The sequence below is a fragment of the Rubrilithobacter danxiaensis genome (assembly GCF_047272945.1).
GTDB classification, from domain to species: domain Bacteria; phylum Bacteroidota; class Bacteroidia; order Sphingobacteriales; family Sphingobacteriaceae; genus Rubrolithibacter; species Rubrolithibacter danxiaensis.
On sequence record NZ_JBKOPS010000001.1, the window covers coordinates 1 to 230,686 of the forward strand.

General features: G+C 38.8%; 189 protein-coding genes, 1 other RNA gene, 2 pseudogenes and 1 riboswitch (1 of these 193 cut by a window edge). Of the genes and pseudogenes, 97 read left to right on the forward strand and 95 right to left on the reverse strand.

The genetic code is table 11. The features are described from left to right. The coding region (locus ACLCDL_RS00005; protein WP_423145918.1) for a beta strand repeat-containing protein at nt 1-6,864 on the reverse strand (6,864 nt) is incomplete at its 3' end. Nucleotides 6,865-7,109: 245 nt separating this feature from the next. On the opposite strand from ACLCDL_RS00005, the gene ACLCDL_RS00010 reads away from it, so the two are divergent. The 8 genes from ACLCDL_RS00010 (at nt 7,110) to ACLCDL_RS00045 (ending at nt 16,076) form a co-directional block, all read left to right on the forward strand. After that, nucleotides 7,110-7,502 carry a response regulator gene (locus ACLCDL_RS00010; protein WP_423145919.1) on the forward strand — a complete coding sequence of 131 codons (393 nt, stop codon included), beginning with the start codon at nt 7,110-7,112 and terminating at the stop codon, nt 7,500-7,502. A 418-nt stretch (nt 7,503-7,920) separates the two neighbouring features. Then, the gene (locus tag ACLCDL_RS00015) at nt 7,921-8,574 is read left to right on the forward strand and encodes a sugar transferase (RefSeq protein ID WP_423146354.1); all 654 of its coding nucleotides are present in this window, start codon (nt 7,921-7,923) and stop codon (nt 8,572-8,574) included. Between the two features lie 19 nt (nt 8,575-8,593). Further along, entirely contained in the window at nt 8,594-9,268 is a 675-nt protein-coding gene (locus ACLCDL_RS00020) for a TolC family protein (RefSeq protein WP_423145920.1), read from the forward strand. 1 nt (nt 9,269) lies between these two features. Continuing rightward, nucleotides 9,270-11,444 (forward strand): exopolysaccharide transport family protein, encoded by a 2,175-nt coding sequence (locus ACLCDL_RS00025; RefSeq protein ID WP_423145921.1) that lies wholly within the window; start codon nt 9,270-9,272, stop codon nt 11,442-11,444. 2 nt (nt 11,445-11,446) lie between these two features. Next, nucleotides 11,447-12,625, forward strand: coding sequence for a glycosyltransferase (locus ACLCDL_RS00030; protein WP_423145922.1), 1,179 nt, complete (start codon nt 11,447-11,449; stop codon nt 12,623-12,625). A gap of 132 nt (nt 12,626-12,757) precedes the next feature. After that, nucleotides 12,758-14,272 (forward strand): O-antigen ligase family protein, encoded by a 1,515-nt coding sequence (locus ACLCDL_RS00035; RefSeq protein WP_423145923.1) that lies wholly within the window; start codon nt 12,758-12,760, stop codon nt 14,270-14,272. Then, nucleotides 14,256-15,455 carry a glycosyltransferase gene (locus ACLCDL_RS00040; protein WP_423145925.1) on the forward strand — a complete coding sequence of 400 codons (1,200 nt, stop codon included), beginning with the start codon at nt 14,256-14,258 and terminating at the stop codon, nt 15,453-15,455. Before ACLCDL_RS00035 ends, ACLCDL_RS00040 begins: the two co-directional genes overlap by 17 nt. Before the next feature lie 6 nt (nt 15,456-15,461). Further along, nucleotides 15,462-16,076, forward strand: a complete 615-nt coding sequence (locus ACLCDL_RS00045) for an acyltransferase (RefSeq protein ID WP_423145926.1) — start codon at nt 15,462-15,464, stop codon at nt 16,074-16,076. Nucleotides 16,077-16,084: 8 nt separating this feature from the next. On the opposite strand, the gene ACLCDL_RS00050 is transcribed toward ACLCDL_RS00045, so the two are convergent. The 3 genes from ACLCDL_RS00050 to ACLCDL_RS00060 all read right to left on the reverse strand — a co-directional run bounded on the left by ACLCDL_RS00050 (nt 16,085) and on the right by ACLCDL_RS00060 (nt 18,527). Next, nucleotides 16,085-16,825, reverse strand: a complete 741-nt coding sequence (locus ACLCDL_RS00050; RefSeq protein ID WP_423145927.1) for a class I SAM-dependent methyltransferase — start codon at nt 16,823-16,825, stop codon at nt 16,085-16,087. Nucleotides 16,826-16,938: 113 nt separating this feature from the next. Next, on the reverse strand, nt 16,939-17,715 hold the full coding sequence (locus ACLCDL_RS00055) for a glycosyltransferase family A protein (RefSeq protein WP_423145928.1): 777 nt from the start codon (nt 17,713-17,715) through the stop codon (nt 16,939-16,941). 20 nt (nt 17,716-17,735) lie between these two features. Then, the gene (locus ACLCDL_RS00060; protein WP_423145929.1) at nt 17,736-18,527 is read right to left on the reverse strand and encodes a glycosyltransferase; all 792 of its coding nucleotides are present in this window, start codon (nt 18,525-18,527) and stop codon (nt 17,736-17,738) included. A 160-nt stretch (nt 18,528-18,687) separates the two neighbouring features. Here ACLCDL_RS00060 and ACLCDL_RS00065 point away from each other — a divergent pair, with 160 nt between their 5' ends. The 9 genes from ACLCDL_RS00065 to ACLCDL_RS00105 all read left to right on the forward strand — a co-directional run bounded on the left by ACLCDL_RS00065 (nt 18,688) and on the right by ACLCDL_RS00105 (nt 32,043). After that, nucleotides 18,688-19,881 carry a glycosyltransferase gene (locus ACLCDL_RS00065; RefSeq protein ID WP_423145930.1) on the forward strand — a complete coding sequence of 398 codons (1,194 nt, stop codon included), beginning with the start codon at nt 18,688-18,690 and terminating at the stop codon, nt 19,879-19,881. Between the two features lie 39 nt (nt 19,882-19,920). Then, a complete protein-coding gene (locus tag ACLCDL_RS00070) occupies nt 19,921-21,273 on the forward strand; it encodes an oligosaccharide flippase family protein (RefSeq protein WP_423145931.1) in 1,353 nt (450 codons plus the stop codon). A 141-nt stretch (nt 21,274-21,414) separates the two neighbouring features. Then, nucleotides 21,415-23,025 (forward strand): CTP synthase, encoded by a 1,611-nt coding sequence (locus tag ACLCDL_RS00075; protein WP_423145932.1) that lies wholly within the window; start codon nt 21,415-21,417, stop codon nt 23,023-23,025. 19 nt (nt 23,026-23,044) lie between these two features. Beyond that, nucleotides 23,045-24,880 carry a membrane protein insertase YidC gene (gene yidC, locus ACLCDL_RS00080; RefSeq protein ID WP_423145933.1) on the forward strand — a complete coding sequence of 612 codons (1,836 nt, stop codon included), beginning with the start codon at nt 23,045-23,047 and terminating at the stop codon, nt 24,878-24,880. Nucleotides 24,881-24,988: 108 nt separating this feature from the next. Beyond that, nucleotides 24,989-26,227 (forward strand): nucleoside recognition domain-containing protein, encoded by a 1,239-nt coding sequence (locus ACLCDL_RS00085; RefSeq protein WP_423145934.1) that lies wholly within the window; start codon nt 24,989-24,991, stop codon nt 26,225-26,227. Nucleotides 26,228-26,254: 27 nt separating this feature from the next. Continuing rightward, on the forward strand, nt 26,255-26,647 hold the full coding sequence (locus tag ACLCDL_RS00090) for a methylglyoxal synthase (RefSeq protein WP_423145936.1): 393 nt from the start codon (nt 26,255-26,257) through the stop codon (nt 26,645-26,647). A gap of 54 nt (nt 26,648-26,701) precedes the next feature. Then, the gene (locus ACLCDL_RS00095) at nt 26,702-27,244 is read left to right on the forward strand and encodes a DinB family protein (RefSeq protein ID WP_423145937.1); all 543 of its coding nucleotides are present in this window, start codon (nt 26,702-26,704) and stop codon (nt 27,242-27,244) included. A 158-nt stretch (nt 27,245-27,402) separates the two neighbouring features. Next, on the forward strand, nt 27,403-31,026 hold the full coding sequence (locus ACLCDL_RS00100; protein WP_423145938.1) for a PKD domain-containing protein: 3,624 nt from the start codon (nt 27,403-27,405) through the stop codon (nt 31,024-31,026). Further along, a complete protein-coding gene (locus ACLCDL_RS00105; RefSeq protein WP_423145939.1) occupies nt 31,027-32,043 on the forward strand; it encodes a PorP/SprF family type IX secretion system membrane protein in 1,017 nt (338 codons plus the stop codon). 8 nt (nt 32,044-32,051) lie between these two features. Here ACLCDL_RS00105 and ACLCDL_RS00110 read toward each other — a convergent pair whose 3' ends face one another. From ACLCDL_RS00110 to ACLCDL_RS00135, 6 genes are all read right to left on the reverse strand, one after another. After that, nucleotides 32,052-32,303 (reverse strand): hypothetical protein, encoded by a 252-nt coding sequence (locus tag ACLCDL_RS00110; protein ID WP_423145940.1) that lies wholly within the window; start codon nt 32,301-32,303, stop codon nt 32,052-32,054. A gap of 269 nt (nt 32,304-32,572) precedes the next feature. Continuing rightward, nucleotides 32,573-32,917: a hypothetical protein gene (locus ACLCDL_RS00115; RefSeq protein ID WP_423145941.1), complete on the reverse strand. Its 345-nt coding sequence runs from the start codon at nt 32,915-32,917 to the stop codon at nt 32,573-32,575. Nucleotides 32,918-33,189: 272 nt separating this feature from the next. Then, nucleotides 33,190-34,506, reverse strand: a complete 1,317-nt coding sequence (locus ACLCDL_RS00120; protein ID WP_423145942.1) for a gluconate:H+ symporter — start codon at nt 34,504-34,506, stop codon at nt 33,190-33,192. 67 nt (nt 34,507-34,573) lie between these two features. Continuing rightward, nucleotides 34,574-35,644, reverse strand: coding sequence for a dipeptidase (locus ACLCDL_RS00125; protein ID WP_423145943.1), 1,071 nt, complete (start codon nt 35,642-35,644; stop codon nt 34,574-34,576). Between the two features lie 15 nt (nt 35,645-35,659). Then, nucleotides 35,660-36,772, reverse strand: coding sequence for a D-TA family PLP-dependent enzyme (locus ACLCDL_RS00130; protein WP_423145944.1), 1,113 nt, complete (start codon nt 36,770-36,772; stop codon nt 35,660-35,662). A 19-nt stretch (nt 36,773-36,791) separates the two neighbouring features. Continuing rightward, a complete protein-coding gene (locus ACLCDL_RS00135) occupies nt 36,792-37,262 on the reverse strand; it encodes a RidA family protein (RefSeq protein ID WP_423145945.1) in 471 nt (156 codons plus the stop codon). A 408-nt stretch (nt 37,263-37,670) separates the two neighbouring features. Between ACLCDL_RS00135 and ACLCDL_RS00140 the strand changes: the two are divergent. Further along, nucleotides 37,671-37,835 (forward strand): annotated as a pseudogene (locus ACLCDL_RS00140) (hypothetical protein); the annotation flags it as partial. Between the two features lie 63 nt (nt 37,836-37,898). Here ACLCDL_RS00140 and nagB read toward each other — a convergent pair. The 6 genes from nagB to ACLCDL_RS00170 all read right to left on the reverse strand — a co-directional run bounded on the left by nagB (nt 37,899) and on the right by ACLCDL_RS00170 (nt 45,350). Continuing rightward, nucleotides 37,899-39,818, reverse strand: a complete 1,920-nt coding sequence (nagB, locus tag ACLCDL_RS00145) for a glucosamine-6-phosphate deaminase (protein WP_423145946.1) — start codon at nt 39,816-39,818, stop codon at nt 37,899-37,901. A 147-nt stretch (nt 39,819-39,965) separates the two neighbouring features. Further along, nucleotides 39,966-40,715: an ABC transporter ATP-binding protein gene (locus tag ACLCDL_RS00150; protein WP_423145947.1), complete on the reverse strand. Its 750-nt coding sequence runs from the start codon at nt 40,713-40,715 to the stop codon at nt 39,966-39,968. Continuing rightward, nucleotides 40,715-41,581 (reverse strand): ABC transporter permease, encoded by an 867-nt coding sequence (locus ACLCDL_RS00155; protein ID WP_423145948.1) that lies wholly within the window; start codon nt 41,579-41,581, stop codon nt 40,715-40,717. The genes ACLCDL_RS00150 and ACLCDL_RS00155 overlap by 1 nt, the downstream gene beginning before the upstream one ends. Next, nucleotides 41,581-42,549, reverse strand: coding sequence for an ABC transporter substrate-binding protein (locus tag ACLCDL_RS00160; RefSeq protein ID WP_423145949.1), 969 nt, complete (start codon nt 42,547-42,549; stop codon nt 41,581-41,583). The genes ACLCDL_RS00155 and ACLCDL_RS00160 overlap by 1 nt, the downstream gene beginning before the upstream one ends. A 59-nt stretch (nt 42,550-42,608) precedes the next feature. Further along, complete coding sequence (locus tag ACLCDL_RS00165; RefSeq protein ID WP_423145950.1) at nt 42,609-43,334, reverse strand: head GIN domain-containing protein; 726 nt, start codon at nt 43,332-43,334, stop codon at nt 42,609-42,611. A 123-nt stretch (nt 43,335-43,457) separates the two neighbouring features. Then, nucleotides 43,458-45,350, reverse strand: a complete 1,893-nt coding sequence (locus tag ACLCDL_RS00170) for a RecQ family ATP-dependent DNA helicase (RefSeq protein WP_423145951.1) — start codon at nt 45,348-45,350, stop codon at nt 43,458-43,460. Nucleotides 45,351-45,439: 89 nt separating this feature from the next. On the opposite strand from ACLCDL_RS00170, the gene ACLCDL_RS00175 reads away from it, so the two are divergent. After that, on the forward strand, nt 45,440-48,676 hold the full coding sequence (locus ACLCDL_RS00175; RefSeq protein ID WP_423145952.1) for an amidohydrolase family protein: 3,237 nt from the start codon (nt 45,440-45,442) through the stop codon (nt 48,674-48,676). Nucleotides 48,677-48,691: 15 nt separating this feature from the next. On the opposite strand, the gene ACLCDL_RS00180 is transcribed toward ACLCDL_RS00175, so the two are convergent. Together ACLCDL_RS00180 and ACLCDL_RS00185 are read right to left on the reverse strand one after the other, a co-directional pair. After that, on the reverse strand, nt 48,692-49,096 hold the full coding sequence (locus tag ACLCDL_RS00180) for an META domain-containing protein (RefSeq protein ID WP_423145953.1): 405 nt from the start codon (nt 49,094-49,096) through the stop codon (nt 48,692-48,694). Between the two features lie 41 nt (nt 49,097-49,137). Continuing rightward, complete coding sequence (locus ACLCDL_RS00185) at nt 49,138-50,334, reverse strand: BaiN/RdsA family NAD(P)/FAD-dependent oxidoreductase (RefSeq protein WP_423145954.1); 1,197 nt, start codon at nt 50,332-50,334, stop codon at nt 49,138-49,140. Between the two features lie 86 nt (nt 50,335-50,420). Between ACLCDL_RS00185 and ACLCDL_RS00190 the strand changes: the two genes are divergently transcribed. The 4 genes from ACLCDL_RS00190 (at nt 50,421) to nfi (ending at nt 53,473) form a co-directional block, all read left to right on the forward strand. Continuing rightward, nucleotides 50,421-51,260 carry an MBL fold metallo-hydrolase gene (locus tag ACLCDL_RS00190; RefSeq protein ID WP_423145955.1) on the forward strand — a complete coding sequence of 280 codons (840 nt, stop codon included), beginning with the start codon at nt 50,421-50,423 and terminating at the stop codon, nt 51,258-51,260. A 40-nt stretch (nt 51,261-51,300) separates the two neighbouring features. Continuing rightward, complete coding sequence (locus ACLCDL_RS00195) at nt 51,301-51,675, forward strand: co-chaperone GroES (protein WP_423145957.1); 375 nt, start codon at nt 51,301-51,303, stop codon at nt 51,673-51,675. A 171-nt stretch (nt 51,676-51,846) separates the two neighbouring features. Next, the gene (locus ACLCDL_RS00200; RefSeq protein ID WP_423145958.1) at nt 51,847-52,707 is read left to right on the forward strand and encodes a sigma-70 family RNA polymerase sigma factor; all 861 of its coding nucleotides are present in this window, start codon (nt 51,847-51,849) and stop codon (nt 52,705-52,707) included. 76 nt (nt 52,708-52,783) lie between these two features. Beyond that, nucleotides 52,784-53,473 (forward strand): deoxyribonuclease V, encoded by a 690-nt coding sequence (nfi, locus tag ACLCDL_RS00205; protein WP_423145959.1) that lies wholly within the window; start codon nt 52,784-52,786, stop codon nt 53,471-53,473. Nucleotides 53,474-53,482: 9 nt separating this feature from the next. Here nfi and ACLCDL_RS00210 read toward each other — a convergent pair whose 3' ends face one another. The 3 genes from ACLCDL_RS00210 to gltB all read right to left on the reverse strand — a co-directional run bounded on the left by ACLCDL_RS00210 (nt 53,483) and on the right by gltB (nt 60,622). Further along, nucleotides 53,483-54,469, reverse strand: coding sequence for a potassium channel beta subunit family protein (locus ACLCDL_RS00210; protein ID WP_423145960.1), 987 nt, complete (start codon nt 54,467-54,469; stop codon nt 53,483-53,485). Nucleotides 54,470-54,612: 143 nt separating this feature from the next. Next, complete coding sequence (locus ACLCDL_RS00215) at nt 54,613-56,079, reverse strand: glutamate synthase subunit beta (RefSeq protein WP_423145961.1); 1,467 nt, start codon at nt 56,077-56,079, stop codon at nt 54,613-54,615. Between the two features lie 4 nt (nt 56,080-56,083). Next, a complete protein-coding gene (gene gltB, locus ACLCDL_RS00220; RefSeq protein ID WP_423145962.1) occupies nt 56,084-60,622 on the reverse strand; it encodes a glutamate synthase large subunit in 4,539 nt (1,512 codons plus the stop codon). Nucleotides 60,623-60,931: 309 nt separating this feature from the next. On the opposite strand from gltB, the gene ffs reads away from it, so the two are divergent. From ffs to ACLCDL_RS00255, 7 genes are all read left to right on the forward strand, one after another. Then, an RNA gene (ffs, locus tag ACLCDL_RS00225) (signal recognition particle sRNA small type) lies at nt 60,932-61,030 on the forward strand. Between the two features lie 111 nt (nt 61,031-61,141). Continuing rightward, on the forward strand, nt 61,142-61,801 hold the full coding sequence (gene fsa, locus ACLCDL_RS00230) for a fructose-6-phosphate aldolase (protein ID WP_423145963.1): 660 nt from the start codon (nt 61,142-61,144) through the stop codon (nt 61,799-61,801). 107 nt (nt 61,802-61,908) lie between these two features. Further along, the gene (locus tag ACLCDL_RS00235; RefSeq protein ID WP_423145964.1) at nt 61,909-62,892 is read left to right on the forward strand and encodes a YpdA family putative bacillithiol disulfide reductase; all 984 of its coding nucleotides are present in this window, start codon (nt 61,909-61,911) and stop codon (nt 62,890-62,892) included. A 67-nt stretch (nt 62,893-62,959) separates the two neighbouring features. After that, nucleotides 62,960-63,247 carry a hypothetical protein gene (locus tag ACLCDL_RS00240; protein WP_423145966.1) on the forward strand — a complete coding sequence of 96 codons (288 nt, stop codon included), beginning with the start codon at nt 62,960-62,962 and terminating at the stop codon, nt 63,245-63,247. Nucleotides 63,248-63,356: 109 nt separating this feature from the next. Further along, nucleotides 63,357-64,145 (forward strand): SDR family NAD(P)-dependent oxidoreductase, encoded by a 789-nt coding sequence (locus ACLCDL_RS00245; RefSeq protein ID WP_423145967.1) that lies wholly within the window; start codon nt 63,357-63,359, stop codon nt 64,143-64,145. Nucleotides 64,146-64,166: 21 nt separating this feature from the next. Then, nucleotides 64,167-64,409, forward strand: coding sequence for a hypothetical protein (locus tag ACLCDL_RS00250; RefSeq protein ID WP_423145968.1), 243 nt, complete (start codon nt 64,167-64,169; stop codon nt 64,407-64,409). A gap of 11 nt (nt 64,410-64,420) precedes the next feature. Further along, nucleotides 64,421-65,581 (forward strand): baeRF7 domain-containing protein, encoded by a 1,161-nt coding sequence (locus ACLCDL_RS00255; RefSeq protein WP_423145969.1) that lies wholly within the window; start codon nt 64,421-64,423, stop codon nt 65,579-65,581. 78 nt (nt 65,582-65,659) lie between these two features. On the opposite strand, the gene ACLCDL_RS00260 is transcribed toward ACLCDL_RS00255, so the two are convergent. Both ACLCDL_RS00260 and aroQ read right to left on the reverse strand, forming a co-directional pair. After that, nucleotides 65,660-66,034, reverse strand: coding sequence for a hypothetical protein (locus ACLCDL_RS00260; protein WP_423145970.1), 375 nt, complete (start codon nt 66,032-66,034; stop codon nt 65,660-65,662). 61 nt (nt 66,035-66,095) lie between these two features. After that, on the reverse strand, nt 66,096-66,509 hold the full coding sequence (gene aroQ / locus ACLCDL_RS00265; RefSeq protein WP_423145971.1) for a type II 3-dehydroquinate dehydratase: 414 nt from the start codon (nt 66,507-66,509) through the stop codon (nt 66,096-66,098). A 23-nt stretch (nt 66,510-66,532) separates the two neighbouring features. On the opposite strand from aroQ, the gene xerD reads away from it, so the two are divergent. After that, complete coding sequence (xerD, locus tag ACLCDL_RS00270) at nt 66,533-67,432, forward strand: site-specific tyrosine recombinase XerD (RefSeq protein ID WP_423145973.1); 900 nt, start codon at nt 66,533-66,535, stop codon at nt 67,430-67,432. On the opposite strand, the gene ACLCDL_RS00275 is transcribed toward xerD, so the two are convergent. Further along, a complete protein-coding gene (locus tag ACLCDL_RS00275) occupies nt 67,429-68,313 on the reverse strand; it encodes an EamA family transporter (protein WP_423145974.1) in 885 nt (294 codons plus the stop codon). The two genes, xerD and ACLCDL_RS00275, sit on opposite strands and share 4 nt — an antisense overlap. Before the next feature lie 54 nt (nt 68,314-68,367). After that, a complete protein-coding gene (gene prmC, locus ACLCDL_RS00280) occupies nt 68,368-69,222 on the reverse strand; it encodes a peptide chain release factor N(5)-glutamine methyltransferase (RefSeq protein ID WP_423145975.1) in 855 nt (284 codons plus the stop codon). Between the two features lie 34 nt (nt 69,223-69,256). Between prmC and ribD the strand changes: the two genes are divergently transcribed. The 3 genes from ribD (at nt 69,257) to ACLCDL_RS00295 (ending at nt 72,197) form a co-directional block, all read left to right on the forward strand. Further along, nucleotides 69,257-70,306: a bifunctional diaminohydroxyphosphoribosylaminopyrimidine deaminase/5-amino-6-(5-phosphoribosylamino)uracil reductase RibD gene (ribD, locus tag ACLCDL_RS00285; RefSeq protein WP_423145977.1), complete on the forward strand. Its 1,050-nt coding sequence runs from the start codon at nt 69,257-69,259 to the stop codon at nt 70,304-70,306. A 161-nt stretch (nt 70,307-70,467) separates the two neighbouring features. Further along, on the forward strand, nt 70,468-71,082 hold the full coding sequence (locus ACLCDL_RS00290; RefSeq protein ID WP_423145978.1) for an IMPACT family protein: 615 nt from the start codon (nt 70,468-70,470) through the stop codon (nt 71,080-71,082). A gap of 119 nt (nt 71,083-71,201) precedes the next feature. Further along, nucleotides 71,202-72,197, forward strand: coding sequence for a c-type cytochrome (locus ACLCDL_RS00295; RefSeq protein WP_423145979.1), 996 nt, complete (start codon nt 71,202-71,204; stop codon nt 72,195-72,197). Between the two features lie 46 nt (nt 72,198-72,243). Here the strand turns inward: ACLCDL_RS00295 and ACLCDL_RS00300 are convergent, their stop codons facing one another. From ACLCDL_RS00300 to mqnE, 3 genes are read right to left on the reverse strand one after another with little or no spacing between them, the layout of a single operon-like run. Further along, a complete protein-coding gene (locus ACLCDL_RS00300) occupies nt 72,244-72,960 on the reverse strand; it encodes a menaquinone biosynthetic enzyme MqnA/MqnD family protein (protein ID WP_423145980.1) in 717 nt (238 codons plus the stop codon). A 6-nt stretch (nt 72,961-72,966) separates the two neighbouring features. Then, entirely contained in the window at nt 72,967-73,623 is a 657-nt protein-coding gene (locus ACLCDL_RS00305) for a histidine phosphatase family protein (protein ID WP_423145981.1), read from the reverse strand. 27 nt (nt 73,624-73,650) lie between these two features. Further along, entirely contained in the window at nt 73,651-74,847 is a 1,197-nt protein-coding gene (gene mqnE / locus ACLCDL_RS00310; protein ID WP_423145982.1) for an aminofutalosine synthase MqnE, read from the reverse strand. 112 nt (nt 74,848-74,959) lie between these two features. On the opposite strand from mqnE, the gene ACLCDL_RS00315 reads away from it, so the two are divergent. Both ACLCDL_RS00315 and ACLCDL_RS00320 read left to right on the forward strand, forming a co-directional pair. Beyond that, nucleotides 74,960-76,081 carry a trans-sulfuration enzyme family protein gene (locus tag ACLCDL_RS00315; RefSeq protein ID WP_423145983.1) on the forward strand — a complete coding sequence of 374 codons (1,122 nt, stop codon included), beginning with the start codon at nt 74,960-74,962 and terminating at the stop codon, nt 76,079-76,081. Between the two features lie 87 nt (nt 76,082-76,168). Further along, nucleotides 76,169-76,271, forward strand: a riboswitch (SAM riboswitch). Between the two features lie 179 nt (nt 76,272-76,450). Further along, entirely contained in the window at nt 76,451-77,509 is a 1,059-nt protein-coding gene (locus ACLCDL_RS00320; RefSeq protein WP_423145984.1) for a homoserine O-acetyltransferase family protein, read from the forward strand. Between the two features lie 69 nt (nt 77,510-77,578). On the opposite strand, the gene ACLCDL_RS00325 is transcribed toward ACLCDL_RS00320, so the two are convergent. The 5 genes from ACLCDL_RS00325 to ACLCDL_RS00345 all read right to left on the reverse strand — a co-directional run bounded on the left by ACLCDL_RS00325 (nt 77,579) and on the right by ACLCDL_RS00345 (nt 79,632). Then, nucleotides 77,579-77,716: an OmpA family protein gene (locus ACLCDL_RS00325; RefSeq protein ID WP_423145985.1), complete on the reverse strand. Its 138-nt coding sequence runs from the start codon at nt 77,714-77,716 to the stop codon at nt 77,579-77,581. A gap of 11 nt (nt 77,717-77,727) precedes the next feature. Beyond that, on the reverse strand, nt 77,728-78,045 hold the full coding sequence (locus ACLCDL_RS00330) for an OmpA family protein (protein WP_423145986.1): 318 nt from the start codon (nt 78,043-78,045) through the stop codon (nt 77,728-77,730). Nucleotides 78,046-78,171: 126 nt separating this feature from the next. Continuing rightward, nucleotides 78,172-78,846 carry a sigma-70 family RNA polymerase sigma factor gene (locus ACLCDL_RS00335; protein ID WP_423145987.1) on the reverse strand — a complete coding sequence of 225 codons (675 nt, stop codon included), beginning with the start codon at nt 78,844-78,846 and terminating at the stop codon, nt 78,172-78,174. Between the two features lies 1 nt (nt 78,847). Further along, nucleotides 78,848-79,285 carry a DUF2231 domain-containing protein gene (locus ACLCDL_RS00340; RefSeq protein WP_423145988.1) on the reverse strand — a complete coding sequence of 146 codons (438 nt, stop codon included), beginning with the start codon at nt 79,283-79,285 and terminating at the stop codon, nt 78,848-78,850. 2 nt (nt 79,286-79,287) lie between these two features. Beyond that, complete coding sequence (locus ACLCDL_RS00345; protein ID WP_423145990.1) at nt 79,288-79,632, reverse strand: hypothetical protein; 345 nt, start codon at nt 79,630-79,632, stop codon at nt 79,288-79,290. A 227-nt stretch (nt 79,633-79,859) separates the two neighbouring features. On the opposite strand from ACLCDL_RS00345, the gene ACLCDL_RS00350 reads away from it, so the two are divergent. Next, nucleotides 79,860-80,462, forward strand: coding sequence for a hypothetical protein (locus tag ACLCDL_RS00350; RefSeq protein ID WP_423145991.1), 603 nt, complete (start codon nt 79,860-79,862; stop codon nt 80,460-80,462). A gap of 124 nt (nt 80,463-80,586) precedes the next feature. On the opposite strand, the gene ACLCDL_RS00355 is transcribed toward ACLCDL_RS00350, so the two are convergent. The 3 genes from ACLCDL_RS00355 to ACLCDL_RS00365 all read right to left on the reverse strand — a co-directional run bounded on the left by ACLCDL_RS00355 (nt 80,587) and on the right by ACLCDL_RS00365 (nt 84,026). Then, nucleotides 80,587-81,690, reverse strand: coding sequence for a glycoside hydrolase family 130 protein (locus ACLCDL_RS00355; protein WP_423145992.1), 1,104 nt, complete (start codon nt 81,688-81,690; stop codon nt 80,587-80,589). Nucleotides 81,691-81,865: 175 nt separating this feature from the next. Continuing rightward, complete coding sequence (locus tag ACLCDL_RS00360) at nt 81,866-83,641, reverse strand: M56 family metallopeptidase (RefSeq protein WP_423145993.1); 1,776 nt, start codon at nt 83,639-83,641, stop codon at nt 81,866-81,868. A 4-nt stretch (nt 83,642-83,645) separates the two neighbouring features. Next, nucleotides 83,646-84,026, reverse strand: coding sequence for a BlaI/MecI/CopY family transcriptional regulator (locus tag ACLCDL_RS00365; RefSeq protein WP_423145994.1), 381 nt, complete (start codon nt 84,024-84,026; stop codon nt 83,646-83,648). Nucleotides 84,027-84,256: 230 nt separating this feature from the next. Between ACLCDL_RS00365 and ACLCDL_RS00370 the strand changes: the two genes are divergently transcribed. Both ACLCDL_RS00370 and ligD read left to right on the forward strand, forming a co-directional pair. Continuing rightward, complete coding sequence (locus ACLCDL_RS00370; RefSeq protein WP_423145995.1) at nt 84,257-85,279, forward strand: hypothetical protein; 1,023 nt, start codon at nt 84,257-84,259, stop codon at nt 85,277-85,279. A 98-nt stretch (nt 85,280-85,377) separates the two neighbouring features. Beyond that, on the forward strand, nt 85,378-87,411 hold the full coding sequence (gene ligD, locus ACLCDL_RS00375) for a DNA ligase D (RefSeq protein ID WP_423145997.1): 2,034 nt from the start codon (nt 85,378-85,380) through the stop codon (nt 87,409-87,411). An 85-nt stretch (nt 87,412-87,496) separates the two neighbouring features. On the opposite strand, the gene ACLCDL_RS00380 is transcribed toward ligD, so the two are convergent. From ACLCDL_RS00380 to ACLCDL_RS00410, 7 genes are all read right to left on the reverse strand, one after another. Continuing rightward, nucleotides 87,497-88,120: a gluconate 2-dehydrogenase subunit 3 family protein gene (locus ACLCDL_RS00380; RefSeq protein WP_423145998.1), complete on the reverse strand. Its 624-nt coding sequence runs from the start codon at nt 88,118-88,120 to the stop codon at nt 87,497-87,499. 3 nt (nt 88,121-88,123) lie between these two features. Then, on the reverse strand, nt 88,124-89,866 hold the full coding sequence (locus ACLCDL_RS00385; RefSeq protein WP_423145999.1) for a GMC family oxidoreductase: 1,743 nt from the start codon (nt 89,864-89,866) through the stop codon (nt 88,124-88,126). An 87-nt stretch (nt 89,867-89,953) separates the two neighbouring features. Then, entirely contained in the window at nt 89,954-92,245 is a 2,292-nt protein-coding gene (locus tag ACLCDL_RS00390; protein ID WP_423146000.1) for a GH92 family glycosyl hydrolase, read from the reverse strand. 148 nt (nt 92,246-92,393) lie between these two features. Further along, complete coding sequence (locus ACLCDL_RS00395; protein ID WP_423146001.1) at nt 92,394-93,923, reverse strand: RagB/SusD family nutrient uptake outer membrane protein; 1,530 nt, start codon at nt 93,921-93,923, stop codon at nt 92,394-92,396. Nucleotides 93,924-93,954: 31 nt separating this feature from the next. Beyond that, nucleotides 93,955-97,404 carry a TonB-dependent receptor gene (locus tag ACLCDL_RS00400; RefSeq protein WP_423146002.1) on the reverse strand — a complete coding sequence of 1,150 codons (3,450 nt, stop codon included), beginning with the start codon at nt 97,402-97,404 and terminating at the stop codon, nt 93,955-93,957. Between the two features lie 208 nt (nt 97,405-97,612). Beyond that, a complete protein-coding gene (locus ACLCDL_RS00405) occupies nt 97,613-98,791 on the reverse strand; it encodes a FecR family protein (protein ID WP_423146003.1) in 1,179 nt (392 codons plus the stop codon). Between the two features lie 77 nt (nt 98,792-98,868). Continuing rightward, a complete protein-coding gene (locus ACLCDL_RS00410; RefSeq protein ID WP_423146004.1) occupies nt 98,869-99,453 on the reverse strand; it encodes an RNA polymerase sigma-70 factor in 585 nt (194 codons plus the stop codon). Between the two features lie 225 nt (nt 99,454-99,678). On the opposite strand from ACLCDL_RS00410, the gene ACLCDL_RS00415 reads away from it, so the two are divergent. The 3 genes from ACLCDL_RS00415 to ACLCDL_RS00425 are packed head-to-tail and all read left to right on the forward strand — an operon-like array spanning nt 99,679 to nt 103,552. Further along, nucleotides 99,679-101,283: a glycerol-3-phosphate dehydrogenase/oxidase gene (locus ACLCDL_RS00415; protein ID WP_423146005.1), complete on the forward strand. Its 1,605-nt coding sequence runs from the start codon at nt 99,679-99,681 to the stop codon at nt 101,281-101,283. A 30-nt stretch (nt 101,284-101,313) separates the two neighbouring features. After that, on the forward strand, nt 101,314-102,804 hold the full coding sequence (gene glpK, locus ACLCDL_RS00420; RefSeq protein ID WP_423146006.1) for a glycerol kinase GlpK: 1,491 nt from the start codon (nt 101,314-101,316) through the stop codon (nt 102,802-102,804). 19 nt (nt 102,805-102,823) lie between these two features. Further along, a complete protein-coding gene (locus ACLCDL_RS00425) occupies nt 102,824-103,552 on the forward strand; it encodes an MIP/aquaporin family protein (protein WP_423146007.1) in 729 nt (242 codons plus the stop codon). Nucleotides 103,553-103,575: 23 nt separating this feature from the next. On the opposite strand, the gene ACLCDL_RS00430 is transcribed toward ACLCDL_RS00425, so the two are convergent. Next, nucleotides 103,576-104,454: an ROK family protein gene (locus tag ACLCDL_RS00430; RefSeq protein WP_423146008.1), complete on the reverse strand. Its 879-nt coding sequence runs from the start codon at nt 104,452-104,454 to the stop codon at nt 103,576-103,578. 154 nt (nt 104,455-104,608) lie between these two features. Here ACLCDL_RS00430 and ACLCDL_RS00435 point away from each other — a divergent pair, with 154 nt between their 5' ends. Beyond that, a complete protein-coding gene (locus ACLCDL_RS00435; protein ID WP_423146009.1) occupies nt 104,609-105,484 on the forward strand; it encodes a M23 family metallopeptidase in 876 nt (291 codons plus the stop codon). A 48-nt stretch (nt 105,485-105,532) separates the two neighbouring features. Here the strand turns inward: ACLCDL_RS00435 and ACLCDL_RS00440 are convergent, their stop codons facing one another. Genes ACLCDL_RS00440 through ACLCDL_RS00460 form a run of 5 tightly spaced genes read right to left on the reverse strand, consistent with a single transcriptional unit; the run spans nt 105,533 to nt 109,588 of the window. Further along, on the reverse strand, nt 105,533-106,699 hold the full coding sequence (locus ACLCDL_RS00440) for a hypothetical protein (RefSeq protein ID WP_423146010.1): 1,167 nt from the start codon (nt 106,697-106,699) through the stop codon (nt 105,533-105,535). A gap of 5 nt (nt 106,700-106,704) precedes the next feature. Further along, nucleotides 106,705-107,037: a metal-sulfur cluster assembly factor gene (locus ACLCDL_RS00445; protein ID WP_423146011.1), complete on the reverse strand. Its 333-nt coding sequence runs from the start codon at nt 107,035-107,037 to the stop codon at nt 106,705-106,707. Nucleotide 107,038: 1 nt separating this feature from the next. Beyond that, nucleotides 107,039-108,319, reverse strand: a complete 1,281-nt coding sequence (locus ACLCDL_RS00450) for a hypothetical protein (RefSeq protein WP_423146012.1) — start codon at nt 108,317-108,319, stop codon at nt 107,039-107,041. Further along, complete coding sequence (locus tag ACLCDL_RS00455) at nt 108,316-109,140, reverse strand: DUF2249 domain-containing protein (RefSeq protein WP_423146013.1); 825 nt, start codon at nt 109,138-109,140, stop codon at nt 108,316-108,318. The genes ACLCDL_RS00450 and ACLCDL_RS00455 overlap by 4 nt, the downstream gene beginning before the upstream one ends. Beyond that, the gene (locus ACLCDL_RS00460) at nt 109,112-109,588 is read right to left on the reverse strand and encodes a hemerythrin domain-containing protein (protein ID WP_423146014.1); all 477 of its coding nucleotides are present in this window, start codon (nt 109,586-109,588) and stop codon (nt 109,112-109,114) included. The genes ACLCDL_RS00455 and ACLCDL_RS00460 overlap by 29 nt, the downstream gene beginning before the upstream one ends. Before the next feature lie 292 nt (nt 109,589-109,880). Between ACLCDL_RS00460 and ACLCDL_RS00465 the strand changes: the two genes are divergently transcribed. From ACLCDL_RS00465 to ACLCDL_RS00485, 5 genes are read left to right on the forward strand one after another with little or no spacing between them, the layout of a single operon-like run. Beyond that, the gene (locus tag ACLCDL_RS00465) at nt 109,881-110,186 is read left to right on the forward strand and encodes a phosphoribosylpyrophosphate synthetase (RefSeq protein ID WP_423146015.1); all 306 of its coding nucleotides are present in this window, start codon (nt 109,881-109,883) and stop codon (nt 110,184-110,186) included. A gap of 49 nt (nt 110,187-110,235) precedes the next feature. Continuing rightward, nucleotides 110,236-111,669: a copper-containing nitrite reductase gene (gene nirK / locus ACLCDL_RS00470; protein WP_423146016.1), complete on the forward strand. Its 1,434-nt coding sequence runs from the start codon at nt 110,236-110,238 to the stop codon at nt 111,667-111,669. Further along, on the forward strand, nt 111,659-112,465 hold the full coding sequence (locus ACLCDL_RS00475) for a formylglycine-generating enzyme family protein (RefSeq protein WP_423146017.1): 807 nt from the start codon (nt 111,659-111,661) through the stop codon (nt 112,463-112,465). Before nirK ends, ACLCDL_RS00475 begins: the two co-directional genes overlap by 11 nt. 9 nt (nt 112,466-112,474) lie before the next feature. Continuing rightward, entirely contained in the window at nt 112,475-113,080 is a 606-nt protein-coding gene (locus ACLCDL_RS00480) for an SCO family protein (RefSeq protein ID WP_423146018.1), read from the forward strand. Between the two features lie 44 nt (nt 113,081-113,124). Next, complete coding sequence (locus tag ACLCDL_RS00485; protein WP_423146019.1) at nt 113,125-113,421, forward strand: cupin domain-containing protein; 297 nt, start codon at nt 113,125-113,127, stop codon at nt 113,419-113,421. A 14-nt stretch (nt 113,422-113,435) separates the two neighbouring features. Here ACLCDL_RS00485 and ACLCDL_RS00490 read toward each other — a convergent pair whose 3' ends face one another. Then, complete coding sequence (locus ACLCDL_RS00490) at nt 113,436-114,080, reverse strand: polysaccharide deacetylase family protein (protein WP_423146020.1); 645 nt, start codon at nt 114,078-114,080, stop codon at nt 113,436-113,438. Between the two features lie 56 nt (nt 114,081-114,136). Continuing rightward, nucleotides 114,137-116,128 (reverse strand): glycoside hydrolase family 9 protein, encoded by a 1,992-nt coding sequence (locus ACLCDL_RS00495; RefSeq protein ID WP_423146021.1) that lies wholly within the window; start codon nt 116,126-116,128, stop codon nt 114,137-114,139. A 244-nt stretch (nt 116,129-116,372) separates the two neighbouring features. On the opposite strand from ACLCDL_RS00495, the pseudogene ACLCDL_RS00500 reads away from it, so the two are divergent. Further along, nucleotides 116,373-117,704 (forward strand): annotated as a pseudogene (locus ACLCDL_RS00500) (beta-L-arabinofuranosidase domain-containing protein); the annotation flags it as partial. 9 nt (nt 117,705-117,713) lie between these two features. Next, nucleotides 117,714-118,169 (forward strand): hypothetical protein, encoded by a 456-nt coding sequence (locus ACLCDL_RS00505; protein WP_423146357.1) that lies wholly within the window; start codon nt 117,714-117,716, stop codon nt 118,167-118,169. A 77-nt stretch (nt 118,170-118,246) separates the two neighbouring features. Here ACLCDL_RS00505 and ACLCDL_RS00510 read toward each other — a convergent pair whose 3' ends face one another. The 3 genes from ACLCDL_RS00510 to ACLCDL_RS00520 form a co-directional block, all read right to left on the reverse strand. Then, nucleotides 118,247-120,652 (reverse strand): alpha-L-rhamnosidase-related protein, encoded by a 2,406-nt coding sequence (locus tag ACLCDL_RS00510; protein ID WP_423146022.1) that lies wholly within the window; start codon nt 120,650-120,652, stop codon nt 118,247-118,249. 195 nt (nt 120,653-120,847) lie between these two features. Next, nucleotides 120,848-122,101 carry a cation:proton antiporter gene (locus tag ACLCDL_RS00515; RefSeq protein ID WP_423146023.1) on the reverse strand — a complete coding sequence of 418 codons (1,254 nt, stop codon included), beginning with the start codon at nt 122,099-122,101 and terminating at the stop codon, nt 120,848-120,850. Between the two features lie 30 nt (nt 122,102-122,131). Then, nucleotides 122,132-122,308: a hypothetical protein gene (locus tag ACLCDL_RS00520; RefSeq protein WP_423146024.1), complete on the reverse strand. Its 177-nt coding sequence runs from the start codon at nt 122,306-122,308 to the stop codon at nt 122,132-122,134. A 213-nt stretch (nt 122,309-122,521) separates the two neighbouring features. Here ACLCDL_RS00520 and ACLCDL_RS00525 point away from each other — a divergent pair, with 213 nt between their 5' ends. The 12 genes from ACLCDL_RS00525 (at nt 122,522) to ACLCDL_RS00580 (ending at nt 137,293) form a co-directional block, all read left to right on the forward strand. Continuing rightward, complete coding sequence (locus ACLCDL_RS00525; RefSeq protein WP_423146025.1) at nt 122,522-124,306, forward strand: thiamine pyrophosphate-requiring protein; 1,785 nt, start codon at nt 122,522-122,524, stop codon at nt 124,304-124,306. Further along, complete coding sequence (locus ACLCDL_RS00530; protein ID WP_423146026.1) at nt 124,303-125,421, forward strand: enolase C-terminal domain-like protein; 1,119 nt, start codon at nt 124,303-124,305, stop codon at nt 125,419-125,421. The genes ACLCDL_RS00525 and ACLCDL_RS00530 overlap by 4 nt, the downstream gene beginning before the upstream one ends. A 12-nt stretch (nt 125,422-125,433) precedes the next feature. Beyond that, nucleotides 125,434-128,610 carry an FAD-binding and (Fe-S)-binding domain-containing protein gene (locus tag ACLCDL_RS00535; protein ID WP_423146027.1) on the forward strand — a complete coding sequence of 1,059 codons (3,177 nt, stop codon included), beginning with the start codon at nt 125,434-125,436 and terminating at the stop codon, nt 128,608-128,610. 97 nt (nt 128,611-128,707) lie between these two features. Then, nucleotides 128,708-129,664 (forward strand): cytochrome c oxidase subunit II, encoded by a 957-nt coding sequence (gene coxB / locus ACLCDL_RS00540; protein ID WP_423146028.1) that lies wholly within the window; start codon nt 128,708-128,710, stop codon nt 129,662-129,664. Continuing rightward, complete coding sequence (gene ctaD / locus ACLCDL_RS00545) at nt 129,664-131,334, forward strand: cytochrome c oxidase subunit I (RefSeq protein WP_423146029.1); 1,671 nt, start codon at nt 129,664-129,666, stop codon at nt 131,332-131,334. The genes coxB and ctaD overlap by 1 nt, the downstream gene beginning before the upstream one ends. Next, on the forward strand, nt 131,324-131,887 hold the full coding sequence (locus ACLCDL_RS00550) for a cytochrome c oxidase subunit 3 (RefSeq protein WP_423146030.1): 564 nt from the start codon (nt 131,324-131,326) through the stop codon (nt 131,885-131,887). Before ctaD ends, ACLCDL_RS00550 begins: the two co-directional genes overlap by 11 nt. Further along, nucleotides 131,884-132,714, forward strand: a complete 831-nt coding sequence (locus ACLCDL_RS00555) for a cytochrome c oxidase assembly protein (RefSeq protein ID WP_423146031.1) — start codon at nt 131,884-131,886, stop codon at nt 132,712-132,714. Before ACLCDL_RS00550 ends, ACLCDL_RS00555 begins: the two co-directional genes overlap by 4 nt. Further along, nucleotides 132,711-132,941 (forward strand): hypothetical protein, encoded by a 231-nt coding sequence (locus ACLCDL_RS00560; protein WP_423146033.1) that lies wholly within the window; start codon nt 132,711-132,713, stop codon nt 132,939-132,941. Before ACLCDL_RS00555 ends, ACLCDL_RS00560 begins: the two co-directional genes overlap by 4 nt. Beyond that, on the forward strand, nt 132,913-133,425 hold the full coding sequence (locus ACLCDL_RS00565; RefSeq protein WP_423146034.1) for a QcrA and Rieske domain-containing protein: 513 nt from the start codon (nt 132,913-132,915) through the stop codon (nt 133,423-133,425). Before ACLCDL_RS00560 ends, ACLCDL_RS00565 begins: the two co-directional genes overlap by 29 nt. Nucleotides 133,426-133,505: 80 nt before the next feature. After that, a complete protein-coding gene (locus tag ACLCDL_RS00570) occupies nt 133,506-134,891 on the forward strand; it encodes a cytochrome b N-terminal domain-containing protein (protein WP_423146035.1) in 1,386 nt (461 codons plus the stop codon). A 79-nt stretch (nt 134,892-134,970) separates the two neighbouring features. Next, on the forward strand, nt 134,971-135,447 hold the full coding sequence (locus tag ACLCDL_RS00575) for a hypothetical protein (protein WP_423146036.1): 477 nt from the start codon (nt 134,971-134,973) through the stop codon (nt 135,445-135,447). Nucleotide 135,448: 1 nt separating this feature from the next. Next, the gene (locus tag ACLCDL_RS00580) at nt 135,449-137,293 is read left to right on the forward strand and encodes a glycoside hydrolase family 15 protein (protein WP_423146037.1); all 1,845 of its coding nucleotides are present in this window, start codon (nt 135,449-135,451) and stop codon (nt 137,291-137,293) included. Nucleotides 137,294-137,310: 17 nt separating this feature from the next. Here the strand turns inward: ACLCDL_RS00580 and ACLCDL_RS00585 are convergent, their stop codons facing one another. The 3 genes from ACLCDL_RS00585 to ACLCDL_RS00595 form a co-directional block, all read right to left on the reverse strand. After that, nucleotides 137,311-138,357 carry an SDR family oxidoreductase gene (locus ACLCDL_RS00585; protein ID WP_423146038.1) on the reverse strand — a complete coding sequence of 349 codons (1,047 nt, stop codon included), beginning with the start codon at nt 138,355-138,357 and terminating at the stop codon, nt 137,311-137,313. 98 nt (nt 138,358-138,455) lie between these two features. Continuing rightward, nucleotides 138,456-138,836, reverse strand: a complete 381-nt coding sequence (locus ACLCDL_RS00590) for an SPW repeat domain-containing protein (protein ID WP_423146039.1) — start codon at nt 138,834-138,836, stop codon at nt 138,456-138,458. 2 nt (nt 138,837-138,838) lie between these two features. Continuing rightward, nucleotides 138,839-139,399: a vitamin K epoxide reductase family protein gene (locus ACLCDL_RS00595; protein WP_423146040.1), complete on the reverse strand. Its 561-nt coding sequence runs from the start codon at nt 139,397-139,399 to the stop codon at nt 138,839-138,841. 216 nt (nt 139,400-139,615) lie between these two features. Between ACLCDL_RS00595 and ACLCDL_RS00600 the strand changes: the two genes are divergently transcribed. From ACLCDL_RS00600 to ACLCDL_RS00650, 11 genes are all read left to right on the forward strand, one after another. Next, on the forward strand, nt 139,616-140,287 hold the full coding sequence (locus tag ACLCDL_RS00600; protein WP_423146042.1) for an HAD family hydrolase: 672 nt from the start codon (nt 139,616-139,618) through the stop codon (nt 140,285-140,287). 212 nt (nt 140,288-140,499) lie between these two features. After that, a complete protein-coding gene (locus ACLCDL_RS00605) occupies nt 140,500-140,808 on the forward strand; it encodes a hypothetical protein (RefSeq protein WP_423146043.1) in 309 nt (102 codons plus the stop codon). Nucleotides 140,809-140,856: 48 nt separating this feature from the next. After that, on the forward strand, nt 140,857-143,028 hold the full coding sequence (locus ACLCDL_RS00610; RefSeq protein ID WP_423146044.1) for a TonB-dependent receptor: 2,172 nt from the start codon (nt 140,857-140,859) through the stop codon (nt 143,026-143,028). Nucleotides 143,029-143,290: 262 nt separating this feature from the next. Next, nucleotides 143,291-144,331 (forward strand): COX15/CtaA family protein, encoded by a 1,041-nt coding sequence (locus ACLCDL_RS00615; RefSeq protein ID WP_423146045.1) that lies wholly within the window; start codon nt 143,291-143,293, stop codon nt 144,329-144,331. A gap of 47 nt (nt 144,332-144,378) precedes the next feature. Further along, nucleotides 144,379-145,533: a beta-ketoacyl synthase N-terminal-like domain-containing protein gene (locus ACLCDL_RS00620; protein ID WP_423146046.1), complete on the forward strand. Its 1,155-nt coding sequence runs from the start codon at nt 144,379-144,381 to the stop codon at nt 145,531-145,533. A 4-nt stretch (nt 145,534-145,537) separates the two neighbouring features. Next, entirely contained in the window at nt 145,538-146,146 is a 609-nt protein-coding gene (locus tag ACLCDL_RS00625; protein WP_423146047.1) for a Crp/Fnr family transcriptional regulator, read from the forward strand. A gap of 58 nt (nt 146,147-146,204) precedes the next feature. Next, nucleotides 146,205-146,993, forward strand: a complete 789-nt coding sequence (locus ACLCDL_RS00630; protein WP_423146048.1) for a sulfite exporter TauE/SafE family protein — start codon at nt 146,205-146,207, stop codon at nt 146,991-146,993. A 10-nt stretch (nt 146,994-147,003) separates the two neighbouring features. Continuing rightward, entirely contained in the window at nt 147,004-147,567 is a 564-nt protein-coding gene (locus ACLCDL_RS00635) for a YeeE/YedE family protein (RefSeq protein ID WP_423146049.1), read from the forward strand. 3 nt (nt 147,568-147,570) lie between these two features. Continuing rightward, nucleotides 147,571-147,981, forward strand: a complete 411-nt coding sequence (locus tag ACLCDL_RS00640) for a DUF6691 family protein (RefSeq protein WP_423146050.1) — start codon at nt 147,571-147,573, stop codon at nt 147,979-147,981. A 72-nt stretch (nt 147,982-148,053) separates the two neighbouring features. After that, complete coding sequence (locus ACLCDL_RS00645; RefSeq protein WP_423146051.1) at nt 148,054-149,406, forward strand: MBL fold metallo-hydrolase; 1,353 nt, start codon at nt 148,054-148,056, stop codon at nt 149,404-149,406. Between the two features lie 17 nt (nt 149,407-149,423). Next, nucleotides 149,424-150,014: a TlpA family protein disulfide reductase gene (locus ACLCDL_RS00650; protein WP_423146052.1), complete on the forward strand. Its 591-nt coding sequence runs from the start codon at nt 149,424-149,426 to the stop codon at nt 150,012-150,014. Nucleotides 150,015-150,082: 68 nt separating this feature from the next. Here ACLCDL_RS00650 and ACLCDL_RS00655 read toward each other — a convergent pair whose 3' ends face one another. The 3 genes from ACLCDL_RS00655 to ACLCDL_RS00665 form a co-directional block, all read right to left on the reverse strand. Then, the gene (locus ACLCDL_RS00655) at nt 150,083-151,264 is read right to left on the reverse strand and encodes an aldose epimerase family protein (RefSeq protein WP_423146053.1); all 1,182 of its coding nucleotides are present in this window, start codon (nt 151,262-151,264) and stop codon (nt 150,083-150,085) included. Between the two features lie 65 nt (nt 151,265-151,329). Then, nucleotides 151,330-153,315, reverse strand: coding sequence for an alpha-L-arabinofuranosidase C-terminal domain-containing protein (locus ACLCDL_RS00660; RefSeq protein WP_423146054.1), 1,986 nt, complete (start codon nt 153,313-153,315; stop codon nt 151,330-151,332). 56 nt (nt 153,316-153,371) lie between these two features. Next, complete coding sequence (locus ACLCDL_RS00665) at nt 153,372-154,874, reverse strand: alpha-N-arabinofuranosidase (protein WP_423146055.1); 1,503 nt, start codon at nt 154,872-154,874, stop codon at nt 153,372-153,374. A gap of 336 nt (nt 154,875-155,210) precedes the next feature. Between ACLCDL_RS00665 and ACLCDL_RS00670 the strand changes: the two genes are divergently transcribed. From ACLCDL_RS00670 to ACLCDL_RS00715, 10 genes are all read left to right on the forward strand, one after another. Next, the gene (locus tag ACLCDL_RS00670; protein ID WP_423146056.1) at nt 155,211-156,920 is read left to right on the forward strand and encodes a ribulokinase; all 1,710 of its coding nucleotides are present in this window, start codon (nt 155,211-155,213) and stop codon (nt 156,918-156,920) included. Further along, nucleotides 156,913-157,614, forward strand: coding sequence for an L-ribulose-5-phosphate 4-epimerase (locus ACLCDL_RS00675; RefSeq protein ID WP_423146057.1), 702 nt, complete (start codon nt 156,913-156,915; stop codon nt 157,612-157,614). Before ACLCDL_RS00670 ends, ACLCDL_RS00675 begins: the two co-directional genes overlap by 8 nt. A 12-nt stretch (nt 157,615-157,626) precedes the next feature. Then, nucleotides 157,627-159,636, forward strand: a complete 2,010-nt coding sequence (locus ACLCDL_RS00680; RefSeq protein ID WP_423146058.1) for a glycoside hydrolase family 127 protein — start codon at nt 157,627-157,629, stop codon at nt 159,634-159,636. A 12-nt stretch (nt 159,637-159,648) separates the two neighbouring features. Continuing rightward, nucleotides 159,649-161,154: an L-arabinose isomerase gene (araA, locus tag ACLCDL_RS00685; protein ID WP_423146059.1), complete on the forward strand. Its 1,506-nt coding sequence runs from the start codon at nt 159,649-159,651 to the stop codon at nt 161,152-161,154. A gap of 127 nt (nt 161,155-161,281) precedes the next feature. Continuing rightward, the gene (locus tag ACLCDL_RS00690) at nt 161,282-161,536 is read left to right on the forward strand and encodes a DUF6364 family protein (protein WP_423146060.1); all 255 of its coding nucleotides are present in this window, start codon (nt 161,282-161,284) and stop codon (nt 161,534-161,536) included. Then, nucleotides 161,533-161,958, forward strand: coding sequence for a PIN domain-containing protein (locus tag ACLCDL_RS00695; protein ID WP_423146061.1), 426 nt, complete (start codon nt 161,533-161,535; stop codon nt 161,956-161,958). Before ACLCDL_RS00690 ends, ACLCDL_RS00695 begins: the two co-directional genes overlap by 4 nt. A 63-nt stretch (nt 161,959-162,021) precedes the next feature. Then, nucleotides 162,022-162,714: a 3'-5' exonuclease gene (locus ACLCDL_RS00700; RefSeq protein WP_423146062.1), complete on the forward strand. Its 693-nt coding sequence runs from the start codon at nt 162,022-162,024 to the stop codon at nt 162,712-162,714. Beyond that, the gene (locus ACLCDL_RS00705) at nt 162,711-164,621 is read left to right on the forward strand and encodes a DUF294 nucleotidyltransferase-like domain-containing protein (protein ID WP_423146063.1); all 1,911 of its coding nucleotides are present in this window, start codon (nt 162,711-162,713) and stop codon (nt 164,619-164,621) included. Before ACLCDL_RS00700 ends, ACLCDL_RS00705 begins: the two co-directional genes overlap by 4 nt. Nucleotides 164,622-164,810: 189 nt before the next feature. Beyond that, the gene (locus ACLCDL_RS00710; RefSeq protein WP_423146064.1) at nt 164,811-165,167 is read left to right on the forward strand and encodes a response regulator; all 357 of its coding nucleotides are present in this window, start codon (nt 164,811-164,813) and stop codon (nt 165,165-165,167) included. An 89-nt stretch (nt 165,168-165,256) separates the two neighbouring features. After that, complete coding sequence (locus tag ACLCDL_RS00715) at nt 165,257-165,676, forward strand: response regulator (RefSeq protein ID WP_423146065.1); 420 nt, start codon at nt 165,257-165,259, stop codon at nt 165,674-165,676. A 52-nt stretch (nt 165,677-165,728) separates the two neighbouring features. On the opposite strand, the gene ACLCDL_RS00720 is transcribed toward ACLCDL_RS00715, so the two are convergent. Next, nucleotides 165,729-166,295, reverse strand: a complete 567-nt coding sequence (locus tag ACLCDL_RS00720; protein WP_423146066.1) for a fasciclin domain-containing protein — start codon at nt 166,293-166,295, stop codon at nt 165,729-165,731. Between the two features lie 541 nt (nt 166,296-166,836). Between ACLCDL_RS00720 and ACLCDL_RS00725 the strand changes: the two genes are divergently transcribed. The 3 genes from ACLCDL_RS00725 (at nt 166,837) to ACLCDL_RS00735 (ending at nt 171,853) form a co-directional block, all read left to right on the forward strand. Continuing rightward, nucleotides 166,837-168,039: a right-handed parallel beta-helix repeat-containing protein gene (locus ACLCDL_RS00725; protein WP_423146068.1), complete on the forward strand. Its 1,203-nt coding sequence runs from the start codon at nt 166,837-166,839 to the stop codon at nt 168,037-168,039. A gap of 624 nt (nt 168,040-168,663) precedes the next feature. After that, on the forward strand, nt 168,664-169,863 hold the full coding sequence (locus ACLCDL_RS00730; protein WP_423146069.1) for a right-handed parallel beta-helix repeat-containing protein: 1,200 nt from the start codon (nt 168,664-168,666) through the stop codon (nt 169,861-169,863). Between the two features lie 484 nt (nt 169,864-170,347). After that, entirely contained in the window at nt 170,348-171,853 is a 1,506-nt protein-coding gene (locus ACLCDL_RS00735) for a CHASE3 domain-containing protein (protein WP_423146070.1), read from the forward strand. Here the strand turns inward: ACLCDL_RS00735 and ACLCDL_RS00740 are convergent. The 3 genes from ACLCDL_RS00740 to ACLCDL_RS00750 are packed head-to-tail and all read right to left on the reverse strand — an operon-like array spanning nt 171,837 to nt 175,138. Beyond that, nucleotides 171,837-172,934 carry a glycoside hydrolase family 43 protein gene (locus ACLCDL_RS00740; protein WP_423146072.1) on the reverse strand — a complete coding sequence of 366 codons (1,098 nt, stop codon included), beginning with the start codon at nt 172,932-172,934 and terminating at the stop codon, nt 171,837-171,839. The genes ACLCDL_RS00735 and ACLCDL_RS00740 overlap by 17 nt on opposite strands. A 36-nt stretch (nt 172,935-172,970) precedes the next feature. After that, nucleotides 172,971-174,017, reverse strand: coding sequence for a glycoside hydrolase family 43 protein (locus ACLCDL_RS00745; protein ID WP_423146073.1), 1,047 nt, complete (start codon nt 174,015-174,017; stop codon nt 172,971-172,973). Beyond that, on the reverse strand, nt 173,999-175,138 hold the full coding sequence (locus ACLCDL_RS00750; RefSeq protein WP_423146074.1) for a cellulase family glycosylhydrolase: 1,140 nt from the start codon (nt 175,136-175,138) through the stop codon (nt 173,999-174,001). Before ACLCDL_RS00750 ends, ACLCDL_RS00745 begins: the two co-directional genes overlap by 19 nt. Before the next feature lie 215 nt (nt 175,139-175,353). Between ACLCDL_RS00750 and ACLCDL_RS00755 the strand changes: the two genes are divergently transcribed. Then, on the forward strand, nt 175,354-178,524 hold the full coding sequence (locus ACLCDL_RS00755) for a ligand-binding sensor domain-containing protein (RefSeq protein ID WP_423146075.1): 3,171 nt from the start codon (nt 175,354-175,356) through the stop codon (nt 178,522-178,524). A 6-nt stretch (nt 178,525-178,530) separates the two neighbouring features. Continuing rightward, the gene (locus ACLCDL_RS00760; RefSeq protein WP_423146076.1) at nt 178,531-179,328 is read left to right on the forward strand and encodes a response regulator; all 798 of its coding nucleotides are present in this window, start codon (nt 178,531-178,533) and stop codon (nt 179,326-179,328) included. A gap of 102 nt (nt 179,329-179,430) precedes the next feature. On the opposite strand, the gene ACLCDL_RS00765 is transcribed toward ACLCDL_RS00760, so the two are convergent. The 7 genes from ACLCDL_RS00765 to ACLCDL_RS00795 all read right to left on the reverse strand — a co-directional run bounded on the left by ACLCDL_RS00765 (nt 179,431) and on the right by ACLCDL_RS00795 (nt 188,081). Continuing rightward, nucleotides 179,431-180,624: an aldose epimerase family protein gene (locus tag ACLCDL_RS00765; RefSeq protein WP_423146077.1), complete on the reverse strand. Its 1,194-nt coding sequence runs from the start codon at nt 180,622-180,624 to the stop codon at nt 179,431-179,433. Between the two features lie 222 nt (nt 180,625-180,846). Then, complete coding sequence (locus ACLCDL_RS00770) at nt 180,847-183,051, reverse strand: carbohydrate binding family 9 domain-containing protein (protein ID WP_423146078.1); 2,205 nt, start codon at nt 183,049-183,051, stop codon at nt 180,847-180,849. Nucleotides 183,052-183,213: 162 nt separating this feature from the next. Then, complete coding sequence (locus ACLCDL_RS00775) at nt 183,214-183,837, reverse strand: carbonic anhydrase family protein (protein WP_423146079.1); 624 nt, start codon at nt 183,835-183,837, stop codon at nt 183,214-183,216. Between the two features lie 84 nt (nt 183,838-183,921). After that, nucleotides 183,922-184,671 carry a hypothetical protein gene (locus ACLCDL_RS00780; protein WP_423146080.1) on the reverse strand — a complete coding sequence of 250 codons (750 nt, stop codon included), beginning with the start codon at nt 184,669-184,671 and terminating at the stop codon, nt 183,922-183,924. Between the two features lie 83 nt (nt 184,672-184,754). Next, on the reverse strand, nt 184,755-185,927 hold the full coding sequence (locus ACLCDL_RS00785) for a DUF5009 domain-containing protein (protein WP_423146081.1): 1,173 nt from the start codon (nt 185,925-185,927) through the stop codon (nt 184,755-184,757). A gap of 85 nt (nt 185,928-186,012) precedes the next feature. Continuing rightward, on the reverse strand, nt 186,013-186,657 hold the full coding sequence (locus ACLCDL_RS00790) for an HAD family hydrolase (protein ID WP_423146082.1): 645 nt from the start codon (nt 186,655-186,657) through the stop codon (nt 186,013-186,015). Nucleotides 186,658-186,773: 116 nt separating this feature from the next. After that, a complete protein-coding gene (locus ACLCDL_RS00795; protein WP_423146083.1) occupies nt 186,774-188,081 on the reverse strand; it encodes a S41 family peptidase in 1,308 nt (435 codons plus the stop codon). A 242-nt stretch (nt 188,082-188,323) separates the two neighbouring features. On the opposite strand from ACLCDL_RS00795, the gene ACLCDL_RS00800 reads away from it, so the two are divergent. After that, a complete protein-coding gene (locus ACLCDL_RS00800; protein ID WP_423146084.1) occupies nt 188,324-189,661 on the forward strand; it encodes a glycoside hydrolase 5 family protein in 1,338 nt (445 codons plus the stop codon). A gap of 144 nt (nt 189,662-189,805) precedes the next feature. Next, nucleotides 189,806-190,819 carry a hypothetical protein gene (locus ACLCDL_RS00805; RefSeq protein WP_423146085.1) on the forward strand — a complete coding sequence of 338 codons (1,014 nt, stop codon included), beginning with the start codon at nt 189,806-189,808 and terminating at the stop codon, nt 190,817-190,819. Nucleotides 190,820-191,089: 270 nt separating this feature from the next. Here ACLCDL_RS00805 and ACLCDL_RS00810 read toward each other — a convergent pair whose 3' ends face one another. The 6 genes from ACLCDL_RS00810 to ACLCDL_RS00835 form a co-directional block, all read right to left on the reverse strand. Then, nucleotides 191,090-195,205 carry a hybrid sensor histidine kinase/response regulator transcription factor gene (locus ACLCDL_RS00810; RefSeq protein WP_423146086.1) on the reverse strand — a complete coding sequence of 1,372 codons (4,116 nt, stop codon included), beginning with the start codon at nt 195,203-195,205 and terminating at the stop codon, nt 191,090-191,092. 138 nt (nt 195,206-195,343) lie between these two features. After that, nucleotides 195,344-197,023, reverse strand: a complete 1,680-nt coding sequence (locus ACLCDL_RS00815; RefSeq protein WP_423146087.1) for a DUF5060 domain-containing protein — start codon at nt 197,021-197,023, stop codon at nt 195,344-195,346. Nucleotides 197,024-197,055: 32 nt separating this feature from the next. Further along, complete coding sequence (locus ACLCDL_RS00820; protein ID WP_423146088.1) at nt 197,056-198,105, reverse strand: glycoside hydrolase family 26 protein; 1,050 nt, start codon at nt 198,103-198,105, stop codon at nt 197,056-197,058. 76 nt (nt 198,106-198,181) lie between these two features. Further along, entirely contained in the window at nt 198,182-199,063 is an 882-nt protein-coding gene (locus ACLCDL_RS00825; RefSeq protein WP_423146089.1) for a hypothetical protein, read from the reverse strand. Between the two features lie 10 nt (nt 199,064-199,073). Beyond that, complete coding sequence (locus tag ACLCDL_RS00830) at nt 199,074-200,576, reverse strand: RagB/SusD family nutrient uptake outer membrane protein (RefSeq protein WP_423146090.1); 1,503 nt, start codon at nt 200,574-200,576, stop codon at nt 199,074-199,076. 17 nt (nt 200,577-200,593) lie between these two features. Then, nucleotides 200,594-203,662 (reverse strand): SusC/RagA family TonB-linked outer membrane protein, encoded by a 3,069-nt coding sequence (locus tag ACLCDL_RS00835; RefSeq protein WP_423146091.1) that lies wholly within the window; start codon nt 203,660-203,662, stop codon nt 200,594-200,596. Between the two features lie 453 nt (nt 203,663-204,115). Here ACLCDL_RS00835 and ACLCDL_RS00840 point away from each other — a divergent pair, with 453 nt between their 5' ends. Beyond that, nucleotides 204,116-204,838, forward strand: coding sequence for a YoaK family protein (locus ACLCDL_RS00840; RefSeq protein ID WP_423146092.1), 723 nt, complete (start codon nt 204,116-204,118; stop codon nt 204,836-204,838). A gap of 15 nt (nt 204,839-204,853) precedes the next feature. Here the strand turns inward: ACLCDL_RS00840 and ACLCDL_RS00845 are convergent, their stop codons facing one another. After that, entirely contained in the window at nt 204,854-206,731 is a 1,878-nt protein-coding gene (locus ACLCDL_RS00845) for a chloride channel protein (protein WP_423146093.1), read from the reverse strand. 249 nt (nt 206,732-206,980) lie between these two features. Here ACLCDL_RS00845 and ACLCDL_RS00850 point away from each other — a divergent pair, with 249 nt between their 5' ends. Together ACLCDL_RS00850 and ACLCDL_RS00855 are read left to right on the forward strand one after the other, a co-directional pair. After that, entirely contained in the window at nt 206,981-207,676 is a 696-nt protein-coding gene (locus ACLCDL_RS00850) for a Crp/Fnr family transcriptional regulator (RefSeq protein WP_423146094.1), read from the forward strand. A 204-nt stretch (nt 207,677-207,880) separates the two neighbouring features. After that, on the forward strand, nt 207,881-209,305 hold the full coding sequence (locus ACLCDL_RS00855; protein WP_423146095.1) for an MATE family efflux transporter: 1,425 nt from the start codon (nt 207,881-207,883) through the stop codon (nt 209,303-209,305). A gap of 73 nt (nt 209,306-209,378) precedes the next feature. Here the strand turns inward: ACLCDL_RS00855 and ACLCDL_RS00860 are convergent, their stop codons facing one another. Together ACLCDL_RS00860 and ACLCDL_RS00865 are read right to left on the reverse strand one after the other, a co-directional pair. Continuing rightward, nucleotides 209,379-210,479, reverse strand: a complete 1,101-nt coding sequence (locus tag ACLCDL_RS00860) for a family 20 glycosylhydrolase (protein WP_423146096.1) — start codon at nt 210,477-210,479, stop codon at nt 209,379-209,381. Nucleotides 210,480-210,595: 116 nt separating this feature from the next. Next, nucleotides 210,596-211,552 (reverse strand): M28 family metallopeptidase, encoded by a 957-nt coding sequence (locus ACLCDL_RS00865; RefSeq protein ID WP_423146097.1) that lies wholly within the window; start codon nt 211,550-211,552, stop codon nt 210,596-210,598. A gap of 128 nt (nt 211,553-211,680) precedes the next feature. On the opposite strand from ACLCDL_RS00865, the gene ACLCDL_RS00870 reads away from it, so the two are divergent. Beyond that, nucleotides 211,681-212,583 carry a PIG-L deacetylase family protein gene (locus ACLCDL_RS00870; protein WP_423146098.1) on the forward strand — a complete coding sequence of 301 codons (903 nt, stop codon included), beginning with the start codon at nt 211,681-211,683 and terminating at the stop codon, nt 212,581-212,583. Nucleotides 212,584-213,205: 622 nt separating this feature from the next. Here the strand turns inward: ACLCDL_RS00870 and ACLCDL_RS00875 are convergent. From ACLCDL_RS00875 to ACLCDL_RS00925, 11 genes are all read right to left on the reverse strand, one after another. Beyond that, nucleotides 213,206-213,826 (reverse strand): FMN-binding negative transcriptional regulator, encoded by a 621-nt coding sequence (locus ACLCDL_RS00875; protein ID WP_423146099.1) that lies wholly within the window; start codon nt 213,824-213,826, stop codon nt 213,206-213,208. Nucleotides 213,827-213,866: 40 nt separating this feature from the next. After that, nucleotides 213,867-214,094 carry a hypothetical protein gene (locus ACLCDL_RS00880; RefSeq protein WP_423146100.1) on the reverse strand — a complete coding sequence of 76 codons (228 nt, stop codon included), beginning with the start codon at nt 214,092-214,094 and terminating at the stop codon, nt 213,867-213,869. A 21-nt stretch (nt 214,095-214,115) separates the two neighbouring features. Next, nucleotides 214,116-214,700 carry a pentapeptide repeat-containing protein gene (locus tag ACLCDL_RS00885; RefSeq protein ID WP_423146101.1) on the reverse strand — a complete coding sequence of 195 codons (585 nt, stop codon included), beginning with the start codon at nt 214,698-214,700 and terminating at the stop codon, nt 214,116-214,118. 59 nt (nt 214,701-214,759) lie between these two features. Beyond that, nucleotides 214,760-215,383: a GyrI-like domain-containing protein gene (locus ACLCDL_RS00890; protein WP_423146102.1), complete on the reverse strand. Its 624-nt coding sequence runs from the start codon at nt 215,381-215,383 to the stop codon at nt 214,760-214,762. 129 nt (nt 215,384-215,512) lie between these two features. After that, nucleotides 215,513-217,294: a PAS domain-containing sensor histidine kinase gene (locus ACLCDL_RS00895; RefSeq protein ID WP_423146104.1), complete on the reverse strand. Its 1,782-nt coding sequence runs from the start codon at nt 217,292-217,294 to the stop codon at nt 215,513-215,515. Nucleotides 217,295-217,355: 61 nt separating this feature from the next. Then, the gene (locus ACLCDL_RS00900) at nt 217,356-217,985 is read right to left on the reverse strand and encodes an HAD family hydrolase (protein ID WP_423146105.1); all 630 of its coding nucleotides are present in this window, start codon (nt 217,983-217,985) and stop codon (nt 217,356-217,358) included. A gap of 87 nt (nt 217,986-218,072) precedes the next feature. Further along, nucleotides 218,073-218,834, reverse strand: coding sequence for an SDR family NAD(P)-dependent oxidoreductase (locus ACLCDL_RS00905; protein WP_423146106.1), 762 nt, complete (start codon nt 218,832-218,834; stop codon nt 218,073-218,075). Between the two features lie 70 nt (nt 218,835-218,904). After that, nucleotides 218,905-219,315, reverse strand: a complete 411-nt coding sequence (locus ACLCDL_RS00910) for a helix-turn-helix domain-containing protein (protein WP_423146107.1) — start codon at nt 219,313-219,315, stop codon at nt 218,905-218,907. 32 nt (nt 219,316-219,347) lie between these two features. Next, entirely contained in the window at nt 219,348-220,676 is a 1,329-nt protein-coding gene (locus ACLCDL_RS00915) for a dihydrolipoamide acetyltransferase family protein (RefSeq protein WP_423146108.1), read from the reverse strand. Nucleotides 220,677-220,718: 42 nt separating this feature from the next. After that, nucleotides 220,719-221,969: a competence/damage-inducible protein A gene (locus ACLCDL_RS00920; RefSeq protein ID WP_423146109.1), complete on the reverse strand. Its 1,251-nt coding sequence runs from the start codon at nt 221,967-221,969 to the stop codon at nt 220,719-220,721. Between the two features lie 3 nt (nt 221,970-221,972). After that, complete coding sequence (locus tag ACLCDL_RS00925) at nt 221,973-224,573, reverse strand: putative LPS assembly protein LptD (RefSeq protein ID WP_423146110.1); 2,601 nt, start codon at nt 224,571-224,573, stop codon at nt 221,973-221,975. Nucleotides 224,574-224,698: 125 nt separating this feature from the next. On the opposite strand from ACLCDL_RS00925, the gene ACLCDL_RS00930 reads away from it, so the two are divergent. Both ACLCDL_RS00930 and ACLCDL_RS00935 read left to right on the forward strand, forming a co-directional pair. Then, complete coding sequence (locus ACLCDL_RS00930; protein ID WP_423146111.1) at nt 224,699-225,565, forward strand: N-acetylmuramoyl-L-alanine amidase family protein; 867 nt, start codon at nt 224,699-224,701, stop codon at nt 225,563-225,565. 28 nt (nt 225,566-225,593) lie between these two features. Beyond that, nucleotides 225,594-226,538 carry an MlaD family protein gene (locus tag ACLCDL_RS00935; RefSeq protein ID WP_423146112.1) on the forward strand — a complete coding sequence of 315 codons (945 nt, stop codon included), beginning with the start codon at nt 225,594-225,596 and terminating at the stop codon, nt 226,536-226,538. Between the two features lie 5 nt (nt 226,539-226,543). On the opposite strand, the gene ACLCDL_RS00940 is transcribed toward ACLCDL_RS00935, so the two are convergent. The 4 genes from ACLCDL_RS00940 to ACLCDL_RS00955 all read right to left on the reverse strand — a co-directional run bounded on the left by ACLCDL_RS00940 (nt 226,544) and on the right by ACLCDL_RS00955 (nt 229,970). Beyond that, nucleotides 226,544-227,455 carry a ribonuclease Z gene (locus ACLCDL_RS00940; RefSeq protein ID WP_423146113.1) on the reverse strand — a complete coding sequence of 304 codons (912 nt, stop codon included), beginning with the start codon at nt 227,453-227,455 and terminating at the stop codon, nt 226,544-226,546. Nucleotides 227,456-227,471: 16 nt separating this feature from the next. Continuing rightward, nucleotides 227,472-227,849, reverse strand: a complete 378-nt coding sequence (locus ACLCDL_RS00945; RefSeq protein WP_423146114.1) for an STAS domain-containing protein — start codon at nt 227,847-227,849, stop codon at nt 227,472-227,474. Nucleotides 227,850-227,897: 48 nt separating this feature from the next. Continuing rightward, nucleotides 227,898-228,845 (reverse strand): phosphoribosylaminoimidazolesuccinocarboxamide synthase, encoded by a 948-nt coding sequence (locus ACLCDL_RS00950; RefSeq protein ID WP_423146115.1) that lies wholly within the window; start codon nt 228,843-228,845, stop codon nt 227,898-227,900. 165 nt (nt 228,846-229,010) lie between these two features. After that, complete coding sequence (locus ACLCDL_RS00955) at nt 229,011-229,970, reverse strand: PhoH family protein (RefSeq protein ID WP_423146116.1); 960 nt, start codon at nt 229,968-229,970, stop codon at nt 229,011-229,013. A gap of 103 nt (nt 229,971-230,073) precedes the next feature. Here ACLCDL_RS00955 and ACLCDL_RS00960 point away from each other — a divergent pair, with 103 nt between their 5' ends. Next, nucleotides 230,074-230,686: the 5' portion of an SAM hydrolase/SAM-dependent halogenase family protein gene (locus ACLCDL_RS00960; RefSeq protein ID WP_423146117.1), read on the forward strand. It continues 167 nt past the right edge of the window; 613 of the gene's 780 nt are visible here — the first part of the coding sequence; the start codon lies at nt 230,074-230,076; the stop codon falls past the right edge of the window.

Consider the following 230,686-nt stretch of genomic DNA (forward strand, 5'->3'; position numbering starts at 1 on the left):
ATCCAGTGAATAGCTTAAACTGCCCGTACCTCCGCTGGCGGTGATCGTGATCTCTCCGTCGGTACTGGTATTGCAGCTGAGCTGGCTTCCGTTGTAGTTCGAGTTCACTGCCGCACTGGCCGTAATGGCTGAGGGAGCTGTCAGGGTGATACTTACATCCGTGCTGCAGCCGTTGGCGTCTTTAATGCTGATTGTATGAGTACCTGCTCCTACACCTGCAAAGATATTCGAGGACTGATAAGTGCCTCCATCCAATGAATAGCTTAAACTGCCGGTGCCTCCGCTGGCGGTGATCGTGATCTCTCCGTCTGCTGTATTGTTACAGCTTAACTGGCTGCCGTTGTAGTCGGAGCTCACTGCTGCGCTGGCCATAATAGCTAGTGGAGCAGTCAGGGTGATACTTACATCCGTGCTGCAGCCGTTAGCATCTTTAACGCTGATCGTATGAGAACCTGCTCCTACACCGGTAAACACATTCGAGGACTGATAAACTCCGTTATCCAGTGAATAGCTTAAACTGCCAGTGCCTCCGCTGGCGGTGACCGTGATCTCTCCGTCTGCTGTATTGTTACAGCTTAACTGGCTGCCGTTGTAGTTGGAGCTGATCGCCGCACTGGCCGTAATGACTGGCGGGGCAGTGATCGTAATACTAAGAGGGGTGCTGCAGCCGTTGGCATCTTTAACACTGATCGTATGAGAACCTGCTCCTACGTTGGTAAAGATGTTCGAGGACTGATAAGTGCCTCCATCCAATGAATAGCTTAAACTGCCGGTGCCTCCGCTGGCGGTGATTGTGATCTCTCCGTCTGCTGTATTGTTACAGCTTAACTGGCTGCCATTGTAGTTGGAGCTCACTGTTGCACTGGCAGTAATTGCTGGTGGAGCGGTCAGCGTAATACTTACATTCGTACTGCAGCCGTTAGCATCTTTAACGCTGATCGTATGAGAACCTGCTCCTACGTTGGTAAAGATGTTCGAGGACTGATAAGTGCCTCCATCCCGTGAATAGCTTAAACTGCCGGTGCCTCCGCTGGCAGTGATTGTGATCTCTCCGTCTGCTGTATTGTTACAGCTTAGCTGGCTGCCGTTGTAGTTCGAGCTCACTGCCGCACTGGCCGTAATGACTGGCGGGGCAGTGATCGTAATACTAAGAGGGGTGCTGCAGCCGTTGGCGTCTTTGATGCTGATCGTATGAGTACCTGCTCCTACGTTGGTAAACACATTCGAGGACTGATAAGTGCCTCCATCCAGTGAATAGCTTAAACTGCCCGTACCTCCGCTGGCGGTGATTGTGATCTCTCCGTCGGTACTGGTATTGCAGCTGAGCTGGCTGCCGTTGTAGTTGGAGCTCACTGTTGCACTGGCAGTAATTGCTGAGGGAGCTGTCAGGGTGATACTTACATCCGTGCTGCAGCCGTTAGCATCTTTAATGCTGATTGTATGAGAACCTGCTCCTACACCGGTAAAGATGTTCGAGGACTGATAAGTGCCTCCATCCAGTGAATAGCTTAAACTGCCGGTGCCTCCGCTGGCAGTGATCGTGATCTCTCCGTCTGCTGTATTGTTACAGCTTAACTGGCTGCCGTTGTAGTCGGAGCTCACTGCTGCGCTGGCCATAATAGCTGGAGGTGCAGTCAGGGTGATACTTACATCCGTGCTGCAGCCGTTAGCATCTTTAATGCTGATTGTATGAGAACCTGCTCCTACACCGGTAAAGATGTTCGAGGACTGATAAGTGCCTCCATCCAGTGAATAGCTTAAACTGCCCGTACCTCCGCTGGCGGTGACCGTGATCTCTCCGTCGGTACTGACACTGCAGCTGAGCTGACTGCCGTTGTAATTCGAGCTCACTGCTGCACTGCCCGTAATGGCTGAGGGAGCTGTCAGGGTAATACTTACGTCCGTGCTGCAGCCGTTGGCATCTTTGATGCTGATCGTATGAGAACCTGCTCCTACGTTGGTAAAGATGTTCGAGGACTGATAAGTGCCTCCATCCAGTGAATAGCTTAAACTACCGGTGCCTCCGCTGGCGGTGATCGTGATCTCTCCGTCGGTACTGGCACTGCAGCTGAGCTGACTGCCGTTGTAATTCGAGCTCACTGCGGCACTGGCCGTAATGGCTGGAGGTGCAGTGATCGTAATACTAAGAGGGGTGCTGCAGCCGTTGGCGTCTTTGATGCTGATCGTATGAGTACCTGCTCCTACGTTGGTAAAGATGTTCGAAGACTGATAAGTGCCTCCATCCAGTGAATAGCTTAAACTGCCGGTGCCTCCGCTGGCGGTGATCGTGATCTCTCCGTCGGTACTGGCACTGCAGCTGAGCTGACTGCCGTTGTAGTTCGAGCTCACTGCTACACCGGCCGTAATGGCTGGAGGTGCTGTCAGGGTAATACTTACATCCGTGCTGCAGCCGTTGGCATCTTTAATGCTGATTGTATGAGTACCTGCTCCTACACCGGTAAATACATTTGAGGACTGGTAAGTACCTCCATCCAGCGAATAACTTAAACTACCTGTACCTCCGCTGGCAGTGATCGTGATCTCTCCGTCTGCTGTATTGTTACAGCTTAACTGGCTGCCGTTGTAGTTCGAGCTTACTGCTGCACCGGCTGTAATAGCTGGTGGAGCAGTCAGGGTAATACTTACGTCCGTACTACAGCCGTTGGCATCTTTGATGCTGATTGTATGAGTACCTGCTCCTACACCGGTAAACACATTCGAGGACTGATAAACTCCGTTATCCAGTGAATAGCTTAAACTGCCGGTGCCTCCGCTGGCGGTAATCGTGATCTCTCCGTCTGATGTATTGTTACAGCTTAACTGGCTGCCGTTGTAGTTCGAGCTTACTGCTGCACCGGCTGTAATAGCTGGTGGAGCAGTCAGGGTGATAGTTACTGATTTTTCACAGCCATTTGCATCGGTAACGTAAAATGTATAATTGCCGGCCGTAACTGCAAATATGTTTTGAGTCTGAGAGGCTCCTGTTCCATTTCTAAATTTATAAGTTCCTGTTCCGCCGCTAGCTGCCAACACAACAGTGGAAGTACTTCCCTTACAGAGAATTGATGTATGACTTTCCGTTAAAGAAAGCTGATTGGGCTGGCTAATTATTATAGGGACATTTTTTGCACATCCTATTGCGTCTTTAATTGTAACTGTATAAGTACCAGCAGCTAAATCAGTGCGATTTTTAGTTGTTATGCCATCATTCCATGAATAAGTATAAGGGCCCGTTCCTCCTGATACTGTTAGTGTGATTTTTCCATTTGAAACTCCATAGCAGGAGGCATTTGTAATTACAGGGCTTACCGTTAGAGCAGCTGGTTGTGTTATTGTAAAACTTTTAACTATCTGGCAACCCTGAATATCCTGGATTGTAACTGTGTAAGTTCCGGCAATTAAATTTGTACGGCTTGCTGAAGTACTTCCATCATTCCATAGGTATGCATAGGTTGAAGTACCGCCTGTTACTGCAATATTGATCGCTCCGTCATTCCCTCCGTAACAAGTAACATTAGATGTAGTTCCGGAAACCGAAAGAGCTGTGGGCTGGGTGATAGATATAACCTTGTTTGCAACCACTCCGTTTTTATCGGTTACATAAACAGTATAAGATCCGGGACCTAATCCACTTATGTCTTCCGTGGCTGCCCCATTGCTCCAGGAATAAATATAAGGTGACGCCCCGCCTGTCACACTGATATCTATTGACCCGTCAGAAGCTCCATAACAGGTTACATTCTTTGTCTGATTGTTTATTATTACTAAAGGAGGAAAATCATTATCCACTATTGTTAAAGTATGAACATTAATATTTCCTATAGTTCCATTACTGGGATTTTTTAATGTAAATACGATCGTTTCATCCCCTTCAATAATAATATCATCAATTATATTAACAGTAATATAAGCTGTGCTTTGCCCGTCAGCAAAATGAATCCTCGTAGTTGTTGGGCTATACGTATAATCTTTACTGCTACCTGAAATTGCGGTGCCGGCAATATCAAAATCAACATCAAAAGTTCCGAAGTAATTTCTTAGTAAATTAACTTTTACTGTTACAGTTCCTTTATTCTCATTAAATGAAGACTTTTCCACATCAAATGTAACTTCGGGAAAACTCACAACAGGTGGTTGCTCATATATAGTTAAGGTATGTTTAGGGATATTACCCAAAGAAGCATTTACAGGAGTTCCTAAATCAAAGATTACATTTTCATCAGGTTCTGGGAAAAGAATATTAGTATCGCTAACGATATTTAAAGTGATGTATTTAACAGTTTCACCCGGAGCAAAAATAATGGGAGAGCTTCCGGATACCATAGAATAATCTGAAGGGCTTTTTGCTGTGCTGGCCGAATTTATAGTATATGGAACAGTTACAGGATACGGGCTGGCATTACTTAACGAAACAGCAATAGTGGTTTGACCTACAGTTTCCATTACACTCGAGCTGGCAATCTGAAAAGAAACTTTTGGACAAGTTCCTGCTACTACCTGAGGATTTAAAGTTACAGAACATCCGTTGGCATCTGTGATAAGTACAGGATAATATCCCGCTGCTACATTTGTAATCTGATTGGTAGTCCAGCTTGTATTCGTATTCCATCTAAATGTATAAGGAGCAGTACCACCTGTAACAGTAAGCATTACTGAACCATCTGAAGAATCAGAACATTTGGTATTTACTGTTACGGCATTAACAGAAAGTGCGGCAGGTTCAATTATATCAAAGGATTTAGTTTGAATACATCCATAAAGATCTTTGACTATAAGCTGATATGTTCCGGCTGTTAATGCAGAAATATTTTGACTTGTTGAGGAAAAACCGGCAGGCCCGGTCCATGAATAACTATAAGGTGCAGATCCGCCGGTTATGTTAACATCAAGCTTACCATCAGTTCCGCCAAAACAGCTCACTGAACCGGGAGTTCCTGACATAGCAAGCGGATCAAAAGAAACCGTAACTTTAAATGAATACTCACAGGCACTGTTTACTTTTTTATGTGCAACATATGTCCCGCCGGTAGAAACAGCAGTAATCGGATTTGCAAAAAAAACATCGTTCTCATCAAATAACGAATACCCTGCTGGCAGACCCAGGTTAGAAACAAAAGTTTCGCAGGCCAGTGTAATGGAAATATCTGTTGGAAGAGCAATACAATTGGCAGGAGTATTAACAGTAAGAACCATGGCCCCCGGACCCGAATCACATTCACCAGAAACAGGTGCTGGTCCTGACTGTTTACTTGCAGGAGTTGTATTATTTACATTTCCATAGTAATTAATTGTACCGAAATTACTTATAGAACCACCGGAACATCGTAATTCATCACAATCATCAGTAACCTTAACAAGAAACTTCACTTTAACTGAAGCGCCTGAAGCAATACTACCGCCTGTACTGCTTGTTGCTCCCGCCCCTACACGAAAAACAACCCTGTTTTCGTCGGTAAGAAATTCCGCTTCATCGTCATTGCTGTTATCAGTTTTTGATACTCCCTGTATTTCTAATGAATTAGGAACATAATGTAAAAACTGAGGCAGGTCATTAACAATGTTTGACTGGATACTTCCATCGTTTCCAATATTAGTTGCCTCATAAACTATTTCCAGCACATCACCCGGATCCACTCCTACTCTCAATGGATTGGTTTGATTGGTATAAGTATGAGTAAATTTAAAATATGGATTAAAAACATCAATAGAAGTGGTAAGTACTCCAACAATATACGTATCATCATAAGTAGTAAGGCTTAACCTCGCTGAAGTGGCACTGTTGCTTATATAATTGAAGCTGCTATTATCGGGCATAATGATACTGCCATCATAACCCAATGTATTATTGTAAGCAGGATTCCTGGAAGTAACAACAGATCCGTTATTGGTAATGGAACTATTAAAAATATTATTCGGTTGATGTAAAACGTCGCTGATCTGTTGTCCGTTAAACAGCATGTAATCACCGTTTCTGCCTCTGTCACCTTCGTAAGTAACATAACCTAATTCGAATTTTACCGGCCCGACGGGAGGAGTAAGAAAGCCAGAAATATCAATATTAAGCGGATTGACATCTCCATTCATAATCCCGGCCAATCCATCGAACACTGTTAAATTCCGGTACGGTTTTAAATCATTTTTATATACTATAACAATTGTCCAGCCAGCTTCTACGTCGGTGGTATTTTCATTAGCAACAACATTTGCCAGCGTGTAGGTTCCGTTTGCTACCGCATTTGCATTAACAAGGGAAGTTATGTCTTTATAATACTGGTAATGTTTATTATTGTAAACTCCTGAATATTGATCGGCAGTTAAATCAACATAGTTCGAAGTAAGTGGAAGTTTTAATTTTACTGTGTTCCGGTTTGTGTACCTTGAATTTCCGGAGGTCGCTGCTCCACCCCAGTATAAACCGGCAAAAGTAATCTCAGAACAAGAGGGTAAGTCCAAATCAGCAGAACTGGAACTAAATGTTGCAGCATCTGTATCGATATCGATATATTTACTATTATAGCTGTTGTTATTTCCCGAACTTCCCGGTGGCATTTGATTAACGGCAGTACAACCGTTACAGCTAAGAATATTATTGGATACATAAACAATCCCACCCCGCTGCTGCGCCTGGTAGCGCTGAGAAAATGGTGTAATAATTGCCTGGCTGTACAGGTTTAAACTGAAAAATAAGGAGATGAATAAAGTAAAGAAGAAAAAATAATATCTCGGAATTATTCCTTTTCTGATTGAAACTTCAGAATCAGCACGAACAACAGCGACATTTCTTAGGTGAAAAAAAGCTCTATGATTTCCAGCTATGCTTTCAGGCTTTTTTTCAAAAAAAATGGAAGAAACAGTGCTTTTCACCCGCCAGAAATTTTACTTATTATAAAACTTTTGATTTTATACGATAATCATGTTGTTAAGTTTCTTTATATTTACACAACTGAGAAAAGTGATGAGTTAATTTCTCAGATTCTAAAAGGCCTTTTTATTTTAACGCTTTCATTTATGGAATAAAATGGCAAGATTCGTGCGATACTAAAAAATGAAACTAAAAGGGTAATATTTACGTAAGGAGGGCTAAAAAATTAACATCTCAAAACTGAAGTATGAAAAAACAAATACTTATTGTAGATGATGAGGTAAGTATTCTAAAGCTTTTGAATTTTGTTCTTTCTAAAGACTACAACCTGGTTATTAAGAATAGCGGCGTTGAGGCTTTAGGCTGGCTTGAGGAAGGCAATGATCCGGCTCTGATTATTTCAGATCTGCATATGCCCTATTTTGATGGCAGTTCATTTATAAGAAACTTAAAGATAAGCGGGTTTTACAGAAATACTCCGGTAATATTACTGTCAGGAGAAGAAGACCTCGAATCGCGGGTAAGCCAGATGCCTTTTACCGTTGACGATGTAATTCAAAAGCCGTTCAATCCTACGCGGTTAAAATCTTCCATTAACAATCTTCTAAATAAATACCATGGCGTTATTGCAGGAAATTGATCTTTCAACCAATGAGGCGCTGCATGTAAAAGTTGCATACGCAGGTAGTAAAATGAGGGAAATTATTGAAGATGGCTTTTCTTCTTTTTTCTCTATACATAGCGAGAATTCTGCAGAATTATTAGAACAATATTTAAACGATCAGTCCTTATTGACGCTTCCTGACATCATTTTATTGGAAACGGACGAAAATGGAAAATGGATATCTTTTATAGAAAAGACAAGGAAAAATCCATTATTACAGGGCTTGATAATTGTAGCACTTTCTGACAAATCCAATGAAAAGTTAAGAGATAAGGCGCTTAGTTTAAAAATTCATGACCTGTACACTTTTCCTTTTCCTTTAGAAGATCTGGCCGAAAGGTTAAGTTTTCTTGTAAAATTTAAACTGATAAAACCTGAGCTTGCCGAGCTATCTATGAAAATAGATACACGATATAAAGTACCTTTTTATAAAAGAACTTTTGACATCCTCGCATCAAGCGCTGCTTTGCTCTTCCTCTCCCCTTTCTTTCTGATTGTGGCTGCATTAATAAGATTGGAATCTAAAGGGCCCGTAATATATAAAAGCAAACGGGTAGGAACAGGTTATAAAATTTTCAATTTTTATAAGTTCCGATCAATGAAAATCGGCGCCGACCAGGATTTAAGCCAATTATCGGCATTGAATCAATATGCAAATTCTCCTGACCATGAAGGAGGGAAAACAGCTTTTGTGAAAATTAAAAATGACCCCAGGATTACGAAGATCGGGCAGTTTATCCGTAATACCAGTATTGATGAATTACCTCAGTTATTTAATGTACTGAAAGGAGACATGTCATTAGTAGGAAATCGCCCCTTACCTCTATACGAAGCGGAGATGCTTACATCGAATGAATGGTCAATGCGCTTTTTAGGTCCAGCCGGGTTAACCGGACTGTGGCAGATAAGCAAACGCGGAAAAGAAGAAATGTCGGAAAGAGAGCGAAAAAAATTAGATAACTTTTACGCTACCAATTACTCTTTCTGGCTTGATATGAAAATAATTCTAGGAACTATCCCTGCTTTATTACAAAAAGAACGAGTGTGAACGATTTAAGAATAAACAGATGCCTATTAAGTACACATCCATTAGTTTTTTATTGCTATTAAGTAGCCTTTTTTGTTATGGGCAAACTACCATGATGGATGATATCTCTTATCCATTTTTACAAAAATTAATTACGATAGCCAAGGAGAATTATCCAAAGACAAGATATTATAGCGAACGAGCCAAAGCAGCAAAAGCTGCAGTTACTACCAGAAAATTATCGTGGCTAAATTTTATCAGTGCCTCTTATATTTATCAGCCTAACAGTACAATAGACATTGTTAATCCAAGCTTATTTAACGGGCTTCAAGCTGGTGTATTCATCAATTTTGGCCTTCTATTACAAACCCCAAGTGAGATAAAAAAAGCCAAGGCAGAATATCGTTCATTAGTGGGAGAGGAACAAGAATATTATATACTGCTGGAAACAGAAGTAAAGAAAAGATATTTCGATTATATCAGGCTTAAAAAAACTTTAGAATTGTATTCAAATATTGTGGACGATGTAGAAAGTATAGAAAAACACCAAAGAACACAGTATGAAAAAAGTGAAATTACATTTAAAGAATTTAATGAAGCCGTAGTAGTGGTAGCCACGCACTCTGAGGAAAAAATTGAAACTGAAGCATCAATGCTAACAGCTAAAGCAGCATTAGAAGAACTATTAGGAAGGAAACTGGAATCAATTCAATAAGATGGATTTTACTAAATTCTTTAAACTGCTTTTTCGCCATCGTTTTTCATTAATTATCATTCCAGCCATAACTGTTATTATATCTTATTTTCTGGTTCGAAATCTTCCTGATAATTATCAATCGCAGGCCCAGATAGCAACCGGAATTGTAGATGAAACTCAAAAAGTCTTAAATTCAGATGACAGAGCGGTTCAGGAGTCACAAATAAATCAGGAATTCAGCAATCTGATAGAAATGATGAAAATGAATAAAATGATTGATCAGGTTTCCTATCGATTAATTATTCATGATCTAACTTCTCCTCATCCATTTAAAGAATGGAGTAAGCTGATGAAAACTTTGAATGAAAGTGCTAAGCAAAATGCTATAAAGGTATTTAAAGAGAAGTATAAAAAAAAAGAAGGGTTAAGCCTCTGGAATAAAGAACAGAATGGAATGTATGCACTCCTCCGTTCTATGGGATATGATGAGGAATCACTAAAGCAAAAATTATTTATCTATCGGGCTAATAATAGTGATTTTATATATATTGAATATACATCTCAAAACCCGGAATTATCAGCATACGTAGTAAATACACTATGTGCTGAATTTATTACTTACTATACCTCCATAGTTAAAGAAAATCAACAAAAAGCAGTGAATTTCTTGGATGCATTGTTAAAGGAGAAGTATAGAGCAATGAATCAAAAAATTTCCCTATTGAGAGATTATAAGATAAAAAACCGGGTTTTAAACTTATATGAACAATCAAAACTGCTTTATGGAATGATACTAGAGTATGAAACTCGCAGACAGGAAGCTGAAAAAAATATCGTATCACATGAAGGAGCTATACAAGGCATTGATTCTAAATTTGACATTAAAGACAGGCGATATGTTGAATCTACTTTAACACGCGTAAATGAAGATATTTTATCTAAAAAACAAAAGCTACGGTTACTTCAGGAGAAGTATATACAGAATAATTTTGATCCTCGTTTTAAAAAATCTATTGATTCATTAAAAGAAACCCTCACTGCCGACATAAATAAATTAACAGATAAATATATTTATAGCCCATTATCTGCTAAGCAAGATCTGGTACAACAAAAACTATCATTACAAATACAACAGGATATTGCAAGGTATAGTGTAAAAACTATTGAGACTGAATTAAGAGAACTTAATGTAGCATTTGATAAACTGGTACCCCACGAGGCTGTAGTACAATCTTACGAAAGAGATATTGAAGTTGCCAGTAAAGAATATTTGGAGATATTGAACAAATATAACCAAACCCACATGGAATCGGGTTATTCAATCAAACTCCGGCAGATTCAAATAGCAATGCCGGGTTTAGCCCTGCCATCAAAAAAAATGCTACTTGTTATTCTAAGTGGGATTATCAGCTTTGTTTTCTGTGCTGTTGTGTTATTTATACTGTTCTTCCTTGATGATTCTATTACACAACCTAAGGAGTTAGCTCAAAAAACAGGATTAACAGTAATCGGGCAATTAAAAAAACTACAGGGTTCAAAACTTGATTTATCTAAAGTATGGAGAGGGAACTCTAATAATAAAGATATTGAAGAATTAAAGGATCAACTCCGTTCTATCCGGTTTGAAATTGACAGAGATCTTAGCAAATCACTAAAAACCGTTGGCATAACAAGTATAAGGGCAGGTGAAGGAAAAACTTTATTATCAATAAATTTAGCGTTTGCTTATTCTATGATGAATAAAAAGGTACTGTTAATTGATGGAAACTTTTGCAACCCCTCAATTAGTAAAACCGTTCAGCCCAGCATTTACATAGAAGATCTTTTTAAGGACTCTAGTAATCAATCTCAGTTTGACAGAGACAATTTAATACAAGTGTTAGGCAACCATGGTGGAGATGTTTCTTTATTGGAGATAAACAAAGAAGAAGAAATTAGAGAAGTATTTGAAAGTTTAAAAACATTATTTGACATAATTATAATTGAAACAGCACCTCTTGAGCAAATCAGCAAATCAAAAGAATGGTTTCTTTTTACAGACAAAGTTGTGTCTGTATTAGAAGCCAATCAAACTATTAGAGAATCAAAAAAACAGTATATAGAATATCTGAAATCTCTTGATAAGAAACTTATCGGCTGGATTTTAAATAAAGTTCAAAATGAGCTTAATAAATCAAAAAATGTAAAGAGTTAAACATGTGGAGTACTATTTTGGATATAACTTTTCTATTTATTCAAAGCATAATTGGCTTTAATTTAATTTTTCCATTCGTTGTTTATCTAATCTATACATTAAAGAATAAAAATGTAAAAGTTAGTAAAGCGGGTAATGAAAGTGACTACGCAATAATTGTAACAGCATATGAGCAAGTAGATGCCCTACCTGGAGTAATAAATTCAATTCGAAAAATAAATTATCATAATTATTTAGTTTATATTGTTGCTGATAAATGTAACATTGAAGATCTGAGTTTTGATGATCCCAATGTAATTCTGCTAAAACCTGAAGAAACCCTTGCCAGTAATACAAGATCTCATTTTTATGCTATAAAACATTTCAGAAGAAATCATGATCGTTTAACTATTATTGACAGTGATAATCTTTTACATCCGGAATACTTGAATGAGCTTAATTATTATTTCGATTTAGAATTTGAAGCAGTACAAGGTATACGGGAAGCTAAGAATTTAAATACTAAATATGCTTGTTTAGATGCAGCAAGAGATATTTATTACCATTTTTATGATGGTAAAATACTATTTACTTTAGGATCATCTGCAACATTAGCAGGATCGGGCATGGCATTTACCACAGGTTTATACAAAGAATGCCTGGAAAACTTAGATATAACAGGAGCTGGATTCGATAAAGTTTTACAATTTGAAATAGTAAAAAGAAATAAAAAAATTGCTTTTGCTTCTAACGCGATAGTATTTGATGAAAAAACTTCGCAAACAGCCCAATTAGTTAATCAAAGGTCCAGGTGGATAAATACTTGGTTTAAATATTCAAATTTTGGTTTTACCCTAATTTTTGAAAGTCTTAAAAATTTCAGTTGGAATCAATTTTTATTTGGATTAGTATTATTAAGGCCACCGTTATTTATATTTCTTATTCTTTCTGTCATTTTCATGCTAATTAATATTGTATTTAATATATATGCTTCTTTATTTTGGTTTATTGGAATACTCGTATTTGTCATGAGCTTTTTCATTCCGATACTAAACCAACGGACGGATAAGCGAATCTTGAATTCTTTAATCGGAATTCCAAAGTTTATGTTTTTTCAAGTTATTTCTTTAATAAATGCACGAAGTGCAAACGAACGTTCTGTAGCTACTCAACACTACCAGAACCAGGAAGATATAGAATAATTATCCGATGAGAATACATCCAAAAGAAAAAAGTAAAGGAGCTTTAGATAATACAATTTATATAAGGAAAGTAGCCATAATCGTGGCTTTTATAGGAGTGTATGTTTTTTTTATTAAACTTCTTTTTCTTTAATGGAGAATATTGAGTTACCTATAAATCAGCCTAAAAAAACATCTAAAAAGAAAAATCGACTTTTCGAGAAATTAAGAGAATTTATTTTCGATGAAAAGCTTTTAAATCCATTAGGTCTTTCTTTTTTGCTAATTATATCTATATTAATAGCTTTTGCTATTAAACAATCTGGTTTTGTTATTGGTGCTTTACTCCTTATTGCAATTGTAGGCATGCCAATTTTATATGCCATAATTGTATACCCTAAATTTGGCATTATTGTCCTTCTAATAGCCGCATATATTATAATGGGTATTATTAGAATAGGTATTAATTTCCCATTAGGCACTTTAATGGATGCTCTTCAAGCTCTTTTAATTTTAGGTTTTTTGGTTAATCAAAAATTTCATCCAAACTGGAAAATCTTTAAAGATCCTATCAGTTTTATCATTTTAATATGGATTGCATATAACCTATTTGAATTTTTCAATCCAATAGCAGAGTCACGATTAGCTTGGGTATACACCATAAGATCTGTAGCAGTAGTAATGCTTACATATTTTATATTTACCTATTATATTCGAACTGTTGAATTTATTAGGATTATTATAAAAGTGTGGCTTGCTTTATCTATTATAGCAGCTGCATGGGCATTTAAGCAAGAACATTTTGGTTTTTTTAATTATGAAGCACAATCATTAGACTCTGATCTTATACGTAATTTATTATTCATTGATGGTCATTGGCGAAAATTCTCAATATTTTCAGATCCTACTGCTTTTTCATATAATATGGTTATTAGTATTCTGCTCTGCTTAGCGTTAATGACACTCCCAATCTCGATTTGGAAAAAAATCATACTCGGAGGCATGATAGTTTTTTTTATTCAAACGATGCTTTATTCAGGAACAAGGGGGGCGTATGTACTTCTTCCCGTTGGAGTAGCAATGTTTGCAATATTAAATTATAGTAAGAAAATATTAGCATTGGCAATTGCAGGTGCTTTTTTTCTGATAATTCTGATTTTTATGCCAACTTCCAATCCAACATTACATAGATTTCAGTCAGCTTTTAAACCATCGAATGATGCATCATTCAATGTAAGAAAAATGAATCAAAAAAGAATTCAGCCTTATATACTTACTCATCCGATTGGAGGTGGGTTAGGGGCTACAGGTGTTTGGGGACAACGTTTTTCTCCTAATTCCTTTCTCGCAAATTTTCCGCCAGATAGTGGTTATTTACGTGTTGCTGTAGAACTGGGTTGGATAGGCCTGTTTATAATTTGCACTTTAATGTTTATTGTTTTAAAAACAGGAATAGAAAACTTTTTTAAAATAAAAAATCCAGAATTAAAAAGCTATTGCTTAGCAATGGTCTTAATAGTTTTTGCACTAAATATAGGAAACTACCCTCAAGAAGCCCTGGTGCAATTTCCTATTAATATATATTTCTACCTTGTAGTAGCATTAATAAATATTACTCTCCGACTAGATCAACAAGACAACCAAATTTTACATGAAAGAGATCATTGAAGGTAAAGATATAATTATTGTTGGACAGCAGGCATGGGATGATGATTTAGGTAGCAATTGTAGAAATATAGCATTAGAGTTTTCAAAAACTAACAGAGTATTATATGTAAATTATCCTCTTGATAGGATTACATTTTTAAGAAAAGCTAAAAACGCTAAAATTCGGAAAAGGATAAATATCATAAGAGGTAAAGAACCCTCCATAATTAAATTAAGTGAAAACCTGTGGAATTTATATCCTAAAACCATAATAGAATCAATTAATTGGATTAGAATACCTTGGGCATACGACATCCTTAATAAATTCAATAATAAAAAACTAGCAAAAAGAATTTTAGACGCTATTAATATTTTAGGATTCAAAAATATAATACTTTTTAATGATAATGATATTGCACGTTCCTTTTATCTAAAGGAGTTATTAAATGCTCAAACTTCCGTTTACTACTCCAGAGATTTTATGATTGGAGTTGAATACTGGAAAAGACATGGAACAAGACTCGAGCCAAAACTGATAGCAAAAAGCGATACATGCGTTGCTAATTCAGTTTATTTAGTTAATTACTGTAAACAATATAATTATAACTCCTATTATGTTGGGCAAGGATGTGAATTAGAAGCTTTCAAAGATGTTCCTGACGATTATTTACCAGCAGATATAAAAAATATCCCTTCGCCCAAAATAGGATATTTAGGATCTTTACAAAGTATACGTTTAGATATTGAAATTATTTCTCTTATTGCTTTATCGAAACCACAGTGGCAAATAGTTCTGGTTGGGCCTGAAGATGATGTTTTTAAAGGAAGTATTCTTCATTCAATCAGTAATATCCATTTTTTAGGCGCAAAACCGGTTGAAATGCTTCCTTCTTATATTCAGGCATTCGATGTTTGCATCAATCCTCAACTAAGTAATGAAATTACAATTGGCAACTATCCAAGAAAAATTGATGAGTATTTAGCTATGGGAAAACCTGTTGTAGCTACAGATACTGATGCTATGAGTATCTTTAAAGATTATTTATACTTAAGCAAAAAGAAAGAAGATTATATTCCATTAATTTATAAAGCGCTTGAGGAAGATACAGAAGAATTACAATCTTTGAGAAAACGTTTTGCGTCTGGCCACACCTGGGAAAATAGCGTAAAAGAAATTTATAAAGCAATGCTCAAGACCTTATAAATATATATGTCTATTAAAGCTATAATAAATAACAATACTTCCTTAAAAAGATTTGTTTTGTGGATGCTTCAGCCATCTGATGAACATCGTCCACGCTTATGGGTGAAATTATTTCTAAACCCATTCAAACATTCAAGAGGTAAAAATTCAATAATCCGTTATCGGACCAGGTTGGATGTATTTCCTTTTAATAACTTTCAATTAGGCCCTCAATCTGTAATCGAAGATTTTTCTACTATTAACAACGGTGTAGGAGACGTTATCATTGGGAAAAAATCAATTATCGGAATTGGAAATGTTATTATAGGTCCGGTAAGCATAGGTAATAATGTAATGTTAGCTCAAAATATAGTAATTTCAGGGCTAAATCATGGCTTTGAAGACATTTCAACTCCACCAAGTGCTCAAAAAGTAGTTACCAAAGATATAACAATATCAGATGATGTTTGGATTGGGGCAAACTGTGTAGTTACAGCCGGCGTAAAAATAGGAAAGCATTCTGTTATAGGAGCCGGAAGTATTGTAACAAAAGATATTCCGGATTATTGTGTTGCCGTAGGTAATCCCGCCAAAATAATAAAAACATACAATTTTGAATCCGAAAAATGGGAAAGAGTTTGAACTCTTAATTAAAGTTTTTGATACCTTAAAACTTTGCTTTTAAATGCTTTTTTGCAAACATCAATAAAGGCATTCATAGACCAAATAAACTCCTTGCTAAGATTTTTGTTTTTTAGCAAGTTATTACATACTTCATGGTCCCAAGGCTTTGTGAAGAAATCAGAATAATAAGAACTATCCGGGTTAACTAATATTTCTATATTGTCTTTCCATTCATAGTTGATACTGATAATGTTAAAATGGGTTCGCTGTAAAACTTTGTAACCTATTGAAACCTTAGGAAGATATTCCAGAAAGACATAACCAAAATCATTATTGGATTTAAAATCTATCTTTTCCTTTTCATACATTACTATTTTGTTATCAATTTCTAATATTACCCATCGATGAGATTCTTTTGGGATTAAATATTCCCCAATTAAAGATGGTGTTTCAATATACCCTCTTGGCGCTATCCTACTTTGCTCTTTTACAAACTTAATAGGATCGTCGACATGTTCTATTACCTGACAGCAAACAACATAATCAAAAGAATTATTATCAAAAGGCAGATTTTCTCCATCTGCACATAAAAATTCTTGATTTTTTAATACTTTAATATCTCCGCTTCTATGATAATTAGAATCTGTAAACTTGTCTACTACTACATTAGCTCTAGGATGAGGATTATGCCCTCCTCCTACTTCTAATACTCTGTAATTATTTTTAATTGATAAGTCTAATCGATCAATCGGATTTCTAAGCTTCATTTGAGAGATATTAATTATATTATAGTTATTTTAAATTATTCAAAAAAAAGAAATTTAAATAATATTAGTTTTTTCTTCTACGAATGATGTTTTTCTGTGTTACAAAATAAAGATTAAAACTTTCTTGAAAAGAAAAAATCATAATTAAACTTAATATGGCGATAAAAGTGTCGAATTCCGGTAATAAATACATTTTCACTTTCCCTCCAGAAATCACGTTTCATAGTACTCGGCTCTTCAGGCGTATTTTTTTGTTCAAAAAGTCCGCGGTTTTTTTCATAAAATAGTCCTTTCCCTCCTTTCTTTAAAAAGGAGAACATCATATTGTACTCTGTTTGATCTCCTTTACCCTCACTATATCTTCCAAACTTTTCCATAAAATTACTTCGTCTTAAATGAGGATGATCACTATAATAATAAAATTTACTATAGCCCCAGTACCAAGGTTTAAATAACATTTCTGCAAATCCATATTTATATGGCTTTAAATATGGATATTTATTATAAGCATGAAACCTAATAATATCGATCTCTTTCCGTTCTCTTAACATCTTAAGCGCCTGATCAAACCGAAATGAGAAATTTTGTAATGGCTCAAAATCTTCCTGTATATATAATGTGAAAGGAGTTACTACTGCATCCTGTCCTTTATTTATATTATTTCCAAGCCCCTTATTCGAGTCACTTAACAGTAAACGAAAACTGTATTTGCATTGCAGATCTTTTAATTTACTCAAATGATTTTCGTTGCTTGAATCGTCAGATACTATTATTTCGTGAAATTTACAACTTTGAGTAATAGTACTTAATAATCTTTCAAGCGAATTACTCCTATTATAATGTGTAATTAATAGAGTAACATCTTCAAATATATAATCTGCCTGAGTCATTAATTGGCACGTTACGCAATTTACTTTAAAAATCTCAGATCCCAAACGCCTTTCAAAAACTTAAACCGTAAATAAATAAATCGTAAAACTTGAATTATAGGATTAGTTGTTAATGTCCAGGTTCTCCTTTCCATAGTAGTTAATTCTCCTTCTACGTAAGAAGGTACAAAAAGAGAACTAAAATTATTGAAAAACATTCCTTTACCTTTATTTCGCAAAAAAGATATGGCCATTTTATATTCTGTAATATCTCCTTTCTCACCTTCAACATATCTTCCAAATTTTTTTGTAAAGTTACTTCTACGAAGGTGAGGATGATCACTATAATAATAGAATTTAATATGATTTAAACACCAATGGCTATACTTCATTATAGAAAATCCTTCTCTATAAGGTATAAGTGTAGGATAAATGAAATAAGCATATAATCTAACAATGTCAATGTTTCTCTCCTGATTCATTATCTTTAAGGCATTGCGGAAGTTCCCGGCAAACAGGGCTGTCACTTCGAAATCTTCCTGAACGTATAGTGTATAAGGAGTATCTATTGCGTCTTGCCCTTTATTTATATTATTTCCCAATCCTTTATTAACATTGCTTTTTATTAACTTAAAAGAATATTGTTTCTGTAGAGTTTGTAATTGATCTAAATGCAATTGACTGCTTCCATCATCTGAAACAATAATTTCTTTAAATCGACAATTTTGTTTTTCAAGGCTATGAAGTAATTTTTCTAAAGATTTGCTTCTATTGTAGTGGGTTATGAGCAATGAAACTTCTTCAAAATAATTTAATTCATCAGTAATTGACATTGTTTGTATCATAATTTTAAAATCTCCGTAAAAGCTGAGAAACAATCTTATGTTATCAAAAATAACTATTTAACAGAGACTGAAACTGAGAAAAGGGAGAAAAAAAATAAAAAAACCTTTAATATTGATATATCTTTAAACTTTAATATTTTTAATATAAATGAATTTTGTTTTTGTTGGTCTTCAAAGAATAAACACGAATCGAGAGTCAACGTCTACGGGATTGGCAAAAGCATTAGCACAGAACCATAACGTTCTATACGTTAACCCACCTATTGATCGTAAAACATATTTTTCTGAGAATAAGGATGAGTTTACATCGGCACATATTTTATCTATTAAACACAAAGAAGAGAAACTTACCAAGTTGGATAGTAATTTGTGGATGTTAAATCCTCATAAAATCATGGAGTCTATAAACTGGATTCCAAGTACAACAATTTTTTCAGTTTTCAATCGCTACAACAATACACTTTTTGCAAAAGAGATAAGGGAAGCACTCTCTGAGTTGGGGTTTGATAAATTCATTCTTATCAATGACAAAGATATATTTAGAAGTTTCTATTTAAAAGAATTTCTTAAACCAGAACTATATGTCTACTTAGACAGAGATTATACATTGGGAGTTGATTATTGGAGAAAGCATGGCTTAAACCATGAACCCAAATTAATGCAAAAAGCCGACACGGTTGTTTGTAACTCGTATGATTATACAAACAGAGCTAAAAACTTCAATAAGAATAGTTTTTATATTGGAAACGGTTTTGACGACGAACTATATAATGATGATATAGAATGGGCTCTCCCTGATGATTTAAAAAATATTTCAAAACCAATTATCGGATATGTAGGCGCCTTAACCTCTTTGCGATTAGATCTAGATTTAATGCTTAAGGTTGCAATAGCTAATCCGCAATGGAATATTGTACTAATCGGCCCTGAAGATGATAATTTTAAAAGCAGTAATCTTCATACCCTTTCAAATATTTATTATTTAGGTAAAAAAGACAAGAATATTGTACCATCATATATAAAACATTTCGATGTTTGTATAAACCCTCAGGCAATTAACGAAATAACAGTAGGTAATTTTCCATTAAAAATAAACGAATATCTGGCGCTGGGGAGGCCAATTGTAGCTACATCTACTAATCCAATGAAAGAAATTTTTGGCAACATTGTTTATTTAGCTACTAATGCTGAACAATATATCTCTCAAATCAAAAGAGCACTAACAGAAGATGACAAGGACCGACAACATCTAAGAAAAGAATTCGTAAAGAACTTCAGCTGGAAGAGAATAGCTCAAATTTTATTAGAGTGTTTAAAAAGTACAACTAAAACAACAACATAATATAGTACAAATTAAACTAAGAATCTTCGCTCTCAAATTATGTTCAACTTCCAAAAACTTCAAACTAAACTTCGAAATATTCATTTTCTTTCTTTAGCAGGAAATGGTATAATGTCTATTTTAGGAATGGTAACGTTAGCTATTTTATATCGTTATCTTCCTATTAATGAAATTGGTATTTATGTTTTTTTTCAGTCAATACTTATATTATTTGATTCTTTCCGATCTGGCTTTCTAACCACCGCTTTTATAAAGTTCTATTCTGGAACTTCTAAAGAAAGAGGTTCAGAAGTAGTTGGTTCCACATGGCAGTTGGGATTGGCAATTACATTTGGCTTCATTCTACTCAACATAATCGCCTTGCCAATTTTAAATTTCGTGCAAAATGCAGGGCTCGCTCTATTTATGAAATGGTTTGGTATAACATATTTATTTACGCTTCCAACTTTTATAGCAACCTGTGTTTTGCAAGCAGACGAACGCTTCGACAAATTATTATTAATACGATTTGTTAATCAAACGTTGTTTATTATAATGGTTATTGTTCTAATTATTAGTGGAAAAATTAACCTTAATTATGTAATTTATGCTAACTTATTAGCCTCATTAATAACAAGTCTTCTTGCTTTATTTACCGGATGGTCAAAGATTAAGTGCTTTTTAAACAGAACGAACGCTTGTTTTTTAGAATTATTTCACTTTGGTAAATATGTAGTAGGTACAGCATTCAGTGCTAATCTTTTCCGAAGCTCGGATACATTCATAATAAACTTTATGTTAGGCCCTTCTGCATTAGCCATTTATAATATTGGCTTAAGATTAATGGAAGTAGTTGAGATCCCATTGAGAAGTTTTGCAGCTACCGGAATGCCTGCTATTTCGAAAGCATTTAACACTGGAAATAAAAATGAGGTTATAGTAATTATGAGAAAATATATTGGGATGCTAACAGTTGCTCTTGTCCCGATGGTTTTAATAACAGTTGCTTTTGCAGATCTTGCTATTATCATTATAGGCGGACAAAAATATTATGGTACTGAAGCAGCAAATGTATTTAGATTGTTTATGACCTTTGCACTCTTATATCCAGCTGACAGGTTTATGGCTTTAACAATTGATGTAACTAACAGGCCTCGTATAAACTTTCTTAAAGTACTTGTAATGGTTGTTGTTAACGTTATAGCAGATTTTGCTGGAATATATATTTTTGGAAATGTTTATGGAATTGCAATTGCGAGTGTATTTCCTACCTTAATTGCAGTAATTGTGGGTTATTTGGCGCTTCAAAGTTATTCACCATTTAGTTTTCCAGCCATATACACTTCAGGTTATGCAGATCTTAGATTATTAATATCGGAAAGTTTGAAAAGGGAGAAAACTGCTGCAGCATAATTTTCCATATCCCTTTTCTTTATCATAACTTTAAGTGGGATCATTTTTTTTGTACCTTTGTATCCCGTACAAAAAGAATATTTTCTATATCAATTACAGCGATATTAAAAATTTCTAAAGCAAAAAATCCTTAAAAGAATCATGACCAAGTACATTTTTGTTACGGGCGGCGTAACCTCGTCGTTAGGAAAAGGTATTATTTCCGCATCTTTAGCTAAACTACTCCAGGCAAGGGGCTACAGAGTTACTATTCAAAAATTTGATCCCTATATTAACATTGATCCCGGAACATTAAACCCGTATGAACATGGCGAATGCTATGTAACTGAAGATGGCGCCGAAACCGATCTGGACCTTGGACATTACGAACGTTTTTTAAATGTTCCAACCTCTCAGGCAAATAATATTACAACCGGACGTATTTATCAGAATGTAATTAACAAAGAACGTGAGGGAGCATTTTTAGGTAAAACAGTTCAGGTTGTGCCGCACATCACAGATGAAATTAAACGGAATATCCGAATATTGGGAGAAAGCGGAGAATACGACATCGTTATAACAGAGCTTGGAGGAACTGTAGGAGATATTGAATCGTTACCTTATATTGAAGCAGTGCGCCAGTTTCGCTGGGAAATAGGCTATAATAACTCCTTGGTAATTCATCTTACTCTTGTTCCATTTCTTTCCGCTGCCGGCGAACTGAAAACAAAACCCACGCAACATTCGGTAAAAACGTTATTGGAATATGGCATTCAGCCCGATGTTTTGGTTTGCAGGACTGAACACCACCTGGGTCAGGATATCAGAAGGAAAATCGCCCTTTTCTGTAATGTTAATATCAATGCCGTAGTAGAATCTATCGATGCTTCAACCATTTACGATGTTCCGCTATTGATGTTAAAAGAGCAATTGGACAAAACTGTACTAACAAAGCTGAAACTTCCTCACAAAAACGAACCGGATCTGGAAAGCTGGAAGGATTTTTTGGGAAGACTAAAAAATCCAACTGCTGAAATAAATATTGGTTTAATTGGCAAGTACGTAGAATTGCCTGATGCTTACAAATCTATCACCGAATCCTTTATACATGCAGGTGCCAAAAACGAGTGTAAGGTTCGGGTAATAAGTATCCATTCGGAAGGATTAACAAAAGAAAATGCTGCCGAAAAGCTTGCCGGATTACATGGTGTTTTAGTTGCTCCCGGCTTTGGAATAAGAGGTATTGAAGGTAAAATAGAGGCTATCCGGTACGTTCGTGAAAATAATATTCCGTTTTTCGGCATCTGCCTTGGAATGCAATGTGCTGTAATCGAATTTGGCCGTAATGTTTTGGGATATGCTGATGCTCACAGTACCGAAATGAACGAAAATGCCGATCATGCTGTAATTTCAATGATGGAGGAACAAAAGAAGATTAAAAACAAGGGAGGCACTATGCGTTTAGGTTCCTACACCTGTGAAATAAAAAAGGGAACCAAAGCCGCGGCAATTTATGGAAAAAACAGGATAACAGAGCGCCACCGTCATCGTTATGAATTTAATAACGAGTACCTTGCCGAATATGAAAAAGCAGGAATGATTGCTTCGGGAATAAATCCTGATAACAACCTGGTTGAAATTGTAGAATTAAAAAATCATCCTTTTTTTGTTGGAGGGCAATTTCACCCGGAATTAAAATCTACAGTTGATAATCCGCACCCACTTTTTGTTAACTTTGTCGCCGCTTCCTTAGCATATTCAAGGAAGAAATAAATAGTACGAGTATATTATAATGGATAGAAACACTTTCACGGGCCTTTTTTTAATTCTCATCATCCTTGTAGGTTCCACTTATTTCATGAAACCTTCGGAAGAAGAAATAAAACGGGAAAAACAGGTTCAGGACTCTATAGCCCGTGCTAAATCGGGAAAACAAAAACCTTCAGAAAATTTTAACGCCTCAAAACCTGCGGCTCCCGCAGCTGTAGTAGATTCTGCTGCTCTAAAGGGTCCGTTCGGATCATCAGTAAACGGCACTAACGAAACCGTAACACTAGAAAATGAGCGTTTAAAAGTTAACATCAATACCAAAGGTGGACGCATTGAGTCGGTTCAGTTAAAGGAATTTAAAACTTACAAAAACCAGCCTGTAATTCTATTTTCCGGAAATGAAAATAAATTCGGGCTAACTTTCAGTACTGCAGGTAAAAACATCCATACCAATGATCTTTATTTCATCCCTTCTACTAAAAATGTAACTGTTGCCAAGGCCGATTCTTCTTCATTAACCCTTCGCCTTACTTATTCGGAAGGAAAATATATCGATTATGTTTATTCACTGAAGGGTGAGAGCTATCAGGTGGGATTTACTATTGTTACACAAGGCTTACAGGATGTAATAGGTAATAAAAATATAGTACTCGACTGGGAGGCGACTTTAAGGCAGAAAGAAAAGGACATGGCGAGCGAACGTCGTTACTCAACTGCTTATTTCAAACCTGTAAGCGGAGAAGTTGATCATTTGAGCGAATCAAAAGATGATAAAAAAAATATAGGCGAAGAAGGAAGAATTCAATGGATTTCTTTTAAACAGCACTTCTTCTCAAGCGTTTTGATAGCAAAAAAAGGGTTTGATAAAGGAAATTTAGCGGTTACCACAAGTGCAGATAACGATATTGTAAAATCTTTTTCTGCGCAGATGCAATTAGCTGCATCAAATTCAATAACCACTAGTTATCCAATGGAATTTTATTTCGGCCCTAATAAATTCGGAATTTTAAAAGACCAGGGATATGACTTGGAACGTCAGATAAATTTAGGCTGGGGGCCTTTAAAATGGATCAATCGCTTTGCAGTAATCCCTGTATTTAACTTTTTAGAAGGTCTTGGATGGAATTATGGATTAATAATAGTTGTATTAACGATCCTATTAAAAGTTGTATTGTCGCCACTGACTTATAAATCCTACCTTTCAATGGCTAAAATGAGAGTTTTAAAGCCTGAAATGGATGAAATTAAGGCTAAGGTTGGAGATGACAACCCAACTTTATTACAACAGGAATACCTCAAATTATATAAGAAAGCGGGAGTTAATCCTTTGGGAGGCTGTATTCCGATGGTACTTCAGATACCCATCGTGATGGCTTTCTTCTTTTTCTTCCCGAATTTATTTGAATTAAGACATGAAAGCTTCCTTTGGATGAAAGACCTTTCTACCTATGATTCATTCATTAATTTCGGATTTAATATTCCGTTTATGGGTAACCATTTAAGTTTGATGTGTTTATTGATGACCATATCAACGCTTATATATACCTATTTCAACAATCAGATATCAGGCGCAACCGGACAGATGAAATACATCGGATACATCTCTCCTATTGTTTTCCTTGGGGTTTTAAATAGTTACCCTGCAGGGTTAAATTACTATTACTTCTGTGCAAATATGCTTACCTTTTTGCAACAGTATTTAATCAGGCAATGGGTTAACGATGATAAAATTCATGCACAGATTCAGGAAAACAAGAAAAAACCTGAAGCTCAGAAAAAATCAAAATTCCAGCAACGCATGGAAGATTATATGAGGCAGCAGCAAAGTAAGCCCAAAGAGCAGCCTAAAAAGAAATAATAAAAGCCCGGTTATAGCCGGGTTTTTTGTTCTAAATACTTCAGCTTGTATTTATATTTTCTCATGTTGATATAACATCTTAAATTCACAACATCTCAAAAATGTAACATGACTTTAAATTATATCTGGATATCTTTTTTCGTTATTGCTTTTGTAATTGGCTTAATTAAACTGATAGTTTTTGGCGATACTGAAATATTCAGAGTAATGGTTGAAGGAATATTTGATTCATCCAAATCATCTGTAATGGATATTGCCCTTCCATTGGTTGGTACAATGGCCTTTTGGTTAGGAATAATGAACGTGGGTGAAAAAGCTGGCGCTATTAATTTTCTATCAAGAATCGTAGGCCCTTTCTTCAATCGGTTATTTCCAGAAGTCCCCAAAAACAACCCGGCAGTAGGCAACATGATGATGAATTTCTCAGCCAACCTGCTGGGATTAGACAATGCCGCTACCCCACTCGGACTTAAAGCCATGGATAGTTTACATGAGCTTAATCCGAATAAAGATACAGCATCCAATGCGGAAATCATGTTCCTGGTGCTTCACACCTCCGGTTTACAACTATTGCCTGTAACAATTATCGCTCAGCGTGCCATATTAGGTGCAAAAGATCCTACAGATGTTTTTATACCTATCATTATTGCCACTTACGTTGCTACTGTAACCGGTATGTTGCTGGTTGCCATTAAGCAGAAAATAAATTTATTTGACCGCGTTGTTATTACCTGGCTTGGAGGGTTAACTACTTTCATAGGCTTGCTGGTATGGTATTTTACCGCTTATTTAACAAAAGAGGAAATCAGCCAGGTATCAAAAGTGGCAAGCAACTTAATGCTGTTTGCTATACCGGTAATATTTATTTTAGGCGCACTTAAAAAAAAGGTCAACGTTTTTGAAGTATTTGTAAACGGGGCAAAAGCCGGCTTTGAAACATCTGTAAAAATAATTCCCTATTTGGTTGCCATGCTGGTTGCAATAAGCGTTTTTCGCACATCAGGCGCTTTAACTTATATTGTTGATGGATTTAAATGGGCCTTTAGTTACACCAACTTCGACATAAAATTTACAGATGCGCTACCTGTTGCCCTTATGAAGCCCTTAAGTGGTTCAGGTTCAAAAGCTATGATGATTGATACCATGCAAACATTTGGTACTGATTCTTTTGTTGGAAGGCTTGGATGTATTTTTAATGGATCTGCCGATACAACATTTTATATAGTTGCATTGTATTTTGGATCAGTAGGTATTAAAAAGACCCGCTATGCTATCCCTGCAGGATTAATTGCAGATTTTGCCGGGGTAATAGCAGCAATATTTGTAGGATATTTATTTTTTGGTTAAACAGTATAAATACATAGAATTAGCAGAATGTCGGTAAAATCAATTGCTTTGATAGCTCACGATGGCCGGAAGGCCGATATGGTCGCATTTGTAAAAGATCATTACGAAATATTAAAAGATATTAAATTGATAGCAACCGGAACAACAGGGACGTATATACAGCAAACCGGTTTATCAGTTACCCGCAAATTGAGTGGCCCTCAAGGCGGCGATGCGCAGATAGCCGCATTAGCTGCAGAGGGAAAGATCAGTGCAATAATTTTTTTCAGGGACCCGTTGGGAAAACACCCTCATGAGCCTGATGTACAAATGCTGCTCAGGATTTGTGATGTACACGATGTCCCGCTAGCTACCAATCCGGCTACCGCAAAATTTATGCTTTTAGGGATGATTGATGCCGCAAAGAATAAATCAATTTAAAAAACAAACATAGAAAATGATTGGTTCTGATAATAGGAACTAATCATCTTTCTTATGAAGCTGCCTGAATATAACTACGAAAGGTTTTGTAATCAACATAAAACCATTAAAACGTATATTGATGATCTTCCGCCGGAAGCGATATACAATCGTTTAAATACCGATAAATTTTCTATTCATGAAACCATAGCCTATCTCACCAGATACCACCATATCTTTCTTTCCCGGCTGCAAAGAATGCAAAATGAAATAAACCCTTTCTTTGAGGTTTACAAACCAGATGAGGATTTAGAATTTAGATTCACATGCGCCAAAACAACTGGTTCTTTACTGCATGAATTATACAGAATGCGAAGCGAATTACTTCAGCTATTGGAAGAACTGCCTGAAGGATATTCTTCACGTGTAGCTACCCACGCCGTTTTGGGCAGAATGACTTTAGGACAGTGGATAGAGTTCTTTCTACTGCATGAATCCAACCAACTTTTCAGGATTTTCAAATTAGCCGGAACTTTTTGGACCTTGGAGCTAAACAACCAAAAAAACATTATCTATCTTCCTCGACTCTCGAATTACATCGATGAACTGGCCGGGTAATAAAATCCTTTTTCAAAGTGCGATAAATGTGTGAAATTATTTTCTCAGTATAGCTTTTTTTCTATATTTACATGGGCAAGTAACCCTTAAGCAATAAGTGGCGTACAAAAGTTAACTTACTTAAGTTAGAAGAGATTGCTTAAGAAAAACAAAAGTTCATGTTAAAGAATTTAAGAAAGCTTCTTATCACTATATTATACATAGGGATCTTTTCTAAAGCTTTTGGGCAGGTGTCCTCTATTACCATTGGTAAAATTAATCCAGGAAATGGAAAGGCATATGGTATAGGTTCTACTATTGCCGTCCCAATAACAATCTCTGATCCAAATGGAGATATTCATGCAGAAAACAAACTTCAACTATGGCTTTCTGACGAAAATGGCAATTTCAACTCTTCCAAAGCTCAAAATATAGGTGAAATAACAGATTTGAAATTATTCTATACTACTTTTATAAATGGTATAATTCCCATAAAATTTGCAGGTACAGGCGATAGAGATTTAGTAGCAGGAGATAAATACCGCGTAATTGTAAAAGCAAATCTTTTTAGAAATAATGGGACGGAAGCTTACGAAAGTCCTCCATCGGAATACTTTACAATTTCAACAAATAAAGGTGTAATAGCAGATATTAATTCTGCCAACGAAATTAAATTTTCTAATATGCCAAAAGCTTTTGGAAAATGTACGGGAGAAAATTTCACTTATAAATTCACAAATAACTCAACCCCTGGAGCAAGTGTTAAAGCCTCAATTAAAAATGAAGCAAAGCCTGATACACAAATTCCAGATTGGACCTTTTCTTCCTCATACGAACAAATACAGGCAGAATTAGCTCATTACACTGTTTTGGTAACCGCTGAATTAAATGGAATAATTGGGACTAAAGGCTTTTTTCTATTAAATAATTCCATCACCATCCCTTTTAAGGCAGTATCCAATGCGGATGTTTGTATTCCGGTAACAAGAGAGTATACTATCAACTATAATGATCTTTCATCCAACTTTCCAGGAACTATTTATTATATAGATTGGAACGATGGACCTCCTCTCCAAATAACAGCTGCTCAATTAAAAAAAGAAAATGGGAAAATATGGCATGAATATAAAAAATCATCCTGTAATTTGGTGGGCATTTTAGGAACACCCAATGTTTACGGAATACGAATTTTAGCTATAAGTCCTTTTTGTGGAGAAGCAAATGAAAAAATTATTACATCTGCATTAGTTTTAAATTCTCCCAAAAATGAATTTTCCGGTCCAGATTTAGGTTGTGTCGGAACACCCATTTCATTTATAAATTTATCAGAAGCTCAATCTCCCCGAACCGATATACAAGGATGTAAAAACTTAGCAACTTACAGTTGGGAAATAAATGGAAGAATCTCACCAGAATTGAAAGATCTTCCTGCGAGTACTAACCCTAAAATTACCTTTGATTCACCCGGGATTTATAAAATACGATTATTGCTTACAAGTACTACCGCTTGTGACCCTCCTCCCCCATCTACCGGAACAATCACAATTGTTGAACCGCCTAAAGCTGATTTCAGCATTAGTATGAAAAACTGTGTTACCGATATTGTACCAACTGTAAACAAAGCTTTGAATACAGCAGACAATTACATCTATACTTGGTCTGTTAGTCCGGGCAATGGAGTTAGTTTTGAAAATAATACGAAACCTGATAGTAAAGAACCAATATTTAAATTCACAGAAGGTGGAATTTATGTAATTAGACAACAAATACAGGTTCCAGAAGGATGTTCATCAATAAAAGAAACAGAAATCATTGTAAATGAAAAACCGACAATAGTTGCAGAATGGACGAAAAAAGATTTCTGTGGCACCAATGTGACTTTAAATTTTAATTCAGAAAATGATAATCCCTTACAAACAATATATACAGGAACATACGATTCCTCAGGTAATTATAGTTGGGAAATTAGTGGTGGCTCTTTTGAGTTTGTAAACAATACAAATAGTCATTCAATGTATCCCACTATCATTTTCAAAGAAAATTCAATTTATACAGTAAAAATAAAATATAACAATAATTGTGGAGAAGCTGAATCAATAGAAAAACAAATAACATTTACTAAAGGAATAAATGTTAATGCAGGCCTCGATCAAACAGGATGTAAGGGCGCGCCTTTTCAATTGGAAGGCACTGTTGCTAATGGGCAATTTAAAAAAGCAGAATGGGCAGGAGGAAGTGGCAATCTAATAGTTGATACATCTAATCCATTAAAAGCAACTTATAAACCAAGTCCAGACGAAGTTGGTCCGGTAAGAATCAGGCTAACAGTGTTTACAAATGAAGAATTTCCGTGTGATCAAGTAACTGACGAACTAACTATAAACATTCAAGCACCTATAGCAAAATTTTCATGGCGAAAAGATTTTCAATGCAGGCAACTGATCATTCTTCCGGAAGATATAGTAGTAGAAACAGCTCCGGATAATGATACATATACCTGGACATTTACAAGTACCAATAAAGTAAGACAATCCAAAGGAATTAATTTTCCAAGAACTGTAGTTGATCCTAATGATTCTATGATTATTAAATTAGTGGTAACTAGCAAAACTCCTAATTGCCCTCCGTCTGAGTTCTCCCACACATTCAGAACAATTGTACCCGACGTTACGTTTAAAATAAAAGAAAAAGTTTGTACAGATGAAGGTGTGCAAATAACTTTTGAAAATACAACTCCTGGAAAATCAGAATTTAAATTTAATTGGGATTTTGGAAACGGATTAGAATCTACCTTATCTGATCCTCCACCTATAACCTTTCCTTCTCCAACAAATGGAGCTGATACAACTTATAATGTCAAATTGAGATTAACAACAGCTCCATGTGTTACCAATCCACCAACTCCTATTCCAGATCCGATTATACTTAATGTAAAAATTCCTGCTACTTATCCCAATTTAAAAATTATTGCTGATAATACCCAGGGATGTGGTTCACTAAGCGTCAATTTTAAGGCAGAGGCCGAAGGAGCATCTAATTTATTATGGGATTTTGGTGATGGAACAAGCTGCACTTGTAAGGTTCCTCCTCCACATATTTATAAAGTTAGCACTACTCCATATACAATTCGACTAACAGCTAATTATCCAAGCGGATGCTCAAAAACAGTAGAAATGAAGGACTATATACGAGTTGGTGAAGCACCAATAGTTAATTTTGAAATAGAGCCAGACTCTATTCTATATAGCCCCTCTAATGAATTTCATTTTAAAAACCTAAGCATAGGCGACCAAGCACATTTAAAATATATTTGGAATTTTGGAGATCACACCTCAGGGAGTACAGAAGAAAGCCCGTCACATATATATCAGGTGCCGGGTACTTATAAGGTCAGACTATCAGTTTCCTCAAGTACTGGTTGTTTTAAAGAAATAGAGAAAACACTAAAATTCATAGGTTCTATAGATACATTAAACACTACATCCCTATACGTACCTAATGCCTTTTTACCAAACAGTCCAGTTACAGATTTAAGAATCTTTAAAGCCAAAGGAGGAGGTATAGCTGAGTGGAGAATGCGGATTTTTAATAAATGGGGAGAAACTGTTTGGGAAACGACCGAACTTGATTCACAGGGATCACCTATACAAGGCTGGGACGGAACTATGAACGGAAAGCCCGTTCCGCAGGGAGTTTACTTTTGGGAGATAAAAGCAAAGATGAAGGATGGCAGTACCTGGCCCGGGATCTCGTACAAGAACTCTGCTCCAAAACATGTTGGAACGATAAATTTAATCAGATAGATGGGGAGGATTATCAGAGCTGTTTTTCTTTTTATAACTCTTTTGTATTCAATAGCCGGAAATGCACAGGACCATATTTACTCACAATTTTTCAACTCTCCTTTATACTTGAACCCCGCCCTTAACGGACAGTTCAAAGGAGATCTCAGATTTAATATTATCTATCGGAATCAGTGGGCTTCGGTTCCAGGCGTATTGAGGTATCTGTCAGCATCAATAGATTATCAGATTCCAAATAACGGCGGTGGGGCCGGACTCTTATTCAACAGATCAAATGAAGGGACTGCTTATCTTCAGAAAAATAATTTAGCTGCTATTTATTCATATACTGTTGGTGGCGGTGATTTTAATGCCTCACTGGGAATTCAGGGGGGATTTACTAATTCAAGAATAGATTTTAGTAAGTTGATTTTCTCAGACCAGATAGATCCAAGTACCGGCTATACTGAGGTGCCAAGTGAAGCAAGCCAGTTAAATAACAATGTATATTATTTTGATGCCGGAGCGGGAGTAAATTTTGTTATTAAAAACGCAATGATCGGAGCGTCAATGCTTCATTTAAATAAGCCAGATGAATCTTTTACGGGAAGCAATGTAAAAGTTCCCGTTCGGTCTATTGTACATGCAAGTTACAGGTTTTCATTAAACAAATATGAATCACATGAATACGATGGTACATTTCTTATTCCCTCGGTGGTTGTATATAATCAAGCTCAAATAAATTCTTACAGTGCAGGTATTCAATTCAAACACCAAATATTAAATGCAGGTTTATGGTATAGAAAAAACCGGACAACCGGTGATGCCTTTGTAGTTTCTCTTATTTTCGATATTTTCTCTCCCTCCCGATTTAACAAATTACGATTAGGCATTAGCCACGACGCCACTGTATCAAAAATAAACTACTCAAATACCGGTGGTACAACTGAACTAAGTATGGGATATGAAACAACTTTTCCCAATAGCGACTCTGATTACAATCCTTATTCCGGAAGAAAATGCTATGATTTCTATTAAATAGGAGTTTATTGAGGTGGCCGGTTTGGATATTCTCTTTCAAGCGTATCGCCAAGTTTTGAAATTTCCTCCTCACTTAATGACCAGTTATCCTGCGATTTAACCTTCCATCCCCCTTCCTCTTTTCTTTCAATTAAAAGAGGGTGAGGATCCATTAGATCCCTTTCCAATGAATACATTCTGTGATTCATGTCCATCGGCTCGGCATACAACTCAGTTTCCTCTCCGTTAATAGGATATTTAATAGTAAATCTTTTCATAGACTGGAACAGGTTTGATACCAGTACTAACAACGAAATTTAAAATTATGTTTGGGTAGGATATTAAACGTAAATAAAAACCCCTTGATACGTTTGAATCAAGAGGTTTGAAGATTAAAAAGCTGTTAATTAAACCAGCATCTAAAAGTAATAATTTTCTAACTAATATCATATCAAATAAAATTCTTTTCAGTAAAAAAATTGTTTCGATAAATGATAAACGGATAATACTTAATTAGAATTCAATATAACCTTGTATAGTATAATACTTACTCTACATTCTCATTTTTTGTGTCAACTTCCAACTGATTGACAAAAGAATCTAAAATCCCTGCATTTGTTTTCTGCATCTTCTTCTGAACCTGAAACTGCTGATCTTCAGGAGAAATCATTATAATCACCCCTCTGTTTGGACAAAATTGAAATAATGAAAAGAAGTTAAAATTAAGGATCTGGCTTAGCTTAGCCAGATACGAGATTGGCATCTCTTCCCACTTCTCTAAATAATATACTAATCCCAACTCTTCTAATCCAATTAATTCGGCTAATTCATAAAAAGCAATATTGTTATCAGACGCAAGAGTTTCAATTTTTTTCCTGAGGTTAAAGTTCATAATGACTTATGGTTAATATTGTTCGTTCTTGTTTAAGAAAAAAATCTTTAACAACATTTTATACTTTCCAATATTTATGCCATAAGCGCACTTAGTCCTATTCCCTTTTTAAACAAGTTAAAACCTGCTATAAATGCCTACACAGCTTGCTACGATCAGAAAATCCAATATTAAAAACAAAAACTCGTCATTTTCTTAAAAAGAAAAGTACAAGTTATTTCCCTTTTTGGGGAAAAATTCCCACACCATAAAATTACTTGTTCTGATTCTTCTTATTTTAACAAAAAATCGAAGATCAGAACACCTATTAACCCTACTACAGAAACAATTGACTCCATTATTGACCAAGACTTTATCGTATCTTTTATGCTGAGATTGAAGTACTCTTTAAATAGCCAAAAACCAGAATCATTCACATGAGAAAAGGCCAAACTGCCGGCACCTACTGCCAAAACCATCAAATTAGGATCAACGTGCGACTGGACTATTAATGGAGCTATTACTCCTGCCGTTGTTAAACCGGCAACTGTTGCAGATCCAATACACACCCTTACAATGGCAGCAATGGTCCACCCTAACACTAACGGATGAAGATCCAGATGCTGAAGCTTTTCACCTATCTGCGCACTCATTCCACTGTCTGTAAGTACTTGCTTAAAAGCTCCCGCTCCTGCAATGATCAAAAGAATCATTGCTACATCTTTTACTGCTTCCCCATAAACCACCATAATTTCAGTCATCTTTTTTCCCTGTTTCGTCCCCAAGGAAAAGGTGGCTAGCGCAAGTGCAAGGATCATTACAAAACTGGGATTACCAACGAAAGAAATCATGCCGGCAAGAGATGTGTCAGGCGATATAAAGAAGGCTGCAACCGTAGTTCCCATTAAAAGAATTACAGGAAAAAGTGCAGTTAAAAAGCTATTTGCAGTTCCAGGCAACCTATCTTCAGGTAAATTATCGGGCTGAAATATTTTCAATGGTTCGCAATTTATACCTTTAAGCGCTTTTGAAAACAAAGGGCCTGCTATTATAATGGCGGGTATTGCAATGGCCATTCCGTATAGCAAAGTAAGTCCCATGCTTGCATTAAACTGAACTACCAAAGCTACGGGCGAAGGATGAGGAGGAAGATAACCATGTGTTACAGACAAAGCCGCCAGCATGGGCAATCCTATATACACTGCTGGAAGCTTATATTTATATACTATTGAAAATATGAGCGGTACCATCAGCACAAATCCAATCCCGTAAAACAGGGGTAATCCAATGATAAAACCTGTTACCATCAATGCCCATTGAATATACTTCTCACCCACCGCATTTACCAGAACCATCGCAATTTTCTGGGCAGCGCCGCTGTTTGCTACCAGTTTACCCAGCATGGCACCCAAACAAATCACAATAACAAGCGAGCCAAGCGTATCGCCCATTCCCTTTTCAACGGAAGCAACAACCTGATTTAAAGGTATACCAAGGCACAAACCTGCAACAATGGAAACTATTAAAAAAGCAAGAAAAGGATTAATCTTTCCCCAGGTTGCTAAAAGTACCAGCAGAATGATACTCAATAAAATAATTATTAAACTCATATATCAGGATTTATAATAGTTGAAGAATAGTTGAAGGGAATTTTTAAGATTTACAGAAACAGTGCTGTTATTTCCATGCCTTTCTCAAAAATCTTAACCAGTTGTTATGCATTATATTGCTGATATCTTCCTGATTATATCCTCTGTTTGTTAATAAACCAGGGATTTTTTGAAGATCAGTGATAGTTTCTAAATCATAAGGGCATTGTTCTCTTCCAAATGCACCATCCAGGTCAGAACCTATCCCGACATGCAGGGTGTTACCGGCAAGCTGACAGATATGATCTAAATGATCTATTATCTTATCAAGGTTACAATTCATAGTTTTAGGATCAGACTCTCCCCGTACCCAATCAGGAACCATCATCCAGGCGTCCAAAGCACCACCAATTACAGCTCCCCTGCTTATTAATTCCCTGATTTGCTCATCGCTATACTGACGGTTATGATTTACAATAGCACGTACGTTATTATGGCTTGCCCAAACATTTCCATGAAAATTATCCATTGCTTCCCAAAAACTATCATCGCATAAATGTGTAGCATCCAATATTATATTAAGACGCTCCATCTCTTTGAGCAATTCCTTTCCTCTGGTTCCCATAAATCCTGTTGCGTCAGTTCCCTGTGCATATCGGCCCGGACCGTAGTGTGCTGGCCCAACTGCCCGCAACCCATAATTATAAGCTCTTTCTAAATGTTGCACGGTAATAAATGAATCTGCACCTTCGAGACTCAGAATGTATCCGACAGGTTTTTTTTCATTTGAGGTAGCATCACTCCACAAGTCGATATGCTTTTCTAAGCCCTCCAAATCGGCAATTTGCACCATTTCTCCCTCCTCTTCCATGGCTTTATACCAAGCCAGCTGGCCTTGCGTTTGTGCCCATGCCTGTTGTGGTGAATGCCAGCCTGGAAGCGGATTATTGGGTGCTACATATCGGGCGATCTGTGTTGCGACAACCAGCCCTATATTTCCTTTTCTCAATTCAGGTAATGAAACTGTAGCTTTTCCTCTATCAGGCTTATCCGATAACCCCTGCTCACGTAAATTTATTTCGGCTACGGGTTTGCGCAGATCCCTGTTCCATTCCAGGGCATTCATACTAAGGTCAAGATGTGCGTCTATTATGAACATTATTGGTTAGTTAAATTAAATAGTTACAGCCCGGTCTCTCGCAATCACCTTCCATTCTGTTATTATCTCATGATTTTCAACAATATAGGCCTTTTCGTATAATGCAACAGTTGGGCAAATATGGTAAGGCAAAGCGTATAAAACATCTCCCACCTGAAAATTATGCTCTCCCTGACTTTCAAGAACTAAATGTTCTTCGCTCTGGCCTACTACAGTCAGATCAGCGGCGTTTAGAAAAAATACACGTTCTTTTAAATTTCTTTCGGCAGCAATTGACTTATGGCCAAGATCCAGACATATTTTATTTGACCCTGGGAGTGATATCACTCTTGTAATAATCAAAGCTGCAGGAAGAAAGGCCTGCTCCTGAAACGCATCCTGATATCCTTTGTCCCAATAAATAAAGGTACCAGGGCTGCATTCTACCTGATCACGTTTAGCATGTACAGGAAAAGTAGGAGTCCCTCCAGCAATAATAACAGGTTTTGGCAAACCTTCTTTTACAATGCAATCTCTTACTTTTTGTACTAATTCAAAGCTCTTGTTACTCTGTTCTTCCCTGGTTTTTAATGATGGATCATGAATATTCCCATCGTAAACATGAAGTCCTTCAGGCTTAATTCCAGCCTCTAAAGCTGCAAACTTAAATACCCTGACAGCTTCTTCTCCCGGTTCTATGCCGGTTCTGTCCATTCCGGCATTTATATCTATGTATACAGAAATTTCGAGCTTAGCAGCTAAAGCAGAGGCTGAAATTTGCGAAGCTGAAATTTGATTATCAACCAGACATGAAAACTTAGTGTTAGGATAATGCTTTATTAAAGAAATAAAACGGGTCAATTTAGGACCAACAGGCTGATATGCCAATAATACATCCTTTGCTCCTGCCAGTGCCAGCATCTCTGCTTCGGCAATGGTTGCGCATTTGAATTTTCCTATACCTGCTTCAATTAACAATTCAGCAACTTCTTTAGATTTATGTGTTTTTACGTGGGGGCGCAATCGGGAAACATCATCAATCATAGTTATAAGCAACCGGATATTTTCCTTTACACGATCTTTAAAAACTACAAGAGCAGGCGAATCAAAGTCAGCAATATTCTTAATTTCAAACCAGGAGTTATTCATAAGTATCAGAGCAAGTTGATCAATAGAGTTCGAATAAAGCTTCTATTTCTACCGGTATATTATCCGGCAGCGAACCGAAACCCACTGCACTTCTAACTCCTACTCCATTTTCTTCTCCCCAAACTGCCGCAAAAAGTTCACTGCAGCCGTTAATCACATAAGGATGTTTTTCAAATTCGGGCGTGCAATTAACCATTCCTAAAACTTTAATCACACGCTTTACTTTATTTAAGCTACCCAGATTGCTTTTAATAGTAGATAAAATAGTTAGCCCTACCTGTCTGGCAGCAAGTTTACCTTCTTCCATATCTAACTCTTTTCCAACACGGCCGATTATTAATGATTTATCCTCTCTTACCGGACCATGTCCGGATACATACAGATATTTCCCGTCAACAAGATAAGGTTTGTAAACTCCCAGCGGAGTAGGTGCAGGTGGAAGTGTAAGTCCGGTTTTTGAAAAGGATTGGTCAGCTGATTGATTTTCCATTTTATTTTAAAGCAATTTTATTTGCCCAAAATACAGAAAAGCTGATAGTATTAAAACCTTTTCCGGTTTAAATTAGTAGGTAAGTGTTTGCTTTAAAAAATGTACAATTAAGGATAAAGCCACAATAATGAGCAGTTGAGCTATCCTCCAAAGTAAATTTTCTGATATAGTAACAGATTTAGTTGTTCTTCGGTATTTCATGGCAGAAACATTAGTGAAATAACAACAAAGGAAATGAGAAATTGTGTGCATTTTTTTTTCTTATAAGGAAAAAAGAGCAAACAATTCAATTCTCAGAAATTAAAATGTAAAGCGCAAAGCAAAATTTAAGAGTTACTAATCTATAGTATAAGGAAAAGCAATAAAACATATGAATAACCAAATAAAACAGAAGGATTTTCTGAATCAAGTATTGTTGACCTGTCTCATAACATTAATATTTTTCTTGAAGAAAAAAGCACTTCGATTGAGGTTATAGATATTAAATACAATACCATTGTGCTAAATAATAAAGACAGAAGGCATTATGCACTCATTATCTTCAGAAACATGGTGAATGCTGGAGGTAAATAAAACATCAGCCTGCAGAAGACATCTGCAGACTGATATAAAACGAGGTGAAATGTATTTAATTATTTAGAATCGCCACCTTACGAAAGCTTCCATAGCTTCGTATTCTGCCAGACCTAATTTATCGTAGGCTTTTGCTGTTTCACGTGTACGTTCTTCTGCCCTAACCCAGAATTCTCTGGCATCATCGCCGGGAAAAACCGGACGATCTTTCTGAGACTGGTGTTTAAATATGGCAAAGCGTTTTCTTTCAACTTCTTGCGGAGAAAGGGGTACAGCCATTTCAATTTCATGGATTTCAAACTCATGCCATGCTCCACGATACAGCCATAACCAGCAATCTTTTACCCATTCTTCGGTTTTCTTTAAACGCAGCAAGGCATTAAGAATAATATCAAAACATACTTTATGCGTACCATGCGGATCAGCAAAATCGCCGGCAGCAAATACCTGGTGCGGTTTTACCTGATTTAAAAGTTCCATTGTTTGCACAATATCGTCCTCAAACGAAACTTTTTTACGTGTTTTTAAACGGTCGTAAAAAGGAAGGTCCTGAAAATGAATATGATCATCATCCAAACCAGCAAAACGGGCTCCGGCAATCGCTTCCCCTTTTCTTACTAATCCCTTTACTGTTTGAATTTCTTTTGTGTCTGCCTGATTAGGCCGTTTTCCTTCGAGGAAAGCACGCATATTTTCGTACAAAGATTCCATTTTACTGGTATCCTGATTTTGTGATTTGCTGAAGTCTATTGCAAATTCTACAAAGCGAAGTGCATCATCATCCCAAACGGCGGTATTTCCGGAAGTTTGATAAGCCACATGGACATCATGTCCGTGATCTGCCAGGCGAATAAAGGTCCCACCCATCGAGATTACATCATCATCGGGGTGCGGAGAAAAAACAATAGATCTTTTCTTGGTTGGGAGAGCCCTCTCCGGCCTTTGAGTATCGTCTGCATTGGGTTTACCGCCCGGCCAGCCGGTAATAGTATGCTGAACTTTATTAAAGATATGGATATTGATATTATAAACAGGCCCTTTCTCTGTGGCAAGCTGCGCCATACCGTGGTTATTATAATCTTCCTCGGTAAGTTTCAATATAGGTTTGTTTAATGTTTTTGCAAGCCATATCACAGCCTTTTTAATCATCGGCTCATCCCAGATACAATCTTTTACTAACCACGGCGTGTCAAAGCGGGTTAAATCAGAAGCTGCATCCTGATCAAGTATAAATTCAACTTTATCACACAGTTGCAAAAATGTAGCCGGAACATCGGATGATATCTCGCCTTCTATCGCTTTTTTAACAATAGGAGCCTTCTTTTTATTCCAAGCCATTAAAATGATTTCACGGGCTTTAAAAATGGTTCCAATACCCATTGTTATAGCCTTTGTAGGCACGTTAGCCTTACCTCCGAAATCTCTTGAAGCATCGCGACGGGTTAAATCATCCAGTGTTACCAGGCGTGTACCTGAATTTGGCGCAGAACCCGGCTCATTAAACCCAATGTGCCCTGTTCTACCAATTCCAAGTATCTGAAGATCCAGGCCGCCAAAAGAACTGATCTTACGTTCGTACTCCAGGCAATAAGAAGCGATCTCTTCCTGCCGCAAAGTTCCATCGGGAATGTGAACATTTTTCATATCAATATCGATATGGTCGAACAAGTTTTCTTTCATGAAGGTCACATAGCTTTGTTCAGCTGTTGGCTTCATCGGATAATACTCATCCAGATTAAATGTGACAACATTTTTAAAGCTTAATCCTTCTTCCTGGTGCAAACGAACTAATTCTTTGTAAACTCCGATGGGAGTTACTCCTGTTGCAAGCCCCAATACTGCTTTTTCACCTTTTTCCTGCTTTTTTAAGATGAGGTTAGCAATTCGCTGTGCAACTTCTTTGGATGCAGTCTGCTGATCGGGATAAACAATTACCGGAAGCTTTTCGAATCTGGTTTCTTCTAAGAGGTTTAATCGGGCCATTGATTACTAGTGTTTTGTTGTTAGTTAGTTAGTTAGTTAATATTTAAGAGCTTTTAAGGCGGAGCAGCAAAAGTAAAGATATTCTTAAAAAAAATTGAATAAAAAGAATAGTAATAAACTTTTAACTAACGATAACAAAAAACAAAATCAGGAAAACCAGTTAAAAATATCTGTTTGAAGAATGCTCTTTTTTTGTTCGGCCTTCAAATCTTGCACTATCTCCCCTTCAGCCATCTGTAAAAGGCGGTTTCCGTAAGTAAATGCCTCTTTCATATTATGAGTTATTAAAATAGCAGTAAGTTTATATTCTTTGATCAGCCTGTTTGCTGTTTCCATTACTGTAGCTGCAGAACGCGGATCAAGTGCCGCTGTCGGTTCATCAAGCAGCAGAATCTGGCCGGCATCCATCACACTCATCAGTAATGTAAGTGCCTGCCGCTGGCCTCCGGACAAGCTTCCCATGGGCTGATATATCTTATTTTCAAGATTCATATTTAAAGAAGCTATCTTATCCTGAACTTCTTTTTTAAAACTTTCAGACGTACCTATGCGCAATTTCTTTGATACAGTGCGCAAAGCTGCAAGCCGGAAATTGTCAAGAATACTGAGATCGGGTGCTGTTCCGCTTAATGGATTCTGAAATACCCGCGAAATCCATTTGCTTCTTTCATAGTCTGCTCTTTTAGTTACATTGGTATTGCTGATAAAAATATCTCCGGAAGTTGGAGAAATGCTTCCTGCAATACTGTTGAGCAAAGTAGATTTTCCTGAACCATTCGATCCGACTATAACAGCAAACTCTTCAGCGTCAATTTGGAGGTTGATATTTTTTAATGCAACAACCTGGTTGGCTTTGCCTTTATTGTAAACTTTACTAAGATTTGAAATAGAAATCATCAGGATCGTTTAAAGGAGAGACGGGGTAAACTTACAATAAGTAATACAAAAACTGATATTACCAGTTTCAGCAAGGTGGCATCAACTCCTAAACTAAGTGTTAATGCAAGCACCAACTGAAAAAATACGGCACCCAGTAGTACAAAACCAAGATGAACAAGAACCCGCGTACTGTTAAGCCAGTTTATAAATGTTTCGGCAATTATAACTGAACCTAAACCTACAATTACAATTCCTATGCCCATATTAATATCTGCAAATCCCTGCAGTTGCGTTATCAGAAATCCGCTCACCGCGGTCAATCCATTTGCTATTGCAAGTCCGGTAATCTTCATCCGGTCTGTATTAACGCCCAAAGCCCGAATCATTGTTTCGCTGTTACCTGTTGCCCGCATGGCGAGGCCAAAATCAGTTCTGAGTATAAAGGCAATGAGAATAAGCAGGATTGCTACAAATAGCAACAGAATTATCAGTGTATTACTATTTATATCGACGAATAAAATGAGAGTGTTGAAAAGCTGATCGTATTCCAGGAGGGGAATATTTGAACGCCCCATGATAGTAAGGTTAACAGAATAAAGGGCCGTCATGACCAATATGCCGGCAAGTAAAGCATTTATGCGAAGTTTGGTATGAATTATTCCGGTAATAGCTCCTGCAAGCCCACCGGCAATTGCCGACGCAGGAAGAATTAAACCTACCGGTACATGCTTTTGAAGCAAAAGAGCGGTAACAGCACCACCCAGTGTATAACTTCCGTCTGTTGTTATATCGGGAATATTAAATATCTTCATGGAGATATAAATTCCCATAGCAATGGATGAAAAGCAAAGGCCCTGTAAAAGTGCTGTTAAAAAAAAATCCATTAGTGTACCGCTGTAAAATTAGCAGGAACCTGAATGTGATATTTTTTTGCTGCTTCAGGATTATAAACCCGCTTACGAATTTTAACCATTTCCCAATTTAAATCTTTAACGTTCTTTGTTTTCAGGTATTTTGCTGCTTGCACACCCGCCTGATGTCCCCATTGATAAATATCTGCGCCAAAAGCAGCCACTGCGCCCCGCTTAACCAAACCCGCCTCGCTGGTAAAGATGGGAATATTGTTTTCATTGCAGTTTTTTAAAATGGTTTCGAATGATGCAAATACGGTATTATCCGGATTGGCAAAAAAAGCGTCAATATTTTTATTCAACAGTGTACGGGTAACAAGTTGTGCATCTGCAGAAGTATTTAAGGGCAATGCTTCTACTGTCACGTCCAGTTTTTCAGCCAGTGCTTTAATGCGGGCCATTGCATCTGCAGATTGCGGTTCGGATTGATTATAAATCATACCGATAACTAATTTACTACCTTTAGGTTTAAGAAGTTTGGGAATCAAAGTAAAGGAGGTATCAATGTATTCCAACTCTTCCGATACACCATATAAATTTTGTGGAGCTTTACCTGCTGAATTTAATATATTCATTCTCTCAGGAGTTGGTGAAACCATCATGAAAATAGGAATATCTTTCGTTTTCTGTACAGCGGTAATGGTTGACAGGGTAGTACTTGTTGCAAGCAGATCAACCTTTTCAGATATAAAATAATTGACTATCTGAGTTAATGTCGGTATATCTCCCTGCGCATTCCTGTATTCAAAATTAAGGGTATTTTTCTCCTCGCTAAATCCGCTTTCTTTTAAGGCGTCAGTAAATCCTACCCGGGCCTGTGCTATGGTTGCATCTTCAAAAGCATCCACAAAACCAACTGTGGGAATGTTTTCCTTCTTTTCTTTACAGGAATAAAATAGCCCTGTTATCAGGGCTATCAGCAGCGCTTTTTTAAAGTCCATAGCGCTAAATTATTAAATAAATAATAGAATGCGTTCTGCCTATACGCTTCAGTAAGAATTTATTGCACTTTTTTGATTGAAGAAGAACCAGACTGACTGTTGTTAACTGTTTTAGGATTTCCACGATATTCAATTTCACTGGCGCCACTTGTCTCCACATCTAACTGGTTCAGTACATTAATACGGCACCTGCTTGATCCCGAAGTTTGAATCTTATAATTTCCAACAACAAAATCGAAAGCATCCACTTCTCCGGATCCGCTTAACGATACTTCGTGGCTTCTTGCCTGCCCCTTAAGATGTATTTCTGCCGAACCACTGGCATCTGTTTTAAAATTTGCTGCATTGATGTTCAAATTTACTTTGCTCGCTCCGCTTAATCCAAGATGAAAATCCTGAACATTTAACGTGTCTTCATTTATCAGTTCCACGCTTCCCGAAGCTTCCACACCCGTAAAGTTTTTAGCAGTTGCATATACTGTAATGGAACCGCTGTTACAAAAATTGCCATCCATATCAATAGAAAGCCTATCTCCGCTTACTGTAGTCCTGATATGTTCCTGGATATTATCATCGGCAACAATTTTTAGTTGTTGAGAGGAATCCTGCTTAAGAATCAGTTTAACAGATCCGCCTGTTTCTATAGAAGTAAAGGGTTCAACGGTGCGGTTTTGGCTAACCTGATGCCCTGAGCCATTTATACAGCCCATACGATGACAAGCTGCAGTACTAAAAAGGATTGAAGGAATTGTGATAAAGGCTAAAAGTTTTGTGGTTGTTTTCATCGTGATATTAATTTTTCCTGATTACAAGGTAGGTTTGATAAGTTTTTTTTATCTGAATATATCAGTATGACTGCCTTTTTGATTTCAAGGTTACACTCTTCCTGAAATATTTTATAACATAAGTTACAAATAATAATGAATTCCGTCTGTCTTAATTTTTCCGGCATCCAGTAAGTTTCGTATCACTTCAATCCGTTCCTTTTTATTTCCTGAAACTAACCGCTCAACAAGATCGTCTAAACCAAGCTTTTCCTTTGCAAGTGCTTCAGCTATTTCAACCGTTATATGTTCAATGATGTACTTTTGCTTCTCTTTTCTTTTTTCATTGATGCAGACATCACACACACCGCATTTACCACTTTGAACCTCATCAAAATAAGAAAGCAATTGAATACTTCTGCATTGCTCCTTTTCTGCATAAGTAATTACCGCTTCTATCTGCCGCTGAAGGATTTTTTTCCGTTCACGAATGTAACCGGCATCAATATATAAGTACTGCTTACTTAAACGAGGCTTTATAAACTGCAGCTGAGGCTGGTCGGTTTGTTCCAGGTAACTTATCAACTGCTTGGCTTCCAGCTTCTTTATAGTTTCAACAACCTGTTGCTTTGTAAGGCCTGTCCGTTTAGCAACATCCGATTCTCTTATCATCACATACTGCTCGTAAATACCTCCGTAAGAACGAAGCAAGGTTTTAATAAAGGAATCATACTCTGCATTCTCTATCTGAAAGCGATACAGATCTTCCGGAGATGCCGTAATACGGATACGGGAAGGAAGATATACACTTTCTGTAAGCGTGATGTACTCGTCCCGCTCCAGAAACTTTAAGGCACTGATTGTTTTAATGGCATCCAGCTTAAAGCGTGAACAAAAATCAGCGATATCAAATTCAAACGTCAAACCTTCTCCCGCTTCATAAGCCAGCTGAAAATAGTTGCCCAGATTATGATATATTAACTGGATTTCTTCAACAGACGGAAAGCTGCGTTCCAGTTTTTGCTCCAGCTGAATCTTATCCGCATTATTATACAACAAAACAGCAAAAGCCTTTTTCTCATCACGGCCTGCCCTTCCGGCCTCCTGGTAATAGGCTTCAAGACTTTCAGGAATATCCAGATGAACTACAAACCGAACATCTGGTTTATCAATACCCATTCCGAAAGCATTGGTAGCAACGATAATCCTTATCTTGTTCTTTTTCCAGTTATCCTGTTTTTCGCTTCGAAGATTCCCCTCCAGTCCGGCATGGTAAAAGTCACTGCTGATTCCATTTTGATTCAGCAACCTGGCTACTTCCTGCGTTTCTCGCCGGTTTCGCACGTACACAATTCCACTACCTCCAACTTTTCTTGCAACCGCCAGAAGTTTTTTAAATTTATTCTCTTCTTTAGCTACCACATAGCTTAAGTTCTTTCTTTCAAAACTTTTCCGGTAAACATTCTCTTGCTTAAAGGCGAGTTTCTCCTGAATATCTTTTACCACTCTTCCGGTGGCTGTTGCTGTTAAGGCTAAAACCGGAACGTTTGGATGCAATTCTCTCAGGTCGGCGAGATGTAAATACGGCGGACGAAAATCGTACCCCCATTGTGAAATACAATGAGCCTCATCTATCGCAATTAAATTTACATTCATGTATTTAATACGCTCACGCACTAAATCTGACAATAATCTTTCGGGCGAAAGATAGAGGAACTTTACAGGCCCGTATATACAGTTATCCAGCAAAATATCTATTTCCCGCTTTCCCATACCCGAAAAAATGGCCACTGCTTTAATATCTTTATTCTGCAGATTTTCTACCTGATCTTTCATTAAAGCAATCAGTGGAGAGACCACAATGCATATTCCAGGCTTTGCAAGTGCAGGAACCTGAAAGCACACTGATTTCCCTCCTCCCGTGGGCAGTAAAGCCAGCGTATCGTTTCCGGATAAAACTGAATTAATAATATCTTCCTGTAGCGGACGAAAGTTTGCATGGTTCCAATACTGATTCAGGATCTGGAGGATAGTCATATTTTGGTTACCAAAGCTATAAACATTTATTAAAACCTTTTAGGCTGATATATTTGTAGCTTCCAAATTTTCAGACTGTTTTATAGCTTATGAAATATACTTTTCTTGCTTCTTTTTTAATTTGTTTTCAAACTGTTTTTAGTCAAACCCAGCAAAAATGGGATATTGAAAAAGCTTTCGGCCCCGCAAAAACCATTTCTTTTACAACCGATGAAGGCACCTGGATGAATGTTGACGTAAGCCCGGACGGCAGTGAAATTGTTTTTGATTTACTGGGTGATATTTATAAAATGTCTGTCTCAGGAGGTAAAGCCGTATTACTTTCGGGAGGACCGGCTTTCGATGTGCAGCCCCGATTTAGCCCTGACGGGAAATACATATCTTTTACCAGCGATAAAAGCGGCGGCGATAATATCTGGATAATGAACGCCGACGGAAACGGAAAAAGAGCCGTTACAAAAGAAACTTTCCGGCTGCTAAACAATGCGGTTTGGACTCCTGACAATCAATATTTAATAGCACGCAAGCATTTTACCGGAACTCGCTCTCTTGGCGCCGGCGAACTGTGGATGTATCACACAGGGGGCGGGGAAGGTGTGCAGTTAACCAAAAGAAAGAATGATCAGCAGGATCTGGGCGAACCGAACGTTTCTCCTGACGGAAGATTTGTTTATTACAGTGAGGACGTAAGCCCCGGGCCGTTTTTTCAATACAATAAAGACCCTAACGGAGAGATTTACGACATAAAAAGTCTTGACCGTGAAACAGGGAAAATACAGGTTGTTGCCGGTGGGCAGGGAGGAGCATTCAGGCCTCAGATTTCTCCGGATGGAAAAACGCTGGCTTTTGTAAAAAGAGTGCGTTTGAAATCCGTGTTATATTTGCAGGATCTGGAAACCGGTGAAGAATGGCCAGTGTACGATGACCTCTCTCACGACCAGCAGGAAACCTGGGCCATCTTTGGCGTTTATCCTAACTTTAACTGGACTCCAGACAGCAGAAGTATAATTTTTTATGCAAAAGGAAAAATAAGAAGGTACGACCTGAATAGCCAGTCAGCATCCATTATACCGTTTGAACTTACCTCACAGCATGTTATAAATGAAGCGCTGCATTTTGAACAAAAAGTTTTCCAGGATGAATTTGATGTAAAGATGCTGCGCCAGTTAACCACTTCTCCAGATGGAAAAACCGTTGCATTTAATGCAGCGGGTTATATTTATTTAAAAGAGCTCCCGGATGGAAAACCGGTACGGGCATCAAAAGGAGTAGATTTTGAATACGAGCCTGAATTCAGCCCCGACGGAAAATCTTTACTTTTTGTAAGCTGGAACGACGAAGAGAAAGCGGCAATTAACCGGTTAGATATCAGAAACGGACGTATTACACGACTAACAACCGAACGCGGCTTTTACTATTCGCCAAAATTTTCAGGTAAGGGAGATAAGATTGTTTACAGAAAAGGAGTTGGGAATAATATCCGGGGATATGCTTACGGAAAACGCCCCGGAATATACATCATGAATGCCAATGGTTCTAATCCTGTTAAACTTTCTGATCATGGTGTTCACCCTCAGTTCAATGCTGACGACAGCCGTATATTCTTTGAAGAAAATATAAACGGCAAGAAAACTTTCAGTAGTATGAATTTGAATGGCGGAAACATCCGAAAACATTATACATCTGCACACGCAACCCAATTTGCACCAAGCCCTGATGGGAAATGGATGGCATTTACTGAATTTTTTAATGTCTATGTAACTCCTTTAACAAATACCGGAGATGCACTGGAATTATCAGCAGGCAATAAAACATTGCCATTAAAAAGAATAACGCGGGATGCCGGAAGTTATTTACACTGGAGCAAGGACAGTAAACGGCTTTTCTGGACTTTGGGCTCCCGGTATTATTCAAAAGAAATTAAGGATACTTTCCCTTTTGCTGAACAGGTTGCTTCAGATATTAAAATTCCTGATACTACAGGCATTGAAATCGGATTAAAGCTCGAATCTGATATACCTTCGGGGAAAATAGCATTTACCGGAGCCCGGATAATAACCATGAAAGGCAACGAGGTAATTGAAAAGGGAACGCTGCTTATCGACCGGAACAGGATTGCAGCTGTTGGAACCGCAGAAGCAGTTCAGATTCCTTCGGATGCTAAAATTATTTCCGTTGAGGGAAAAACCATTATGCCTGGTATAGTAGATGTCCATGCTCACCTTCCAACCAGTCCTGATGGCATTACAGGAAAGCAAAACTGGCCTTATTACGCCAACCTTTCTTATGGGGTAACAACCTCTCACGACCCTTCATCCAATTCTGAAATGGTGTTCAGCGAAAGTGCCATGATACGGGCAGGACGAATAGTTGGCCCGAGATTATATTCAACCGGAACTGTTTTATATGGCGCCGACACTGATTTTAAAGCAGATATTAACTCACTGGATGATGCAAGATCGCAACTGCGCAGGCTAAATGCTTTAGGTGCTTTTTCGGTAAAATCGTATAACCAGCCAAGGCGTGAGCAACGGCAGGAGATTATTAAAGCAGCCCGTGAACTGAAAATGGAAGTTGTACCTGAAGGAGGTTCAACTTTCTTTACCAATATGAGTATGATCCTCGATGGGCATACCGGGATTGAACATAACATTCCGGTTGTACCTGTTTATAAAGATGTAAAGTCGTTATGGAATCAAAGTAAAACTGCCTATACTCCTACCCTTATTGTAAGTTACGGAACTCAGTTCGGAGAGAATTTCTGGTACGACCGGACTAATGTATGGGAAAACGAAAAGTTATTAAACTTTACTCCCAGAAGTATTGTTGACGAGCGTTCAAGACGGAGAACGACTTCTGAGTTTGCCGATTACGGTCATATTGAAGTATCCAGAGCTGTAAAACAAATTGCAGACGGAGGAACAAAAGTAAATTTAGGATCACATGGCCAATTACAGGGCTTAGGAGCCCATTGGGAATTGTGGATGCTGGCACAGGGAGGTATGAGCCCCATGCAGGCAATAAGATGTGCTACTATTAACGGAGCCGAATACTTAGGAATGTCGAGGGAAATAGGCTCACTTGAAACCGGAAAACTCGCAGACCTTATGGTATTGGATGATAACCCGCTGGAAGATATCCGCAACTCTGAAAAGATCAAATACGTAATGCTGAATGGCCGCCTGTATGATGCTGATTCCATGAACGAAATCGGTAATCCCGATAATCAGCGAACAAACTTCTGGTGGCAAAACAGTAAATCAGCTAGTTTAGCACCGGTAAGTAATGCCGAAACTTATTTATTTACAACACCCGAATGTGATTGAAAATAAAAAGAATACTTACCTCTTTAACGTTAACAAAAGTTCAGATCCGTTAAAGAGGTACAGCATTCCTGTTTTTACCTTATAGTTTTTAACCTGTTGCAAGTTCATTACTATCTGATTTTCCTCATCCATTAGCCCTTCGCAATACATTTTGGTAGAAACAATATCACTAAACCTGATTTGATTATTAGCGCCTTTTTCATAACTTCCGCTAAAGGAGTTACAAGCCGCTTTTCCGCCGATTTTACCTTTTTCATCCAGTTTAAAGAAAGCCTTCTTATCCAGATCGACCGGTTTCTGAGCAATGGCAATTATTGTCCATTCCTTTCCTGTTAAGTCCTGATCCTCTTCGTTTACACTAAGAATCCGACAGGAAGCAAGCATAAGAAGAGCAGGAATGAGAAAAATAAAAAACTTCATAATGGTAAAATATTCAACAGTTAAACTGGCAGGAATGTTTATCAGAGGTTTTGTGCTATTACAAATCCACTTGCCCAAGCCCATTGAAAGTTATATCCGCCAAGCCAGCCGGTAACATCTATAGCTTCACCACCGAAGTATAATCCCGGTACTTTTTTCGATTCGAGCGTTTTTGAAGATAGCTCATCCGTTGCTACACCACCCCTCATTACCTCTGCCTTATCATATCCTTTGTCTCCTGCAGGCTTAACTTTAAAATGGTGAATAAGTTGTTCGATATTTTCCAAATCTGTTTTACTTAAAGAAGCCAGGTTTTTATCAACGGGCAAGTATTTGCCAAGTGCGTCAACAAACTTTTTAGAATAGAAACTATTCAGGAAAGCGCTCAAAAACTTTTTTCCGTTCCTGCTTCTTTCTTCAGTTAGTAAGGATAGAACAGATTGGCTTGGGAGTAAATCAATATAAATCGTTTCGCCGGGTTTCCAGTAAGAAGATAGTTGCAGAATTGCAGGCCCGCTTAAACCCCAATGTGTAAAAAGGATATTTTCTTCAAAAGATATCTTTTCATTCGAAACTCTGCTAAAAACAGTATTCCCCGAAAGCTGCGCATACCATTCGGCATCTTTACCTGTAATTGTTAAAGGCACAAGAGCAGGGGCGGTTTCTGTAACCCGCATTCCAAATCGCCGGGCGAGTTTTAAAGCAAAATCTGTAGCACCTAGTTTCTGCACAGGTAATCCCCCCGAAGCTACAACTACCTTTGAAGCAACAATTGATTTTGTTTGAGAATACTGCTCGTATGTTATTAAAAATCCTCCATCCCCTTTTCTTTCTATAAATTTTACTTCAGCATTTAAAAAAATTTCCTGCCCGAAATCTTCGCATGCACCTGTAAAAACTCTTACAATATCGCGGGCTTTGTTGGTAGCAGGAAAAAGCTGGCCCAATGTTTTCTCCTGCCCGTAAATTCCATAGCTCTCAAAAAAACTGATGGTATCTTCTACTGTCCATTGAGAAAAAGCTGACTTACAGAAATGCTCGTTTTCAGATAGAAAATTTGCAGGTGAAGAATAAAGATTGGTATAATTACATCTTCCGCCGCCCGAAATTAAAATTTTCGCTCCCGGCTTATCGTTCTTTTCAAGCACAATTACCTTCTTTCCTGAAAAGCCTGCCTGAACGGCACACATTAGTCCGCAGGCTCCTGCTCCTATTATTACGGCATCAACTTCATTCATTAATCAAATATTGTGTGAAAGTGAGTGCTGCAAATTTCAAAAAATAAGTAAAAACAAATGCTTTATCTTTATTTTATTATTCTGTTATGAAACTTCACGTTATAGATACCGGTTTTTTCAAATTAGATGGCGGAGCGATGTTTGGTGTTGTTCCTAAAAGCATCTGGAATAAAACCAATCCGGCTGATGAGAAAAATTTGTGCACCTGGGCAATGCGCTGCTTGCTGATTGAAGACGGCAACCGTTTAATCCTCGTTGATACCGGTATTGGCAATAAACAAGATGACAAGTTTCTGGGCCATTACTATTTGCATGGTGATGCTACCCTGGATAAATCATTGAAAAAGCTAGGATTTAACAAAGATGATATAACCGATGTATTTTTAACACACTTGCATTTTGACCATTGCGGAGGAGCCATAGTAAGAAATAATGAGAAACTGATTCCCGCTTTTAAAAATGCCACTTACTGGAGTAATGAGAAGCACTGGGAATGGGCTGTGAATCCGAATGCAAGAGAAAAAGCTTCTTTTCTGAAAGAGAATATTTTACCTATACAGGAAAGCGGCCAGTTAAAGTTTATAGAAGAAAAAGAAGGTATTCTTTTTTCTGACAATGTAAATATTCAGTTTGCTTACGGACATACTGACGCCATGATGCTCCCTCAAATCAGGTATAAAGATAAAACTATTGTCTATATGGCAGATTTGCTGCCATCTGTAGGCCACTTGCCGCTGCCGTATGTAATGGCTTATGATATGTTCCCGCTGCAAACATTGCAAGAAAAAAAATCTTTTTTGGATGAGGCTGAAAAAAGCAATTTTATTTTATTTCTCGAACACGATCCTGTAAACCAATGCTGTACTCTAACGCAAACGGAGAAAGGTATTCGGGCCGCCGCTGTTTTTAATTTAGACGAAATTTAACTTGTTTTATAAATTTGCAAGAAACTCATAATACTTTAAAATGCAGATAACGGCCGATAATAAATTAAAAAAATTAATCGTTGTAGGAGATCGAGTTCTGATTAAACCACGGAAAGCTGAAGAAAAAACTTCTTCGGGACTTTATTTACCTCCCGGTGTTGAAGAAAAAGAGAAAGTATGGCATGGATATGTTATAAAAGTTGGCCCAGGTTATCCTATTCCATTACCTGCCGATGAAGATGATGTGTGGAAAGGACGGGAAGAAAAGGTAAAATACATTCCACTACAGGCACACGAGGGAGATCTGGCAATTTTCTTTCAAAACGCAGCTACCGAAATTTCATACCAGGATGAAAAATACTTCATTGTACCGCAACATGCCATCTTAATGCTTGAAAGAGAAGAAGAACTATAATAACAGTGTAAAAACTTGCAGGAAAAGAGTAAAAAAGGCCACGTGGAATAATTTTTGAGCAAAATCTAATAAAAAATTATTATACATAAAACATCTATATTCAGAACTTTTTTATGTATTTATCGTTAAAAGTTTAACTTTGCACACTTTTAGAAGGGGTATCCAACATAAATGAGACAACTCAAAATAACCCAATCCATTACCAACCGTGAGTCCCAGTCATTAGACAAGTACCTGCACGAAATTGGTAAGGTTGATTTAATTACAGCTGAAGAAGAAGTAATTTTAGCACAAAAAATCAGAGAAGGCGATCAGGCCGCTCTTGAACGTTTAACAAAAACAAATTTACGTTTCGTAGTTTCTGTAGCAAAACAATATCAAAACCAGGGCTTAACGCTTGGAGATTTGATTAATGAAGGTAATTTAGGCTTGATTAAAGCTGCAAAACGCTTTGATGAAACAAAGGGTTTCAAATTCATTTCCTACGCAGTATGGTGGATTCGTCAATCCATTCTACAGGCTATTGCAGAACAATCACGTATTGTACGCTTGCCGTTAAACCAGGTAGGATCGTTAAGTAAGATAAGTAAAGCATTCTCTAAGCTTGAGCAGGAATATGAGCGTGAGCCATCTCCTGAAGAATTGGCAGATATTTTAGAAACAACTGTTGATAAGATATCTGACACCCTAAGTAATTCAGGACGTCACGTATCAATGGACGCACCCTTTGTTCAGGGAGAAGAAAATACACTTCTTGATGTACTTGAAAATGATGATCCTAATACAGACAGTAATTTGATCAACGAATCGCTTTCTGAAGAGATAAAGCGTTCTTTACAAACACTTACTGAACGGGAACGGGAAATTATCGTATTATTTTTCGGATTAAGCACCAATCATCCGCTTTCATTGGAGGAAATTGGGGAAAAATTCAATTTAACACGCGAGCGTGTTCGTCAGATTAAAGATAAAGCGCTTCAACGGCTGCGTCATACATCCAGAAGTAAGATCTTAAAATCTTATTTAGGATAAGTAGAAATTAACTTAATAATAAAAGAGATTGAATGAAAGTTCAATCTCTTTTTATTTTAAAGGAATCTATCATCCTATGAGAAACATAAATTATACAGATCTAAGTCCCGCCGAAGCTATAGCGCAACAAGTTGAACTTCAAAGTAAAATTCAGATTATTCCCATCAATAAGAATATAACAAGTATTGCAAGCTGTGATATTTCTTTTAATAGGTTTTCTGATGTTGTGTACGCCGGCATTATTATTTTAAGCTATCCAAGCCTGAAAGAAATTGGACGCATTACTGTTAAAAGCAAAGCTGAATTTCCTTATATACCCGGTTTATTAGCATTCAGAGAGATTCCCGCTCTTATTGAAGCGTGGCATAAATTAAATATAAAACCAGATATTCTAATTTGCGACGGCCAGGGAATAGCACACCCCAGAAGATTAGGTATTGCAACTCATTTTGGCCTGATTGCAGATATTCCAACTATCGGCTGTGCTAAAAGCCTCCTCACAGGTAAATATACAGAACCCGAAAACAGTACATTTTCATACAGCTTTTTGTACGATAAAAAAGAGGTCATAGGAGTTGCATTAAGAACAAAAAAGAATTGTAAGCCCGTTTATATTTCTCCCGGTAACGGTATAAATCTCGAACAAAGTATCGAAATTATAAAAAATTGTACAGGCAAATACCGCATTCCCGAACCAACACGCTTGGCTCATTTACTTGTTAACCAGGCCCGAATTGAAGACAAAGGGGACCTTACCCTGTTTTAAAGATTGTTTTTAAGCTTGAATGTAATGTGGTTTATTCCCCAATATTCCCTCTATCAAGCTAATTACTTCATCATTTAATAAAGGTACAACTTCCATTGCGGTCAGGTTTTCTTTTAACTGTTCGTTTTTTGATGCTCCAAGTATAACGGTACTAACGTTCGGATTTTTAAGGCACCAGGCTAATGAAAGTTTAGGCATACTTACATCCAGTTGTTTTGCTATATCTGCCAGTTGCTTTACCTTGTTGAGATTTGTTTCTGTAAAAACTTTCTCTTTCAGCCAACCAAGGGATTTAATAGCAGTAAAACGAGTATCCTGCGGATCGGCATCATTGTATTTACCTGAAAGTAATCCCGACGCCAGTGGAGACCAAATCGTGGTACCCAAACCGTGGTCACGAAATAGAAGCGAATATTCCAGCTCCAGTTTTTGCCTTTCAAACATATTATACTGCGGTTGCTCCATCGTTGGGCCAATTAAATGGTTTTCCTTCGCCACCCTAATAGCATCCATAATTTCCTGTGCAGACCATTCTGAAGTTCCCCAATACAATATTTTTCCTTGCTGCAGTAATGTATTCATTGCCCAAACCGTTTCCTCAATTGGAGTTTCCCTATCGGGCCGATGGCAGAAATACAAATCAAGGTAATCCAGCTGGAATCGCTTTAAAGCAGCGTTACATGCTTCTATCACATGCTTCCGGGAAAGACCTGTCCGGTTTGGGCCTTTATGTTCTGCTCCAAAAAACACTTTGCTGGAGACAAGGTACGAATCCCGGTCCCAATTTTTAGTCTTCAGTATTTTCCCCATCACGAGTTCAGATTTACCGCCTGCATAGCCCTCGGCATTATCAAAAAAGTTTACGCCGTTATCGTAAGCGATACTCATTAATTCGCTGGCTGTATCGTCAGAAATCTGATTCCCAAAAGTCAACCAGCTTCCAAGAGAAAGTGCACTAACCTGCAATCCGGATTTTCCCAATCTTCTGTATTCCATATAAATAACAAAAATTATAAAAGCTGTTTTGTTTGCATCAAAGCAAGTATCCAAATTAAACTTGCTCTTTAACAAATCTTTTAAAACTAAAAATCCCGCCACCGAATAAATTCAGGGCAGGATTAGAGGCAATTTTACTTTTATTAAGCAAACATACTTTCTGCATCTTTACTTGCCAGGGATGTTTTACCTGTAAGGAAAATATCTACTTTTCTTGCTGCTTCCCTTCCTTCAGAAATAGCCCAGACTACTAAAGATTGTCCACGGCGCATATCACCGGCAGCAAATACGTTTTGAACATTGGTTTGATAATTACCTTCAGCTGCTTTTATATTCCCTCTTTCGTCAAGCTCTGCACCTATTTGTTTAGCAATTTCATGTTCGGGATGAACAAATCCCATTGCTAACAAAGCAAGTTCACATGGAAGTTCTCTTTCTGAGCCGGCAACCTCTGCGAATTTTATCGGCCTGCCAAATATATCTTTTTCCCAGCTTACATCCACAACTATAAGTCCTTTCAGGTTGCCATTATCATCTCCTACAAAACGTTTGGTACTTATACCCCAGAAGCGCTCACAACCTTCCTCGTGTGAACTAGTTGTTTTAAGAACCATCGGATAAGTTGGCCACGGCATACTTTCGGTACGGTTTACAGGTGGTTGAGGCATCAGCTCAAACTGAAGAACAGACTTTGCTCCGTGACGATTTGATGTTCCAACACAATCTGAACCGGTATCGCCACCTCCAATTACCACTACGTTTTTGTCGGTAGCCATAATTGATTCCTGTGAAAACTCGGTATTACTTACCCGTTTATTTTGCTGTTTAAGAAATTCCATTGCAAAATAAACGCCTTTTAATTCCCTTCCTTCAATAGGAAGGTTACGAGGAACTGTTGATCCTCCGGCTAAAACAACTGCATCGAAAGTTCTGCTCAGTTCATCAGCTGTAATGTCCTTTCCTATTTCTGTATTACAGATAAACTTGACGCCCTCCTGTTCAAGAATTTCAACACGACGGTCAATTACCCATTTCTCTAATTTAAAATCAGGAATACCATATCGTAGTAAGCCTCCGGGACGATCATCACGTTCAAACACAGTAACAGAATGGCCGGCTTTATTTAATTGTGCGGCGGCAGCCAAGCCTGCAGGGCCTGACCCAACTACCGCTACTGTTTTACCAGAACGAAGGATTGGAGCATGAGGCTTAACCAGCCCTTTAGAATAAGCAATTTCAATGATGTGCTTTTCAATTTCCTCAATTGTTACAGGAGGTTTATTTATTCCTAACACACAGGCTGATTCGCATGGTGCCGGACAAATCCTTCCGGTAAATTCAGGAAAATTATTTGTAGAGGAAAGAATAGCATAAGCTTCTTCCCAGTTTTGTTTATAAACGGCATCATTAAATTCAGGAATAACATTTCCAAGCGGGCATCCTGAATGGCAAAACGGAATACCGCAATTCATACACCGGGCAGCTTGTTGATTCAGCTTTTCTTCCGGAAACATTCCTACAAATTCATTATAGTTCTGTATCCTTATTTCCGGAGATTCTTTTGCAGGAAGTTCTCTTCCGTATTCTTTAAAACCTGTCACTTTTCCCATATTCTCAATTTACTGATTGATATTGTGCATGATGTAAAACTTTCTTGTATTCTTTAGGGAAGACTTTAACAAATTTCCCTGCTTCGTCTGCCCAGTTACCTGTTAAGTACTGAGCTACTTTACTTTGGGTAAGTTGTGTGTGCTTACGTAAAAGTGTTAAGATATGCTCTTCGTCTTCTGTTGTAAGCGGATCCAAGTCAACCATCTCTTTATTGCAGTTTTCTTTGAAAGTACCGTCAACATCATAAACCCAGGCAATACCGCCGCTCATTCCTGCCGCAAAATTTTTACCTGTTTTACCTAAAATAAGAGCACGGCCACCGGTCATGTATTCGCATCCATGATCACCAACACCTTCTACTACGGCCGTAGCACCCGAATTACGAACTGCAAAACGCTCACCTGCCTGTCCTCTTACAAAAAGTTCTCCTGATGTAGCACCATACATAGCCACGTTTCCGATAATTATATTATCTTCAGGAACAAGCGGACTTTCTGCAGCAGGATAAATCGCCAACTGCGCTCCTGATAATCCTTTACCCACATAATCGTTTGCTTCACCTTCCAACTCAAAGGAAATACCTTTAGCACAAAACGCTCCAAAACTTTGCCCCGCAGAACCCTTAAACTTAAAGTTGATGGTATTATCGGGTAAACCTGCTGATTGATAGCGTTTCGATATTTCATTGGAAAGCAATGTTCCTAAGGTACGATCAGTATTTTTAACTGAAAACGTTCCGAATACAGGAGTTTTACTTTCCAGCGCAGGTTGTGCATGTTCAACAAGTTTCCAGTCGAGGATGGTATCTAAACCATGATCCTGCTTTTCGCTGTTGTATAAGGTTGATCCGTTATTGGTAACCGGGTATAGGATACCTGAAAGATCAACTTTTTTAGCTTTCCAGTGGTCAATTCCTTCTTTTACTTTTAAAAATTGGGCACGTCCTACCATTTCATTGATAGTACGGAAACCAAGATCAGCCATTATTTCTCTTAACTCTTCTGCAAGAAAATGGAAAAGATTAACAATGTGCTCAGGTTTTCCGCTAAACAATTTACGTAATTCAGGATCCTGAGTAGCAACACCTACAGGACATGTATTCAGATGGCATTTACGCATCATGATACAACCGCCTGCAACAAGGGCTGCAGTAGCTACGCCCCATTCTTCAGCTCCCAGTAAGGTAGCAATCGCTATATCCCGGCCGGTTTTTAACTGGCCATCTGCTTGTAATACAACCCTGCTTCTCAGCTTGTTGCGAACAAGTGTCTGATGGGATTCTGCAAGTCCAAGCTCCCATGGTAAGCCGGCATGTTTTATAGAACTTATTGGAGAAGCTCCCGTTCCGCCATCATACCCTGCAATTAAAATAACATCGGCATGCGCTTTGGCCACACCGGCAGAAATTGTTCCAACTCCTGCTTTTGATACCAGTTTCACGTTGATGCGGGCGTCCCTGTTAGCATTCTTTAAGTCGAATATTAACTGAGCCAGATCTTCTATCGAATAAATGTCGTGGTGCGGAGGAGGCGAAATCAAACCTACACCCGGAGTTGAGTGACGAACCTTTGCAATCCATGAATCAACTTTATCTCCCGGCAACTGGCCACCTTCTCCAGGTTTCGCTCCCTGAGCCATCTTTATCTGAAGCTCGTCTGCATTAGTTAAGTAATAAGAAGTTACCCCAAAACGTCCGGAAGCAACCTGTTTAATAGCCGAACGCATGGAATCGCCGTTGGGAAGCCTCTCGTAACGAATTTCATCTTCACCACCTTCACCGGTATTACTTTTGGCACCAATGCGGTTCATCGCGATAGCTAGTGTACTGTGAGCTTCGTGCGAAATAGAGCCAAAAGACATAGCGCCGGTAGCAAAACGCTTCATTATATTTTCAGCCGGCTCTACCTCATCAAGCGAAATTGGTTCACGATGATGGGCAAAATCCAACAAGCCACGTAATGTAAACTTTTTATCATCCTGATTATTAATCAGCTTTGCATAATTTTTATAAACAGAATAATCGTTGGTACGTGTAGCATGCTGAAGCAAATGAACGGTTTGGGGATTAAACAAATGCGCCTCTCCTCTTCGTTTCCATTGATAAATTCCACCTTCTGGTAGCAATTCTACTTCTGCTTTTGAATCGCCAAAACCATTGTAGTGTTTGAAAAGGGTTTCTCTTGCGATTTCATCCAAGCCCAGGCCTCCGATACGTGAAACTGCACCCGAAAAATATTTATCTACTACTTCCGAATTAATTCCTAAAATCTCAAATATCTGCGAACCGTGATAGGACTGCAATGTTGAAATTCCCATTTTAGAGAAAATCTTAAGCAAACCGTCATTTACCGCCTTCACATAATTTTTAGACAAATATTTATATTCAAGAGAAGTTTCTAATTTACCCTCCTCTTTCATTGTCTGAATAGTTGCCAGCGCCAGATACGGATTGATTGCAGTTGCCCCAAAGGCAAGTAAACAGGCAAAGTGATGTACTTCCCACGCATCTCCCGCTTCTACTACAATTCCTACAGCACCCCGGTATCCTTTTCTAACCAGGTGATGATGTACTGCAGAAACAGCTAAAAGTGAAGGAATTGCAGCATGTTCTGAATCTATTGCACGATCTGATAAAATCAACACTTCAAATCCGTCGTTAACAGCATCCTCGGCATAACGGCAAAGTCTGTCGAGTCCATTTTTTAAGGATCCGGCCTGACCATCAGCTTTAAAATATGTTTGAAGCGTTTTGGCATGGAACATCCCTGTATCAATACTGCGCAGCTTTTCTAACTCAATATTGGTAAGAATAGGCTGATCCAGTGCAACACAATGTGCATGCATTTTGTCTTCATCCAGAACATTACCATTGCTTCCTATAAAAGTTGCAAGGCTCATTACCAGACGCTCACGGATGGGGTCGATAGGCGGATTGGTAACCTGTGCAAAATATTGTTTAAAATAACTGGATAAATGCTGAGGGCGATCTGACAGGACTGCCAGAGGCACATCTGTACCCATTGATCCTATCGGTTCCTTTCCATCAAGCGCCATTGATTTAATAATCACATCCACATCTTCGCGGCTGTAACCAAAAACCTGCTGATACCGGAAAACTGAATCTGCAGAAAGATTAGTAAAGGCAAGCCGTGGTTCAGGAAGTTCATTCATCCTGATCTTATAGTTTTCCAGCCACTGGCCGTATGGCGATTGTGAAGCAACTTTTGTCTTTATCTCTTCGTCGGTAATTATTTTTCCTTCTTCAATATCAACAAGGAACATTTTACCCGGTTGTAACCTTCCCTTTTTAATAATCTTATCTTCAGGAATTGGCAAGGCGCCAGCTTCGGAAGCAACAATCACCCGGTCGTCGCTTGTAACAGCATATCTTAAAGGACGTAAGCCGTTCCGATCTAATATCGCACCGATTATTTTTCCGTCTGTAAAGTTTAACGCTGCCGGTCCGTCCCAAGGTTCCATCATGGTAGCATGAAACTCATAAAATGCTTTCTTTAACGGATCCATCTGCTCGTTACCATCCCAGGCTTCCGGAACAAGCATCATCATAACATGAGGCAATGAACGTCCGGAGTGCATCAGCACTTCAACCACGTTATCAAGACATGCAGAATCTGATTGATTGTTATCGATAACCGGCAAAATTATCTCCATTTCCTCTTTTGAGAAATAAGGAGATGCGTACGAACGTAAACCGGAGTAAAACCAGTTGAGATTTCCTGTTAATGTATTAATCTCTCCGTTATGCGCTATCACCCGAAACGGCTGAGCCAGTTTCCATGAAGGGAATGTATTGGTAGAGAAACGTGAATGTACCATTCCAAAAGCAGAGGTAACACGTTCGTCTGAAAGATCGGTGTAATAATTTCGTACCTGATAAGTAGTAAGCTGACCTTTATAAACAATTACTTTGCAGGAAAAAGAAGCAATATAAAATAAATCAGTGGCATCAGATGCCATTTCATTGATATTTTTTGTAATTAAGCGCCTTAAGACGAATAATTTACGCTCAAAATCCTCTTCGCTTGCTATATGTAAGGGCCTGTTAACAAAAACCTGTTCAACGTGAGGCTCCATTGACAGAGCGGTTTCACCTATTCCAACAGGCCTTACCGGAACCTTTCTGAATCCCATGATTTCTAAGCCCAACTTCTCGGCAGCTGCTGTAATTGCCGAACGGCAAGCTTCCCGTGCTCCGATTTCTTTAGGAAAGAAAACCATACCAACACCATAATGGCCAGGCTCTGTAAGGCGAATATTTAAAGAAATACATTCCTCCATGAAAAACTCATGCGGAATCTGCATTAATATGCCGGCCCCGTCGCCACTTTCAGGATCGCAACCACAGGCGCCTCTGTGTTCCATATTTTCCAGCGTCATCAACGCATCAGTAATAATCTGATGAGATTTATGCCCGTATATATTTGTAATGAACCCTACACCGCAGGAATCATGTTCAAATTCGGGACGATACAACCCTTGCTGGTCACAATCAGTTTGCTTCACGTTATCAGTTTGCTTCATCGAATGATATTATGTAATTAATATAAAGTAGCCAACCACGAAAATACGAATTTCATGCAAGAGTTTAAATAAATCTAATAATTTTTAAATTTTCTTCAATAGAAGATAAACAAGAAGAGCAAAAATTAAACTTTTTACAAAAAAGTGCGACAGTTATTGAAAATATTAAAATATCATCTTTCTCAATAAAGCGTCCTTAATATTTCTCTTTAGAAAAGAATATATCCACTAAGAGGCCTGAGAAAGTGATAAATTTTAAAAAGGATTTTTTGAATGACATTAATTCAGAAAAATTTCTATTTTTGCGGCGGGTTAGTCTTCTACGACCAGCTCCTCTTGAACTCCCCCAGGGTGGGAACGCAGCAAGGGTAGAGGGTTGTAGCGGTGCGATAGAAGGTGCTAGCCCATTTTTTTCTTTTCTATATCCTATACCGGATTTTATTTTTCAAATCACTCGACTATCTGTAATAATAGCTAATTTTGAACTTTTAACATTAAAATCAATACTCATAATACTCAATGAAATTTTTTATCGATACGGCTAACCTGTCACAAATTAAGGAAGCACATGATCTCGGCGTTCTGGATGGAGTAACTACCAACCCAAGTTTAATGGCCAAAGAAGGAATTACAGGATATGATAATGTAATTAATCATTATAAATCAATTTGTGAAATAACAGACGGCGATGTAAGTGCCGAAGTTATTGCTACAGAATACAATGAAATCATCCGCGAAGGCGAAGAACTGGCAAAGCTTCATGAAAAGATCGTGGTAAAAGTGCCTATGATAAAAGACGGAGTAAAAGCAATCAAGTATTTTTCTTCAAAAGGTATTCGTACTAATTGCACGCTTGTATTTTCTGCCGGACAGGCCTTACTTGCCGCAAAGGCCGGAGCTACCTACGTTTCTCCTTTCATTGGCCGTTTGGATGATATTTCAACAGACGGACTGACATTAATAGAAGATATCCGGTTAATATTTGACAACTACGGATACACTACTCAGATTCTGGCAGCATCCGTTCGTCATCCTATGCACATTATTGACTGCGCAAAAATCGGTGCTGATGTAATTACCGCTCCGCTGTCTGCAATTACTGCTTTATTAAAGCATCCGCTTACAGACAACGGCCTTGCCCAGTTTTTAGCTGATCATGCTAAAGCAGCAGGTAAATAAGTTTTTCAATAAAATTGAAAGAAAGCTATCCCGAAAGATAGCTTTCTTTGTTTTGGGAAATATTCAAAGAAAAAGAACAAATAACCTTTAGAAAAGTCTATTCTGAAATGGATTCAAAAATATTCGACCTGATAATTATTGGTGGCGGACCAATTGGCCTTGCCTGCGGAATTGAAGCGCAAAAAGCGGGACTCTCCTATCTCATACTTGAAAAAGGCTGCCTGGTTAATTCTTTATATAATTATCCTTTAAACATGACCTTTTTCTCCACATCAGAAAAGCTGGAAATTGGAAACGTTCCTTTTGTTTCAAACAATCCCAAACCGGTACGTTCTGAAGCACTTGAATATTACCGCCGGGTAGCTTTTACCTATAATTTGAACCTTCAGCTATTTGAAGAAGTTAAAAACGTACTAAAACAGGATGCGGTTTTCCAGATTAAAACTTCTAAGAGTGTTTATCATTCTAAAAATATAATTATCGCCACCGGCTTTTATGATATTGCGAATAAAATGAACGTACCCGGAGAAGACCTGCCTAAAGTGAAACATTATTATAAAGACCCTCATTTTTATTCATATCAGAATGTGATTGTTGTAGGCGCAAATAACTCTGCCGTTGACGCCGCCTTGGAGACTTACCGAAAGGGAGCAAAAGTCAGCATGGTGATCCGCGAAAGCGAAATAGGTGAACGAGTAAAATACTGGGTTCGTCCGGATATTGTTAACAGGATAAAAGAAGGCAGCATTAAAGGATATTTCAATTCCCGGATAGTTGAAATACGTGAGACGGAAGTTGATATTGAAACGCCTGAAGGATTACTAACTCTTCCGAACGATTATGTGTTGGCTATGACCGGATATAAGCCCAACTTTGATTTCTTAGCAAACGCCGGGATTAATCTTTCATTAGATGAAAAGCTGCATCCGGAATACAATGAAGAAACTATGGAAACCAATCAGCAGGGAATATATCTGGCAGGGGTAGTTTGCGGAGGAATGGATACCCATGTTTGGTTTATTGAAAACTCTCGGGTACATGCAAATAAAATAATAAGCCATATTTTATCGCGAATGCCGGTTGCATTTTAAAACATCCTTTCATTCAAAATAAAACTTTATTAACGGTTTTCTTGTCTTAAATCAAAACAGGTTTATTATGAGATCCTTTAAAACAAACTTTCCAATAGATGGAGTTCCTACTTTTGTAACGGTTATTCAGATGGAAGACGGAAGTTTTTCTGTTGAACTGGAAAGTACCGGAATGGACGAAGACAAAGATCCGAAAAAAGAAACTGTTGCAGCTATGCGTACCCCAGACCTCCTGGTTCAGCATACCAAAAACGGAACCTGGATAATTCTAGATCAGGGAACATTCGACCTGAATAATGAAGATTTGCAGGCTTTGGGAAGAGCTATAGAAAACAACTCACCAAACCTGATTTAGGCTTCTTTTTCGTGGGCACATTAATCTGTTTTTTACAAAACCCTTTGCAATATGTGTAGTTAGTATTAGAGGAGATGTCTATAAAAACTCTAACAAAAAACTACTATCTATGGAAACAAAAGGTCAGACAGCCCTCATTACAGGCGCTACCAGCGGGATAGGATATGAATTAACAAAGCTTTTCGCCCAGGATAAATTCAACCTGATATTGGTTGCAAGAAATGAACAGCGCTTAAATGAAATTGCCGCAGAATTAAAAAGCACATACCAGATAAATGTAACCGTTATTCCGAAGGACCTGGCAAATGATTCGGGCGCATTGGAAGTTTATGAAGAAACAAAACGGCAGGGCCTTACAGTTAATATTTTAGTTAATGATGCAGGTGTAGGTGAACGTGGAAAATTCACCGAAACGGACTTTCAGAAAGAACTGGAAATCATTCATCTCAACATCATTTCGTTAACTCATCTTACCAAACTCTTTCTCAAAGAAATGGTTAGCCGCAATGAAGGAAGGATTTTACAACTGGCTTCTGTTGCATCGTATCAGCCTACTCCCCTTTTAGCTGTTTATGCAGCTACCAAAGCATACGTACTCTCTTTAACCGATGCATTAATTCATGAGCTGAAAGATACCGGTGTTACCATGACAGCCTTAATTCCGGCCCCTACCGATACCGATTTCTTCAATAAGGCTCATGCAGAAAATACGGTTGCCGCACATAAAGCAGACGACCCGGCAATGGTTGCAAAAGAAGGTTATGAAGCCCTGCTCAAAGGAGAACATCATGCAACCGCAAGCGCTTCCGTGCTGGCTCAGGTTGCAATGAGTACCACACTGCCAAACGAAGCCGTATCTGCTATGGCTGAAAAGTACATGAAAGAAGATAAAAAATAAGTTTAATTTAATTAGTTTACTATGGCCAAAAATAAAAATGGAACTTTTGTTCCACCGAAAGGAAGACCATCTGGTTCAGCTAAAGACACAGCTGGTTTACGCAATGCTTTTGCTGTAAATGATTTAAAAACTGACGAGGAACTTTCTGAAAAATATACCGACGGACCAGATGAACCTTCAGCTAACGTGCCTTTAAGACATAAAAACAGAAATGTAAATAAAGGTGAAGAAAATAACGACGTTGAGAGCAACAGACAACTTTAGCTACGTGATTTATGGATATATTATCAAAAGAAGAATTTATTGGTCTGGCAAATTATCAGGGGAAAAATTGCATCTCGATTTTCATCCCTACACACAGTTCGGGCAATGAAGTGAACGAACGCTATGATGTAATTGTATTTAAAAACAATTTGCAGGCAGTTAAAGCCGACCTAACTGCGAAAGAAGTGGATTCGCGAGAGATTGATGCGATGCTTAAACCAGGTTTTGAATTGCTTAAAGACGATGAATTCTGGAATAATCAGCTGGAAGGGCTGGCAGCATTTTTTTCGGAAGGCTTTTTCAATATCATCAAAATTCCATTTAAAGTAAAAGAAGAGCGTATTTTAAACAGCCGGTTTTATTTGAGTCCGCTGTTACCTTTGATATCTAAACGTCATCGGTTTTATTTACTCGTATTAAGTAAGAACGATGCAAAGTTGTACGAAGGTGACCAGTTTGAAATGAAAAAGCTGGAAGTTGAAGGATTGCCGGACGGAATGAATGATGTTATTGCTTTTGAACAGAAAGATAAACGACAACTTTTCAGAAAAGGAGGAACTGCACCGGGTGCTGACGCCAGTTACCACGGGCACGGAACAGGTTTAGCAGAAGAAAATGAATACATCCTTCAATATTTTAAAGAAGTTGACCAAACACTCTGGACAGAAGTCCTTCACAACGAACATGTCCCGCTTTTGTTAGCTGCGGTTGAATACGAAATAGGATTTTATAAGCAGATTTCAAATTACAAGCATATTGCCGATGTGAACCTTACCGGTAATTTTGAACACGAGGACAGAAACACCCTGTACGCGAAAGCAAAAGAAAAAATTACCCCTTATTTTAAAGAATACACCAATGCTGCATTAAAGAATTTCTACGACAATTCAGTTACAGGATTGAGTTCATCCATTCCTTCTGAAGTAATTCCTGCTGCCTATTACGCCCAGATATCTGACCTGTTCGTTCAAAAGGATCAGCATGTATGGGGTTCTTTTAACGAAGCAGATAATGTGCTGGTAATACACCAGGAAAAACGACCCGGAGATGAATGCCTGATAAATAATGCCATCATAAAAACGCTGGTAAATGGCGGAGAAGTTCATGTACTTGAAAAAGAAAAAATGCCAACGGATAGCCCGATAGCTGCATTTTTGCGCTTTTCTCTGTAATAGTATCAGGAGGTTGTTTAAAACTATCGTTCTTTTAATATTGAACAGTTTTTAAACAACCTCTTCCTTTTTTTAATATTAAGGAGTAACGGTAAATTTAATCCTGGTAAATGAAATATCTGAAGGTGTAGATGCTCCGCCTGAACCTCTCATGCTTTTTATCTCTACTTCATCTGCACCAACGAAATCTATAGAAGGAATATAAACGTAATATATAGCGTTTGAATTAACATCTCTGCTTAGTTCACTTTTTGAGGCATGCAAAGGGGGATTACTTACAATTGCTCCGTCTTCATAACCAAAAAAACTTAATTCCACCCGGTATTCCTGATTGGCCTTAATAGCAACGGATTTAACAGTAATGACTTTATCCGTTTTCTTGCCTGCATCATCTTTTTTGCAAGAGTGGATAAGGACACTCAACGGCAATAACAGCATGAATAATAATTTCATAAATAATTAGTTTTCATACTATTACGAGCATTATAAAAAAACGAAAAACTCGTATTAAACTTTATAAAAAACTTTCAACTGCCAGGCGGTAGCTTTCCAAACCGAATCCGGTAATTATTCCTTTACAGTTTTTAGCCATCATGGAATGATGCCTGTATTCTTCCCTGGCATAAACATTGGAGATATGCACTTCTACCACCGGGGTTTTTATTGCTGCAATGGCGTCGCTTACTGCAATAGAGGTATGCGTATAAGCTCCTGCATTCAAAACTATTCCGTCATAGGTAAACCCGATTTCATGCAATTTATTAATAATTTCCCCTTCAACATTACTTTGAAAATAATCCAGTTGAATAGCCGGATAGCTACCTTTCAGTTTTTCTAAATAACTTTCAAAACCGGCGTCTCCGTAAATAGATTTTTCACGAATACCGAGAAGGTTTAAATTAGGTCCGTTTATTAATTGTATTTTCATCCTTTCAAACTTAAAAGTAAAAATTGGATTGGCAAACAGCACTTAAAGGATTCAAATCCTATTTACAGGTAGAATGCGCTCTCTCTGCAAATACAATTGAAGCTTATCTGAGAGATGCAGGAAGGCTTTTTGAATTTGCGGAAACGTTGCCCGATCAGCCTTCTGCCGGAAAAATAACGACCGAAGATTTAAAAGCCTTCTTGAAATGGATCAATGAACTTGGAATGCTTCCCCCCACACAAGCCCGGGTATTATCAGGTTTAAAAGCCTTTTTCAAATACCTACTGCTTGAAAAATGTATCAACTATGATCCTGCCGAATTACTTGAAAGCCCTCGTTTAAGCAGAAAACTTCCCGATACGTTAAGCATTTATGAAATTAATTCGCTTATTGATGCTATAGATCTTTCTAAAGCCGAAGGCATGCGTAATAAAGCGATGTTAGAGGTTCTGTATAGCTGCGGCTTACGTGTTTCAGAGCTTATAGGATTAAAGATTTCTAACCTTTACCTGGATATTGAATTTATCAAAATACTTGGAAAGGGAAATAAAGAGCGACTGGTTCCCATTGGTTCTGCTGCTGTAAAATATCTGCAGATCTATCTGGAGGAAATACGTGTTCATATAAAGATTAAGCCGGGCAAAGAAGATTTTGTCTTTTTAAATAAAAGAGGCTCTCCTCTATCAAGAGTAATGGTTTTTCTTATAATCAAAGATCTTTCAGATAGAACCGGATTGAAGAAAACAATCAGTCCGCACACATTTCGCCATTCATTTGCCACACATCTTATTGAAGGAGGAGCAGACTTAAGAGCCGTACAGGAAATGCTTGGACACGAAAGCATTACTACTACAGAAATTTATACCCATTTAGACAGGGATTATTTAAAAGACACCATTATTCAATATCATCCCAGAAGCTAACCCCAAAGAATTATTACAACGGAGCCTAACAGCATAAAAAAAGATCCGATGAGTTTTTTACGGATTTCTTTCTCCTGAAATATTTTATGGCCCAATAGTACGCTTGCAATTGCCGATAGCTGAAACAGTGATAATGCATAGCCTACATCTATGTATTGATAAATATAATTGGTTCCAAACTGAATGGCCGCAATAAATAAAGCGACGTACAGGTATCTGGTAATATCTCTTCTTCCTATATAAGAGGTACCTGTTTTTTTAACTTTTGACAGGTTTAATAAAAGAAGAACCAGACAAAAGAACGTGCCGGAGCAGGATAGAATAACAAAGGCAATTGTAAAGGATGAATACTCTATAATCTTTTTAATAAAAACTGCTTCTATGGCGGCTAAAACCATTCCCCAGATGCGAAACTGAATTTCTTTCCGGAAGAAAATAGCAGTAGAAAATTTTTCGCCTTTGGTATCCAATACATAGTAACTGCCGTAAATTATCATCGCTATACCCATCACGCCATACATATTGGGTATTTCATGCAGAATAATGATCCCGAAAATTATTCCAATAATGGACTTATATGCGTTTAACGGGCCAATTACAGATAAGTCTCCGCTCTCTAAAGCCGAAATATAAAACCAGTCGCCCAAAGCACCTAAAAGTCCAACTAAACCTGCATATACCCAGAACTCTGCCGGAAAGACATGCCAGTCAACTTCAAAAATGAAAACAATAGAAATTACACTTAATATCAGGTAAGTAATAAAATTAAGCAACAGAGGTGGATGCCTGTTCAAAATAAGCTGCTTTTGAAAAACGTTAACTAAGGGGTTAAGAAATATTCTTAATAAAACAGCAAAAACAACGATAACGAGCGGTGACAATTCTTATTCAGTATACCGGATAAACTTAATAAAACATTTCCACTTGTCATTAAATTAAAGAGAGGCTTTAATCATTCTGTCTTTTCCTGTCATGTCCTGCCTTAATTCTACATTTTTAAAACCTTTTTCCTGAAGCAATAAAACCGTTTCTTTTCCAAATTTTTCGTTAATCTCAAAGAAAAGCAGGCCTTTTTCAGCAAGATTCTCTTTTGCAAAATTTGCAATACAGCGGTAAAATAATAAAGGATCCTCTCCTTCTACAAATAATGCGGATTGCGGTTCATAATCAATCACATTTTTATGCATATCTTTCTTTTCCTGGGTTGTAATGTAAGGAGGATTACTTACTATTACGTCTAAAACCAAGGCCTTAAGATCAGGATTTGAAAGAATATCAGCATGAATGAATTTAACCTCCGTTTGGTTCATTACGGCATTTTGTATTGCCATTTCCAATGCAGCCGAAGATATATCAAGACCGTACACTGTAGCTTCAGGTAAGTTTTTTTTCAATGCAACAGGAATACAACCGCTTCCCGTTCCTATATCAAGTAAGCTGCCCGTTTGTATATTTTGATCTTTTACTTCCGTTAACACCCAATCCACTAATTCCTCCGTTTCCGGACGTGGAATCAACACCGAAGGATCAACTTTGAACCTGAGTCCGTAAAAATAAGTTTCACCGATGCAGTACTGTACGGGTTTACCTGTTTCCAGTTCGTCAAGAATCATTCCGATCGATGTTTCTTCCATTGGAGTAAGATTTTTATTCTTTGCAAGAAGAAGCTGTTTTTTTGATACACGACAAATATGTTCCAACGAATAATAAGCTATATTACGGGCTTCGTCTTCGCCATACAGCGATAGTAAACGCTGATTAAAAATCTTTTCTGCTTCAGCAATGGTCATAATAAACAAAGAAAGTAAAAAAGTACTTTTGTGAATGCAGGCACACGAAAAATATATGCAGCGGTGCATTGACCTTGCACTTTTAGCAAAGGGAAATGTGAGCCCCAACCCAATGGTTGGAGCTGTGGTTGTGCATAACGGAGAAATAATCGGCGAAGGCTATCATCAACGTTTTGGCGACGCCCATGCAGAAGTAAATGCAATAAATAAGGTGTTAGCACATTACGCAAATGCTGCAGAGTTATTAAAACAATCCACACTGTATGTTAGTCTGGAGCCCTGTGCACATTTCGGTAAAACACCTCCTTGTTCTGAACTGATCATCCGACATGAAATTCCGAGAGTTGTAATAGGTTGTGCAGACCCTTTTCCGGAAGTTGATGGAAAAGGAATTGGAAAGTTAAGGGACAAAGGAATTGATGTTACCGTGGGAGTTTTAAAAAATGACTGTGAGAATCTGAACAAACGATTCTTTACACATGTGAAAAAACAACGTCCATACCTCATTTTAAAATGGGCACAGACGGCAGATGGTTTTTTCGCACCAGAAAACGGTTTAAAAAAATGGATCAGTTCACCCCTTTCAAAAAAGCTGGTGCACCAATGGAGAAGTGAGGAAGATGCAGTTTTAGTTGGCAAAAATACCGCTTTAATAGATAACCCGCAGCTAAACGTCCGTGAAATTGCAGGGAGAAACCCTCTTAGAATTGTAATTGATCGAAACCTCGAATTGCCTTTTCATCTCCATTTATTTGATCAGTCGCAGGAAACTATTGTGTTTAATTCTGTAAAAACAACTATTGAAGATAAAATAAAATACCTCGAAATTGAAGACTTTGACAATTACCTACCCCAATTAATATCTTATCAGCTATTTCTGATGGACATTCAGTCTGTTATTATTGAAGGCGGAAAAAAAACACTGGATCTGTTCTTAAAGGCAGGGTTATGGGATGAAGCCCGTGTTTTTATCAGCAAGGACCGGTGGAGCTCAGGTATACATGCCCCTCTGATGTCAAATAAAGCTACTGAAATTATGGAAGCTGGTTCTGATTCGCTGAGTATTTTTTTAAATAAAAACTAAAAAAAACGGAACCTTCTGATCCTGCTTCCGTAGAAAAATGCTCCAAGAGAAAATTTCTAGAAAATATTACATAGATTAATTAAGTTTCCAAACAAAAATTCGAAAGCCTTCCTGAACCGGGAAGGCTTTTTTAATTTGCAGCAAAATTTAAGAACCTCCGGATGTTGTTTCAGGATACTTTTAAAACACTATTAAAACCCGCTGAAGGAACCTTTAGGGATAAAGGCAGCAAGTTTATAGCTTATGCAATACCGATAAAAGCGGAAAATGAAGTTAAAGGTATCATTACTGATTTAAAAGCCGAGCATCCAAAAGCACGCCATCATTGCTGGGCGATGAGGTTGACACAAGACCGTACAGTATTTAAATTAAACGACGACGATGAACCTTCCGGTTCCGCGGGCCGCCCCATCCTGAACACATTGCTTTCTTTTGATGTAACTAACATACTGGTTGTTGTGGTGCGCTATTTTGGCGGCACTCTTCTTGGAATTCCGGGACTGATAAATGCTTATAAAACGGCAACCACCGAAGCTCTTAAAACAGCGGAAATAATTGAAAAAACGCTGCAGGATTACTATCTCTTACATTTTGATTATTTAAACATGAATGAAGTAATGAGGATAGTAAAAGAAAACCGCCTTGAGATAATCCAGCAGGATTTTGGTAATTCCTGCACTATGCAGATTGCTATAAATAAAATACAGGTGAATAATGTAATTGAAAAACTGGAAAAGGTTGATTCAATAAAAATTAAATACATAGAAAGTAAATAATTTTTCTCTTCTCGCTGTTACATCTTCCTTTTTATTCACGTATAGCCTTAAAAAACAACGGAAAATCTATTGGTTTTTTAAATAATTATAATAAATTTAATCTGTAATTAATCTCAGTTATGAAAAAGGCGGGAAAAATCCTTGTATTTATCTTTATTTCCATATTTATTATCGTGGGAGCGCTTGTAAGCTATGTAAAGTTTGCTCTTCCGAATGTTGGCAAAGCTCCTGATTTGAAAGTTGAACTCACTCCTGCTCGAATTGAGCGGGGAAAATATCTTGCCAACCATGTAACCGTGTGTATAGATTGCCATTCAAAAAGAGACTGGACAAAACTTGGAGGGCCCTTGGATCCTCAAACAACAGGTTCGGGCGGCGAAAAATTTGATAGTAATGTAGGTTTCCCCGGAGAAGTTTATTCTGCCAATATCACACCCTTCAACTTAAAAAACTGGACGGACGGAGAAATTTTCAGGGCAATAACAACAGGTGTAAAAAAAGACGGCTCGGCTATATTTCCAATAATGCCCTATAACTCGTACAGGCAAATGGATAAAGAAGACATTTACTCGATTATCGCCTATATCCGAACCTTGCCTGAACGAAAAAGCACCTTTCCGGAACGTAAACTTGATTTCCCGTTGAACTTTATTGTAAATACTATACCCACAAAAGCAGATTTAAAACCAATTCCAAACGAAAAGGACCAGTTGGCTTACGGAGCTTATATTTTAAATGCTGCTGCCTGCAAAGAATGCCATACTAAAGCAGAAAATGGTAACCCGGTAGAAGGGATGGAACTTGCGGGAGGAAGAGACTTCCAGCTTCCCAGCGGAACGGTATTTTCTGCAAACCTCACTCCCGATCCAGAAACCGGCATTGGAAAATGGACCCGTGAACAGTTTGTTGCAAAATTTCAAATGTTTGCTGATAGTTCTTATCGCCCGGCAAATGTAGGAGCTCACGATTTTCAAACCATTATGCCCTGGGGCATGTACGGAGGTATGAAAAAAAGCGATCTGGAAGCTATTTATGCTTACCTGAAAACGGTTAAACCTGTAAAAAACGAGGTTACCAGGTTTGTAACCAGCAAAGAACTTGCCGCTGTTAAATAAAAAAAACTCGTACTGCAGACAGGATTTGGAACCCTGGCTGCGGTACCTATAAATCTTCTACGAGGTAAAGATATTTCTGCAAAGCTTCTTTTTTCCTGCTATCAAGATTATAACTTATCTTGTTTAATAAATAATCTTCAAAATCAAAGTCAGCACGCGGGGAAATTTCAGCTATTACCTCTTTTCTGTGATCAAGGCCAAATTTCAGAGCCGCATTAAATTCTGAGATAAATTCTTCAGAAACAGGTTTATTAGAAGCCCAAACTGCAAAAACAAAAGGCAAACCGGTAAATTTTTGCCATTCTTCAGCAAGATCATAAACAAAAGGGAATTTATCTTTTTTTCCGAATGTGCGGTCGCCTATTTCTACAAATGCATCAGCTTCCCCTTCAACAATCTGGGGGGCAGTGTGCCAGTAGTTTTTAAGAAGAACTTTTGCAAGGTTGTTTGAGGTTCTGGACTGGCGATCCAACTGCAGCGTTTCTATTTCAGTAACCGGAAGCTTGCTAAATATAAAAACAGAATTTACAGCACCCACAGCGCCAATACAATAATCAGAAATAATATAATGATTTGGGATATGGAGTAGAGCTGCCACTGGAACTATTCCTATATCAACTTTATCTTCAATTAATTTTTGAGCGCATTCGGCAGGAATATCAAAATTCAGATCAATTTTTTCAGCAATACCAGAATGCTGTAATCCATAAACAAAAGGTTTTGTATTGGTATATGAGATTGCGGAAACGCGATATTTATTCACAGGGAATCAGTTACAGTAGACAAAATGATCGGTATTGTTGAAATCAACTATGGTGAACCTCGTACCATCGTATTGAACTTTATACAGCGTAGTATTTGTATGAGGAAATTTTTCCATCTCGTATAATGGACAGTCGGTTAGTAAACATAAAAAGAGGCGCATCGCCCGTCCATGCATACAAATCAGGATGTTTTCATCTTCATTTTCTTCAATGAGCTTCTCCAGAACCTCCAGCTGGCGCTCCTTTACCTCGAGCGGACTTTCGCCATTTTCAAACTTAAGATGCAATTCTCCTGCACTCCAGTTTTGCATCATGTTATCATAGGCACTCTTTACATCTTCGGTACTCTCCTGCCCTTCAAAAACGCCCCACGCCATTTCATCCAGTCCTGAATATTGGGTCCAGGATATTCCTGCGTCTATAAAATGTTTAACTGTTTGATGGGTGCGTTTTAATGTAGAAGTATATATCTTATCAAAAGGAATATGTCTGTAGGCTTTATAAAAAGCTTCGGCTTGCTTTCTTCCTGTTTCATTTAAATCAGAATCAACTCCTCTTCCCTGAACGACTCCTCTTTTATTCAAATCCGTTTCTCCGTGGCGGATAATGTATAAGGTTTTAAATTTTCGCTCCCCTGACGGGGCAGTATCATCAATTTCCATTTACGTATTTAATCTGTATTAAAATCATCAGGAATTTAACACAGGCAGTTTATAAAACGATTTTTTCTCTTCTTCCGAAAATTGATACTCTGAATAATCTGTCATTACATTATACAAAGTATCTCTTTCAACAGGCTGTCGCCCAACCTGCTTTATTAAATCAACTAATTCTTTGGTACTCATTGCCGGATGCTGTTCTTCAGCACCTGCCATGGAGTAAATTTTGGTGGTATCGTCTAAAGTACCATCTATATCATCTACTCCAAAATTCAACGACAGTTGGGCTGTATTGCGGCTAATCATTGCCCAATATGCTTTTATATGATCGAAATTATCAAGATAGATGCGGGAAATAGCATAATTACGAAGATCTTCAATAACAGAAACTTCCTGTATATGCGACATCTGATTATCCCTGTTCCTGAATTTCAGGGGAATAAAAGTCTGAAAGCCACCGGTTTTATCCTGAAGTTGACGTAACCGTTCCATGTGATCAACACGATGCCAGAATTCTTCTATATGGCCGTATAGCATGGTAGCGTTTGACCTCATGCCTAATTTGTGCCATTCTTCATGAATTTGCAGCCATTGTTCGGCATTACATTTGTCAGCAGCAATTTGTTCCCGTATTTCAGGATGAAAAATTTCAGCTCCTCCACCGGGAATTGACTGTAGGCCGGCTTCTTTCATCAGTTTCATCCCGGTAGCATAATCAATTTTAGCTTTTTTGAAAATGTAATGGTATTCTACCGGTGTAAGCGCTTTTACATGCAGTTCCGGACGATGCTCGTGTATTTTCCTGAACAGCTCGGAATAAAATTTCAAATCATACTGCGGCAGCACTCCTCCTACTATATGCACTTCAGTAACAGGCTGATCATCATACTTTTTCACGACATCAAGCATTTCCTGCATCGTGTACTCCCAGCCCTCAGCCCGCTGCTTTATCAGCCTTGAATATGAACAGAATTTGCAATCATATACACACAGATTGGTCGGTTCAATATGAAAATTCCGGTTAAAATAAGTCCTGTTACCATGACGCTTCTCCCGTATATAATTTGCGAGCGTACCAACAAAAGCAAGTTCAGCTTTTTCGTAAAGTAAAACACCTTCATCAAAAGTTAAACGTTCGTTGCTTTTTACTTTTTCAACTATAGATTTGAGGGAAGGATCGATAGTCGGATTATTCAGAAGTATTTCAAGATTGTGTTCTGCACCCATTCCTTAAACTTTGCACAAAAATAGGATAAAGCTATTAATTGTTCTATCATATTGATGCAAGTTTGAACAGGTAATTTTATAATTGCTAAATTTACAGCCCAGCACTTCATTTATGAAAATTGAAACTATCGCTATCCATGCCGGAAATCATATATCAGAAGATTCCAAAGCAGTTATACAACCCATCACTTTATCCACCACATTTGAACGGGGCGCAGACGGAGGATACCCGGGAGGCTACATGTACACACGGGCTAACAATCCCAACCGATCTTCGCTCGAAAATGTTGTAGCACAACTTGAAGGGGGCGCAGATGCATGTGCTTTTTCTTCAGGAAATGCTGCCGGCGCTGCCGTTTTCCAGGCATTAGAACCTGGAAGCCACGTTATTGCAGCAGACGATATGTATCACGGGCTGAGAAATCTTATTAACACCGCTTACAAAGGAGTTTTAGAAGTGGATTACGCTGATCTTTCAGATATTGAATTGCTAAAATCTCTTATTAAGGATAACACACGCCTTATCTGGATTGAAACCCCTTCCAATCCTTTATTAAAAATAACAGACATTGAGGCCATATGCTCGCGGGTAAAGACAAAAGGAATCAAGGTATGCTGCGACAATACTTTTGCCACTCCTGTTTTTCAACGCCCGCTCGAGCTCGGTGCAGATATTGTAATGCATTCTACAACCAAGTATTTCGGGGGACATAGTGATGTTTTAGGCGGAGCTTTAATAACAAAAGAAAAAGATACGATGTGGGATAAGATCAGAAGTTTGCAGGAACTTTCCGGTGCTGTGCCTTCTCCTTTTGATTGTTATTTAACCGTTCGGGGAATAAAAACATTACCATACCGAATGAAGGGACATGCCTTTAATGCTCAAAAAGCCGTTGAATTTTTGCAGAAACATCCTTTAGTTGAAGAAATATTTTATCCCGGACTGGAAACTCATAAAAATCATTTGGTTGCAGCAAAACAGATGATCGGTTTTGGCGGGATGTTTTCATTTCTGGTGAAAGGTGGTGCAGAAAAAGCAAGAAAAGTAGTTAACTCTACGCAATTATTTACCCAAGCAACCAGCCTGGGAGGTGTTGAAAGCCTGATTGAACATCGTGCTTCTATAGAAGGGCCAAACACGAAAACACCATTAAATTTGCTACGCGTATCAATCGGTTTAGAAAATATTGAAGATTTACTACAGGATTTATCGCAGGCGCTGGAAGCTGAATAAAAATTCTTTTATAAAAGTTAAAAATCTGTTAGCTTTGAAGCGTTGATAGCAATATCAATATTCATCAATATTCCAATTCAGGATTTTGATTTATAAAGAAGTGGCGAGAGAACGGGCTCGTAGACCCACTGGCAACCCTGACGAAACAGAAGGTGCCAATTCCTGTCCGCAGTTGCGGAGTATATAAATTATTAAAACATGAAACAGACAAAGACCCTTCCTCCGTCCGGCAAATTTTCGGACCCGAACCAGCCTCTTTATTTGACATCTCCGCTTTCTTTGTGGTACATGTGTCGGATTTAACATTTTTGGCAATCCTGCCATTTTGCAATCCTAATTAAAATTTTTGTTTATCTGACATCGTACAAAATGAGTTTTGAAGTATATAAATATAAGAAGCAATTCAAGCTGGAAAACGGCAAAAAAATCAAGAACCTGGAAATTGCTTATCATACCTATGGTAAACTTAATTCAAAAAAAGACAATGTAATCTGGGTTTGCCATGCGCTAACCGCAAATTCAGATGTGTTTGACTGGTGGAAAGGTTTATTCGGAGAAAATGGTTTCTTCAATCCGGAAGATCATTTTATTGTTTGTGCCAATGTTTTAGGCTCTGCCTATGGAACCACAAATCCACTAAGTCTCAATCCGTCTACAGGACAACCATATTATCTTTCATTTCCGGCTTATACCGTTCGTGATATTGTCAATGCACAAATCCTGCTGGCAAATCATTTACAAATTGAAAATATCGAACTGCTTATTGGTGGGTCCTTAGGAGGACAACAAGCTGTAGAATGGGCTATAATTGAGCCGGAAAGAATAAAAAAACTGGTTTTGATTGCCACCAATGCTTTTCATTCAGCCTGGGGAATTGCATTTAATGAAAGTCAGCGCCTTGCAATAAGCACTGATCGTACCTTTTATGCGCAAACAAAAGATGGCGGAAAAAAAGGATTGAAAGCCGCACGGAGCATTGCACTCCTTTCATATCGTAGTTATGAAACGTATGAAATAACGCAACAGGAAATATCTGCTGATAAAACCGATGATTTCAGGGCTTCGTCTTATCAGAATTACCAGGGAGAAAAGTTGGTTAACCGCTTTAATGCGTACAGCTACTGGTATTTAAGCAAAGCTATGGACAGCCATAATGTAGGAAGGCAACGGGGATCGGCAAAACAAGCCTTAGAAAAAATTACCGCAAAAACGCTGGTAACAGCTATTTCTTCCGACATTTTATTTCCACCGGAAGAACAAAAATTTCTGGCAAAAAACATCCGTAATTCCCGCTATATTGAAATTAATTCTCTTTATGGCCATGATGGTTTTTTGATTGAAACCGAACTTCTTACCAAAGAAATAGCAAATTTCCTTAATTCTTCTGCATCAGAGGAATCAATGGTAGTTCTTCATAAGATTGCGTGAAAACGATTGTCATTATAAGAAGCGTAGCCTTATTAATTATTCGACTACGCTTTTTCAACAATCTACCCGTTAGTATTTTCTTTCAACAATCTTAAACTCAACTCTTCTGTTCTTTTGGCGACCTGCAGCCGTTTTATTGCTTGCTATGGGAATGGTGCTTCCAAACTCTGTAGCAACTATTCTTTCTTCGTCAATTCCAAGGCTCACTAAAAAGCTTTTTACTTCGTCTGCCCTTCTTTTAGAAAGTTCCAGTTATAAACATACTCACCGATAGCATCTGCGTGTCCCCGTAGTGCCAAAACCTTGTCATTCGTTTTCATTAAGGCGGCAAGCTTAATAAGTTGTGGGCGGTTGTTTTTCCTGATAAGGGATTGATCAAAATCAAATTCAAGATTTTCAGTTACTTCTGCAACTGAAACATTTGAACCAGGTGCTGAGCTATTTGATTTGTTGGGATAATACGCAAATGCAAAAATAGCAGATAAAAACAGTGCGGATAAAACCGGCAGGGCCAATTTCAGAACTTTTGTTTTCATAGTAGTTGTATTAGATACAATTACCTACGAAACAAGATCACAGCCGGATTTCAACAAAGCGATTTTTTATAAAATATGAAAGATGTTAAAATATTATTAGGGTAAATAATGTTTATCAGAATACCACTAAAAATCCGCTTCTTTCTGACTTTTTATCTCCGACATCACTCTCTCCACTATTCTGTCACAATAAATAAGGTTAAATTCAAAAATATCTTCAGGAGAATACATCTTTTCTATTTCAAAGCGCAGCATCTTTTTCGCCCGGGTCAATCTTACTTTAACATTGCTTTCTGTAATGTCAAGTGCATCGGCCGTTTCTAAAACACTTAATCCGTTTAATTCACGCAGGGTAAAAACCATCCTGTAATCGGCAGGAATTTGTTGCAAAGCATTTTCCATTACGCGGCCTAATTCCCTGTTAATAACTGCCCTTTCGCTATTTTCCTGTTTTTGAAACATTGGATTGTCGTTTTCTGAAAACTCATTATCAATAAGTACCTGCTTTGAAAAGCTGAACTTCTGTCTTTTCTGATAGCAATTATTGAGCATAATTCTGGTGAGCCATGTTTTAAAGGCTGAACGGTTCTCAAACTTTGAAAGGTTAAAAAATGCGCTTACATACGTATCCTGTATTAAATCTTCTGTATCCTGATGGTTATACCCATATGCCCTGCCAATTTTATAAAGGGATGAATTGTATCTCCTTATTAAAATTTCGTATGCGGGGATTTCTCCTTCCTTTATCAGCGATACGATTTCAAAATCGGTATATTGTTTAACCTGACTTAGTATTTCCATTTTAATCTTTTTCTAGTCCGATTCTGTCTTTTAAAATTAAATTTCCCCCTATATAATTCCCTGCAATCATGAAAGTTACCAAAAATCCTTTAATTATTATTTCCGGTACTGTATCTGAAACAAGTGCCGGATAATTTTTAATAGAAATGAATGCAAGAACACTATATCCCATAACTACCAGCGTGTTGATACTACCATGAATCAGCACTTTTTTTACAACCGCAGACTTCTGTTCACTGACGTGGATCAGATCGGCTGCACCTGTAATTATTGCAAAGAAACCTGCTAAAACTCCGCCTGCCATTGCACAAAAAGAAGCGTTTGTAAACAAATCACTGCCCAGATAAAAGGCAAGCAGGGAGCATACAAAGTCCATGGGAAAAAGTGCCGAAGGGAAGTGGATAAGCATGATGTGTAAGGGATGTCCGAAAATTTTCATAATCAGGCGAAAGCAAATAGAAGTAATGCTACAAATCCGACAATTGCCAGCAAAGCATGAACAAACGCTACTGATAAGGGACTGGCTTTTTTCTGCAAGTCGCGGATAAACATATAAAAGCCACCCAAAGCGGCGATGACAAACAGAATAATACTAACCTTAGGAAAGTCATCCGGATGCTGAGCCGCATATACAATTAGTAACACAAGTGCTACAGCTGCTACCAGTCCATGCGAATAAATAACTCCTTTAGATGCCTCTTTTTTTGTAAGCCACTTAACTAAAATACTTAATCCGAGCACTGCAGAAACTGCGAATAATACAATAGAAAAATTTATCATGTCCATTTATGTTATTTAAAGAATTAGAGAGGGTGAGAATAAAAAGGGTTACAATTCTGAGCAACTAGAATTTAAAATATACTGACAGTGCCAATATATTTTCTATATTTATATAAGCTATCTAAAAAAACTTCTACCACCTGTAACAATTTCTTTATGGGTTCTAAAACTTCTGCTACCGAATCAGACAGTGTTCTGATAGAACGTGAAAGGCAAAAACCAAACGCCAGTTAATGCTCTATCTTTTGATGGGAATAATTTCATGCATGGGCCTTATACTCGTATTCAGAGGAACGGATGGCACCCGCAAGGTAGATATTGATATCACTAAAGGAAAATTTGCTTTCAGTGTAGACAAACCGATTGTAGAACAGGTAAATCAATCTACTGTAAGCACTACTGTACGGGGAGAAAAAGTAGATTTTACGACCGGTGTAATCGAACCTAAGGTAATTGACCAGATACAAAAGGAAAATATTACTATTAGCCCCGAAAGCTTTACCGGAAAAAATTTAATAAATAAGGAAGCTGGCTTTGTATTAACTGTAGAGCATCCCGAGCGTTACCGGCTTTCTTATAGTGCAGAAGGACTCACAAATTCATACATTCCTATAAATACCATTACCAGCAGTTATGGAAACGTTAATGTAAACCGCTCAGAATCAACTCCCGGTTATGATTTTCCTACCCAGGTTGAAGCAGGACTGCAATTAATTCTGAATGCCGGATATATAAACAGCCTGCCTGAAATTCATTATGATCAATCAAAAACTACTGCCTTTTTAACTTACAACAACCAGCAACCGGCGGTATCAGCTATCAGAAAGTCACACTGAAAAATGGGCTTGTATACATTGCTTCGGCAAATTACAATGCTGTTCTTACTCCCGAGCAGGAAAAAAACGACCTTATTAACATGGTAGCTTCTTTAACAGTTATCCGAGATTAAAATCGTAACTTTTATTTTTTACTTTCAGCTACCGCGACTTTCGAATCGGCGGTACCATAATATAAAAGCCACCTGTTTTTAAAATAAACAAGCCCTTCTATAAACACAGTACCTGCCGTGTATTGGCCTGTTATCTCGTACTGCTTTTCCGGTTTTATAAAATAAACGTCTGACCTGTCGAGCAGTTTAGCAGGATCTTTAGGGTCAAGTAAAGCCTGTCCGGCAGAATAAGTATTAACAGGAAGATCGGGATCGCCATCATTTTCTGCATTTTTGCCGTTATACAAAAAAACAATTCCTTTATCAGTTACAACTGCAGGAGGGCCGGGCTCAACCAATCCGCTGTCAAATTTCCCCTTCCGCATGGTAAAAACCTTCAATAACTCGCCATTCTGATCCAGCACGGGAGTCCAGTTTACCAGATCTGTAGATGTGGCAAGATTTATTGTTGCCTCATTCCAGTACATCCAGTATTTTCCATTTATTTTTTTAGCAAGGAACTTTCCTCCTTTCAGTTCGCATATAACAGATGCTGATTTTGACCATATTTCTTTAAACTTTCCACCATATGCTTTCTCAAAAGCTGAACCATGTTTTGTCCAGTGTATCAGGTCTTTAGAAGTTGCTACTCCTATCCTTGCAAGTTTTCTATCCCACATGGTATAAGTCATTACAAAAGTTCCATCGGCAGACTGTACTACCCTCGGATCTTCACAACCTCCATCCCATTCGTACTTTTTAGAAATGTCATTAGCGGGATATACCACAGGGTGAGGATAACGTTTAAAATTCTTTCCATCCTCACTAACAGCAAGGCCTATCCTGGATGTATGGCCTCCTATCCCCGTACCGGTAGAATCTTCTGCACGATACAGAAGATATACTTTATTGTCTTTAACAACTGCTGCGGGATTAAAAACATGCATTGCCTCCCACGCTACGTTGGTATTACGCATAGGATCTCGAAAAACAGTATTTTGTGCAGGCCGAAGAATCGGATTTACTTCATCAATTTTATAAAAAGGCCCTAACATCCAATCTTTCAACTGACTTTCCTGGCCTTTAGAAGACAATGCAGCCAACAGTGCAGAACAAAACAAGAAAACTTTTTTCATATGGTAAGTCTTAGCATTCTCTAATTTATGATTTTTTTGTTTAGGTGTTTCAGTAAGAAATGTGGATTTTTTATCCTTCTGCTTTCCTTTTTCTTTATTAAAGAGAGAAGTCATAACTGCATAAAAAAAACCGCCACCTAAACAGATGACGGTTATTATCTTTTAAGATCAGCTACTATTTCTGTTCGGCCGACTCCGTCTTTTCGCTTTCCATCTTTTTCATTAATTCTTCCTGTTTCTCTCCCAAAGTCTCCATTTTCTTTTCAAAATCTGAATTTTTCCATTTCTCTGCCAGTTCCTGGCTTTTCTTATCCAGTTCGGTTTGCTTTTTCTGCCATTCGCTGTCAAACTTTTTCTGAAATTCTTCAGCTTTTTTCTGAAATTCCAATTGTTTTTTCTGCCATTCAGGATTATTAAATTTCTTCTGAAACTCTTCAGCTTTTAAACTAAACTCTTTCTGATGTTTCTTCCATTCATCGGTGTTTAAAGCTTTCTTGCTCCACTCCTGTGCTTTTTGCTGAAACTCCGCCTGCATTTTCTTCCATTCGGGATTGTCATAAAACTTACGCATTTCTTCTGCATTCTTTTGTATCTCAGACTGGAGCTGTTTCCACTCCTGACTATCAAAATGCTTTTTCATTGCCACAGCATTTTTTTGTATTTCCTGCTGCTGTTTTTTCCATTCATCACTTGCAAAAAACTTCTTTTGTTCTTCTGCAACTTTTTTCATGGCTTCGGCATTTTTCTGAATTTCTTTCTGCAGATCTTTCCATTCTTTACTGTTGTAAAAAGCATTGGAAGTATCTTGAACAACAATCCTGTTATCCTTATCTGTCTCTATAGTTTTACTGTCTTTTTTGACAACCTTATGAGTAGTATCAGTTCTGTTTACCTGTATTGCCTTTACCGTATTTTCAATTGTTTTAACAGTATCTTGTTGAGGAAAAGCTAAAGTTTTCTTCTCTTTTAGTGTAGGAATAGCCCATGCAAGAGATATTCCAACGCTAACAATTGCAGCAAGTGCAATAAAGCCATGTGTGGGAGACGTTTTTAATTTATTCATAATAGTTAATCGTTTAATTCGGGTTAATAGCGGGTATTTATCTGCTCCTTTTGCAGCCATTGCAAATACATTATCGTTGCGGTTTTCTTCAAGAATCAACAGTGCTTTTGCATAGCTAACTGCGTCCTCTGTATTTATAAGTACACTTTCATCGCAGCAGTATTCTCTTTGCCTTTCAATTTCTTTTGAGATAAGCCAGACACAAGGATTGAAAAACAAGGCCGTTTCCATGAGCCGCTGAAAGATGTTAAACAGGTAATCGTTCCGTTTTATATGCGCCAGCTCGTGGAGCAGAATAGCTTCAACCTGCCCGACACTTAACCTGTTCAACATAGCAACGGGAACAATAATTGCGGGTTTTAAAAAGCCAACGGTAAAGGGGACTGCAATATTCCTGGAAACATAGAGGGTTATTTCTTTAAAAACTTTCGCTTTTTCTCTGAGCCGTTTAACCCTTTTAAGCCAGTCTTCATCTTCAAACAGAATTTCATTCCTTTTAATTTGAAGAATATCAAGCCAACCAGAAGTAAAACGGCTTATTTGAAAGGCCATACCAACAAAATACAGTACGGCAATTAATCTGGCATTTTGTTGCTGCCACAGGAGCAGATTCTCCAGCAGGCTTTTACTGTTTGAAGAAACGGAATAACTTATATTCACGCTATTAGAGATAATATCTGTTTTACTATAATATAAGGAAGCGAGTGATAGAACAAAAAGCCCGAAACTAAGCGTTAGCGAAGAATATAAAATCCAATACTTTGTGTTGGCAGATAAAGATGATATTACCTTAAACAGGAATTTAATAAATCCTAAGATCACCAGTGTCTGCATACAAGACAGAAATATGGTTTCGCTTAACGCTGAAATAAAAGCGGATGTATTCATGATGCTATTTATTTTGATCCAATTCGTCGAGGTATTTTCTGATCATTTCTATTTCCTCTTTCGAAGACTTCTGGTTATTCAGTGCCTGCATAACCAATTGGGCTGAAGAACCGTTAAAAACAGAATCGATCATTTTATTCAGCATATTTCGCTGTGCATCTTTCCTGCTGATAAGCGGCTTAAAAATGTGAGTACGTGTACTGCTGTCACGTTCCAGCATTCCTTTGTCATACATTATTTGCATCAATTTCAAAGTCGTGGTGTATCCCACTTCTTTTCCTTTTGACCTGGATAAGCTTTCATTCACTTCCCGTACGGTTGCAGAACCAAGCTGCCACAGCACCTGTAATATTTCCAGTTCGCTTTCTGTTGGTTTAATATTCATATACGAATGTTTTCGTAAACAATTATACGAAAGATTTCGTAACAACAAAAAATATTTAACATTTTTTTTAAGGCAAGAAATTAACCTCTTTCTAACCCTCTAATTTTAATTAAGTAATTAGTTATAAAAATCCTCAATTTTATTCTAAAATCTTTAAAAGAAATTCCTTCTCACATTTGTTCTCAAAAGTAAAAAAGGCAATTACAGAGAATTTCTATCGTTATTAAGAAGTGAGTTTAAGAATAAGATTGGTATTTGTTATTTTATTTTTTTGTTGGGGAGCATACGCTCAGCAAAAGGAAAAAAGCTTGTCCATAAGCTGTTACGTAAATCCTGAATTATATCTTAAAGCCGGAATAATCGCTTATGTAAGCGATAAAGCTGCACATACCTATTGCAAAGGAAGCTATGTAACCTTATACAATGGGAGCAGCAATTCCGTATTTTACAGATTCAGTAAGTCCGGTAACTGGAGAGAAGTGCAATCGAAACAACGTGTTATAATTCCTGCCCGTTCTACACATTCTGCCAAAACACAACTCTCGGTAGTTTCTCTGAGCATTAGGTACACAGAAGAAATCAGCGGCGATGTTGGGAGCAAAATCAGTTCTATTGCAAAGATGAATGCACAATCGGATAAGGCCAAAGCAAAGGGGCCGGCCGGAGTTATTGCATTTCCCGGTGAAAACAATACGCCAGGCGCCTCAAAAGGTACTACGTCAAAAACTATTCCTGCGCCTATAGCAAAAAGCAAATCAAAAGCTGCAGTAATTCAGCACAAACCACTCCAAAAAAGGCCGGAAAAACCAGCAGCAAAAAAAGAAGAATTTATAGAAGAAGAAGTAGAACCAACTTCACCCCGTTGTTTTCTTGCTGCAGACACAGCCTATTTCACTTTCTATTACATTAAGTTAAGAGATACCGTTTTATACTCAGATCCCTTCCCTGTTGAACGGTATGACAATCAAGAATCAGGTAAAAAATTGCTTTCAGAAGCATGGGGCTGCTTAAGTACTAAACTAATTGAACGCTTTGGCGAAGACACATACAACAATTGGCTTAATGACGTTGATCATGACCTGATGATTGGCTTAAACCATCTGCGCAACCCGCAATTTTCCTCGTCGGCGATTTTCCTGGATTATCCCTATACACATTCCTTTAGCGAAGCTAAAGCGGAGATGAGAAACTGGATGGAATTCGACAAAAAGAAAAGTCCGGGGATACAATTTGTAAAAATTGCTTTTCCTTAAGCTGCTCTCATCTTTGTCTTAACTGCTATTCAAACCAAAACGAAATTGTATTGGTTCTAATTTAGCTTCTGTATCTTTTTCAGGAGCCTAAGCAATTTATGAGAACTACAAAAAAATCAAATACAGCTCCTGCGGCAACCTTGGTAAATGAAACTGGAGTTATGCCTCAGGATTTAAAACCGATGCTTGCCACCCTGGTTGATAAAGCTTTTGATGAAGAAGGATGGATATATGAAATAAAATGGGACGGTTACCGGGCTATGGCCTATATAAAAAATGGAACTGTTGAATTAAAATCGAGAAATAATAACTCGTTCAACGAAAAGTTCTACCCAATAAGGCAACAGTTGGAACAATGGAATACAGAGGCAGTTGTTGATGGTGAAATTACCGTACTAAACGAAAAAGGAATTGCTGACTTCTCTGCATTGCAAACCTGGAGAAGCGAAGCAGACGGAGAGTTATTTTTTTATCTTTTTGATATAATATGGTATAAAGGCCGGAATTTAATGGAGCGACCTTTAAAAGAAAGGCGTGAATTATTGGAAAGTATCATCCCTGACGAAGGAAATATTAAACTGAGTAAATCTTTTGATGCCAAAGGAACTGATTTCTTCAAGGTAGCTGAGAAAATGGGATTGGAAGGAATCATTGCAAAAAAAATTGATAGTTTTTATTTTCCCGATACTAGATCAAAAGAATGGTTAAAAATCAAAACTGAAAAACACCAGGAATTGATAATTGGCGGTTATACCAAAAATGAAAATACCTCCCGACAGTTTAGTGCTTTGCTTTTAGGAATTTTTGAAAACAATGAATTTAAACATGTATGCCCGGTAGGAACAGGTTTCTCTGACAAATTGCAGACAGAAATACTTGAAAAACTAAAGCCCTTAATTATTCCTGAATGTCCTTTTAATCGCGTGCCGGAATATAACAAACCTTCCAGGTTTCGGCCAAACCCTCCTAAAGCAACGGTAACATGGGTTAAACCCGAAGTTGTTGTAGAAATAAGTTACCGAGAACTTACGAAAGACGGTGCGGTTCGGCATCCTTCATTTAAAGGTTTACGTGAAGACAAAAATGCGAAGGAAGTAGTCCGTGAGAAACCTGCCGACACAAATGAAGTTATAGACGAAGCTGAAGCGCTGCATCAGAAAAAGGTAATCAGCAGACCTGGAAAAAAGATAAGAAAATCGCTTTTAAACCCTGGGGATGAAACACAAGTGCGTGAGGTAAACGGCCACGAACTGAAGTTTACAAATTTGAGTAAGATATTCTGGCCGGATGAAAAAATAAGCAAGCGGGATATGCTAAATTATTATTACCAGGTGGCCCCATATATGCTGCCTTATTTAGTGGAAAGGCCGCAAACCCTGAACCGCTTTCCGAATGGAATTTATAAAAACAGCTTTTACCAGAAAGATGTTACCGGTAAAGTCCCTTCCTGGATAGAGACTTTCAGGTATTACAGCGAAGCCGACCAGCGATATAAAAATTTCATGGTCTGCACAAATGAAGCAAGCCTCCTGTACATTGCATCATTAGGCTGCATTGAGATCAATCCCTGGAGCAGCCGCTGTGAATCTCCGGACAATCCCGATTGGTGTATTATTGATCTCGATCCTGATAAAAATCCGTTTGAACAAGTTATTGAAACTGCCCAAATTACTAAACGGATTTTAGATGAGTCTAAGATTACATCCTATTGTAAAACATCCGGTTCTACAGGCTTGCATATTTATATACCCTTAGCAGCAAAATACACGTACGAGCAGTCAAAAGAATTTGGTCGGTTAGTTGCCAAAATCGTCCATTCACAATTGCCGGATTATACCAGTATTGAACGTTTAACTGAAAAAAGAAAGGGGAAGCTGTATATAGATTTTTTGCAAAACCGCCCTCAGGCAACCGTTGCAGCACCGTATTCTTTACGGCCCAAACCCGGCGCAACAGTTTCTATGCCATTACATTGGGACGAAGTGAAGATCGGGTTGCAAATGAAAGACTTTACTATTTTTAATGCGATGAGCCGGATAAAAGAGCAGGGAGATATTTTTAAGCCTGTACTTGGAAAAGGAATTAATATGGAACAGGCAATAAAAAAACTCGAGGGATTATTACAGCAATAAAAAAGCCTGTCGAAGAATCTGTAATGGATATAGAACAAAATTCTTCAACAGGCTCAGGAAATTTAAATATAAAGGAAAGACTTTACTATCCTTCTTTAAATCCGTATTTCGCTAAAACATCGGCAGGTACTCCCTCCCATTTGCCGGGTGAATTTCCTTTGTAGCCGATATCGTTTATACCCATTTTAGTGGTATAAAATCCCGAAGCGGTTAAATTGCGCATCCTATTGAAAAAAGCAACGCCCTGCTGCATTTCAGGTTTTGCTTTCATCGGATAAGCAATGTCATCCACTATTTCAATCTGCTGATCGGCTGTGCTGTCTTTAAAAGTCTTACCGAAACGATTAAGCGCCTGCAGATCCAGCCATCTTAACCCGCCCCGCATCGGAACCTGATGGTCAGGTATATCCTTTACAATAAATTCTATAAACTCCGGAACCTTCGCATCAGACGCACTTCCTGATACTTCATCTTTTGGAATAATAATATCAGCAAGTACAGTAATGGTTGCCATCTCGTGCTCTGTAAAAAAGGTTTCCTCCCGTAATTTTTTAAGGCGTTCTATCTCAAAGTCTTCACGTCCCGTTGTATCTGAAGTATCATTACCGGCTACAGCAGCAGTTTTGTTATCAGTTTTACACGCCTCCAGCAGTACTCCTGTACTCAGCGTTGTTAAGCCTATAAATTTTAACGATTCTCTTCTGTTCATGACCTAAACATTTTGTTTCTTACGTTGATTGATAATATACTCGGAGGTACGCATGGATAATGCGAGAATAGTCCATGTAGGATTTTTATCTCCCTGCTGCACAAACGGGGCTCCGTCAACTACGAACAGATTTTCGCAATCGTGCGCCTGGCACCATTTATTTAAGGCTGAAGTGCCGGGATCGTTACCCATCCGCACCGTACCTACTTCGTGAATAATCTCGCCGGGTTTTAAAAGTCCGTAATTTGTTTCAGGCCCCTGTACCTGCGAGGTAATAACAGCACCCATTCCATGCATTATTTCTTTAAAAGTTTCCTGCATGTGTTTTGCCTGTTTTATTTCGGCATCACTCCATTTATAATGGAAGCGCAATACAGGGATACCGTATTTATCTACCACGTTCGGATCGATTTCACAATAGTTTGATTCTCTTGCAATTGCCATTCCACGACCGGCCATACCAACCTGTGTGCCATAAAAACGGCGGTAATCATCCTTCAGCGCTTTACCATAACCACCTGCATCTTTCGTTTTTCCATTACGATCAGGAACCATTCCGTTAATAAACGGAACACCTCCACCAAATCCATAAGAAGGCATTCCCATTCCTCCCCAGTATTCGATGTGGTACCCTCTCGGGAAATCGAGCCTCTTATTATCCAGCCACCAGGGAGAGTAAATGTGCACACTTCCTACCCCATCTTCATTATACCGTTTCCGATCCATCAGTTGCGGTAAAAAGCCGGACATACCTGCGCCGGTAGAGTCGTGTAAATATTTTCCTACAATACCACTGCTGTTTGCCAGTCCGTTTGGATGATTGTTTGACTTAGAATTAAGCAGGATACGGGCAGATTCGGCAGCACTTGCAGCAAGGATAACAATTCCACCGTTTACCTGGTATTCCTGCATATCCTTTTTGTTTACATAAGATACTCCTACAGCCTTTCCATCTTTTCCGGTAATTACTTCACGCACCATTGCGTTTGATATTACTTCGAGATTACCTGTCTTTAAAGCGGGAATTACCAGCGCAGAAGATGAAGAGAAATCAGCATAGATCTTACAGCTGCGGTTACATTGCCCGCAGAAAAAGCAGGCATGCCGATCGTTGTTTCCGGGCAGGGCTTCGGTAAGTACAGATCCTCTTCCCGGAATAACTTTTACTCCGGCCTTCTTTGCACCTTCTTTAATAAAAAGTTCATTTAAACGGGGTTTTGGCGGTGGAAGAAAGATTCCATCCGGCTCGCTTTCTATTCCTTCGACAGTACCGTACACACCAATTAAACGGTCTACCTTATCGTAATAAGGTTTTACATCTTCGTAGCTGATCGGCCAGTCATCGGTAGCTCCGTCATAACTTTTCCCTTTAAAATCTGTAGGGCCCATCCTTAAAGAAATTCTTCCCCAGTGGTTAGTCCTTCCGCCCAGCATTCGCGACCTGAACCATTCAAATTCTGTCTTGTCTTTTCGTGTATAAGGTTCTCCGTCTATTTCCCAGCCTCCGAAAGCTGCGTCAAAATCACCAAAAGGCCTTACGGTTGAAGCTCCCCTTCTTGGAGATTCCCACGACCATTTTAGCTGTAAAGAATCCTTAGCAGGATCAAAAAAAGGACCGGCTTCCAGCATCAATACTTTAACACCCGCCTTGGCAAGTGTATATCCTGCCATTCCTCCGCCTGCACCTGAGCCCACGATGATCACATCGTACTTTTTAGGGGATTTTTTTATTTGAAAATCACTCATATTGGGTTAATAATAGGTCTGTTATCACTGATTAAATTTAAAGGAATTTTTTCCAGTTCAATAATGATAACAAATTGTTATACATCGTTATTTTTTAATATTACTGTTAGAGAATGAATAAGGGAAACTTTCTGGTTTTATGCCACGTTGTTTATTTGGATTTGATGACATCCTGAAATCAATAGTTGCCCCTTTCATTAAGGATGAATGGCTCAGCCAGTTTTTTGTATAGTCTGCTCCGTTCAGCTTCATATCCTGAATATACCTGTTCTCCTCACTATTATCTGTAGAATTGATTATGATCTGTTTTCCGTTTTCCAATTTAATAGTAACCTTTTTAAATAAAGGGGCTCCAATTACATACTGATCGGTAGCCGGCGTAACCGGATAAAATCCCATAGAAGAAAAAACATACCAGGCAGAAGTTTGACCGTTATCTTCATCTCCGCAATATCCATCAGGCGTTGCTTTATACAAACGGTTCAAAACCTCCCGAACCCAGTATTGCGCTTTCCATGGTTCTCCTGCATAATTATATAAATAGATCATGTGCTGGATAGGCTGATTTCCATGCGCATACTGTCCCATGTTTGCAATTTGCATTTCACGAATTTCATGAATAACTGAATTATAATAACTCTCATCGAATATGGGAGGAAGGGCAAATACCGAATCTAGTTTATTTACAAATTGTTCACGTCCACCCATTAAATTAATTAGTCCCTGCACGTCATGAAAAACCGACCACGTATAATGCCAGCTATTTCCTTCGGTAAAGGCATCGCCCCATTTAAACGGATTAAAAGGCGACATGAATTTTCCGTCTTTATTTTTACCACGCATCAGGCCTGTACTTTTATCAAACAGGTTGCGGTAGTTCTGGCTGCGGCGTGCATATAAATCCAGTTCTTTCTTCGGTTTGTTTAATGCCTTTCCTAACTGGTAAATAGCAAAATCATCGTATGCATATTCAAGCGTTCTTGCTGCATTTTCATTGATTTTTACGTCGTAAGGTACATATCCTAAGGAATTATAATATTGTACTCCCCTTCTTCCTACCGCATCTATAGGGCCTTCGTTATTAGCACCATGCTTAAGCGCCTCGTACAGTTTTTCAATATCGTATCCACGCATTCCCTTTATGTAGGCATCAGCTACAACAGAGGCCGAATTATTGCCGATCATGACATTTGAATACCCGGGGCTGGACCATTCCGGCAGCCATCCTCCTTCTTTATAATCGTTAATAAGTCCTTCCTGCATTTCTTTGTTAATGGAAGGATAAACAAGATTTAAGAAAGGATATAAGGCACGGAATGTATCCCAAAAACCGGTGCCTGCAAACATATAACCCGGTAAAACTTTACCATTATACGGGCTCCAGTGAACAATCTGGTTGTTTTTATCAAGTTCATAAAGTTTATTGGGAAAAAACAGCGTCCGGTAAAGGCATGAATAAAAAGTCCGTAACTGATCGATACTTCCTCCTTCTGCCTTAACACGGCTTAAGCGCTCAGACCAGATTTCTTTTGCCTTACTTTTTGTTTGCTCAAAGCTGTCGTTTGCCAGCTCCCGTTCAAGGTTTAGAAGGGCCTGATCATGACTTATAAAAGAAGAAGCTACTTTTAAATTAACCTGTTCTCCTTTTTTGGTTTTAAATCCGATAACCGCCCCGGTATGATTTGATTCAAGCTCTTGTTTTCCAGGATAAAATTTCGCACCATCCCAAGCTCCGTTAATTGTAAAATCTTTATCAAACTGTACCACGAAGTAGTTCTTAAAATTTTTCAAGTCGCCACTTGCGTATTTTGTGCTGTACCCGATGACCATTCTTTTTTCAGGGATGATCTTTACGTACGACCCTTTATCAAAAGCATCTATAATTACATACGCACTGTCTGTTTTAGGATAAGTCAGCCGGAATTGAGCAGCACGTTCTGTTGGCGTAATTTCTGCCGTCACATCGTGATCGGCCAGGTAAACGCTGTAATAATAAGGCTTAGCTATTTCGGCTTTGTGTGAAAACCAGCTTGCCCTTTCATCCTGATTTATTTTCAGCTTTCCTGTTACCGGCATTATCGCAAACTGCCCGTAATCGTTCATCCACGGAGACGGCTGGTGCGTTTGCTTAAACCCCCTGATCTTATCTGCATTGTACGTATAAGCCCAACCATCACCCATTTTACCCGTTTGGGGTGTCCAGAAATTCATGCCCCACGGCACAGCTATCGCAGGATAGGTATTTCCGTTAGAAAGAGAAGGTTTTGAATCGGAACCCATTAAAGGATTAACAAGTTCCACAGGTTCAAAAGACTGTAAATTCTGTCCAAATACATTTACACTAAAAAATAAAAGCAGGAAAGCAAAAATTCTATTCATCGAACAATAAGGTATACAAGAAAATAATAACGGTTTATTATATAAAGAACGACCAAATTAAGGGTATTTTCTATAATTAAAGATTTGTAACGTATATTTTAGAAATAAGGCTCCCCATAATTGAGGGAAGCCTTATTAGGAAACCTGTTCAATATCCAGGATTTTGCGGAGTAAGATTTGGATTGTTCTTCATCTCGTTGGTTGGCAGCGGAAACAATAAATGCTTTTCCGCTAGTACCGGACCATAACTGAATGCATGACCAACAAAATCATCAAAATTATTAGTTGACTCGTTGTAAACTTTTCTCAAACGGATCATATCAAACCAGGTTAAATTATTGTAGCAGAGCTCATGCCAGCGTTCGCGCCATACTGCTTCACGAAAAGCCGTCTGGCTTAAACCTGACAATGCAGGTAAAGAAGCCCGGGCTCTAATATCATTTAACGCTTTATATGCAATATTATTAGGTGCTCCATCAGCTTCATTTTGTGCTTCAGCATACATTAAAAGTAAGTCCGAATAAAGAAGGTTAGGAATATTTAAATCACTGCGGGCACTACCAGGAGAACCTAATGTTCCGTGAGCAGGGATATCAAATAATTTATAGATATAAGGTTTATTCAGATCTTTTAAGGGTCCGCTTCCACCATCATAATATTTGGTATAGAAGAATTGCTGCTCCTGCACCCGTTTATCTCCTGCTTCAAAGGAATTGTAAAACGACACCGTTGGTACAGTGCTTCCCACTTCTGTACTGAAAGCTGATACATCTTTAAAATTAGGCAATAAAACCGACTGTAAGCCATTATTATCGGCTACAGAAGCTAAATATTGGATTTCAAAGATATGCTCACCTTTATTCTCTTGGGCCAAACTATGAAGATCACTGTAAGACGGAAAAAGAAAATAAGCGCCGCTACTGATTACTTCATTCGCTTTATCGGCAGCAAGCTTATAATATTGCTGGCCAAGATTTAAAGGATTGCCGGCCATAGTAAGATACACTTTTGCAAGTAACGTCTTTACAGCCCCTAACGAAGCTCTTCCTGAGTTATCAGCCATTGGCAAACCTGAAGCTTCTGCTGCAGTAAGATCTGCTACAATCTGGCTGTACACCTCTTCTGTTTTTGCACGGGAGGGTTTCAATTCCGGAGAAGTGGCATTAACAGGGGCTGTGAGTAAAGGAACATCACCCCATAATCTTACTAAATAAAAATAAGACCATGCCCGCAAAAATTGTGCTTCGCCCAGTATTTTTTTCTTTTCCGCTTCATCCATGGGGTTAATACCGGGAACTTTTTCCAGAACCAGATTGGTTTGTGCTATCACGCTGTAAAGGCCATTCCACCAGTTGTTAAGATGAACGTTATCTCCGTTATACACCAACGACTGGAGATTATTTAAATCTGTATTCTGGCCTGTTTCTGTACTGGCCGTACCGGTTACCATCTCTAACATGGAGTAATTCTGGGAAAAAATACCGGCCCCGCCACCAATAAAGCGGGTTTGAGCATACGCGGCGGCAATAGCTGCTGTAGCATGTTCCGGTAAAGTATAATAACTTTCGGGACCGAGATTAGAGGGGTCCTGTTCTTCTAAAAATGAAGAGCAGGATGTAGCTGACAGTGCTACTGTCAAAATTAATCCGGCAATAATATGTTGATATCGTGATTTCATAATTCAAATATTGTTATGTTAATAACCAGTATTAAAGACCCACGTTCAGCCCTAACAAATACGTAGTGGGTTTAGGATAGTCGAAAAAGGTTTGCCCCTGAGCAAATGAATTAGAATAAGTTGTTACTTCCGGATCATTTCCACTGAATTTGGTATTGAGGAAGAAATTCTGAACCGAACCATAAACACGTAAGCGGCTTACCCGTAATTTCTTGGCTATTGCTGAAGAGAAATTATAGCCCAGTAACAGGTTTTTACCACGAAGAAAAGATCCGTCTTCTACCCAGTGGCTATCCACATTAGTAACATAACCAGCACGTGTATCGCGTATAGCAGCAATCGGGGTATTTTGATTGTCGGGAGTCCAGGCATTTAAAACCGATGCGAAGCTATTAGCAATCCCTACACGATCCTCGCCCGAGTGGTGCGTTTGATTGAGCACATCGTTACCATAAGAGTATTGAAGCTCTAAGGTAAGATCGAAATTTTTGTAGGTGAAATTATTGAAAAAAGAACCATAAGCGTCTGGATTATTATTGCCGATTATTACCCGGTCTGCATCGTTAATAGCATAATCACCGTTTACATCCAGGTATTTAATATCCCCTGGCAAAATTGGCTTTCCACCGCGATAACTTGCGAACTTTGCTGCTTCAGCCGCTTCATCAGTTCCCCAGGTTCCCATGCGTACCAGGCCGTAAAATGACCCTACCGGTTTTCCAACCTGTATAATCCCTGTATTACTTAAAAAGTTAGGGTTTCCGTCAAAAATAGGAGCAGGAGTTGCTAATGACAGTACCTTGTTTCTGTTCATTGAAATATTGAAGGTGCTCTTCCAGGTAAAATTTTCGCTGTTTACATTGACCGTATTAATAGCTAATTCAATTCCTTTATTTTCAAGACTTCCAATATTTTGCTTAATGGTACTATATCCGCTTGAACGAGGCAAAGGAACATCCAGCAGCATATCCGTTGTTTTACGGTAATAAACATCCGCCTCTAGCGAAATTCTGTCTCTAAACAACCCGAGTTCTAAACCGGCATCGTATTGGGTGGTCTTCTCCCATTTCAGGTCAGGATTTGCAAGCCTCGAAGTTCCTACGCCGGTTACCTTTGCATCATTAAAAATTGCTGAATAGCCGGATCCGAGTAATGCCAGGGCAGAATAAGGATCGATTTCAGAGTTACCCGTTACACCCATACTGGTGCGTAATTTAAGATTAGAAATTGTTTCATTATCCTTTAAAAAATCTTCATCGGATACTCTCCAAGCCAGTGCCGCTGAAGGAAAAAAGGCATACTTATGATTTTCACCAAACTTCGAAGAGCCGTCTATCCGGCCGGTTAAAGTAAGGAGGTATTTATTTTGAAGGGAATAATTGATCCGGCCGAAATAAGAATTAAAGGCAAAACGTGAACGATAAGAACTCGACGGATTCTGAACACTACCGGCACCTAAGTTATTATTTCCGAAATAGTCAGTAGAAAAATTCTGCGCATCAGCATCAAATCCAAAAATATTGGTTTCTTGCCAGGATATACCCAATAAACCGGTAAAAGAATGAATATCATTAATCTTTTTATTATAAGTCAAGTAGTTCTCCAAAGACCAATAAGACTCCCTGTTGCTGTTTAGATGTGCCCGGCCTTTTTGGTCTAAAGAAATACTGTGCAGGCTTCTTCCGTTGTATTCATTCCGTCCTCTGCTCACAATGTTCGCACCTAACACCGTACGCATTTCTAAACCCTTTGCGAACTGGATATTAGAATATACATTTCCTAAGGTAGTTTGGGTATTAAGAATATATTTTCTGTCGGTTAATATATGTACGGGATTTGAACCGCCTTCAGCACCTGGATACAGGTAATTATCGCCCCATGAACCGTCTGCAAATTTTACCGGCATAAAAGGGAATGCTTCCGTAATCATTCTTACAGAATTTAATCCGCCTGTTCCTATATCTACCAGGTTCTCTTCCTGATTATTATAGCTGATGTCTCCTCCTACTTTAATCCAGTTTTTCACCTGACTGTCAAAGGTAAACCGACCAGAATACCGTGTTAAGTAAGAGTTCTTAAGCAATCCATTATCATCCCGGTAACCTACAAAAATACCGTAGGTGCTTTTTTCATCACCATTGGTAAAACTTATCTGATGATTTTGCGAAAGTTTTTGCTGAGTCGATTCTTCAAGCCAATCTGTATTATAGAGAGGATTACCGTTACTATCAAAAAGCTTAGGTAAACTTTTTCTTTTTTCCCTGGGATCTATCAAGGATGCGTAGTTACCTGCAGCCCAGCCTTCCGGATCGTAAACCTTAATATTATCATAAGCCAGATTTTCTACCTGCAGATACTCGTTTGCGTCCAGCATTTCAACACGATGAGGACCGATAGTAGGTGTACTGAACTGAACATCGTAATTAATTCTGCCACCCACCCCGGGAGTACCTCTTTTTGTTGTAATGAGTACAACTCCATTTGCACCTCTTGCACCATAAATGGCCGTTGCAGAAGCATCTTTTAAAACCTCTACCGATTCAATATCACTTGGATTGATATAATCGATAGCGTTTGAGTTTTGAGTTTGCGACCCTACAGGAAGCATTACGCCATCTACAACATACAGTGGGTTATTGGAGCTTTTAATGGAACTAAAACCGCGAATACGGATATTTGTCTGACCACCCGGCCTTCCGGAATTGGTATTAACCTGTACTCCGGCCATCCTTCCTGCCAGCTGTTCGTTTAGTGAGCTTGCCGGCCGTTCCTGCAACTGGCTTGATTTAACTGAGCTTACAGCACCTGTTAAGTCGGATTTTAGCTGGGTACCATAACCAATTACAACGACTTCATTCAGTGCCTGCGAATTTTCCAGCAAACGTACATCAATTTGAGTGCGGTTATTAATTGCTACTTCCTGCGTAGTGAAACCAATGAAACTAAACACAAGGGTACCGTTTCCATTACTGGCTGTTATTGAATAGTTACCGTTTACATCAGTTACCGTTCCTACATTGGTCCCTTTTATTTTAACACTTACTCCAGGCAGCGGCTGGCCCTTATTATCAGTAACTGTGCCTTGTATCGTTTGTAATGACAGGGCCTTTGTTCCGTGCACTTCATCCTTTTTTCGCAAAACAATCGTTTGCTGGAAGATCTTGTAAGTAAGAGGCTGATCTTTAAGACACTGGTTCAGGGCTTCCTCTACCAAAACGTTTGCAACGTTAATATTAATCTTTCCGGCGCTGGCAATATCTTTCTTTTCATATAAAAAGTGATAACCTGTTTGCTCTTCAATCAAGCGTAAGATTTTTTCAACAGAAGTGTTCTTTTGCTGAAGAGAAACGATCTGGCTATAACTTTTAGCACTTACGTTTGTAAGGGCCGCAAATATTAGAATGGCAGTAAGCTTCATAGCCAATAGAATTTTGAACAAGGGAGGCCATGAGGTGGGCCTCGATTCAGAATTAAAATTCATAGTTTTGTAATGTTTGGGTGAACAATAGTTTTCAATTTTCCAGATTGGACTCACAGTACCCAGATTTACCGGGAAAGTGCCGCAAACACTTCCCGGTTTTTCTGTCTCTATGCATCAATAGTACAGGTGTGCCTCCTGTATCAGGTAATGGTTGCTGTTTTTTTCATAGTAGTTTTTAGTTTAGTCAGTAGTTATGTTTATTATGTGATTAGTTCATAATGACGATATTTCTGCCCTCAATTCTCGAATTTACGCCCGTGTACTTCAACATATTCAATATTTCTGAAGCGTTTACATTGCGGGAAATGCGGCCTGTAAAACGTTTTTCAGGTATACCTCCACGATAGCTGATATCCACATCGTACCATCTGGAAAGCTGTCGCATAATCTCAGCTATATCGGCATCGTTAAACTGAAACAAACCATTTTTCCAGGCTATTTCGTCATAGATATCTATATTATCCGTTATTTTTACTTCTCCCTTTGAATTTAACAACGCCTGTTCGCCGGGCTTCAAAATGCCTGAAAAAGCTGCATTACTTAGCTGTACCGCTCCTTCCAGCAGAGTTGTTTTCATAACACTTTCATCCTCATAACTTTTTACATTAAAGTGTGTACCCAAAACCCGTACCTCTGCACTGGAAGACTGAACTATAAATGGCATTGCGGGATTTTTTGCAACTTCAAAGTAAGCTTCTCCCTGGAGTTCCACCTGCCTGGAACTACCTTTGAATATACCGGGAAAACGCAGTGAGGTTGCAGCATTCAGCCATACCTTACTTCCATCAGGAAGTACTACCTGGTACTGGCCGCCCCGTGGTGTTACTATTGTATTTAAACCTGCGAATTTATTTGCAAATGCTGTTTTTGCCACCTTGAAGATGAGTTGTCCATCCCTGGTTTTATTTATCTGAACATTTCCCTGATTTGCTATTACTCCATTCTTCTGACTGTCGAGCACAATTGTTTTACCATCTGCTGTCATCAAAATAGCTTTATTACCACCGGGAAGAACGTCCTCTGCAAATGGTTTTTCAGTAATTTTTTGTTTCTCTTTTTTTTCTGTATTAACAAAGAAATACAACCCGATACTTAAAAAAATCAGCACGGCGGCAGCTGCTGCGAGCTTGTACCATAATAACAGACTTACAAACGAGGACCTGTTCCCTGTTTTCAGGATATTATGAAGAATTTTTTTACTTGTATTGCTACTGAATACCCGATCGTCAGCATCCATATTCTCCCATTCAGATTTTAACAATACAGTCAACTCCTCATCTGATAATCCTCTCAATAATTGAAACAACTCCTCTTTCTCCTGAGGTGTAGCAGTTTTATTAGAATAATTAGTAAAAAGATATGCAATCCTGCTTTGTGGATTTTTCATGGATCAGGTTTAATAAATTGGTCAGGAAGAACCTCTTTAACCTAAGACAGAAAGCAGGCGAAAAAGGGGGTATTGTTTTAAGAAAATAATAAAAAAATTAACAGCAGGGCGGTCTTCTTCAGGTTCGACTGCACATACTCGATGATAGAATGAGTAGCTATCTTGAGGTAGCTTTTTACAGTTTCTTTCGAAAGTTGAAGCCGGGAAGCAATTTCAGCGTACTTAAGCCGTTCGTGCCTGCTTAATAGATAAACCGTTTTTTGTTGAGGTGGCAAACGATCAATCGCTTCTTCCAGCAAATAAAGACTAGTGCTTAACTCTTCAGAAAAAACTTCATTTTCATTGTTATTTTCTTCCCATTCCTTTTGAAGCATTCGTTCGCGAACTATCTTTTTCAGGCAATTCAACGTATGATTTTTTGAAACAGTAAAAAGGAATGCTTTGAAATTTTCAACTCCTGTTAGTGTTTCCCGATTAAGCCAAAGCTTCAGAAACACATCCTGAACTAATTCTTCAGCCATTTCCATAGAATCGGTAAGGCGAAAGATATAAGCACCCAACCGCTGATGATAACAATTAAAAAGTTCTTCAAATCCCTGTTCACTTCCTGCCGCAACTCTTTTTAACAGTTCTTTCTCACTATAAAGAGCCAAGTCAGACATAAGTTGATAATTGGTTCAGAAATATAAATAAAAATAATTCAGGGTTTTTATTTATAACAAAAATTAACCAAGCGTTTAATTAACAAGAATAATAGGGTAAAATATGTTTCACAGAAGTTAAAATAAAACCGTTTTCACTTGCAGACTGCCATTCAAACCTTATTCAGCTTTTAATTAACTTTAATTTCTTTTATCTTCCCTTATGCAACTTACAATTTGAAATGTATGCAGAATTATCTCAACAGGGACCGGTTTCTTGAAAGGCTTGAGCAAACGTGCCATTGGGATATTATTATCATCGGTGGAGGCGCAACCGGTCTGGGCACAGCGTTAGATGCTGCCGAAAGAGGATTTTCGGCACTGTTGCTGGAACAGGCTGATTTTGCCAAAGGCACTTCCTCACGCAGTACAAAATTAGTACATGGTGGAGTTCGATATCTCGCCCAAGGAAATATCTCCCTGGTGTACGAAGCCCTTCATGAACGTGGCCTGCTATTTAAAAATGCTCCCCATTTAGTTAAAAAGCAAGCTTTTATTATTCCCTGCTATAGCTGGTTTTCCAGATTAAAATACCTGGCAGGACTTAAAATCTACGACTGGCTGGCGGGAAAATCCAGTTTTGGAAAATCTAAATTTATTTCCAGAGATGATTTGCTTAAAACCACTCCCGAAATTAAATCGTCAGGCTTAAAAGGAGGAGTAGAATATTGGGATGGGCAGTTTGATGATGCCCGTTTAGCCATTGCTATCGCACAAACGGCGGCAGAAAAAGGAGCAACACTCATCAATTACATGAAAGTAACCGGCTTAAGTAAAGCAAGCAACGGCAAAACTAACGGCGTGCGGGTTTTAGACCTGGAGACTGAACGCGAATACGAAGTAAAATCGAAAGTGGTAATCAATGCGACAGGCGTATTTGTTGACGATATTCTGCAATTAGACACTCCAGAACAAAGGCCTTTGGTAAAGCCCAGCCAGGGAATCCATCTTGTACTTAACAAATCGTTCCTTTTTGGTAAAAAAGCGATCATGATTCCAAAAACGGCCGATGGAAGAGTCCTTTTTGCAGTTCCATGGCATAATTTTGTGCTGCTTGGCACAACTGATACTCCTGTTGAATCTCATAGTTTAGACCCTGCTCCCACAGAAAAGGAGATCAACTTTATTTTAGAAACCGCAGGACACTATTTGAGTCCTGCTCCTGCCAAAAAAGATGTATTATCGGTTTTTGCAGGTTTACGTCCATTAGCAGCGCCCCAAAAAGACGCAGGCAATACCAAAGAGATTTCAAGAAGCCATAAGCTGGTGGTTTCCAGATCCGGGTTGATTACCATTACAGGTGGAAAATGGACCACCTACCGAAAAATGGCAGAAGATACAGTCAATAAGGCAATTGAAACTGCAAATTTAAAATATGCTCCCTGTAATACCCGATATTTGAAATTACATGGCTTCAGTACATCTGTACAGGGAGATTCTCACCTGAACATTTACGGCACATATAAAGACCATATAAAAACTTTACTAACGGAGAATCCTGAACTAAACCTAAGGATTCATGAAAAAATGCCTTTTTTACAAGCAGAAGTAATATGGGCTGTTCGCCATGAAATGGCACGCACTGTAGAGGATGTTTTAGCCCGCCGGCTAAGGGTTTTATTTTTAGATGCAAAATCTGCAATAGAAATGGCACCTGCGGTTGCTTCATTAATTGCAAAAGAATTAAATTACCAAAAAGCGTGGGAAGAGGATCAAATTCAAAAATTTGTCAAGTTAGCAAAGCAGTATAGCATAAATACTTTTATTCCTGAATCAGATAAAGTATTTTAGAGAACCAATTAACCTGAAACCGACAATCTGATGGAAAAATATATTCTGTCTTTTGACCAGGGTACTACCAGTTCCCGGGCAATTGTTTTTAATAACAAAGGCGAAATTATATCAATCGCACAACGGGAATTTACACAGATATATCCAAAACCGGGTTGGGTAGAACACGATGCCCGCGAAATATGGTCCACACAGGTAGCGGTAGCAACTGAAGCTATTTTAAAAGCCAACTTAAAGCCTGAAAGCTGTGCGGCCATTGGAATAACCAATCAGAGAGAAACAACGGTGGTGTGGGATCGCGAAACAGGAGAACCGGTTTTCAACGCCATTGTTTGGCAGGACCGGAGAACAGCCGCCGATTGTGACAATTTAAAAGAAAGAGGGCTTGATAAACTAATTCAGGAAAAAACAGGGTTAGTAGTGGATGCTTATTTTTCCGCCACCAAAATACAATGGATACTGGAAAATGTACCCGGAGCAAAAGAAAAGGCAATAGCCGGAAAACTCGCATTCGGCACCATTGATTCATGGCTGATATGGAATCTTACCGGAGGGAAAACACATATCACTGATGTTACCAATGCTTCCAGAACTTTACTCTTCAATATACATTCACTCAGCTGGGATAAGGACTTACTGGATATTTTTGACATTCCTGCAAGCATGCTTCCGGAAGTAAAATCGAGCAGTGAGATATATGGAGAAACTGCAGGCAACCTGTTTGCTGTAAAAATTCCGATCGCGGGAATTGCCGGAGACCAGCAGGCCGCTCTTTTCGGACAGATGTGTACCGAAACGGGCATGGTAAAAAACACTTACGGAACGGGGTGTTTCATGCTGATGAATATCGGATCCAAACCTATTTTATCTAAAAACAACCTGGTAACTACCGTTGCATGGAAAATTGGCGATGAAGTAGCATATGCTTTAGAAGGTAGCATTTTCATTGCCGGCGCAGTTGTTCAATGGTTAAGGGATGAACTGAATATCATATCTAAATCAGGCGAAGTTGAAAAACTTGCAGAAAGAGTACAATCGAGCGAAGGTGTTTACCTTGTTCCGGCATTTGCCGGCTTAGGGGCTCCCCACTGGAACCAGTATGCCCGCGGTACTATTTTCGGTATAACACGAGGGACGAACAAAGCTCATATTGCAAGGGCTGCACTGGAATGCATTGCTTATCAAACTCTCGATGTACTCAGAGCAATGGAAGCAGATGCAGGTATTTCATTTAAAGAATTAAGGGTTGACGGCGGTGCTACAGCAAATTCGCTGCTTATGCAGTTTCAGGCGGACGTATTAAAAACGCGGGTTGTACGGCCACAAGCAACAGAAGTAACCGCCATCGGAGCAGCATACCTGGCCGGGCTGGCCACCGGTTTCTGGAACAGTATTGAAGAGATCAGGGAGCAATGGAAAATTAACAAGTATTTTGAACCTGATAGCACTTTACATATTGATGAAATGATAAAGGGCTGGACTAAAGCAGTTAAAGCTGTAAAAGCCTGGACAGAATTATAATCAAACCATATCAAATATTATGTCAGAATTTAACGCAGAACTTATCGGCACCATGTTCTTAATTCTCCTCGGCAACGGGGTGGTGGCTAACGTAGTTCTTAAAGACACCAAAGGGAATAACAGCGGCTGGATTGTTATTACTACCGGCTGGGCTTTAAGCGTTTTTACTGGGGTAGTAATTGCGGGACCGTATAGCGGAGCGCATTTAAACCCGGCAGTTACTATCGGACTGGCGATAGCAGGAAAATTCAGCTGGGGGAGAGTGCCGGTGTTTGTTCTGGCCCAGCTCATTGGGTCTATGCTTGGAGCCTTTTTAGTCTGGCTTATGTACAAAGATCATTTTCGGATTACTAAAGACCCGGATCTGAAATCTGCAGCATTTTGTACCTCTCCTGCCATTAGAAATACGGTTTCAAATCTTGTTAGCGAAGTTATAGGCACTTTCGTATTGATATTTGTCCTTTTTTATTTTACTAATCCCGAAATGGGGAAAGATAAAACACCGATAGGTTTGGGATCGTTAGGTGCATTGCCTGTAGCATTCCTCGTCTGGGTTATCGGTCTGTCGTTAGGCGGCACTACAGGTTATGCTATAAATCCTGTCAGAGATCTGGGGCCACGAATAATGCATGCCGTTTTACCTATACCCCAAAAGGGAAATTGTAATTGGGGATATTCATGGATACCTGTAGCAGGACCGATTATAGGTGCCTCCATAGCAGCGTTCCTTTACCTTGTATTAAATTAGTTTTTACAGGTTAACCCGTCTGCTTATTCAGGAATAATGGCATTATGCCAATAGCTGGCTGCCCCAAGTATGGCCGCTTCTTCTTTAAGTTTCGACAATTCAACAGGTATAGCATGGAAATTCTCTTTCAGTATTTTCTCAACCTCGGGAAGAAAGCTTTCGTGTGCGTTGGAAATATTTCCACCAAGAACGATCACTTCTGGCTTTGCCATCTCAATAAAACTGATCAGAAACTGGGCAAGATTGCAGGAAAACTCGTGAAAAATATCTTTGAGAAAAGAATAAGAGCCATATAGCTTTATTAATTCCTTTACATCCCCTATTTTCTGTCCGGTTAATTCATGAAACCGTTTGAGGAACCAGCGGGTAGAAATGTAATCCTCAGCAATACTGTCTTTAAAAGGCATACACCATAAGTTACCGTCGGTTGTTATACCGTCAATAAACTTGGATGTACCGAGGCCTGTACCTAAAGTTACTCCTATCGCCTGGTTATATCCTCTTGCCGCACCGCAAAATGCTTCTCCCTGCAAAAAACAGGCAGCGTCATTTACCAATATAATATTATCAGGACTTATAGATAACCTTTCGGCCATTAACCTCTTCACATTCAAGCCATACAACGACTCGTATTTATGATTATCCTTGATATAAGAAATTCCGTTTTCGTAATCAAAAGGGCCGGGCATACCGATAGCAACCTTTCTGTCGGTTATTTCCTGGGGGAAGCTAAGTTCAATTACAGAGCACCAGTCATTAATAATCTCGTCAACACTTCCAGCCGGATCAATGCTTGATCTGCAATAACTGTCAGTCAGCACATTCCTGCTTTCCAAATCAACCAATGCTGCAGTGATGTGCGAGCCACCAATATCAACTCCCGATACTATTGAAGAATTCATTAGAACTAATTGCTATTAAATTAAAGCGCAAAAATGCCAATTTCTTTTTAAAATACACTATAAACGATGATTTTCTAAAAACACTTTTCCAAAAAAGGCGGAACATGCATGGCGGATTGCACGTAGAACACAGTGAAATTTCCGGAGGCCAGGGATGAGAGAACATTTTTCCGCAATTAAACTTTATCATTCAATTTACAATAAGCACATACTCTTTCTGTTCTTATTTACTATCTTCTTTTCCGTAAGAAGCTATCCCCAAAACTATAAAATAACCGAACGAACACGGTTTTACACCGAAGAATTGCCCGGAGATTCGGTAGTTTTAAAAGTATCTAATGAATTTGTGATACCTCTTACACTCAACATTTCATTTACACTGCTGAATTTAGAATCGACAACCCCGCTCCCGCTTACTACAGTTATCCCAGGAAAGGCATTGGGGAAAGTTGTTGCAGCTTTTAAGCGTACAGATAGAAATACAGCTTACAAATGCAGTTATAACTGGAGAATCGTGTACGGTGATTTTTCTCAGACACCTGATCTGAATTTCGCATACAAATATCCGTTCGTAAAAGGTGTAAACTATAAAATCTCCCAAGGACCTAACGGAAACTACAGTCACAAAAACATTATTGCCTATGACTTTGCTATGCCAGAACGAACTCCTGTTTGTGCTGCCAGGGATGGAATTGTAGCACTTGTAAGAACAGATTCTGACAAAGGCGGACCAGACCCCAAATATATTGACGATGCCAACTTTATCACTGTTTATCATACCGATGGCACCTTAGCCAATTATTATCATTTGAGTAAAAACGGTGCAGCTGTAAAAGAAGGTCAATGGATCAAACAAGGGCAGATCATAGGCTATTCAGGAAATACCGGATTTTCAAACGGCCCGCATCTTCATTTTGAAATCACCCGGCCTGATATCAGTTCAGATACCAAACAATGGATAAGCTTTAACTGGGATTCAGGCATTAGCAATACCCTTTCAATGAACGACACAGAAAGTTCAACAAAATAGGTTGCCGGAAATTTTAAAGTTCTAAAATGAGCTGATAGCATGACGCTGTCAGAACCTTCTTCTTGTTTTAAGCAAAAACATACCTCCAATAAACATCAGCAAAACTGAAACACACAAAAGAAAATGGGGATATTGTGGTATTCCTATGGAGAATAAAGCCAGCAATGGCTGAAGAAATAATAACATCAGGTATACTAAAACCATGGCTATATATGCAAATTTCAGCCTGATTCCCGGGATGTAATTTTTAACAAGCTGTTGGATAAGGACAGGGCTTATGCAACCTAAAGTAAGCAGATGGATATAACCAATGATCAGATTACGATTTGAGAAAGTCCATTCGCCTATTGCAGGAAAACAGATAAGTAACTGAAAAAATCCTTTAACCGTAATGGCAAGCACTGCTGCATTAATTAAAAGTGATTTTTTTCTGAAAGAATCTTTAAAATAAAAACAAAGTTTCAGCCAGCTAAGCAGATTTAATATCGCTGTGATAAAAGCCATGACAAAAACCCACACAGAAGGGCCAGACCATAAGGTAAAAAGAACATAAAGCGGAACCGGTGAATAAATAAAAATAGCAAGCCAGGTATTAAACGTATTCTTCTTCTTAAAATCGAAATCTACGTGATGTTGAGCTACTATTCCAAGTACCGCAAGCAGCATCCAGCCATTCATCTGAAAATGCAGATAAAAATAAATAGCATTCTGGTAAACGGGTGTGTCCCTAAAGCCGTTTGCCATAAGAGGTCCCAAAGCAAAAGGGCCTATGGATGAGAGACACAAATACCCGATTGCAGCACGAATAAGTTTTACCGAAAGTGGATTTAGTTTCTCTTTGTAGCTGCTTTTACGTAAAAACCACCAGCTAAACCAGTACGTAACGGCAATAAACAGGGTTGAAAATAAAATGGAAACCAGTTTATATCCCTGTACAGAAAAACTTACAAGCATTCCGAATGAGCAAATAAGCGTAAGTGCTACCATTGGTTTTACCGAAGCACTTAACTTTTCATTTGTAACTGCTTTCGATAAAAGAATAAGCAGGGACAAAAACACCCAGCCCGAAAAAGCAAAGTGGGAATGTGCATGTAAAAGGTTTTGATAGTTAAAGCCCGACAAACCGTATAACTGCATCCAACGGAGTAAAACTCCGGCAAGAGCTAAGAAAATATAATTAATAAAGGGCCAGTAACGATACTTTCCTTCGTCCATTTTATTTAATTGCCAAGCAGCCTCCTGCCCTCTTCAGAGATATTATCGTACGACCATTCGGGCTCCCATACTAAATTCACTTCCGATTCAAATGCGGGAAAATTAAGCTCAAGGCTATTTTTTACAGATTGAAGAATCGCTTCGCCCATGGGGCAATATCGGGAAGACAGGGTCATTGCTATGGTGATGCGATGCGTATTTTCATCTGCCTCAACCTGATAAACCAAACCCAGGTCAACAATATTCACATGCAATTCAGGATCAATAACACTTCTTAAAACTTCCCAGATTTGCACTTCGAGGAAAGAGGATTGTTTTGTAATATCAAACGTTTCCATATTAAACTGTTTTCGCTTTATGCGTAATCACCTTCCAAACATTTATCAGGTAACAAAGCGCCGACAATAACAAGGCCAGAAGCCCGAAATACAGCAGCAAAGATACCTGAGCCATTAGCCCTGCATAAAAAATAATACAAAAAGTAAGGAACAACCAGGTTTGAACTTTCAACAGGGAGTTTTGGAACAGATCGGCAGGTAAAGGCGTTTTAAATTTCCCTGCCAGCTGCTCGTAATGCCTGGCCCAAACAATGAAAGGTATTGTTTTAAAAGTTTGTCCCATTATTATTGAACTGATCCATCCGAGAAAAAGCAAGGTTCCGTAAACGGTACTAAACCTGATGGCTAAGGGATTACCCTTTTGGCTTAAATAAACAATAAAAGGAAGAATAAGGATAGCCAGGCCCAGCAAAACCAGCGACAGAATAGTATTTGTTATAGGCAGATCGATACGTTTACGAATACGGGAACGAAAACATTCTCTTACATATATCAGGTAAAAAACAATTCCTGCAATACCTGCAAGAGCAATGAAATACGTTTTAAAATTCAGTCCGTTGATGTAGGTATCAACAAAAAACAATAAGAGTGCACTATTTATAAAGTAATAACTATAGGTCAATAACTTTGTGCTCTGTTGTTTTGAAACAAGGAACATAGGGATCAGCTTAGAACTTACGCCAATTATCAGCAATAAAAACCAACCCCCAATACCTAAATGCGCATGTAATCTTAAAAAATGGAGATGATCTTTCGGTAAAAATGCAAAACGGAAATTAAATACCAGCAAAGTCCCCAAAATGGCAGTTGATAAAAGCCACAAGGATGATGTAATGATAAAATCCTGCGAGACGGAGTCTTTATTTTTATTCTTCTTAGCCGTAAGAAAAGCATTTATAACAAAAGCTGTAATTGCAGTCAATAAAAACAAACTTCCTGCCTGCATACAAATTCCGGGTTCGAAATTCCAGAAGGAACAAACCAGCAAGATCACTCCCGGCACAAAAAGAATAAAGCTGAACCAGCCTGATTTATAGCTGAAAAGTTCGGTTTCAAGTATTACCGGTAACAACTGGTAGCAGGAACCGAAAATAATCATCGTACCCCAGCCTAAAGCGGCCATATGGGTTATTGCAAGTAAACGCGGATTGAAATAATGTTCATTAAGTGCCGGAACCGAGAAAAGCAGCAGAATGCACAGTGATACAAAAAAAACCGCTGAAAACAGGTAGTGACATATAACCAGCCAGTATCCGGATGTTTTTTGTGCAACTGAACTCATATTTTATAGATAAGCAAATTAACTTCACCTTCCGGGGTATTTTGATATACGCAATCAAACCCGCGTGCGTCAAGCTCCGGAAAGAGAAAAACAGGTTTTTTCTTATGTCTCACAAACAACGCCTCATCTTCCGGAAGATGTTCAAGCTTTTCGAGGATAACAACCATGGGCTGCGGCATGTTTAATTCACGAACGTCAGCATGTTGAATTTTACCTGCAAACTTGCTCAGTTTTTCTTCAAATGCAGGATCCTGGTGTGTTTCAGCTACATTATCCGCTAAAGCGCCATGCACCTGAAATCCTTTTGTAAAATAGCTTATAAAAACATGCGGTTCTGGTTGTTCTGAAAAGTAAGAAAACCCTTTTTTTCCAAGCAGGTTTATCAGCGGCACAGGCTCAAAAGAATTTATCAGTTTCAGGCATTCGCCTGCTTTAAAGTCCTTTACCGTTGCAAGGATCAATTTAAGCGGATCCTGATTCTGGCTTAAAACCGGCCTTACATCCAGTTCGGTTATTTTATCGGCTTTATTTATCAAAAGCTCATCTTCTTTTACTTCTCCCTGTACTGAAAAATCATTCTGCACCTGGAAACCCAGTTTTTTCATGCTATCCAGAAAATCCTCTACCTTACATTTTGCAATTCCGCATGCTTCGGCAATGGTTACCCTCCTTGCCAACAGGGCACGCAAAACGGGATTTTTAAGCTTCCCGAAATTACGGTTAAGCTTTACCAGCGCCTGTATTACTTCATCCTGTTTTACATCAAGCAAAGCTTTTACCTTGGTATTGGCATTAATGAGCATGCTCCCTCCAGAATTCATTTGAAAAATTATCAGTAAAAGGTTGATGATTGTCGTCCAGGTTTTTTCCTATTTCTTCCAGTTGTTCGTCACTCAGCAGATTTTCGATATAAGGAAAAAGCTCCCGCTCCTCAAACCGGATGTGAGCATCCAGCATATCGGCAACTTTTATAAGCACGGCAGCGCTTTTATCTTTTGACTTTAATAAGGCATGAATAGCATTTTCAATCTGCGTGTGTTCATTTATTGTGCGAAGCCTGAAAGCATCGTCTGCCTGAAGATAAATCAGAATAGTTTGTTCTTCCTCTTGAAAATGCGGGAAAAGAGCTTCCCTCGAAAAATAATCAACATATTCCGCTACCGTTTCCGGCAGCGTAAGGTATTTAAGGCCCTGCCTTATTTTCCAGCCTAATAACAAGCCATGATGGTGATCTCTTGACAGATGCAGAAGGTTTACATTCCTTTTCATGATTTCAATATGTTTAAACAAAGGTGAAAAAGGTGCAAACACTCTCACATGACCCTGGTCATATTTTTGTGTGATTCAAAGGCAAAAAGCAGTTCCCTTTTCGTATAAGTAGCCTTTCGGATCTATCAACTTGCCAGTTGTTAATTCTTTTTACAAGAACAATACATCAGCACTTTCAGTTATTAACATAAGAACCAACAGCAACTTTACTGCTATAAAACATTAAAACACATGACCTCTATCATGTTTTTGAAATAATATGACCTCTAATTTTGTATTATAAAAGCAGCGTATGAATACAATGACCACCGTTTCAGAAATTACAAATAAGTTAAAGCAGGATGGTTATACCGTAGATTTCAACCTGAAGGAAAACTGCCTGGAATGTCATGGCAATTATCTTCAAATCTTTCCCGGAGAGTTTATTGTAGACAAAATTTACCGGTTTGAAGGACCTTCAGATCCGGGAGACGAAGCAATTGTTTATGCAATATCATCAAACCAGCACCATATAAAAGGAACTTTAGTTAATGGGTATGGAATATACAGTGATGAAATAGCCGATGAAATGATCAAAGCACTGGAAGAAAAGAAATGACCTCAAGTATCTTTTTAAAATCTGATTACCAAACCAAAAATCACTCTATATGCCAATTAACTTAATTAAAAGCACATTATTGCTATTACTTAGTGCTTCTATCGTAAGCAGCTGTAAACAACGGACTAAGCCGGCAGATGATAATTCTGTTGCAGGTGTTTATACTGCCGAACTGACCGATGCCCCAAACGTTCCGCCTTCACCGGGCTATAAATATCCCGAAAAAGTGGTGGTAAAATTAGAAGTACTTGAAAAAGTTATGCGGCTTGCTGACGGAGTAGAGTATAACTTCTGGACTTTTGGAGGAAAAGTTCCGGGCAAATTTATCAGGATACGAGAAGGAGACGAAGTAGAATTTTACCTGAGCAATCACCCCAATAACAAATTACCACATAATATAGATTTACATGCTGTAACCGGTCCCGGTGGAGGTGCCGAAGCTTCGATGACTGCTCCCGGCCATACTACTCAATTCTCTTTCAAGGCAATCAACCCCGGATTATACGTTTACCACTGCGCTACTGCACCCGTAGGGATGCACATTGGAAACGGGATGTACGGTTTAATCCTGGTAGAGCCTAAAGAAGGACTGCCTCCTGTGGACAAGGAATTTTATATTATGCAGGGCGAGTTTTACACAAAAGAACGCTTTGGAAGGCCTGGTTTAACTTCTTTTGATATGGAAAAAGCACTGGATGAAAAACCGGAATACGTTGTTTTTAATGGTTCTGTTGGTGCAAACATGGGCGATAATGCCATGCAGGTAAAGCAAGGCGAAACCGTAAGATTGTATGTTGGTAACGGTGGCCCAAATTTAGTTTCATCTTTTCACGTAATTGGCGAAATTTTCAACAAAGTACATATAGAAGGCGGTTCGCAGATAAATGAGAATGTAGCAACAACGCTGGTTCCGGCAGGAGGAACTGCCATTGTAGAATTCAAATGTGAAGTACCAGGTTCTCTTACTGTGGTAGATCATTCGGTTTTCAGGGCATTTAATAAAGGGGCTCTCGCCCAGATTAAAGTAACAGGCAAAGGAGATAAAGAAATCTTTACAGGAAAACAAAAAGATCTCGTTTATCAGCCTGAAGGATCAGCAATACAATCTATTACACCAAAACGAAAAGAAGCTCCTATTCCTGAAAGAACGTATGCTGACAGGATGGAAAAAGGCAAGATTTTATATGAAAGCAACTGCGCTGCCTGTCACCAGAAGAATGGCGAAGGTGTATCGAACGCCTTCCCTCCGCTTGCTAATTCTGATTATTTAATGGCACGAAATGATAAAGGTATTGGAATTCCGTTACACGGACTAAGCGGAGTAATAAAAGTAAACGGAAAAGAATACAATGGCGTAATGCCTCAAATGCAGCTGACAGATGATGAAATAGCAAGCGTTTTGACTTATGTACGTAACAGTTGGGGCAACAAAGGCGGGTTAGTGAAGGCAGAGGAAGTGAGTAAAGTAAGAAATGGAAAGTAAGAAAAGATCTTTTGGGTTGTTTTTATTACTTTCTGTAATAGCTATAAGCTCTTTATCAGGCTTTACGGGGGGTAAAAAAACGGCTGCTACTCCTGCGGGAATGGTAAAAATTCCGGCAGGGGTCTACACTCCCTTTTTCCAGAATAAAAGCGACAAACCGGTTTCTGTGGAATCTTTTTACCTGGACTCGAGAGCGGTTACGAATGCAGAATTCCTGGAGTTTGTAAAAGCAAATCCGAAATGGGCGAAATCCAACATTTCTCCGTTGTTTGCAGACAAAGGCTATCTGAAACACTGGGAAGGAGATTTTAATATCGGCAAGCAATACAACCAGATAAAAAACAGCCCTGTAACCAATGTTTCATGGTTTGCTGCTAATGCTTACTGTAAATGGAAAGGTAAAAGACTACCCACACTCGAAGAATGGGAATATGCAGGCAGTGCGAGAATAACAAACGATAATCGCCCGATAAAAGAGATCATTTTGGCCTGGTACAGCAAGCCTACTCCAAGCGTTTTACCTCCGGTTGGCTCTGCTTTTAAAAACAGGTTCAATTTATACGACATGCATGGACTGGTTTGGGAATGGGTATCCGATTTTAACAGCATCGTGATGGAAGGCGATTCAAGGAGTAACAGTGCTATAAACAGGGAGCTTTTTTGTGCATCCGGCTCTTTCGGGGCTGCCGATAAAGAAAACTATGCAGCTTTTATGCGTTTCGCGTTTCGAGGAAGCCTAAAGGCAAAATATACGGTCAACAACCTGGGGTTCAGATGCGCCAAAGACATTAAGTAAACTGAATTTATGCTAAAAAAGAACAATTATCTAAAGGTTTCTCTCATTTTGATAGTCCTGTCGTTTGTTTCTTTATCGTCCTGCACCAACAGCAAAAATCAGGCTGTTGTTAAAGAAAAAAAACAAACAACTTCCACCGAATCTGTTTATCAACTCCCAGGCACATGGCAAAACCAGGAAGGTGATTCTATTCAGCTAGCTGCGCTCCGCGGCAAACTGCCTGTTGTATCCATGATATTTACCCATTGCGGGTACGCATGCCCACGTATTGTTGCCGACATTAAAAACATTGAAAAACAGGTTCCCGCCGATAAGAAAGATAAAGTCGTTTTTGTTCTGGTGTCATTTGATACTGAGCGGGACCAGCCTGCACGCCTGAAAGAATTTGCAAAAGATATGCAGCTGGACAATAATTGGATTCTGTTGCATGGGGATGATGAAGAGGTACGTGAATTATCTATGCTGCTGGATGTGAAATATAAAAAACTACCTGACGGTGCTTTCGCTCATTCAAACATCATCACTTTGCTTGACGAAAACGGAACAATTATAGCACGTGTGGAAGGCCTGGGTACAGAGTCTGAAGAAATCGTATCAAAAATAAAAGCGCTTTAAAACAGATTGCAGCTGATAAATAAGAATGAAACATTGAAATTACCATGAACATTATTGACAACATAAAATTTCAGGAAGATAAACCGGCCGTGCTGCAAATTAAAAATTCCGACAAGCAACAAATCATTGCGATAGGATTGAAAAAGAATCAGGTTTTAAAAAAACACGTGAGTGCTACACCGGCGCTGATTGTGGTTTTGAAGGGTAAAATTTTGTTTGAAATGGAAGGAAATGCAACCGAACTTACAGAAATGGAAACCTTTGATATTCCGCCTACAGTACCACACGAAGTAAGCGGAATAGAAGAAAGCGTATTTTTATTGGTAAAAGATAAACCCTGAAAGACCCTATCACATCAGTTTAACAAGGCATCAATTCTTTTAAAAATATACCCCTTGCTTTTCAAAGTCGCCAAGAGCTCATCCAATTTGTTATAAAATTTGTCGGTACGGCGGGGGTCTGTACCTAGATGAAGTAACAGGATAAAGCCATTCAATCCATTTGGGTCTTTTGCTTCATAATTCAACACAGACTGTAATATTTCCAGTGAACTTAAATACTTGTCTCCCATTTCAGGATAGGCATAATCAGCATTTGAACGGGTACCTGGAGTAAAATTAACTAAGGTCATTCCCTCCTCCTTTGCCCAGTTAACGATTGATGAATTATACCATTCATAAGCCGGAAGGAAGAACCTGGTTTCGCTTTTGCTGATACCGAATTTCTTCATTTCCCTGTAATTTGCCCGCAAATCCTGCTTAAATTGTTTCTCGGAAACAAGCAGACTATCCCTTTTAACCCAATCGGCATACAATAAATGTTTGTCTGAATGTGCTCCCAGGTAATTCCCATCCGTCCGCAGTTCTTTTATTACCCTACTAAATGTTTTATTCCGGTAGAAATTCCCTGTAAGGAAAAACGAAGCCTGAATATTATTTTTCTTCAGCGTTTGTTGTATCACTTCTGCCCCATCACCAAATTCATCCCCCGTAAATACCAAAGCTATTTCCTTGCTGGTTGTATCTCCGCGAATAATAGCACCCTGAGCATCCTTAACTACTTTTTTAATTGCCCTACCTCTGGAGAGTCGCTATCTTGTGCTGCCAATAAATACACCAGTGAAGCCGTGCCATCCATTGTTGGCTCGTTGGTACTGAAATCACCAAAGTCATCGTGATAAACCGCCAGGTCTGACTGAAAATCTGCATATTCATCCGGGTCATGCAATACAATTCCAATCAGATTTTTATAAATATTTCCGTAAACCGGGCCGTCAACGAGGCCTCCGTCAAGCGAGTACCCATTAAGATGTGTGAGAGACGAATGAGGGTCAGCGGGAGTATCGGCATTAGCAGGGAGTCCGTATACCATTCCTGTCCCCCAGGGATTACAGCCAAATAACCAGTCAACACAGGCTTGCTCAAGCTGTATATACGTATCATCGCCGCTTAATTTTCTATACAAATAACATTGAATAGCAAAGGATGTTGTTAAGTTATTAGAACACCATATGAAAGGTACTCCGCGGTAAAAGGCATTATCCTTGGATTTTTTCCATACGCGTTCAATCCCTTCTCTATAAAAGCTGATGAGTTTCGACTTTGTTGCTAAACCGCTCTTTTGGGCGAGCTCATAATGCCCAAAGTTATGAAAAGGATACCACTGGTAGTGTTTAGCAGTGTCGGCGCCCATCCACGGTGTTACCTTTTCATCCTCACTGTATTTTTCAGATTGTTCAAAATAAACTTTTTCTCCCGTAAGCTGATAGAGGGCGGCCGCTCCAAGTTCCATATCATCGGTCCAGTTATCCTCTTCGTAAAAATAAGGAGCTTTGTTAGGCGCTGTTTGTGCTACTCCTGGTTTAGAAAGGCCAAGTTTATATGCAGAAAGGGCTTTTTTTTTAAAATTTTCTGCCTGCGATCTGTCTTTTGATTCATATATCTGAGCGGCAAGGGCAAAAGCACCGGCAAATTTTCCTGCGGTAGATGCAGCTCCCGTTGCCCGGTTTTTATACTTACCCAATCCCTGCGGTTCGCCGGTAATGTAATAAACAGGTCTTCCGTTTCCTTTTCCATAACCATAATCTACCGAGTCTTCTGTTGGTAGCCGAAAACCTGCATGGTCACGGTCATCCGCTAACTGGTTAAACATCCAATCTTCTTTCGGGTGCATTTTCAAAAGCCAGTCCAAACCCCATTTTGCTTCATCCAGCACATCAGCTGTTCCATTGGGGCCTTCCAGTCCGTTGGATAAATATTTGTCAGTAAAACTACCAGGAAAATCGCGATAAGCAGCCAGTAAATGATACGTAGCATTAGCCGAAGTTGTACTATACTGAAGGTAATCTGTAGCATCGTGCCAGCCACCGGAAACATTCAGATGCGTATTCTCCGGAACCGGCCCGTAAATAATATAACCATCTTTTGTATGGCAGGAATCTTTTAAGAAGGGGTTAAAACCGCTTCGCTGCTGACGCATGTAACGCAAGGTAAAATCAGGGGAACCTTTGTAAATATCCTGGGAAATTTCAAACTCCGGCGATTTGATTCCCTCTGCCTGTAAATAAAAACGGCCGTTTTTTTTAAAACCACTAAAATCTAACCGGTAGGTACTGTTAAAAGGGCCGTACTGTCCGTAATCTTTTCCTGCCCTCTTTTTAAAAACAACTTTAAGAGATCTGGCGTCAATCAACTCAAAGTCCTTCAGTCGTTTTTTCCGTTCTTTCGATCCGAAAACTGCAACTTTTACGCCATCTGTTTTATAACCTAACTGGTTTATACGTATCCAGTTCTGACTGTTATCCTGCGATTTCAATGCAGAAGGCAATAAAACGATACAAGTAATAAGAAGAAATTGGTTGCGAAAACGTTTAAAAGTTATCATTGAACATTGGTTAGTAAGCGACGCCGGACAAGCGTCTCTGACTACAAATATATAAATAGAAAGCAGATCGTGAAAGGCGTTTGCAGCTGCTAAAACAGCTCCGAAAACAGGAATATCAGGATAAAAATATAAATTTGCAAGCAAGCATCGCCAAAATAAACCCATGAAGATTTTAAATTATTTCTCTATTCTCCTGTTATCTTTTTGTACACTAACTTCTATCTCACAAATAAAAACTTCAAAGGAAGCTGCTTTTACTCCTTACACGATGAGCAAGGCACCTTTGCGCCAAAACCCATACATAGAGTTGCCTTTAGGTGCGATAAAACCAAAAGGATGGCTGAGAGAAATGCTGATCCGGCAAAAAAACGGAGCTACCGGAAACCTGGATAAACTTTATCCTTTAGTAATGAACGAGCGAAACGGCTGGCTGGGCGGCGACGGTGACCAATGGGAACGGGGACCTTACTGGATTGACGGCCTGCTGCCGCTGGCATATATTTTAGATGACAAAGAGCTGATAGCAAAAACAAAACCATGGGTAGAATGGGCTATAAAAAGTCAGCAGCCTGACGGATATTTCGGCCCTTCTAAAGATTACAGCTACGAACGTGGACTGCAAAGAGACAACAGCCGCGACTGGTGGCCGAAAATGGTAATGCTTAAAATCCTCAAACAATATTATTCGGCTACCGGAGATAAACGTGTAATTAATTTAATGACTAATTACTTTAAGTATCAGCTGAAAGAACTTCCTAAAAATCCGTTGGATCATTGGACTTTCTGGGCTCGTTACCGGGGCGGAGATAATTTAATGATAGTTTACTGGCTTTATAATATTACAGGTGATAAATTTTTACTTGAACTTGGCGACCTGCTTCATAAACAGACCTTCGATTTTACCGGTGCTTTTTTAAACACCGGCATGCTTGCCAAAGAGGGCAGCATTCATTGTGTAAATCTTGCCCAGGGAATAAAAGAACCGTTGATTTATTACCAGCATCACCCTGACCAAAAATATCTGGACGCTACAGAGAAAGGCTTTGAAGACATCCGCAAATATAATGGAATGGCACATGGATTATACGGAGGAGATGAAGCTCTGCATGGCAATAATCCTACACAAGGCTCAGAATTATGCTCGGCCGTTGAAATGATGTTCAGTCTTGAAAAAATGCTGGAGATTACCGGCAACGCAAGCTATGGTGACCGTTTAGAGAAGATCGCTTTCAATGCGCTGCCCGCCCAAATTACTGATGATTTTATGGCACGGCAGTATTTCCAGCAGGCAAATCAGGTTATGATATCGCGGCATATACGCAACTTTGACGTGAACCATGGAGGTACCGACGTGTGTTACGGCCTTCTTTCCGGATACCCCTGCTGTACATCAAACATGCACCAGGGCTGGCCTAAATTTACCCAAAACTTATGGTATGCTACACCAGATAAAGGCCTTGCAGCGTTGATCTATTCACCCAGCGAAGTAACAGCGTATGTGGCAAACGGCACAGAAGTGTCTTTTAAAGAAGAAACCAATTATCCTTTTGAAGAAACAATAAAATTCACCTTCAGCACAAATAAAAAAAACCAACCTGTATCCTTCCCCTTTCATCTCCGTGTTCCGGGATAGTGTAAAAAAGGATCAATAAAAATTAATGGCAAAACACTGCAGGAAGCAAAAGGCAACGAGATTATTAAAATCAACAGGGAATGGAAATCAGGTGATGTAGTTGAACTGGAATTGCCGATGCATATTTTTAAGAATACATGGTATGAAAATTCGGTATCAATTGAAAGAGGACCAATAACTTATGCTCTGAAAATAGGAGAAGAAATTAAAAAGGTTAAAAATGACAAAGATCCTGTTGAATACGGAGATTCTTACTATGAGGTACATCCTACTACTCCATGGAATTACGGCTTAGTTGAAGTACGTGATGATAAATTAGATGAAAACTATAAAATTGAGAAAAAGAAAGCTGTCTCTGACTTTCCCTGGAATATTGGAAACGCTCCCGTACTGATTAAAACAAAGGCAAAGCAAATCCCTTCGTGGCAAATTTATAATGAAATGGCCGGACCAATTCCATACAGTGTTACCTATGGTATTGAAACAGCAAAAGACGAAGAAGAAATTATTTTAGTACCTTATGGATGTACCAACCTCAGAATTTCTCAGTTTCCGGTTGTTGGCGCAAGATAAATATATAAAATACCTGTTACTTCTTTTCTTTAGGGTGTAAGCACAGATAGGCTACGTTCTTTGATCAAAAGCTTGCCTTATAAAGTTAGCGTATTCTTTTCGCCTGCTTTCAGCTCGTAACGCTTGCCTTTCCACAGCAAATAACCGGGTGTTTTTGCCGGCAATTCTATTACTGCTTCCACCTTTCCTTTTTTAACATGATATTGAGCACTTATTTTTCCATCTGGATGTGGAATTTCGCCGGAAACATCTTTCAATTTACCAAGGTGTGGCTCTATCTTCACTATAGAAAAGCCCGGTGCATCGCTGTCGATACCTAAAACAGTTCTGAAAAACTCGATATTTGGATGCGCTCCCCAGGCATGGCAATCTGATCGGGTTCTGTTGATATCGGAAATCTCAGCCCAGGTAGTCATTCCCTGTTTCAGATTTGCTTTCCAGATAGCTAACCAGTTCAAATATTTATTACCCAAGCCGGCTTTTACCAGGGCCTGATTTACATAATATTGAAAATAAATAGTGGCAGATGTCAATGACTTGTCTTTCAGTATCTTTTCAGCCAGTTCTGCGGCTTCAGTTCCGTTAATTGTTCCTGTTAAAATAGCGAGAGAATTTGCATGCTGTGAGAACAGATCCTTCTCAGACCTGTCTGCAATTAATTTCTTGTTTTCGTCCCAGTATTTTGAACGGATAGTCTTCTTGAGTTTTTCTGCTCCAGCAGTGTACTTCTTTGCATATTCCTCCATTCCCAACTTACTTTCAAGCTCGGCGGCAGTTTGATACGCCAGTAAAAGCTGTAAGTCAAGAACAGCAGAATTTCCGTCCTTCCCCAAGGGAGGAACGCCATCGTGCCAGCCTCCGGTAGTTGCCCAATCCGTAAAATTCCAGTAAGGTGTTTTTTTCAAAGAACCGTCTTCCTGCTGGTACCTGCTGAAAAAAGTCAACACCTGCCGTGCTCCCGGAAGTTTATTTTTCACAAATTCAATATCCGGCCTATATTTCCAGTAATCATGCAGCATTCCTATCCACCATAAAGAAAAAGGAGGAATTTCCTGGGCATTTGCGGTAGGATAACGACTCAATGTGATCCCTTCTGCCATTCTTGAATTATCAATCAAAGTAATGGCGTTTCGCATCAGACGGTCATCACCGCTGTTAAATAAGGAAACCAAGGCCTGGATGCGGGTATCACCCACGTATTGCAACTGCTCATAGTATGGGCAATCCATATACGTTTCAGCAGCACAAAGCCGTGCAGTGCGCCATCCGGTTTTTAAAATATCTGTAAGAACGGACTCATCTGAATTAAATTTCGCGGTATACTCAAACGGATAACCTGTAAAAGTTCCATACAAATCGTCTATTACCAGCGGCTCATCTTTTGTTTCAACTTTCAGTTGCAGGTACCTGAACGTACGCCAGGTTAAAGAAGTAAATTCCTGATTCTCTGCGCCATTTGAAATAACACTATCTTCTCTTCCTACAAATCGCTTTCCGCCTACCTCGTTACGGTTCCCTTTTTGGTTTTGCGATTTCCATGTAGACTCCTCTCCTTCATCTATATACAAGGCTTCTGCATAGGATAAGGAAATTCGGGCATCTTTTCCTTTACTGAAAAGAATAGTCGGATACGCATTTGTTAAATAAGACTGATCGAGGAGAATAGTGACGCTGGAATTTGCAGGAATTGTGAAACGTTCCTTTTTTGCAGGGAAACCCGCCGGGAGCTTAACTCCTTCGGTCTTTCTTACGCTGCTTAGTCGTTGCTCAGTAAGTTCCATTTGTGGTATAGGACGCGGCACGAGCATCCAGCCCAAGGTATATTGAAATACTCCCTTTGGCAAACCATTAAACAACTGCTGCGCATTTGTCCAGGTATCATCGTTAAAGTTTTCAGTTTTCCAATTGATGGATGATTGCCTGAAATCAACTTTCTCTGAAGGGCCTGCCGCATAATACGCATTTACCAGGTTTACAGGTAACGGAGAATAACCTTGATCCCGAATTCCTTTCCAGCTTTTATTGGTATTCACTATTTCTTCTGCAGGAGAATTGCCCTGCAAAATAAAAGCAGTACGATATGATATTTGCGCTTCTGTTTTTTCCTCTCCCTCATTCCACACCACTGCTGCTATTAAATTTGAACCTGCTTTCAGGTATGGAGCTATATCAACCGTTTCAAAATTCCAGTGAAAAACGTCTCCCCTCGCCGGACCTAAAGAAGCCAGCTTTCCGTTAACAAACAATTTGTAACGGTTATCGGCAGAAACATGAACAATAAAATCGGTTGGTTTTTGTGCAAGCTGAAAAGTCTTTCTGAAATGATAAACCCCGTAATCATGCGCTGGTTCATTAGGGACAGCAATCCAGAAAGCCTTCCAAGTTTTCTGCAGAATGTCCGGATTTATATTTTGAGCAAGTGTCAAAACAGCGTTTGCCGATAAAAAGAATACTGACAGGAAAAAGATTTGCAGAATTTTCATAATCTGATTTTACTATAAATACTATGAATTTCAGCTTCATTTATACCATACTAAATGATCCGAAAACAATAGCACGGGTTTACATTCGTGCAGTTATAGCACTGTAACCGCATTAAATTACCGGTTTAATTCGGTTAACTCAAATTTCATTTAAAACTTCCTGCTGACAGTAATGAAATAGAACGTTCCAAAAAACTATGCTTTCTGTTTTTTCCCTTTCATCAACTGCCGTGCAAACTTGCCTACAGTAAGCCCCTGAACCAGGATAGAAAAAACCACGGTGGTATAGGTTATTAAAACAAATTCTTCATGATGCATGTCTCTCGGTAATGATAAGGCAAGTGCTACAGAAACACCTCCCCGCAAGCCTCCCCAGGTAAGTATTGCCAGGGTCTTATGGTCAACATCGACAAATGCCTTTAAAAGAAATGCAGGCAGAGAAACTGCGATATACCTGGCAAGCAGAACTAAAACAATACAAACAGTACTTATTAACAATAAAATTCCATAGCTTTTTATCAGGAGCATCTCAAGCCCGATCAGCAGAAATAAAATGGAGTTCAGAATTTCATCAATAAGTTCCCAGAATTTACCAAGGTAATCTTTTGTAACGTCAGACATTGCAATCTCTTTGCCCTTATTGCCGGTTATTATCCCGGCAATAACCACTGCCAGCGGCCCCGAAACATGTAAAGCCCGGGCCATACTGTAACCTGCCATTACAATTGCCAGTGTAATAAAAACTTCTACCTTATAATCATTGATCGTTTTTATTGCCCATAAACCCAGGTATCCCAAAAGAAAACCAAAAAGTATTCCCCCTCCTGCTTCTCTTAAAAATAACCAGCCCACATCGCCTGCAGAAAGTTCCTCTATTCCATTTTGTGCAATCTCTGCTATCCCTATAAAAAGAACCACAGCGATACCGTCGTTAAACAATGATTCACCTGCAATTTTCAATTCAAGAGATTTGGGTATCCTGGCTTCTTTTAATATTCCCAATACGGCAATGGGATCGGTAGGAGAAATTAATGCCCCAAAAAGCAGGCAGTAAATAAAAGGTATTTGAAAATTAAACAGTTGAAAAAGCAGCCAGGTAAAAAATCCAATAATAGCGGTAGAAATTATAATTCCCAGCGAAGAAAGAGTAATAACTGCTATTCTTACTTTTTTTAGCTCGCTGAAATTTATCCGGATGGCACCGGCAAAAAGTAAAAAACTAAGCAGAATATCCAGCATTACTTTTTGAAAGTTGATTGCCGAAACATTCTTTATGATATTAAAATAAAGCCTGGGATATACGTTTCCGCTTAAAACAATCAGAACAGAAAAAATTAAAGTAACAGCCATAATGCCTATGGTAGGCGGCCATTTAATAAATCGTGTGTTTATATAGGCAAAAAGGGCAGAAAGAAAGATAATAAATGAGATAAGTTCATATGCATCCATAAAAATTAAACCGGTTAAGCCTTATTTTTTCTACCCTTCAAGGTTGTAGAACCATACTTCTGCCCTGGCTATGCTTTCCGGCACAGCCTGCTCCGGGTTCCACCCCTCCTCATCTACCAGGAAGTTGGAAATCTCAATGGCTTTTTCGAGGACAGCTGGATTTAGAGAGTCCATTTCTGTAGGAAAGTTTTCAGAAGTATAGATCATTTTATTTAAATACAGAAGTCTAACAAGCAGAAAACAAGAAAAGTTCGTACAGAATTTTTTACAAACAGGTAAATTGAATTTTTAGAAACAATACGTTATAGCCTCTGTTCCAAAAACAGAGATAAGTTACTCAGTTTCTCCAATCTACGCTTCAATACCTGTAAGGCTTCGCTGATGTAGTTTATCTTTTTCTTTCTGTAAAAAACAAATACTATGAGTAAACAAGTTAGCGATTTCGTTATCGACCGAATGAGTGAATGGGGCATTTCACGGATTTTTGGTTACCCCGGTGATGGTATAAACGGACTAATGGGAGCATTAAACCGGGCGGATGGAAAGATTGATTTCATCCAGGTACGCCACGAAGAAATGGCCGCTTTTATGGCCTGCGCCCATGCAAAATTTACCGGAGAAGTTGGCGTTTGCATGGCTACTTCGGGGCCCGGTGCCATCCACCTCCTGAACGGACTCTATGATGCGAAGATGGACCACCAACCGGTAGTTGCCATTGTAGGACAACAAGCACGGGCTGCTTTGGGTGGTAGCTACCAGCAGGAAGTAGATCTGATCAGCCTTTTTAAAGATGTTGCCGGCGAATATGTTCACATGGCTACCGATGCCTCACAGGTAAGACATCTGATTGACAGGGCTTTCCGCATTGCTCAATCAGAACGTGTTGTTACCTGCATTATTCTGCCGAATGACCTTCAGGAAATTGATTACGAGGAACCGGCCCGCCAGCACGGCACCATTCATTCTAGCGTAGGCTACAGTCGGCCCGTGGTAGTTCCTAACACCGCAGACCTGCAACGGGCTGCAGATATTTTAAACAACGGGAAAAAAGTTGCCATGTTAGTAGGTGCTGGTGCTTTCAATGCGGCAGAAGAAGTAATGGAAATTGCCGAACTGCTGGGTGCGGGAGTGGCAAAAGCGCTGCTTGGGAAAGCGGTATTACCCGATGATCTGCCTTATGTTACAGGCTCAATCGGTTTACTGGGAACCAAACCAAGCTGGGACCTGATGACTGAATGTGATACGCTTTTTATGATAGGCTCCAGTTTTCCTTATTCTGAATTCCTTCCTAAAGAAGGGCAGGCAAAAGGAATCCAGATAGATATTGACGGAAAAATGCTGGGCATCCGTTATCCGATGGACGTACACCTGCAGGGTGACAGCAAAGAAACGCTGAAAGCTTTAATACCCCTGTTAAAGCGAAAAGAAGACAGAAGCTGGAGGCAGGAAATAGAGAAAGGCATTGAAGAATGGTGGAAGGTAGTAGAAGCAAGAGCAATGAATTCCGCCACACCCATCAATCCGGAATATGTTTTTTGGGAATTGTCAAAACGCCTGCCTGATAATTGCATCCTTTCTGCCGATTCGGGTTCAACTGCAGCCTGGTTTGCACGCGATTTAAAAATCCGTAAGGGGATGATGGCCTCGTTATCCGGAAACCTTGCCACCATGTGCCCGGGTATGCCTTATACCATCGCTGCTAAATTTGCATATCCTGACAGGGTGCCTATTGGCTTAATTGGTGATGGCGCCATGCAAATGCTGGGTATTAACGGTTTAATTACCGTTGCCAAGTACTGGAAACGGTGGAGTAATCCACAGTTTATAATCCTGGTTTTGAATAATGGCGACCTGAATATGGTTACCTGGGAGCAAAGAGCGATGGTTGGCGATCCGCGATTTGATGCGTCTCAGGATGTTCCTGATTTTCCGTATGCCGAATATGCCCGTATGCTGGGGCTCGAAGGTATTAAAGTTGATAATCCTGAAAATGTTGCATCCGCATTGGATCAGGCAATGGCAGCAAGAAGGCCGGTAGTTATTGAAGCATGCACAGATCCGGCAGTTCCGATGCTTCCGCCACACATCAGCTTTAAACAGTCAGTAAACTTTATGTCCTCGCTTGTAAAAGGAGACAGCGATGCCTGGGATATGGTTAAACAAACGTATAAAGAAGTGGTAGACGGATATTTCCCTGGAAAATGATTCCTGATAGTGGCTCAGCGGTTTTAGAAACAGTAAAGATCCAAAAGCTCCGCACTTCTGCCTACACTGTTCCTACCGATGCACCGGAATCTGATGGTACACTCGAATGGAACAGTACAACCCTGGTACTGGTAGAAGTTGAAGCTGGAAATAATACAGGCATCGGATATACCTACGGCGATGCTTCCATTGCATCCTTTATCCAAAAAAATTTAGTTTCGATAGTGCAGGAAGCAAATGCAATGGATATTCCTGCAATTTACCGGTACATGCTTGCCTCAATCCGGAATGAAGGCAATTGCGGTATGGCTTATATGGCTGTTTCGGCTGTTGACAATGCTTTATGGGATTTAAAAGGCAAGCTGCTGAATCTCTCTCTTGCAGCACTTGTAGGAACTGTGCGGGAGGAAGTACCTGTTTACGGCAGTGGGGGTTTCACCTCCTATTCAGATAAAAAGCTCTGCGAACAACTTGGCGGATGGGCTGACCAGGGATTTACAAAGGTAAAAATGAAAATCGGCCGGGATCCGGGGGCGGATATCAACCGGGTAAAAATTGCAAGGCAAAGCATCGGCGATAAAACGGATCTGATGATCGATGCAAATGGAGCTTACGATGCCAAAACTGCTATAAGAACCTCAGAAATAGTTGCAGAATATGGTGTCAGCTGGTTCGAAGAGCCTGTGTCATCCGATAACCTTTCCGGACTAAAATTTATACGTGATCATGTTCCTTCGTCAATAAACATTGCAGCCGGTGAGTATGGCTACAGTCTGCCTTATTTCACAGCAATGCTCAGTCATCAGGCAGTAGATATCCTTCAGGCAGATGCGACCCGTTGCGGGGGCATAACCGGTTTTCTTAAAGCAGGTTACCTCTGCGAAGCACATTCTCTGCCTTTCTCGTTTCATTGTGCCCCTGCACTTCATCTGCATGCCGCAGCGGCCTTAAACTCTTTTTATGTAGGAGAATACTTTCACGATCATGTACGAATAGAAAACATGTTTTTTGATGGAGTAATACAGCCGGTAGCCGGAAAATTAAAACCCGATCGGAGCCGGCCGGGATTAGGACTTGAATTTAAATATCCGGATGCTGCTAAATATAAACTTTAAATTTTTCATGCCATGATAACTGATACAACAGAAGAACGTGCTGTCTCACCGGAGGAGCCCGAAAAACTTAAAAGTAACCGACAAATAAAACCTACGGTATATGACACTCGCTTTCAAACAAAATATGCTTCAAATGTTGATGTACACGCTCTTGAAAAAGACCTGCAAAAAAACATTGCAGGCGAAGTGCGTTTTGATGATGGCAGCCGCGGACTTTATTCTACTGATGCTTCCAATTACCGCCAGATTCCCATTGGTGTTGTTCTACCTAAAACAGAAGAAGATATACTGAAGACGCTGCAGCTTTGCCGCAAATACGGAGCTCCTGTCCTTTCCCGCGGAGGCGGAACCAGCCTTGCCGGACAGTGCTGCAACGTGGCGGTAGTTATGGATATGTCCAAATACTACAATTGTGTTTTACATATTGATAAAGATAAAAAGTTTGTCAGCGTACAGCCGGGCATTGTATTGGACACCATGCGGAATGCAACTGAAAATCAGGCAGGTTTGACTTTTGGCCCCGACCCGGCTACTCATGACCATTGCACTCTGGGTGGCATGCTGGGCAATAATTCCTGCGGAGTACATTCTGTAATGGCTTCTTTCGAGGGTAATGGCGCACGAACTTCAGATAATACAGAATTTTTAACCATTGTTACATATGATGGTATAAAGATGAAAGTAGGTCCTACTTCCGACCAGGAGTATGAAAAAATCATCCGTGAAGGTGGCAGGAAAGCAGAAATCTATCAAAAATTAAAAACTTTCCGTGATAAATACGCAGACCTGATCAGGCAAAAATTTCCAAATATTCCGCGAAGGGTATCCGGATATAATTTACCAGAGCTTCTGCCCGAAAATGGATTCAATATTGCAAGAGCATTGGTGGGATCCGAAAGCACACTGGTAACCATCACCGAAGCAACACTTAAATTGCTTACCAGCCCGAAGGCAAGAACATTACTGGTGCTGGGCTACCCCGGCTTACCAGAAAGTGGCTACGCCGTACCTCAGATTCTGACTCATAAACCCATCGGACTGGAGGGTATGGATCATTTACTGTTAGAATTTATGCGGAGAAAAGGCTTAAACCTGAAAGATATTCCGCTATTGCCTGAAGGAAAAGCCTGGCTGCTGGTAGAATTTGGCGGGGATTCAAAAGAAGATGCGGATAATAAAGCGAAGGCATTGATAGAGGATTTGAAGAAACAGGGCAATGCTCCCAACATGAGCCTTTTTGATGATCCGGAACAGGAACACAAACTATGGGAAATACGTGAATCAGGCCTGGGCGCAACTGCGTGGGTTCCCGGTGAACCAAACGGTGGGCCCGGTTGGGAAGACTCTGCCGTTGACCCGAATAAAGTAGGCGATTACCTGAAAGATCTGCGGGCTTTATTTACTAAATACGATTATCACCCTTCACTTTATGGCCACTTTGGACAGGGTTGTGTGCATTGCCGAGTAGGATTTGATTTTTTAACAGAGGATGGAATTGAAAAATATCGTCAATTTACTATTGAAGCATCACATCTGGTGGTAAAATACGGCGGCTCTATTTCCGGCGAACATGGCGATGGGCAGGCCCGCGGTGATCTTTTAGAGATAATGTATGGGAAAGAACTGGTGCAGGCATTCAGGGAGTTTAAAGAAATATGGGATCCTGAATGGAAAATGAATCCAGGCAAAATAGTAGATACTTTTGGACAGGTCAATAACCTTCGTTTAGGAACATCTTATGATCCCACAAATCCTAAAACCCATTTTCAGTTTCCGGATGACGGTTACAGCTGGGAGCGGATTACGCTAAAATGTGTAGGCGTAGGTGAATGCCGCCGGCACGAAGGGGGAACCATGTGCCCGAGCTATATGGTTACACGTGAAGAAAAACACAGCACCAGGGGTCGTTCCAGAATGTTATACGAGATGTTGCAGGGGCAGGTAGTTAAAGGAAAATGGAAAGACGAACATGTTAAAGATTCACTTGATTTATGCCTGGCCTGCAAAGGCTGTAAAGGCGATTGTCCCGTAAACGTGGACATGGCAACTTATAAGTCTGAATTTCTATCGCATTATTATGAAGGAAGATTAAGGCCACGTACTGCTTACGTTTTCGGATGGATCTATTGGTGGTCGCGGGCGGCGGCCCTCTTGCCCGGTATCGCAAACTTCTTATTGCATGCGCCGCTTATAAAAAACATCACAAAGGCAATTGCCGGAATTGCACCTCAACGTAGCATGCCAAAATTTGCTCCCCGAACGTTCAGAAGTTGGTTTAAAAACAGGGTGAAACAAAAAGATACAGGAAAACCTGAAGTAATTTTATGGGCCGACACCTTCAATAATTTCTTCCTTCCGGAAACACTGGTTGCCGGAGTGGAAGTTTTGGAAGCTGCCGGTTTTAAAGTAATAACACCCAAACAATCCCTATGTTGTGGAAGACCCCTATACGATTTTGGCATGCTGGATACTGCAAAACGACTACTAATTGAAATTATTGACGTATTAAACGATGAAATAAAAAGAGGTACCCCGATAGTTGGTTTAGAGCCAAGTTGTGTGGCTGTTTTCAGAGATGAGCTGCACAACTTGTTTCCACATGATGAAGATGCCACACGATTATCCAAACAAGTATTTACACTGGCAGAATTTTTAGAAAAAAAGGCTCCTGATTTTAAGATTCCACTTTTAAAAGGGAAAGCAATTGTACACGGACACTGCCATCATAAATCAATTATGAAGATGGATTGTGAAAAAGCGCTGCTGCAAAAAACAGGTCTGGATTACCAGCTATTGGACTCGGGCTGCTGCGGGATGGCAGGATACTTTGGCTATGAAAAAGGTGATCATTACGATGTATCCATCAAAGCAGGCGAACGGGTTTTGCTGCCTGCTGTAAGAAATACCGAAACCGAAACCCTCATAATTACCGATGGTTTCAGTTGCCGTGAGCAAATTGAGCAGGAAACAGGACGCAAAGGCCTGCATCTGGCGCAGGTTCTGCATATGGCATTGAAAAACAAGAACAATGTATTTCAAAAGATCTATCCTGAAAACAACTATATAGAGAGCATGAAACTAAAGGGATCAAAAACAAAACAGGCAATAACTGCTGTTCTTTTAGGATCGGTTACGGCGATTACAGCCATCGCCGTTGTAAATTATTTAAAAAGGAATAAAAGGATATGAATACAAAGCCAAATTAGTCATTGAAAGCACACTAAAATAAAATCCTTAAAATGCTTCCTGCATTTATCCTTTTAATAACAGAAATGAAGATCATCCTATGTTTTTAAGCCCTTATATTAAATTCTTATGCCTTTCTGTTTTCGATCCTCACACGGAGGAGGCATGGAGGCTTTACGGGCTTAACAGTTACTTTATTATAGCTTCTTCTTTTATTCTGATCGTTGTAATAGCCCTGCTCATCTATACTTCCATAAAATTTCGTGCAAAACCTGGAGATATCGAACCAAAACAAATTGGCGGAAATAAAATTGTGGAAGCGTTCATGATCGGAATCCCCTTCCTGATGGTTGCGTTCTTTTTTTATCTCACAGTAGACATAATGCACGATATTCAGCCAGCTGTAAAAAAAGGCAATCCATTGGTTGTTATTACCGGACATCAATGGTGGTGGCAGGTATCTTACCCGGGAAGTCCTGTTGTTACAGCCAATGAAATTCATTTGCCTGCCGGCAAGAAGATTCTGCTTCAATTAGAAGCAAACGACGTGATACACAGCTGGTGGGTGCCTGCTTTCGGACCTAAAATGGATATGCTGCCAGGTGCCACAAACTACTTATGGGTTACTATTAAAAACCCGGGAATTTACGAGGGCGTTTGCAGCGAGTTTTGTGGTAAACAGCATGCCTGGATGCGCATCCGCATTATTGCTCACAAACCCGATGATTACGAGCAGTGGCTAAAGCAAAAATCGGAGAAAGCAATGATACCGGCAGAGCAGGGAGCGATAAAGGGAGCCGCGATTTTCAATAAAGAGAGTTGTTCTGGGTGTCACAGTATTCGGGGTACAGTAGCGGCTGGGAAAACCGGTCCGGATTTAACTCATATTGCCAGCAGAAATACCTTGCTTGCAGGAGCAATTCAAAACAACCGAGAAAGTTTACGCCGTTTCCTCAGCAATCCGCAAAAAGTTAAGCCAGGTGCACACATGCCCCGGTTTATTTATAAAAAAGACACAATAAACGCATTGGTTGAATATTTATCTGCTTTAAAATAATGGAAAACGTGCATGTTCCTGAACCGGAGTCCCGCCTGCCTGATATCAGCATTAGCACAAGCCAGGGTTTGCTGCAATGGATATCATCCGTTGACCATAAGCAGATCGGGATCATGTACCTTCTGCTTTCAATGCTCTTTCTGCTGCTTGGCGGGATAGCGGCCCTTTTACTACGAATTCAACTGGCAGTTCCTGAAAATACCTTTCTAAGTCCTGAAATGTATAACCAGTTATTCACCATGCACGGTACCACCATGATCTTTCTGGTGCTGGCACCTGCAATTTTAGGATTTTCAGTTTACATAACACCACTCATGATCGGTGCAAATGAGGTATCCTTTCCCCGAATGAATGCTTTCGGTTTGTGGATCACCTTTTTTGGCGGACTGCTGCTCTACTTCAGTTTCCTTGCAGGGGGCGCACCGGATGCCGGCTGGTTTAATTATGCCCCGCTCAACCAGCGGCAATACTCTCAGGGATCGGGTATTGATTATTATTGCATTGGTTTGTTATTAGTTGGAGCCGGCACGGTAAGTACTGCCATTAATCTCGCTGTTACCATCATTTATTTAAGAGCCGAAGGGATGAGTTTAAAAAAGCTTCCGGTATTTGTATGGATGGTTCTGATCAACTCCTTCCTGATTTTGGCAGCTTTTCCATCGCTTAACGCAGCTCTTTCCATGCTTTTACTCGACCGGCAGTTAGACGCCCATTTCTTCAATGTTGGCGAAGACGGCTCTCCGATAGTCTGGCAGCACCTTTTCTGGAACTTCGGCCACCCCGAAGTTTATATTCTTATCCTCCCTTCCTTTGGTATCTTATCCGAAGTATTCCAGGTCTACTCACGAAAACCAATATTTGGCTATGCGTTTGTTGTAGGTTCGGGTATTGCTATCGGCCTGCTTTCTTTTGGTGTCTGGGTTCATCACATGTTCAGTGTCGGGCTGGGCAATAAAGTTTATAGTTTTTTTGCTGCCAGTAGTATGCTTATCGGTGTTCCTACGGGTGTAAAAATATTTAACTGGCTTGAAACGATGTGGGGCGGTTCGCTTCGCTTTACAACATCTATGCTGTTTGCGATGGCTTTCCTGGTTGAATTTACCATCGGAGGATTAAGCGGGATCGCTTTTGCCGTTGTACCTATAGACTGGCAACTTACAGACAGCTATTATGTGGTGGCACACCTTCATTATGTTTTTGTAGGAGGAAGCCTGTTCGGATTGCTGGCAGGCCTTTTCTACTGGTTTCCGAAAATGAGCGGAAAAATGATCAGCGAGAGACTGGGACGCTGGTTCTTCTGGCTGTTCGTTACAGGCTTCAACCTTACCTTCTTTGTTCATCATATTTTAGGCGTTCAGGGTATGCCCCGGCGGGTGTATACTTATCCTGATCTGGAAGGTTATAAAACAATGAACCTGATCTCTACCGCCGGAGCATTTATTATGGGCTTCTCTATCCTGTTCCTCATCTATATACTTCACAAAAGCATTAAAACAGGAAATAACGCTCCATCAGATCCCTGGGATGCCTATACGCTTGAATGGCTGACCAGTTCACCTCCCCAACTGAAAAATTTTAATAATATTCCGCCCATTACCGATGTAAGGCCCTTAAGGGATTTAAAACTGTCCTCTCATTTTAAAAATCAAACAGGTGCTTATGGAAAATAAATTAATGATGAAACTGGTAATTGCAACAGAAGCAATCTTCTTTCTGTCGCTGATGATTACGTTTGTCTACTTCGCCATACGGCCGGGTTTTAAGCAACATTCCCTTGATCTGTTGGATATTAAAACTACAGGTATTTTCTCCCTGATGCTTTTTTCAAGCAGCTTTACTTTCTGGAGGGCAGAAGTAAATTTTAACAGGGGACAAACAGCACGATTAAAAACATGGCTCGGCGTAACCATTTTTCTGGGTATTATTTTTCTCTTCGGACAAATTAAAGAGTACCTGCGACTGCTGCATGAGGATTTTACCATTAGTAAAGACATTTTTGGAACCAGCTTTTTTACACTTACAGCATTCCATGGATTGCATGTATTTATCGGGTTAATCATTCTTTCAGTTGTACTGTTACTTGCCATTGTAGGAGATTTTGATAAGCCTGGTTCATCTGTTATTAAAAGCACAGGTATGTACTGGCATTTCGTTGACCTTGTCTGGTTACTGGTTTTCTCGCTGGTATATATTCTGCCGCTCATGCTAAATAAAACGTTATGACATCAATTCTCGGCTACTGGAACGTTGAATCAGGAATTATTATAATAGTTGGACTGTTCCTGTTGCTTTATTTTAAGCTGTCGGACCTACGGGTAAAAAAGGAAGCTATTTTTTACTTTTCAGGACTTTTGATCATGCTGCTTGCAGAATCATCGCCGCTTCATTTTATCGGAATGCATTACCTGTTCAGTGCGCACATGATCATTCACGTTATCCTTCTTCTTATTTGCGGTCCGCTCCTGGTTTTAGGAATTCCGAAAAAAAAAGAAGGCTCAAGATCTTTTCTATATAAAACTTCCCTGTTCTTCAACTACTTTCCATGGATGGGATGGCTGGCAGGTATAGCCATGATGTGGTTTTGGCATATTCCCGCAGTTTTTGACGCCGCATTTCCAGAAATGCACAGTTCATTTAACCTGATATCGTTCCTGCAAACGGCAAGCTTACTGCTTTCAGGTATTTTTTTCAGCTGGCCTGTTATAGGCCCTGTAAAACACCTGCGGATTAATCCGCTTGTTGGTGTACTTTATTTATTTACTGCATGCATTGGCTGTTCCATTTTAGGCTTGCTTTTAACATTTGCGCCAGCCGGCATTTATACACATTATTACCTGCCGGATCTGTATGGCTTTTCAAAACTGATAATCGATAACTGGGGAATAAGCAGAGCAGATGATCAGCAGATAGCAGGCTTGATTATGTGGGTTCCCTGTTGCTTTATTTATCTGAGCGGCTCTATGCTCTTACTTTACCGATGGCTAAACGAAAAAGAAGAATACCAAAGCTGGCAAGAGAATAAATTAAGATTAGAAAGAGATAACTTATGAGTGAATTCAACAAGCAGGAAAAGTCCCATTGGACTAAGGCAAAACCCGAGAAGATTCCCTCTCCTACCTACTGGCCTTTTTTTCTGGCTATGGGCTTTGCATTTTTACTTTGGGGTATTGTTGCCGGATGGATGATTTCTGTAGCCGGCTTACTTATTCTGATTATTTCTTTAACAGGATGGATAACTATTTTAAGAGATGAAAACAACGGGAACAGAACAAAATAATGGTCGTCGGAATTTTTTAATGAAACTTAGCCTGGCTTTTAGCGCAATTGCAGCTACAGCAGCAGGGATTCCTGTTCTGGGAGCCCTGTTTGAACCGCTGCTTGAAAAAGATAAGCAATCGTGGCGTAACATAGGACAGCTGAAAGATTTTTCAGTTGGTAATACACGACTTGTAAAATTTGCTAACGCGGATGTAAAACCATGGGCCGGTGTAACTGCAAAAACAGCCGCATGGGTACGAAGAGAAGGTGAAGAAAACCTGCTTGCATTTGCTGCAAATTGCACACATTTAGGCTGCCCTGTCCGTTGGGAGGAAGATGCAGAACTATTTATGTGCCCGTGTCATGGAGGCGTCTACTACAAAGACGGCACAGTAGCAGCAGGCCCTCCGCCTAAAAGTTTAACCCGCTATCAGGTAAGGATAAAAAACGGTATTGTTCAAATTAAAACAGCGCCTGTACCTATTACAGAAATTACTGCTTGAAAGTTGAAGGTTAAGGTTATAAGTTGAAGGTTGTAAGTTGTAAGTTGGAGGTTAAAGCTGAGATTCAGCAAAAGCTACTCATGAAAAAATTAAAGAAAATAGGACGCTGGATTGATGACAGGAGCGGAATTTCTGAAACGCTGATTCCGTTGCTAAAACACCCTGTTCCGCCGGGAAGCAAATGGGCTTATGTGTTTGGCAGTGCAACTTTATTTTGTTTCCTGCTCCAGGTTGTTACCGGAATTGGCTTATCCCTTTTATATCAGCCTTCTTCCGAAAACGCATATCAATCCCTGCAGTTCATAACCCATCAGGCTCCATTAGGCAGGATTTTACGGGGCATTCACTTTTTTGGTGCTTCAGGTATGATCATCCTGGTTGGAATACACATGATACGGGTTTACATTATGGCCTCTTATAAGTACCCAAGGGAAATGAGTTGGATAAGCGGTGTATTTCTCCTCTTTTTTACCATTGGCATGGGATTTACCGGTCAGCTTTTACGATGGGATTCGAATGGCGTTTGGTCATCCATAGTTGCAGCCCAGCAACTGGGTAGGATTCCCTTAATCGGAAGATACCTTGCCCATATTTTATTGGGCGGAGAAACACTGGGCGGACAAACATTAAGCCGATTTTTTTCCTATCATGTATTTATAATCCCGGCGTTAATATTTCTTTTTACAGGATTTCACCTGTACCTGGTATTCAGAAACGGGATATCGGAACCTCCAAAAGCCGGCCGCCCCGTTGACCCTGCAACTTACCGTAAATGGTATAAGGAACTACTGCAAAAAGAAGGAAAGCCTTTTTGGCCGTACGCTGCATGGAGGGATGTCTTATTCGGATCATTAGTAATTTTAAGCATAATCGGCCTTGCTATTATTTTCGGTGCTCCCGAACTAACAGAAGCTCCTGACCCATCTATTGTATATGCCAGCCCCTCACCCGACTGGTATATGCTTTCCATTTTCGCTTTGTTTGCATTAATGCCTCCGCAAATAGAATCGTATGTGATTTTTATAGGTCCGGTTTTTAGCATTCTTGCTCTTTTATCTCTGCCCTTTGTTTCCAATAAAGGTGAAAGAAGTCCTATCAGGAGGCCCTGGGCTATATTCGGGGTAGTGTGTGTGATGGTATTTCTTTTAAGCCTGTTAGAAGTTGGAATCAAAGCTCCATGGTCGCCCGATTTTAACACAAAGCCCTTAACTGTATCTGCGCAGGCATCTGCCCCGGTCAAAAAAGGAATGGCCTTATTTTATAAAAAAGGATGTCAGTATTGCCATAAAATAAATGGTGAAGGTGGCAGCACCGGGCCTGATCTTAGTATAATTGGCCGCACATGGAATCGGCAACAGTTACAGATACAGATTGTAAACGGTAGCGATAACATGCCGGCTTATGGTGGAATGCTGAATAAAAATGAACTTTCAGCACTCGTTCAATTTTTACAATCGCGAAAATAACAGGCGAAGTTTTCTATCCTAACAGATATGAATAAACTTTCCCGGAAGCAGGTGGTTTATCATAAAGAAAAACCCATCTATGAAAGCAACACCAATAGTATCGTCCGGCTTAACAGGAACTTCAGCAATGACCTTATTCAGCTACATAGTATCAGAAAACAAGGAAAAAAATTTTAAAGAACCGGAAGTTCTGGCCCAATTGCTGCAAAATATGCTTCCTCAAATAAAAAAAGAGCCTACTCAGGTGGCAGGGTGGAGTATGCATTACAGCATGGGGATGATCTTTGCACTGATATACGAGTATTTGTGGCAGGAACGAAAAGTAAAACCTACCATCAAGAATGGCCTCATCTTAGGCGGCTTGAGTGGATTAGCCGGAATAATGGTATGGAAACTTGTTTTTAAAATTCATCCCAACCCACCAAAATTGCATTTTAACCGGTATTATGGGCATTTGTTTCTCGCTCATTTAGTTTTTGGAACTTTTGCAGCAATTGGTCACAATTTAGTTCAAAATAAGGGATTATCGCATTATCCGGGTAAATCAATAAATTAAAATGGCTGATTCCTCTGCTAAAAAATCCGGCTATCAGCCCATAGAAAATTATGGGATAATCGGCGACCTGAACACAGTAGCTTTAGTAGGACTGAATGGTTCGATAGATTTCATGTGCTTCCCCGATTTTGATTCACCCTCTGTTTTTGCAGCCTTGCTGGATAAAAATAAAGGCGGTTATTTCCAGATTCATCCCGTAAAGGATGAAGTAAAATATAAACAGCTCTATCTGCCCGATACCAACATACTTTTAACCCGTTTTTTAACAGGCAAGGGAGTTGGAGAACTTACCGATTTTATGCCTGTACAGGAATTGTATGAAGGAAAGGAACTGGTTAGAAGGGTAACAACCCTGCAGGGAGAATTACGTTACAAAATGGAATGTGCACCCCGCTTCAATTACGCCCGATCTGAACATACTGTTAAGCAGGTAAGTGAGTACGAAGTCACGTTTCTGGGAGATGATGACATTACCCTGCACTTAAAGAGCAATATTCCCCTAAGCATTAATAAAAAGGATTGTTCGGCAGAGTTTACGCTAAAAACAGGTGAAAAAGCGGACTTTATGCTGGTTTGGGTTGAGGCAAAAATGCCCCAACACGAGGATATGGAACAGTTTATTTCAACGAGTTTGTATGATAATATCAATTACTGGAAGAATTGGATTGACCAGACCACTTACAACGGACGCTGGGGAGATATTGTGAGACGCTCTGCACTTGTTTTAAAACTTATGACCTCGTATAAATACGGTTCGATGGTAGCTGCACCGACTTTTGGCTTACCGGAAGACCCTGGAGGAGAAAGGAACTGGGATTACCGCTATACCTGGATACGGGATACATCCTTTGCCGTATATGCGCTTATCCGTTTAGGCTATACAAAAGAAGCAGGAAAATTTATCAGCTGGGTTGAAAATAAATGTATGGACATTGGCAAAAAAGATAACCTGCAGCTAATGTACACTCTTGAAGGGGGACGCGGATTAAAAGAAATTGAACTTGCTCACTTAGAAGGATATAAACATTCGAAACCGGTGCGTATTGGCAACGGCGCTTACCAGCAGCTTCAGTTGGATATTTACGGCGAGCTAATGGATGCTGTATTTCTATATGACAAGTACGCAGAACCTATTTCTTACGAGCTTTGGAAAGATCTCTCTAAACAAATAGACTTTGTGTGCTCCAAATGGACACGTGAAGATGAAGGAATATGGGAAGTTCGGGGAGGCAAAAAGCCCTTTCTTTATTCCCGTTTAATGTGCTGGGTAGCACTGGACAGGGCAATCAAAATCGGACAAAGCCATTCTTACCCCCAACCGGAAAGCTGGCAAAAAGAGCGGGATAAGATCTTCATTTCTATCCATGAGGAATTCTGGAATGACGAGCTAAAATCCTTTGTTCAGTATAAAGGAGCGGGTACGGTAGATGCAGCCACACTGCTGATGCCCATCGTTTCATTTATCAGTCCCAAAGACCCCAAATGGCTATCTACTTTACAATGCATTGAAAATAGGCTCGTTTCTGATGCTTTGGTTTACCGTTACCGCAACGACCAGAATTTGGATGGTTTAAAAGGAGGTGAAGGAACATTCTCAATGTGTACATTCTGGTACGTAGAATGCCTTTCACGTTCAGGACAATTAGATAAGGCACGATTATTTTTTGAAAAAATGCTGGCTTATGCCAATCACCTCGGACTGTATTCAGAACAATTAGACATAAATGGGGAGCATCTTGGTAATTTCCCGCAGGCATTTACACATTTGGGCCTGATTAGCGCAGCCCTTAATTTGAATGACCAGTTGAATGATGAACGAAATAAACGCAACGAAACAAAGGTTTGACCAGATTGCAGAACAGTCTACTTTTTCATTAAAAAAGCACCGAACACTCCTACCGCTAAAGCAACAATACCGGCCAAAACTCCCCTGTTTTCTGTTGCCCATAATTGCGGACTAAAACTATGAGATAAGCTTTTAAAAGGGCCATGAGCACCATGATCGCCGGGTATTGGCTCCCATAGATTATCTTTCCGGTGGGGGTCTTCCGGCTCATCGGTCATTTGGCCATCAAAACCCGTTCTTGCTAATTGCCAGTCGGCAAAACCCGGAACAATTTTATTTCCAACAATGGCTTCAACTGTTGGTATCCCAACATAAATTTCCCTTCTGTCATGTTCAGTAGCAAAAACTACAGCCCTGGCAGCTACTTCCGGCTGGTAAATCATACCCATGGGGCGAGGCTTTCGTGGAAGTTTGCTTCTTACAAATCCAAACTGAGTAGTGTTCATAGCAGGCAATTGCACCATGCAGGTACGAATATTGGTTTTATCATGAATCAATTCTGTACGAAAAGAATCGTAAAATCCCTGGATAGCATGTTTGGACGCACAATAAGCAGATTGAAGCGGAATTCCGCGATATGCCAGTGCAGAGCCGACAAAAATAATGCAGCCCTTATTTCTTGGTTTCATTCTTTTGTAAGCGCTCAAACAGCCGTAAACCTGTCCGAGATAAGTTACCTCGGTTACCCTTTTGTATTCGTCCGGCTCCATATCAATAATTGGTGAGAAAACGCTGTTCATTGCGTTATTTACCCAGACATCTATAGGCCCTAATTTCTCTTCTATTTCCGCTGCTGCCCGTTCAACGGCATCCGCATCGGCAACATCCAGCGGTAATACAAGTGCCCTCCCTCCGTATGATTCCACTTCTCTTTTTGCACCTTCTAACCCATCCACTCCACGTGCTATTAAAGCCACATCATCTCCTCTTTTAGCAAATTCACGAACTATCGCACGGCCTAACCCGGCCGACGCACCTGTTACCACAACTACTTTTTTTGAATCCATAAAATTTATTAATTGAATATTTATAGCAGGTTCCTTCGACTCTGCTCGTAATGACATCGGCTTTGCTTAACTGTAATATGCCTGATTAGTAGATAAACCCGAAAGACCTTATAAATTTAACTTATCAGGAAATCAATTGTTTAAACTAATTCAGATTACTTCCTGTGTAATTCGGCTTCCTGCTGATGAAGGGGATTCTTTTCAAACAACGATTGCCAGCCACCGCCAAATCTGTTCTTCACCTTACCTTTTATTAAGGAAAACAGGATGAGCAGAATACCTGCAAGGCTATTATTCCAGCTTACTAAGGAAGAATCTACCCGCAAGATCCACGGACTTATAAGCAAACATACTCCAGATAAAATATTTATTAATCTTATATCCCTTACCGCTTCACTCATAGCTATAACAGCAACGGCAAAAACCACCGGACCAATTATATGTAAGCAATCGGCAGCGACTTTATCCGTTTTCAATACGGATGGAGCCATACAAATCCATAATCCTATCAGCATATTAATAACACGAGGCCACATAGCTATATTACTTTTGATACAATTTCTTTATTTCCCCAAAACGCTTTCCAAACAGAAAAACCGTTAATTTTCACCCTTTGTAGGTACTGCAGACTTGCTAGTATCTCATCCATAGCGGGGCCAATCATTATGATAGAAAGTGCTGCCGATACAAGGCATAAGGTGCACCATGATCCTAAAAACACAGGCTGGGCAATTACCAGAAGAATGCTTACTATTCCAAGAGGCCCCACAGCAAAACCAAACAATAATACAATCCAGGGCATTGTCTTCCAGCGACCAGTTTTACCGATAAGGCCGCTTACAGCATCCAGCACATATCCGAATGCCCCTAACAAAGCGTCAGGAACAGGTAACAATTCAGAAATCGGAGAAGTTAAAACTTTTTCAGTACCCTTGCCAAAGAAAGGATCCCAAACGGTAGAAATAAAATTCAGCTGGTACGAAGCAAGATAAAAAGCCACAAAAAAACCAGCAAGGGCAACCAGCACCAAAGGCAGACGCTGGTTCCACGATGATGGATTATAATTCCATCCGGGAGGAATTTGGTGTGATAACTCCAATGTGCTTTTATAATGTCTTATTAATCATATTTATAATAACTATAAAAACAGATTTGTTTCATGCATATAAAAAGGTATAGTAAAAACAGACCGCAGTATTTTCTACCTGAATACTGCATGTAACAAGATTTAGAATCGTATCACCGTATTGCTAACGCTATATGTATATTTGTTAAATCCAGCTATCTATAAAAGTCAGGGCATATCCTTTTTATAATGATTAAAAATATTTTTTTCGATTTTGACGGAGTTCTGTGTGAATCTGTAGCGGTAAAAACAGAAATATTCAGAAAACTTTACGAGCCCTTTGGGAAAGAAATTGCCGATAAGGTGGTTGCACATCACCTGGCTCATACCGGAGTTTCAAGATTTGAAAAGATCCCCTATTATCACAAAACTTTTTTAAATATTGAACTTTCCAGCCAGGAAGTAAATGAATGGGCAGGACAATATTCCAAACTTGCTGTTGAAGCAGTGCTGAATGCTGAAGAAGTAGCAGGGGCAAAAAACTTTTTAGAGCAGCATTACCAGTTGTATAAATTGTGGATCATCAGCGCCACCCCTACCGGTGAAATACGGCAAATTGTGAAACAAAAAGAGTGGGAAAAGTACTTTGTTAATGTTTACGGTGCACCGGAAAAGAAAGGGTACTGGACTGAAAAGATTATTTCAGAATACACTTTAAAAAGAGAAGAAACAGTTTTTGTCGGTGATGCACTTGCGGATCAAAAAGCTGCGACTGATTCGGGAGTAATTTTTATTCTTAGACGAACCAAACAAAATGCCAGTTTATTTGGTGATTATCAGGGCTTTGAAATAAAAGACCTGAACGAATTAGATACGGTTATTCAGATAATCAACAAAAACTCACATCATTCAGCGCATTGATTTTATTAAAACTATTAAAAAGAGTGCGTGTTACTACTGAGACAGTCCTTAAAACTTTTATAGTAATTAAATAAGATTTATGTTTATACCGATCATAATAGGCGTTGTTTTCTTACTCGCAATAGGAATTATCTACTATATAAGGAAGAACCGTAACAAGGTTTAGTTATTCTTTATTCTGCCTTTCTATAAATTTCGTTTAAATTTGACGCATGAAAATCTTTACCATTTTCATGGCCTTACTGATTCTGGCAATGGGAGTAAACCTCTGCCGGGATAAAGATTTTTGTGACGGTAAAGAAACAACAACACTATCGAAAACAGGTAAAGAAGAACCGGCAAAAAGTGGGTCTTGCAGCCCTTTTTGTCATTGTACACGCTGTTCTTTTTCCATCCTTCTTCCAAAAAGTCTTACAGGAACACGAACTCAGTTCCTGACGCTGAGAACAATTTTTATTTCATCTGAATCAATCGCAGCAGGAATTAATTCTGCTATCTGGCAACCGCCTAAATTCGCCTGACAATTTCACAATAGTTTATTTCCTGATTTACGAAACTAAAATTTTAAGATGAAAACATTTCTTATGCTGTTTTCCGCATGTGTATTGGGTTTTTCGGCCCTTGCCCAAAACAGCTCTACCATACAAATAAAAGATGCTAAAAGCAACGAACCTTTATCGGGCGCTACCCTTACTTTTTTAACTATTGATAAAGCAAGCTCAACAAATGCAAATGGTGAGGCAAGTTTTATTAATATCGCAAAAGGCGAATATCCTTTAGAAATACGCTTTATAGGCTATCATACTAAACGTGATACCGTTTCATTCCCTATTGATACTACAAAAATCATTTTACTTGATGCCGCAGAAGAGGAAGAACTGGAGGAAGTAATAGTTTCTTCTACCAGAAGCAGTCGTACCATTGCCAATATCCCAACCAGAATAGAACTTATTGCCGGCGAAGAGCTAGATGAAAAAGGCAATATGAAACCGGGAGATATCCGTATGCTGTTAAATGAAAGTACGGGAATTCAAACACAGCAAACTTCTGCTACCAGTGCAAATGCTTCTATCCGCATCCAGGGATTGGACGGGCGCTATACACAAATATTAAAAGACGGCTTCCCTTTGTATTCCGGAGCTGCAAGTGGACTAGGACTATTACAAACTCCTCCTCTTGACTTAAAACAAGTAGAAGTAATTAAAGGCTCGGCTTCTACCCTTTATGGAGGCGGCGCAATTGCAGGTTTGGTAAACCTGATCAGAAAAACTCCGGGTGAAGAACGTGAAATTAATTTCCATCTAAACGGCACATCTGCAGGAGGTTTAGACCTGAACGGCTTTTATAGTCAGCGTTTTCGTAAAGTTGGAATTACCCTGTTCGCTTCCCGCAACAGCAACGCAGCATATGCCCCTGGTAATCTTGATCTGACTGCCATCCCAAAGGTTGAACGCTATACGTTTAACCCTAAACTCTTCTTTTATCTCAGCGATAAAACCGAGTTAAACATTGGAATAAACAGCGCTTTTGAAAATCGGATTGGTGGCGACCTGCATTATATCGACGGAGAAGGAGATGATATTCATCGTTATTTTGAACAAAATAAAACGAACCGTTTATCTACTCAATTTTCGCTCGAACATAAGATCAATGCAAACAGCCGGATTAATCTGAAGAACAGCTTAAGCTATTTTAACAGAGCAATTACTATTCCCGATTACCTGTTTGAAGGGCTTCAGTTTGGAAGTTTCAGTGAAGCCAGTTATTCGTATAATTCTGCTAAAACCGAATGGGTAACTGGCATAAATTTATGGACTGATCATTTTAAGGAAAATCAGTTAACCTCTGTTCCTTTACGGGATTATAAGCAAACTACGCTCGGAGCCTTTGTTCAAAACAATATCCGGGCAAGTAAGTGGATGGAACTGGAAGCCGGACTACGGGGAGATTATGCACTGGATTACGGATTTGTTTTTCTCCCTCGACTTTCAGCCTTGTTTAAGATCAGCAATAAGCTGAGTTCTCGACTTGGAAGCGGGTTTGGATATAAAGAACCAACCATTTTTACCGAAGAAAGCGAGCGCATTCAGTATCAAAAAGTATTGCCTGTTTCTCCCGAAAAGAATAAACTTGAAAAAAGCTATGGCATCAACTGGGATATTAATTACCGCACACCCTTATTTAAAGATCAGGTTTCTTTTAGTATCAATCATTTATTCTTTTACACCTACCTCGCCAATCCCTTAATGCTCGTGCCAATTGCTAATGATCAATATAGTTTTGAAAACCTCCCCGGCCATTTAGACACCCGAGGTATGGAAACCAATCTAAAACTGGGCTATCAGGATTTTAAATTATTTGTTGGATATAGTCTTACAGATACTAAGATTCACACCAATGGAACACTAATTCAAAATCCCTTAACTTCTAAACATCGGTTAAACAATGTTTTAATGTACGAAGCAGACGGCAAATGGAAACTCGGGGCCGAAGCATACTACTACAGCAAGCAAAGATTAACGGATGGCCTCTCTGGTAAACCATACTGGATCTTTGGATTTATGGCAGAGAAATTATGGAAGAACTTTTCTGTATATATTAACTTTGAAAATTTTACGGATACTCGGCAGACGAGATTTGACAGCATTTATTCCGGTAGCATTACAAACCCTGTTTTCAGGGATATTTATGCCCCTCTTGATGGTTTTGTAACGAACGGCGGAATAAAGTTAAGGTTGTAATAATAAGGGTATCCAAAAGTGTCTGTTTCTAAGCAAGAAGGATTGTAACAGCTGAAGAAATGTATTTTAATAACAATCAATACTTGTTGCACTCCTTTGCGATGATACTTTTGGATACTTCTTTTTATCACTTGTAACACATACAATTTTTGCAACTAATACCATTTTGTGACCCAGGTCATTTTAAATCTTACAAAAGAAAAGTAAACTTGCCAGCCTTATACTTGAGAATATCCTCTCACAAACTGGAAGCATTTTCTAAATGAACTCAACAACAAACACACGCCCGGTTGCTGCCTGGTTATACCTGGGTGTTTTCATGATCCTTGTACAGGTTTTATTGGGAGGCATCACCCGTTTAACTGGCTCCGGATTATCCATCACAGAATGGAAACCCCTTCTTGGCGCTATCCCTCCTGTTTCTGAACAAGACTGGAATCTAGCGTTTAAAAAATATCAGCAGATAGCCCAGTTCAAATACATTAATAATCATTTTACCCTTTCTGATTTTAAATACATTTATTTCTGGGAGTGGCTGCACCGCAATTGGGCACGTTTAATGGGAATTGTCTTTATCATTCCATTTATCTACTTCATATTGAAGAAAAAAATAGACCGCCGCCTGATTGCTTCATTTATTCTGCTGTTTATTCTGGCCGCATTACAGGGCCTTATCGGTTGGATTATGGTTCAAAGTGGCCTTAATTCTGAAAATACTTCTGTAAGCCATCTGCGCCTGGCTATCCATTTTATTGCAGCGCTTATACTGTTATGCTATGTTTTGTGGCTGGCATTCAGGTTTAGTATTTCTGATGAAGGGACAAGTTATTCACCTTTTCTCAGACGATTAAACCTTGTTTTACTTGTACTGCTAACTATCCAGCTAACGTATGGAGCTTTTATGGCAGGTTCGCATGCTGCACTTGCCGCTCGCACCTGGCCTGATATTAACGGCACCTGGTGGCCCGCCGGAATGTTCAAACAAAACGGTTTCTTAACCGATATAGCGCATAATCTTTATACCATACAATTTATTCATCGCAACCTGGCTTACCTTATTACCATTTTAATTCTTGTATGGTACTTAAGGGCCGCACATTTGCCCGCTGACAACAAATTGAAAAAAGTTCGTTTCTACCCTCTTGTACTGGTTTTACTCCAGGTAGCACTCGGGGTTTTTACCTTATTAAACAGTGAATTTCGCGTTCCGCTAGCTTACGGTGCTGCGCATCAGCTAACGGGTATCCTTTTATTGATGTCGCTGTTATTCACTCTGTTTTTAAACAGGAAAAAAGCTTCTTAAGCTATTATTCGTAGTTTTGCCTCCCCTGGGATATACAAATGACAAACATGAAGATTGCAATTACCGGTTACGGGAGTATTTCACCTCTAGGCGCTGATGAAGATGTTATTTGGGAAAATTATCTTAATCAACGGCATTGCTTTATAAAAACACCCTTCGGTAACGGGAAAGAATGGACCGCTCCACTTTTAGGCGAAGCCTGCCCGGAAATAAAATCTTTAAGTAATGAAAATTCTAAATACAAATCGCTGGATCCAAGTGTATGGTACGCGATGGCGGCATCGAGAAAAGCAGTTAAACTGGCTGGCTGGAGAACTGATGAAGATTTCGGCATTAACATCGGCTCCTCACGCGGAGCTACAATAAGTTTTGAAAAATATTATTCCCAATTTATTGAAAACGACCGTTCATTCGTTGACCCGCTTGCTTCACCTACCACTACTTTAGGCAACATTGCCAGCTGGGTAGCCGCCGACTTAGGTGCAAAGGGTCCGGCAATATCACATTCCATTACCTGTTCTACTGCGCTGCATGCAGTAGTGAATGCGGCAGTATGGTTAAAATCGGGCTTTTGTACCCGTTTTTTAGCAGGTGGCAGTGAAAGTGCTTTAACTCCCTTTACCATAGCTCAGATGAAAGCTTTAAAGATTTATTCCCAGCTGGAGGAAAGCTATCCCTGCCGCTCAATGGAAATGAATAAAAAGCAGAATACCATGATTCTGGGAGAAGGCGCTGCAAGTTTTTGCCTGGAAGCTGACTCCGACTCTGCATTTGCCTATATAACGGGAATTGGTTACGGAACGGAAGTTATCAAGCACGGGGTTTCCATAACCGATGATGCTTTCTGTTTACAGCAATCCATGAAAATGGCCCTTAAGGCTCATGATCCCCAAAGTGTGGATGCAATTGTGATGCACTCTCCCGGAACAATTAAAGGAGACAGCTCAGAAAGAAATGCCATAGAGGCAGTTTTCGGCTCTTACCTGCCGCTGTTAACATCTAATAAATGGAAAATCGGACATACTTTTGGTGCTTCAGGAGCATTAAGCATGGAAATGGCTTTGCTTATGATGAAAAACAACACATTCATACAAGCTCCTTACTTAGCTCCTCAAAACAGTAACAGGACTTTAAAGAAAGTTCTCATTAATGCGGTAGGTTTCGGTGGCAATGCGGTTAGTATTTTAATGGAAACAGATTAACGGAATGAAATTATTTAATCCCTTATTAGAGCAGGAGGTTCGGGCAAACGGCATTCAAAAAAGTCTGGCTGCAGAAACTGTTTTACTGCAGGAAAACAGTTATATACGCTCTATTCCTATTGTCTTATCGGGCAGCATCCGTGTAATGCGAAAGGATGAAGAAGGAAAGGAAATGTTGCTTTACTATATTAAGCCCGGCGAAAGTTGCATCATGTCTTTTTTGGCGGGAATTCATGACGATACCAGCAAAGTGCGTGCAATTGTGGAAGAAGCAGCAGAAGTGCTTTTCGTTCCTGTAACTAAAGCCAGCGAGTGGATTAAAAAGTATCCTGAATGGACCGACTTTATTTTCAAATTATACCATCAGCGGTTTGAAGAGCTGTTAACTGTTATCAATGCGGTAGCTTTTCAGAAATTAGACGACCGGATTGTGGAGCTGCTGCGAAAAAAATCCGATATATATCAATCAAAAGAGATTTCAACCACTCATCAGCAATTGGCAGAAGAATTAGGAACTACACGTGAAGTAGTATCGCGTTTACTTAAACAAATGGAGAAGCAAGGGATGATAGAGCTGCTCAGAAATAAGATAATCCTTTTATCTGCTTTGTAACCAAGATCACTAAAACGCACAATTGAAACCTTTAGCTTTGTGCAACTTTTAGTTATTGATGGAGTTTATTGGTTATTTTGCCTCGGTATTTGTAGGCTTTTCATTGGGTTTAGTTGGTGCCGGTGGTTCCATTCTTACTGTTCCAATCCTGGTGTACTTTTTTGCTGTTGAGCCCACATTAGCAACAACTTATTCATTATTTATTGTAGGAATAACAAGCCTTATAGGATGGTATAGTCATTTTACACAAAAAAATATACAACTAAATATTGCCTTTTTCTTTGGCCTCCCATCATTAATAACAGTTTTTCTGATGAGAAGATATGTGATGCAACACATTCCTCATTACTTGTTTACTATTAACGGTTTTACAGTTACTAAATCCATCCTTCTTATGGTGGTATTTTCGATAACCATGATTGTAGCAGCTGTCTCTATGATTAATCCACAAAGCAGGCAGAATACACTTGAAAATAAGGGTTATACTTATCAGACATTAATTATACAAGGTGCACTTACCGGCATAATTACCGGGTTTGTGGGTGTCGGAGGCGGTTTTTTAATTATCCCCAGCCTGATATTTTTCGGGGGCATTTCTATGAAACAGGCTGTCGGAACTTCGTTGCTGATTATGTCTGTAAGCTCTTTGTTTGGTGTTATAGGAGATTTGATGGATAACGTAACAATTAACTATCAGTTCCTGGCTGTATTTGCTGCTTTTGCATCTATTGGAATTATTACAGGAAGTAAATTCTCAAGAAAAATTAATGAAGAGCAATTAAAGCCGGCTTTTGGATGGTTTGTATTAGTAATAGGAGTAATAATCCTTATAAAAGAATTTATATAATTTAGAGAACATGTTTGAACAATTAAAACAGCCCTGGCCCTGGTATATTGCGGGCCCGCTTATAGGACTTATAATTCCTGCCTTATTGATTTCGGGCAATAAAGCATTTGGTATTTCTTCTTCTCTGAAGCATATCTGTGCCGCGTGCGTGCCGGCCAACATCAACTTTTTTAAATATGACTGGAAAAAAGAAAGCTGGAATCTATTTTTCATAAGCGGCATACTAATTGGTGCCTGGATAGCCACTTATTTTTTATCATTCCCAGATCCTGTAGCTATCAGCACACAAACAAAAGAAATGCTGCACCAGCAAGGAGTAAAAGATTTTAGCGGATTAATGCCAGCTGATATTTTTAGTCTCAAACAACTCTTTACCTTAAAAAGCCTTGTGTTTTTTATTCTGGGAGGATTTATGGTAGGCTTTGGCACCCGTTATGCCGATGGCTGTACGTCGGGCCATTCTATTATGGGAATAGCAAATTTACAGTGGCCTTCGCTGGTAGCAACCTGCTGCTTCATGCTTGGCGGTATTTTAATGTCGTGGTTTATCTTACCTTATTTACTTCAGCTTTAATTAATGAAAAATTTTAAATACCTTTTTTTTGGAATAATTTTCGGGATAATCCTGGTAAAATCGGAGGTGATATCCTGGTTCAGGATACAGGAAATGTTTCATTTTCAGGCTTTCCACATGTTTGGAATAATTGGCAGTGCAATTTTTACGGGAATGATCTCCATCCTGCTTATCAAACGATTCAAGATTAAAACCATCAACGGTGAAACAATTCAAATCCAGAATAAAAAATTTACCTGGGGAAATGTATATGGCGGACTTATTTTTGGTTTAGGATGGGCTATAACGGGAGCTTGTCCAGGCCCTTTATTTGCCCAGATAGGCAGCGGTTTCCTTGTTGTCGCTATAACACTGTTTAGCGCCATTGCCGGGACCTGGGTTTACGGATTAATACGTGAAAAATTACCTCATTAAATTTTTCATGTAACTTATATCACTAAAAAAGATAAATAGAGCCCTCATCTTTGTAGCTGCAAAAACTAAATTATGATTATTCAACAATTTGAAGATAAAAACCTTGCGCATTTTTCTTATGCTGTAGTAAGTGAATGTGAGGCTAAAATAGTACTCATCGATCCGGCCAGAGACATCAAACCTTATTTAGACTTTGCAGCAACGCATAATGCAACAATAATTGCTGTAATCGAAACACATCCGCACGCCGATTTTATCAGTGGCCATTTTGAAATTCAAAAGAAAACAGGAGCAACCCTTTACTGTTCAAAACTGCTTGCAGCTGATTATCCGCATCAAACCTTCGATGAAGGAAATGTTTTAGAATTCGGAAAGATAAAACTGAAAGCATTAAACACTCCAGGCCATTCGCCGGATAGCATCAGTATTGTACTGGAGCATAACGGAAAGGATAAAGCAGTTTTCACCGGCGATACGCTCTTTATAGGTGATTGCGGAAGGCCGGACTTAAGGGAAACTGCCGGAAATATGACAGCAGAAAGAAAGGAACTTGCACGGCAGATGTATTATTCATTAAGACAAAAATTAGCTACTCTGTCAGATGATGTACTGGTTTATCCGGCACACGGAGCAGGAACACTTTGCGGCAAAGCCTTGCTTAAGGCTAATCAAAGCACCATAGGTGCAGAAAAAAGCAGTAATTGGTCTTTACAGGAAATGGATGAAAATCAATTTGTTGAAGCGCTTATCTCTGATCAGCCTTTTGTTCCGAAATACTTTCCTTTTGACGTGGAATTAAACAAAAAAGGAGCAGAAAATATAGAAGAAGCACTTTCAAAGATCAGCATTGGATATCCGATAAAAACAAAAGCCGAAGCGGAAAGAATACAAAAGAATGTTTTAATTGTTGACAGCCGACCATCAGACAAGTATCAGGCATCTCACCTACCAAACTCCATCAATATAATGGCTAATGGAAAGTTTGAAACCTGGTTGGGAAGCATTGTAAATCCGGGCGAAAAGTTCTACCTGGCAGCAGAGGATGAAGAAACAGTAGCCGGTTTATTAAAACGAATCGCTAAAATCGGGTACGAAGATGCTGTTGAAGAAGCCTTTGTTTTAGATTATGGCGAATTGAATTTCCCTCAGATTGATTTACAGGAATTAAAAAAAGATCCTTCAGCCTATACTATAATTGATATCCGAAACAGAGCTGAAGCAAATGGAAAATCTATTTTCCCTCATTCTGTTAATATTCCCCTACCAGAATTACGCGAAAGAATACAGGAAGTTCCAAAGAACAAACCGGTGCTTGTACATTGTGCCGGAGGTACGCGAAGTGCTGCAGGAAGCTCCCTGTTAGCTTCTGCACTTCCGGAAATGCAGGTAGTGGATTTAGGAAAAGCCGTAAAAGATTTCCAATAACTTATTAACAAATTAAAATGAATTTATTGAAATCAAATCTGGGATTTATAATTAGCCTGGTTCTTATTGCGGTTGTTGCATTTAATCCTGAGGTTAAAGCAGTTGTATTGCAGGGATTGATCAGAACAGGTTTATTTCAGCCGAGTGTTCAACCGCTAAAATCAGGATCCTCAGCGTCTGAGAAAAACACTTATTCTGTTCCTTCTATATATTTTAAAGGAACGGATGGAAAAACTATTGACCTTGCAGCACTGAAAGGGAAAGTAGTTTTTTTAAACTTTTGGGCTAAATGGTGCCCTCCCTGCAGGGCAGAAATGCCGGCAATAAATTCTTTATACAACAAATTTAAAAATAATAGCCGCGTAGTTTTTATACTGGTTGATGCCGATGGTAATCTTGAAAAATCAGGGGCATTTATGAAAAAGAAAAATTATAGTTTACCGGTTTATATTTCAGCGAGTAATGTCCCCGAACAATTATTCAGCGGCAGCTTACCTACTACCCACATTTTGAACAAAAAAGCAGAATTGGTTTTTAGTCACGAAGGTATGGCCGATTATGATTCACCGGAAATGGTAAAATTTATTGAGGGTTTGCTGAAGCAATAATGTACTAGTATTAATATAGCAGCAGTATTTTCAGTACTGCTGCTATATATGCTGCCGGATCTGTTAAATTATCTGGAAGAAAACTTATAAACCGTACTTGTTTGATAAGTCTCTCCAGGTTTTAACTCAGTAGAAGGAAATTGAGGCTTGTTTGGTGAATCCGGAAAATGCTGTGTTTCTAAACAAAGTCCTGAACGGTACGGATACGCCTTTCCTGACTTTCCATCGTTGGTTTTACCATCCAGAAAATTGCCGCTGTAAAATTGTATTCCCGGTTCAGTTGTTAAAACTTCCATTATAATTCCGGTTGACGGCCCCATAACTTTTGCTGCGGTATGAATTGTTTTACTGCTGTTGTTAAGAACAAAGTTATGGTCGTAACCCTTTCCATTTTTCAACTGTTCATCTTCGGCATTAATGCGGGCGCCAATTGCAGTAGCTTTTGTAAAATCAAAAGGTGTTCCGGTAACCGTTTTAAGCTCTCCGGTTGGAATTAACGTTTTATCAACCGGGGTAAACCTGTTGGCGTCTATCATCAACTCATGCCCGGTAATTGTGCCGCTTCCTGCACCATTCAAATTAAAATAAGCGTGGTTGGTAAGGTTTACCACAGTAGGTTTATCTGTGGTTGCGGTGTAGTCAATCTTTAAACCGTTATCGTCTGTTAAAGAATAAATAACCTTCACATTCAGATTTCCCGGAAAACCTTCTTCCTCGTCTTTCGATAAATAAGTTAATTCCAGTGTCTTATCATCCAGTTGTTTCGCATCCCACACTTTAGCATTAAAGCCACTTATGCCGCCATGTAAAGTATTCGGACCATCATTGGCCGGTAGTTTATAAAGTTTCCCGTTTAAGGTAAACTGTGCGTTTCCTATCCGGTTACCGTACCTTCCAATTAGTGCCCCAAAATACGGTTCGTGTTCTTTTCTGTAGCCATCCAGTTTCTGGTAACCAAGAACCACATCGGTAATTTTCCCATTTTTATCGGGTACCATCAACTGCACAATTCGGCCCCCGTAATTGGTAATTACAGCTTGCAGATTTTTATTTTTAAGAGTAAACAGGCTTACTTTTTTACCTGAAATCTCCGTATTAAAAGTGCTGGTATCAACTTCTGCTAAAGTGTCTGCTGTAGAAGAAGCATCTGTTTTTACTGAATCGGCTGAAGATGTTTTAGTACCGGAATTATTACAGGCTGTTGCTGCCAAAAACACGGCACAGGAAAGCGCAAGAAAAACTCTTTTCATATTATCAGATTTTTAATTGGTAAGATTATTTTAAAGAACAACAAGTATAGAAATTGTTCTGTTCATTACAGCATTTTAAACCTGATAATATTAAATGAGTAAGGTTGGAGGGATAAATTTAACTCTTTCCCAGTCACTTTTATCTGCCTTTCTTTCGGGCTGACCGCAGTTGGGTTTGCTATTGAATTTACCGCATCCAGGTCATCACCTCTTAATTCTGTTAAGATCGCCCGCGATTGAAGTTTCTTTACTCCTTCTATTTCAATTACAGGGTTTTCAGGCTTTCCGGATGCATTTACAATTTTAACAATCAGTTCATGAGTGCTTGTATCAATACAGGAAGACGCATAAAAACCATCCTGCCCTGTTAAGGCCTGGTTGTTCCACAAAACAGGAACTACATGTGTACCTTTATTTGTAGAGTAAAGTTTTTGTACATAATAATTTGGAGTTCCGTACGATTCCAGGTTATTTACCCAGATCAGATCCGGAGTCCATTGCCAGCCATCAACATGAGCAAATAAAGGAGCGTACGAAGCCATGGTAACAACCTCGGCATTCCGCTCCAGCCCGGTCATAAAAGCTGCCTCAGCCAGGGCACATTTCCAGTTGTTCTTATTTTCAGGACTGGCTATTGCAACGCTCTGAGCAGCATATTCACCGGCAAAAACTTTCGAGCCGTTTCTGTCATACTTATCATATCGATTCGCGTTGGCAAAAAACCACTTTGGCGCCCGATAATAATGTTCGTCAATGATATCGGCGTTCATTTTCCGCAATTCACCATTTAAATAATCAAATCGTTCTCCATCAGGATCTGTACCGGAACTGTTAACTATTTTTATCTGAGGATATTTAGCTTTAATCGCTTTTGTAAATTCCTTCAGCCTTTCTACATACTGCTCGCCCCAGTTCTCATTTCCCACTCCCATCATTTTTAAATTAAAAGATTTTGGGTGTCCCAGTTCTGCACGAATTTTTCCCCATTTGGTTGTTATATCTCCATTGGCAAACTCAATCAGGTCTAAAGCATCCTGAATGTAAGGGTCGAGCTGGTCCACGGGAACAACTTCCGCAGTATTAAACTGACAGGCCATACCACAATTTAAAATAGGCAAAGGAGATGCGCCAATATCTTCGCAAAGCTGAAAATATTCCAGAAATCCTAAACCAAAGGATTGATAGTAATCAGGAGTTAAACGGTGTTTGAACTCCAGATTCCATCTGTTAATTATTAAATCGCGGTCTTCAACATTTCCAATAGTCTTCTTCCATTGAAACCGTTCATCCAGGTTTCGACCTTCTACAATACAGCCTCCAGGAAAGCGTAAAAAACCTGGTTTCATATCAGCCAACAGCTGAACCATGTCTGCACGTAAGCCTCCGGGCCGGCTTTTCCAGGTATCCTCAGGAAAAAGAGAAATCATATCCAGGTCAACTGATCCTTTTCCCTTTATCCATACAATCAGCCTTGCCTTTAAATCTGTTTCTGAAGCTTTAAAACTTACCGGGTATTTTTTCCAGCTACTTCCCTGCGGATGAACCTCTGCTGCTCCTATTTTTTCTCCTTTTTCTGATATCAATTCTATAACCAGTGATAGGTTACTGGCTTCATTTTGCCTGGCCGTTACACTAAAATTATATTGATTATCCTTTTTGATTCCTATGCCGCGAAAGCCTTCATTTCGGAGCCCATAACCATTTTCAGAGCCGGAAGTGACACGAATGTACCTTCTGTTTGCCGCATCAACTGCCTCCCGGTTTAAAACCAGGATACTTCCTTTTACATCGGGAGCATTTTTAATTTCTTTCCATCCCATTAATGGAGTATCGAATTCAAAAGAACGGTTTTTTACCAATTCTGCATACAAACCTCCATCGGCTCCCATATTGATATCTTCAAAAAATATTCCCCACATGGTAGGCTGAACCGGGGCGATTATTTCATTTGCCTTTACTGTAAATACTTTTTGAGATTGAGCAATGCAATTATTATATCCGGTAATTAAAAACAGGATGGCTAAACATATCGCCCGGACTTTTTTTTTCATTATTCCTTTAATTTAGATAGTGTTGATACTGAATAAAACGGAATCTGCACTTCTCCTTATTTTAATTCTAACACTACCACGGAAAACGGAGGTAACTTAACCTGCAGCTTTCCGTTTTTCAGCTTTGCATCTTTAAAATCACCTGGTTTAATTTTTTCCGGATTTTCAAATGAATTATAGTTCTGCAATTTATCAGATGTTAAGATTCTGCCGTTTACCGTATTTAATTTAGCCCCTTCAAGATTAACGGAAATATCCTGTGATTTTTTAGCATCAATATTTACTAAAGAAATATGTGTTAAACCTTTCTGATCACGTGAGGCTGATACAGATACTGCCGGAAGTTTTTCATTACCATACTGGTATTCGTTACTTTTTACCTCAACCGGTATAAGTGTACCGTCCTGATGAACGTTATACATTTCCATAACGTGATAAGTAGGAGTTAATATTAACTTCTCGTCTTTGGTCAGAATAACCGCTTGCAATACATTTATCGCCTGGGCAAGATTAGCCATTCTCACTCTGTCTGCATGATTATTAAAGATATTTAGAGTAACCCCCGCAATCATTGCGTCCCGCATGGTGTTTTGCTGATACAAAAAGCCCGGATTTGTTCCCGGTTCAACATCGTACCAACCACCCCATTCATCAACAACTAACGCTATTTTCTTTTCAGGATCATATTTATCCATAATAGCTGAATGCTGGGTAACAAGTTCTTCCATTTTCAATGCCTGCTGCATGATTTTAAAATACTGCTCCTCAGAAAAAGTAGTAGAGGGCCCTTTATGATCCCAGCTTATTACCGAATAATGATGCAGCGCCACTCCTTCAAGCAGACTATGCGGGATATTTTTCATCAGGGTTTCTGTCCAGTGATAGTCTCCAGAACTCGCACCAGAGGCAATACGAAATAGTTTACCTGTATTTGTCCAGTAGCCCATAAATGTGGCATACTTACGGTACTCATTCGCATAGTATTCGGCCGTCATATTCCCTCCGCAACCCCATGCTTCATTACCTACTCCCCAGTATTTAACCTGCCAAGGCTTTTCACGGCCATTTTCCTGTCTCAGTTTAGACATAGGGCTTTGACCAGGAAAGTTTACATACTGCACCCAGTCAGCCAGTTCCTGCACGGTTCCGCTACCCACATTCCCCGCGAGGTACGGTTCCGTACCGAGCAGCTCACACATGTTTAAAAAATCGTGCGTACCAAAGCTATTGTCTTCCGTTACGCCTCCCCACCAGGTATTTACTATTGTCGGACGTTTTTCTTTGGGGCCAATTCCGTCTTTCCAATGGTAGGTGTCGGCGAAACAACCCCCAGGCCATCTTAAATTTGGAATCTTCAACTTTCTCAAAGCGTTTACAACATCGTTACGCACTCCAGCTGTATTAGGAATTTTATTATTCTCGCCTACATAAAAACCTCCGTAAATACATCGCCCTAAATGTTCAGCAAAATGGCCGTAAATATTTTTATTGATTTTAGTCTGGGCTTTGTTCATATGAACAATAATATCATTCGAAACCTGTCCAAATGTTTTACTCATAGCAACAGAACATAGTAAAAGTGTTGCAAAAATTTTGATAGAAGATCGGTTCATTATCGGTTTTTTTATTACTTACGATGTTGAGAATTTATAATGTCAATATTACAATTAATAATTAACAAATCAATAACAAGGTAATTTTATTTTTAATATTTTGTATCCAAATCATTCTCAAGGATTAATATTCACCCAAGGTATTTTAATTTATAGTCTTCTTAAGTCACTATACTTCTTCTCTCTAAAGATAAGTTTAGACTGAATAAAATTTCTTTGGAAAAAAAGCAGATACTATTTCTTTTTCCAAAAAAATAAACGTTATTTGAACATTAATAACCAATGAAACCAAACCAGTTTGTTATAGGAGTAGACTACGGGACAGATTCTGTACGCTCAGTTTTAGTAAATGCAAACGACGGACAAGAAGTGACGTCCTCTGTTTACTATTATCCCCGTTGGAAATCGGGCCTGTATTGTAATGCTGCTACCAATCAATTTCGTCAGCATCCGTTGGATTATATAGAGGGACTCGAATATACAATAAAAGAATGTTTAGCACAGGCTACGCCGGATATAAGGGCAAAAGTTAAAGCAATTTCTGTCGATACAACAGGTTCTACTCCTGTGGCTGTAGATGAAACCGGAACTCCGCTAGCTTTATATCCTGAATACGAGGATAGTCCAAATGCAATGTTTGTATTATGGAAAGATCATACTGCTGTTCAGGAAGCCGCAGAAATTAATGAACATGCTGGAAAGTTTAGTATTAACTACCTCCAATATGTAGGCGGCAAGTATTCATCAGAATGGTTCTGGGCGAAATTGCTTCGCATCTTAAGGGAAGATGAAGATATAAGAAAAGATTGTTACTCCTGGGTAGAACACTGTGACTGGATTCCTTTCTTACTTACAGGAGGTAAAAAAGCATCTGAAATTAAAAGAGGAGTTTGTTCTGCGGGCCATAAAAGCTTATGGGCAGAAGCCTTCGGCGGCTTACCTCCTGATGACTTTTTCAGTTCATTAGATCCGCTTCTGTCGGGCTTTACCTCCAGGCTTTTTAAAAAGACATATACGGCAGACCAAGCTGCCGGCAACTTAAGCGAAGAATGGGCTGATAAATTGTGTCTTAAAACAGATGTTGTAATAGGTATTGGTGCATTTGATGCACATATGGGCGCTGTAGGCGGACAAATCGAGCCTTATTATTTAAGTAAGGTAATGGGTACTTCAACCTGCGATATGCTTGTTGCTCCCGCACCCGAAGTAAAAGACATATTTGTAAATGGCATCTGCGGACAGGTTACTGGCTCTATCATTCCGGGGATGATTGGCATGGAGGCCGGCCAATCTGCTTTTGGGGATGCTTATGCCTGGTTTAAAAAAGTACTGACATGGCCATTAATAACTATTCTCTCAAAATCAGAAATTATTGACGCGGAAACGAAACATAAACTGATTGCCGAAACAGAAGAAAAAATAATTCCCGAACTCAACAGGCTTGCAGCGCAATTACCTGTAGAAGAAAGTGCAGAACTTGCTATTGACTGGCTAAATGGCCGCCGTACCCCCGATGCAAACCAGTTATTAAAAGGAGCATTTTTAGAATTAGGCCTTGGAAGTGACGCTGTACGAATGTATCGGTCTCTCGCGGAGGCGACCTGTTTTGGTGCAAAGAGGATTGCAGACCGCTTTGTCGAACAGGGAATACCGGTAAAAGGATTAATCGGAATGGGCGGTGTAGCTAAAAAATCGCCTTTTATTATGCAGATGATGGCTGATGTAATGAATATGCCTATCCGTATCCACCGTTCTGAGCAAACCTGTGCGATTGGCGCAGCTATGTTTGCCGCAACTGCAGCAGGAATTTACGCTAAGGTAGAAGATGCAATGGAAGCGATGGGGCAAGGTTTCGACAGGGAATATCAACCAAATGAAAAACATGCCGCTATATATGCAAAAAGATATCTCCGATATCTGCAGGCGGGCAGTTTAATTGAAAACGTAAACGCTCAGTTACTACCTGAGCTAATAACAAATTACGATGAGTAAATACAATGAGATAAAGCAAATGGCGTATGAAAGCAACATGGCTTTACCTAAACTGGGCCTTGTTTTATTTACATTCGGCAATGCAAGTGCTGCAGACAGAACAAGGGGTGTTTTTGCAATAAAACCCAGTGGTATTCCATATGAAGAATTGTCGCCGGAAAAAATGGTGATTGTTGATTTCGACGGAAATGTTGTAGAAGGAGAACTTCGGCCTTCATCTGACACAAAAACGCATGCTGTATTATACAAACATTGGGAAAATATCGGTGGCATTGTTCACACCCATTCTACCTATGCCACGGCTTGGGCACAAAGCCAGCGGGATATTCCAATTTTCGGCACTACTCATGCGGATCATATTACTGTAGATATTCCATGTGCACCTCCTATGCCTGATACAATGATACAAGGCGATTATGAATTTCAGACAGGTTTTCAAATTATAAATTACTTTAAAGATAAAGGTTTAAGCTATGAAGAAGTAGAAATGATTCTGGTAGGAAACCACGCTCCCTTTACCTGGGCAAAAACTGTCGAAAAAGCTGTTTACAACAGTGCAGTATTAGAATCTGTAGCACAAATGGCTCATCTTACTGAATTAATAAACCCGAAAGCTCCCCGACTGAAAGATTCACTGATAAAAAAGCATTACGAAAGAAAACACGGACCCCACTCCTACTACGGACAACTATAACAGCCTGATACCATGAAAAACTTACTGATTATCTTCGTTCTCTTTTACACCTCTATTACATACGGCCAAACAAAAGATTATCTCATCCAAGCTGTTCCTTTTACACAGGTAAAATTAAACGATAGCTTTTGGCTTCCCCGTATAAAAACCAATCATACAGTTACTATTCCCGCATCTTTTGAGCGTTGCGAATCAACAGGAAGGGTAAAAAACTTTGAAATGGCAGCTGCAAAAACAGGAAAATTTTGCACAACATTTCCTTTTGACGATACAGACATTTATAAAACCATTGAAGGAGCTTCTTATTCTCTCAGCTTGTTTCCCGATAAGAAACTGGAATTATACCTGGATAAGCTGATCATTAAAGTAGCAAAAGCACAGGAGCCGGATGGATATTTATACACTGCACGTACCATTGACCCGCTTCATCCTCACCCCTGGTCCGGAAGCGAAAGATGGGTAAAAGAAAGAGAGATTAGCCATGAGCTATACAATTCAGGGCATTTATACGAAGCGGCAGTAGCACATTATCAGGCAACCAATAAGAAAACCTTATTAAACATTGCCATCAAAAATGCTGACTTGGTTTGTGCTGTTTTCGGACCCGGTAAAAGAGCCGTAGCTCCGGGGCATGAAATAGTAGAAATGGGACTGGTAAAATTATATCGGGTATCAGGAAAACCGGAATATTTACAAACAGCGAAATTCTTTTTAGAGCAAAGGGGTAAATACAAGGGCTATAATGCTAAAAGCACTAACCCCTGGGAGAATGGCAGTTACTGGCAGGACAGCAAACCTGTTACTGAGCAGGATGAAGCAGTAGGCCATGCTGTAAGAGCCGGATATTTATATGCTGCGATGGCAGATGTTGCAGCCTTAACAGGCGATCAGAAAATGCTGAATGCTATTGATAAAATCTGGAATAATGTTGTACAAAAGAAACTGTATATTCAGGGAGGAGTTGGCGCAATACCAGATGGAGAACGGTTCGGGGAGAATTACGAACTTCCCAATTCAACCGCTTACAATGAAACATGTGCCGCTATTGTAAACGTTTACTGGAACCAACGCATGTTCCAACTGCATGGAGATTCTAAATACATTGACGTCTTAGAACGATCTTTATATAACGGACTGATATCCGGGGTGGGACTGGATGGAAAATCATTTTTTTACACAAATGCAATGCAGATCCATCACAGTTTCTCGCACAAAAGCATGGAGGCTGAAAGATCCGGATGGTTTGAATGTTCCTGCTGCCCTACTAATTTAACGCGTTTAATTCCTTCCATTCCGGGTTATATCTATGCGCTTAAAAACAATAATCTTTATGTAAATCTCTTTGCTGAAAGTGCTTCTTCTATCAAAATAAAGAACATTTCAGTAAAATTAGCACAGGAAAATAATTATCCCTGGAATGGAGATTTAAAATTCAGAATAGATCCAGCAAAAGCTAAGGATTTCAACCTTCTTATCAGAATTCCCGGATGGGCGCAAAATCAGCCTGTAGCATCAGACCTGTACTCTTTTTCATCTCCATATACTGAAAAAATCAGAATAACAATAAATGGAAAACCAGTACAATATTCTATAGAAAAAGGATACGCTGTACTGAATAAAACCTGGAAAAAAGGAGATATAGTACAGGTTAACCTGCCAATGGAAGTTAAAACCATTACTGCAAACGAAAAAGTTAAAGATGATATAGGAAAAATCGCACTTCAGAGAGGACCCTTAGTCTACTGTGCAGAATGGAAAGATAATCAGAATAAAACAAGTAATATTATTCTCCCTGCCGGCACAAAGTTTATAAGCGCCTTTGAAAGCACACTCTTAAATGGAGTAACTGTATTAAAAAGCGATGCACAAGCTATTAACATTGCTCCCGATGGAAAAACAATCACTACTTCAGTACAGCCCTTTACCGCCATCCCTTACTATGCATGGGCAAACCGTGGGAAGGGCGAAATGACTGTATGGTTTCCTACAAAAGCTACAGATATTGAAATAATCTCAAAATAATTAAAAAAGTAAATGACGACACTTAAAGATTTTGAAGTTTGGTTTCTTACAGGAAGCCAGCATTTATATGGAGAAGAAACGCTGAAAAAAGTTGCAGAGCACTCACAACAAATAGCACAGGGCTTGAATAATTCGGTCCAAATACCTGTACAAATTGTGTTTAAGCCAACGGTTAAAACTCCGGAAGAGATTTATTCAATAATTCAGGAAGCAAATGTCGCTGAAAATGTAATAGGCTTAATTACCTGGATGCACACCTTTTCTCCGGCAAAGATGTGGATCAGGGGTTTGGCTGCTTTAAAAAAGCCTTTATTGCATTTACACACTCAGTTTAACCGCGATATTCCATGGAAGTCTATTGATATGAACTTTATGAATCTGAATCAAAGCGCACATGGCGACCGTGAATTTGGGTTTATTGTATCGCGATTAAGAATAAACCGTAAAGTGGTTGTTGGATATTGGCAGGATGAAGAAGTATTAAGCCAGATTTCATCCTGGACAAGAGCTGCAAGTGCCTGGCACGACTGGCAGGGAGCGAAATTTGCCCGCTTTGGCGATAACATGCGCTATGTTGCTGTAACTGAAGGCGACAAAGTGGAAGCCGAATTGAAGTTTGGATATTCTGTAAACACTTATGGAGTTGGAGACCTGGTAAAAGTAATAAACGAAACAAGCACTCAGGCTATTGATCTGTTAATCGATGAGTACGAAGACCGTTATACAATCGCTATGGAATTGAGAAAAGGCGGAGGGCAACATACTGCTTTACGTGAAGCTGCTAAAATTGAAATTGGCTTACGAACTTTTCTTCATGACGGAGGATTTAAAGGATTTACAGATACATTTGAAGATCTGCACGGCCTCATTCAGTTACCCGGAATTGCTGCTCAACGTTTAATGAATGAAGGTTACGGCTTTGCAGCCGAAGGCGACTGGAAAACTGCAGCTTTAGTACGGGCTTTTAAAGTGATGGCAACCGGGTTAAAAGGCGGGAATGCCTTTATGGAAGATTACACCTACCATTTTGATCCCGATAATTCGCTGGTTTTAGGATCGCACATGTTAGAAATTGATGAATCTATCGCCTCGGGAAAACCTGCTGCAGAGGTACATCCATTAGGGATAGGCGGAAAAACTGATCCCGTTCGGCTTGTTTTTAATGTTGCATCCGGCCCGGCCCTAAATGCTTCCATTATTGATATGGGTAATCGTTTCAGGTTAGTAGTAAATGAAGTGGAAGCTGTTGAACCTGAGCATAATCTTCCGAAATTACCTGTAGCAAGGGTGCTATGGAAACCACTTCCGGATATAAAAACAGCCGGTGCGGCCTGGATCTATGCGGGAGGAGCACATCATACGGCTTTCAGTCAGAATCTTACCGCCCAAAACATACAGGATTTTGCCGAGATCGCCGGATTGGAATACATTCACATTGGAAAAGAAACAAAGCTGGACCAGTTAAGAAATGAACTTCGCTGGAATGAGGTTTACTATCAGGGAATCCCTAAATTTTAGCGATTTCAGAATTTCAAAACAGCCCTATTATGGCTTTTCATGTTTAAAGAATATTTTGAATAAAATACGTATAAAATATTTTTATTATACGTATTAATTATTTATATTTGAAAATACTTTTTAAACTATGGATACCAAATTAACATTAAGCTTTAACGAAGAAGTTGTTCGTAAAGCTAAGCAGTATGCTGCTGATAACAACATCAGCCTATCCCGTTTTATTGAGTATCTGTTAAACAAAGCTACTTCTACAGAATATAAAGCATTAGAAGAGTTACCTGTTGCCGATTGGGTTTATCAACTCGCCGAAGGCAAAGCAGAATATCAGGTTAAGCGCTCCAGGAAAGCATCTAAAAAGGAGTTTTTTGAATCCAGAAAATGAAATTATTTCTTGATGCCAATATCCTGGTTTCTGTTTTAAACAAAGAATATCCCTTGTTTACTTTCAGTTCAAGAATATTAAGCCTTTCCGGAACCAAACAGTATCGGCTTTTCACTTCACCGGTTTGCCTGACTATTGCTTTTTATTTTGCTGAAAAAAAACACAAAACTTCATTAGCCAGACAAAAGATTGATTTGCTTTGCAGGCATATTTCCATTGCCGGTAATACCGAAACAGCAGTTTTTAAAACACTGCAAAATTCATCAATACACGATTTTGAAGACGGGCTTGAATATTATGCTTCTTTAGAAAGCAACTGCAATTGTATAATTACCGAAGACAAGAATGATTTTTATTTTTCGGAAACGGAAGTACTAAGCAGCACGGAATTTTGCAAAAAATACTTAATAAATTCTATCTGATTTTATTTCTTATATCTTCCGGGAGTAAAATCGCTTATATTAACGGCATTATTAATTTTCCTGATGCAGAACTATCTACTGTTTATTGATACTGAAGCCTCCGGAGCACCTGCAAACTGGAATACACCTTTCTTTAAAGAAGAAGAATGGCCCCACATTGTTCAAATAGCCTGGATAGTTTATGATAAAGCCAAACATGAGATAAAAGCCGCCAATTATTACATTTGTGATAATGACTTCCAAATTGAACCTGCAGCTTATAAGATACATGGATTGACCAAAAGTTTCCTGGCTGAAAATGGTGAACGGAGAAAAGAAGTTATTAAACAGTTATCGCAGGACTTAAAAAAATATAAGCCTTTAGTGATAGGCCATTTTCTGGAACTTGATACTGCGCTTATCAATGTTGAATATTACAGAACGGGGCAGAAAAACCAGCTGAAAGAACTACCGGTGTTTTGCACCATGCAGGCAACCAAGCATCTTTCAAGAAATCTTAAACAAAAATACCTGAGTTTAAACGAATTGTATCAGTTTCTTTTTTCGAAGAATTTTGAGGGACAGCATAACGCACTGGCAGATGCACAGGCAACTGCTGAATGTTTTTTTAAATTACTTGAGAAAGGTTTAATCAATGAAACAGAGCTTTATCAGAAAAAAAATGTTATTGAAAAAAGAACTGAAGTAAACATCTGGTATTACCTTATCCCCCTATTCATACTATTAAGTGCACTGATAATTTACTACTTTTTATGAGTCATAAATTAGAATTCCTGCGAACTGTAAAACCTTTCAATCTTCTTTCAGATGAAATTCTTAAAGGCGTAGCTGAGCTGTTACAAGAAATAACTTACTTAAAAAAGGAGGTAATCTATCATCAGCAGGTAACAAAAATGAAAGGAGTAGACATAATCGTTGAAGGCGAATACGAATCATTCTTTTATGACAGTGCGCAAAACAAACGATTAGCAGAAATACACCCCCCAGGGTATTGCTACGGTGGAGTTTCCGTTTTACTAAACAGGAAAAAATCGTTAAGAACGGTAATAGCAAAAAAAGGAACCCGGATTTATTTTTTACCCCGTAAAGACTTCAGGGAACTTTGCAAGGCCTTTGAAGACTTCTTCCTCTATTTTACCAAAGAATTCGGGAAGAGAATGACTAATGAAGAATTTGTTCATTTTTATAAAAATCCTGTTTCGTTTGAGGAAAGTTATATAGCAGCTGATCGGATCTATACCAGAAAAATCGAAAGCCTGGAACAACGAAACATTGTTTCGTGCTATACAGACACTCCCGTGTATGAGGTCGCAAAAAAAATGGCCGAACAAAAAGTAAGCTGCCTGTTCGTAAAAGATCGCACAGAAACAATAAAAGGTTATGTTACCGATATTACGTTAAGAGACAATGTAATTGCAAGGCAAAAATCTTCAGAAACACTCCTTGGCGAAATAATGGACGTTCCCGTTATAGCTATCAATTCACAGGCATATGTGTACGAAGCAATATTAATGATGTTCAGCACTAAAACACGGTATTTGCTGGTTGAAGAGAACAATAATTACCTGGGATTTTTGAGTCGCAACAAACTGCTAAGCGAACAAACTCAATCACCTTTCCTTTTTATCCAGTCAGTAAAACTTGCACTTTCGGTTGGCGAGCTTAAAAAGAAATGGCAGCATGTACCTGAAATCATCAAACAACTGCTAAACAGAGGCGTAAATGCAGAAATTGTTAACCAGATGATTACAACCATTGCTGATACCATCGCTATAAAAGTTATTGAAGGTGTTGTCGGCGAACTTGGCCCTGCACCGGCAAAATTCGTGTTTATGGTATTGGGGAGTGAAGGTCGAAAAGAACAGACATTAAAAACCGACCAGGACAATGCAATTATCTACGAAGATAAAGCAAACGAGCACCGTGAAGAAGTTCGGGAATATTTTTTAAAGTTTGCAGAAATTGTATCTGAAAGATTAAATTCTATCGGATTTAGCTATTGCAGCGGAGGATTTATGGCGAAAAACCCTAAATGGACACACTCCTTATCGCATTGGAAAAGAAATTATATAAGCTGGATGGAAGAAGCACTTCCAGAAACAGTTATTAAATTTTCAACTTTTTTTGACTGCAGGTACCTGTACGGCGACAAATTAATTATGGAAGAACTACAGGATTTTCTGGATAAAGAATTACAGAAACCCAATGAAAAGCTGTTTTTCTATTTAGCAAAGAATGCTCTGCAATACGAGCCTCCCTTAACTTTCTTTAAAAACATCAAGACTACAGTAATTGAAAATCAGGAAGTATTTGACATTAAGAAAGCAATGACACCGATTGTTGACCTAATACGTGTTTATGCATTAAAGAACCGTATCTTTAAAACAAACACGGGCGAAAGGATTAAAAACTTACACCAAAAAGGGGTATTTACTGAAAAGAAACTCCACGAAATTGTTCAATCCTATTACTTCTTAATGAGTTTAAGATTAAAGCAACAGGCAAATCAGATTGTGAATGACAAAATGGAGCCAGATAACTACATTAATGTAAAAAACCTCACCAAGATAGAACAGGTAACATTAAAAGAGATTTTCAGGACGATTGAAGACTTACAGGGGGAAATTAGAATTAAATTTACAAATAGTTTATTCGGAGTATAATCATTTTTTCAAGGTGAAAAACTATTAAAAATTCAAATTTTAAAATTGTAGATATTGCTGATAAAAAGAGCTTTAAAAATTTTAATACATTAGCTTATACTCTAGTGTTTTAAGGTAACGTTATAATTACATTTCTTAAAAAACTTCTCTCATTCTGTTATGTAATATCAGTTTATATTTGCCAATTCAATGGAGAAAAGAATACTTGTTATAGAAGATGATACCGACATCTTATCCCTGATTCAGACAATCCTTGAAACAGAAGGATATACGGTAATTCCTTCTACAAATTCAACTCCCTTAAGTTCCCTGGATGAACTGCATCCTAACCTGATACTGCTCGATCATTTTCTTGGAAATTCGCTCGGCCATACAATATGTAAAGAATTAAAGGAAGATCCTGATTCAGTGGACATTCCTGTTATTCTGATTTCCGGAGCAGCTGATTTACAAGAAATTGCCGGTTCATGCAATGCTGATTCCTTTATAAAGAAGCCTTTCGACATTGATGAGGTAATAAACAAGGTAAAGGAATACGCTTGCTAAGCATATACTTTTATCACATTAAAAAAACAAATTGTCTATTTATTCTTTAAAAATATAGGACAGTTTAATTATTACCGTAAAGAACAATTGTGGAGAAGATATCTAAAAGAATACTTTGTATCGATGATGAGAATTTAACACTCGAAACCGTTGAATTAATATTAACTAAAGCTGGATATTACGTGCAAACTTCTCTATCGGGGAAAAACGTATTTGATCAGATCAAAAGCTTTCAACCCGATCTGATATTGTTAGATATTGTATTAGCTGACGAGGACGGAAGAGATATTTGCCGCAATATTAAGAATAATCCTTCAACTAAAACTATCCCCGTAATTATCTTGTCTGCACATCCGGAAGTTTTTCAGACTATAATTGATAATTGTGCCAACGATGTGGTTTCAAAACCTTTTGAGATAGATCAATTATTATTTAGAATTGAAAGGCAGTTAAAACAGGTTTCTTCTTTTAACAATACGTTTTATAATTCTGATGAAATGACGGGTTGAAGAATAACAAAAGCCTCCTTTTTAAAGAGGCTTTTGTTAAGATTGAAAAATTTTATTGTTTAGGAGCTAATGGCTTATCGATTACATGCGTAATTCCATTAGTATTTGTCTGATCGAAACTGGTTGCTACAGCAGTATTTCCATTGGTGTCAGAAACTTCCAGATTTTTATTTTCATTGATTCTAAATGTCAGCTTTTCTCCGCCAAGCGTAGCCATAGAAGCACTTCCTTTTCCTGCTGCAATTGCCTTTGCCAGATCTTTTGAAGTGTATTTCCCCTGAACAATATGATTGTTTAAAAGAGATGTCAATTTCGCTTTTCCTGCTTCAGTAGTATCAACAGACAGTGTTGACAAGGCTTCGTTTGATGGCGCAAAGAAAGTATATTCTCCCTGTAACTTTTTATCCAGTCCGGAAGTACTCAATAAGGTGCTAAAAGTAAGCTTTTCGGCAGTAGCAGATGTAGTGGCTACATTCCCGGTAGCAGTACCAGAACCTGTTGCAGCACCGGCTGAAGATGAGCTGCCGGAATTGCCAGATGGCTGGGTTTGACCAAGGGCATTGACAGAAATACCGGCAGACAGGGCTGCAGCAATAACAAAAATTGATTTTTTAGTCATACTTGTTGTTTTAAATTAATAAATAGTTGTTTTTCTAAGTAGCGTAAAGTATTTCCTATATTTTTCCTTTTTGTTAAATACCCTTATATAACTTGCTTCTTTTGCAATTGTTGCCCTCAATTGAGGCATATTAAAAGATTGAGATTTTTATTTCACTGATCAAAGACGAATATTAAAGACAGCATAAACAGTTGATATAAAAAGCACTAAGCAGAAACCGACCGCTGGGCGGTAAAACAACTTTGTGTAGTAAAATGAGAAAGAGAATATTAGCAGGTTCACTCTATTTACTAATAAGAAGGGAATTCACAGATAGGCCAGATAGAGTAAAAGAACTAGACTTTGACTATACTTCTGTTAAAATCACTATTTAAACGTATCACTCTTCATCATAAAATTTCTTACAACTTCGTCCTCCTCGCCTCTTCTAATTATCCCCGTTTTACCAGCATTTTTTTCGACTAGGACAAACCGAGAATAAATTTTCTCAGTTTTTTGCAACCGTTTATCCTTCTGCCACGTTAAAAGCATCAAAAAAATTATGAAGATTAAAAAACAAAATTTCCGCAAAATGCTTGGCAACACCATGTTGCTCTCTTTATGTCTTTCTCTTGCAAACTGCAAGAAAGAGCCAACAATTGCACCACAGAACAACGACAGTTTAACTGAAGCAAAGCTAACAACTTCCGCAAACAGCCTTGCTTTAACTCCACCTGCTCTAAGTTCTACTGCCTATGCTCTTGAAAAATCTCTGCCTGCAGGTTATGTGAAAAATGGAACTGTAGATTATACAGCCTATGTCCAATCAGCTATCAAGAAGTATAGTCAAATCGTTTTCCCGGCTTTTCCAATAATGATAAACACTAACGGGTTAACAATTCCTTCTAACCGGAAAATCTGGTTTAAAGCCGGCTCTGTTATTAAATTAAAACCTACTTCTTTAGGCGACTATAGAATGATAAAAATAGCGGATGCTTCAAATGTAATTTTAGTCAATCCTGTTATCGTAGGTGATCGTGCGAACCATTTAGGAACATCCGGTGAAGGTGGTCATGGACTTGCTATTACAGGTTCAGATTCTGTTACAATATATAGCCCAAAAATCTCTCAAACATGGGGCGATGGTATATATATTGGTGCCACTGTTTCCCACCCTGTTTCAACAAACATAACTATTGATAAAGCAGATATTACAAAAGCCAGTCGTAATGGGATTTCTTTAATTAATGGAGAAAATGTAAAGATCTTAAGTCCTATTATTAAAGATACAGATCGTACCAACCCAATGGCTGGTATAGATATTGAACCTAATGGTCCATCGGATGAATTAAAAAACATTTTAATTGATAATCCAAAGACTTATAGAAGTGGCTGGTCAGGAATTCAGGCTGTAGTGTATAAGTTCTACACAGGAACACCAGAACAATCAAAAAAAATCAGTATAACTGTAAACAATCATACTGATGAAGGAAGTAAGATACAGGGCGCATGGTTAGCAACTGATAAAGGTGCAGTTGTAGCTGGTGGAGCAACCGTTTCTGGTAATATTACCTTTATAAATCCAAGCTGGAAAAACAATAAAGATATTATCAAAGCGTGGAGATTAAATGATCCAATGGTAACTCTTACACTGGATAATCCAACAGTAGTAGATACTGCAGGACTAACATACAACCGCTCTCAATTACAATACCTTTTCAGCAAAAAGATTGGTCCTTGTACTAAGAATATTATTTACAGATAAATCATTCTTAACACTTAAAAATTCTTTTTCCTTAAAAAAAGCACCCCAAAAGTTTGATACTTATTGGGGTACTTTTTTATGAATAGAAAAAGAAATTTAATGTTAAGATATATTAAAGAGTACTTCAGTACACTCAAGTTTAGTCTTCACTTATATGATTTACACAATAAAATTTGTGTGCAATGTAATAGGGAATTTATTATGAATGACATGTGTCGAACACTTTAAAAAAAGGGCTTATGAAGAAGAAAGATAATTCATTAGCATTACAGGCAATGAAACACTGGTAAAATGCATTATGTTTATTTGAGCTATTGGATTGGAGGCGCTGGTTGGAAGACCGAAAAGAACATAAAAACTTTTATGCTTTTGACCAGTATTAGTTTGCTCCCTCTATCTCTATAAATAGTCTTTAGCGAACTTGGTTAGAAATATCCTGTAAGAGCGTAATTCGTCCAATTATTTTAATACGTCCTCTTCGCCTCTTCTAATTATCCCCGTTTAGCTATATCTATGTCATGGTAAAAAATTAGTTCTCGCGGACTAAGATAAACTGAGAATAAATTTTCTCAGTTTTTTTGCAACTGTTTATCCTTCTGCCACGTTAAAAGCATCAAAAAAATTATGAAGATTAAAAAACAAAATTTCCGCAAAATGCTTGGCAACACCATGTTGCTCTCTTTATGTCTTTCTCTTGCAAACTGCAAGAAAGAGCCAATCGTACCACAGAACAACGACAGTTTAACTGAAGCAAAGCTAACAACTTCCGCAAACAGCCTTGCTTTAACTCCACCTGCTCTAAGTTCTACTGCCTATGCTCTTGAAAAATCTCTGCCTGCAGGTTATGTGAAAAATGGAACTGTAGATTATACAGCCTATGTCCAATCAGCTATCAAGAAGTATAGTCAAATCGTTTTCCCGGCTTTTCCAATAATGATAAACACTAACGGGTTAACAATTCCATCCAATCGCAAAATCTGGTTCAAGGCTGGTTCTGTTATTAAATTAAAACCTACTTCTTTAGGTAACTATAGAATGATCAAAATAGCGGATGCTTCAAATGTAATTTTGGTTAACCCTGTTATCGTAGGTGATCGTGCAAACCATTTAGGAACATCCGGTGAAGGTGGTCATGGACTTGCTATTACAGGCTCTAATTCGGTTACAATATATAGCCCTAAAATCTCTCAAACATGGGGTGATGGAATATATATTGGTGCCACTGTTTCCCACCCTGTTTCAACAAACATAACTATTGATAAAGCAGATATTACAAAAGCCAGTCGTAATGGAATTTCTTTAATAAGTGGAGAAAATATAAAAATTCTCAGTCCTATTATTAAAGATACAGATCGTACCAACCCAATGGCTGGTATAGATGTTGAACCTAATGGTCCATCTGATGAATTAAAAAACATTTTAATTGATAATCCAAAGACTTATAGAAGTGGCTGGTCAGGAATTCAGGCTGTAGTGTATAAATTCTACACAGGAACACTAAAACAGTCAAAAAAAATCAGTATAACTGTAAACAATCATATTGATGAAGGAAGTAAGATACAGGGCGCATGGTTAGCAACTGATAAAGGTGCAGTTGTAGCACGTGGAGCAACTGTTTCCGGTAATATTACTTTCAAAAATCCAAGCTGGAAAAAGAATAAAGATATTATCAAGGCGTGGAGATTAAATGATCCAATGGTAACTCTTACACTGGATAATCCAAAAGTAGTAGATATTGCAGGATCAAGCTATAACCGATCTCAATTACAATACCTTTTCCGCAAAAAGATTGGTCCTTGTACTAAGAATATTATTTACAGATAGAAATAGAAACTTATTTCTATCATACTATAAAACGGAGCCGTCTCAAAGTAAGTTGAGGCGGTTTCTTTTTTAATTCACCTTGATATTTTGAAAAGATTATCTTTTTTTGCGCTCTTTTTGGTAAGTACTCTTATATAACTTGCTTCTTTTGCAATTGTTGCCCTCAATTGAGGCATATTAAAAGATTGAGATTTTTATTTCACTGATAGCAGTATCTGCTGTGATAAAGTATAAGTAATTGATGATTAACTGGTAAAGGAAATTAAAACACGATGCTTAAATGAAGAATAGTGCAATAAATTGAGAAGAAAAATCTGGAACTATATGCTTTCAAAAGCAAATCACACTGTCTGTTTTTCAGTATAACAAAAGGTATATCTTTTCTATTTCTCAATTCTACTAAGCCAAATCGAGAAATGTATTGTTATTGAATAAGAAGGATGTTGAACAAACCGACATAGAATTACCTATCAATTATTTTAAAATGAAAAAATCCTTTATTAAAACTTTACATACTGCTTTTTTGATCAGTATAATTTTGCTTCTTGCTACTTTTTTAATTTCTTTCATTAGCATCCTGAAAGCTCATAAAAGAGCTGAATGGGTACATCACACACATACAGTTCTGGAAAATCTGGAAAAAATAATTTCAAATATGAAAGATGCTGAAACCGGGGTACGTGGATATCTCTACACGAAAGATATTCAGTTATTAGATCCTTATAATAATTCTTTTGAACGCACACTAAACAACCTGAATAAAATTAAAGCGCTTACTGCAGATAATGCAGAACAACAACATGAAATTCCTGCATTAACAAAAGCGATAAAAGCAAAATTTCATTTACTGGAAGCACAGGTTGCATTAAATAAATCAGGAAGATTGGTTCCTGTTGACATAGTAAAGCAGGGAAAAAATGTAATGGACCATATAAGGGAAATTATAAACAGAATGCAACAACGTGAAGAATTGTTACTGGAAGAACGAAGTTCAAACTGGAAACAATTATCAGCCATAACACCTTTCTTAATTATTCTGATAGCTATAATTGCTATTATTACTACCTATTATTTCTGCAAAAATTTAAAGATAACCTATTATAAAAAAACCTTACTTCAACAACAGCTTCAAAGAGAAAAAATTGAAACTTCAAAACGCATTTCTATCCTTCAAGGCGTTACAAACCAGGTAGCGTTAGGAAATTATCAAATCAGACTGGAAGAAAGTGAAAAAGACCTTCTTGGAATTCTTGCCGGAAATTTAAACAGAATGACAAATGCCCTTGAGCATTCCTTTAATACTATTAAAGAACTTATGAAGAAAAAAGACGACTTTATTAGCATTGCTGCTCACGAACTAAAAACACCGGTTACAAGCATTAAAGCTTATTTACAATTTATAGGCCGGGCCCGTCTTGAAAGCAATGAAGGAAAAATCATATACCCCTTCATAACCAAGGCAAACAACCAGATAAACAGGCTTATTCATATTATAAAAGACCTCTTAGATGTTTCGAGAATAAATGAGGGAAATCTCCAGCTAAAAAAAGAACATTTTTCTATACGTGAACTAATACTCAATGTTTCTGAGGAGATTTTCATGAGCGCCAAGACACATGAGATTATATTAGAAGGAGATCCGGATATTCAGTTAAAGGCAGACAGGTTTCGCATAGAGCAAGTTTTGAATAATCTTATTTCCAATGCTGTGAAATATTCTCCAACCAAAACTGAGATTATTATAAAAGTACAGGAACTGGAACAGGTCGCCAAGGTTTCAGTAACTGATTTTGGCATAGGAATCCCGAAAGAAAAAATTCCCTATATTTTTAATCGATATTTCAGAGTTGAAGAATCTTCACAAAACTATTCAGGAATGGGATTAGGATTATACATCTCCAAAGGTATCATTGAGAAACATGGCGGTAACATGGGTGTTGAAAGTACTGAAGGCGAAAAAACAACTTTCTGGTTTACTCTTCCACTATAGCAGTACGAGTTTGCTGCCTCGAAGAAGGTTTCATCAATATCTCAGTTACTTTTACAGGCTCGCCAAAATTTGGTGTTCCGTCTGCATTCCACGTAAATCTTTGTGCCCTGGGTGATCGGAATTTTCCGCAACCTTGTCCCGGTTCATTATTAGCATGATACAGGATCCAGTCCTCCTTTCCATCAGGAGATTTAAAAAATGAGTTATGTCCCGGAGCATATACGGCATTTGCAGGATTCTGTTTAAAAACCGGCTGAAGGCTTTTCTTCCATGATGCTGAATCAAGTAAATTATCTTTTCCTGTAAAACTCAGCATACCCAACGCATAAAAGTCCGTCCAGCATCCACTTGCAGAATATACCACAAACAACTGTTTTCTATTTTCAAGCAATTGAGGACCTTCATTTACATTAACATGAGGCGGATTGGAAGGATCATTTAAATCGCCATTCTTTTCCCAATTATAAACAGGCGCCGATATTCTCACACGCTTACCCTCTATCGTCCACGGATTTTTCATCTTTGCAATATAAATGTCCTGCTGGCCATTCTTGTCCCCTTCCCAACCCGACCATAACATATATAGCTGCTTGTTATGCTCAAATACCGTTCCGTCTATCGCCCATTTATCCGAAGTATCAGCCACCCTCCCTTTTAAAGCCCACTCCCCTTTCAATGGGTTTGAAGAAGCATTCTCAATTACATACATCCGGTGGTTATTATTATTACCATCATCGGCGGCAAAATACATATACCATTTTCCATCAATAAAGTGTAATTCCGGCGCCCATAATTCTTTAGAATAAGCGGTTCCTGTGGGCGGAGTCCATATTACTTTTTGTTCTGCATTTTTAAGTTCTGCCAGGTCTTTTGTTTTCCAGATAGCCAGCCTGTTACCCAGTGTGTTGGTATAGTAGTAATAACCATCTTTATACATGCTCCACGGATCAGCTCCCGAAGGGAGTAAAGGATTGCTAAAGGTATTTGATCCCTTTTCTGCTACTGCCAGTTTTGACTGCGACGAACATGCAGATAAAAAGGTATAAACAAATAGTATGAAGATATATCCCGAATTTTTCATGAGTATTTTACTGATTTTTAGGTATGAAAGGATCAATTATTCTAGCTGCGGATAATAAAAACTAAGTTTATCCATCACTAACTGGTCTTCACCTGTATTTTCTTCTATGAAACCTGCTTTTACAATTGCCGTTTTTCTGGGGGCAACTGTTGTATCCGAAAAATGTGTATGAAATACATAGAACAAATTTCCTTTATCACCCTTTATAAAATCGCCATGACCGGTTCCGTTTTTACCCACATCTTTTTTGCTTAAAACAGGATTGTTTACAGATTTTTTCCAGGGACCTGAAGGACTTTTGCTTACAGCATAGCCTACTGCATAATCGGGATTTCTGAAATCGTTTGCCGTATATACAAGATAATACAAATTGTTATGTTTAAGAACAGAAGGCCCTTCTGTAACCGGCCAACCGGCGTTGCTTGTATTCTCCCACGGCTCAGTTGCCGAAATACATTCTTTTAAAGTTTCCTTCTTAATTTCCGAGAAGTCGTCGGTTAGTTCGGCAACAAAAATCCGGTTTCCTTTTTCCAAACGCACGTGGTACAGGTATTTCTTTCCGTCAGCATCAATAAAAACAAAAGGGTCTATCTGCTTTACGGGCGCAGCCAACGCCTGTTTCTTATACTGAGTAAAAGGGCCTAAGGGACTGTCACTTTCTGCAATTGAAATATTTTCATCTGCGGCATAAGCCATATAAAACTTATTTTTATACCTGAATACCTGAGGCGCCCAAAACCTGGAACTTCCAAACACATCTCCTTTTTGTAAAGCATACCCGTTCTTCTTTCCCGCAGGGCCTTGCCATGATTTCATATCGGAAGAAGTGTAAACCAGGAAACCATTATCCGGACTCCCTCCTACTGTTCCGTACAAATAATAAATACCGGCATCGTAAAATATGGTCGGATCTGCCAGGTATATATCTTTACCCAAATGCTTAACCGACTCCTGGGCTGTATTTGTATCGGCAAAAGCTAACAACAGCAGGATAATTACACACGATTGAAATCTCAGCTTAAAACTACTTATCATGTTATTTTCTCTTGAGCGACGATCAGGTCCTATTTGGTATTTCCCCAAGTGATCTGTTGTATAAACTGCGTTTCTTCAGGTCGGTATGGAGTACCGTCAGCATTCAGGATATCGTGAAACCAAACCGGAGGCTCACTTGTGTATGTTTTTGTCCAGCTATCCCAGGGATAAATAGTTTGCGTTTTACCGTTAACAAAACCCCAGTTAAACATTCCTACATCGTATTTTTTTGCAATTGGAAGAAAACCCTGAAAAGTACTTCCGTTTGGCCTCGCCATATACTCTGTACATAATAATGGCCTTCCATACCGCTGTAATAATTTAATCCGTTTTTCAAACTCCTGCGGACTATCGTAATTATGAAAAGATATAACATCAGATTCTTCAATCTGAATTTTTTCTATCGGCTTTAAATTTTCGTGAGAAGACCAGTCGCCTGCCCATATTCCGGAGGTAAGAGGCTGTTCAGGATGGGCAGCACGTACCCATATAAATATTTTTTTAAGCAAGGGAGTCACATATTCTACTTTATTTGGAAGTTCAGCTTTTCCATAAGAAGAATTATTCATGTTGTCAGGCTCATTCCAAACATCCCAACCTAAAATGCGGTCGTCTTTTGCAAATTTTCTTACTACTCCTTTTACATATCTTTCCAGCCGTGGATATTGGGTAGAATCTTTTAAAGCGTATTGTCCGGGACTTTGTACCCATCCGGAATTGTGAACAAAAGGTTTTGGATCTCTTTGTTTACCCGTTTTTGGAAAAGGATCCCAGCAGGAATCAAAGAAAACAAAAAGCGGTTTAATATGATGTCGGTCGGCTATTTGCAGAAACGTATTGATACGATTATAAAAACCCAGCGAATCCTGCTGATGCAGCAGATCATGTAGAAATACCCGGGCTGTATTCATGCCCAATGATTGCGCCCAGCCCAATTCACGGTTAATGGTAACAGTATCAAATGATTCGGCCTGCCACATCTCTAACTGATTAATTGCCGTACTTGGCATAAAATTCGCCCCAACCAGCCAGCCCTGCTTATCATACCATTCATTTGCCTTTTTAGGTGTCCATCTTTCCTGTTGCTTACTTGCGGAGCGTTGTACGGTACAATTTTGCAAAAACAAGCATATCGATAGCAGAACCAGGTTGATTTTAAATAATCGCATGGGTTTATATTTAGGTTTTGATATTGATTAATGTAAAAAGCACAGGTCAATACTGTCCTGTCAAAGAAAATAATTAATATTTAAGAAGGCTCTTCGCATTGTATCATTCTTTCTTCAATTCGTCTCAAAAGTGGTAAAATTTAAACCAAACGAATAAAAAATCGCTCTCTAATCGCTATTTTTCCGCTTATATTTGATATAAACAACTAACTTTTTTGAAACTTAAAGCACTTTTTGTATTCCTTTGTCTCATAGCAATACGGATTAATTGCTACGCTCAGCCCTATTATTTTAGCCGCTATCTGGTCGAGAACGGTTTATCAAATAATACGGTTTTTTGCAGTTTTCAGGATTCAAAAGGTTTTTTATGGTTTGGTACAAAAGATGGGCTGAACCGTTTTGACGGATACACATTTAAAATTTTTCGCAACGATCCGGAAAACCCCACAAGCATCGGAAGTAATTCCGTTAAAGCTATTATTGAAATAAATGACGTTCTCTGGGTAGGTACCGAAAGAGGCATATTTTTATATACTTCAAACACCGAAAATTTTAAGCGATTAAAGAATTCGACACAGGAAGATATAAAAGATATAAAAGCGGATAAAAAAGGAAACATCTGGTTCATCGCCGGTGCTACACTCGTCCGTTTTAATCCCAGAACCCATCAATACAAAAGGTATAAATCTTCTGAATATTTTGAAGCCTCTTCTATTGCCGTAACGAAAAACAACGAAATCTGGATCTCTGCTTCTACCGGAACTATACAAAAATACAATCCTGTATCCGATTCATTTACCGGCTTCAATGTGTTTACTCATTCAAAACCTACTGTTTCAAAATGGATAGAGAGGATTTATGATACGGAAAAGGGACAGCTATTAATAGGAACTTCTAACCAGGGAGTAAAGTTATTCGACCTCAACACGCATCAATACAAGGACATCTTAACATACAATAAAGATAAAACAGAAATATTTGCCCGAAATTTTATCCGACAGTCTGAAAATGAATATTGGATAGCAACGGAATCAGGAATTTTCATTTACAATATTGAAACAGGGAAATACATTAATATTCAGAAACAATACAATGATCCTTATTCCATTTCAGATAATGCCATTTACACCTTATGTAAAGATAAAGAAGGCGGAATCTGGGCGGGCACCTATTTTGGCGGAGTAAACTACCATGCTAAGCCATTTACACTTTTTGAAAAATTTTTCCCCAGAAGCGGAACTAATTCAATTAGCGGAAATGCGGTAAGGGAAATTATTGAAGATAAATACAACAACCTGTGGATTGGAACCGAAGACGGCGGATTAAATAAATTTGATCCTGAAAAGGAGACTTTTACTACCTATAAGCCCACGGGTTCACCTTCAGGTATCGCACATTCAAATATCCACGGCATTCTTGCTGTCGGCGATACCCTATGGGTAGGTACTTTTGAACATGGATTAGACCGAATGAATATTAAAACCGGAAAAGTGTTAAAACATTATTCGTACGGATCGGACATTCATTCTCTTAAAAGTAATTTTATCTATAGCATATATCGCACACGGGTGGGTGAGACCTTCTTTTGCACCACGAAAGGGTTGTATAAATACAATCAGGCTGGAGATAATTTTCTACTCATAAAAGAAGTGCCCGACTACATTTTTTATACAACTATGTTTGAAGATACTAAGGGAACATTATGGCTGGGAACCATTTGGGACGGCTTGTTCTACTTTAATCCGAAAACAGGAAAAAAAGGATATTTCATACATCAGGCCGATAACAAAAACAGCTTAGTCAATAACAGGGTAAACCGTATTTTCGAAGACACAGCTGGTAATTTATGGATAGCCACAGAAGGTGGTCTGTGCATGCTCAATAAAGGAAAAAGCAATTTCGAACGATATACTATTGAAAACGGCTTTCCAAGTAATATTATTTTTTCGGTGCTTGAAGATAAACACAAATTACTTTGGGTAACTACTTCGCAAGGCCTTGTATGTTTTAACCCCGTAACAAAAAAAGTAAAGACCTATACCAAAGCTAACGGGCTACTGAGTGATCAGTTTAATTACCATTCATCGTTTAAAGATGCGACGGGCAGAATGTATTTTGGTAGTGTAAACGGCCTTATACGTTTTAATCCTGATAATTTTATTAAAAACTCCTACATTCCTCCGGTGTATATAACCGGATTACAGGTATTTAACAAAGACCTTTCCATTAACGAAAAAGGTTCCCCCTTAAAAAAGTCAATAACACTTACAGATAAAATCAGACTGGAATATAACCAGTCTTCAATAAGCATTGATTTTGCGGCATTGAGTTATACATCACCGGACATGACTGAGTATGCCTATAAAATGGAGGGGTTGGACAAAGACTGGACTTATCTTAAAACCAACCGAAAAGCCTATTATACTAAGCTTCCGCCTGGAAAATATACATTTAAAGTAAAAGCATCAAACAATACAGGTATCTGGAATGAAAAAGGAACAAGCCTTCGTATCGAAATACTGCCTCCGTTCTGGAAAAGCAACTGGGCCTATTTACTTTATTGTATGCTAACAGCAAGCATTATCTATTTTGCTTCGAGATCTTACCATAATCATATAAAAGAGAAGAATAAAAGAAGATTAGAATTTCTGGAACACGAAAAGGAAAAAGAAATTTATCATGCTAAAATCGAATTTTTCACCAATGTAGCGCATGAAATAAGAACGCCTCTGACCTTGATAAAAGGCCCAATGGAAAAGGTTATTAAAAAAGCTGGAGACGTGCCTCAGATTAAAAACAGTCTGTTGATTATGGAAAAAAATACCGACAGGCTTCTTGATCTGGCCAATCAGCTTTTAGACTTCAGAAGAACAGAAATAAAAGGTTTCAGCCTGAATTTTGTTAAAGCAGACCTTGTTAAAATTTTAGAGGATAATTATCTGCGCTTTAAGCCTGCTGCTGAACAGAAAAAACTTAAATTTAAGCAAGAGATCCCTCTAAAATCTTTTTATGCCTATGTTGATATGGAAGCGTTTACCAAAATTATCAGTAACCTTTTAAACAACGCTGTTAAATATGCGAAAAGTAAGGTTTGCATCCGGCTGCTGGATGTGAAGGAAGGCGACTGCACTTTTACAATTCTTATTAAAAACGATGGCTATCTTATTCCTTACGAAATGAAAGACAAGATATTTGAAAGCTTTTTCCGTATAAAAGGGGCAGAAAAACAATCAGGAACAGGTATTGGCTTGTCTTTAGCCCGGTCATTGGCAGAACTTCATAAAGGCACATTGAACCTGCTTTATACAGAAGATGAATACAATGTCTTTGCACTGACTTTACCCATTCATCAGGAAATAGAATTTAATCCCGTAATGAGCATGTAACCAGTTATGAAAGAAGAAATTACTACAGACACTAAACCTCTAATTTTATTAGTGGATGATTATGAGGAAATCCTTGACTTTCTCGCTGATGATTTGAGCGAAAAGTACACCGTCCTCAAAGCTTTGAACGGTGAAGAAGCGCTGAAAATACTTGAAACAGAACCGGTACAACTGATAATAAGCGATATTATGATGCCGGTGATGGATGGATTTGAACTATGCACTAAAATAAAATCTAATTTTGATTACAGTCATATCCCAATAATACTGCTTACAGCGAAGAACACCTTAAAGTCAAAGATTGAAGGATTGGAGGTAGGCGCTGACGCATATATCGAAAAACCCTTTTCGCCCGAACACCTGCAGGTACAAATAGCCAACCTGCTTTTGAACAGGACAAAACTGAGAGACTATTTTGCAAGCACACCCCTTGTTCATATTAAAACGATGGCTCATTCCAGGTGGGATGAAAGCTTTTTAGAGAAACTTCAGGAAGCAATTTACAGAAATATAGAAAATGTTGATCTGGATGTAGATCATTTAGCGGATATTATGAATATGAGCCGCCCTACTCTCTACAGAAAGATCAAGGCAATTTCAAATCTTACGCCGCATGAATTAATTAATATTTCCCGGTTAAAAAAAGCTGCGGAGTTGCTTGTAGAAAATCATTACCGGATTTATGAAATATCCGAAATGGTGGGATACAGTTCGCAAACACATTTCGGGAGGAATTTTGCCAAGCAGTTTGGGATGTCTCCGACGGAATATATGAGTGTAAAACTTACAGAGAAAAGAGCGTAAGTTATGACTGCATAACGATTTAATTGTTGTTAAAAAAACAAAAGAGGCTGAATCATTGATCAGCCTCTTCAACTAATTAACCAACAATAAACCTCTTAAGATTTATTCATTGCTCTTTTTTTCTGTGTAGAATTTGTACACAGAGGTAGTTCTATAAGTATCTCCCGGATTTAACATCGTTGAAGGGAAAGCAGGTTGATTTGGTGAATCGGGAAAATGCTGTGTTTCCAAACAAAAAGCAGTCCGAAAATCGTCTTTTGCCCCAGTTTTAAAGGTATTTTTACTCTGCATAAAGTTACCGCTGTAAAACTGCAAACCCGGTTCTTCTGTTAAAACATCCATCGCAATACCTGATACATTTCCTACCACTTTCGCCGCTAAAAACAAATCAGAAGGATTATGAGCATTCAGCACAAAATTATGGTCATAACCTTTGCCATTTTTAAGCTGTTCATTTTCTTCGTCAATCCTTGATCCTATCTTTGAAGGTTGAGTGAAATCAAAAGGCGTATTTGCAACGGCTACAAGTTTTCCGGTAGGAATCAGCGTTGAGTCGACTGGTGTATAGCGACTAGCATTTATTTGTAGAGTATGATTTAAAATAGTTCCGCTGCCTTCGCCATTGAGGTTAAAAAAAGCATGGTTCGTAAGATTTACAACTGTTTTTTTATCCGTTGTTGCTTCATAATCTATCTTCAGCTCATTATTATCGGTAAGTGTATACGTTACCTGAACGTTCAGATTTCCCGGGAAACCTTCCTCCATGTCTTTAGACAAATAGTTTAGCTGCAATTTCTGGTCATTCAGCATTTTTGCATCCCAAACAACATCCTGAAAACCTTTTTTTCCTCCATGCAGGGTATTGGGCCCATTATTCGTAAACAATGAATAGGTCTTTCCGTCCAGGGTAAATTTACCTTTCGCTATCCGGTTTCCATATCGGCCTATAGTGGCACCAAAATAAGGTTCTGTAGAATTCTGATATTTCTCTACCCCATCAAATCCAACAACTACATCGGTTAGCTTTCCATCTTTATCTGGAACTAAAAGGCTTACAATTCTGCCCCCATAATTGGTAATAGCTGCCTGCAAACCATTTTTATTTTTTAATATAAATAAATCAGTTTCTTTACCGTCAATTGTTTTTTGAAATGCTTGTTTGGATGGAAGAGTTGCTTGCTTTGTACTATCTGACGAATTTTCAGATATTTTTTGTTTGGTTGAATTATTACAGGCAATAATTGCCAAAATTGATCCGAACATTATTTTAAAAATTCCTGATTTAATATTTTTCATCTTTCTCGATACCACTGTATTTTAAGCCTTTCCAAAGAAAAAATATTTTGAATCAGAATACTTCATCATTTCGTTTCAAAATTTAGTTAATAAGTATCATTTTAACATTTAATTGGGGGTAAATTGATAGTATAAGAAATACCTTCCGCGAATTGACTCCTCACAGAAACAATTTCAAAAAAAGCTTTTATTGATACTTAGAAACTTCTTCTAATGGAAAAATCAGTATTTCACTTTCTCTTTTAATGATTTCGGGTTCCACCAATAGGTTAATTTAAGCACAAGCGCACGGTTTCTGGCGGCAAAAGGTACGGGGAAATAGTTATCGGTATAAACTATAAAAAGATCTGAAGCAGGTTTGTAACGCCATTGAAAACGGCTGTTGATATTCAGGTTCTTCAGTTGTTCGTTATACTGCAAAAATGTCGAAAAGAACAAGGTGTTGGTAAACGTGATATCAGCACGTGAGCCTACTAACCAGAATCTTGTATTTCCCCAGGGTTCAGGCATACGAATGTTATTATAACTGGCATTTGCAAGCAGGCTAACGAAGGGTTGAAAACGGTAACCTGCTTCAGCAGTAACATTTGAACGAGAACCGCCCTCGTAGTAACTTCCAAATCGTGTATTAAACGAATAAGTAAATAAACTTTGCGGCTTTGAGAAAAATTCTGTGCGCCACGCATTCCAATGATTGCTTGTACCCGCAGGCAAAGCAGGCTTACCGGAATTAGTAGGATCAAAAGGGCTCAGTAATTTTACATATTCATCAATAAGGGCCAGATTGAAGGTACTCTGATCTCTGAAATTAAGCTGATAGCTTAGCATATTCAGGTTGTCAGTACGATTCAGATGTTCATCAAAATAATAAGCCGAACTTATTTTTGGGCCATGACTTAAAATCCTGCCACCTTTCGGAAAATACAAATGAGTAATTTCCGGATTAATTTTAAAATAAGCATTACGTGGCACATAACCGGTTTCGGCATTATAGTTCCGCCCTACGTATTCTTCCTGAACCAATACCGTCCATTTACGGCTGCTGTATTGAATATGCCCTGCCTGAACTACATCTTTACCTGATTTATCAGGGGAGAAAGATTTTAAAACAAGTGCTTTCCCTGTCCAGACATTATTTTTTGAAGCCAGGTTATACTCCAACCCTACATTACGATTGTACTGCTCATAAACAGGTTGAGCCCCGTTCAGATCAGGGTGATAATTAACGGATTGTTTATTAACAAATATAAACCCGATGTTGGAGCGGCTAAATACCCTGCGCTGCAAAGAAAGAACCGCAAAATTTTGATCGGGCAAGCCCGTTTCGCCTACTTTTCCGGTTTGCATATCCATCAAACCTATACGCCAGTCTTTATTAATATTGCCGCTTAACCTGGCTCCGGCCTTAATTGGAGCACCTAAACCTATCCGCCTGGAGAAAAAAGGGCGAATGCTGGCATATCCGAAGTTGGCGAACAAATCGCCATTCTCCAGAAAAAACTGCCTTTTTTCAGGAAAGAATAACTCAAAGCGATCCAGGTTAGTAACCTGCTTGTCTACTTCAACCTGCGAAAAATCAGGATTAACGGTTAAATCAAGATTAAGAGATGAGGTAATACCTATTTTCACATCGGTACCAATCTTTTTCTGATAATCGATCGGTTTTTGTTGCTCATAATCTTTAACTCCTCCAAATAAAGTGTAAGGAATGACAGAAATATTTGTCCCTGCTTCCGGCGGAGCTTCATCCCAGACAAGGACCCCCGCATAGGCCAAAGAAGCTGTAGGAAATTGTCTTGGCACGGGTGTCCAGCTTGATTTTTCGGTAGTTTTTAAATCCAGGCGACTAAAATTAATTCCCCAGCGTGTTGTTCCTTTTTTGTAACGTATGGTGGTGAACGGTATAGCCATTTCAAGAACCCATTTTTCATTGTCATTTTTTACCGCAGAAACCCATTTATTATCCCAGTTCAGATCGACGCTCCCGCCACCGTACATAGTTCCGTCCCATTGTGCGCCTGCAGCATTTGCACCAAAAGAAAAACCCGTGGTTTGATTATCATAGGGATCCATGAAAAGCAAAAAGTTATCGTTTTTACCGAATACAAAATCCCGGCGGAGAGATTCAACGTAGTATGGGCCTGGAACGGCATTGTAACATACTGCAATAAGGTATAAATTCTGCTCATCGTATGTCATCCGTACATCTGTACGAACTTTTGCCTTGCTGGTATCCATTGGCAAAACCATGTAAAAATTACCGGCAACTTCTGCATCCAGCCAGGATTTTTCATCCAGAACACCGTCAATTGTAATAGCAGATGTCGCTCTTTTTATATGAAGCTGATATGCCTCGTTCTTTTTTTGAGCATGTGCAGAAAACAGGGAAATAGAAAATAAGATCAGTAAAGAAAGTCTTTTCAGCATCGGATAATTGAATGGACAAAATGGTTATGGTTAGTTTTCCTTTTGATAAGGAGCAGTAAATATAGGAGGTATTGTAATAAAGAGCTTATTACCAATTGTCACAAAAAGGATAGGTAATTCCTACCCTTTTAGATAAGAAAAAAGAATCAGGGGCAGGAATACTTAATTATAAAAGTTTACCATTCCTGTTTCTACATCGTACAGGCCGCCAACAATTTTTATTTGCCCGTTTTGCTCCATCTCTGCAAGAATATTACTTTCTTTTCTGATTTCTTCCATTACAAGATGAACGTTAATTTCGGTAACGTTTTTTACAAAATTGGAATTTGTTCCGTCCCGGTTAACTTCTGTAGCTGTTTCTTTATCAATAGCGGGTTTAATTTTATTCAGCAGACCAGTAAGGCTTCCCATTTCTACGTGGTTACAAGCTCCGGTTATAGCACCACATTTGGTATGACCAAGAACAACAATAAGTTTTGATCCCGCCAGCTTACAGGCAAATTCCATACTTCCAATGATGTCTTCATTAAGGATATTTCCCGCAATCCGGATGCTGAAAATGTCTCCTAAACCCTGATCAAAAATCAGTTCGGCAGATATCCGCGAATCAATACAACTAAGAATTGCAGCAAAAGGGTACTGCCCGTCGGATGTTTCGTTTACCTGCTGCAATAAATTTCTGTTTGCTTTCAGATTCTGAATAAATCTTTTATTCCCCTCTTTTAATATTTCTACTGCATCTTCAGGGGTTAAATTACTTTGGGTTTGTTTGGTATGTGTGTACATGACCTGCAAAGTAAAAGATTTTTCAGCGAATGAGAAAGTTTATATCAAGTTGAAATAACTATTTAAAAGATACGAGATAATAAGTTATCTTTTTTTCCGGGGTTTCTTGCCTACGTTTATCACAATTCCGCCACTAAGCACCGAATTTCCGGCAGTAAGAAATTTCCTGTCTTTAATGCCAAAATTACTTCCGCTTGTAAACTGCAGCTGTACCGACGGAGATAAAACCATTCTGGTAAAAAATACAGGTTCGAGAAAAAGGTTGTCTTCCAGCGGTTGTGCAGCATCATTTCGAATAAAAGTTTTCATATTTATATAGCTGGCCCGCAAAGCAGTACCGTAATTAAGCGGGAATTTCTTTTTGAATAATTTCAATGATTTTTTATTCTTGGAACTGTAATTTACCTGTACAAAAAATTTGTTAAAAGTTGTTTCCTGCCTGTCATACGGAACTATTCCTTCCTCTGTTCTGTCTTTGTAAGTACGTTCACTGCTTCCTCTTCCAAATCCGGTATAAATTTCCAATATCCGGTCCTTCTTCGTTCCGAAAGCAGTAAAATAACCTGCACCTGCTTCCAGTAAGCTATGCCGAAAATCCTTTCTTGTACGATCACTATTCATAAACGATCCGTTAAGGAGGAGGCCGAAATGATTGGAAACTGCATAGGCAGAATTAAAACTGGCATTTCCTTTAAGTGTAATATGGGCAGCGGTATAAACTTCTCCTTTCGTGCTTAACATGGGCGTATTCGGCACATTTGGCATATACAAGGACGAACAACCGGAAAATAAAACAAGACAAACAAGTGAAATAAGCAGAAATCGTTTCTTCATAAAGACGGATAGCAATTAAAGCATAAATACAAGCTAAAACTACAGATGGTTTAAGTTATTGCAACAGAATGCAATTTTACAATTTATACTTTTAGCCGGATTCTTCTTTTTTCAAGTATCCCGGCAAGCCATATTACAAAAAAAGCAACAGCAAATGAGCGTATTATTCCGCCAGTACCATGGATAAGAAAATCCGGAAACCAGAAATGAGTTAAAGTAAAAATTGAGTACAGAAAATAAGGGATGAGGTAACAGGTAAGTGTACTGGTTCCGGCGGGCCGGATATTCTTAAACCAGTTTTGTTTTTCTTTCACATCTACAAGCCAGATCATAAACTCAAAAACAAGGATGCTGATACCAATACAAATAGTAACCCAGGCAGGAGTAGAATGTATCTTAGAAATCCCTTCAGCATAAGGGCGGATAAGATTTCCGAAAGCAATCATCCCGATTCCCAAACCTAAAAGTAATATCCAGAAAAAAGCATCCTTCCCTTTGCCCGCCATTCTGCTATAAACCAAAGAAATAACTACACCTGCCATTGTTAGCGATGCAGAAGACGCATCGCCAATAATCCATATAGAAAAAGGCAGTAAACCTGTATGTGCTGCAATATTAATGAGCAGGAATAGAACCAGCACAACAACAAGAACCGAAAAGCGGCCTTTAGACAGCAGGAAAATACTTCCGCATACCAGATAGGTCCAACCGATTATGCCTAAAATACCCCACCAATAAGGTTTTAGTCCCACCGGCGCTGTCGGTTCTCCTCCCTTAAACAAAAAAGCCATTATAATCAGCAGAAATATTCCTGTTCCTGTAAGTACATTTCGTTTTACTTTAGATAAACTTTCAGGATAATCCAGCCAGATTAAGAAAAAACTGACAGTAATCAAGACTTCCCAAACAGCCCGGGGAAGAATGGCGTTGCTGTTATAATTTTCGAGATTTACATGAAAAAAGCCCATTACAATTAAAGCAAATGAACGGGTAAGTATATAAGTTGCAAGGGCGTAAAAAGAGTGGCCTTTACCCATTCTGTTTTTAATCGCAAAAGGAAGCGATAAACCTACAATAAAAAGAAAAGCCGGAAAAATAGTATCAGCAAAGCCAAGCCCATCGGCATCTGCTTGCACATGTTTTATCCATCCGGGAATATTTTTCACCCCGTCTACATCATTAACAAATATCATTAATAGCATCGTCAATGCTCTGAATACGTCAATAGAGAGCAGTCGCCGGGGAAGCTGTTTCATGAAAAAAGGTTTATAAATGCTAAAGATTACAAAATTTATTAATATTTAGTGCTTTCAATAAATTCTCTTTAGCAGAAGAGACCTTTTAAAGAATAATTGTCAGATCTTCAAACTTTTCTAAAGAAGCCACCTGATCTTCATTTACTTTACCAAAACCATAAGCAGCAAAAATAAAAGGCACTCCGGCTTTTTTACTCGATTCATAATCGCCCATCGTATCGCCTATATAAACGGATGCTTTTAAATCGTGATCTTTAACAATGTCTTTAATATTTTCGGCCTTAGGCATGTTTTTGGTTCCGTAACACTGGTGGCCTTCAAAATATTGTTCGAGTTGGTGCAGTTTCAAGAAAACCTCTATATAGCCGGTCTGGCAATTGCTTACAATGAACAGACGATACTTTTCTGAAAGATAAGCAAGCGTTTTTTCAAGTTCCGGATATAATATTCCTCCCTTTTCTGCCAGCACTTCCAGTTCCTTTTTCGCACATATTTCTTTAAACTCATTCCTTTTTTCCTGGCTCAATGCTGGAAATAATTTATCATAAATAGCGTCATAAGGCATACCGGCAATACCTGCAACTGCTTCAGGAGTAATTTCTTCTTCTATATAACCTACCTTGTCTTTTGCAGCTTGCCAGGCTTCAGCAACACTTACGGTCGAATCCCAAAGAGTTCCGTCAAGGTCAAAGATTATACTGTCGAAACGATTTTTTAGCGAAGTTTCCATGCGGCTGCAAAAATAGATTATTTTTCAACTTCTGATATCATTTTGATTAATCTAAAAGCAAGCCATCCCTGAATACTAAAGGGAGGATTTATCAGTTCTCCCGTCTCTACGGAATATCAATCCAGTATCTTCACAGAATCTATATTTGGCCCGTTCTTTTCAGTATCAGAATTTGCAGGATCTGTTATCCATTCGCCGTCTACAATGAATTTATATTTTATTTTTCCGGGTTCGCTTTGAGTAGTTAACACCCAGCTGTCACCTTTCCTGGCAAGCTTATCTTTATGGTCAGCCCAATCGTTAAATGAACCTGCAACGAATACTTCTTTTGCGTTCGGATATCCTTTTAATTCAAACCTCAGCGTTTTTAATACCGGTTTATCATCTTTGAGTTCTTTTACCCATTCAGAAAGTGCGTTTTTCCATACCGCTTCATCTGTTGTTGCTATTGTATGCTTCATAGCCAGCTGCCGGGCTTTGTAAAGCGCAAGCCGGGGGTTTATAGCTGAATCTGGCTCTACTCCTACTCCTTCCCAGTTTGTTTTCGTGATCGGATTTATTGCTTTTCCAATAGGAATAAACATGTTGAAATGATCATTAACCCGTACATAGCCGCCCGGATTAGCACCTCCTCCGGTTCGTTCGCCAATAATAGTTGCCCTTTTTAAGTTTTTAAGATCATAGGCCAACTCTTCTGCGCCTGAAAAAGTATTTCGGCTTATTAAGATATAAACCGGTTTGTTGAGATACTTTTTACCGGGGACATAGGCATAAGTCCACGATTGTTTGGTTGAATTCCCTTTACGCCAGTACCAGTCTGTAAGATGGACAGGACTTTCAAAAAAATAACTGCAAAGAAAAGGAATGGCATCAGGCGACGAACTTCCGACACAATTACGCAAATCGATTATCAATGCATCTGTATGTGCGATATAGTTCATTGCCGCGGCATACGTATCCCCTGAAAAAGCCGGATCACAAAATATGTCAACATCAATATAACCTATATTTCCTTTTAACACATCTAATTTTCGTAAACCGTAATTTGTATGTTTCAACATCCGGCCAAACCCTTCTCTTTCAGAAGCCGGAATGCTCATAATTTCTCTTTCAGCTTCTTCAGGTATAAGCTCCTCTGAATAATTCATATTTAAATGAAGGTCTTTACTGATATCCCGTAGATCCTGGGTAAGGCGTTTTGCGAATTCATTTCCATCTGTAATTGATCTATATACATTTTTAGCCTCCAGTTTCCGTATATGATTTTCCATCTTTCCGGCAACTTCCGGAAAAACATATTTTTCATGGATGATTTTTAATGTATTATCAATAGTTTCTTTTTTCTTCTGCTCTGATAACTGAGCGAGAGTTGAAAGGGAAAAAGCAAGTATCCCTATAATGCTTAATAAATATTTCTTTCTCATAAATTTAAAAATTACAGAAAGGAATATTCAAGCAAGATGCCAGAGACAAGCAATTGAAGATCAGAATATTAACAAAATTAAAATTAAAAGAATTACTCAAAATTGAACATTTTGTTCAAAACCGAACAAAAACAAGTAGGTATTGAGCTTTATTCTGTAAAGGTAATTATGCTAAAAACAGTATTCAGAATTTACTTTCTTAATTATAAATTATAAATTCATCCTCCCAAATGTTTACATCAATGATCAAAAATTCTCTTCTATTACTTGCTGCAATTCTATTCTTCTTTTCCTGCGGAAGAAAAAAACAGAATAACGAAAATAGCAATTCATCTTCTCCCTTTGTAAAAGTGAACGGCCAGGCCTTTGAAGTAAATGGCGAAGCCTATTTCTACCTTGGCACAAACTTCTGGTATGGCTTGAATTTGGGCTCAAAAGGAGCCGGAGGCAATAGGGAAAGACTGATAAGAGAGCTTGACAGGTTAAAAGCAATGGGCATAAATAACCTGAGGATTGTGGCGGGCAGTGAAGGGCCTGATACCGAACCCTGGAGAATGCTGCCTTCGCTACAGCCCTCGCCAGGAAAATACAACCCGGAAGTTTTAGACGGATTAGACTTTTTGATGTACGAAATGGGGAAAAGAAAAATGTATGCCATCATGTGCCTTAACAACTTCTGGCCCTGGTCTGGAGGAATGGGACAATACCTTGTTTGGGCCGGCGCTGCTGACTCTATTCCTTATCCACCTCCGCATCCGGGCGGTGATTGGGGAAAATATGCCGAGTTTACTGCTCAGTTTTATTCTAATCAAAAAGCAATGGACCTGTTTAACAAGCACATTGAGTTTATTGTTAACAGGAAAAATCCCTACACGGGAACAGAATATAAAAATGATCCGACTATTATGTCGTGGGAACTTGCTAACGAACCCCGCGGCGTAAACAACATTAAAGACTTTTTGAAATGGGTTGATAATACCGCAGGATTAATCAAGAGGCTTGACAGCAATCATTTGGTTACAACCGGAAGCGAGGGAAAAACATCCGATTCCAAAGCATCGGGTACTAATCTTGAAAAAGATCATACCAGCAAAAATATTGATTATGCAACCATTCACATATGGGTACAGAACTGGGGATTTTATGATCCTGACAAGGCCGACTCTACTTATCCTGCTGCAGTTAAGTATGCAATAGATTACATTGACGACCAGGTAAAAATTGCGAATAGGTTAAACAAACCATTGGTACTGGAGGAATTTGGCATTTCAAGAGATTTAAATAATCATGCAGCCGAAACGCCAACGCAAGTGAGAGATAAATACTACAAAGAAATTTTTGAAGAAGTTTATAACCGGGCAGCTAAACCAGAACCAGAGCTTGCAGGAGTTAATTTTTGGGCATGGGGTGGCGAAGGAAGGCCTCGTATACCAAAGGGAGTATGGAAAATGGGTGATGATTTTATCGGAGATCCTCCGCACGAGTTTCAGGGATGGTATTCTGTTTACGATACAGATTCCTCAACAATCGCTGTTATAAAACAATACGCCGATAAAATGAATAGCTTAGGAAATAAATAGTATTTCCCTAAAATTTTTAAAAAAGCTGCTGTAAGGCAACTTTTTTTATGTGAGAAATTATTTCTCATTTTCTCATTTATGTAAACATTTATAGTCATTTTTTAATTAAAGGTTTAATTATTACCTAAACATTAAAATTAAACTATGAAAAGAAAAATTTATTCATCTATCTTCTTTCTTACTCTCGTTGGCCTAACCTATATTGGTTGTAAAGAAGAAGCTGCTGTGAAACCTGTTGATGACGCCTCAAAGCTTTCGAGTATCTGTACCGGTAAAACTGCTTTTGCAAAAGTAGAAAGCAGTAATGTGGCTTCAGTTTCAAACCCGCTTCCTTATGATATCTCTCTATTGGCCAGAAAATCTAACGATGATGGCACTTATACATGGATTTGGTCGGTACAAAATCCAAAACCAGGAAATGGCAAAGATGGAACAAGCCAGGACTTAAGCCACTGGGGAATTTCTTTAGGTGCTTGCGCTTCTTTAAAAGACATTAAAAGTGCCGGAATAAGTACCGATGGTGTTAACTGGAAAGATTTCAATCCCGAATATAAAGAAGACAAAAGCCAGGATTGCTACAAACAACCTGTTTTAAAATTTGACGCGGGCACAAACGGCACTAAAAAAACATATTATCGTTTAATAGTGAAGAAAAACTTTACGATAGAAAAAGTAAAAGCACTTTACAAGTCGGGAAGCAAAACCGGTTGCGGAACTATAGAAATTTGTGGAATAGGAGCTTGTCCTGAAGGGGAAACTCCCTCATGTGACGATCGTAAAACCTTAGCGTCAGACAAAGGCTATCACAACGTAAATTCAGGTACTAAAGAATATTACCGCGGTTCAACTGTACTTGGCTGGTTAAATGTAAATGATGGCTTTGATTTCTGCGGTTCTCTGGTTATCAGCAACGATCTGATTGTAAACTCAAATGGTTTATGTGTAGTTAACGGTGCTTTACAGGTTAATAAAAACCTTACAGTTAACAGCAATTCAAAATTAAAAATAAAAGGTTCGGTACATATAGTTGGTAACTTAATACTTAACAGCAACAGTACTATCGAGTTTGTTGGAGAAGGAAATTCAATTCAGGTGTCTGGTAAAATAACCAAAGCTCCTGATGCTAAAATCATCGGCAAATACTCAGGAAACCTATAAAAATTCAGCATAAATCAGTTTTAATCCTTACCTATAAAAAGTGGAGGCTGTCCAAATTTGGACAGCCTCTTTTCAACTAACTAACCATTTTAACTTTATCCGAAAAAACATAGGGATAAAAGTTATACCAATCTAAAATTCCAACTAACACCGGAAGCTTGCTCTTCTCCCTGCTTTGATAATTCTACTAAAGCAAAAGTAAGGCTGATAAGATATTTACAACAATACAGGAGTTTCAAACTTATGTACTATGTATTATTGAATAAAGGATTAAATTACCTGTATACCGGGCAGTCTTTGCAATGCCCTGAACTCATTTGGAGAGTAACTATACATTTTCTTAAACTCCCGGTAAAAGTATGACTGGTTATTAAATCCTGTACGATAAAAAATCTCTGAAACTGTCAGATCCGTACTTTTTAATAAACGGGCTGCTTCCTGTAAACGAATATTTCTTATTAACTCGCCCGGAGTCATATTCGACAGGGATTTTAATTTGCGGTAAAGAGCTGTTCTGCTAACTGCCAATTCTTTTTCAATAAAAGCTGCGTCCAGAGATTCGTTATCCAGATTATTTTCAATGATTTTTACCAGCTGTTCTATAAATGATTTATCACTTTCCTTCAAGCCTGCATCGCCAATTTTATCAGAAAACTGATCCTGAGAGAATAGCGTATAAAGCCTTTCCTGGTACTCAAGAAGTTTTCTGATCCTTACTAAAAGGTGTTCAGCATGAAAAGGTTTTGGAATATAAGCGTCCGCCCCTACTTCATAACCTTCAATTTTTTGTTCTACCGTTCCTCTGGCAGTAAGAAGAATAAAGGGAATATGGCAGGAATTAGGCGTATTTTTAACAACATTACATAGTTGAAGGCCATTCATGTCCGGCATCATAATATCGCTTACTATTAAATGCGGAATCATTTTATTCATCACATTTAAAGCTTCCCTGCCGTTTCCTGCTTCGTAAACAATATAATTTTCGCTTAGTATATCTTTTAAAAGAAACCGGATAGAGGCATCATCTTCAACAATTAAAATATTTTTACGATTGTTTTCTTCAAAACTTGTAAGCAGCGCTTTTTTATTATTCTCAACAATGGTCTCCTGCTTAACATCCAAAGAATCATATGTTAATGATTGAATAATATAAGATGGTTTTTCTGCTCTGTCGCCGTCTGACACAGTTTTCTGATATATCATCTCCTTGTTAAGAGGGAGAAGAACTTTAAAGGATATCCAGTTATTTTCGCATTTAACTTCGATGGTACCTTTTAAAAGGCTTACCAATTGACGGGTAAAGGCCAACCCGATACCTGAACTTATTTTACTTTGCTGGCTGCCATCAAGTACAAAAAAACGGTTAAAAATTTTATTCAGATCGTTTTCTGAAAGGTTACATCCTGAATTTGCCACTACCAGTTCCAGTTGCTCTGATACCTGATTAACAGAAAACACAATATGCTGCCTGTTTTTACAATGTTTAAAAGCGTTTGAAAGCAGATTATAAATAATCTTCTCGACCTTATCTTTATCTGTGTATAATTCAATTCCTTGTTCTATATGAATAGAATATTCCAAACTTTTTTGCTCACTCAATGGCTCGAACAGTTTGGAAATATTGGTGAGCAAATTAGAGATATTCAACACAGAATATTGATTTACCAGACTTCCGGATTCTGCTTTTCTGAATTCAAGAAGCTGATGCACCAGGTAATGAAGCCTTGAAGCTTCCTGTTTTACAATAGAGAGAAAATAATGGCCTGAAGATTTTTTTTCTGAACGCTCGGCTTTATAAAAGTATCTGTCTATTGCTCCTAATATTAATGTTAGTGGTGTTTGCAGCTCATGTGCTATATTGGTAAAAAAGTTTAGCTGCTCCTGGTGAACTTCTTCGTCTTTCCGGCGAAGCGAATGTTCCAGAATGAGCTTTTGATCCATAATAAACTTATTTTTCCTGTACCTGACAACAAGAAAGCCCGCAAAACCTGCGAGTATAAAATAGCATAAAAAGGCTGGAAGTGTGAGCCAGAAATATTGTTTAATTGTCAGATTAAAAGCAGCAACTTCTTTTGTCCATACACCTTCCCCGTTTGTCCATTTAACCAGTAAAGTATAGTCGCCGGGCGGAATGTTGCTATAAAATATTTTAGGGTCCTGGCCTGAGTAATGCCATACTTTGTCGTGCCCTTCTAAAAAATAAGCGTACTGACATTTCTGCGGATTGGAAAACAGAACCGGCTGTAATTTTAATTCAAAAAAGTTATCTTCTGTAGCCAGCTTATAAGTAGCAGGAACAAATGAATTTTTAGAATTCAGAACTGTAAAGCTGTTTCCGGATTTATTTCGTCCTGCCAGTTTTAATTCTGACAGTAACAGATTGGGCTGGATGGTATTGGTTTGTATCTGTTGTGGCTGGAAATAATTAAACCCGTAAATTCCGCCAAAAAACAAATATCCGTCTTTATTCTTCCACACAGCGTTGTCGCTGAATTCATCGCTTTGCAAACCATCCGCTTCCTTAAACTGGATGATCTTGAGTGTCTGCGGATCAACTTTTGCCAGTCCCTTGTTTGTACTTACCCAGATATTTCCGTCATCATCTTCCTGAACTGCATGAATGGTGTTATTGGGCAATCCGTTCTCATCATGCAGTTTTTTAAAGAAAAGATTTTGTTTTCCTGATTCAGACTCTTTGATCCAGTTTAAACCAAAACTGGTTCCTATCCACAAACGGTTCTTTTTATCTTTATATAACGATAAAACATCGTTGTTAGAAAGGCTTCCATCGTACGAAAACGCTTTAAAAGTTTTAAACTTTTTCGTTCGTTTATCAAACAGACTTAAACCACCGTATCTGCATCCTACCCAAATTGTGTTATTACTACCTTCGGCAAGGGTATAAATCACATTACTGCCCGGACCGGTTTCTGTTCCTGTATAACTAAAGTGTTCCAGGTTGCGTACCTCAAGCTTCCCGTCGGGCAGCCTGTCTAACTTTAGATGAACAAGCCCGTTGGAATTCAAGCCCATCCACACAGATCCGTCGGCGTCACTTAAAACACTATGTACAGAATTAAAAGCAGGATATTTATCACTGTTACTAATATCTTCCCATTTAACCAGTTTCTTCTGTTTTAAATCATATACTGTTATTCCTGCTGCGTCCGAGCCGATATAAACGAGGTCATCTGTACCTTTTTGAATAGAATAAACGCAATTATCAAGCAGGTCTATACCGGTATGAAAAGAATTAATACTGGAAAATGATACATTTTCTTTGCCCAGATTGCGGATTGTTATAATCCCGTTTCCTTTTGTTCCAACCCAAAGCTCCCCGTTTACATCACAAAACGCCCTTATCGGAATATTAAACGGCTGCCCATTGGGCTGGCGTTGTACAACATGTATATAATCGTTCTTTTTTGTAATCTTGACAGAGCCGTTCCCATCTGTGCCAACCCACAGTATTTGCTCTTTACCAGCTAAAAGCGAAGTAATACGAAAATTCTTTAAAGCCGGTACTGCTGCAGACAGCGACTGGGAAGGCTTAAAATGAAGATCGTATTCGCCGAGGCCTTTGGAGGACCATGCAAAAATATACTTATTCTGATAAAAGGCCATTGACCGCACCTGATGCGGTAAAACCTGAACCTTATTACTCAAAAAATTATCGGATATTTCATAAAGCTCCTGTTTTTTTGAGATATAGAACAGTTTTTTATTAACGTAGAAAAAGTTGTCTGTTTCTTTAAAAGTATAAGGTTGTTTTATAAACCCTTTCCCGGTTTTTGTAAAAGTTTCCAGCAATCCGTTATCTTTTAATATCCAGAGATTTCCGTCACTATCAAAGCTTATCTTAACAATGAGCCCTTCACCCAGATTTTTTAAATGCAGCGGTTTAAATGTATTGGAGTTATTATCAAAAACATTGATTGAACTGCTGTAATTAGTAGCGGTGTAAACCACGCCATCCGAATCGATCGCTAGTATAAATCCTTGTCCAGGTGTATTTTGCTTATAGAAAAAGTGCTGAAAGATGCCTTTACTCTTATTATAACGGGAAATTCCGGAAACGGTGCAGATCCAGATATTATCCTTTTTATCCTCATTGATCTGGTAGATAACATTACTTGCAATGGAATTAGAAATATTACCCTTACTATAATTAAAAACGTGAAAAGATGAGCTGTTAAAAAGATTTAAACCGTCCCAGGTTGCCATCCAGATCAGGTTATCCGAATCCTGAAAGATATCATTTATACAACTGTTAGACAGCCCATTGCGGTTATCAAATTGCTGCGAAGTGTATAAAGACTGAGCATTAATCCCTGAACAAATCAATAAGGCGAGCAGCAGCGCATAAAACAGTACACTTTTTTTCATCTTTACACCATTTCCAACTTTATTATTCAATCCCTTTAAAGAAATTCACTAAGGGGATTAAAAAAACTAATTTACTTAACCTTACATAAATTAGCTCTTAATCTTTTAAATGTTACATGTGCTGCACCGCATTAAAAATCATTCCTTTGGTTTTAATATCAGGATCAATTCTTTTTTTGCCGGCAGATTTATTCCCCTAACAGCTACTTCTTTATCCGTTATCGTTGTTTTCTGAAGTTGGTTGTATGTGCGGCTTGAAGGATTAAAAGATTGAATTATGCCAATATTTTCCTGCCGCACATTTAAAGAAACCGTTGTATTTACTGCAGAACCTGTATTGTTTAATAAATAAACAAAGTATGCTCTTCCACATTTAACTCCCATTGCTTCGACGATACCGGCATTTACAGGAATCTGCTCAAACGACCCCTTCCCGGCTTTTAACATTTTATCACTGATCTCCTTCACTGAGTTAAAATAAGGTGTCATATTACGGTTATCGAACAGCTCCCACCACCACGACATTGGAAGTACGGGAGTTGGAGAAAACAGACCGTACCAAAGGCCTCTTTTATAATCAAAATCAAAACCTTCTCCATATTCCGGATTATCATCTTCCCACCTGAAACCAAATTCGCCCACAACATAAGGCTTATTAAAAGTTTCTATATACTGCGGATAAATCGAAGGAATCCGTTCTGTTCGTTTATAAATATGCTTTTGATTAAAATCTATATAAGGGATAGAATTCAGGCCCATGATATCCCTGTGCGAAATACTTGTTGTTACCATATGGTTATACGGATCAATATCTTTCAGGTAACGACTCATCTCGTTATGCCATTGAGCAATGGCATCGTGTGGAATAAGAATACTGTCTGCAGCGGTATATGCGGCGTTATCAATTTCATTAAAAAATTCCCATGCCGCAATGTTGGTACTGTACCCCCAGCGGGCAACTACATACCTTAACTTATCTTTATACTTTTGCTGCGATGATTGTAATGTAAAAAATTCGGCAGGAGTTTTTGCCGGGCCCCCGTTCTTTTGATTATACGGACTGTTTTTCCATCCTCCTTCCTGCATTAAATGCCCGTGCCAGTCGAGTGTTAACATAAAGTACAGATTTAGCGAATCGCACATGTTTACCAGCTCGTCCATCCGCCTGATAGCTCCTGGATTAAAATAATTATCTGTATCGGAGTACCGCTTGGTGTGGTTTACTTTTTTCCATTCGAGTGGCAAATTCCAGTAACACATCCATGTTCTGAAAAAGTTTGCACCGTTTTTAGAAAGCGAAGGCAGGAGATAATCGTATGTCCACTTGTCATTTTCAAAAGAGCGGGATTCCCATCCAACATTTTCACCTATTCCCCTGAACAGGTTTCCGTTATCAAATTTAAAAGTCCACAGATCATTTTTATGCAAAAAACCTTGTGCTTTTGACTGTTGTACATTGAACCTGCTTACCGGAGTTTCCGTTATTCCAGACTGTTCTGTCAGCCTGAAATTATACGTGTATAACCCGGCTTCCTGCGGAGTGAAACGTGCTTTCCATAACTTCCCGGTTTTATCCGCAGCTTCAAAATAACACGGAAGATACAAAGGTTTACCTGAAGGAGATGTTAAAATTAAATCTAAACTTACCTCTTTCTGATTATATGGGTTTATAAAGGTTTTATTGAGAATGATATTCCATTCTGCCTTTTTATACTGTAAAACCAGCGAATTAATTAAGGTTGGTTTTATTTCAATATTTTGAGCATATAGTGTGCAGCAAAGTAATAATGAAAGGATTGAAACAATAAACTTCCGCATATTCTCTTGGATAATGAAAATGAAACTATCTGTTATTTATTATTCCAACCGGGTAATTCATCCAACGTTAAAACCCTTGAGGACAGGTGCACGCTCTTAATCTCATCTTCAGAATTTTTATCAAATTCGAGTTCCGACCATCCCATAAAAAATGTCCATTTAGGCTGAGTTATGAGTTCAGAAACCGTTGGCAATTTCTGGCATTCGCCAATGGCAATAGGTTTACCTTCGGCCACCGTTACCATGGCGTTGTATTTTGCTGCAGTATAACCAGTGCCATCGTAAATATCCAAAGCCGCAACATCCCAGTATTCGTTTCCGGGATTATACGCAGTTAAATCGGTAGCTAAAGTTGAAAAGTCCTGCATATCCCATACCCAGATCAGGTTAGTGAGGCCTTTGGTTTTTGTAAGATAATCGTGGGTTATCTGATACAATTTACGGGTTCCGTTTCGCCCTGGCCGGCCGCCCCACCAAAAAGCGCCCTGGTTCATCTCATGTAAAGGGCGCCATAAAACTTCTACTCCATTTTCTTTTAAAAATTGCAGGTACACTGCTACTTCATCCATCATCGCTTTCCAACGCATATTAATAGCAGTTCCATCTGTAATCAGTTCATTCCATTGGTCATCAGAAAGCTTGCTAAGTACACCGTTTGAGTCCCAGCCGCAGGGCTGCGAAAGTGCAGGATTGCAGGCGTGCCACATAATATTTATTACAGCGCCCTTTTTCCATTGATTTAGTGCTTCATTTACCATCAACTGCCGATTGTTAATGTTATCGGCCTGAAACAAGAAATCCCCGCTCCACAACCCGGGATATTTGCCCGTAGTTTTATAAACTTCATCAGTCCATTTAGCAGGAGTTGCATTAGGTTCGCGGTTATGGATACCTGCAATGGTTTTAGAACCGGATATGCTGTAAAGGAAATTAAGCGTTTTAAAAGGAGTAACAGGAATTTCTGTAGTCGGTTCCTTGTCGTCATCCTTCACTACATTCTTTTTATCGGCCTTGCAGGCCGTAAAAGCAAATGAAGCAATTAATAAAAGATAAAATATTTTTGATATGTTTCGTTTATTCATGAGTTTAAATTATCGGCTTAAATAAAAATTGAACTGCAGCTTTTGGAAACTGCAGTTCTATTCTGATAAAATTTGATTATTGCTTTTGGAGAACATACCAAAAAGATCCGCTTCCCTGCACGTCCATCCTGCCCCATTCATTATCCCACGCAATGTCTTTAGCTCCGGGATTAAAAGGCAATTTCAGTGTATTTTTGTTATTAGAGAAGGCTATTTCGAAGGTTTGTCCCTCATTTGGTGTACCGGCATTAAAAATCATCTTTTTACCTGGAATATCTAATGACCAGGTTCCCGAAGGAAGCAGTTTTTTGAACTTGTAGTTGAAATTGGTGCCTGTATGAATAAAATCTTCCAGGGAATTTCCGTCAGCACCGGATTCAAAAGTATAAGTACCATACACTGAAGATCCTTCCGCACCTTCGAGGTTAAACTTAAGTGTATTATCCAAGTTCTTATTAAGTTCAGGGAAGTAATTTACCAGGTTATCATCGTGGTTTCCCCAGCCCCATGATTCTCCGTCGCCAATCCAATGGTCGAAGCGTACCTGCTCTACTTTCCATGTACCGTCCAAATCAAATACAAACTCTTTGATTTTCATAACCCAGGTACGTGTTTTTCCGGATTCGGCTGTTACAGTATAAGTAAGAGCGCTATCTGCATTTAAAAAATCAACGGTTTCTCCGGATGCAGGAGAAACGGATGCTCCAATAGAGGCCATAATACGCGGAGTCACTTTAGAAAGATCGATGGTACCGGCTTTAACATTAATTAATACAGTATCTCCTCCATTTCCCCGAATAATTGCAGCAGGCCCAATTTGTCCCTCTCCTATAGAAACTTCCTCTATTGAGCGCTCGTTGTTTTCAACATCTGCAAAGGGATCTTTCTGACAGGCGCTGAAAATTAAAATCAGTGCGAATAAAAACGCAATATTTAATAGTATAGTATTCCTTTTCATGTTATTGGCATTACTGGTTAATTAAAGGATTGGTATCAATTTCCTGCTGCGGAATCGGGAAGAAATAAGCGCCGCTGGTAATGGTTTTACCATATTTCTGTACAAGCACCTTATCCATTGAATTTGTACGCCTCAGATCGAACAGGCGATCGCCTTCAAATGCAAGTTCCCACGATCTCTCCTGAATTACTGCATCGCGAAAAGCCTGTGCACTTAAATTTGGAGCTAAATCTCCTATACCGGCCCTGTTTCTGATCTTATTGATGGCCGCATATCCTTCGGGGGTAGGGCCGCTGGCTTCTGCATAAACCAATAAGATATCGGAATACCGAATAACAGGAGAATTGGTGCTGTTTGCATCTCCTACCCGGTTCGGATCTATGTATTTGCGTGTAAAAGGCCGGCTGAAATCGGTAATCTTCAAATTATATACGTTTCCTTCGGGATCTTTTACTGACGAAACGATCAGATCGGTCTTTCTTTTGTCGTTACTGGCGTAACTGTTATAAATTCCGGGTTCAGTTTGAAAATGGTTCCATCCGGCTTTACAAATAGTGCCGTCTGGCAGCGTCATATCAAATCCGCTTCCAACGTAGGGTATAAACATCAGCGGAAGCTTGGAAAAGTTTCCTTCCTGCTCGCCCGAACGATCAACCGCTGCATCGAAAATATGTTCGGTAACATTGCCTGCATTTTTATATTTACTGATATCCCAGATATCTAATAAGTTATCTGTAAAACCATACACTGATTGCCCGTTAATGACTTTGCCTGCGTAGGTTTTTGCATTTGCATACATTTCATCAGAATTGCTTACAAAGTCGTAACCCGGTGAGCCTGAACTTTTAGCAGAAGCAAGAAAGAGGTACACTTTTGACAAAAGTGCCTGTGCCGCGACTTTATTAGCACGACCCTCTCTTTTATCTGTTCCCATTAACTCCTCAGCCTTTTGCAGATCGCTGATTATTAAATTGTAAATGTCGTTAAGAGAAGCTTTGGCAGCAGGAAGCTGATCGGATGAGGTGATTGGCTCTAATCTTAAAGGAACTTCGCCAAACAACCGAACCAGGTTGAAGTAATTTAGTGCTCGTAAAAAATATCCTTCCCCAACAATCTGATTTTTTCCTGCCTCTGCCATTGTTACATTCGGAACGTAGCTTATTACCGAGTTCGCCCTGGTTACTGCAACATACATGTAGCTCCAGATAACATTTAAAAAGGAATTATTAGCTGTTGAGCGCAATTCATCAAACTCAAACTGATCTGCACCGGCGTCTGATTTCTGAGTCAGGTTTTCAGTAGGTTCTTCGGTAATAACATAATATCCCCGTGAATAATAACCTACCTCCGGAAGGATTGCGTAGGCATACACTATTGCAGCGTTCGCATCTGCTTCCGTTTTATAAAAATTAGCGGTTGATGATTCCCCGTACGGAACTTCCTCCAGTTTGGCACAGCTGCTAAATAAGGCTCCACAAATCAGGGAAGTATATATATATCTTTTGTATTTCATAATCATTCAGTTTATTGTTAAAATCCTACATTCAATCCCAGTGAAAAAGCTCTTGTTTTCGGATAGGTTCCTTCGAATACGCCGTTAGCACTTACTTCAGGATCTGAACCTGCAGGGAATTTTGTGAAGGTGTAAAGGTTATTTCCTGAGAAATAGAGACGCACATTTTTCACGCCCTTAATTAACCCTTGTTTCAGGTTATAGCCTACAGTTACGTTCTGGATTCTTAAGAAAGACCCGTCCTGAATAAACCAGTCGGATGCCCAGTATCCTCTGTTTGAATTTACCCGTGGATATTCATTACTTGGATTATCCGGAGTCCATCTTTGCAGCTGGGCACTCGGAGAAAATTTTTGCAGGTTAAATACGTCATTTCCCTGAACTCCGTAAAACTGAGCGGCAAGATCGAATCTTTTATATTTTAAGGAGGTATTAAAACTGTAAATAAAATCAGGATTTGGATTACCGATAATAGTACGGTCGTTCGGATCTACTACCCCGTCGCCATTCAGATCGACATACTTTATTTCTCCCGGCTGAGCCATTTCGCCTGTTAAACCGGCTTCCAGCCCTTCTGCTTCTGTTTGTATAATCCCGTCGGTTTTATAACCATACATAGCATATAACGGTTGCCCTACTGTATAAGAAGTTACTGCCTGGCGCACCCGCTCAATATAGTAAGGGTCCAGAATCTGCCCTAATTCACCCATGGCTACCACCTTGTTACGGTTTACACCGATATTTCCTCCTACGCTCCATTCCACTGCTCCTCTTAAAATGTCGGCATTTAATCCTAACTCAACACCCTTATTATCAATAGTTCCGTCGTTCACCCACTGGCGGCCGTATCCGGAAGATGGATTAATATTCCGCTCTCTCAAAAGATCGTAGGTTCTCTTGGTATAATAGTCGAAAGTAAGTGTATAACGCTGATTATAAAGTCCCAGATCAAACCCAAGATCCAGCGAACGTGTGGTTTCCCATTTCAAACTCTGATTGGCAAGGCCTCCGAAAATACTCAGCCCCTGCTGGTTCTTACCCAGATCAAGCCCCGGACCATAACCTGTTACGAAAGCCGAACCGTTCCAGTACCTTGAAGAACCTAAGCGATCTAACGTTTGATATGGCTGAATTCCCTGGTTTCCGGTTACACCATAGCTGGCTCTTAACTTCAATTCAGATATATTTTTTACTGACTGTAAAAAACCCTCTTCGTTCACTTTCCAGGCAAAAGCTCCCGAAGGGAAAAATGCCCATTTATTATTTGCACCGAACTTTGAAGAACCGTCAGCTCTTCCTGTAAGTGTAAAAAGATAGCGGTTTTTAAATGTATAATTTATACGTCCCAACCATGAATTTAAAGCTGTGCGTGTAAGGTCATTATTCACAAACTGCTGAACTGCTCCGGAAAGCTGCTCATTCTGCAGGTTATCATTTACAAAGTTACGCCCGGTAAGGTTGCTTGTACGGATAACATTTGACTCGGTAGTATAACCTGCAACTGCATTAATGCTGTGATCAGTTCCAAAGCTTTTTGTTACAGTAAACCAGTTTTCGTTTATTAACTGATTGTTTGACCAGTTATTGATCTGGCCCTGTCCGTTGAAAAGATTACCTGTAGAAGTAATATTTCTGGGATCATAGCGGTCATAAATCGAACTTCCGTATTTACTGCTAAGCTGCGACCTGAACTGTAACCATGGAGTAATCTCGATATTGGCATACAGCGAGCCCATCAGATCAAGGGTTTTAGTAGCATCTAAAACTTCGTTAGCCCATGCAACAGGGTTACCAAAATCCTGGGCTCCGGTTCTGAAATAGGCTCCTGTAACAGGATCAATTGCCGGAAATATTCTGGAACGGCCTACAAAATCCGAAAGCTGCAACCCGTTATTTTTAGTATGAGTAATTAAAACGTTTGTTCCGGCTGTAATATGTTTGGTAAGCTTTTGGTCTAAGCTTAACCGTGCATTGTATTTGTTGAAATAGTTTTTAATTGCAAGTCCTTCTTCGTTATAGTAGTTACCGGAAATGGAGTACTTGGTATTTTCGTTGCCGCCATCTGCAGAAAGCGTATAGCTATGCGAAACAGGGTTTCTTAAAACAAGATCTGCCCAGTCTGTATTATATGCCCATTGCGGCTTATCAGGATCTAATCCACGGAGTTCTGCAATAGATGGAAAATAAGTCCCTTCTCTTACTCTTCCAACATATATCGGATCTGTTCCTCCATTGATTGCGGCCTCATTTGAAATTGTAGCCTCTTCTACCGGATTTCGCCACAGATCAAGTTTATTAGCTAAGGTTGAAACTGTTTGCAAGGTGCTGAAATTAATTCTGGCCTGCCCGGCTTTTCCTTTACGGGTCGTTATCATAATTACTCCGTTTGCTCCACGTGACCCATAAATAGCCGCCGAAGAAGCGTCTTTAAGCACTTCTATAGACTCTATATCTTCCGGATTAATTTGTTTCAGCCCTCCTGCAGAACCCCATGGAAAACCATCAACAACTACCAGTGGACTGTTATCGCCGTTTAAAGAATTGGCTCCGCGGATTCTTACCGTTACTCCTGCGCCCGGCCGGCCGGAAGGAGCAACTACCTGTAATCCCGGAATTTTTCCCTGCAAGAGCTGGTCAACATTACCTGCGGGAGTCCTGTTTAACTGGTTGCCTTTAAGAGAAGCCACAGAACCGGTCAGATCGCTCTTTTTGGTAGTTCCGTAACCTACAACTACTACTTCCTGTAAATCGGTTGAACTTGACTGTAGTGTTACATTAATTGTAGCCTGGCCCGCCTTCACCTCAATTTCACGGGTTTTCATTCCGATGTAAGAGAATATTAGTGTTCCTTCTGCTGCAGGTAAACTGATTTTGTAAACTCCGTCGGCGTCCGAAGCAGACTGAACAGCAGTTCCTTTTACCGCTACAGAAACTCCCGGAAGAGGCAAGCCCTGCTGATCTGATACTTTACCGGTTATTACATGCGGCTGTTGCGCATATAAATAATTCACATTTAAAATAAGGGCTAATAACAACGCACCTAACGGCACTCTCTTTATTACCCTTCTCAGTAAAACTTTATTCATAGTAATTATTAGATTTCTGATATTCATATTTATGCAGATTTATACAGCTTGACTACTTAAAATAGCGGATGCAGACTTAAACCAAGATCTCTTAACTGTGAATAGCTACAGCCCACATTCGTATTTCCGGGTGGAAAAAAAGGGCGTTCTGCATTGAGCAATTTCCTGTATTGCCAATGGTAAAGGATTGCATCCTTTGAAATAAAATTCTTTAGCATATTTATAATTGGTTTGGAAAGCAATTATAAAAAGCCGCTATTTCTAACTACTGTACAAGAGTTCCAATCTTATGTACAATAGGAAATAAGAAGGTTAAAATGGATGTTTAATAAAAGCGATGGTAAAAAATAAACGGTAGCTTCTGTAACTGTAATAAAGTTCAGAGAATTGCTGCTACTATTTGTGCAGTTTTAAAACTCTTCTAACTTTGATTACTTTTCTCAATTATAATATATGTTCAGGCACAGGGGTAAAAGCAGAACATTTTTACATAACCTTAAGTTAGCTTCACTTCTTTCTTTTGTAGCAGGTATCGTAAATGTCTCGGGATTTTTTGCAGTACAAACATTAACAACGAATGTAACCGGGCATTTTGCCTTTTTTGCTGATGAGGTTATTAAAGCGGAATTTAATAATGCCTTAGTCTTCATGTCCTATATCTTTTCTTTTTTTCTGGGAGCATTTATGTCAAATACAATTATTGAATGGATTCAGATGAAGAACCCAAGATGGATAAATGTAATACCAGTGACTATAGAAATACTTATTTTAATTTCAATAGCTCTTTTAGATCATAAAGCCATTTTAAAACATGCAAGCTTTGTTGCCTGCGGCCTGCTTTTCGCCATGGGATTGCAGAATGCGCTAGTTACCAGTATCTCAAATTCTGTTGTTAGAACCACTCATTTAACCGGTTTATTTACTGATTTGGGAATAGAACTATCCCAATTATTCTTTTATAAAAAACCTGAACAAACTAAAAAACTTAAATCATCTATAAAATTACGAATGGCAATTATTGCTTTCTTTTTTACAGGATGCCTTGTTGGCGGCTATACTTACCTGGTTACAGGCATGTACAGCCTGCTGCTGGGTGCCGCATGCCTGATTACAGGTCTTATTTATGACACGGTAAAATTTAAAGTAGTAACACTAAAGAGAAGATATCTGCATTAACATCGCCTCTGTCAATTAGCTTCGACCCATTTTAATCAGTCTTCTTCCCTGTATTAATACTTTTATCCGCTGTCTTCTTAAAGACAGGTTTGCTACGGCTTCCTGGTCTTCACGTAGTCGGTGCTTATAAGCCGTTATAATATCTTTATAGGTTAAAACTCCGGTTACTGTATTCTTTTTTGATGAGGAGGTTACCGGAACAAGTTCTTCTTCTGTAAGGGCCATCAGTTCTACCGCCCGTGCCAGGTTATCGCTGGATCTTACTGACAAAGAAGTTTTCTTTACCAGCGATGAAACAGGCAAATCTGCCTGCTGATTTTTATTATAAATATCTGCTATACTTAAAATTCCCATAAAGGCTTCCTGATTATCAACCACCAGAAAATGATTTTCTGATTGTGGATTGTTTTCAAGGAAATCTCTTACTTCCTGAACCGTATTTTCTGAACTCAGTACCAGCGCATCCTCTTTTATTACATCAGATACAGTAAGCTTTGAAAGAATATCCGGCTCGTAGGAAACGGGAGTATTTATTCCTCTGCGGGCAATTTTTTCTGTCATTATCGTATTTTCCATAAAGAAAAACGATACCAGGTAAGACGCAGTACAAGCGCCAAGCAATGGAAGTATGGCATGTGATTGCATAGTAGCTTCCAGTGCAAAAGTAATACTGGTAAGGTATGCACGGGATGCACCGGCGAACATGGATGACATTCCTATCAATGCCGCCATCGGAATCGTTATTCCCGAATCCGGAAAAATACTGTTTATTATTGTACCAATAATAGCCCCTCCGGCACCACCTATTGTCAATAAAGGCGCTAGTGTACCACCTGACGTACCGCTGCCCAGCGCAATAGCCCAGGATAAAAACTTAAAAAAGAATAAACTTAATACTAAGGTTAAAGAAAGGTTTCCTGATAAAATACCGGTAATGTTATCATAACCCACACCCAAAGTATGGGGAGCAAAGTATCCTACAATACCTACTCCAAGGCCTCCTATTGCAGGCCACCACATCCAATGAACCGGAATTTTTTCAAAAGCATCCTCAATATAATAGACGATTTTAGTTATTCCAAGCGACAGAAACCCTACTAAAATTCCTATAAAACTATAAATAGCTAAAGCCAGATTAGAAGGTGTTGCCAAATCCGGCATAGGAAATACCGGCCCTGTCTCAAATAATAAATGGTGTCCCGCTGCTCCCGTTATGCAGGCAAGTGCAACAGGCAATATTGCCCGCGGAGAAAACTCAAACAACAAAAGTTCAATAGCTAAAAAAACTGCCGCAATGGGAGTACCAAATATGGCCGACATACCTGCTGTAGCACCTGCAGCCAAAATAATTTTCCGTTCGTTGGAAGTAATTTTAAATAATTGGCCCAATGTAGAACCCAACGCCCCGCCTGTTGCAATGATGGGTCCTTCTGCACCAAAAGGTCCACCTGTTCCGATAGCGATTGCAGAAGATAAAGGTTTTAAAAAAGTGATTGAAGGCTTAATCCTGCTTTGATTGACAAGGATCTGTTCCATCGCCTCCGGAATACCATGTCCCCTTATAGCTTTTGAACCGTACAACGCCATAAAACCCACTATAACGCCTCCGATTACAGGAATAAGAATTACCCAGTAACCTAAATGATTATCAGCTGGACTATGAAATCCTAAATCAAATGAACCATAAAACGAAATATTGGTCACCAGATTGATCAGGGAAACCAGAACCTTCGCTATAACACTTATAGCGGCAGCTACGATAATCGCAAAAAAAGAAATTTGAAGAAGCCTCTTTTTTAAGAAAAAATCTTTCTTAGAGTCATCTTCAGCATTCTCTATAGAATTTAAGGTAGGAGAAATTGGAATTCCGCTTTTGTATGTAGGATTTTTCATATTTACTTTAATGCCGTGAGTGTGTTGAGCCGGCTTGTTTTTGAGGTCGCGAAATTACAAAATATTAAAATTATTTAAAAGAAAACTATTGTTTTAATAATATTTTAATGACTTTTATAACAATAAAATTTAAAATTTATATTGTTTTCGCAAGGATTTATACAAACCGAACCTCCAACAATTAATAGCAATCTGTTAAATAGAAACCAATATTTATTTAACATTGGCCTCTGAAAATTGATTTAAAAGATGAAAGAATCTGACAAGCTGTGCGACCTACAAAGCTGTTTTTTATGTCAATACAGTTTAAAGGAATGGCTACCTGCAATTGGTGTACACAAGAAAAATTTTCTTGTAAAGAAAGGACAGCAGCTCTTCAGAGAAGGCGATCCGGTAAATGGAATCTTTTTTGTTTATAAAGGAAGTGTCAAGGTGCATAAAAAATGGGACAGAGAAAAAGAGCTGATTATACGATTTGCCAAACGGGGTGATATTGTAGGACATACCGGCCTTGGTGATAACCCTGTTTACCCGGTTACTGCTACTGCAATAGAACCTTCAGTAATATGTTATTTAGAAACTGATTTTTTTGAAACTACCCTCCAGGTTAATACAAACCTCACGTATAAACTGATGCGTTTTTTTGCTAACGAACTGCAGGAATCAGAAAAAAGAATGCGTAATCTGGCGCACATGTCGGTAAAGGCACGTATTGCACAATCGCTTATTACATTAAAAACTCAGTTTGGCCTAACTGAAACAGGCTTTATTGACATTGAACTTACCCGCCAGGACCTGGCTTCATTTGCCGCCGCTTCTTATGAAACACTTTTTAAAGTAATGAATGATTTTGTTCATGATAAACTTATCATAACTACAGGTAAAAGTATCAGGATAACAAATGAAGAAATGCTGTACAAATTGGTGAAAGAGGATAATTTATAACTATACAAATACACAGATTATTTCACAATTGCTTTTTCTTTCCCTCTTTAAAAGAATTTTTGTTCTATATTAGCGCCCTTAGTTTACGAACCATGATAGTGATAGCTGTCCTCCCTGTACATTAGGGCAAATACTTCTTTTAAAACCCACACAGCAGACATACTAAGTAAATCTGCTTATTTCTCACATTTTTATTTTTCAAACATGACGCAGTCTAAATTATTTACAGACAAGCTATCGGCTTTTTATTCAGCAATAAAGGAATCACTCGGAGGAAAGGAAATTGATTACACAAAGGGAAGTATCAGGAAGGGAGTAATATTACTTGCCATTCCGATGATGCTCGAAATGGTTATGGAATCTGTATTTGCCCTGGTTGATCTCTATTTTGTCGGCCATCTCCATAACAGCAGCTATGCTATTCAAACAGTAGGATTAACAGAATCTGTTTTAACAATTATTTATTCGCTGGCAATTGGAATCAGCATGGCTGCCACTGCTGTTGTTGCCCGAAGGGTCGGAGAAAAAGATCCAATAGCAGCAGCTAAAGCAGGCGTACAATGTTTATTAATTGCTATTACCATAAACATCATCATTGGTATTATAGGTTTTATTTTTGCTGCAAAAATTCTGGAATTAATGGGTGCTTCACCCGAATCAGTGCAATACGGCACTCCCTACATCCGGATTATGATGGGAAGCAGCCTATTAATTATGCTGCTGTTTTTAATAAACGGAATTTTCAGAGGAGCAGGAAATGCGGCTATGGCAATGAAAAGTTTATGGATTGCTAATATTATCAACATCTTACTTTGTCCGCTTCTTATAAATGGTTTTGGTTTTATCCCCGCTTTTGGGCTTACCGGTGCGGCGATGGCCACTACTATTGGCCGTGCTTCGGGTGTGGTTTACCAGGCATATCATTTGTTTAACGGAAAGAGTACTTTAAAGATGAAACTCACCTATTTCTCGCCCGACTGGAATCAAATTAATGCCTTAATTAAAATTGCCGCTCCCGGTGTATTTCAATTTGTAATAGCTTCATGCAGTTGGATATTCCTCGCTCAATTAGTTGCAACAACCGGAGGGGATAACGGTTCAGCCGGATACCAGACGGCTTTACGTTTACTGATGTTTTTTATGCTCCCGGCTTGGGGATTAAGCAATGCTGCTTCTACCATGGTAGGACAAAACATGGGTGCGGGACTTTTACAAAGAGCGGAAAAAGCAGTTATCCAGACTGCCTTTTATAATGTTTCTTTTATGGCCTTTGTTACCATAATCTCATTTGCAGGAGCAGACCTGTTTGTTTCTTTCTTCACAAATAATGAACATGTGAAAGAAATAGCAGTACAGGCAATACACATTATGAGCCTGGGTTATATTTTTTATGGTATAGGAATGGTGCTTATTAATACCTTTAACGGTGCCGGAGATACCTGGACGCCCACCTGGATCAACTTCTGTGGCTTCTGGCTTTTTCAAATTCCATTAGCATACCTGTTAGCCCGACATTTTGAGCTGGGCCCTCAAGGTGTTTTTGTAGCCATTCCGGTTACCGAAACCTCCATAACCATTGCAGGGTATATCCTATTTAAAAAAGGTAACTGGAAAAAAGTAAAAGTTTAACAAAAAACAGTGGCTGGGGGCCACTGTTTTTACATTAGCTATTTTCAGGAAGCTGATCTTGTATCGCACAGGATCAATTCAACTTGTTTATCTCATCAAAGAGCTTCCTGAAACAGTTCCACTCTGTTTCATCACCGCCTTTGTCATCTTTTTTATTATTGTAGAAGCCATCAAGAAATCTTCCGCTGTCTGACCATACCGTCTGGATTACTCCCTGCATACGATTTTTTATTTGCTCTGAAGATTCTTTACGGGAATTCAACATATCGTTCAACTGGGCAATAGCTACCTCTGGTTTTCTCCACGGACAAGCAGCAACATTTAATCCTTTTACCGCAAAATAAACAGGAGTTTTATCAGGTCGTTCATAATGCCAATCGCAGATCATCACATCTTTCGGAATCAAATCTACCGCCCGATAAGTGTTATTAAAACTTGCTTCCCACTCGCCTAACCCGGTCGTTTTGCCATCAATCAACCGATCGCCCCATATCCATAATTTCCGGTTAGAAAGAGCCAGGTGATTACGGATTGCACTAACTTCTCCGGCAAACAATTCTGCTTTGTCACGCCCCTGGCATCTGGGGCACTTTTCATCGCCGATATAAAAAACTTCGTCCATACCAGCATGAAATGCATCTGTTTCAAATACATCACAAATCTCGTCCATTAAATCAAAAACAACTTTATGTACTTCCGGATGAAGAGGACAATAACTTTTGCAATATAACTTATCCTCGTTAGGCCATGTGTATTTTGCAGGCATTTTTACATGAGGTGTTTCATCAAATTGAGGATATACGCGAAGTAAATTATAAACAGTTTCTGCCCACGACTGATGTCCAAGAAGATTTATTTGCGGTATAACTTTAATTTTATTTTTAGCGCAGGCTTCAACAATCTTTTTCACATCCCTTTTAGAGAGCGCATTACTGTCTCTTAATTCAGGGTGAGATTTAAACCGGTAATTAAAATCAACACGCAAAATAAGTGTATTCACCTTGCGTGGACCCAGTTCCTTATTAATAAAATCAATAAACTGAGGCAAGCGTTCAGATCGGGGAGCAACAATACAAAATCCTCTTACTGGTAAAATAGAGTCTAATTTTTCTTGTCCCGAGCTTGTAAAAGCTGACAGAAAAAGCAACAGAATTGCCGATACCGATTTAAGCATGAACAGGTTAGTTTAGGTTTATATATTGAACATAAATATACTACAAAAACTTACCGGCGGTTATAGTTTGAATTCTTTAGCTTGTCAATTTTTAGTTACAGTTTTATCCCCAAATACTAATCCTGTTTAATAAAACTGATAGGCTCATTACGGTTAGCAATGGTAAAAAGCGCCTTATATATATAATCGCACACCTGTTTTTCACCCTGTACATTTATTAAACCAGCAACATCTTCGGGAGTATGGTACTGCGGATGGCCGCCAGTATGTAAACCTATTACAGAAACGTTTTTCCGGTAAAAAGACACATGATCAGAACCACCTACAGAACCGGCATGAACAACCGGATTCAATCCAAACTCTTTCCCCAGGTTGTTCATCAGATCAACACCGCCCGAAAAAGTACCTGCTCCACCCATAAATATCTGCTGCTGATCATTTAGCCGTCCTACCATATCCATATTGATCATCAGCTTAATCTGAGAAAGCGGAACCAATGAATGCTCTGTAAAGTATCTTGACCCTAAAAGTCCCTGCTCTTCTGCCCCAAAGGCAATTAATATAATACTGCGTTTAAGCAGCTCTTTGTTCGCGGCAAGCTTCTCTCCTATTTCCAGCAGGGCCGCGGTTCCGCTGGCGTTGTCATCGGCGCCGTGATGGATGGCCGTTGTATCCGGTTTTTTAGATGAAGCTCCTCCCATACCCAAATGGTCATAATGAGCGCCCAGTACAATATATTCTTTGCTTAAAAGCGGGTCGCTACCTTCTATAACTCCAACAACATTATATGTTTCAACAAACGGAGTATCAATAACTCCTTTTTTTACCCTGAGTTTAGCTGTAAACTCCTGTAAATAACCCTTTTCAAGAGGTTTAATTCCCGATTTTCTGAAGTCTTTCGCTATATACCTGACTACCCGCTTATTTTCTTTGGTTCCGGGGTAACGGCCTTTATTTTTATCGGAACTAAGAAAATTAATATGACCTTTAATTTCGGATGTAGTAACAGCCGTTTGTGAATAAGAATCTAAGCAGGCTAAAAGAGAGAATACTATTAAAACTGAAAATCGCATACATTTTAATTATTTCGCAAATGTAACAGTAAAAAAATGATGTTTTCAGCAAACAGCAAAGCTATTTCATGCGACTATTTTGTCTGATGAAAAATGTAATTTATATTGTATCATATTTACAGTGGATCATGAATAAAAATTTCATTAACAAGCTTATTCCTGTACTCGTGCTTTTATGCATTAATATATTAACAACTAATGCTCAGTCAGAAAATAAAAAAATACGTGTAATCATGATTGGTGCTCATCCGGATGATTGCGACCAGGATGGCGGAGGAACCGCGGCGCTTTTTTCGTCAATGGGCTATGCTGTAAAATTTGTTTCAGTAACCAATGGGGATGCGGGCCACCAAACTGAAAAAGGAAGTGCTTTAGCCAGAAGAAGACTTGCAGAAGCACAGGAAGCCGGAAAAAGATTTGGAGTAACATACGATGTGCTGGACAATCACGACGGACAATTATTACCTACACTGGATGTACGCTTGCAGCTTATTAAAAAAATTCGTGACTGGAATGCGGATATTGTAATTGCGCCGCGTCCCAACGATTATCATCCCGACCATCGCTACACAGGTGTACTTGTACAGGATGCTGCTTATATGGTTGCCGTACCCAATATTGCTTCCGACGCTCCTCCTTTAAAAAAGAACCCGGTATTTCTGTATTTCCAGGATTTTTTTCAACGTCCGAATCCTTTCCGGCCTGATATTGCTATTGATATTGATAAGGTATTTAAACAAAAAATACATGCAATGGATGCCCATGAATCGCAAATGTATGAGTGGTTACCCTGGATAGGCCATTATTTACAAAATGTGCCTGAAGAAAAGCAAGAACGCGAAAACTGGCTTGCAGAAACACGGGCGGTAAAGATCACTCCCGAGGTTAGGAAATCACTTGAAAAATGGTATGGTAAAGAAAAAGCTTCGCAAATTAAAAACGCAGAAGCATTTGAAATTTGTGAATATGGCAATCAACCGAAAGATGATGAAATCAGAAGATTATTTCCTATGCTGAAATCAAGCCATTAATCTCTTCAAACAAGAATATATCTTTTAAAAAGTTATACAGCAAGACGTCCGGAGGTATAAAAATTAAAATCCTGTAGCGTTATCTGAAAGCGGAGCGTACTTAGTATAACAACCACACCTAAAAATGAAAAGATCTCTTATATTCCTTGGCTCTCTGATTGGTATAACATTCGGCGCATGCAAAAAAAAACGAAAAATACACCGATCTGAATACTACTCTTTCGGGTAAATGGTATCGTGAAAATGAATGGAACTCTAATTCCATTTACCATGCTGAATACAATTTTAAGAACGACGGCAATGTTGAAATTGATGGTAAAGTTTTAGACTCGGACACACGAAACCTTCTGGGATATCTTTCCAGAACAACAGGTAATTATAAAATCAACGGCGACAGTTTAATTTTCTTCAACTTAAAAAGTTTTCATAAAGCTGATTATTCCTTGGCACAGCCGGGCGAACTTGTACAAGCAAGCAACGACGGCAGGTATGCGGTAAAGCTTTCCTTTAACCCCGAAAAAGACAGGGTAACAATTATTTATGCGCCATGCCCACCTAATGCAAATTGCATAGGAAGTCAACAACTTTTCAGAAGTAAATAAGCTGGTTTAGAAGCATTTGTTTATTCTTTATTCACTAAATTCTCTTTCATATAGTCAGCTATCAGGCGCTCGTTTCCATTGGTACTGTGTTTGAGGCTCTCTATTACCCGTAGCCGTTCACTTTCCGTTTTATTCTGGCTGAGTTTTTTCTTCCCCTGTAAATCCGTTACAACAATCTCGAAAGCGACTATTCCCTTTAACATTTTCAACTTATAATCTTCAGGCAAGCTATCCCATTGTTGTTTGTATCCTGCTTCATAAGTGGTAATAGTATGTTCAAGAACTGCCAGCATTTGTTGGGGTTCGGTAATCAGCCTCGCCTTTCCGTAAGCATGAACAGCAATATAATTCCAGGTTGGAACATTTAACTCCTTTTCATAGTTTGATGGTGAGATATAGGCATGAGGCTCCGCGAAAATTATGAGATTTTGATTATCTGTAATTTCTTTCCATTGTTCATTCGCTTTTGCAAAATGAGAAGTTAAAACAACCTGATCGTTCTTCGTAGTAATAATAAAAGGCAAATGTGTAGCTACAGGAGAATCATCTTTAACTGTAATAATAGAAGCAAAGCTGAATTTTTTCATAAAGGAAACTATTTCTTCCTTGTCAGCCATTAAAAAATTCTTAGGAATATACATGAATGAAAATTTTAGTATAACACTGTAAAAGTTTCTTGCATCAATATTGTGTAAGTCTCCAGTCCAGCTGGTCAATCTGGTCTCCGATTAACTGTACATTTTCAGCTGTAAGTTCTTCTTTTGAATATTCCTCGAGCATCCAGCCGCTTTGCTCCTTTCGTATATAGCCAATAAAAACATTATCCATGGTAATTTGATAAATGTTTTTCTTTACCTGTTTTGCCTTACATAATTTGGTACCACTAAAAGGTATGAGATGCGTTTCCATTTAAGAGCAGAGTGAATTTATTTAATTGAAATCGTTTTCTATAATAATATTGTACTTGAACAAAAGGCCGGCAAGACTATCAGAATGGAATTTCGCTTTTGCCAGTGTATTATTTTCAGGATCTATATTAAAGTTATAAGCCGTAATAAAATCGGCACCTTTAAGCACGGTACGGCTGAATATCGTTCTGTTCAGGTCGCATTTTTTAAAAACCGCATTGGTAAGATCTGCTTCGGTAAAATCAGCCTCTGTTAAAGAGGATTCTATAAATTTCGTTCCCTTTAATTTCTTTTTATGGAATATGGTATAATTAAGAAGGCATTTTTCGAAATAAACAGAAAAGGAAAAATCTTTGCAGGAACTAAAATTTACACCTGTGATTTTACAATTGCGGAAACTGACATTTTGAAATCCTGAATTTGCGATTTTAGTCAGTGATAAGTTGCAATTATCAAATTCGCAATTTATAAACAACTGATATGAAAGCTCAGCATAAGCAAGATCACAATTTAAAAACCTGCAACTCTCAAACACACGTTCCTCGCCCTGAATCTCTTCCGGTGTTGCATTCTTAAAAACAATATCTTCGTCAATTTTCTGATCCATACAAGCAGACTACTTATTAATGCTTCTAAAATAAGTAAAATCCGACATCTGCCTTCTTTTTATTTGATAGGTTCCCTCAATATTGTTTTTAGTTTACCCGGAGCGGTTTTAGCAAAATCAGACAAATAAATCTCGTGGTGAAGCCCACTCTTCATGAGTTTATGTTTTTGCATAAACTCATTCATTTTTGCAAGTGTTTCCACTTCTTTATTAAAAGGGCCAGTGTGGAGCATCTGAACCGATTTTCCTTCATTCATGCTAAACAATTCAACTTCCCTTGCAAGCAGCATTTTCTTTTTCCAGAAAACCGTTTCAATTGCATTTTCAATATCTTCCCTGGTAACAAAATCGGGCATTCTTATTAACAGCCGGTACTCCCATTCTGCCCTCGGTACTTTTAAGGCTGCTTCTGTTATTGTTATTTCCTTATACTTTTCTTCATCAAACCACCACAAAGCCTCCAGTTTTGCAACAATAAAATCGCTTTCTCTGGCTTTTAAAATAAATTTAACTGCATAGGCGATAGAATATAATGCCTTAATTTTGAGTTCGAATATTTTTTCTGAAGGATCTCCCTTACCCCTAACAGATAGAAATTGCGCTGCCTCAACTTGAACCAGTTCCGGTTCGTTTTTCGCCGAATAATAACTTTTGTACGCCTTTGACAAATTAAACTTTTCCATTTTTTGCTTTTGTCGCAAAGAAAAAAGCTATAATGACAATCCTATGTCAGCAGGAGAACCTAGTAATTTTTTCAGGGGCAGAACTAAGAAAACCAGAAAGAATAAAGCTGAATGTACCCCTAAGCCAATTCATCTGCTTGTTATCGGCAGCTTAAAGTAAAAGACAGATCCTTTACCGGGCTCACTTTCCATCCAGAAGTAACCATGATGCCGGGTAAGAATTTCGGAAACAATATACAAACCGAGACCTAAGCCTTCGTATTTCATTGCTGTTGAATCAATCCTGTAAAAGCGGTCAAATATTTTATCCAGGTTTTCTTTTTCAATACCAATACCAAAATCCTGAACTGTTACAACAATGAAATCACTTTCTATGAAAGAATCTACAAGGATAGAATTACTGCCGGGAGAATATTTAATTGCATTGGAAAGCACATTGGTCATTACCTGCTCCAGCCGATATTTATCGCCTTGAAATGTAACAGAAACAGCATTTTTTATTTCGATGATATGGCTGCTTGTTGAATGCTGCATTACTTCTACACTTTCTTTGAGCATGGCACCAAAATCAAAATAAGTAAGATTATAGATTAATTTCCCCGCAGATATTTTAGAAACATCAAGCAGTTCTGCGATTAAACTTTCCAGTTTTTTTAACTGATCGATGCTTTTATTGATAAAACCCTGCTGGTCATCTTTCTGCCCTAAAATCTGCAGATACAACTTAATACTTGTTAACGGAGTTTTCAGCTCATGGCTTGCCATACTTACGAACTCGTCCATTTTTTTGAGCTGCGAAGCGCTATGCTGTTGCGCCATTTCCTGCTCGGTTATATCTGTAAGTGTACCCAGATAACCTAACTCATCTTCAAAAAAAGGCTGACCGATTGAAAGAAACCAGCGATATTCGCCATCACTTCTTTTAAGCCTGAACTTAGCACGATAAGGAGATCTCGTTTGCAAGCATTGCTGATATTGCTGTTTCTGTAACCCGGAATCATCAGGATGAATGGATGCTCTCCACCCAGCCCCATAACTGTCTTCTACCTTAAGGCCCGAGTAAGTTTCCCATTGGTTACTGATATAATTTACAACACCCTGGCAATCCGTTTGCCAGATGAAAAGCGGTGCATTATCGGCCAGAAAGCGAAAATATTTTTCATTCCTTGCTGTTATCTCCGAAACCTGTTTCTGATCATGAGTATCGGTACAGGTTCCAATCCAAAGCCGGATATTGCCTTTATTATCCCGCATGGGTTTAGTGCGACTTAGATGCCATCGGTAAACACCATTGCCGTCACGCAGCCGGAGCTCCATTTCATAACTAAGCCCCTGATGTATATTATTTTCATAAGCCTTTCTAACAGATCCCCGATCATCCGGGTGAATAAGTGTCCAGATCGAATTCCTTAACTCGTCTGTTGTATTTACACCCGTAAATACAAACCATTCTTTATTATAGTAATTTGCCTTGCCATTAATATCTGCAGTCCAAACCTTATCAGGTACCGATTCGGCCAGAAACCTGAAATACTCTTCCTTTTCCCGGATGTATTTTAAACTATTTAACTGAGCTTTTGCAATTAACAGCAGCATGATACTTGTTAAAGCAATTAAAACACTGATAGAATAGGAATGATGAGGTATAAAAAGAAAAAGATCAGGGTTAAAGAGGATGATAACGGAAACAATGCAAGCAAGAATTAACGCGAGTACAGCAGAACGAAGCCCGCTATAAATGGCGCACAAAAGAATGGCAGTCAGATAAAGTGTATATGGAATTTTAGAGCCTAAACCGGCGAAAGCATAAAATTTTATTACGGTGGCACTCAGGACCAGGATAACGGGCATTCCATATTCCAGGTACCCGGATTTCTTTTTATAAACCGGCAATTCGTTAAACTTCCACATTAACAGTCTATAAATATATCGAATTTCCTTAGAATGTGATATTTCCGGTTTTACCCTTACTCTATGCTTTTAAAATAAATCCTACTTCTTCTAAACTTTTACCTTTAAATGTTGCTGTTTTTATGTCATCATAACGGCCTGTTTTATCAAGAAGAAAACTTTTAAGTCCCAATTCGCTGGCGGCTTTTATTTCAGATTCGGGGTCATCTCCTACCACAAGAATATCTTCCGGATTGAACCTGTATTTATCAATAAGCCGCTCCATTATGTCTTTCTTAGTATCACTGCTCCTGTCCGGATCCACTATACAGATTTCTTCAAAATCACTTTCAATACCCAAACATTTAATTTTGCTTTGCTGGAGTTTCAGAAAACCAGTAGTCAGTAGAAACTTTCTTGCCTTTAATTCACGAATAAAGTTATAATCGTCATAATAGGTCATCTTCTTTTCGAAAACAGCATTGCGAAGCAATGTCATTGCTTCTTCTGTTAGTTGGTGTGGAAAATTATACTTTGCAGATACTTTTTGAAAAGGTATCCGCATAATATCCTGTTTGGCATCATCAATAACAGAATGTTCTAACTTAAATCGTGAATCTGCCAGTAAACTAAACAAGGGCGAGAATAATTCATCCGCTATTGAGCTGACGGGATAAATGGTGTTATCCAAATCGAGTATTAAAGTAAGCATCAAAGGAAATTTTTGTGATATTAATAAAAAATAACCAGTGATGCTTTCTTTTTGTGTTTTAAACCTGAGAGATCAGAAGATTGAATATTACAAAAACATTCCTCCTGAGGCTTCAATTCGTTGAGCATTTACCCAGCGTGCATCTTCTGAACATAAAAACGCAATTACTCCCCCGATATCTTCCGGTTGCCCTACCCGGCCCAATGCTGTTTGTGCCGACATGTATTCGTTTAAATTAGCATGAGATTCAAATGCCGATCTGGTAAAATCTGTTTCTATTATTCCCGGAGCAACAACATTGGCGGTAATCCCTCTGCTGCCTACCTCTTTGGCAAGATATTTTGTAAAAACTTCTATAGCCCCTTTCATCGAAGCGTAAGCTGCATATCCCAGGGTGGTAAAGCGGGTAAGGCCTGTAGATATATTAATAATACGGCCTGAGTCTGCAAGCAGTGGTAATGCTTTCTGAGTTAAAAAATAGACGCCTTTAAAATGTACATTAAAAAGGCTGTCGAAAGCTTCTTCGGATGTTTGCGAAATTAAAGAAGCAGCATCAATACCGGCATTATTTATCAGGTAATTAAATTTATCAGTATCCCAAACCTCCTTTAGTTTTTCAGACAGCGTATTAAAAAAATTGTCGAAAGAAGCTGTATCGGCCACATCCAACTGTATTGCCAGTGCCTGTTGCCCTTTCGCTTTAATTTCAGAAACCACTTCCAGCGCTTTGTCTTTTTCGGCACGATAGGTAATAATTACATCTATACCTTTATCTGCTAATTGTAATGCCGCATTTCTGCCAAGGCCACGGCTTCCGCCTGTAATTAAAGCAATCTTACGTTGAGTCATATTTTTATCAGTTAAAATCATGCCCAAAAGTAGCGGCTGTTTTTAACCGAATTCTGGTGAGTGTTTCAGTTTAAATGGTGACTGTTTCAGTTTTTTTACTGTATTTCTCCATCTGAAACTGTTCCCGGTATTGTTTTGGAGTTTTACCCGTGAACCGCTTAAAGAATTTGGTAAAGTTAGAAGGATCAAAAGTAAGCAGGGTAGCAATTTCTGCTATAGTCGTGTTATTTTCTTCCAGCATTGCCCTTGCTATGGCTGTAAGCTTTTCTTCGAAAAAATAGCAGGGAGCTTTACCTGTAGTTAGTTTAATGGTGTTACTGAGATGCGTTGGATGAATATGCAGAATATCGGCGAAGTCGCGTATTTCAAACATCTCGATAGTACGCCCTTCCACAACATCTGATAAATGCTTATCCAGTTCGTGCAAAAAAGCAGAAGTTATTTCATGCTGCCGAGCAAGTATTTTCTTAGGCAAATTCATACGTTTATAATTTGCTCATTGGGTCACATAAGTTATACTTCCTGGTTAATATCCCAGGCTTCCATATAGTCAGCAATCCGGCGTAAAAATGTTCCTCCTAATGCTCCGTCAACCACCCGGTGGTCGTATGAAAGCGACAGGAACATCATGTGCCTGATCGCAATAACATCACCCGCTTCTGTTTCTATAACCGCTGGTTTCTTTTTGATGGTACCGATAGCCAGGATCGCTACCTGTGGCTGGTTAATAATAGGAGTTCCGATAATATTGCCGAACGAGCCGATATTAGTGATGGTAAAAGTTCCGTCTTTAACTTCATCAGGCTGCAGTTTATTGGTACGGGCCCTGTTGGCAAGATCATTCACAGTTTTGGTTAAACCGACGATATTTAACTGATCTGCATTGCGAATAACCGGTACGATCAGATTTCCTGTGGGAAGGGCAGCTGCAATGCCAATATTAATATCCCGCTTTTTAATGATCTGAGAACCATTAACCGACACATTCACCATTGGAAAATCTTTTAAAGCCCGGGTTACGGCTTCAATAAAAATTGGCGTAAAGGTAATTTTCTGGCCTTCACGCTTTTCAAATGCCGTTTTTATCTTATCACGCCACTTAACAATATTGGTTACATCCGCTTCAACAACAGAAGTAACGTGCGGAGCAACCTGCTTGCTCATTACCATGTGGTCGGCAATGATCTTCCGCATCCGGTCCATTTCTATAATCTCATCTCCACCCGTAATTGATGCAGCGGGTTTTGAAACATTATTTATAGTTTCACTACTTCTTTGTTCTGTCAAATCTCGGCTAGCAGAAGCTGTTTTCTTAGCCTGATTGTTGACATAATCCAGAATATCCTGTTTAGTTACCCTTCCTTCTGCACCGGTTCCTTTGATGTTGTCGAGCTCTTGAGGCGAAATACCTTCTTCAGCGGCGATACTTTTTACGAGGGGAGAATAAAACCGGGAAGTATTCTTTAGATCAACTGAAGCCCCTGCTGTCTGCTCACGCTGTGCAATTTGCTCAATACCCGGAATTACCCGATCTTCTTCCTGCTTTTCTTTTAGCGATTCCTTTGTATCTGCTACCCCTGATGGGGTTTCTTCATTTTCTCCTTCAATTTCGATTAACGCAATTACATCGCCTACCTGGGCAACTTCATTTTCATTAAATAAATGCTTAACCAGTTTCCCGCTAACCGGCGATGGCACTTCAGAATCAACTTTATCTGTGGCTATTTCCAATACTGCATCATCTGCTTCGATCAAATCGCCGGGTTGCTTCAGCCATTTTGTAACAGTAGCTTCGGCAACACTTTCGCCCATTTTCGGTAGCACTAATTTATATTGAGCCATAGATAAAAATTGATTTATTGTGAGCAAAAATAACGCTTTTTGTTAAAATGCCTGTTCTTGGCGAAGTAAATTATAGAGCATGGTAAGAGCGCTGATTGCTCCACGTTCAATATTTTGTGTACGACGATTTCCAAACTGAAATCTTTTCGTTACCACTCTGTTTCTATTTGCTGCTGCTATCCAGACAGTGCCTACCGGTTTTTCTTGCGTCCCTCCATCGGGTCCGGCTATACCGCTTATGGCTATTGAATAGTCTGAATCAAAATTTTTTACAGCCCCGGTCGCCATTTCTCTGACCGTTTCTTCGCTTACTGCTCCAAAGTTTTCCAGGGTATCTTCAGACACGCCCAGCACTTTCATTTTTAACTCATTTGAATAAGTAACTGCCCCTCCGAGATATACCGTACTGCTACCCGGGTGCTGGGTAATAAGATGAGAAATATACCCCCCTGTACAACTTTCCGCGACAGCTAAAGATAAACCTGCACCCTGCATCGCGTCAAGGACGACTTTTTCAATTGGCTTATCTTCACTCGCAATAATGAATTCACCTACTTCGTCAGTTATCTTTGCTGCATACAAAGCAATTTCTTCCCTTAATTTACTTTCGTTTCCTCCGTATCCGCTTAGTCGTAAGCGTACCTGGCCCAATTTTGGAAGATAGGCCAATTTAATATATGGAGGGAGTGAATCCTCTATCAGCGCAATCTTGTTTGCCAGAAACGACTCACCAATTCCTGCAGTTAAAATAGTATGATGAATGATGGCAGGTAATTGAAATCGCTGCTTTAAACGCGGAATCACTTCCTCCTCCATTAAATACATCATTTCAAAAGGTACACCCGGCATAGACACATATATTGTATCCTGGTTATCAAACCACATTCCGGGAGCAGTGCCATTTTTATTTAACAGAACCTGGCAGTTTTCAGGAACGTCTGCCTGTTGCAGGTTGGTTTCAAGTAAAGGTGCCTTGTACCGCTTAAAAATTCCTTTTACATTTTCAAGGGTTGCATCATCTCTTTTAAAACCTACTCCAAAATATTCCGCCAAAGTTTTTTTAGTAATATCATCCTTTGTAGGCCCTAAGCCGCCGGTAATAAGGATAATATCAGCCCTTTGCGAAGCAGCTTTAAGAGAGTCAAGGATATGAGAACGATCATCTGAGGCAGAAGTTATCTGTTTAACGCGGATGCCAATATTGTTTAACTGCCGGGCTATCCAGGCAGAATTCGTATCCACAATCTGCCCGATCAGGATCTCATCTCCTATGGTAATAATTTCGGCTAACATGTATCAAAAGTTATTATAATAATCCCGACGCTTGCTAAGTTTTAAATCCTGTAAAATATTAGCACGAACCCGAAGGTCTACACTGTAACTTTTATATCTTCCAAAAGGCACCCAGTTAATTGAAAGATCCCAGCAATGGAGATCACGATAGATGGAAAAGTTAGTAAAACTGAACTCATTTCGCTGAATATCGTAGTTGGTATTGTATTGAACCTTCCATTTAGGCGTAACGCTTAAATCTCCCCTTAAACTAACCGTACTGGTAATATCAGTTACATTTCTTGCAGTTCTGGTATTTGTTGTGGTGTTAAACTCTGATTCTACTCGTTTTGAATAATTAAAATTCAGCGAAGCTGAAATATTCCAGGGAACATTAAAATCTACAAAAGCATTGGGGTCGCGATTTATCATATCCAGTTGTTCCCGTTGCTGTTCGGTGATATTCTGTTTGTTCTGCTGACTCTCAATGTTTTTGTCTCTCGAACTAATAGCGGAGGAGTTCAGGCTAAAGTCTGTAGAAACATTAAAGTTTGTAAGGCGGGGAATGGTGAGACGATCGATTTCCACACCCTGCGAGTTAGTTTGATAAGGATTCAGTATCCCACTGAAGGTAAGGCCTAATTTCTTCTTAAAAAAGGAAGTCCGGCCGGAAAAACTTATCGGAGAAAACTTAAATGAATCTGCTAAAAAATTATAACTCCCGCTAAAACTAAGTCCTTGCAGAATATCTATTTTATCAGAATTGCCGGATTGATTCGCGGTTGTATCAGAATTACTGTTGTTTGTCGGACGTTTCTTTCCTTCAATATTGTTATCCAACGAATAAGTAAGGCTTCCTGAACGTCCTGAAGATATCCCACCGTCCTGAAAAATAGAATACCTGCGAATGTTCCCATAATTGTCTCTCACGAGTACACCGGTTTCGTTCCTCAGTTCTTTTGTGAATGGGAAACTACTGCCCCCAAAATCAGGGGTATAACTAAACCCAATGCTCGGAGTAATTACATGGCGAATAGCTGCCAGTTTTCCGCGTTTAAAATTCTTTATACCGTACAATTTGGTTGAAATAGAAGAACTGTAGCTATAGCGGTAAAGACGAGCGAAGCCCTGTATAGTATCGGTAATTTCGGTTTCCTGAGTCCGACTGTTGTAGGTTTGACGGATAGTTTTAAAATACCAGTCTTCGTTATACGGGACACTCAAGCTAACCTGAAAATACTTCAAAGCGTTTAAAGATAAACTAACCGGAATTGAATGTTGAATCCGGGTATCAAAATCTTTTAAACTACTTTTTTTGAATAATTCACTTTCTTTCGTACTTATTGAATTATCTCCCAGTAAATTATACCCTACCGAGATTTTTTGATACCATTTCTGTTCTCCCGTCCGGTTCTTTGAATCGAAGGGATTAAAAGTACTTACGGCTAAATTGAACTGCGGAAGATTCAATTCAATGGTTCCTGCACTGATATCCTGCCTGTGGCTTAAACTGGAAGTGAAGTTAACCCTGCCATCGGCGAACGTTTTACCGTAACTGATGCTGGAACTCATTGAATTACGGGTTATCTGATCCATATTGTAAGTACCGTTTGCTCCTGTATTGGAGAAATACGCTCCTGTTCCTACGTTTACACTGGCACTAAACGTTGTTCCGGGATTGGCTTCCTGCCGCTGGCTGTGCGACCATTGTAAATTGAAATCCTTATTTGCTTTATTACTCGCCGTTCCTTCAATTGCACTGGCAAGTTTGGTTGATGCAAACCTGAAATTCAGACTCCCGTCGTATTTATAATTTTTCCTGTAACGAGCCAGCAAATTAGCCTCATACGACCCTTTGCTATACAGAGACCCTTGTACTGTTGCATCCCAATAATCGTTTAAGCCTATATAATAGCCCAGGTTGCGCATAAAAAACCCACGGGCAGCCTCCTCTCCAAATGTGGGAAACATAATTCCCGATGCTCTTTTATTTGCTTTTGGAAAGAAACCAAAAGGAACGCCTACCGGAAAAGGAATACCCTCAATTACCAGGTAAGCCGGACCTGTAACAATATTTTTTTCGGTTACTATACCTTTTGTAATGTGAATACCGAAATGTGGGTGGGGTAAATTACAGGTACTATAAATGGCGTCTTTCAGAGATACTTCGTTATAAGGATTCTTTTTTGACTGTTTCGCCTGGATAAATCCGCCTTCTACTTCAGAAAACGTTCCAAATGTCTTTCCTTTCTTGGTTTTGAAATTAAAAACAAGCGAATCTGTTGTAACCGGAGGCTCGCTTCCCTGTTTAAAAATCGGTCTGCCGTGGTAACGGTTTGTTTTAGGATCAAACCTTCCTTTTGCAAAAATGGTATTATTCTTCTGGTCAAGGCTAATGTAATCGGCATCCAGTTCAAGTCCTTCGTATGAAACCCGTCCCTGCCCGTATAGGTAAACAATATTGCTGTTCCGGTCAATTCTTATAGAATCCTCAGCACTATATTTTACTTCTGCATTTAAACCTGTGGCTGTAGAAGAAGTCTTCTTTAAGGTATCAGTTACTATGCCAGATGTATCTGTGGTATCAGCTTCCGACTCTTTGTTCACTCCGGTATCTTGTGCCAAAAGATTTGAACCTAATGGTAACAAAAGAATCAACATTGCGTATCTCAGAAAAAAGCTCTTTATAAATTCCAAATTTGATGATGAATATTATTTTTGCAGTATCAAAAAGCAAGTTTTCAAAATTAATGAAAATTATACCATTGAAAAGATCGTTTTACTGTTTAATCTCTTTATTGCTGATCCTTCCGCTGGTATCGTTTGCAAACGTATCTCCGGCACCGCCTTATAAGATTAAGACCATCGTTATAGATGCAGGCCACGGAGGAAAAGACGGCGCAACCAGAGGCCAGATCTCAAAAGAAAAAGACGTTGCTTTACAGGTTGCTTTACGCTTAGGCAAAGCTATTGAAAGCAATTTCACTGACGTAAAGGTAATATACACGCGTGATGAAGATATTTTTGTTCCTTTGTATGAACGGATAGGAATTGCGAATCGTGCGAAAGCGGATCTTTTTATTTCGATCCATTGTAACTCAATGCCGATTAAAAGGGTTATTACAGGCTATAGAAAAGATTCGAAAGGGCGCAAAGTTCCCATCTATGATACACGGCAGAGTACTTCCACCCGCGGGGTTGAAACCTTTGTTTCCGGTTTTGGCCGACTTGACGAGCAGGATATGGCGATACGGGAAAATGCATCTATTCTGTTAGAGAAAGACTATAAGGAAAATTACGAAGGTTATGACCCTAAAGATCCAGAAAGTATTATCATTTTCTCGCTGATGAAAAATGCCTATCGTGAGCAAAGCATTCGCCTGGCTACGCTGATGCAGGATGAATATGTAAAAACCGGCAGGATTGACAGGGGAATTAAAGAACAAAGTCTGGCAGTATTGGCAAGGGCAGGTATGCCAGCCGTTTTAACAGAAATCGGTTTTATAAGCAATCCGCAGGAAGAAGAATACATGAACTCGGACGATGGCCAAAACGAAATTGTGAATTGTTTGTTAAATGCAATTCAGAACTATAAGAAACAGGTAGAACAGCGATAGCTACCGGTAAATTAAAAAAACAGATCCCTTGAAAATAACGAACGAAACCAAAGTTGGCATACTGGCTGCTGTAGCAATTACAATATTGATATTAGGATACAGTTTTCTGAAGGGAAATGACGTTTTCTCGAGCGAGAACGAATATTACGCCCGATATGAAAGTGTAGAAGGTTTAACAGTATCAAAACCGGTACTTGTAAACGGGTTTCAGATCGGAAGAGTATCTCAGCTTACACTTCTTCCTTCCGGTAAGATTCTGGCGCAATTCAAGGTAGATCCGAAATATGAAATACCCTCCAATACAATTGCGAGATTAGAAAGTACCGACCTGCTTGGCGGGAAAGCGGTGGTATTTGAATTAGGAGCCGGAAAAAATTATGCTAAAGATGGCGATACATTGAATGCCAATATCGAAAAAAATCTGTTGGAACAGGTAGAGCCCATACAAAAGAAAGCTGAAAAGATAATCGGAAGGCTCGATTCACTGCTCATTTCATTAAACGCTACCTTAAGTCCCGAATTTCAAAAAAATGTAAATCAAAGTTTTGCCAGCATTGCCAATACCATGCAAACGCTTGAAGGCACTACAAAAAAGGTGGATAACCTGGTTGGGTCTGAAAGCAATCGACTGTCTTCTATCTTTTCAAACCTGGAGTCGATAACCGGCAATTTAAAAAACAACAATGAAAAGATAAGTTCTATCATGTCTAATATGGATAAGATAAGTAACGACTTTGCCAGCGCCAACTTTAAACAAACGATTGAAAATGCCAATAAAGCGGTAGAAGATTTACAAATTGCCGTAAACAAGGTCAATAGCGGAAAAGGTTCTCTGGGCCAGCTCTTAAACGATGAGAAATTATATAATAATCTTACCAATGCGGCCGGAAACCTGGATAAGCTGATGATCGATTTAAAAGCAAACCCCAAACGGTACGTAAGCTTTTCAATTTTCGGCGGTAAAAAAGATTAATACAGTTAAATTTCAAAAGTTTGCCCTTCAATAGCCAGTTCTGAAGAGGGAAATATAGACCGTACTTCTGTTAGTAAAGGCTCCAGATCTTTATATCGGGCAGAGAAATGTCCGATAAGCAATTTTTTAACTCCGGCTTCCAGCGCTATTGTACCCGCTTCTAAAGCCGTAGTATGAAAGGTTTCTTTCGCCCTGTCAAGCATATCGTGAAGAAAGGTAGCTTCATGATACAAAGTATCTACGCCTTTTATAACATCCAGATAATTTCTGTTATTTATCGTATCTGAGCAATAGGCATAGGATTTAGGTTCGTCTGCCTCTGTAGTTAGTTCCATTGCAGAATACACCTTGCCTTGTTTATCGCGGTAGTCAATTCCCCGCTTTATCATTGGAATATATTCAACAGGAATCTTTAATGCTTCAACCTTTTCTTTGATGATTTTCCTTAAGCGTTTTTTCTGGCTGAATTTAAACCCTGTACAAGGTATCCTGTGCTCCAGGATAATTGTTTCCACTTTCACATCATTGGTTTCGAGTATCAGTTCTGAAAACTGATTTTGAGTAGCTTTAAAGATAATAGGATAACGAAGGTTGGTTTCGGAATATTTAAAATGAATATCTATGATATCTTTTAAAGGTGGCGGAGCAAAAATAGTAATGGGCTTGGTACGGCCGTTTAGGTGCAGGGAAGATAATAATCCTACCAAACCAAGGTAATGGTCGCCATGAAGATGGCTTATAAAAATATAATCTATGCGCTGGGCTTTAATTCCATTTCTTAACAGCTGCTGCTGAGTACCTTCTCCGCAGTCGATTAAAAAATAATGGTCGTTAAGATTAAGAAGTTGCGATGTAGGATTTCTGTTATAAATTGGCGTAGCAGAACTGCTCCCTAAAATTGTCACCTCGAACTTCATGCATTTCAGGTAGCAATTATTTTGCCTCTTTCTTTAATTCTTTCTCAATTTCTTCCATAAAAACCAGGTCAACCGCTTCTTCTATGGTAGGAACAATAGTTAAAACAGTTTCCAATTGAGAAATAGTTATCAGGCGTGTAATGTTATCATTTATACCTGTAATTATGAAACTACCCTCAGAATTTTTACAGATACGATGACCGACCAAAAGGCTGCTTAAACCCGAAGAGTCGGTGTATTTTACGGCAGAAAGATCAAGGATGATGTTTCTTTGTCCTTCAGTATTTATCAGTATTAATTCTGACTTTAACTGAGGAGACATGAGAGAGTTTAGCTTTGATTCATTAAGCTTAATCAAAACATATTTTTCGTGCTTATCTACCGTGAATTTCATATTCGACTTATGTTTTTTGTAACTCTTTTACAATAATAAAAAATTAATTCAATTTAATCGATTCAAACTTTCAATAATATTTTTTTCAACCCTCGACAGAATTTCACTGTTTTCAGCTTTTCTGAATTCCTCACCGGAAATATGTTCATAAAGTTCAATATAGCGTTCTGAAATGGATTTCACAAGTTCTTCCGACATTTCCGGTACAACCTGATCTTCTTTTCCCTGGAAACCGTTTTCAATCAACCATTGTCTTACAAACTCTTTCGAAAGTTGCTTCTGCGGTTCCCCACGCTTCTGTAATTCGTCGTAACCTTCTTTATAAAAATACCTGGAAGAATCAGGGGTATGAATCTCATCTATCAAATGTATTTTACCCTCTGCCTTTCCAAATTCGTATTTTGTATCAACCAAAATTAAGCCCCGTTCTGCAGCCATTTCTGTTCCGCGTTGAAACAAGGCCCGGGTAAAGCCTTCAAGCTGTATATAATCCGCTTCAGAAACAATACCTCTATTTAGTATCTCTTCCCTCGAAATATCTTCATCGTGCCCTACAGCTGCTTTTGTGGTCGGAGTAATAATTGGTTCAGGAAGCTGATCATTTTCTTTTAATCCTTCGGGTAGCCTTACACCGCAAATTTCCCGCTTTCCGGCCCGGTATTCACGCCATGCATGACCAGCCAGATACCCTCTAATAACCATTTCTACCTTAAATGGTTCACAAATTTTACCAATTGTTACAGAAGGATCCGGAACATCAAGAACCCAGTTTGGAACAATATCCTGGGTAGCAAGTAAAAATTTTGCTGCTATCTGGTTCAATACCTGACCTTTATATGGAATGGCTTTTGGAAGAACCACGTCAAATGCAGAAATACGATCGCTTACTACCATCACAAGAAATTTATCAGAAATGGTATAAACATCCCTTACTTTTCCCTTATAAAAAGCGGTTTGACCAGGAAGATGGAAGTTTGTTTCTTTTATTGCAGACATGCGATTGTTAATTATTGATTTTGAAGAGTTGAATGATTGATTACAGTGAGGAGCTTATTTAAACTCTATAATTCTCAATTCTTTATCCTTTTAATTATTAATTACTGGTTATTTTAGAATTATGGATCCCCTATCATTCCATCCCCCTATCATTCAATCATTCATTTACTGTATATCTCCGTAGGCTTCCAGAATTCGTTTTACCAGTTTATGACGAACCACATCCTCGCCGCTCAGATAAATAATTTCTATACCCTTAATATCCGCCAAAATGCGTAAAGCTGTATGTAAGCCCGACTGCTGCTTTTTAGGAAGATCGATTTGAGTTACATCACCGGTAACAATAAATTTTGCCGAAGGCCCCATCCGTGTCAGGAACATCTTTAGCTGCATGTCGGTGGCGTTCTGAGCCTCGTCAAGTATTACAAAGCAGTTATCAAGCGTTCGGCCACGCATAAAAGCCAACGGTGCAATTTCAATAGTACGGTTCTCCAGGTAAACTTTTAATTTTTCTGCCGGGATCATATCATCCAGTGCATCATATAAGGGGCGCAGGTACGGATCGATTTTTTCCTTTAAATCTCCCGGAAGAAAACCCAGGTTTTCTCCCGCCTCTACCGCCGGCCTGGTTAATATAATACGCTTTATTTCTTTATTCTTCAAAGCTCTTACAGCCAGCGCAACTGCCGTGTATGTTTTCCCGGTTCCGGCAGGCCCGATAGCAAATAAAATATCACTCTTATTTATACTATCAACCATGCGTCGCTGATTTGCGGTGCGTGCTTTAACTACAATCCCATTAGGACCAAATACTATTGCCTCACCACTGTTGCTTTTCTCGGCAGGTGTATCGTTTTCAGTAACCGCAGAAACTTTTGCACCTAATAAACGCTCCAGATCGTTACTGCTTAAACTTTGATATTTTTCTATATGAGCAAGAATTTCCCGAAATTTGAGCGTAAAATTAGTTAGTTCGCTCTCATCGCCAAGTACTTTTACTTCATTACCCCGGGCTACGATTTTTATTTTAGGAAACTGCTTTTTAATAATCTCAAAAAATTCGTTATTCGGGCCCCACAATACTACTGGATTAAAATGTTCCAGGGTTAATTTAAGTTCGTTCAAGTTTTGCTTTTTTTAGTTCTGAGTTTTTTTTGTGAAATTAAAAATTCAATATTTGCAGGATTAAATCCTATCGCAAGATTAATAATAAATATTTAAATATTTAATGGCAATAATCACTTTAACAACTGACCTCGGTTCGAAAGATTTTTACCAGGCTGCACTTAAAGGAAGCATTATTAGCCTCTTACCTACCGTTAATATTATTGATATAACCCACGATATTTCTGCATTTAACATCCCTCAGGCCGCTTTCGTTTTAAAAAACGCGTTCCCCTATTTCCCCAAAGGCTCTGTTCATTTAATTGGTATAGATTCTGTTTTTAATGAAGAAACGCGGTACATTGCACTGAAGTATAAGGAGCATTATTTTGTAGGTTCAGATAACGGTATCTTTTCGCTCATGTTTGAGCATGACCCGGAAGAAATTGTTGAACTCAATATTTTACAGGATCTTAAATTTTTACATTTTCCCTTAACAGATATCTTTTCAAAAGCAGCCTGCCATCTGGCAACTGGCGGAAAATTAACCGATATTGGTGTTGCCGTAAGTTCGCTGGAACAACGAATGAATTTACAGCCGGTAATAGAAAAGGATATTATCCGCGGAAGCGTGATTTACATTGATTCTTTTCAAAATGTAATTACCAATATTTCGAAAGAGCTGTTCACAAAAGTTCAGCAGAACAGAAGCTTCACACTCTTCTTTCGTAAAAACG

Coding starts and splice junctions, on each gene's coding strand:
- ACLCDL_RS00560 (WP_423146033.1), top strand. CDS start 132,711: ATGAGTGAATTCAACAAGCAGGAAAAGTCCCATTGGACTAAGGCAAAA.
- ACLCDL_RS00860 (WP_423146096.1), bottom strand. CDS start 210,479: ATGCTTAAATCGGTATCGGCAATTCTGTTGCTTTTTCTGTCAGCTTTT.
- ACLCDL_RS00135 (WP_423145945.1), bottom strand. CDS start 37,262: ATGGAAAATCAATCAGCTGACCAATCCTTTTCAAAAACCGGACTTACA.
- ACLCDL_RS00365 (WP_423145994.1), bottom strand. CDS start 84,026: ATGAATATTAAACCAACAGAAAGCGAACTGGAAATATTACAGGTGCTG.
- ACLCDL_RS00345 (WP_423145990.1), bottom strand. CDS start 79,632: ATGGACATGATAAATTTTTCTATTGTATTATTCGCAGTTTCTGCAGTG.
- ACLCDL_RS00520 (WP_423146024.1), bottom strand. CDS start 122,308: ATGATCTATACTTCTGAAAACTTTCCTACAGAAATGGACTCTCTAAAT.
- ACLCDL_RS00760 (WP_423146076.1), top strand. CDS start 178,531: ATGAAAGAAGAAATTACTACAGACACTAAACCTCTAATTTTATTAGTG.
- ACLCDL_RS00620 (WP_423146046.1), top strand. CDS start 144,379: ATGAAGATTGCAATTACCGGTTACGGGAGTATTTCACCTCTAGGCGCT.
- ACLCDL_RS00050 (WP_423145927.1), bottom strand. CDS start 16,825: ATGAAGCTTAGAAATCCGATTGATCGATTAGACTTATCAATTAAAAAT.
- ACLCDL_RS00445 (WP_423146011.1), bottom strand. CDS start 107,037: ATGGAAACGTTTGATATTACAAAACAATCCTCTTTCCTCGAAGTGCAA.
- ACLCDL_RS00840 (WP_423146092.1), top strand. CDS start 204,116: ATGTTCAGGCACAGGGGTAAAAGCAGAACATTTTTACATAACCTTAAG.
- ACLCDL_RS00630 (WP_423146048.1), top strand. CDS start 146,205: ATGGAGTTTATTGGTTATTTTGCCTCGGTATTTGTAGGCTTTTCATTG.
- ACLCDL_RS00565 (WP_423146034.1), top strand. CDS start 132,913: ATGAAAACAACGGGAACAGAACAAAATAATGGTCGTCGGAATTTTTTA.
- ACLCDL_RS00305 (WP_423145981.1), bottom strand. CDS start 73,623: ATGGAAATTGATGATACTGCCCCGTCAGGGGAGCGAAAATTTAAAACC.
- ACLCDL_RS00450 (WP_423146012.1), bottom strand. CDS start 108,319: ATGAGTTCAGTTGCACAAAAAACATCCGGATACTGGCTGGTTATATGT.
- ACLCDL_RS00385 (WP_423145999.1), bottom strand. CDS start 89,866: ATGAGTGATTTTCAAATAAAAAAATCCCCTAAAAAGTACGATGTGATC.
- coxB (WP_423146028.1), top strand. CDS start 128,708: ATGTTTTTAAGCCCTTATATTAAATTCTTATGCCTTTCTGTTTTCGAT.
- ACLCDL_RS00615 (WP_423146045.1), top strand. CDS start 143,291: ATGAACTCAACAACAAACACACGCCCGGTTGCTGCCTGGTTATACCTG.
- ACLCDL_RS00405 (WP_423146003.1), bottom strand. CDS start 98,791: ATGAAAAATCCACAAAGCAGGATTGCATATCTTTTTACTAATTATTCT.
- ACLCDL_RS00855 (WP_423146095.1), top strand. CDS start 207,881: ATGACGCAGTCTAAATTATTTACAGACAAGCTATCGGCTTTTTATTCA.
- nagB (WP_423145946.1), bottom strand. CDS start 39,818: ATGGCCCGATTAAACCTCTTAGAAGAAACCAGATTCGAAAAGCTTCCG.
- ACLCDL_RS00475 (WP_423146017.1), top strand. CDS start 111,659: ATGGAAAGTAAGAAAAGATCTTTTGGGTTGTTTTTATTACTTTCTGTA.
- fsa (WP_423145963.1), top strand. CDS start 61,142: ATGAAATTTTTTATCGATACGGCTAACCTGTCACAAATTAAGGAAGCA.
- ACLCDL_RS00045 (WP_423145926.1), top strand. CDS start 15,462: ATGTCTATTAAAGCTATAATAAATAACAATACTTCCTTAAAAAGATTT.
- ACLCDL_RS00610 (WP_423146044.1), top strand. CDS start 140,857: ATGAAAACATTTCTTATGCTGTTTTCCGCATGTGTATTGGGTTTTTCG.
- ACLCDL_RS00075 (WP_423145932.1), top strand. CDS start 21,415: ATGACCAAGTACATTTTTGTTACGGGCGGCGTAACCTCGTCGTTAGGA.
- ACLCDL_RS00290 (WP_423145978.1), top strand. CDS start 70,468: ATGTTGTTTCAGGATACTTTTAAAACACTATTAAAACCCGCTGAAGGA.
- ACLCDL_RS00055 (WP_423145928.1), bottom strand. CDS start 17,715: ATGACTCAGGCAGATTATATATTTGAAGATGTTACTCTATTAATTACA.
- ACLCDL_RS00440 (WP_423146010.1), bottom strand. CDS start 106,699: ATGGACGAAGGAAAGTATCGTTACTGGCCCTTTATTAATTATATTTTC.
- ACLCDL_RS00600 (WP_423146042.1), top strand. CDS start 139,616: ATGATTAAAAATATTTTTTTCGATTTTGACGGAGTTCTGTGTGAATCT.
- nirK (WP_423146016.1), top strand. CDS start 110,236: ATGCCAATTAACTTAATTAAAAGCACATTATTGCTATTACTTAGTGCT.
- ACLCDL_RS00165 (WP_423145950.1), bottom strand. CDS start 43,334: ATGAAAACAACCACAAAACTTTTAGCCTTTATCACAATTCCTTCAATC.
- ACLCDL_RS00670 (WP_423146056.1), top strand. CDS start 155,211: ATGAAACCAAACCAGTTTGTTATAGGAGTAGACTACGGGACAGATTCT.
- prmC (WP_423145975.1), bottom strand. CDS start 69,222: ATGACCATTGCTGAAGCAGAAAAGATTTTTAATCAGCGTTTACTATCG.
- ACLCDL_RS00590 (WP_423146039.1), bottom strand. CDS start 138,836: ATGTGGCCTCGTGTTATTAATATGCTGATAGGATTATGGATTTGTATG.
- ACLCDL_RS00695 (WP_423146061.1), top strand. CDS start 161,533: ATGAAATTATTTCTTGATGCCAATATCCTGGTTTCTGTTTTAAACAAA.
- ACLCDL_RS00905 (WP_423146106.1), bottom strand. CDS start 218,834: ATGACTCAACGTAAGATTGCTTTAATTACAGGCGGAAGCCGTGGCCTT.
- ACLCDL_RS00215 (WP_423145961.1), bottom strand. CDS start 56,079: ATGGGAAAAGTGACAGGTTTTAAAGAATACGGAAGAGAACTTCCTGCA.
- gltB (WP_423145962.1), bottom strand. CDS start 60,622: ATGAAGCAAACTGATAACGTGAAGCAAACTGATTGTGACCAGCAAGGG.
- ACLCDL_RS00155 (WP_423145948.1), bottom strand. CDS start 41,581: ATGGATTTTTTTTTAACAGCACTTTTACAGGGCCTTTGCTTTTCATCC.
- ACLCDL_RS00780 (WP_423146080.1), bottom strand. CDS start 184,671: ATGAAGAAACGATTTCTGCTTATTTCACTTGTTTGTCTTGTTTTATTT.
- ACLCDL_RS00410 (WP_423146004.1), bottom strand. CDS start 99,453: ATGTCTGACTTGGCTCTTTATAGTGAGAAAGAACTGTTAAAAAGAGTT.
- ACLCDL_RS00505 (WP_423146357.1), top strand. CDS start 117,714: ATGCATATTTTTAAGAATACATGGTATGAAAATTCGGTATCAATTGAA.
- ACLCDL_RS00175 (WP_423145952.1), top strand. CDS start 45,440: ATGAAATATACTTTTCTTGCTTCTTTTTTAATTTGTTTTCAAACTGTT.
- ACLCDL_RS00575 (WP_423146036.1), top strand. CDS start 134,971: ATGAAAGCAACACCAATAGTATCGTCCGGCTTAACAGGAACTTCAGCA.
- yidC (WP_423145933.1), top strand. CDS start 23,045: ATGGATAGAAACACTTTCACGGGCCTTTTTTTAATTCTCATCATCCTT.
- ACLCDL_RS00350 (WP_423145991.1), top strand. CDS start 79,860: ATGCTCTATCTTTTGATGGGAATAATTTCATGCATGGGCCTTATACTC.
- ACLCDL_RS00885 (WP_423146101.1), bottom strand. CDS start 214,700: ATGGATCAGAAAATTGACGAAGATATTGTTTTTAAGAATGCAACACCG.
- ACLCDL_RS00380 (WP_423145998.1), bottom strand. CDS start 88,120: ATGAACAGAAGAGAATCGTTAAAATTTATAGGCTTAACAACGCTGAGT.
- ACLCDL_RS00430 (WP_423146008.1), bottom strand. CDS start 104,454: ATGAATTCTTCAATAGTATCGGGAGTTGATATTGGTGGCTCGCACATC.
- ACLCDL_RS00240 (WP_423145966.1), top strand. CDS start 62,960: ATGAGATCCTTTAAAACAAACTTTCCAATAGATGGAGTTCCTACTTTT.
- ACLCDL_RS00625 (WP_423146047.1), top strand. CDS start 145,538: ATGAAATTATTTAATCCCTTATTAGAGCAGGAGGTTCGGGCAAACGGC.
- ACLCDL_RS00790 (WP_423146082.1), bottom strand. CDS start 186,657: ATGGAAACTTCGCTAAAAAATCGTTTCGACAGTATAATCTTTGACCTT.
- ACLCDL_RS00010 (WP_423145919.1), top strand. CDS start 7,110: ATGAAAAAACAAATACTTATTGTAGATGATGAGGTAAGTATTCTAAAG.
- ACLCDL_RS00480 (WP_423146018.1), top strand. CDS start 112,475: ATGCTAAAAAAGAACAATTATCTAAAGGTTTCTCTCATTTTGATAGTC.
- ACLCDL_RS00645 (WP_423146051.1), top strand. CDS start 148,054: ATGATTATTCAACAATTTGAAGATAAAAACCTTGCGCATTTTTCTTAT.
- ACLCDL_RS00400 (WP_423146002.1), bottom strand. CDS start 97,404: ATGAATTTTAATTCTGAATCGAGGCCCACCTCATGGCCTCCCTTGTTC.
- ACLCDL_RS00835 (WP_423146091.1), bottom strand. CDS start 203,662: ATGAATAAAGTTTTACTGAGAAGGGTAATAAAGAGAGTGCCGTTAGGT.
- ACLCDL_RS00870 (WP_423146098.1), top strand. CDS start 211,681: ATGAATAAAAATTTCATTAACAAGCTTATTCCTGTACTCGTGCTTTTA.
- ACLCDL_RS00555 (WP_423146031.1), top strand. CDS start 131,884: ATGACATCAATTCTCGGCTACTGGAACGTTGAATCAGGAATTATTATA.
- ACLCDL_RS00850 (WP_423146094.1), top strand. CDS start 206,981: ATGAAAGAATCTGACAAGCTGTGCGACCTACAAAGCTGTTTTTTATGT.
- ACLCDL_RS00315 (WP_423145983.1), top strand. CDS start 74,960: ATGAAAATTGAAACTATCGCTATCCATGCCGGAAATCATATATCAGAA.
- ACLCDL_RS00390 (WP_423146000.1), bottom strand. CDS start 92,245: ATGAATAGAATTTTTGCTTTCCTGCTTTTATTTTTTAGTGTAAATGTA.
- ACLCDL_RS00130 (WP_423145944.1), bottom strand. CDS start 36,772: ATGAATAACTCCTGGTTTGAAATTAAGAATATTGCTGACTTTGATTCG.
- ACLCDL_RS00245 (WP_423145967.1), top strand. CDS start 63,357: ATGGAAACAAAAGGTCAGACAGCCCTCATTACAGGCGCTACCAGCGGG.
- ACLCDL_RS00605 (WP_423146043.1), top strand. CDS start 140,500: ATGAAAATCTTTACCATTTTCATGGCCTTACTGATTCTGGCAATGGGA.
- ACLCDL_RS00525 (WP_423146025.1), top strand. CDS start 122,522: ATGAGTAAACAAGTTAGCGATTTCGTTATCGACCGAATGAGTGAATGG.
- ACLCDL_RS00510 (WP_423146022.1), bottom strand. CDS start 120,652: ATGAAAATTCTGCAAATCTTTTTCCTGTCAGTATTCTTTTTATCGGCA.
- ACLCDL_RS00485 (WP_423146019.1), top strand. CDS start 113,125: ATGAACATTATTGACAACATAAAATTTCAGGAAGATAAACCGGCCGTG.
- ACLCDL_RS00435 (WP_423146009.1), top strand. CDS start 104,609: ATGAGAGAACATTTTTCCGCAATTAAACTTTATCATTCAATTTACAAT.
- ACLCDL_RS00320 (WP_423145984.1), top strand. CDS start 76,451: ATGAGTTTTGAAGTATATAAATATAAGAAGCAATTCAAGCTGGAAAAC.
- ACLCDL_RS00105 (WP_423145939.1), top strand. CDS start 31,027: ATGGGGAGGATTATCAGAGCTGTTTTTCTTTTTATAACTCTTTTGTAT.
- ACLCDL_RS00065 (WP_423145930.1), top strand. CDS start 18,688: ATGAATTTTGTTTTTGTTGGTCTTCAAAGAATAAACACGAATCGAGAG.
- ACLCDL_RS00795 (WP_423146083.1), bottom strand. CDS start 188,081: ATGAGAAAGAAATATTTATTAAGCATTATAGGGATACTTGCTTTTTCC.
- glpK (WP_423146006.1), top strand. CDS start 101,314: ATGGAAAAATATATTCTGTCTTTTGACCAGGGTACTACCAGTTCCCGG.
- ACLCDL_RS00180 (WP_423145953.1), bottom strand. CDS start 49,096: ATGAAGTTTTTTATTTTTCTCATTCCTGCTCTTCTTATGCTTGCTTCC.
- aroQ (WP_423145971.1), bottom strand. CDS start 66,509: ATGAAAATACAATTAATAAACGGACCTAATTTAAACCTTCTCGGTATT.
- ACLCDL_RS00725 (WP_423146068.1), top strand. CDS start 166,837: ATGAAGATTAAAAAACAAAATTTCCGCAAAATGCTTGGCAACACCATG.
- ACLCDL_RS00070 (WP_423145931.1), top strand. CDS start 19,921: ATGTTCAACTTCCAAAAACTTCAAACTAAACTTCGAAATATTCATTTT.
- ACLCDL_RS00900 (WP_423146105.1), bottom strand. CDS start 217,985: ATGCTTACTTTAATACTCGATTTGGATAACACCATTTATCCCGTCAGC.
- ACLCDL_RS00640 (WP_423146050.1), top strand. CDS start 147,571: ATGAAAAATTTTAAATACCTTTTTTTTGGAATAATTTTCGGGATAATC.
- ACLCDL_RS00125 (WP_423145943.1), bottom strand. CDS start 35,644: ATGTTCATAATAGACGCACATCTTGACCTTAGTATGAATGCCCTGGAA.
- mqnE (WP_423145982.1), bottom strand. CDS start 74,847: ATGGGTGCAGAACACAATCTTGAAATACTTCTGAATAATCCGACTATC.
- ACLCDL_RS00880 (WP_423146100.1), bottom strand. CDS start 214,094: ATGGAAACGCATCTCATACCTTTTAGTGGTACCAAATTATGTAAGGCA.
- ACLCDL_RS00025 (WP_423145921.1), top strand. CDS start 9,270: ATGGATTTTACTAAATTCTTTAAACTGCTTTTTCGCCATCGTTTTTCA.
- ACLCDL_RS00550 (WP_423146030.1), top strand. CDS start 131,324: ATGGAAAATAAATTAATGATGAAACTGGTAATTGCAACAGAAGCAATC.
- ACLCDL_RS00930 (WP_423146111.1), top strand. CDS start 224,699: ATGAAAATTATACCATTGAAAAGATCGTTTTACTGTTTAATCTCTTTA.
- ACLCDL_RS00030 (WP_423145922.1), top strand. CDS start 11,447: ATGTGGAGTACTATTTTGGATATAACTTTTCTATTTATTCAAAGCATA.
- ACLCDL_RS00295 (WP_423145979.1), top strand. CDS start 71,202: ATGAAAAAGGCGGGAAAAATCCTTGTATTTATCTTTATTTCCATATTT.
- ACLCDL_RS00415 (WP_423146005.1), top strand. CDS start 99,679: ATGCAGAATTATCTCAACAGGGACCGGTTTCTTGAAAGGCTTGAGCAA.
- ACLCDL_RS00845 (WP_423146093.1), bottom strand. CDS start 206,731: ATGAAAAATCCTACATACAAAAGCGGAATTCCAATTTCTCCTACCTTA.
- ACLCDL_RS00100 (WP_423145938.1), top strand. CDS start 27,403: ATGTTAAAGAATTTAAGAAAGCTTCTTATCACTATATTATACATAGGG.
- ACLCDL_RS00455 (WP_423146013.1), bottom strand. CDS start 109,140: ATGAATTCTGGAGGGAGCATGCTCATTAATGCCAATACCAAGGTAAAA.
- ACLCDL_RS00665 (WP_423146055.1), bottom strand. CDS start 154,874: ATGAGTAAAACATTTGGACAGGTTTCGAATGATATTATTGTTCATATG.
- ACLCDL_RS00800 (WP_423146084.1), top strand. CDS start 188,324: ATGATCAAAAATTCTCTTCTATTACTTGCTGCAATTCTATTCTTCTTT.
- ACLCDL_RS00735 (WP_423146070.1), top strand. CDS start 170,348: ATGAAAAAATCCTTTATTAAAACTTTACATACTGCTTTTTTGATCAGT.
- nfi (WP_423145959.1), top strand. CDS start 52,784: ATGAGAAACATAAATTATACAGATCTAAGTCCCGCCGAAGCTATAGCG.
- ACLCDL_RS00255 (WP_423145969.1), top strand. CDS start 64,421: ATGGATATATTATCAAAAGAAGAATTTATTGGTCTGGCAAATTATCAG.
- ACLCDL_RS00395 (WP_423146001.1), bottom strand. CDS start 93,923: ATGAAATCACGATATCAACATATTATTGCCGGATTAATTTTGACAGTA.
- ACLCDL_RS00650 (WP_423146052.1), top strand. CDS start 149,424: ATGAATTTATTGAAATCAAATCTGGGATTTATAATTAGCCTGGTTCTT.
- ACLCDL_RS00425 (WP_423146007.1), top strand. CDS start 102,824: ATGTCAGAATTTAACGCAGAACTTATCGGCACCATGTTCTTAATTCTC.
- ACLCDL_RS00060 (WP_423145929.1), bottom strand. CDS start 18,527: ATGTCAATTACTGATGAATTAAATTATTTTGAAGAAGTTTCATTGCTC.
- ACLCDL_RS00920 (WP_423146109.1), bottom strand. CDS start 221,969: ATGTTAGCCGAAATTATTACCATAGGAGATGAGATCCTGATCGGGCAG.
- ACLCDL_RS00580 (WP_423146037.1), top strand. CDS start 135,449: ATGGCTGATTCCTCTGCTAAAAAATCCGGCTATCAGCCCATAGAAAAT.
- ACLCDL_RS00945 (WP_423146114.1), bottom strand. CDS start 227,849: ATGAAATTCACGGTAGATAAGCACGAAAAATATGTTTTGATTAAGCTT.
- ACLCDL_RS00530 (WP_423146026.1), top strand. CDS start 124,303: ATGATTCCTGATAGTGGCTCAGCGGTTTTAGAAACAGTAAAGATCCAA.
- ACLCDL_RS00730 (WP_423146069.1), top strand. CDS start 168,664: ATGAAGATTAAAAAACAAAATTTCCGCAAAATGCTTGGCAACACCATG.
- ACLCDL_RS00950 (WP_423146115.1), bottom strand. CDS start 228,845: ATGTCTGCAATAAAAGAAACAAACTTCCATCTTCCTGGTCAAACCGCT.
- ACLCDL_RS00700 (WP_423146062.1), top strand. CDS start 162,022: ATGCAGAACTATCTACTGTTTATTGATACTGAAGCCTCCGGAGCACCT.
- ACLCDL_RS00810 (WP_423146086.1), bottom strand. CDS start 195,205: ATGAAAAAAAGTGTACTGTTTTATGCGCTGCTGCTCGCCTTATTGATT.
- ACLCDL_RS00020 (WP_423145920.1), top strand. CDS start 8,594: ATGCCTATTAAGTACACATCCATTAGTTTTTTATTGCTATTAAGTAGC.
- ACLCDL_RS00805 (WP_423146085.1), top strand. CDS start 189,806: ATGAAAAGAAAAATTTATTCATCTATCTTCTTTCTTACTCTCGTTGGC.
- ACLCDL_RS00015 (WP_423146354.1), top strand. CDS start 7,921: ATGAAAATAGATACACGATATAAAGTACCTTTTTATAAAAGAACTTTT.
- ACLCDL_RS00090 (WP_423145936.1), top strand. CDS start 26,255: ATGTCGGTAAAATCAATTGCTTTGATAGCTCACGATGGCCGGAAGGCC.
- ACLCDL_RS00200 (WP_423145958.1), top strand. CDS start 51,847: ATGAGACAACTCAAAATAACCCAATCCATTACCAACCGTGAGTCCCAG.
- ACLCDL_RS00235 (WP_423145964.1), top strand. CDS start 61,909: ATGGATTCAAAAATATTCGACCTGATAATTATTGGTGGCGGACCAATT.
- ACLCDL_RS00150 (WP_423145947.1), bottom strand. CDS start 40,715: ATGATTTCTATTTCAAATCTTAGTAAAGTTTACAATAAAGGCAAAGCC.
- araA (WP_423146059.1), top strand. CDS start 159,649: ATGACGACACTTAAAGATTTTGAAGTTTGGTTTCTTACAGGAAGCCAG.
- ACLCDL_RS00720 (WP_423146066.1), bottom strand. CDS start 166,295: ATGACTAAAAAATCAATTTTTGTTATTGCTGCAGCCCTGTCTGCCGGT.
- ACLCDL_RS00085 (WP_423145934.1), top strand. CDS start 24,989: ATGACTTTAAATTATATCTGGATATCTTTTTTCGTTATTGCTTTTGTA.
- ACLCDL_RS00465 (WP_423146015.1), top strand. CDS start 109,881: ATGAATACAATGACCACCGTTTCAGAAATTACAAATAAGTTAAAGCAG.
- ACLCDL_RS00170 (WP_423145951.1), bottom strand. CDS start 45,350: ATGACTATCCTCCAGATCCTGAATCAGTATTGGAACCATGCAAACTTT.
- ACLCDL_RS00040 (WP_423145925.1), top strand. CDS start 14,256: ATGAAAGAGATCATTGAAGGTAAAGATATAATTATTGTTGGACAGCAG.
- ACLCDL_RS00750 (WP_423146074.1), bottom strand. CDS start 175,138: ATGCGATTATTTAAAATCAACCTGGTTCTGCTATCGATATGCTTGTTT.
- ACLCDL_RS00775 (WP_423146079.1), bottom strand. CDS start 183,837: ATGTACACACATACCAAACAAACCCAAAGTAATTTAACCCCTGAAGAT.
- ACLCDL_RS00355 (WP_423145992.1), bottom strand. CDS start 81,690: ATGAAAAAAGTTTTCTTGTTTTGTTCTGCACTGTTGGCTGCATTGTCT.
- ACLCDL_RS00910 (WP_423146107.1), bottom strand. CDS start 219,315: ATGAATTTGCCTAAGAAAATACTTGCTCGGCAGCATGAAATAACTTCT.
- ACLCDL_RS00940 (WP_423146113.1), bottom strand. CDS start 227,455: ATGAAGTTCGAGGTGACAATTTTAGGGAGCAGTTCTGCTACGCCAATT.
- ACLCDL_RS00250 (WP_423145968.1), top strand. CDS start 64,167: ATGGCCAAAAATAAAAATGGAACTTTTGTTCCACCGAAAGGAAGACCA.
- ACLCDL_RS00260 (WP_423145970.1), bottom strand. CDS start 66,034: ATGAAATTATTATTCATGCTGTTATTGCCGTTGAGTGTCCTTATCCAC.
- ACLCDL_RS00875 (WP_423146099.1), bottom strand. CDS start 213,826: ATGTATATTCCTAAGAATTTTTTAATGGCTGACAAGGAAGAAATAGTT.
- ACLCDL_RS00115 (WP_423145941.1), bottom strand. CDS start 32,917: ATGAACTTTAACCTCAGGAAAAAAATTGAAACTCTTGCGTCTGATAAC.
- ACLCDL_RS00655 (WP_423146053.1), bottom strand. CDS start 151,264: ATGAAAAGAGTTTTTCTTGCGCTTTCCTGTGCCGTGTTTTTGGCAGCA.
- ACLCDL_RS00680 (WP_423146058.1), top strand. CDS start 157,627: ATGAAAAACTTACTGATTATCTTCGTTCTCTTTTACACCTCTATTACA.
- ACLCDL_RS00185 (WP_423145954.1), bottom strand. CDS start 50,334: ATGAATGAAGTTGATGCCGTAATAATAGGAGCAGGAGCCTGCGGACTA.
- ACLCDL_RS00635 (WP_423146049.1), top strand. CDS start 147,004: ATGTTTGAACAATTAAAACAGCCCTGGCCCTGGTATATTGCGGGCCCG.
- ACLCDL_RS00195 (WP_423145957.1), top strand. CDS start 51,301: ATGCAGATAACGGCCGATAATAAATTAAAAAAATTAATCGTTGTAGGA.
- ACLCDL_RS00710 (WP_423146064.1), top strand. CDS start 164,811: ATGGAGAAAAGAATACTTGTTATAGAAGATGATACCGACATCTTATCC.
- ACLCDL_RS00495 (WP_423146021.1), bottom strand. CDS start 116,128: ATGGGTTTATTTTGGCGATGCTTGCTTGCAAATTTATATTTTTATCCT.
- ACLCDL_RS00825 (WP_423146089.1), bottom strand. CDS start 199,063: ATGAAAAGGAATACTATACTATTAAATATTGCGTTTTTATTCGCACTG.
- ACLCDL_RS00705 (WP_423146063.1), top strand. CDS start 162,711: ATGAGTCATAAATTAGAATTCCTGCGAACTGTAAAACCTTTCAATCTT.
- ACLCDL_RS00785 (WP_423146081.1), bottom strand. CDS start 185,927: ATGAAACAGCTTCCCCGGCGACTGCTCTCTATTGACGTATTCAGAGCA.
- ACLCDL_RS00330 (WP_423145986.1), bottom strand. CDS start 78,045: ATGAAAACAAAAGTTCTGAAATTGGCCCTGCCGGTTTTATCCGCACTG.
- ACLCDL_RS00120 (WP_423145942.1), bottom strand. CDS start 34,506: ATGAGTTTAATAATTATTTTATTGAGTATCATTCTGCTGGTACTTTTA.
- ctaD (WP_423146029.1), top strand. CDS start 129,664: ATGGAAAACGTGCATGTTCCTGAACCGGAGTCCCGCCTGCCTGATATC.
- ACLCDL_RS00160 (WP_423145949.1), bottom strand. CDS start 42,549: ATGGACTTTAAAAAAGCGCTGCTGATAGCCCTGATAACAGGGCTATTT.
- ACLCDL_RS00460 (WP_423146014.1), bottom strand. CDS start 109,588: ATGAAAAGGAATGTAAACCTTCTGCATCTGTCAAGAGATCACCATCAT.
- ACLCDL_RS00190 (WP_423145955.1), top strand. CDS start 50,421: ATGAAACTTCACGTTATAGATACCGGTTTTTTCAAATTAGATGGCGGA.
- ACLCDL_RS00915 (WP_423146108.1), bottom strand. CDS start 220,676: ATGGCTCAATATAAATTAGTGCTACCGAAAATGGGCGAAAGTGTTGCC.
- ACLCDL_RS00535 (WP_423146027.1), top strand. CDS start 125,434: ATGATAACTGATACAACAGAAGAACGTGCTGTCTCACCGGAGGAGCCC.
- ACLCDL_RS00210 (WP_423145960.1), bottom strand. CDS start 54,469: ATGGAATACAGAAGATTGGGAAAATCCGGATTGCAGGTTAGTGCACTT.
- ACLCDL_RS00660 (WP_423146054.1), bottom strand. CDS start 153,315: ATGAAAAAAAAAGTCCGGGCGATATGTTTAGCCATCCTGTTTTTAATT.
- ACLCDL_RS00570 (WP_423146035.1), top strand. CDS start 133,506: ATGAAAAAATTAAAGAAAATAGGACGCTGGATTGATGACAGGAGCGGA.
- ACLCDL_RS00515 (WP_423146023.1), bottom strand. CDS start 122,101: ATGGATGCATATGAACTTATCTCATTTATTATCTTTCTTTCTGCCCTT.
- ACLCDL_RS00895 (WP_423146104.1), bottom strand. CDS start 217,294: ATGTGGAAGTTTAACGAATTGCCGGTTTATAAAAAGAAATCCGGGTAC.
- ACLCDL_RS00815 (WP_423146087.1), bottom strand. CDS start 197,023: ATGCGGAAGTTTATTGTTTCAATCCTTTCATTATTACTTTGCTGCACA.
- ACLCDL_RS00585 (WP_423146038.1), bottom strand. CDS start 138,357: ATGTCATTACGAGCAGAGTCGAAGGAACCTGCTATAAATATTCAATTA.
- ACLCDL_RS00770 (WP_423146078.1), bottom strand. CDS start 183,051: ATGCTGAAAAGACTTTCTTTACTGATCTTATTTTCTATTTCCCTGTTT.
- ACLCDL_RS00335 (WP_423145987.1), bottom strand. CDS start 78,846: ATGGAAATACTAAGTCAGGTTAAACAATATACCGATTTTGAAATCGTA.
- ACLCDL_RS00035 (WP_423145923.1), top strand. CDS start 12,758: ATGGAGAATATTGAGTTACCTATAAATCAGCCTAAAAAAACATCTAAA.
- ligD (WP_423145997.1), top strand. CDS start 85,378: ATGAGAACTACAAAAAAATCAAATACAGCTCCTGCGGCAACCTTGGTA.
- ACLCDL_RS00340 (WP_423145988.1), bottom strand. CDS start 79,285: ATGAAAATTTTCGGACATCCCTTACACATCATGCTTATCCACTTCCCT.
- ACLCDL_RS00765 (WP_423146077.1), bottom strand. CDS start 180,624: ATGAAAAATATTAAATCAGGAATTTTTAAAATAATGTTCGGATCAATT.
- ACLCDL_RS00820 (WP_423146088.1), bottom strand. CDS start 198,105: ATGAATAAACGAAACATATCAAAAATATTTTATCTTTTATTAATTGCT.
- ACLCDL_RS00110 (WP_423145940.1), bottom strand. CDS start 32,303: ATGAAAAGATTTACTATTAAATATCCTATTAACGGAGAGGAAACTGAG.
- ACLCDL_RS00740 (WP_423146072.1), bottom strand. CDS start 172,934: ATGAAAAATTCGGGATATATCTTCATACTATTTGTTTATACCTTTTTA.
- ribD (WP_423145977.1), top strand. CDS start 69,257: ATGCAGGCACACGAAAAATATATGCAGCGGTGCATTGACCTTGCACTT.
- ACLCDL_RS00865 (WP_423146097.1), bottom strand. CDS start 211,552: ATGCGATTTTCAGTTTTAATAGTATTCTCTCTTTTAGCCTGCTTAGAT.
- ACLCDL_RS00890 (WP_423146102.1), bottom strand. CDS start 215,383: ATGGAAAAGTTTAATTTGTCAAAGGCGTACAAAAGTTATTATTCGGCG.
- ACLCDL_RS00690 (WP_423146060.1), top strand. CDS start 161,282: ATGGATACCAAATTAACATTAAGCTTTAACGAAGAAGTTGTTCGTAAA.
- ACLCDL_RS00830 (WP_423146090.1), bottom strand. CDS start 200,576: ATGAAATACAAAAGATATATATATACTTCCCTGATTTGTGGAGCCTTA.
- ACLCDL_RS00675 (WP_423146057.1), top strand. CDS start 156,913: ATGAGTAAATACAATGAGATAAAGCAAATGGCGTATGAAAGCAACATG.
- ACLCDL_RS00095 (WP_423145937.1), top strand. CDS start 26,702: ATGAAGCTGCCTGAATATAACTACGAAAGGTTTTGTAATCAACATAAA.
- ACLCDL_RS00360 (WP_423145993.1), bottom strand. CDS start 83,641: ATGAATACATCCGCTTTTATTTCAGCGTTAAGCGAAACCATATTTCTG.